Raw genomic sequence first — 222580 nt, 5'->3', positions numbered from 1 at the left:
TACCTGCGCAAGGCCGTGCAGGCGGGCCTGGCGCAGGCCGACCTGGGGGCGACCCTTCCCGCTGAATTTTCAAGCCAGATCGACGCCTTGCGCCCGTGGGATCTGCGTCAGGCGCTCACTTTTTTGCACCACCCCGCGGCCGGCGCCACGCTGAGCGAGCTGCAGGACCACAGTCACCCGGCCTGGCAGCGCCTGAAGGCCGAGGAGCTGCTGGCCCAGCAGCTGTCGCAGTGGAAGGCCCGCATCGCGCGCCAGCAACTGCGCGCCCCGGCCATGCGCCCGGCGCCCGGCGGCCTGCCCGAGCAGCTGCTGGCGGCGCTGCCGTTCGCGCTGACCGGCGCGCAGCGCCGCGTGGGCGAGGAGATCGCGCGCGATCTGGCGCGCACCCAGCCCATGCACCGCCTGCTGCAGGGCGACGTGGGCAGCGGCAAGACCGTGGTGGCCGCGCTGGCCGCCTGCGTGGCCATCGACGCCGGCTGGCAGTGCGCGCTGATGGCGCCCACCGAAATCCTGGCCGAGCAGCACTTCGCCAAGCTGGCGCAGTGGCTGGCGCCGCTGCTGGCCGCGCGCGGGCAGGCGGTGGCCTGGCTCACCGGCAGCCAGAAAAAGAAGGAGCGCGCGCCCATGCTGGCCGCCATCGAGAGCGGCGCGGCGGCGCTGGTGATCGGCACGCACGCCGTCATCCAGGCGCAGGTGAAGTTTGCGCACCTGGGCCTGGCCGTCATCGACGAGCAGCACCGCTTTGGCGTGGAGCAAAGGCTGGCGCTGCGCAACAAGCTATCGGAAACAGAGCGTGAACCGCACCTGCTGATGATGAGCGCCACCCCCATCCCGCGCACCCTGGCCATGAGCTACTACGCCGACCTGGACGTGTCCACGCTCGACGAACTGCCGCCCGGGCGCACGCCGGTGCTGACCAAGCTGCTGGCCGAACACCGCCGCGACGAGCTGGTCGAACGCCTGCGCGCGCAGATCGCCGAGGGGCGGCAGGTGTATTGGGTGTGTCCGCTGATCGAGGAGAGCGAGGCGCTGGACCTGCGCCATGCCAGCCAGACGCACGAGGAGTTGTCCGCCGCGCTGCCCGGCGCCTGCGTGGGCCTGCTGCACGCGCGCCTGCCGCCGGCCGACAAGAAGGCGGTGATGGCCGAGTTCGTTGCCGGCCGCATCGACGTGCTGGTCAGCACCACCGTCATCGAGGTGGGCGTGGACGTGCCCAACGCCAGCGTGATGGTGATCGAGCACGCCGAGCGCTTCGGCCTGAGCCAGCTGCACCAGCTGCGCGGGCGCGTGGGGCGCGGCGCGGCGGCCTCGGCCTGCGTACTGCTGTACAGCGTGCCCGAGGGCGGGCGCCTGGGCGAGACGGCGCGCGCGCGCCTGAAGGCCATGCTGGAGACCAGCGACGGCTTCGAGATCGCGCGGCGCGACCTGGCCATCCGCGGCCCCGGCGAGTTTCTGGGTGCACGCCAGAGCGGCGACGCGCTGCTGCGCTTTGCCGACCTGGCCGAGGACGGCGCCCTGCTGCAATGGGCGCGCGCCGCCGCGCCGGCGATGTGGGCGCGCTACCCCGAGGACGCCGCGCGCCACGTCGAGCGCTGGCTGGGCGCGCGCGCCGACTACCTGAAGGCGTAGCCCATCAGCGCCCGCGCCGGAACGCGGCGCGCGGTGCTCCCATCCTATGTCGTGACGAGTCCATGCGACGCCGATGAAGCCATTCGTTCGGCGCTACACCCACTCATCACCCATCAACGAAGGAGATCGTCATGAAACTCAGTCTTTTCGCCCTGGCCGCCGTGATGGCCCTGGGCGCCGCCGTGAGCGGCTGCGCGGCCACGCAACCCGCCGCCCCGCACGCGGCCATGGCCAGCAGCGCGGCCAGTGCCGCCACTGCGCCCAAGCTGCACGCCGCCATGCGCGGGCTGTGGCAGGGCCACATCGCCGCCACGCGCGACTACGCATTGGCCGTGCACGGGGGCAACGCCGCGGCCCAGCAAAAGGCCGAAGCCGCCGTGATCGACAACGCCAGGCAGATCGCGGGGGCCGTGGGAGGCTTCTACGGCGCGGCGGCCGACGACGCGACGCTGAAGGCGCTGGGCGGCCACTGGGCCGGCGTGAAGGCGCTGACGCTGGCGGCCAAGGCCCACGACGCGGCGGCCGAGCAAAAGGCCATGGACGAGCTGGCGGCCAACGCCACGGCCATCGCGCAGTTCTTTGCCGGCGCCAACCCGCAGAACTGGACCGTCGGCCAGCTGCAGGGCGCGCTGCTGATGCACGCGGGCGACCACCGCCAGCAGGTCGGCGCCATGATGGCGGGCGCGCCGGCCGCGCAGCAGGCCCAGCTGTGGACCGACATGCAGCACCACATGGACATGATCGCCGACGTGCTCTCGGACGGGCTGGCCAGGCAGTTTCCGGACAAGGCCAGCTGACGCGTCGGGCCGGGTTGGGCCACGGCCTCGGTGTCCCACCGAGGCCGTTTTCACATGGGCAGATGCTGGCGTATCCTTGACGCCGGCATTCCAACCCCGACACCGTGACCCTTACAGAACTGAAATACATCGTGGCCGTGGCCCGCGAGAAGCACTTCGGCAAGGCTGCCGAGGCCTGCTTCGTCTCGCAGCCCACGCTGTCGGTGGCGGTCAAGAAGCTGGAGGACGAGCTGGAGCTCAAGCTGTTCGAGCGCAGCAGCGGCGAGATCACCGTCACCGCGCTGGGCGAGGCGATCGTGCGCCAGGCCCAGAGCGTGCTGGAGCAGGCGGCCGAGATCAAGGAGATCGCCAAGCGCGGCAAGGACCCGCTGGGCGGTCCGCTCAAGCTGGGCGTGATCTATACCATCGGCCCCTACCTGCTGCCCGAGCTGGTGCGCCGCAACATCGAGCGCACGCCGCAGATGCCGCTGATGCTGCAGGAGAACTTCACCGCACGTCTGCTGGAGATGCTGCGTACCGGTGAGATCGACTGCGCCATCCTGGCCGAGCCCTTTCCCGACACCGGCCTGGCCGTGGCGCCGCTGTACGACGAGCCCTTCGTCGCCGCCGTGCCCGTGGGCCACCCGCTGGCGGCGCAGGCGTCCGTCACCTCGCAGCAGCTGCAGGGCCAGACCATGCTGCTGCTGGGCACCGGCCACTGCTTTCGCGACCACGTGCTGCAGGTGTGCCCCGAGTTCGCGCGCTTCGCCAGCGCCGCCGACGGCATCCGCAAGAGCTTCGAGGGCTCGTCGCTGGAGACCATCAAGCACATGGTGGCCGCCGGCATGGGCGTGACCCTGGTGCCCGCGCTGGCCGTGCCCGCGCCCGACGTGCACGGCACCGAGCCGCTGCTGCGCTACCTGCCCGTGGTGGACGAGCACGCCGGCGCCGCCCCGCCCACCCGCCGCGTGGTGCTGGCCTGGCGGCGCAGCTTCACGCGCTACGAGGCCATCGCCGCGCTGCGCAACGCCGTCTATGCCTGCGAGCTGCCGGGCGTCACCCGCCTGTCGTGAGGGCCGGCGGCGGCGCACGTGACAAGGGCGCCATGGATTTCAAGCAAAATCAACCTCTAGACCGTATACAACAAGCGCTATCAGCTATCGTTTTCATTGCATGACCGCCTCCGCCCCGTCCCGCGGCAAGCTCGCCCAATACCTCGACCTGATCCGCTGGAGCCGCCCCGCCGGCTGGCTGGTGCTGCTGTGGCCCACACTCAGCGCGCTGTGGCTGGCGGCGGGCGGCTTTCCGGGCTGGCACCTGCTGGCGGTGTTCGTGGCCGGCACCATCCTCATGCGCTCGGCCGGCTGCTGCGTCAACGACGTGGCCGACCGCGAGTTCGACCGCCACGTCAAGCGCACCGCCAGGCGCCCCGTCACCACGGGCGAAGTCGGCGTGCGCGAGGCCCTGGCCGTGGGCGCCGTGCTGGCGCTGGCTGCCTTCGGCCTGGTGCTGACCACCACGCCGGCGGCCATCGCCTGGTCGTTTCCGGCGCTGGCCATCGCCCTCGTCTATCCCTTTGCCAAGCGCCACGTGTCCATGCCGCAGGCCGTGCTGGGCGTGGCCTTTTCCTTCGGCATTCCGATGGCCTACGCGGCGGTGCAGGGCCGGGTGCCGCCCGAAGCCTGGATCCTGCTGCTGGGCAACGCCTTCTGGGTGCTGGCCTACGACACCGAATACGCCATGGTCGACCGCGACGACGACCTGAAGATCGGCATGAAGACCTCGGCCATCACCCTGGGCCGCTTCGACGTGGCGGCGGTGATGGGCTTTTACGTCGTCTATCTGGCCGTGTGGCTGGCCGTCGGCGTCGCCCGCGCGCCGTCGCCCATCCTGGTTGCGGCCTTTGCCCTGGCCGCCGCGCAGGCCGCGTGGCACTACACGCTGATTCGCCACCGCACGCGCGAGGGCTGCTTTACCGCCTTCAGCCAGAACCACTGGCTGGGCGCCACGGTGTTTGCCGGCATCGCGCTGGCATTGGCCGTGCGCTGAAGCGCGCTCAGAAGGTGTGAATGAATCCGGCGTGCCCGAGCAGGCTGCCCAAACGTGGCCGATCAAGGCGCAAAGCGCAGACGTAGCTTGGGCTACGGCGAGCATTTGCAACGCCGAGCGGGCGCGTTTGGGCGGGATGAGCGGGCATGACGGGTTCGTTCACGCCTTCTCAGCCCCCGAACTCGTCGCCCAGCTCCTTGGCGCGCTGGCAGGCCGCGTGCATGGCCTGCACGAAGGCGGCCTTGACGCCGGCCTGCTCCATGGCCGTCAGCGCGGCGTAGGTGGTGCCACCCTTGCTGGTCACGCGCTCGCGCAGGGTGGCCAGCGGCTCGGGCGATGCGCCGGCCAGGTGCGCGCCGCCGGCAAAGGTGCCCACGGCCAGCTGGCGGGCCTGCTCGGGCGACAGGCCCAGCTCGGCGCCGGCCTGCTGCATGGCCTCCAGAAAGTAGAAGACATAGGCCGGGCCCGAGCCCGACAGGGCGGTGACGGCGTCCAGCTGTTCCTCGCGCTGCACCCACAGCGCGTCGCCCGTGGTGCGGATCACCGTCTCGGCCAGCGCGCGGTCGGCGTCGCTGGCGGCGGGGCCGGCAAACAGCCCCGTCATGCCGCGCCCCACCAGCGCCGGCGTGTTGGGCATGCAGCGCACGATGCGGGCGGCGCCGGTGGCGCGGGCGATGGCGTCCGAGCGGATGCCGGCCATCACCGACAGCTGCAGCGCGCCGCCCACGTGCGGCGCCACCGGCGCGGCGGCGGCCTGAAAGCTCTGCGGCTTGACGGCCCACACCAGCAGGTCGCTGCCGGCCAGCGCAGCGCTGGCGGCCGGCAGGGCTTCGATGCCATGGTGCTCGCGCAGCGCGGCGCGCGCGGCCTCGAAGGGCTCGACCACGGTGATCTGCGCCGCCGGCAGCCCGCGCTGGATCAGCCCGCCGAGGATGGCGCTGGCCATGTTGCCGCCGCCGATGAAGGCGATGCGGGTGGAGGGGGGCAGGGGGCTGGCTGACATGGCGGGTCGATGCGGTTCAGGTTTGCCCGCAGTGTAGGCGCAAGGCCCTTGCGCTACGCTTGCCGCCATGCGATACATCCTTGCACTCGACCAGGGCACCACCAGCAGCCGCGCCATCGCCTTCGACGAGCGCGGCCAGGTGGCGGCGCTGGCGCAGCGCGAGTTCGCGCAGCACTTTCCGCAGCCCGGCTGGGTGGAGCACGACGCCGACGAGATCTGGGCCACGCAGCTGGCCGTGGCGCGCGAATGCATGCAAAAACTGGCTACAGCCCGGGCGGGTCATGCCCAATCAGCTCCCGAAATAGTAGCAATCGGCATCACCAACCAGCGCGAGACCACGGTGCTGTGGGAGCGCGCCACGGGCCGCCCGGTGGCGCGCGCCATCGTCTGGCAGGACCGGCGCACCACGGCGCGCTGCGAGCAGCTGCGCCGCGCCGGCCAGGCGGGCCTCATCCAGCGCAAGACCGGGCTGGTGCTGGATGCGTACTTCTCGGCCACCAAGCTCGAATGGCTGCTGGACGAGGTGCCCGGCGCCCGCGCGCGCGCCGAGGCGGGCGAGCTGGCCTTCGGCACCGTCGACAGCTGGCTGATCTTCAAGCTCACGGGCGGCCGGGTGCACGCCACCGACCCCAGCAACGCCGCCCGCACCCTGCTGATGGACATCCACACGCTGGACTGGGACGATGAGCTGCTGCGGCTGTTCCACATCCCGCGTGCGCTGCTGCCGCGCATCGTGCCCTCCAGCGGCGTGCTGGGCGAAAGCGCGGCCGGGCTGCTGGGCGCGGCGCCGATCCCGATCGCCGGCGTGGCCGGCGACCAGCAGGCCGCCACCTTCGGCCAGGCCTGCTTTGCGCCCGGCATGGCCAAGAACACCTACGGCACCGGCTGCTTCATGCTGATGAACACCGGCACGCAGGCCGTGGCCAGCCGCAACCGCTTGCTCAGCACCGTCGGCTGGCAGGGGCCGGGCGCGGCGGGAGCGCACCGCACGGCCTACTGTCTTGAAGGATCGGTGTTCATGGCCGGCGCCACGGTGCAGTGGCTGCGCGACGGCCTGGGCATCATCGACAGCGCCGCCGCCATCGAGCCCCTGGCCGCCAGCGTGCCCGACACCGGCGACGTCTTTTTGGTGCCCGCCTTTGCCGGCCTGGGCGCGCCCGACTGGGACGGCCGCGCGCGCGGCACCCTGGTGGGCCTGACGCGCGGCAGCACGCGCGCGCACATCGCCCGCGCCGCGCTGGAGGCCATCGCCCTGCAGTCGGCCGACCTGTTCGGCGCCATGGTGCGCGACGCCGGCATCCAACTGACCGAGCTGCGCGTGGACGGCGGCGCCAGCCGCAACGACCTGCTGATGCAGATGCAGGCCGACTTGGCTGGCGTGCCCGTGGTGCGCCCGCGCGTGACCGAGACCACCGCCCTGGGCGCGGCCTACCTGGCCGGGCTGGCCACCGGCGTGTGGTCGGGCGGCGGCGAGATCGCGGCGCAGTGGGCGGTCGACCGGCGCTTCGAGCCCCAGCTGTCCGAGCCGGCGCGGCGCCAGCGCGTGGCCCGCTGGCGCGAGGCGGTGGCGCGTGCGCGCGGCTGGGCGCGTGAAGGCCATGCGGCATAAAATCAGGGCTTGCCCCGGCCAACCAAGCGCTGGCAGCTATTAAAAACATAGTTATCGACGGATGAACCCAGCCCCCTTGCCCACCGACCGCGCCGCCCTGCTGGCGCAACTGGACGCGCCGCGCCGCTACGACCTGGCCGTGGTCGGCGGCGGCGCCACCGGCCTGGGCGTGGCGCTGGACGCCGCCCTGCGCGGGCACAGCGTGCTGCTGGTGGAGGCGCACGACTTCGCCAAGGGCACCTCCTCGCGCGCCACCAAGCTGGTGCACGGCGGCGTGCGCTACCTGGCGCAGGGCGACATCCACCTGGTGCGCGAGGCGCTGCACGAGCGCGTGCACATCCTCGACAGCGCGCCGCACCTGGCGCAGCCGCTGGCCTTCGTCATGCCCTCCTACAAGCTGTGGGAGACGCCGTTCTACGGCGTGGGCCTGAAGATGTACGACCTGCTGGCCGGCCGCGCCGGCCTGGGCGCCACCCAATGGCTGGGCGCGGGGCAAACGCAGCGCCTGCTGCCCGGCGTGCAGCCGCAGGGCCTGAAGGGCGGCGTCAAGTACTGGGACGGCCAGTTCGACGACGCCCGCCTGGCGCTGGCGCTGGCGCGCACGGCGGCCGCGCAGGGCGCGCTGGTGCTGAATTACTGCGAGGCGCTGGAGGTGCTGCACGACGCCGGCCAGGCCGTGGGCCTGCGCCTGCGCGATGCCGAGAGCGGGCGCGAATGGCGCGTGCAGGCCGGCTGCATCGTCAACGCCACCGGCGTGTGGGTCGACACCCTGCGCCAGCAGGACGCGCAACAGGCCGGGCAAAAGCTGGCGCCCATGGTCGAGCCCAGCCAGGGCGTGCACGTGGTGGTCGACCAGAGCTTTCTGCCCGGCGAGCACGCCCTGCTGGTGCCCAGCACGCGCGACGGCCGGGTGCTGTTTGCCGTGCCCTGGCTGGGCAAGCTCATTTTGGGTACCACCGACACCCCGCGCGGCGACGTGCCGCTGGAGCCGCGCCCGCAGGCGTCCGAGCTGGACTTCATCCTGACCGAGGCCGCGCGTTACCTGAAGCGAGCGCCCACCCGCGCCGACATCCTCAGCAGTTGGGCCGGCCTGCGCCCGCTGGTGCGCCCGGGGGGCGACGCCGGCAGCACCAAGTCCATCAGCCGCGAGCACACGGTGCGTGTGGCGCGCTCGGGCCTGGTCACCGTGACGGGCGGCAAGTGGACCACCTACCGCGCCATGGCCGAGGACGTGCTGGCCCACTGCGTGGACAGCGGGCGGCTGGCCGCGCGCGGCCCCTCGCGCACGGCGGGGCTGAAGTTGGTGGGCGCCCCGGCCGAGGGCAGCCGGCCCGTGGCCCCCGTGCCCATCAGCCAGCCGCAGGGCCTGCACTCCTACGGCGCCGAGGCGCCCCTGCTGGCCGGCCTACCCGGCGCCGGGCGCGAACTGGCCCCCGGCCTGACCGAGGCCATGGTGCGCTTTGCCGCGCGCCACGAATACGCGCGCACGGTCGAGGACGTGCTGGCGCGCCGCTGCCGCCTGCTGTTTCTGGACGCCGCGCAGGCCGCCCGCGCCGCCCCCGCCGTGGCCGCCGTGCTGCAGGACGAGCTGGGGCGCGAGCCGGCGCAGGCGTCGTTTGAATGGTTGGCTGCGGCCTATGCCCAACAGGGCGCAACCGGCAGCGCTTGACCGGCCTTTGAAAATCGGTCATAATCGCCGGCTTCGCCAATACTGGCGGAAGAATTTCAGCCCCGCGAAAGCACTGGGCGCTCTTTTTGAGGGCGCACGGCGCTGGGCCCAAGACTGATCCGGCTCGATCCTCGAGCCGGGTGCAAGTTGGGAAACATTGAACAATGATCCAGACTGAATCCAGGCTCGAGGTCGCCGACAACACCGGCGCCAAGTCCGTCATGTGCATCAAGGTGCTGGGCGGTTCCAAGCGGCGTTACGCCAGCGTGGGCGACATCATCAAGGTGAGCGTGAAAGAGGCCGCCCCGCGCGGCCGCGTCAAGAAGGGCGAGATCTACAGCGCCGTCGTGGTGCGCACCGCCAAGGGCATCCGCCGCGGCGACGGCTCGCTCATCAAGTTCGACGGCAACGCCGCCGTGCTGCTCAACAACAAGCTGGAGCCCATCGGCACCCGCATCTTCGGCCCGGTCACGCGCGAGCTGCGCACCGAGCGCTTCATGAAGATCGTGTCGCTCGCTCCCGAAGTCCTGTAAGGAAAGGCGCGAGACATGAACAAGATTCGCAAGGGCGATGAGGTGATCGTGATCGCCGGGCGCGACAAGGGCAAGCGCGGCACGGTGTCGCTGCGCGTGGACGCCGATCGCGTGCTGGTCGACGGCATCAACCTCGTCAAGAAGCACGCCAAGCCCAACCCCATGAAGGGCATCCAGGGCGGCATCGTCGAGAAGGCCATGCCGATCCAGCAGTCCAACGTGGCCATCTACAACAAGGCGAGCGGCAAGGCCGATCGCGTCGGCATCAAGACCCTGCAGGACGGCACCCGCGTGCGCGTGTTCAAGTCCAGCGGCGAAGAGATCAAGGCCTGAGGTTCACCATGGCACGACTGCAACAACACTACCGCGAAAAAGTGGCGCCCGAGCTGATCAAGAAGTTCGGCTACAAATCGCCCATGGAGGTGCCGCGCATCACCAAGATCACGCTCAACATGGGCGTGAGCGAGGCCGTGGCCGACAAGAAGATCATGGACAACGCCGTCGCCGACCTGACCAAGATCGCCGGCCAGAAGCCCGTCGTCACCAAGGCCAAGAAGGCCATCGCCGGCTTCAAGATCCGCGAGCAGCAGGCCATCGGCACCATGGTGACCCTGCGCGGCGCGCGCATGTACGAGTTTCTCGACCGCTTCGTCACCGTGGCGCTGCCGCGCGTGCGCGACTTCCGCGGCATCTCGGGGCGCTCCTTCGACGGCCGCGGCAACTACAACGTGGGCGTCAAAGAGCAGATCATCTTCCCCGAGATCGAGTACGACAAGGTCGACGCCCTGCGCGGCCTGAACATCTCCATCACGACGACGGCCAAGAACGACGAGGAGTGCAAGGCGCTGCTCGCGGGCTTCCGTTTCCCGTTCAAGAACTGAGGGTGAACCCGTGGCAAAAACCGCTTTGATCGAGCGCGAACTCAAGCGCGAGAAACTGGTCGCCAAGTACGCCAAGAAGCATGCCGAGCTGAAGGCCATCGCCAACGACGCCAAGCGTGGCGATGACGAGCGCGCGCAGGCCCGCCTGGCGCTGCAGAAGCTGCCGCGCAACGCCAACCCGACGCGCCAGCGCAACCGCTGCGAAATCACCGGCCGCCCGCGTGGCACGTTCCGCCAGTTCGGCCTGGGCCGCGCCAAGGTGCGCGAGCTGGCGTTCGAGGGCCAGATCCCCGGCGTCACCAAGGCCAGCTGGTAATCGGCAGGAGTAAAGCAACATGAGCATGAGTGATCCCATTGCCGACCTGCTGACCCGCATCCGCAACGCGCAGATGGTGGCCAAGCAGACCGTGTCGGTGCCGTCGTCCAAGGTCAAGGTGGCCATTGCCCAGGTTCTGAAGGACGAGGGCTACATCGACGGTTTCCAGGTCAAGTCCGAGGCCGGCAAGTCCGAGCTCGAAATCGCCCTCAAGTACTACGCCGGCCGCCCGGTCATCGAGCGCATCGAGCGCGTCAGCCGTCCCGGCCTGCGCGTGTACAAGGGCCGCGACGCCATTCCCCAGGTCATGAACGGCCTGGGCGTGGCCATCGTCACCACCCCCCGCGGCGTGATGACCGACCGCAAGGCGCGTGCCACCGGGGTCGGCGGCGAAGTGCTGTGCTACGTGGCCTAAGGAGAAATTCAGATGTCGCGTATCGCAAAAATGGGTGTGTCCGTGCCGGCTGGCGTGGACGTCAAGATCGGTGACGAGCAGATCACCGTCAAGGGCAGCGGCGGCGAGCTGAAGCTGGCCACCAACCCGCTGGTCAAGGTCGCCGCCAACGGCGCCAACCTGAGCTTCGTGCCGGCCGACGAATCGCGCGAGGCCAACGCCATGAGCGGCACCATGCGCCAGCTGGTCAACAACATGGTGGTGGGCGTGAGCAAGGGCTTCGAGAAGAAGCTGAACCTGGTCGGCGTGGGTTTCCGCGCCCAGGCCCAGGGCAACAAGCTCAACCTGTCGATCGGTTTTTCGCACCCCGTCAACTTCGACATGCCGGCCGGCCTGAAGGTCGAGACCCCGGCGCCGACCGAGATCGTCGTCAAGGGCGCCGATCGCCAGGCCGTCGGCCAGATGGCTGCCGTGATCCGCGCCGCTCGTCCGCCCGAGCCCTACAAGGGTAAGGGCATCCGCTATGCGGACGAGAAGGTGGTGATCAAGGAAACCAAGAAGAAATAAGGACCTGCATCATGATGACCAAGAAAGAGCAGCGTCTTCGCCGTGCCCGCCAGACGCGCATCCGCATCGCGACGCAAGGCGTGGCCCGCCTGACCGTCAACCGCACCAACCTGCACATCTACGCCGCCGTCATTTCCGGCGACGGCGCGCGCGTGCTGGCCAGCGCTTCCACGGCCGAAGCCGAGATGCGCAAGCAGCTGGGCGGCGCGGGCAAGGGCGCCAACGTGGCGGCCGCGCAGGTGATCGGCAAGCGTATCGCCGAGCGTGCCAAGGCCGCCGGCGTCGAGCAGGTGGCGTTCGACCGCGCCGGTTTTGCGTATCACGGCCGCGTCAAGGCGCTGGCCGAGGCAGCCCGCGAAGCGGGCCTGCAGTTCTGATTGCGAGGACGGACAAGATGGCAAGGTTTCAGGCAAGAACGCAAGGTGACGGTCCGGAGGACGGCCTGCGCGAGAAGATGATTTCGGTCAACCGCGTGACCAAGGTGGTCAAGGGCGGCCGGATTCTGGGTTTTGCCGCGCTCACCGTGGTGGGCGATGGCGATGGCCGTGTCGGCATGGGCAAGGGCAAGTCCAAGGAAGTGCCCGCCGCCGTGCAGAAGGCCATGGACGAGGCGCGCCGCAACCTGCGCAAGGTCTCGCTCAAAGACGGCACCATCCACCACAACGTGACGGGCCACCACGGCGCCGCCACCGTGATGATGGCGCCCGCGCCGCGCGGCACCGGCATCATCGCCGGCGGCCCGATGCGCGCGGTGTTCGAGGTGCTGGGCATCACCGATATCGTGGCCAAGAGCCACGGCACGTCCAACCCCTACAACATGGTGCGTGCCACGCTGGATGCGCTGAACAACTGCACCACGGCCTCCGAAGTGGCGGCCAAGCGCGGCAAGTCGGTCGAAGACATCTTCACCGCCTGAGGAGTGATGGCATGACACAGCAAACCAAGACCGTCAAGGTCCAACTGGTGCGCAGCCCCATCGGCTGCAAGATGGACCACCGCGCCACCGTGCGTGGCCTGGGCCTGCGCAAGCTCAACAGCGTGCGCGAGCTGCAGGACACGCCCGCGGTGCGCGGCATGATCAACAAGATCGACTACCTGGTCCGCATCGTCTGAGGAATTTGCGAGATGGAACTCAACAGCATCAAACCCGGTGACGGCGCCAAGCGCCCGCGCCGCCGCGTCGGGCGCGGCATCGGCTCCGGCCTGGGCAAGACGGCCGGCCGCGGCCACAAGGGCCAGAAGTCCCGTTCGGGCGGCTACCACAAGGTCGGCTTCGAAGGCGGCCAGATGCCCATGCAGCGTCGCCTGCCCAAGCGCGGTTTCAAGTCGGCCTCGCTCAAGTACAACGCCGAGATCACTCTGGGTGAGCTCGACCGCCTGGGCCAGGCCGAGGTGAACCTGCTCACGCTCAAGCAGGCGGGGCTGGTGCGCGAGCTGGCCCGCGTGGTCAAGGTCATCAAGAGCGGCGAGCTGACCCGTGCCGTCAAGCTGACGGGCATCGGCGCGACGGCGGGTGCCAAGGCGGCCATCGAGGCGGCCGGCGGCGCGCTGGCTTGATGCCGGCCCATCAGAAAGCGATCGACTGACGTGGCTACTGGCGCAAACCAAGTCGCAAAGACAGGCAAGTACGGCGATCTGCGCCGCCGCCTGTTCTTTTTGCTGGGCGCGCTGGTCGTGTACCGGATCGGCGCGCACATTCCCGTGCCTGGCATCAACCCGGACCAGTTGCGTCAACTGTTCCAGAGCCAGCAGGGCGGCATCCTGAACCTGTTCAACATGTTCTCGGGCGGGGCGCTGTCGCGCTTCACCGTGTTCGCGCTGGGCATCATGCCGTACATTTCGGCGTCGATCATCATGCAGTTGATGACCTACGTCATGCCCGCGTTCGAGGCCCTCAAGAAAGAGGGCCAGTCCGGGCAGCGCAAGATCACCCAGTACACCCGCTACGGCACGCTGGGCCTGTCCACGTTCCAGTCCTTCGGCATCGCCGTCGCGCTGGAGGCCTCGCAGGGCCTGGTCATCAGCCCGGGCTGGGGCTTTCGCCTGACGGCGGTGGTCAGCCTGACGGCGGGCAGCCTGTTTCTGATGTGGCTGGGCGAGCAGATCACCGAGCGCGGCCTGGGCAACGGCATCTCGATCCTGATCTTCGCGGGCATCGCGGCCGGCCTGCCGGGCGCCGTGGGCGGCCTGATGGAGCTGGTGCGTACGGGTGCCATGAGCATCATCGTGGCACTGTTCATCGTCGCCGTGGTGTGCCTGGTGACCTATTTCGTGGTGTTCGTCGAACGCGGCCAGCGCAAGATCCTGGTCAACTACGCGCGCCGCCAGGTGGGCAACAAGGTGTACGGCGGGCAATCGTCGCATCTGCCGCTCAAGCTGAACATGGCCGGCGTGATTCCGCCCATCTTCGCTTCGTCGATCATCCTGCTGCCGGCCACGGTGGTGGGCTGGTTCAGCACCGGCGACTCGATGCTGTGGCTCAAGGACATCGCCTCCACGCTGTCGCCGGGCCAGCCGATCTACGTGCTGCTGTACGCCACGGCGATCATCTTCTTCTGCTTCTTCTACACGGCGCTGGTGTTCAACAGCCGCGAGACCGCCGACAACCTGAAAAAGAGCGGGGCGTTCATTCCGGGCATTCGTCCGGGAGAGCAGACCGCCAAGTACATCGACAAGATCCTGATGCGGCTGACGCTGGTGGGCGCCATCTACGTGACGCTGGTCTGCCTGCTGCCCGAGTTCCTGATCTTGCGCTACAACGTGCCGTTCTACTTCGGCGGCACCTCGTTGCTGATTCTGGTGGTGGTCACCATGGACTTCATGGCCCAGGTGCAGAACTACATGATGAGCCAGCAGTACGAGTCGCTGCTCAAGAAGGCCAATTTCAAGACCACCGTTGGCGGCTGAGCGCCGGTGTCGAGAAAAGATTATTGGTTTGCCAACGTCAACATGAATGCCGTCCCGCTGGGCCAAAGGCCTCGGGCACAAGGGTTTTAGGAGAATGAAATGAGAGTGTCAGCTTCGGTCAAGAAAATTTGCCGTAACTGCAAGATCATCCGTCGCAAGGGTGTGGTTCGCGTCATCTGCACCGACCCGCGTCACAAGCAGCGCCAGGGCTGAGCCCCGCTTGCCGGTCAGATAGTTCAAGAGGACATACCCACCATGGCACGTATTGCTGGTATCAACATTCCGCCGCATCAGCACACCGAAATCGGCCTGACGGCGATCTTCGGCATCGGCCGTCAGCGCGCGCGCGACATCTGCGACGCCTGCGGCATCGCCTACTCCAAGAAGGTCAAGGACCTGACGGACGGCGACCAGGAAAAGATCCGCGACCAGATCGCCAAGTACACGATCGAGGGCGACCTGCGCCGCGAGACCACGATGAACATCAAGCGCTTGATGGACATCGGCTGCTACCGGGGTTTCCGCCACCGCCGCGGCCTGCCGATGCGCGGCCAGCGTACGCGCACCAACGCACGCACGCGCAAGGGTCCGCGCAAGGCCGCGCAGTCGCTGAAGAAATAATCAAGGAACCGTTCAAACATGGCCAAAGCTCCCGCCAGCAACGCCGCGCAACGCGTTCGCAAGAAAGTCCGCAAGAACATCGCGGACGGCATTGCGCACGTGCACGCGTCGTTCAACAACACCATCATCACCATCACCGACCGCCAGGGCAACGCCTTGTCGTGGGCGTCCTCGGGTGGCCAGGGTTTCAAGGGCTCGCGCAAGTCCACGCCGTTCGCCGCCCAGGTGGCGTCCGAAGTGGCCGGCCGCGCGGCCATCGACCAGGGCATCAAGAACCTGGACGTCGAGATCAAGGGCCCCGGCCCTGGCCGCGAGTCCTCGGTGCGCGCCCTGGCCGCGCTGGGCATTCGCATCAACTCCATTTCCGACGTGACGCCGGTGCCGCACAACGGCTGCCGTCCGCAGAAACGCCGCCGGATCTGATAACGACGGGTCGACACGGCATGGCTTCGCATGCCGTCCTTGTGTTTTTTAAGCCCACCGCCGCAGGCATTCGGTTCTGCGGCTCCCACGGCGGAAACGGCCGTGGCAGATGACATGTAAAAGGAAGCTCACGTGGCACGCTATCTCGGCCCCAAGGCCAAACTCTCCCGCCGTGAAGGCACCGACCTGTTCCTGAAGAGCGCGCGCCGCTCGATCACCGACAAGGTCAAGTTCGAATCCAAGCCCGGCCAGCACGGCCGCACCTCGGGCCAGCGAACCTCCGACTACGGCCTGCAGCTGCGCGAGAAGCAGAAGGTCAAGCGCATGTACGGCGTGCTGGAGAAGCAGTTCCGCCGTTACTTCGCCGAGGCCGAGCGCCGCCGCGGCAACACCGGCTCCAACCTGCTGTCGCTGCTGGAGTCGCGCCTGGACAACGTGGTCTACCGCATGGGCTTCGGCTCCACCCGCGCCGAGGCGCGCCAGCTGGTGTCGCACAAGGCGGTCACCGTCAACGGCCAGCCGGTCAATATCCCGTCGTACTTGGTCAAGGCCGGCGACGTGGTGGCCGTGCGCGAGAAGTCCAAGAAGCAGACGCGCGTGCTCGAGGCGCTGCAACTGGCCGGCCAGGTGGGTTTCCCGGGCTGGGTCGAGGTCAATGCCGACAAGGCCGAAGGCACGTTCAAGAAGGTGCCGGACCGCGACGAGTTCGGCGCGGACATCAACGAGTCGCTGATCGTCGAACTGTACTCGCGCTGATTCTTGCGCGCCCGTCGACGCACCCAGTTCCAGCCCGCCATCCCTGGCGGGTTTGGCGCTTCACCAGCCTTACCGGTGTAACGAGCCGGGGGTATTGAGAGGAAGTCTGAAGAATGCAAAGCCAATTGCTGAAACCCAAAGCCATCCACGTCGAGCCCTTGAGCGAGCACAAGGCCAAGGTCACGCTCGAGCCCTTCGAGCGCGGCTATGGGCACACCCTGGGCAACGCCCTGCGCCGCGTGCTGCTGTCGTCCATGGTGGGCTACGCGCCCACCGAGGTGACGATCGCCGGCGTGGTGCACGAATACTCCAGCATCGACGGCGTCCAGGAGGACGTGGTCAACATCCTGCTCAACTTGAAGGGCGTGGTGTTCAAGCTGCACAACCGCGACGAGGTCACGCTCAGCCTGCGCAAGGACGGCGAGGGCGTGGTCACCGCGGCCGACATCCAGACGCCGCACGACGTCGAGATCGTCAACCCGCAGCACGTCATCGCCAACCTGTCGCAAGGCGGCAAGCTGGACATGCAGATCAAGGTCGAGAAGGGCCGCGGCTACGTGCCCGGCACGCTGCGCCGCTACGCCGACGAGACCACCAAGTCGATCGGCCGCATCGTGCTCGACGCCTCGTATTCGCCGGTCAAGCGCGTCAGCTACGCGGTCGAGAACGCGCGCGTCGAGCAGCGCACCGACCTGGACAAGCTGGTGATGGAGATCGAGACCAACGGCGCCATCACCGCCGAGGAGGCGGTGCGCGCGTCGGCCAAGATCCTGGTCGAGCAGCTGGCGGTGTTCGCGCAGCTCGAAGGCCCGGCGATCGACGGCCTGTTCGAGCCGACCGCCCAGCGCGCCCCGACGACGTTCGACCCGATCCTGCTGCGTCCGGTCGATGAGCTGGAGCTGACGGTGCGCTCGGCCAACTGCCTGAAGGCCGAGAACATCTACTACATCGGCGATCTGATCCAGCGCACCGAGAACGAGCTGCTCAAGACCCCCAACCTGGGCCGCAAGTCGCTCAACGAGATCAAGGAAGTGCTGGCCTCGCGCGGCCTCACCCTGGGCATGAAGCTCGAAAACTGGCCCCCGTCGGGTCTGGACAAGCGCTGAAAGCTATTGGTTTCATAGTAGCCGCCCATCCTCGGGCGGCGTTTCGTGCACCAGGCCGTACCTGATCCGGCGGCCTGCACAACAAGGCAAGAAAGGAAAAGCACCATGCGACACGGTCACGGCCTGCGCAAACTCAACCGCACCAGCTCGCATCGCCTGGCGATGCTGCGCAACATGATGAACTCGCTGATTGCCCACGAGGCGATCAAGACCACGGTCCCCAAGGCCAAGGAACTGCGCCGCGTGATCGAGCCCATGATCACCCTGGCCAAGAACGACAGCGTGGCCAACCGCCGCCTGGCCTTTGCCCGCCTGCGCGACGACGCCAGCGTGGCCAAGCTGTTCACCGACCTGGGTCCGCGCTTCAAGGCCCGTCCGGGCGGCTACACGCGCATCCTGAAGATGGGCTTTCGCGTCGGCGACAACGCACCGATGGCCTTCGTTGAGCTGCTGGATCGCCCCGAAGCGGGTGACGAGCCCAAGGCCGAATAAAAATAGGTTATAATTTCAAGCTTGCCGCGCGATGGAGCAGTCTGGTAGCTCGTTGGGCTCATAACCCAAAGGTCGGAGGTTCAAATCCTCCTCGCGCAACCAGGTTTTTGATCAAAAAGCCGCCTTCGGGCGGCTTTTTCTTTGGCCGCGCCAGGGCTTGCCGCAGCGATGATTGCGTGGAAACCCTGCTGCCAGCCATGCCTTGTCCCACGTCAAGATGACAAGCTTGCGCAGCTGGGGCATAAACGGGCACCGCGCCCGACGGGGCTGTCGTCAACACCGGGCCTCGAGCGGGCCAGCGCGTTGCCGATGGCCCGCCCAGGGCGCATGTCTCACCACCATAGGAAGCCGCCATGGACAGCGCCATTCTGAGTTTGCTGGGTGCCTTCTTGCTATCGATCATCGGGCTCTTTGTCTTCATCTGGTCGTTGCGCAAGGGGCTGTTGATGGAGAACCCCAAGGCCGCGGCGACGATCTTCGCCCGCGGCGAGGTCGGCAAGGCGGACGACCCGGCGCTGGGCGAGCAGGCGCAGGGGCGCTTCCAGCAGGCGGTGACCGCCGCGCACGGCGAGGGCGAGGGCGAGGCCGAGGACCCGCAGGACATCGAGCAGCGCGTGGAGGCCGACAACTCTACGGCGTTTCCGGTCTTCATGTTCATCGCCTTCGCCTGCATGTGGCTGCTGCTGGGCTCCATCGCCGGCCTGACGGCGTCGCTCAAGCTGCACTGGCCCGACTGGCTGGTGTCCGACGCGTGGATGACCTTCGGCCGCATCCGCACCATCCACCTAACGGCCGTGCTGTACGGCTGGATCACCAACGCGGCGCTGGGCATCATCGTCTGGCTGCTGCCGCGCCTGCTGCGCACCCGCCTGCACGGCCCGATGTGGGTGATGATGGGCGGCGCGCTGATCAACGTCGGCATCGCCAGCGCCATTGGCGCCATCGGCTCGGGCTGGACGGCGGGCATGGAGTACCTGGAGATCCCGTGGCAGATCGGCATCTTCCTGGTGGCGGGCTTCGTCTGCATCATCGGCTCGGTGCTCTACACCCTGGTCAACCGCAAGGTCGAGTCGCTGTACGTGAGCGTCTGGTACCACGTGGCGGCGCTGCTGTGGATCTCGCTGCTGTTCATCGTGGCCAAGCTGCCGGGCGTGCACTTCGGGGTGGAGCAGGCCACGACCAACTGGTGGTACGGCCACAACGTGCTGGGCCTGTGGTTCACGCCGGTCAGCATCGGCGCCATCTACTACTTCCTGCCCAAGGTGATCGGGCGGCGCGTGCGCTCGTACAACCTGTCGCTGCTGGGCTTCTGGACACTGGCCTTCTTCTACGCCCAGGTGGGCGGCCACCACCTGGTGGGCGGGCCGGTGCCGGGCTGGCTGATCACGCTGTCGATCGTGCAGAGCATGATGATGATCATCCCGGTCATCGCGTTCTCCATCAACATGGCCGGCACCATGTGGGGGCGCATGCACCTGGCGCGCTACTCGCCCACGCTGCGCTTCATGATGTTCGGCGGCTTCATGTACATGCTGTCGTCGCTGCAGGGCTCGTTCGAGGCGCTGCGCAGCGTCCAGCAGGTGGCGCACTTCACCCACTTCACGGTGGCGCACGCGCACCTGGGCGCCTACGGCTTCGTCACCATGGTGCTGTTCGGCGCCATCTACTTCATGCTGCCGCGCGTGCTGCACTGGGAATGGCCGTACCCGCGCCTGATCTCGCTGCACTTCTGGCTGGCGGCCATCGGCATCGGCATCTACTTCGTCTTCCTGACCTACGGCGGCTGGCTGCAGGGCCTGGCCATGCTGGACGCCAGCAAGCCCTTCATCGAGTCGGTGCGGGTGACGATTCCCTACCTGGAGTGGCGCAGCGTGGGCGGCTCGCTGATGGTGCTCAGCCACCTGATCTTCGTTGGCCACTTCCTGGCCATGGTGCTGCGCTTCGGCCCGTCGCGCACCGGGGCCGCGCTGTTCGCGCCCGCGCAAGCCAAGCTGGAGATGGCCCATGGAAAATGAAGTCAAGCTGACCGCCGGTGCCATGGTCACCCTGGGCATCGCGGTGTCCGCCCTGATCGTGATGCCCTACATCCAGGTGAGCGACGTCAAGCCGCCCGAGGGCCTCAAGCCCTACACCAGCGCGCAGCTGCGCGGGCGCAACGTCTACATCGCCAACGGCTGCGTGTACTGCCACAGCCAGCAGCCGCGCGACCGCAGCTTCGCCCCCGCCGACGCCGAGCGCGGCTGGGGCCGGGTCTCGGTGCCGGGCGACTACTACTACGACAACCCGCACCTGCTGGGCAGCATGCGCACCGGGCCCGACCTGTTCAACATCGGCGTGCGCCAGCCCAGCATGGACTGGAACCTGGGCCATCTCTACCAGCCGCGCGCCTACGTGCCGGGCTCGATCATGCCCTCGTACCCCTTCCTGTTCGAGGTCAAGGACAAGGCCGACCCGGACGAGGTGGTGGTCAAGCTGCCGCCCGACTACCAGCCGCAGAACAAGGTGGTGGTGGCCAGGCCCGAGGCGGTGGACCTGGTGAAATACCTGCAGGGGATGAACCACACCTACCCCATCCTGCCGCCCGAGCCCAAGGGCGGTGCGGCGCCCAAGGCCGGCCAATGACGTGAGCCCAGGCCGCCGCTGCCCCCGGCGGTCCCGCCCCAAGCCAGAGGAGTCCCATCCATGTCCGAACATCACGACAGCATGCGCGCCCAGGAGCGCGAGAACGTCGACCCCGAGGAGCGCATCCGCCCCATCCCGCTGGCCGCGGTGCTGGTCACGCTGGGCATGGTGGTCTTCGGCGTGCTCTACATCTTCCTGTCCGAGCCGCTGACCAACTCCCGCTACGGCGACGAGCGCACGCTGGCCGACCTGGCGGGGCCGCAGCCGGGCGCCGCCGGCGGCAAGGTCGACGGCAAGGCCATCTTCGCGGCCCAGTGCGCCGCCTGCCACCAGGCCACGGGCAAGGGCCTGCCGGGCGTGTTTCCGCCGCTGGACGGCTCGGAATGGGTGCAAGGCGAGCCGCGCATCGTGGCCAACATCCTGCTGCACGGCATCACGGGCGAGATCGAGGTGGAAGGCCAGAAGTTTTCCGGCCAGATGCCCTCGTTCCATCAGCTGAGCGACGCCGAGCTGGCCGGCGTGGCCAGCTACGTCCGCGGGGCCTGGAGCAACAAGTCCGAGCCCATCGAGGCCAGCGTGTTCGAGGCCGAGCGCAAGGCCGGCGCCGCGCGCACCACGCCGTTCGAAGGCGGGGCGGCGCTCAAGGCGCTGATGAAGTAGGCCGCGGACACTGCCGGAGCGCAGCATGTGGCGCACCCTCGTTGCCAGCGCCTTGCTCGTCCTGTGCGGCTGGAGTGCCGCCGCCTGGCTGACGCACGGCTTCCAGGTCTGGACCGACGAGGGCGCGCGCCGCCTGGAGGTGGCCCTCCAGCCCGTGGCCGCGCCGCGCGTCGTGGCGCAAGGCCCGGACGTGGGCGAGCTGGAGCTGCCGCAGCTGCTGGCCCGGCACGGCGGTGTCACCATCGTCGACTTTTTCTACACCCGCTGCCTCACCGTGTGCCGCACCCTGGGCGGCAGCTTTCAGCAGCTGCAGGATGCGCTGCTGGCCGACGCCCGGGCCGGCCAGCCCGGCGGCGTGCGCCTGCTGTCGATCAGCTTCGACGGCGCGCACGACGACCCGGCGGCGCTGAAGACCTACGCCCAGGGCCTGAAGGCGCAGCCCGGGCTGTGGCGCTTCGTGCGCGTGCCCGACGCGGCCCAGCAGCAGGTCCTGCTGCGCAGCCTGGGCGTGGTGGTGGTGCCCGACGGCCGCGGCGACTTCGAGCACAACGCCGCGCTGCTGGTGTTCGACGCGCGCGGACGGATGGTGCGCGTGTTCGACCTGGCGGAGCAGCAGCTGGCGCTGGACTACGCCCGCCACCTGGCGCGCCAGGGCGAGCACAAGGACTTGCTGTGAACGCACGCGCCCAGGCCCTCGTCGGCGCGGCCCTGCTGGCAGTGCTGGCTGTTGCGCCCGTGCGCCACGCCATGGAAGCCGGCATGTGGCGCCACATGATGCTGCAGTTTCTGCTGTGGATGGCGGCCGGCGCGCTGCTGGCGGCGGCCTTACCGGCGCGCACGCGCGCGCTTGTCGCGCGCTGCAACGCGCATGGTATCGCCGGGCTGCTGGGGGTGGCGCTGGCGCTGGCGGTGCTGATGGTGCCGCGCGTGCTGGACCTGGCTCTGCTGCGCCCCGAAGTGGAAGGGGCCAAGCTGGCCGCGCTGCTGCTTGCGGGCGCCGCGTTGCGCCTGTCCTGGCGTCCGGCAGGGCTGGTGCTGCAGTTTTTCTTTTTGGGCAACGTACTGCCCATGATGGCGGTGGTGGGCTCGCTCTACGTCGACTCGCCGCTGCGCCTGTGCAACGCCTATCTGCTGGACGACCAGGTGCGCCTGGGCCAGTGGCTGATCGGCGTAGCCGCGTTAATCGCTGCGGTCTGGCTGACCTGGGTGGGGTGGCAGCAGGTGCGCCGCGAGAACCTGGCACGCGCGGCCGCGGTGGCCGCGGTGCGGGCCGCCTCGGTCAGCGCCGCTCCAGCAGCGCGCGCGCCAGCTCCGCAAAGCCCGCGCCCCGCTCGCCACGGGTGACGTAGCGCGGCAGCGTGGCCAGCTGCGGCACGAAGCGCGCGATGTTGGCCACGCCCACGCTGTGCGTGAAGTGCTCGAACATCAGCTGGTCGTTGGTCGAGTCGCCCACGTAGACCCAGCGGTCGACTTCGGCCGCCAACGCGCGCCCCAGCAGCTCGCGCACGATCCAGCACGCGCCCTGCCACTTGTTGTGCGCGCCGTACCAGCCGTTGATGTGGATGGAGCTGACGGTGGCGTTCATGCCCGCGGCGCGCATCAGCGCCACGCAGCGGTCGATGGCGGCCTGGGGCAGGTGCGTGAACTCGCTGTGGTCGATGGCGATGTCGCACTCGCGCCCGCCCGAGTCCCGCGCGCGCCGCGCGCCCGGCACCGTGGCCTCGATCTGGGCCAGCACCTGCTGCATGCGCGCGTGGTTGCTGGCGCGCGTGGCGGCATCCTGTTGGTATATTTTTGATAGCTGCCTTGGCATGTCGGATGCCGGCTGCAGGCCGATTTGATCGAAATCCTGCGGAACCAGGGCCACCGCGCCGTTCTCGGCCACGATGGCGTCCACGGGCCACGTGGCGGCAAAGGGCGCGCTCCAGCCCACGGGCCGGCCGGTGATGGGGATCACGTGCAGGCCGGCGCTCTTGAGCGCGGCCAGGGCCGCCAGCGCGTCGGCGGTGATGGCGCCGTCGGTGGTGAGGGTGTCGTCGATGTCGGTGAAGACACCCACGAGGGCGGCCATGCCGCCGGGCCAATCACTCAAGGGCGTCATGGCGTGGCCGGTGTTGGGGCTTCATCGGAGCCAGCCTGCCGGTGTCCCCAGGCGTAGGTGACGTCCAGCGTCACCTGCTTGATGTCGTGGTTGCGGGCGTCCAGGCGGTAATCGACGAAAGGCGATTCCGAGGTGATGCGGAATTCGGATGGGTTGATGGTTTCCATGGCGTTGGACGCGACGAGCTCCATGTCGTCGAGCGCCCATGACTTTTTGTCGCCGAGCACCTGCAGGTCGGCGATGTCCAGCTTGAGGTAGGCATTTTTCGATAGGGTCGTGGCCTTGATCGGCGCGATCCTCAGCGCGCGGCATGGGTGGTTGAGGGGGATGACAACCTGGCCCGAAAGCCCGGCAAACGGCGCGTAGCCCTTGAGTTCCTCACGGAATCCGTGGCCGTCGTCGCAATACACCCGCACCACGTCGTTCAGCGGCGGCTGCTCCGACGCGGTCTGGCTCAGCAGCCGTACGGAGCGGGTCGTCATGGCGGTTTCCCAATCGCCCAGCATGCGCAACTGGGTGGCGCCGTCGCCGGGGCGAAGGCGCTGGCGCTCCTTGCCGGGGTGGTCCTGGATCTCGCGCATGGAGGCGAAGAACACCTCCTTGGGCGACCGGGTCCTGCGCCACAGCTTGTGGCCGTCCTGGATGATGCCGATGGCGCCGGCCCACGAATTGAACAGGAAGATGGGCATGTCATGCCGGTAGTTCCTGAAGATCGAGCGGCCGTCGTTGAAGAGGTAATCCTTGCCGGAGGCGATATCGAGGATGGTCGCGGGGATGTCCAGCAGCCGGAGGTAGCGTTCATCGCGCTGCAGGCCGTTGATCTGCGGGCTGTAGACGATGCCGGGCACGTGCACCGACTCCTCATAGACGCCGTTGCCGTGAAAGCCGTTGCCGGGCTCGTGCTCGCGGAAGGCCTGGCCATGGTCGCCGGTGACGATGATCGTCGTGTTCTCGTCCAGGCCCTTGGCCTTCAGGATGGCCAGCAAGCGCCCGAACCAGTCGTCCGCCTCGTGCAGGGCCTTCAGGTAGCGGTCATGATCGGTCGCCGAGCCGACCGAGGGGTCACTGGCCTGGCTCGTGTTTTTTCCCCATTCCCTTGACCAGTATTCCCGTCCATAGGGGTGATGGGTTTGGATGGGCCAGAGCATCATGTAGAAAGGCGCGCGGGCCTTGCCCATGGTGCGCTCCGCGTGTTCGAGCAGCTTCAGGTCGTCCGCGTTGGGCGATCCGGGGTTGATTGCCTGCCGGTACATCGTGTGCCGGTAGCCGTGAAGCTTCTGGAACAACTCGTTGTTGTCGTAGTTGGCGTCCGTGTTGGACAGCGCGGTGGTCGAATACCCCAGCCGGTCCAGGTGCGCGGCCAGCCCGTCCTTGGGAAACATCCACGGCAGGTTGTTGGCATAGGTGTCCCAGGACAGCAGGCTGAAGCGCCCCAGCTCCATCTGCGTGTACGCCTTGCTCGACCGGGGGTCTTGCACGTACAGGTGATCGAGCAGGATCATGTGCTCGCGCGCCTGCATGAAGTGGGGCATGTCGGCGGCGCCGCCATACAGCGGCATGTCCTTGGCGCGCACCGATTCCAGCACCAGCCAGATGACGTTGCTGCCCTGCAATCGGGCGAGGATGTCGGGCCAGCGCGGCGGCCCCTCGGTCTCGGCCAGGTCGTGTCGATAGGTGTTGAAGAAGCGGGCTTCCGCCTGCAGCGCTTGCTCGGACAGGACTTGTCCGGCGTCCAGGTCGGATTGGAAGAGCTGGGTGGCGATGAACGGGGCATCCTGGCTGGCGCCCTGGCGCGCCGCCCACAGCCCGGTGGCGAGCAGGGCCAGGCCCAGGGCCGCGAGGGGCGCCAGCCGGATCGGCAAGCGGCGGGCACGGCGCAGCAGCAGGCGCAGCAACAGCAGCGCGGGCACCAGCAAGGCCAGGCCGAGGGCCAGCGCAATCGCGTGGCCGCGCGCGATCTCCAGGATGCTGGGCCCCACGATGTCCCAGGTGAGGCCGTGCAGTTGCTGCACGCGCGGGATGGTGCCGGTCTCCAGGTATCCGATGGCGGCGACCAGGGTGGTGATGGCGAAGGCCAGGGCGGCCGCTACCAGGGCCGTTTGCAGGCCGCGCCGCAGCAGCGTGTGCCGGACCCTTCCGGCCAGGGCGAGGGCGGCGCACAGCAGCAGCGCCGCGCCCACGGCGGGAAGGATTTGGGCCAACCGTTCGAGGGTGTCGGTGTAGGCCTGGACGGCGTAGGAGGTCTGCGCCGCGATGGCGAGCATGCAGGACAGGATGGCCAGCGGCAGCCCGGCGCGGCTGGGCTTGAACGGCGCGCCGTGCCCGCTCGGGTGGAGATCGCCACCCTGCAGCGGCGAGGGCGGGCGGCGGCGGGGCTTCAGGCGCAGCGCGGGCTTTTCGATGACGTGCCATGAGGCATAGGCCAGGGCGAAAGTGAGCCCCGTCGCCATGATCAGCGTCGCCGTGAAGTCGAACGACGGGTACAGGAAATGGATCACCGTCTGCTGCACCGGAAACGCGATCAGGTAGGCGCCATACGATGGGTCGCCGAAGCGGCCGAAGCGCCGCAGCACCGGCGTCGAGCGCGTGCCCGCGTACAGCACCAGCAGCGGGATGAAGGCCAGCGTGGCGGTGTAGCGCCAGCCGAGCGCCCACAGCAGCGCCGCCACGCCGCCCAGGCCGAGCAGCCAGGCCCGCGGCCGGTGCTCCCAGTGTTCGCGCAGCACGAACAGGGCCGAGCCGGCCAGGAAGAAGGCGCCCAGCTCGCGGCCGTAGTGCACGTGGCCGGTGATGTCGGCGCTGCTTTTGGCGATGAACCACGCCATGTACAGCGCGATGCACGCCAGCCAGACGCTGCGCCAGCGCATCAGCCGCAGCAGCCCGGCGAGGGCCAGGACGACGTAGCAGCGCACCTCCAGCGGAATGGTCCAGAGCGAGCCGTTGACGCCTCGCGGGTAGGGGTTGTGCTCGAACACGCCGGGCAGGACGTAGTAGATCTGCATCCGGAGGATGTTCAGATAGTCCAGCGTGGCCCGGTTCTTCCAGTAGTCCTCCAGCGGCAGCGTGGTGACCCAGGCGCCCAGGCCGTAGGCGGTGAGCACCGTCACCGTGGTCAGGGCCGGCCACAGGCGCAGCACGCGCCGGGCGCCGAAGCGCAGGACGCTGGGGTCGTTGTACCAGCTGCCCGTGACGAGAAAGCCGCTGACCACGAAGAAGACGATGACCGCCAGGCCGCCCCAGCTGTGCAGCCCGAAGAACGAGGGCTCGGGCCGGCCGGTCAGGGCGAACTGGTGGCTGTAGAGCACCGTGAACGCGGCCACGATGCGGATCGCATCGAAGTTGTTGGGAGCGTCGCTCTGGCTCATCCTGCGTTGGTTTGCAGCGCCAGCCCCGCATGCTCGCGCAGCGGATGGAAGTGGATCTTGGGAAAGCGCTCCTGGGCGAGGCGCACGTCGTACGGGCTGGTGCACAGGTAGGCCAGCGCGTCGGCCGCGTCGTGCGCCATGCGCAGCGGGTAGGCGTTCTCGAACTCGCGCAGCTCGGCCGGGGTGTCGGCCGTGATCCAGCGCGCGCCGGTGTACTGGCAGCCTTCCAGGCGCACGTCGCAGTCGTACTCGGTCTTCAGGCGGTGCTGCACGACCTCGAACTGCAGTTGGCCCACGGCGCCCAGCAGCATGTTGCCGCCGGCGTCGGGCTTGAAGACCTGGATGGCGCCTTCCTCGCCCAGCTGCATCAGGCCCTGCTGCAGCTGCTTGGTGCGCAGCGGGTTCTTCAGCACCACGGTCATGAACAGCTCGGGCGCGAAGAAGGGCAGGCCGGTGAACTGCAGGCTGGGGCCGTCGGTGATGCTGTCGCCCAGCTGCACGCCGCCGTGGATGGTGAAGCCGATGATGTCGCCGGCGTAGGCCTCGTCCACCGCTTCGCGGCGCTGGCTCATGAAGGTCACGACGGAAGTCGGGCGCAGCTCCTTGCCGGTGCGCTGCACCTTCATCTTCATGCCCGGGGCGTATTTGCCCGAGGCCACGCGCACGAAGGCGATGCGGTCGCGGTGGTTGGCGTCCATGTTGGCCTGCACCTTGAAGACCACGCCGGAAAAGCCCGGGTCCTCGGGGTGGATGGTGACTTCCTCGCGCTGGCGGTTCACCTCGGTCCAGGCGGTGCGCGGGCCGGGCGGGGGGGACATGTCCACCACGGCGTTCAGTACCTCCATCACGCCGAAGTTGTTCACGCCCGAGCCGAAGAACACCGGCGTGAGCTTGGCCGCCAGGAACTGCTCGTGGTTCCATTCGGCCGATGCGCCGACGGCCAGTTCCATGCTCTCCAGCGCCTCGTCGAACGCGCTGCCGAAGCGCGCGCGCAGCCGGTCGGTCTCGGTGAGCGGGATGACCTCGAAGTCCTGCGGGCGCTTTTCGGTGCCGGCCTGGAACACCGTCATGGTGCGGGTGCGCAAATCGATGATGCCGCCGAAGCTCTTGCCGTGGCCCACGGGCCAGGTGATGGGGCAGCAGGGCATGCCCAGCTCGCGCTCCACCTCGTCGAGGATGTCCAGCGCGTCGCGCACCTCGCGGTCCATCTTGTTCACGAAGGTGATGATGGGCGTGTCCCTCTGGCGGCAGACCTCGATCAGGCGGCGCGTCTGCGCCTCCACGCCGTTGGCCGCGTCGATCACCATCAGCGCCGAATCGACGGCGGTGAGCACGCGGTAGGTGTCCTCGCTGAAGTCCTTGTGGCCGGGCGTGTCCAGCAGGTTGATGACGTGATCGCGGTAGCTCATCTGCATCACGCTGGAGGCCACCGAGATGCCGCGCTGCTTCTCGATCTCCATCCAGTCGCTGGTGGCGTGGCGGCTCGCCTTGCGGCCCTTGACGGCGCCGGCGATCTGGATGGCGCCCGAGAACAGCAGCAGCTTTTCGGTCAGCGTCGTTTTACCGGCGTCGGGGTGGGAGATGATGGCAAAGGTGCGGCGGCGCCGGGTTTCGGAGGCGTAGGACACGATGAAAAGGAAGAGAAGCTTTTTTACTGCGGCTGCAGGTGATGGGGGATGTCGCTGGCCTGGTGCAGCACGCGCAGCACGTCGATGCGGTCCGCGTGTTCCACGTAGAAGACGGAGAACGGAAAGCGGGTCAGGGTCCAGAAGCGCAGGTTCTTGATGCGGATGGCGCGGGCGTGGCGCGGCGAGCCTGTGCCAGGGTGTTGGGCGATGTGGGCCAGCGCGGCGTCGTAGGCGTCGACAAACCGCTCGGCCAGCGCGTGGCCGCCCTGCATCCGGTAGTGCTCGAAGGCATGGTCGACGTCGGTCTCGGCCGCCGCACGCGGTTGAATGGGCTTCACGCGGGTTTGGACTCGGCGGCGCGGGCGGCCTGGATGCGCGCGCGAAGCTCGGCGCGGTGCTCCTCCCAAGGGCGACCGGCGGGGGAGTCGAGGCCTTCGTGGATCAGCGCCACGAAGCGCTCCTCGGCGGCCCGCTCCTCGTCGCGGCGCACCAGATCGCGCACGTACTCGCTGGCCGAACTGTAGCCGCGCGCCTTGATGCGCGCGTCGACAAAGGCCTTGAGGTCATCCGTCAGCGAGATGTTCATGGTCACGGTGCTCATGGAGCGATTTTACGTGGGCATGGCAAGGGTTGCCAACGAACGATGGCCCGTGATGGCACGGCCATGAAGCCGCACCGATATAATTCGCCCCCTTCCGAGGAGCGTTGCAGTGCCCCCCGCGCGCGGGGCACGAGGCTCGGACATTTCATGCAACGACGCTCACCCACGCTGGCAGTGCGGTGAGTGCTTTCCCTCCAAGGCGTGGTTTTTTCAGACCTTCGATTGGAGAAGACCATGAGCGCTGTTCTCAAACCCGCCGCCGATTCGGCCGTGGCCGACCTGTCCCTGGCCGCCTGGGGCCGCAAGGAAATCGCCATCGCCGAGACCGAGATGCCCGGCCTGATGGCGATCCGTGCCGAGTACGCCAGGGCGCAGCCGCTCAAGGGCGCGCGCATCGCCGGCAGCCTGCACATGACGATCCAGACCGCCGTGCTGATCGAGACGCTGCAGGCGCTGGGCGCGCAGGTGCGCTGGGCCTCGTGCAACATCTTCAGCACGCAGGACCACGCCGCCGCCGCCATTGCCGCCGCGGGCACGCCGGTGTTCGCCGTCAAGGGCGAGTCGCTGCAGGACTACTGGGACTACACCCACCGCATCTTCGAGTTCGGCTCCAAGGGTTCGAAAACCGAAGGCCCCAACATGATCCTGGACGACGGCGGCGACGCCACGCTGCTGATGCACCTGGGCGCGCGCGCCGAGAAGGACATCAAGGCGCTGGGCAAGGCCACCAGCGAGGAAGAAAAAATCCTGCACGCCGCCATCAAGGCCAGGCTCAAGCAGGACCCCACCTGGTACAGCCGCCGGCTGAAAAACATCATCGGCGTGACGGAAGAAACCACCACCGGCGTGCACCGCCTGCAGGAGATGTCGGCCAAGGGCACGCTCAGCCTGCGCGCCATCAACGTCAACGACTCGGTGACGAAATCCAAGTTCGATAACCTGTACGGCTGCCGCGAGTCGCTGGTGGACGGCATCAAGCGCGCCACCGACGTGATGATCGCCGGCAAGATCGCCGTGGTGGCCGGCTACGGCGACGTGGGCAAGGGCTCGGCGCAGGCGCTGCGCGCGCTGTCGGCGCAGGTCTGGGTGACCGAGATCGATCCCATCAACGCGCTGCAGGCGGCGATGGAAGGCTATCGCGTGGTGACCATGGACGAGGCCGCCAGCCAGGGCGACATCTTCGTCACCTGCACCGGCAACCGCGACGTCATCACCTTCGAGCACATGCGGGCCATGAAGGACCAGGCCATCGTCTGCAACATCGGCCACTTCGACAACGAGATCGACGTCGCCTCGCTGGAAAAGCACTGCCGCTGGGAAGAGATCAAGCCCCAGGTCGACCACGTGATCTTCCCGAAGGAAGGCAGGAAGCCGTCCAAGCGCATCATCCTGCTGGCCAAGGGCCGCCTGGTCAACCTGGGCTGCGCCACCGGCCACCCCAGCTACGTGATGAGCTCAAGCTTCGCCAACCAGACGCTGGCGCAGATCGAGCTGTTCACCAAGCCCAAGGAGTACAAGGCCGGCCAGGTCTACGTGCTGCCCAAGCACCTGGACGAGAAGGTGGCGCGCCTGCAGCTGTCCAAGCTGGGCGCGCCGCTCACCCAGCTCACCAAGGCGCAGGCCGCCTACATCGGCGTGCCGGTGCAGGGGCCGTACAAGCCGGATACGTATCGCTATTGATCGGGTAGCTGCCAGCGCTTGATCCATGGGCGCTTCAGGCCGATTTGGTTTAAAAACCGCTTCATGCGCGCCGACCAGTGGCTTGTCGAACGCGGCCTGGCCGCCAGCCGCAGCCAGGCCCAGCGCCTGCTGGCGGCGGGGGCGCGCTGGCATGCGCCCGGCGGCTGGCGCGCGCTGGGCAAAAGCGACGACCTGCCGCCCGACGCCGAGGTCGAGCTGCTGGACGCGGCCGAGGCGCGCTACGTCTCGCGCGGCGGTCTCAAGCTGGAGGGTGCGCTGGCCGCCACGGGGCTTGACGTGACCGGCGCGCGCTGCCTGGACGTGGGCCAGTCCACCGGCGGCTTCACCGACTGCCTGCTGCAGCACGGCGCCGCCAGCGTGCTGGGCGTGGACGTCGGCCACGGCCAGCTGCACCCGCGCCTGCGTGCCGACGCCCGCGTGCGCTGCCTCGAGGGCGTCAACGCTCGGCATCTCGATGATTCGAAATTGATAGCTTGTTGCGCTGATCCGGTGCGGGCTAGAGCCCTGTTCGATTCAAATTTCGACTTGATCGTCGGCGACCTGTCCTTCATCTCGCTCGCGCTGGTGCTGCCGGCGTTGGCGCCGCTGCTGGCGCCCGGTGGGCAGGTGCTGCTGCTGGTCAAGCCGCAGTTCGAGCTGCAGCCGGCCGACATCGGCAAGGGCGGCATCGTGCGCGACCCCGCTCTGTACGCGCGGGTCGAACAGCGCCTGCGCGCGGCCTGCGCCAACACCGGATTGGCCGTGCTGCACTGGCTGGACAGCCCCATCGCCGGCGGCGACGGCAACCGCGAGTTCTTCATTCACGCGCGGGCCGCCTGACTGCGGCCGCGTTCCATTCGTTCACGCCATGACCCTGCCCATCAGTTTCGAATTCTTCCCGCCCAAGACGCCCGAGGGCGTGGCCAAGCTGCGCGGCGTGCGTCAGCAACTGTATGCGCTGGCGCCCGAGTTCTGCTCGGTCACCTACGGCGCGGGCGGCTCCACCCAGGCCGGCACCTTTGCCGTGGTGGCCGAGATGCTGGCCGAGGGCGCGCAGGCGGCCAGCCACTTCTCGTGCATCGGCGCCACGCGCGCGTCGGTGCGCGCGCAGCTGGCCGAGCTGCAGGCCATGGGCGTGACGCGCCTGGTGGCGCTGCGGGGCGACCTGCCCAGCGGCTACGGCGCGGGCGGCGAGTTCCAGTACGCCAGCGAGCTGATCGCCTTCATCCGCGCCGAGACGGGCGCGCACTTTCGCCTCTACGCCGCCTGCTACCCCGAGATGCACCCGCAGGCCAGCTCGCCCCGGGCCGACCTGCAGGCGCTGGCGGCCAAGGTGCGCGCCGGCGCCGACGTCGCGGTGACGCAGATGTTCTTCAACGCCGACGCCTACTTCCGCTTCGTCGACGAGGCGCGCGCGCTGGGCCTGCAGGTGCCCATCGTGCCGGGCATCATGCCCATCACCAACAGCGCCGGCCTGCTGCGCTTTGCCGACAACTGCGGCGCCGAGGTGCCGCGCTGGATGCGCCTGCGCCTGCAAAGCCTGGGCGACGACGTGGCGGCCATCAAGGACTTTGGCGCCGAGGTGATGGCGCGCCTGTGCCAGCGCCTGATCGAAGGCGGCGCGCCGGCGCTGCACTTCTACACCCTCAACCAGGCGGCGCCCACGCTGGCCCTGTGCCAGCGCCTGGGGCTCGGGGGCTGATGCGGGCCGATCCAGGGGGTGTTTGTTATTCAACCATTTGTATCTAACGCCCCAGGTTTGATCAACGCTTTCGATCTAAAAACCTCGTTTTGATACACAAAACAACGTGTCGGGCCGGTGTGGCCCCCTAGAATCCGCCGCATGTTACGGGACACCTCTCCCGGCGCCCCCCTCGGGGCGGTGCCGGTTTTGGGAAGTGCAAGCCGTCAGCCTTCAAGCGTTTTGCGCCGCATGTCGTGGGTCGGCGCCCTGCTGCTGGCATGCGGGCCGCTGGCGGCCCAGACGGTATCGTTGAGCGCTCCCACCCCATCGTTGACGCAGTCGTGCAGCTCGGCCAAGGCCGTGCACGACATGCGCTGCCCCAATTACACCGGCTTCAAGCCGCGCCTGGGCGGCGGCCCGGAGGCCGCGCCGGCGCCCGAGCTGGACCCGGCGGCCCTGGGCCGCGCCCTGGGGCGCACGCTGCAGCGCGGCGTGGCTTCGTGGTACGGCCCGGGCTTTCACGGCCAGCGCACCGCCAGCGGCGAGCCCTACGACATGCACGGGCTGACGGCCGCGCACATGAGCCTGCCCTTCGGCACGCGCGTGCTGGTGCAGAACCCGCGCACCGGCAAGCAGGTGGTGGTGCGCATCAACGACCGCGGGCCGTTTGCCGCCGGCCGCGTGATCGACTTGAGCCGCGCCGCCGCCCAGGCGCTGGGCATGCTGCAGCGCGGCCACGACACCGTGGTGCTGCGCGAGGTGGTGGGCGACGAGGTCGACGCCCTGCTGGTGAGCGCCGACGACTCGATCAGCCTGCGCTGACGGCCACGCGCTCAGCGCTCGTCGTAGCTCACCGTCAGCCGGTCCGTGGTGGGCCGCGCCTGGCAGGAGAGCACGAAGCCCTGGGCCATCTCGTCGGGCTCCAGGCTGAAGTTCTTGTCCATGGTGACGCTGCCTTCCAGCACCTTGGCGCGGCAGGTGCAGCACACGCCGTCGCGGCAGGAAAAGGGCGCGTCCAGGCCCACGGCCAGCGCCACGTCCAGCACCTTCTGGTCGCGCCGCATGGCCAGCTGGTGGCTCTTGCCGTCGATCACCAGGGTCAGCTGCACCTGGCCCACCGGCGCCTCGGGGTCGGCGTGCTGGATGGCGGCCTGGCGCGCGGCCGGGCTCAGGCCGTCCAGGCGCGGCGAGGTGAAGCGCTCGGTGCGGATGCGCTCGCCGGGCACGCCGGCCTCCAGCAGCGTCGCCTCGACGGCCTCGATCATGGCCTCGGGCCCGCAGACGAAGACCTCGTCCATGCTGGCCGCCGGCAGCAGCGTGGCCAGCAGCTGGCGCACCTTGGCGGCGTCGATGCGGCCCTCCAGCAGCGGCACCTCCTGCGCCTGGCGCGACAGCACGTGGATCAGCGTCAGGCGGTCCTTGTATTTGTCCTTCAGGTCCTGCAGCGCCTCGTTGAACATCACGCTGCCCATGCGCCGGTTGCCGTACACCAGGGTGAACTTGGCGTGCTCGCTGTCCTCCAGCGTGCTGGCCGCCAGGCTGAGGATGGGCGTGATGCCCGAGCCGGCGGCAAAGCCCACGCGGTGCAGGGCGCGGGGCTTCTTGATGGTGAAGCGCCCGTCGGGCGGCATCACCGCCAGGCGGTCGCCCGCCTTCAGCCGCGTGGCCGCCCAGTTGGAGAACAGGCCGCCTTCCATCGGGCGAATGCCCACCTGCAGCTCGCGCGCCGCCCGGTAGTGGCTGCGCGTGGAGCAGATCGAGTAGTTGCGCCGCAGCTCTTCGCCATCCAGCTCGGTGCGCAGGGTGAGGAACTGGCCGGGCTCGAAGGCGAAGGTGTCCTGCAGCTCGGGTGGCACGGCGAAGGTGAGGGCCACGGCGCCCGCCGCCTCGGGCGTGACGCGGGCGACGGTGAGCTCGTGAAAGCGCGGTGTGGCCATGTCAGTCAGATGTTTTTGAAGTGATCGAAGGGTTCCATGCAGTCCAGGCAGCGGTACAAGGCCTTGCAGGCGGTGGAGCCGAAGTGCGAGATTTCGGTGGTGTTGCCGGAGCCGCATTGCGGGCAGTGCACCGCCGGTTTTGAACCCAATGGGCTTGCTGCCCCCGTGCTGCAAGCGCCGGAAGCTCTTGTTTTGGGAGCAAAATGAACGACCGCCAGCCCATCGGCGCGCGCGGCGTGTGGCGGCGCGATGCCGTAGGCGCGCAGCTTCTCGCGCGCCGCCTCGCTCATCCAGTCGGTGGTCCACGCGGGCGCCAGCTGGGTCACCACGCGGCCGGCGACGCCCTGGCGCCGGAGGACGGCCAGGATGTCGTCGTGGATCTGCTCCATCGCTGGGCAGCCGCTGTAGGTGGGGGTGATGACGACTTCGACCACGCCATCGTCGCCCTGGCGCAGCGCGCGCAGGATGCCCATCTCGCGCAGGGTGACGACGGGGATTTCGGGGTCGGTGAGTTGGTCGAGGACCTGCCACAGATGGGCGAACGCCGGCTCCCTCTCCTTCTGGGCGGGGGAGTCAAGAACGGTGTTCACCACACCGCTCCCGGATGCGCGCGCGCCAGGCTCTGCATGTCGGCCAGCAGGTAGCTCAGGTGCTCGGAATGCACGCCCTGCTTGCCCTGCGGCACGTAGCCATCGACGGCGGGCGGGCGCTTGAGCGTGGCCTCCTGCAGCGCCGCGTCGACGGCGTGCTCCCACGCGGTGCGCAGGGCGGGCACGTCGACGCCGGCGAGCGCGGCCTGCGCATCCACCGCGCTGGCGGACCAGAACTCGGCGGTGAAGGGCAGCAGATAGTCCACCGCCGCCTGCACGCGCCGGTGCGATTCGGCCGTGCCGTCGCCCAGGCGCAGCAGCCAGTCGCGCGCGTGGCGCACGTGGTAGCGCACCTCCTTCAGGCTCTTGGCGGCGATGGCGGCCAGCTCGGTGTCTGCGGACTGCGCCAGTTGCCCCCACACCATCTCCATCAAGGTGGCGTAGAAAAAGTTGCGCACGATGCTCACGCCCCAGTCGCGCGTGCCGCCGGCGGCGGGCACCAGGCCGGGGTTGTGCGGCAGCTCCTGCAGGGTGTAGTTGCGAAAGTCGCGGTCGTCGCGAAAGTACGCCAGCGTGTCCTCGGTGACCGGGCCGGCGGGCCAGGCGCTGGGGCGCATGCGCGCGCCTTCGGCGTTCAGGCGCGTGGCGGCCAGTTGATACAGCAGGCGCGCCTGGCCGATCAGATCGAGTGCCTGGTTGGCCATGGCCAGGTCTTCTTCCAGCACGGGCGCGTGGCCGCACCATTCGGCGTTGCGCTGGCCCAGCACCAGGGCGTTGTCGGCCAGGTGCAGCAGGTAGTCTGCTGGGGCCACGGCGGGTTTGACGCGCGCGTCCATCACATGTGCCCCACTTCGTCGGGGATGTCGTAGAAGGTGGGGTGGCGGTAGATCTTGTCGCTGGCCGGGTCGAACATCAGCTCCTTGTCCTCGGGGTCGCTGGCCGCGATCAGGTGCGAGGGCACCACCCAGATGCTCACGCCTTCCTGGCGGCGGGTGTAGACGTCGCGCGCCATCTGCAGCGCGTGCGCGCTGTCGCTGGCGTGCAGGCTGCCGCAGTGCTTATGCTCCAGGCCTTGCTTGCTGCGGACAAAGACTTCCCACAAGGGCCAGTCCTTCAATGCGGGTGGGGTGCTCATGCGGCTTCCTTCAGGTTGCGTTGTGCTTGCTTGGCGGCGTGCGCGGCGGCGGCCTCGCGCACCCAGGCGCCGTCCTCGTGCGCCTTCACGCGCGTGGCCAGGCGCTCCTTGTTCATGGGGCCGTGGCCGTTGACCACCTGCCAGAACTCGTCCCAGTCGATGGCGCCGTAGTCGTAATGGCCGCGCGCCTCGTTCCACTTCAAATCGGGGTCGGGCAGGGTGACGCCCAGCACCTTGGCCTGCGGCACGGTGGCATCGACGAACTTCTGGCGCAGGTCGTCGTTGGAAAAGCGCTTGATGCCCCAGCGCATGGCCTGCCCGCTGTGGGGGCTGTCGGCGTCGGGCGGGCCGAACATGGCCAGGCACTTCCACCAGTAGCGGTTGACGGCGTCCTGCACCATGTCGCGCTGCGCCTGCGTGCCCTGCATCTGCACCAGCAGCGACTCGTAGCCCTGGCGCTGGTGGAAGGATTCTTCCTTGCACACGCGCACCATGGCGCGGGCGTAGGGGCCGTAGCTGCAGCGGCACAGCGGGATCTGGTTCATGATCGCCGCGCCGTCCACCAGCCAGCCGATCACGCCCACGTCGGCCCAGCTGAGGGTGGGGTAGTTGAAGATGCTGCTGTACTTGGCGCGGCCGCTGTGCAGGCCGTCGAGCATGTCCTCGCGGCTGGTGCCCAGGGTTTCGGCGGCGCTGTACAGGTACAGGCCGTGGCCGCCCTCGTCCTGCACCTTGGCCAGCAGGATGGCCTTGCGCTTGAGGCTGGGCGCGCGGCCGATCCAGTTGCCCTCGGGCAGCATGCCCACGATCTCGCTGTGCGCGTGCTGGCTGATCTGGCGCACCAGGGTCTTGCGGTAGGCCTCGGGCATCCAGTCGCGCGGCTCGATGCGACCGTCGGCATCGATGCGGGCGTCGAAGCGCGCCTGGTGCGCGGCGTCCTCGGCCGGCACGGCCCGGGCGGCGGCCTTGGGCGCGCCGGGCTTGGTGTCGCTGTCGTCGGGGACGGAAAAGGACTGGGTGTACATGGACGGTCTCCGGTGGGGCGTGGCGCTCGTCAAGTGTAGATGAATTGACCGACCCGTCGGTCGAGGAATTCGGGCGCCCGCGCTGTCGTCTTGGCAGCGGCAATTACATCACAAAAAATATGTTATTGCTTGAATATTTGTAATATGACGAATATAGTCAAATTTCAGGTCACCAATGTCATGCAAAGGCCTGAACCCACCCATCACACCCCAGGAGACCCGCATGTCCGCCCACAAGGAACGCTTTGCCGACAAGATGGAGCTGCCGCCCGCGACCCCGCAGCCCAACATCTACCCGCTGTCGTGGAACCGCAAGACCCAGAAGCTGCAGGAGGTGTGGGAAGCCTCGCTGCGCGAGGCCTGGGACCCCGAGAAGCTGCCCTGGGACACGCTCGACGTCGACAGCTACTCGTGGGAAGAGCGCGAGTCCATCGCCTACTGGTGGACGCTGCTGTCGGTGTTCGACGCCTCGGCGCCGCCGGTGTTCGCGGAGGCGCTGATCAAGACCTACGAGGTGCACGAGGAAGACCCGGTGCGCAAGTGCTTCTTCTCGGTCACGCGCGACGAGCAGAACCACGAGATCATGTGCGGTCAGGCCATCACGCGCATGCTGGGCCACCCCGACCCGCTGACCTACGAGCCCAAGACCGAGTTGGGCCGGCGCCTGCAGAAGAACGCCAAGTGGCTGTACTTCAACGGCGGGCGCTACTGGACGGGCTACAAGCAGGCCGTGCCCAAGTACGACCTGGCGGTGCTGTTCAGCTCGTTCCTGATGGGCGAGATCGCCGCCGCGACCATCTTCAAGCAGATGTTCGAGAGCGCGCGCGAGCCGGTGTTCAAGGAAGCGTTCAAGAACATCGGCCGCGACGAAGGCCGCCACATGGCGATCTGCATGGCGGTGATGGAGCGCGACTACCCGGGCCTGAAGGACGCCGACAAGGCCGTGGTCACCAAGCAGATCCGCGCCGGCTACCTGTTCCTGTCGGCCGTGCTGTTCGAGCCGCCGATGGAGTTCTGGGACCTGCCGGCGGACTTCATCGACAACCAGCGCGAGGCCGAGGAAGTGGCGCGCGGCGCGGGCTTTGGCATCCCCACCTACGAGATGAAGAAGGAAAACTGGCGCAACGCCATCATCAACCTCAAGGGCGTGCTGGACCGCTACAACATCCCCTTCCCGGCCATTCCCGAGGTGGGCATCACCGGCCAGGAGGTGTCCGACACGGACATGGAAGACATCATTCCGGTGTTCTGACCCCATGTCTCGCGTCACCATCCAGCCCTCGGGCAAATCCGTCGAGGTCGCCGCCGGCGACACCGTGCTCATGGCGCTGGAGAAAGCCGGCTACGCGCTGCCCAACAACTGCCGCGCCGGCGCCTGCGGCGAGTGCAAGGTCAAGGTGCTGTCGGGCCAGTACGACCAGGGCATCGTGCTCGACATGGCGTTGTCGCCGGAGGAGCGCAAGCAGGGCTTTGGCCTGATGTGCATGGCCAAGCCGATCTCCGACGAGATGGAGATCGAATGGGGCACGGCCGACGCGCGGCCCAAGCTGTTTCCGCCGCGCGAGAACGCGCTGTTCGTCGTCACCGACAAGCGCCCCGTCGCCGCGCGCGCCATCGAGCTGCACCTGCGCCCGGTGGGCAAGCCGATCCGCTACTGGCCCGGCCAGTACGTCACCGTGGGCGATGCGCGCGCCGGCGCGCCGCCGCGGGCGTATTCCATCAGCAACGCGCCGCGCCCCGACGGCGAGCTGGTGCTGCAGGTGGCGCGCGCCGACGGCGGCACCACCAGCGCCTGGATCCACGACCGGCTGGCGGTGGGCGAGGGCATCAAGATCAGCGGCCCCTACGGCACCTTCATCGGCGATCCGGCCGTGGACACGCCCGTGCTGTGCCTGGCCGCCGGCACCGGCCTGGCGCCCATCCTGGCGCTGACCGAGGCCGCGCTGCGCCGCGGCTTTCGCAAGCCCGTCATGCTGCTGCTGTCGGCGCGCACGCGCGAGGACGCCTACGCCCAGGGCCTGCTGGCCTGGTGGCGCACCAAGCACCGCAACTTCGACTATCGTGTCACGCTCACGCGCGAGCAGGCCGAGGGCTTCCTGCACGGCCGCGTCGGCGCCGTGCTGCCCGGCCTGCTGCCCGACCTGTCCAGGCACACCGTGTTCGCCGCCGGCAGCCCGGAGTTCACGGCCAGCTGCGTGGAGACCGCCAAGGCCCTGGGCGCCGGGGCCGACATGATCTACACCGAAGGATTTTTCGCCATGCAGCAACCCACCGTCGCCGACCGCGAGCATCTGTTGTCTCACTCATGAGCGCGCCGGGCCGCTCCCGAGCGCGAATCCCGCAGCGCGCAGCGCGGAGGGCAGTCCAGTGAGGCGCGCCGCGTCGGCCGCCGACCTGGCGCGCGCGCGCATCGACGCGCACCGCCAGCAAAGCCGCGTGCGCGCCGGCGCGCTCATCATCTCGCTGTTCGGCGACGCGGTGGCCCCGCGCGGCGGCCGGCTGTGGGTGGGCAGCCTGATCCACCTGCTGCAGCCGCTGGGCATCGACGACCGGCTGGTGCGCACCGCCGTCTCGCGCCTGGCCAAGCAGGCCTGGCTGCGCATCGAGTCGCACGGCCGGCGCGCCGACTACCTGCTGACCGAGGCCGGCCAGCGCCGTTTCGAGGAAGCCTCGCGCACCATCTACGCCACCCAGCCGCGCGCCTGGGACGGGCGCTGGCGCCTGCTGCTGCTGGTGCGCGAGCTGGACGCCAAGGCCCGCGAGCCGCTGCGCCGCGCCCTCGCCTGGCAGGGCTTCGGCCAGCTGGGCGCGGACTGCTTCGTCCACCCCGGCGCCGACCTGGACGAGGCGCTGCAGGCCCTGGCCACCGAGGGCCTGGCCGAGGCGCCGGCGCAGCTGATGCCCCTGCTGGCCAGCGACGCCCGGCACGGCCTGGGCCAGAGCGATGCCGAGCTGGTGCGCCGCGCCTGGAACCTGGGCGAACTGGCCCAGGCCTACACCCGCTTCGACGCCGGCTACGGCCCCATCGCGCGCGCGCTGCAGGCGGACGAGGCGGACGAACCCATCACGCCGGAAGACGCCTTCCTGCTGCGCACCCTCTTGATCCACGACTGGCGGCGCCTGCTGCTGCGCGACCCGGAACTGCCCGACGTGCTGCTGCCCGCCGGCTGGCCCGGCCGCGCGGCGCGCCAGCTCACGCGCGATCTGTACCGGCGCCTGCTGGCGCCTTCCGAGCGCCACCTGGACGCGCTGCTGCAGCGTGCCGACGGGCAGGCGCTGCCGCCACCGGACGCGGCCAGCCGGCTGCGCTTCGGCGGCGCGGTTCAGCCGCCGGCATCCACCGTGTAGCCCTGCCCGCGCCCCCGGCCCAGCGCCTGCACCACCGCGGGCAGGGCGTCGCGCAGCGCAGGCGCCAGCGTGTGCGGCGGGTTGATGACGAACATGCCGCTGGCGCCCAGGCCCGGCGCGCCGCCGGGCGGCACGCCGATGTTCAGCGTGGCGTGCAGCCAGCCGCGCCCGGCCTGCTGCGCCAGCGTCTTCAGCCGGCGCGGCAGGCCATGCGCCTCGGGCCGCGCGATGATGGGGTACCAGACCAGGTAGACGCCGGTCACGAAGCGCTTGAGGCCATCCTGCACGGCGGCGGCCACCTTGGCGTAGTCGCTCTTGATTTCGTAGCTTGGGTCGATCAGCACCAGCGCGCGGCGCGAGCCGCCGGGCGCCACCGGCGGCGGCAGCAGCGCCTTCAGCGCGGCAAAGCCGTCCTCGCGCGCCATGCTCACCTGGCGGCCGGCGCCCAGCTGGGCCACGTGCGCCTGCAGCGCCTGCCAGTCGGTGGGGTGCAGCTCGAACAGGCGCAGCCGGTCGTGCACGGCGGCGCGCCCGGGCTCGGTCATCAGCGCATGCATCAGCAGCGGCGAGCCGGGATACACCCGCCAGGCGCCCCCGGGCGGCGCGGCGCGGTTGAAGCTGGCGATCAACTGCAGGTAGTCCTGCAGGATGGTTGCTTCGTTATTGATAGCTGATGGGGCTTGATTGACCGGGGCTGGAGCCTGATTTTTATCCAAACCCGGGGCCAGCGCGGCCTGCAGGCGCCCAATGCCGGCCAGCGCCTCGCCCGAGATCTGCGCCGCCTGCTCGTCCAGTCGGTAGATGCCCGCGCCGGCGTGCGTGTCGACCAGCGTCAGCGCGCCGCTTTTCTGCATCAGGTGCCGCAGCGTGGCGACCAGGGTGAGGTGCTTGAGCACGTCGGCGTGGTTGCCGGCGTGGAAGGCATGGCGATAGCTGAACATGGGGCGATGGTAGCTGCCTTGCTTGCCCGATGGTCGAAATCCGCTAAAATAGCCGGCTTTGCAGCGATTTATCAGCCCCGCGGCAAAAGCAGTACACCCACCTAAGAGGCTCCCGACGCAAGAGGAGCACCGACCGTGGAAAAGGGCTGGCCAAACCCAATTCCTTAGCAGGAAAACTCATGAAAACGTTCAGCGCGAAACCCGCTGACGTGACGCACGAGTGGTTTGTGATTGACGCGACCGACAAGGTCCTCGGACGGGTAGCCAGCGAAGTTGCCCTCCGTCTGCGCGGCAAGCACAAGGCCATTTACACGCCTCACGTCGATACCGGCGACTTCATCGTCGTCGTCAACGCCTCCCAGCTCCGTGTCACGGGCGCCAAGGAACTCGACAAGAAATACTATCGCCACACCGGCTACCCCGGCGGCATCCGCGAGACCAACTTCCGCGACATGCAGGCCAAGCACCCCGGCCGCGCGCTCGAGAAGGCCGTCAAGGGCATGCTGCCCAAGGGCCCGCTGGGCTACGCCATGATCAAGAAGCTGAAGGTGTACGGCGGCGCCGAGCATCCGCACAGCGCCCAGCAGCCCAAGGTGCTGGAAGTCTAAGGAGCCGCAATGATTGGTGAATGGAACAATGGCACCGGCCGTCGCAAGTCCAGCGTCGCCCGCGTGTTTCTGAAAAAGGGCAGCGGCAAGATCACGGTCAATGGCAAGTCCATCGAGCAGTTCTTCGGCCGCCAGACCTCGATCATGATCTGCAAGCAGCCGCTGGTGCTGACCGACCACGTCGAGACCTTCGACATCCAGGTCAACGTGGCCGGCGGCGGCGAATCGGGCCAGGCCGGCGCGGTGCGCCACGGCATCACCCGCGCGCTGATCGACTACGACGCCAACCTCAAGCCCCAGCTGTCGGCTGCCGGCTACGTGACGCGCGACGCGCGCGAGGTCGAGCGCAAGAAGGTCGGCCTGCACTCCGCCCGCCGCCGCAAGCAGTTCAGCAAGCGCTGATCGAAGGCCTGCGGCCAGCCAGCCACCGCGCCGCCCCTGGGGTGGGCGCGGTGGTTTTTTTTCGGGTGCTCGTGGTAAAAGGGCGCGGACATCAAGGCACAGGAGCAAGCCAATGCTGGGCATCACCAAAAAGCAAGCGCCAACCCCCGTCCGCAGCGCCATCGGCGCCGGCATGCAGGTCACGGGGCGCTGCACCTTCCAGGACGGACTGCAGATCGAAGGCACGGTGCTGGGCGACGTCATGGGTGAGGAGGGCGCCTCCAGCATGCTGCTGATCCACGAGGGCGGCCGGGTGGAAGGCGCCATCAGCGCCGACCACATCGTCGTTGCCGGCCGGGTCGTCGGGCCGGTGCTGGCACGCGAGCGGCTGGAACTGCTGGCCAGCGGCCGCATCGAAGGCGACGTGCGCTACAAGACGCTGGAGATGCAGCCCGGCGCCGTGGTGGCCGGCCAGCTGCAGCCCCAGGTCACGCCCGTGGCGGCGCGCGAGACGCCCGTGCCGCCGGAGCCCGTGGCACCCCAGGCCGCGCCCGTCGAGCCGACTTTCGAGCTGCGCCCCGACAAAACCGAGTAAGTCTTACACTTGTCCCCTCTATCCATGCCCGAGCCCGCCATGAATGCCGCCATCCAGGAATCCGCCCTTGCCACCATGCCCGATCCGCTGGTGTTCACCGACGCCGCGGCCACCAAGGTCGCCGAACTGGTGGCCGAGGAAGGCAACCCCGAGCTGAAGCTGCGCGTGTTCGTGCAGGGCGGCGGCTGCTCGGGCTTCCAGTACGGCTTCACGTTCGACGAGCAGGTCAACGACGACGACACGGTGATGAGCAAGAACGGCGTGTCCCTGCTGATCGACGCCATGAGCTACCAGTACCTGGTGGGTGCCGAGATCGACTACAAGGACGATCTGAACGGCGCGCAGTTCGTGATCCGCAACCCCAACGCCTCGACCACCTGCGGCTGCGGCTCGTCGTTCACCACCGAGTGAACCCCTGCGGCCCAACAAAAATGCGCCCTCAGCGGCGCATTTTTGTTGGGTGAAGAACCGGGGCTTACTGGAACGGGCTGCCCTGGATCTGACCCGCCGCCGCCAGCTGCTGCTGCATGCTGGCCGACAGCTTGGCGAAGGCCGCGCGGGCCGCGGGGGACACCGGCGGGGTCTGGTGCTGCTGGGCCATGACCTCCTGCGGGTCGACCGGCTCGCCGTTGACGCGGAACTCGAAGTGCAGGTGCGGGCCGGTGGCCACGCCGGTGGAGCCCACTTCGCCGATCTTCTGGCCCTGCGTCACCTTCTCGCCCTCGCGCACGCCGATGCGCGAGAGGTGGCCGTAGACGGTGGTGTCGGTGTTGTCCGTGTGCTTGATGTAGATGACGTTGCCGTAGCCGCGCTGCACGCCGGCGAACTCGACCGTGCCGTCGCCGACGGTGCGCACCGGGGTGCCGGTGGGCGCGCCGAAGTCGACGCCGGTGTGGCCGCGCAGGCCGCCGAACACCGGGTGGCGGCGCATGCCGAAGTTGCTGGTCACGCGGGTGAAGGCCAGCGGTTCGATCAGGTAGGCCTTGCGCAGGCTCTGGCCGTCGAAGTCGTAGTAGGCGCCGGCGTCGCTGCCGGAGGCCTGGAACCACACCGCGTCCTGCGACTTGCCCCGGTTGACGAACTCGGCGCTCAGGATGCGGCCGGTCTTGACGGGCTCGCCGTCGGCCTCGAGCGCTTCGTAGACGACGGAAAAGCGGTCGCCCCGGCGCAGGCCGCGGCGAAAGTCGACGCTGCTTTCGAACACGTCGACCAGCTGCCGCGCCACGCCGTCGGGCACGCCCGCTTCGTCGGTGGCGGCAAACAGGGTGCTGCGGATGGTGCCGCTGGCCAGGCGCTGCGTGGCCACCAGCGGCGCGGTCTCGATGCGGGCGCTGAAGTCGCTGCCCTGCTTTTGCACCACCAGACGCTTGAACTGGCGGTCGTCGTCGCCCTCCACCCAGTGCGTGCGCAGCTGCTGCAGGCCCTGGCGGTCGTCGGCCTCGGCGGTGACGGTGCGGCCGGTGGTGCCGCGGCCGAACACGGCCTTCCAGGCGGTTTCGTTGCGGCGCAGGAAGGAGGCGGCGGCCGGGTCGGCGATGCCCAGGCGCTTGAGCAAGGCCTCGGGCGTGTCGGCCGCGCGCGTGGTCTCGCTGCGGTACAGGGTGAAGCTGAAACCGTCGAGCTGCTCGAGCTGGGCGGCCACGGCGTCGGGGCTGACGGCCTCGGTCACCAGGCGCAGCGGGTCGGTGGGGGCGGCGTTGGCGCCCAGCGAGGCGACGGCGAAGGCGCCGCCGCCGGTGGACAGCAAGAGCGCGGCCAGGGCCGCCACGATGCGCCTGGGATGGCGATGGATGAAGTCGGCCATCGCCAGACCAGAGGAGATCAATTCTTGCTTCACGCGCAGCACATGGTACGGGAGTGGGGGGTGCCAGAATCCGGCAGGCCTTCTGGCCGTGACGCTCAGGACTTGAGCCGGCCCCTAAAATCAGGCTTGGCGAGCGAGTATATCGACCTCGCCCCGAGCCTACAACCCATTTCCGATGAATTCTGATACAAAAGTAACCAATGCACCGATTTCGGACGCGGTGCGCCATGCCATGGCCGTCAGCCTGCGCGGGGCCGACGAGCTGCTGCCCCAGGCCGACTGGCAGGCCAAGCTGCAGCGCGCCGAGCGCACCGGCCAGCCGCTGCGCATCAAGCTGGGGCTCGATCCGACCGCGCCCGACATCCACGTCGGCCACACCGTGGTGCTCAACAAGATGCGCCAGCTGCAGGACCTGGGCCACCAGGTGATCTTCCTGATCGGCGACTTCACCAGCCTGATCGGCGACCCCTCCGGGCGCAACGCCACGCGCCCGCCGCTCACGGCCGAGCAGATCCGCGCCAACGCCGAGACCTATTTCGCCCAGGCCAAGCTGGTGCTGGACGAGGCGAAGACCGAGATTCGCTACAACAGCGAGTGGAGCGACCCGCTGGGCGCGCGTGGCATGATCCAGTTGGCGGCCCGCTACACCGTGGCGCGCATGATGGAGCGCGACGATTTCCACAAGCGCTACACCAGCGGCCAGTCGATCAGCGTGCACGAGTTCCTCTACCCGCTGATGCAGGGCTACGACTCGGTGGCGCTCCAGAGCGACCTGGAGCTGGGCGGCACCGACCAGAAGTTCAACCTGCTGGTCGGCCGCCACCTGCAGCAGGAGTACGGCCAGGAGCCGCAGTGCATCCTGACCATGCCGCTGCTGGTCGGCCTGGACGGCGTCGAGAAGATGTCCAAGAGCAAGAACAACTACATCGGCATCACCGAGGACGCCAACAGCATGTTCGCCAAGGTGCTGTCGATCTCCGACGCGCTGATGTGGGACTGGTACACGCTGCTGTCGTTCCAGAGCCTGGAGGCGATCGCGCGGCTGAAGGCCGAGGTGGCGGGCGGGCGCAACCCCAAGGACGCCAAGGTGCTGCTGGCGCGCGAGATCACCACGCGCTTTCACGATGCGCGCGCCGCCGAGGCCGCCGAGCAGGATTTCGCCAACCGCAGCAAGGGCGGCGTGCCCGACGAGATCCCGCAGGTGCAGCTGGCCGGCGCGCCGCTGGGCATCGGCCTGGTGCTCAAGCAGGCGGGGCTGGCGCCGTCCACCAGCGAGGCCAACCGCCTGATCGACGGCCACGGCGTGCGGGTCGACTCCAGCGTGGTGAGCGACAAGGGCCTGAAGCTGGCCGCCGGCACCTACGTGGTGCAGGTGGGCAAGCGCAGGTTCGCGCGCGTGACCCTGGCCTGAGAGACCCGGGCCCGGTCCCTGGATGGCGAGCAACCCCGGCAGCGCCTGGCTGACGCCGCATCGGCTGATGGCGGCCTCGATCGCCGTCGCCGTGCTGACGCTGGGCTTCAAGACCCTGGCCTGGTGGCTGACCGGCTCGGTCGGCCTGCTGTCGGACGCGCTGGAGTCGCTGGTCAACGTGGCCGGCGCCACCTTCGGCCTGTGGATGGTGACGGTGGCGGCGCGGCCGGCCGACGAGGACCATCCCTTCGGGCACGACAAGGCCGAGTACTTTTCGGCCGGCTTCGAGGGCATCCTGATCATCGTGGCGGCGCTGGCCATCGTCTGGGCCGCCGTGCCGCGCTTCTGGCATCCGCAGCCGCTGGAGCAGCTGGGGCTGGGCGTGGCGCTGTCGGTGCTGAGCGCCGGACTCAACGGCGCGCTGGGCTGGATCATGCTGCGCGCCTCGCGCCGGCACCGCTCGATGGCGCTGGAGGGCGATGCGCGCCACCTGATCACCGACGTGTGGACCTCGGCCGGCGTGGTCCTGGGCCTGGCCCTGGTCATGTTCACCGGCTGGCACTGGGTGGACCCGGCGGTGGCGATCGTGATGGCGCTGAACATCCTGGGCGAGGGCGGGCAGCTGATCTGGCGCTCGGCCCAGGGCCTGATGGATGCGGCGGTCGAGCCCGAGGTGCAGGCCCAGGTCGATGCGGTGGTGGACGGCTTCGTGCAGGCGCAGGCCGGCACGCCCGGCCTGCGCGTGGACCATGCGATGAGCCGGCGCGCCGGCCAGCGCCTGTTCCTGAGCGTGCACCTGCACCTGCCGGCCGACTGGAGCCTGCGCCGTGCCGCCGGCCTGCGCGGCGAGCTCGAGCGCGCCCTGCTGGCCGCCGTGCCGCCGCTGCACGTCAGCATCCAGCTGCTGCCGCTGGACACCGAACCCGCAGGGCACGCAGCCGGCCCCCAGAGCGCATGCACGCCCTGATCCAGCGCGTGGCGCAGGCGCGCGTCACCGTGGCCGGGCGCGTCACGGGCGCCATCGACCAGGGCCTGCTGGTGCTGCTGTGCGCCGAGCGCGGCGACGGCGAGCGCGAGGCCGACAGGCTGCTGGCCAAGCTGCTCAAGCTGCGCATCTTCGGCGACGCGGCGGGCAAGATGAACCGCAGCGTGCAGGACGTGGCCGGCGGCCTGCTCGTCGTCAGCCAGTTCACCCTGGCGGCCGACACCACGGGCGGCAACCGGCCCAGCTTCACGGGCGCCGCGCCGCCGGACGAAGGGCGGCGTCTTTACGAGTATTTCGTCGCGGCGGCGCGGGCGGCCCACCCGGTGGTGGCGACGGGCGAATTCGGTGCCGACATGCAGGTGGCGCTGGTCAACGATGGGCCGGTCACCATCCCGCTGCGTGTGCTGCCGGCGGCTTGAGCGGCACGCGGCAGGCCTGCCATCGGTTCAATTTCGATAGCTGATTGGGCTTGTTGTACGCCGGCCAGGCCCCGATTCGGCTTGAAATCAACGCGCGCGCACCGCCCTGGCGTAGGGGTCGGCAAAGCCCAGCGCCGCCAGGATGGCGCTCTCGCGCGCCTCCATGGCCTCGGCGTCCTGCTCGCTGCTCTCGTGATCCCAGCCCTGCGCGTGCAGCGCGCCATGCACCAGCAGGTGGGCGTAGTGCTCGGCCAGCGGCTTGCGCAGCTCGGCCGCCTCGCGCGCCACCACCGGGGCGCACAGCACCAGGTCGGCCGCCACGTGCGGCGCGCCGGCGTAGTCGAAGGTCAGCACGTTGGTGGCGTAGTCCTTGTGCCGATAGTCGCGGTTGAGCGCGCGGCCTTCCTCGGCATCGACCACGCGCACCGTGATCTCGGCGGCCTGCACGTCGCTGCCCAGCGCGTGGCGCAGCCAGCGCGCCACGTGGTGGCGCGGCAGCGCGGCGCGGTGCGTGGCGGCGGCGTCGAAGCGGGCGATTTGCAGGGACAGGCTGAGCGGCGGCAGGGGCATGGCGCGATCATGCCGCAAAGCCGGCTCATGGCGATTGCGGGACAATCCGCGCCATGACTATCACGGACATCGAATTGCCGGCGCGCGGGCCGTCCCCCGTGGCCGTCGAGGACGGCGCGGCCACCGGTCCCGCCGCCCGCACGCGCGCCGAGCGCGAGGCGCTCAAGCTCGAAAAACGCCTGTGCCGCCAGGTCGGCCAGGCCATCGTCGACTTCAACATGATCGAGGAGGGCGACCGCGTGATGGTGTGCCTGTCGGGCGGCAAGGACAGCTACGGCCTGCTCGACGTGCTGCAGAGGCTGCAGGCGCGCGCGCCGATCCGCTTCGAGCTGGTGGCCGTCAACCTGGATCAGAAGCAGCCCGGCTTTCCGGCCGAGGTGCTGCCAAACTACCTGGCCACGCTGGGCATCGAGCACCACATCGAGACGCAGGACACCTACAGCATCGTCAAAGCCAAGATCCCCGAGGGCAAGACCACCTGCAGCCTGTGCTCGCGCTTGCGCCGGGGCATTTTGTACCGCGTGGCGCGCGAGCTGCGCTGCAACAAGATCGCGCTGGGCCACCACCGCGACGACATGCTGCAGACCTTCTTCCTGAACATGTTCTTCGGCGGCAAGCTCAAGGGCATGCCGCCCAAGCTGACCAGCGACAACGGCGAGTTCATCGTCATCCGCCCGCTGGCCTACGTGGCGGAAAGCGACCTGGTGGCCTGGGCCGAGCACCGGCGCTTTCCCATCATCCCCTGCAACCTGTGCGGCAGCCAGGAGAACCTGCAGCGCAAGCAGGTGGGCGAGATGCTGCGCCAGTGGCAGCGCCAGCACCCCGGGCGCATCGAGAGCATGTTCACCGCGCTGCAGAACGTGGTGCCCTCGCACCTGATGGACGCCCGCCTGCACGACTTCAAGCATCTGCAGGCCAGCGGCGTGTTCGACGCGGACGGCGACAAGGCGTTCGACGAGGAACCCATCGCGCCGCCGCCGGTTCCGGTCTGACAGGAGGTCATCCATGGACATCGCACGCTGGCTTGCCATCGGGGTTCTGGCCGCCGGCCTGGCCGGCTGCGCCAGCGGGCCACGCGTCGTGACGGCCGAGGTGCGCGCCAACGCCGCCCAGGGGCCGGGCGCGGCGCTGCTGCAGGCGGTGCACTACCGCTTCGATCCGCAGCCCCCGGTGGCCGGCCAACCCGCGCCGGCGCAGGTCGAGGCGCTGGCGCAGGCCGCGCTGGCGCGCGTGGGCGCGGTGCGTGACGACGCGCAGGCGCGCGTGAGCGTGCAGGCCAGCGCCAGCGTCCAGGCCGGCTGGTCCAGCGCCTGGGCCGAGCCCAGCAACACGCGCATCGCCCTGGGTTTTGGCGGCGGCTGGCGCGGCGCTGGCGTGGGTTTGGGCTGGGGCGGTCCGCTGGGCTGGGACGATTCGGTGCCGATCTATATCAGCGAAGTGAGCCTGGTGATGCGCGACGTGCACAGCGGCCAGATCGTCTACGACACCCGGGCCCGCCACGACGGCACCTGGAGCAACACCGGCGCCGTGCTGGCGGCCCTGTTTGCCGCCGCGCTGCAGGGCTATCCGAATCCGCCGCAGGGCCCGCAGCGCGTGGACGTGCCGATGTTGCTGGCGCCCGAGGCGCCGCCCGCGCTCAGGCCGACCGGCGCCGGCGACGCACGGCCGCCGCGCCCATGAGAAGGCTCAGCACGCCCAGGCCCCAGGCTTCCAGGGTCGGGACCGGCGCGATGGCGGCCGGCGGCGTGGGCCGGGGATCGATGTAGAACGGGCCGGTGTTGTAGCTGTCACCAGTCGCTCCCGTGCCGTCATTCGTGATGTCTGCGGTGACGAACAGGTAGGGGTTGCCCGGAGGGTTGTTCTGGTGATCCGCCGTGGGGTACAGCACATCGGCCTGGGCCGAAAGCACCTGCGAGGACTGCGCGCCGGCGGCCAGCGGCCCGAAACTGCAGGTCATCGATTGCACGGGTGCCGGACCTGCCGTGCAGGTGCCGGGGACTGCCGTGAAGTGCATTTCGGCCGGCAAGGCTACTGCAAACTCGCCCGCAGCCCCCATGGCGGGGCCTGCCGTGTTGTCCAGATTGACCGTGATGCTCGTGGTGTCGTTCAGGTAAAGCGGTTGCGACACCGCGGCGACGTTGATCGTCACGGCCTGCGCGGCCATGGCCACGGTCGTCAGGCCGAGAGCCAGGGCCGGGCGGGCAATGGATTTGAAAGGCATGGGGTCTGTCTCCGGTAGGGGGCGAATGCGATCGCCCGCATTGGCAACAATCGCTTCGGTTGTCAAGCCAAGTTTAGGGCGACATCCATGCAAACCCAAACCAACCATCGCTAACTGTTGGTTTCAATCCACAAGGGATTGCCCCGGGTTCCCGTTCACGACGCGGGGCCTGGGCGCCTGCCGACCGCCGGCTGGGGCAGGCGCCAAAAGGCCAGCGCGCCCAGCACCAGCAGTCCGGCGATGCAGCCGAACACCGCACCGAACGGGTCGATGCCGTGCGCCTGGGCGATGGAGGCGATGGCGCCGGTCAGCCACTGCACCAGCGCCACGCCCATGAACAGGGCCATGGTGAACAGCGCCATCGCGCGGCCGATCACCGCCGGCTCGTAGGCGTCCTTCACGTCCGGGTATTGCAGCGTGGCATAGCCCGAGGCCAGGCACACCAGCAGCATCGCCGCCACGTCCACCGGCGCGCTCACGCCCAGCGCCAGCAGGCCGAACAGCGCCGCCGACACGAGGGTGCCCGCCAGCAGCCACGGGCGGCGCCGGCGCGGCCCCGGGTCGAGCCGGCCGAACACCGGCAGGCTGGCCAGCGCCACCACCGTCAGCACCACCGCCAGGTTGCCGGTGGCCACCAGGCTCCAGCCGTGGCGCTGCATCATCACCGGCCCCAGCCACAGCCCGCGCAGCGCCACGAACGAGGCATAGGTCACCAGCGCCAGCGCGACGATGCCCAGGGTGTGCGGCAGCCGAAACAGCGCGCCGAAGGTGCGCAGCGACTCACGCAGCGACTCGCGCTGCGCCGCCGCGGGCGGCGGCGGCTCGCGCATCCACAGCGCGATGGCGCCCCAGGACAGCGCCGCGCACAGCGCCAGCACCCAGAAGCCCATGCGCCAGGAGCTGGCCTCGATCAGCCATGCCAGCGGCGTGCCGGTGGCCAGCATGCCCACGCCGCCCACCGCCAGGATGATGCTGGAGACCATGGTGTAGCGCGCCGGCGGAAAGTGCCGCGCGATGTACACCGTGCACACCAGGAAGGCCGGCGCGCAGCCGATGCCGATCAGGATCTGGCCGGCCACCAGCCAGCTGAAGCTGCCCGCCAGCGCCGACATCACCGCGCCCGCCACCATCAGCGGCGAGGCCGTCAGGATGGTGCGCCGCACCCCGTGCATGTCGATGCCGATGCCCATGAAAAGCTGCAGCGCGCCAAAGGCGAAGTGGTAGGCCGCCGCGAACGCGCCCAGCTGCTGCGGCGACAGGTGCAGCTCGGCCTGCAGCGGCTGGGCCATGATGGCGGCGATGGTGCGAAAGGCCTGGCTCATGGCAAAGCCGGTGGTCAGCAGCAGCAGCGCGGCCCAGCTGCCGCCGGTGGGCGCGGGTCGGTTGGGGGATGGGGCGGTGGTCATGGGGCAGGCGGGCGTGGTGTCTGGTCGGCCGGCCGTGTGCAGCAGGCGGCCGGCCTGCGAGCGTAACCGCCCGCCCGCGCCCGGCCCGGTCGCCTGTGGGACGGTGGCATGATCGACGTATGGAATGGACCCGTCTCTTGCTCGTGCGCCACGGCGAAACCGCCTGGAACGCCGACGGCCGCATCCAGGGGCACCTGGACATCGCGCTCAACGAGGTCGGCCGCGCGCAGGCCGGGCGGCTGGCCGCCAAGCTCCGGGACGAGGGCGAGCGCATCGATCTCATCTACAGCAGCGACCTGGCGCGCGCGCGGCAGACCGCCCAGGCCGTGGCCGACGCCACCGGCGTGCCACTGTTGGCCACGCCCGGCCTGCGCGAGCGGTGCTTCGGCGCCTTCCAGGGCCGCCGCTTTGCCGACGTCGAGGCCGAGCTGCCGCAGGATGCCGAGCGCTGGCGCCGGCGCGACCCGCACTGGGCGCCACCGGGTGGGGGTGAATCCTTGCTTCAATTCAAGGAGCGCATCACGCAGGTGGTATGCGGGCTGGCGGCCCAGAACATGGGCAAGCACGTGGCGATGTTCACCCATGGCGGGGTGCTCGACGTGCTGTACCGCGCCGCCACCGGCGCCAGCCTGCAGGACGCGCGCACCTGGCAGCTGGACAACGCGGCCGTCAACCGCCTGCTGTGGACGCCCGACGGCGGCCTGGCCCTGGTCGGCTGGGCCGACCGCTCGCACCTGGACGACACGCGCGATGAACGCCTGGCCTGACACCCTGCCCGCCGCCTGCGAGGCCCTGATCGGCCAGGGCGTGGACGCCATCGACACGCCCGCGCTGGTGGTGGACCTGGACGCCGCCGGCCGCAACCTGCAGCGCATGGCCGAGTTTGCCGCGCGCCACCGGCTGCGCCTGCGCCCGCACGCCAAGCTGCACAAGAGCGCCGCCTTCGCCCGGCTGCAGCTGCAGGCCGGCGCCGTCGGCCTGTGCACCCAGACCGTGGCCGAGGCCGAGGCGCTGGCCGCGGCGGGCATCCACGACCTGTTCATCAGCAACGAAGTGATCGCGCCCGCCAAGCTGCGGCGCGTGGCCGCGCTGGCGCAGCGCCTGCACGAGCGCGGCGGCCGCCTGGCGATTGCCGTGGACAGCGACGAGGGCATCGCGCGCCTGGCGCAGGCCATGCGCGCGGCCCCCGCCGGCGGCATCGACGTGTTCGTCGAGGTCGATATCGGCCAGGGCCGCTGCGGCGTGGCGCCCGGCGCGGCGGTGCTCGAGCGGGTGCGCACGCTGGCGGCGCATGCGCCTGTTTTGCGCTACGCCGGCCTGCAGGCCTACCACGGCGGCGCCCAGCACCTGCGCACGGTGGCCGAGCGCCGCGCGGCCATCGGCGCCAGCGCCGAGCGGCTGCGCGCCACGGGCGCGCTGCTGGCCGCGGCCGGGCTGGCGCCGCCGCTGGTCACCGGCGCGGGCACCGGCACCTTCGCCTGCGAGGCCGCCAGCGGCCTGTGGGGCGAGATCCAGCCCGGCAGCTTCCTGTTCATGGACGCTGACTACGCCCGCAACGAGCGCGACCCGGCCCAGCCCGTGTTCGAGCCCGCGCTGTTCGTCAAGTCGCAGGTCATCAGCGTGGCCGCGGACCACGCCGTGTGCGACGCCGGCCACAAGAGCCACGCCATCGACAGCGGCCTGCCGGCCGTGCACGCCCTGCCCGGCCAGCCCTCGCTGGTGGTGCACAACGGCGGCGACGAGGCCAGCATCCTGCGCCCCGTGGAGATTGCCGGCGGCATCCTGCGCGCCTTGCCGTCGCTGGGCGACACCGTGTGGCTGATTCCCGGCCACTGCGACCCCACCGTCAACCTGCACAACCAGCTGATCGCCGTGCGCGGCGGCCTGCTGGACGGCCGGGTGGAGGCCGTGGAGCCGGTGCTGGCGCGCGGCGTGTGGTGAGCGCGCGCCCGGGGGCTTGAGCAGGGGCCGCTCAGGCGTCCAGGTGCTCGGGCGCCGGCGCGTCGCCCGACGCCGTCCACTCCCTGGGCACGTGGGTGGGCGTGCTGGCGGTGGGCACGGCGCGGTGCGCGCTGGACTGCTCGGGCACCAGCCGGGTGATGGCGCCGGGGTGCGGCGCGCGCCGGTGCGTCAGCTCCTCGGCGATCTGCACCGCCGAGGCCGGGCGGCCGGCCACCGTGGGGCGCAGGGCGTCGATGGACCGCCACTCGTGCGCCGCCGGGATGTGCGGCGCGAAGCTGTGCGCGTCGGCCAGCGGCCAGTACAGGCGGTAGACGTTGTGCTGGTGCTCCAGGTCGTCCAGGATGGCGCGCGGGCGCAGGGTGGGCATGATGGCCGACAGCAGGCGGATGCGCTCGCTGTCGATGCGCCGCACGATGTGGTGGGTGCTGAGCTGGTCGGGGTGCATCAGGCCGGCGGCCTGCAGCAGCTCCTTGAGCGCGTGCAGCGTGTTGGCGTGGTACTGCGCCACGCGCGGGGCCTTGTCGGCCACCACCAGCGCGCGCTCGCGTCTCAGGTCCTGCGTGGTGATGCCGGTGGGGCAGAAGCCGCTGTGGCACACCTGCGCCTGGATGCAGCCCAGCGCCATCATGAAGCCGCGCCCCGAGTTGCACCAGTCGGCGCCCAGCGCGAACATGCGCGCCAGGTCGAACGAGTTGATCACCTTGCCGGCGGCGCCGATCTTGACGCGCTCGCGCAGGCCGGCGCCGATCAGCGTGTTGTGCACCAGGTGCAGGCCCTCCTGCACCGGCGCGCCCATGTGGTCGGCAAACTCGATCGGCGCGGCGCCGGTGCCGCCCTCGGCGCCGTCGACCACGATGTAGTCGGGCGTGATGTCGGTCTCCAGCATGGCCTTGACGATGCCGAACCACTCCCAGATGTGGCCGATGCACAGCTTGAAGCCCACCGGCTTGCCGCCCGACAGCTCGCGCAGGCGGGCGACGAACTGCATCAGCTCGACCGGCGTGGAGAACGCGCTGTGCGCCGAGGGCGAGATGCAGTCCACCCCCACCGGCACGCCGCGCGCGGCGGCGATCTCGGGCGTGACCTTGGCGCCCGGCAGCACGCCGCCGTGGCCGGGCTTGGCGCCCTGGCTCAGCTTGATCTCGATCATCTTCACCTGCGGCTCGCGCGCCTGCTGGGCAAAGCGCTCGGCGTTGAAGCTGCCGTCCGTGTTGCGGCAGCCGAAGTAGCCCGAGCCGATCTCCCACACCAGGTCGCCCCCGTGCTCGCGGTGGTAGCGGCTGATGCCGCCCTCGCCGGTATCGTGCGCGAAGCCGCCGATCCTGGCGCCCTGGTTGAGCGCCCGGATGGCGTTGGCCGACAGCGCGCCGAAGCTCATGGCCGAGATGTTGAACACGCTGGCGTTGTAGGGCTGGGTGCAGGGCGAGACGCCCACCGCCGGCGCGTCGGGGCGGCCGCCCAGCCAGATGCGGAAGTCGTGCGATTCGATCTTGGTGGTCTGCAGCGAGTGGTTGATCCACTCGTAGCCCTTGGCGCCCACGTCCAGCTTGGTGCCGAAGGGCCGCACGTCGGGCACGCCCTTGGCGCGCTGGTACACCACGGTGCGCTGTGCGCGGGTGAAGGGCTCGCCGGCGTCGTGGTCGCCCTCGACGAAGTACTGGCGGATCTCGGGGCGGATGAACTCCAGCAGGAAGCGCATGTGCCCCAGCACGGGGTAGTTGCGCAGCACCGCGTGGCGCGTCTGCGCGTGGTCGCGCCAGCCCAGCAGCGTGAGCGCGCCGAACGCGCCCAGCGGCACCCACCAGCCGCCGCCCCAGCGCAGCAGCGCGATGGCGCTGAGCAGCGTGAACAGGGCGCACAGCGCCCAGGTGGTGTAGCGGATGTGCTGAGCCAGGAACGCGCGCTGGGCCATGGGGCTGCTCCGGTGAAGGGCGGCCGCCGCGCGGCCGCTCGGGCCATCTTACCGAAGCGTGCTGGCCGCCCGGCGGCCTGCATCCGCGCCTGCCAGCGTGGGTTGACAGCTTCTTAGCCCGCCGCGATCCGCCGCACCAGCCCCGCCAGCGCATGCGCCACGGTTTGCGCGCGCACGGCGGCGCGGTCGCCGTCAAAGCGCCGGCATTCGGTCTCGGTGCGACCCGGCAGCTGCCAGCCGAACCACACGGTGCCCACCGGCTTGTCGGCGCTGCCGCCGCCGGGCCCGGCCACGCCGGTGACGGCCACGGCGACCTGCGCGCGGGCGTGCGCCACGGCGCCGCGCGCCATCGCGCGCGCCACCGGCTCGCTGACCGCGCCGTGCCGGGCGATCAGCTCGGCCGGCACGCCCAGCAGCTCGGTCTTGGCGGCGTTGCTGTAGGTGACGAAGCCGCGTTCGAACCAGTGGCTGGAGCCCGCCAGGTCGGTGCAGGCACCCGCGATCAGGCCGCCGGTGCAGCTTTCGGCGGTGGCCAGCAGCCAGCCGCGCGCCAGCAGGGCCGCGGCCAGTTCTTCAACGATTTCGGCCGTTGACCGGCCTGCATCCTGCGCAAGCAGCTCTTGATTTGATAGCGATCCGGTCATGGCACACGCACCAGGGCGATCACCAGCAAGGTGCAGCCGGCGGCCACCAGGTCGTCCAGCACGATGCCGAAGCCGCCGCGCCAGCCGCGCGCGCCGTGCAGCAGGCGGTCGGCCCAGCCCACCGGACCGGGCTTGACGGCGTCGAAGAAGCGAAACAGCGCAAACGCCGCCAGCTGCGCCCAGAAGCTGGCCGGCAGCACCAGCCACAGGACGAGCCAGAAGGCAACGACCTCGTCGGCCACCACGGCGCTGGGGTCGGCCACGTTCAGGTGGTCGGCGCTGACGGCACAGGCCCACCAGGCCAGCGGCAGCGACACGGCCAGCAGCCAGCCCAGCTGTGCGGGCGTCAGCCACAGGCCCAGCACCGCCCAGGCCAGCCAGGCCCACAGCGTGCCCACCGTGCCCGGCGCCACCGGCGACAGGCCCGAGCCGAAGCCCAGCCCGATCCAGTGCGCCGGATGGGCGCGCAGAAAGCGCACGCCGGGGCGCTGCGGCGGGGCCTCGATGCGCGGGGGCGGCGTGGGCGCGGCCGCCGGCGCGGGTGCTGCGTCGTCGGCGGCGTCGGGGCGTGGCGGCAGCGGGCGCGGGGTGACGTCGCTGACGTCGCCGCGCGGACGGTCGGACAGGCTCATGGTTTTGCTCCCTCCCCCGCTGGGGGAGGGCTGGGGTGGGGGCGCGCGGCGGTTTCTTGAGATGCGGGACGTGCCCCCATCCCCGCCTTCCCCCAGCGGGGGAAGGAGCCAGCCCGGGTCACGCGCGCGCTCATCGCCGCTCCCGCAGCCGCTCGTCCTTGGGCCAGCTGATGCGGTGCGTGGCGCTGAAGCCCTGCGTGGCGCCGGCGGCCAGCGGCTGCTCCCAGGCCACGGTGCCGGGCTCGTCGTGCCAGCGCTCGGTCTGCGGCGCGGGCTGGTAGTGCGACTCGACCTTCACGTCCTCATGCTCGGGCACCGGCGCGGCGTCCAGCACCTGCAGCTGGATGGGGGTGGCGTGGCGGTTGTGCACGGTGTAGCGGCGCTCGTCGGTGCGCTGGTGGCGCGTGCCGATGAAGCCGCCCGTGCCCTGCTGCTGCTCGGGGCGCTCGCTGCGCACGCTCACCAGCTCGTCGCGGCCGAAGGCCAGGCCCTCGCGCGTGCTGCGCTCGGCGTCGAAGCGCCCGCTGCCGACGAAGGCGCCGTCGCGGTACAGCTGCAGCGCGCCGGCGGGCCACACGCCGGGCGGGGTGGCCAGGCGGGCGATCAGGTAGGCGTGGGCGTCCAGCGCCGGCGTGGCGCGCACCAGCAGCTCGGTGTCCAGCGCCTGCTCGCCCAGCGCCAGCGTGACCTGCTGCCCGCTGGAGGGCACCGTCACGCGCTGGGGCACGGCAAATTCGGTGGCGAAGCTGCCCTGGAACACGCTGACGTCGAAGCGCGGCTCGTCGGCGTCCGCCTCGGCCGCCGACTTGGCGGCTGGGGCGGCGCGCAGCAATGGCGCGGCGGCCGGCGCGGCCATGACCGGGGCCGGCACGGCCTCGGCCTGGGGCGGCTGCACGCCCACGCGCCAGGGCCGGGGCAGCGGCCCCTGCGTGGCGGCGCCGGGCTGGCCGGTGGACAGGGTGATGGCCACGCCGTCCCAGTCCTCGCCCGTGCTTTGCGCCACCTGCGCCAGGCGCTCCAGACGCAGCTTTTTGGCGGCGCTGTCCAGCGTGGCGCGGTAGCCGGGCTGCCAGCCGGGGCCGCGCACGGCGTAGCTCAGGCGCAGCTCGCCGCCCTGCGGCGCGGCCAGCGTCACCTGCACCGTGCTGACGCGCGCGTGCGCGCTGGTGCTGCGCTCGCGCTCGGCCAGCAGGGGTTTCAGCTCGCGCTCCAGCTGCTCCTGCTGGCGCGCCAGCTGGTGCTGGCGTGCCAGCGCGTCCTGCCCGCCCTGGCGCAGCGCCTGCGCGGTGGCGGCGATCTGGGCCGGGGTGGCGGCGCCGGCGCGCGGGCCGTCGCCGGGCTGGCCAAAGCTCTTGAAGTAGCCGGTGGCCAGGTCGATGCCGCTGCTTTCGGCCTGCAGGCCGGCGATCTGGTCCTGCAGGGCGCGGATGCGCTCGTCCAGCGGGCTGGCGCAGGCGCCGCCCCGCAGCTCGCGCGCTTGCTGGCGCACCGCCAGCTCGCCCACGCGGATCCCGCTGGCGGCGCTGACCTGCAGGCTGGCGGCGTCCAGCGCGGCGGGCAGGCAGTCGAACGTGGCCTGGCGCGCGCCCGGCGCCACGCGCAGCACGCGCTCGACGGTGGCGCTGCCGGGGTAGAGCTTGACGGCGCTGATGCGCGAGGCGCCCTCGGCGCGCGGCGCGGCGGTCTGGGCGTGCGCGGGGGCCAGCGCAGCCAGGGCCAGCGCGGCGACGGCCAGCGGGCGAGAAAGATGATGGGGGGGCATGGGCAGTCCGGTGGGGAGCGTGCCACCAATGCTAGCAGCCCGCGCCGTGCTGGCGATGCCCGATGAAATCACATCAAAAACAGCCGCTGGCCCGCATCCGGCAATCGCGAGCAGCTATCAAAACAGGATAATCCGTGCTGCCTTCAGCCGGCCGTCTTCTGCAGCGCGGCGGCCAGCTCGTCGTCGATCGCGTTGGCGCGCAGCGCGGCCGGGCGCTGGGCGTGCAGCTGCGCAAAGCGCACGAACTCGGCGCGCGGCTCGATCGCCTTGAACTGCAGGTAAAAGCCGATCGCGGCGGCCACGAACAGATCGGCCGCGGTGAACGTATTGCCCGCCAGATGATCGCGCCCGCGCAGCGCGCCCTCCAGCGTGTCCAGCACGTCGGCCTCGGTGCCGTAGCCGGCCTGCTCGGGCTTGGCGAGTTGGCCGGCGCTCTTGGCGGTGAGCAGGGCCTCCAGCGGCCCCATGAAGGCGATCCAGCGGTAGTAGGGGCCGCGCTCGGGCGTGCCGGCGGCGGGGGCCAGGTGCTTGCCGGGCACCAGGTCGGCCAGGTACATCAGGATGGCGGCGTTCTCCGTCACCACCGTGTCGCCGTGCTTGATGGCGGGCACCTTGCCCATGGGGTTGATGGCGCGGTAGGCCGGCGCCTTCATGGTGCTGCCGTACTGCAGCACCTCGGTGGCGTAGGGCAGGCCGGTTTCTTCCAGCATCCAGCGCGTGACACGGCCGCGCGACCAGGGGTGGGTGTAGAGGGTGAGGGCAGAGGTCATTTTGGGGGCTTTCAGGTTGGCAGGGCATCCCAGTGTGCGCCGGGGCAATGTCAGTTTCTGTCAGCAGTGGGATGGGTGTGCAACTGGGCCTTCCAGCGCCGGATCAGCGCGTGCCGGCGCTCGGGCAGCGGCGCGTCGGTGGGGTGCAGGTGCAGCACGCGGTCGGCGCGGAAGTGGCGAAAGTCCTGGCGCAGCTCGCACCAGGCGGCCAGCATGCGCGACTGCTGGAAAAAGCCCATGGCAAACGGCCACACGGTGCGGCGCGTGGCCTGCCCGTCGGCGTCGCGGTACTGCAGCACCACCTTGCGCTCGTCGCGGATGGCGCGGCGCAGCGCGGGCAGCCAGGGCTCGGGCGCCGCCGGCGTGCCGGACTGCGGCACCATCAGGCCGCTGGTTTCCAGGCCCAGGCGCGCATCGGCCGGCAGGGTGCTGGCGATGCGGGTCAGCGCGCCGTCGGCGGCCCGGGCCAGCTCGGGGTCGGCCTGCAGGCTGACCCAGCGCGCGCCCAGCAGCAGGGCTTCCAGCTCGTCGGCGCTGAACATCAGCGGCGGCAGCAGAAAGCCCGGCCGCAGCACGTAGCCCACGCCCGGCTCGCCGGCGATGGCGGCGCCCTGCTCGCGCAGGGTGGCGACGTCGCGGTACAGGGTGCGCAGGGTCACGCCCAGCTCGCGCGCCAGCAGGGCGCCGGGCGCGGGGGTGCGGCGCCGGCGCAGGGTGTCCAGCAGTTGCAGCAGGCGGGCGGCGCGCGAGGCCATGGCGGCTCAGGCGAAGTGGTCGAAGGCGTGCAGGGTCTCGGTCAGCGGCTGGCCTTGGGCGTCCAGCACGCGCAGGCCGGGCGTGGCGCGGATGCGGCCGATGCGGGTGACGCGGGTGGCGGTCTGGGCGGCGGCGCGCTCGACGGCGGCGCGCGCGCCGGGCGGGGCGGTGAAGGCCAGCTCGTAGTCGTCGCCCCCGGCCAGTGCGGCGGCTTGCAGGGTTTTTGAATCCAACGGGACGCTGGCCGGCGTCAACAGATCGCCAACAGCTATTAATTTGGAAGCGATCGAGGCGTCGATGTCGGCCCCCACCTGCGAGGCTTTCAGGATGTGCCCCACGTCGCCCACCAGGCCGTCGCTGATGTCGATGGCGCTGCTGGCGATGCCGCGCAAGCAGCGGCCCAGCGCCAGGCGCGGCGTGGGGCGCTCCAGCCGCTGGCGCGCCAGGGCCAGCGCGGGGGCGGGCAGCGTCCATTCGCCGCGCAGCGCGCCCAGCGCCAGGCGCGCGTCGCCCAGGGTGCCGCTGACCCACAGCTCGTCGCCGGCCTGCGCGCCGTCGCGGCGCAGCGCCTGCCCGGCGGGCACCTGGCCGAAGACGGTGATGCACAGGTTGAGAGGGCCGGCCGTGGTGTCGCCCCCCACCAGCGGGCAGGCGTGGGCGGCGGCCAGATCAATCAGGCCGCTGCTGAGCGCGTCCAGCCAGGGCGCGTCCTGCGCGCGCTCGGGCGGCAGGGCCAGCGCCAGGGTGAAGGCCAGCGGCGTGGCGCCCATGGCAGCCAGGTCGCTCAGGTTGACGGCCAGCGCCTTGTGGCCCAGCGCGGCGGGGTCGACGCCGGCGAAAAAGTGGCGGCCCTCGACCAGCATGTCGCAGCTGACGGCCAGCTGCATGCCGGGCGCGGGCTGCAGCAGCGCGCAGTCGTCGCCGATGCCGAGGACTACCGAATCTGTAGCTGCTTGCGCTTGCTGGATGCGGGCTGCAGCCGATTTTTGCTTGAAAAAGCGCTCGATCAGGTCGAACTCGCCCATGCTCACGTCGCGCGGTGCGCGCGTCAGAGGCCGCCCAGCTCGAGCGCGCGCTTGCCCACCCGGCTGACCTGGTCGGCCATGCGCCGCACGTGGCCGGCGCGGCGCGCCGCGGCTTTCAAGAAGGCCATCATCAGCGGGCCGCTGTCCAGCACCTCGCTGGGCGCGCCGCTGCCGTGAAACTGGAACTCGGGGTGCCACTGCACGCCCATCACGAACGAGTGTCCGGTGTGGCGAATCGCCTCGGGCACGCGGTCGATGGGGCTGCGCGCCTCGATCACCAGGCCTCGGCCCAGCTCGCCCACGCACTGGTGGTGGATGCTGTTGACGCGCTGGGGCGCGTAGCCGTAGATGTCCGACAGGCGCGAGCCGGGCACGAAGTGCACCTCGTGCGTGAGGGTTTCGTAGCAGTTCAGGTCGAGGTGCGCGATGGCGCCCGGCCACTGGCTGGGAATGTCCTGCACCAGGGTGCCGCCGCAGTAGACATTGAGCAGCTGCGCGCCGCGGCAGATGCCCAGCACCGGCTTGCCGGCCTCGACGAAGCCGCGCAGCAGCTCCAGCTCGTACTCGTCGCGGATCGAATCGCATTCGCCGCATTCGGTGCAGGGCTGGGCGCCGTAAAAGCGCGGGCTGACGTCGGCGCCGCCCTGCAGCACCAGGCCGTCGAGCTGCTCGACCAGGTCGACGATGGGCGGGCGCCGGCGCGCCTTGACCATGCGGTGGTCGACGAAGGGGATCATCAGCGCCACCACGCCGTGCGACATGATCCACTGCGCCATGTTGCTTTCGAGAAACTGCAGCCGCTTGCGCGGCAGGCCGGAGCCGGCGGGGGGCTGGTGCAGCAGGCGGGCCGAGATGCCGATGCGCAGGGTCATGATGGGGGCGATTGTTCCACTGTTTGGTGCCGCCAAGGTGTGAATGAGTTCCGGGAATCGGGCGGCTGCGCAGCGGCTCAGGGGGATGCTTCCCTAAACCTCAGGCTGGCCTGCCGGATCACCTCGGCCAGCAAATCCTCGCGCTGCTGGCACTCGCGCAGCCAGCGCGCGTGGTTGCGGTTGGCCTGCACCTGGGCGTGCAGCAGCTCCAGCGCGCCGCTGGCCTGGCACTGCGCGGCCAAGGGCGCCAGCTGCTCGAAGCTGGCCAGCAGGTGGTCGCGCAGGGGCTGGTGCGTGCCGGTGGCCGGATCGACGTACACCGCGTCCAGCCCGAAGCGGCAGGCCTGGAAGCGGTTGTAGCTGTAGACCAGGTAGTCGTCCTCGCAGGGCGTGAAGGGGCGCTGCGTCTGCAGCCAGGCCGCCAGCGCCTGCACGTAGCCGGCCAGCGCGGCGGCGTGCTGCACCGTCAGCGGGGTGTCGAACACGCGCACCTCGATCGTGCCGTACTCGGGCTTGGGGCGGATGTCCCAGTAGAAGTCCTTCATGCTCTGCACCACGCCGGTGCGCGTCATCTTGTCGAAGTACTGCTCGAACTCGCCCCAGCTCAGCACGCAGGGCGCGCGCCCGGACAGCGGAAAGGCGAACACCGAGTTCAGCCGGGCCGAGTCGAAGGCCGTGTCCTGCCCCTGCACGAAGGGGCTGGAGGCCGCCAGCGCGATGAAGTGCGGGATGTAGCGCGACAGCCCGTGCAGGGTGTAGAGCGCGGTGTCGGCGTCGGGGCAGCCCACGTGCACGTGCTGGCCGAAGATGGTGAACTGCTTGCTGAGGTAGCCGTACAGCTGCGACAGCTGCTGGAAGCGCGGCTTGTCGTAGATGCGCTGCTGGTGCCACTGCTGGAACGGGTGCGTGCCGCCGCCCACCACGGCGATGTTGAGCTTGTCGGCGCACCGGACCAGCGCGTCGCGGATCTGGCCCAGCTGGGCGTGCGCCTCGCTCCAGCTGTGGCACACGTCGGTGGAGATCTCGATCATGCTCTCGGTCATCTCGGGCACCACCGAGCCGGGCAGCTGCTGCTTGCCCATCAGGCGCAGCATGTCGCTGGCGTAGTGCGCCAGGTCGTAGTCCACCGTATTGACCAGCTGCAGCTCCAGCTCGACGCCGAGCGTGAGTGCCTCGGATTGGGAAAAGGGCTGAAGACTCATGACTTGCCCTCCTCGCCATCGCCTGCGGGCGGCTCGCGCCGGCGCTCCGGCTGCGCCGCCTCGCCCGAGCGCACCAGCGCCACGCTGACCATCACGGCGCCCACCAGCTCGGTGATCAAAATCACCGGCAGGGCAATAGCCGCCACCTGCTGGCCCACGCCGTGCGAGGCGCTGACGAAGCGCGAGGTCAGCAGCAGCGCCACCGCCGACATCGGCACCAGGGCCGCGCCCACCCACAGCGTCTGGCGCGGCGCCATGCCGGTGCCGAAGCCCGTCAGCAGCAGGCTGGCCACCTTGGCGCCGGCGCGCACGGCGATCAGCGCCAGCGCGGCGCCAAAGCTGGCGGCGCCCCAGTCGCCGCGCACCGCCATGGCCGACACCAGCACGAACATCACGATGCTGAGCATGCTGGCGGCGGTGCCCAGCTGGCGCGGCCACACCCAGGGGCGCGGGTGCACCTGCCGCAGCGCCAGGCCGCCCAGCAGCGCCGCCAGCGGCGCCGAGCCGCCCAGCGGCGTGGTGCCGGCCACGGCCGCGGCCACCAGTGCCAGGATGACGATGGCGGTGTCCTGGCTGGTCGGCCGCAGCAGGCGCAGCGCTATCGTCAGCACTGCGGCCAGAACGGCGCCCACCAGGGCCGACAGGCCCAGCACCGTGAGCGAGTAGGCCAGCGAGGCCGCCAGCGTGCCCTCGCCGCGGTCGATGGTGCGCAGCATGGCCGTGCCCAGCGTGAGCGCGTACAGGGTGTTGAGCGTGGCCAGGGCGATGGCGCGGTCGGTCACCGGCCCGCCGGCGCGCAGGTCGGCCACCACGCGCATCAGCACCGCCGGCGAGGCCGCCACCGCAATGATGGCCAGCGCCCGCACCACGGGCGCGTCCAGCCCCAGCGCGCGCAGCACGCCGTAGGCGGCGGCAAAGGTCAGCAGCGACTCGGCCACGCTTTGCAGCAGCACCATGGGGTTGTGCCGGAACCAGCGCAGCGGCAGGCGCGCGCCGGCCTCGAACAGCACCACGGCAATGCCCAGCTCCAGCAGGAACAGGCCCACGCCGCGCAGCGGCCAGGTGGCGCCGGCCAGGCCGGCCGCCCCGGCCAGCGCGCCCACCACGGCGTAGCCCAGCACCTTGGGCAGGCCGGCCAGGCGCTGCACCATGTGGCCGGCCAGGGCCGCCAGGGCCAGCAGCAGGGCCCATTCGAGGGTGTCGAGCGCGGGGGCGAAGGGCGATGCCGCGCTCCAGGGGGCAATCCATTGATCGGTCAAAAGCCGGTGTCCTCGTCGGGACGGCGCACGCGCGGGGCGCGCGCCGGTCAAGGGTGGCAGGCTCGGCGTGGCAGCCCGGTGGTGCGCACGCGCGAGATGAAAACGATAAAACAAAAAATGAAAAGACCCAAGGGTCGGCTCGATCCTAACGCGATTCGCCGGTCTCGGGAACCGGGGGCGCGGGGCTGGCGCCGGCCTGCGCGCTCACCGGCAGGATGAACGACAGCGGCTGACGCAGTGCGCGCCGGCCCATGGCGGCGTACAGGCGGCGGCGGTCGACGCCGGTGACGTTCTGCGCCGTCAGCGCCAATCGAAACGCGAGGTAAAAACTGACGGCGAGGTCGAGAAAACCGGTGATGACGATGCCGCCGGCGGCCCACCATAGCGCCGGCTGCTGCCACACGCCGGGGCCCAGGTGCTGCGCGGCGACGGCGATCTGGCCCGACACCAGGGTGACGTGGCGCACCTCCACCGGAATGCCGAAGAAGCCGACGATGGGCGGCACCAGCCCCAGCAGCAGGCCCAGCGAAACGTTGGCCGTCCAGCCGGAGATGTTCTCGCCCCAGTAGCGGCCCCAGCGGCGCGCGCGCTCGGCACCCAGCCGCCGCGTGATGCGCGGGTGGTAGGCGATGACCGAGTCCAGCCGGTGCAGCACGAACCAGTTCTCCACCCAGCCGGCGATGATGCTGGAGGCGAACAGCAGCGCGCCGGTGACGATGGCGTAGGGGATGGTGCGCCCCAGCATGTGGTGCTCGTCCAGGATGTGCCGGGCATGCGCGTCGTCCACCAGCGCGCCCCAGCCCAGCGCCTGGATGCCCGCCGCCAGCGCGTAGGCCACCGCCAGCACCATCACCACGTTGCCGACGATGGCGACGAACTGCGAGCGCAGCAGGTGCACCACCTCGGTGACGAAGTCCTCGTAGGCCTGGGGCGACTGCAGGTCCTTGAGCTTGGCGGCCATGCTGGGCGCGGTCATGGCCGGCTGCTTGGTGGCCACCGTCCAGTGCAGCAGCATGATGACGACGAAGGAGACGGCGTAGTTCAGCCCCGCGGCCACGCCGCCCCAGAAGGCCGACAGGCCCAGCCCCACGATCACCAGCTTGCTCAGCGTGGTCAGCGCCATCACGGCGCCGCCGCCGGCGGCCGCGCCCATCATGTGCAGGTATTCGTCCTTGTCGTGGGTGATGTAGTGCTCGCCGGTCTCGGCGTTGCGCTCGGTCACCTTGGCCGCCAGCAGCTGCGTGCTGTCGCGCACCAGCTCGCCGATGCTGCCGCTGTCGCGGTTGACGCGCACCAGGTGCGACAGCAGCTGCGCCGTGGCCAGCGCCGGCGAGTCGGTCTCCAGGCACAGCAGCAGCGCCTTGACGCGGATGATGCGCTGGCGCAGCTGGCGCAGCTGGAACTCGATGTGCACCGAGATGCCGTGCTCCTTCAGGTGCTCGTACACGGTGGAGGTCGCGGCGCGGCAGCTGTCCAGCTGCTCGCGCAGCGTGCCCAGCGCCACCAGCGCCGGGGCGCTGGTGCGCCCGTGCGCCAGCACCGCCTGGCGCAGCGCCTCGAAGCCGACGGGCAGCACGGCGAAGGGCCGCTCGCGCTGCAGCCGCGGGTCCAGCCGGGCGCGGATCTCGGCCGACTGGCCGCTGGCGCTGATCTGGCTGAGCGCGTGCGCCAGCGCGTTCAGCAGCGTGCGCAGCGCGTAGTCCTGGGCGCTTTCGGGCACCTGGGGCTCCGTCAGCGTGTGGCGCAGGCGCTGCAGCGTGGGCGCATCCAGCGCGCGCAGCCAGCGGGCGTCGAACTCGTAGGGAAACAGCAGCGGGAACAGCTCGCGCAGGTCGGTGGTCTCGGGCGTGGGCAGGATCAGCTTGCGCCGCAGCCGGTCGGCCAGCTCGGCCAGGAAGGCGTTGCGCGGCGCGAAGCCCAGGTCGGCCAGCAGCGACGTGGCGTCCACCTCGGTCAGGAACTCGGTCCACCACTGGCGCCACAGCACCAGCCATTGCGGGTCGGCCTCGGCGGCGTCCAGCAGCTCGCGCACGCGCGCCGCGGCGCCCTCGGGATCGGTGCGCGTGCCGCGCACCCAGTCCAGCAGCTGCATCAGCCACAGGTGGCGCTCGGCCAGCGGCGCGTGCGGGTCGAGCGCGCGCAGCAGCTCGCTCAGCTCGGGCAGTCGTTTGGCCATGGCGGGTCAGTGCAGCACGCGGGGGGCCGGCGCGTCGCCCTGGCTGGCATCGAGCACGAACAGCGGAATGGGCGCCTCGAACCGGGCGCCGTCCTCGGCCACGCAGAAATAGCTGCCGTGCATGGTGCCGCTGGCCGTGCGCAGGCGGCAGCCGCTGGTGTACTGGAAGGCCTCGCCCGGCTGCAGCAGCGGCTGCTGGCCGACCACGCCCAGGCCCTTGACCTCCTCGGTGTGGCCGCGCGCGTCCTGGATGATCCAGTGGCGCGAGACGAGTTGCGCCGCCACGTCGCCCGTGTTGCGCACCGTGATGGTGTAGGCAAAGCCGTACAGGCCGGCCTCGGGGTCGGATTGGTCGGGCAGGAAGCTGGGTGCGGCGTCGACGCTGAATTGGTATTTCGCCATGATGGCGCCATGGTACCTGCGCGACAATCGCTCGCCATGAGCACCACCTTCCGCATCGCCCCGTCCATTCTCTCGGCCGACTTCGCCCGCCTGGGCGAGGAGGTCGGCGCCGTGATCGCCGCCGGCGCCGACTGGATCCACTTCGACGTGATGGACAACCACTACGTGCCCAACCTCACCTTCGGACCGATGGTGCTGCAGGCGCTCAAGGCCCACGCCCGCACGCCCGCCGGCGTGCCGGTGCCGCTGGACGTGCACATGATGGTGCAGCCGGTCGACGCGCTGGCCCAGGCCTTCGCGCAGGCGGGCGCCGACCTGATCAGCTTCCACCCCGACGCCACGGCGCACCCGCACCGCAGCGTGCAGGCCATCAAGGCCACCGGCTGCCAGGCCGGCCTGGTGTTCAACCCGGCCGCGCCGCTGGATGTGCTGGACTGGCTGATCGACGAGATCGACCTCATCCTCGTCATGAGCGTGAACCCCGGCTTCGGTGGTCAATCCTTTATCGATAGCGCCTTGCGCAAGGTGGAAGCGGCGCGCAAGCGCATCGAGGCATCAGGACGGGACATCCGCCTGGAGGTGGACGGCGGCATCAAGCCCGCCAACATCCGCCAGGTGGCCGACGCCGGCGCCGACACCTTCGTGGCCGGCAGCGCCATCTTCGGCCAGCCCGACTACGCGGCCGCCATCGGCCAGATGCGGCGCGCGCTGCAGGGTTGACAAGGGGTGCCCCGCCCCTTGAAGGAGCGGGAGCAAGGCCAAGCGCTCAGGGCTTGAGGTAGGCGAACTGCTCGTGGTTCTGCAGCTGCCCGATGCGCACCACGCCCGAGGGCGTGAAGTCGGCGTCCATGATGAACTGGTCCTTCTTGAGGTTGCGGTTGCGCAGCGTGATCTCGCACACCTCGAAGCGCACGCCGCGCGCCTTCAGGGCGCTGACCAGCGAGGCGTAGTCGATGTCGGGGTTCTTGGCGTCCTTGGCGCCTTCCATCAGGAAGTCGACGCCGTTGGCGTGCGTCACCACGACGATCCGGGTCGCGGGCGCCACGTCCAGGTGGTTGCGGATGTTGCGCAGGCCCTTGGTCGCCTGGTGGGCGGCGTCGTCGATGTGGTACACCACCCTGTCGCCGCCGTTCTTCTTGTCCTGCGCCCAGGCGGTGGCGCCCGCCGTCGCCAGCACGGCGGCCAGAACGTTGCGGCGCGCGGCCAGCTTGCGAAATTGAATGCCCATGGTTCGACTCTCCGGTGCCTCTGTGATCCAAAACCTCAAATTAACACATTCGCCGCGCGCCTGCGTGCTGGACCTGGACGGCACGCTGGTCGACACGCTGGGCGACTTCGAGATGGCGCTGGCGGCCATGCTGCGCCAGCTGGGGCGCGCGCCGCTGCCGCGCGCGGCCATCGCCTGCATGGTGGGCAAGGGCTCGGAGCACCTGGTCGAGGCGGCGCTGCAGGCCACGCAGCCGGCGCAGGCGGGCGACGCCGACCCGGCCCTGTTCGATCGCGCCTGGCAGCTGTACCAGGACGCCTACGGGCCCATCAACGGCCGCCACAGCCACGTCTATCCGGGCGTGGTCGACGGCCTGCGGGCGCTGCGCGCGCGCGGCCTGCCGCTGGCGGTGCTGACCAACAAGCCGCGCGCCCACGCGCTGGTGCTGCTTGCGGCCAAGCGCCTGGACGGGTATTTCAGCCAGGTCTTCGGCGGCGACAGCTTTGCGCGCAAGAAGCCCGACCCGCTGCCCCTGCTGCAAACCTGCCGCGCGCTGGGCACGCCGCCCGCCGCCACGCTGATGATCGGCGACTCCAGCAACGACGCCGCCGCCGCCCGCGCGGCCGGCTGCCCGGTGGCGCTGCTCAGCTACGGCTACAACCACGGCCAGCCGGTGGACGAGGTGGACGCCGACGGCTGCTTCGACAGCCTGCCCGAGCTGGCGGCGGCGCTGGCGCGGGCAAATCTGATCGAATCGGGGCCGGCATGAGCGCGCCGGGCCGCTCCCAAGCGCGAATCCCGCAGCGCGCAGCGCGGAGGGTCGTCCAGTGACGTCCTCCCTGCCCGAGCTGCTGCGCCGCGCGGCGGCCGACCCCGAGCAGCTGCACTGGCAGAGCTGGGCGGCGCTGGCGCCCGGCCCGGCCCTGATCGTGCTGGGCGCGGTGCATGGCAACGAGGCCTGCGGCGCGCACGCCATCGCGCACACCATCGCCGACCTGCACGCCGGCCGCCTGCGGCTGGCGCGCGGCCGCCTGACCCTGGTGCCGGTGGCCAACCCGCTGGCTTTCCAGCAGGGCACGCGCGGCGGCGAGCGCAACCTGAACCGCCATTTCGTGCCGCGCGCCGACCCGCGCGACTACGAAGACCGCGTCACGCGCCAGCTGGCGCCGCTGCTGGCCGCGCACGACGCGCTGCTGGACCTGCATTCGTTTCACACCGCCGGCGCGCCCTTTGCCATGGTGGGGCCGCTGGACAACCCCGGCCCGCGCGAGCCCTTCGCCCGCGCCGCCGAGGAGCTGGCGCTGGCGCGCGCGCTGGGGGTGCCGCAGGTGGTGCAGGGCTGGCTGGAGGTGTACGACCGCGCGGCCCGTGCGCGCGGCCAGCAGCCGGGCGACGACGGCATCGGCACCAACGAATACATGCGCAGCCAGGGCGGCTACGCCGTCACCCTGGAGTGCGGCTTTCACGATGACCCGCGGGCGATCGAGGTGGCCGCGCAGGCCATCCGCGGCGCGCTGGCGCACCTGGGCCTGGCTGCCGTGCCTGCGCCCGCGCCGCACGGCGGCCGCGTGGCGCGCCTGCACGAGGTGGTGCTGCGCGAGGCGCCGGGCGACACGCTGGCGCGCGACTGGCGCAGCTTCGACCCCGTGGCCGCCGGCGAGCTGCTTGGCACGCGCGCCGACGGCCGCGCCGTGCGGGCCCAGCGCGCGGGCTGCGTGCTGTTTCCGTTTCCCGAGTCGCAGGTGGACCAGGAGTGGTTTTACCTGGCCGAGCTGGATGCGGCTGGGCAGCCCTGATCCCGCGGCAAGACTCCAAAAAAACGGCCGCGCGATGCGCGGCCGTTGACCGGAGGCTGGCAGCAGGCCGCGTCAGTGCGCGCGCCGGCGCAGCGCGCCCCAGCCCAGCAGCAGCATCAGGCCGCCCAGCGCCGCCAGGACCCACTCGGCCATGGTCGGCACCGGGGCGGGGGGCGTGGCCGGCGGGGGCACCCAGCAGGCCTTGGCCACGTTCGTGAAGCTGTGCGAGTTGCTCACTGCCTGCCCGGCAATGGTGCCGCTGACGGTGTTGGTCAGCGGGCTGGCCAGGTTGCCATCGTCGCAAGCCAGCTTGGCGTCAAAACAGGCCTGCTGGGGCTCGCCGTCCCACACCACCGAAACGTAAGGCTTGGGGTCGGTGTTGAAGGGTGCCACGTTGGTGATGTTCATCAGTTCCACTTCCACCGTCAGGCTGGCGGTGTTGCCCGAGATCGGGTAGGCGCTCAGGTCGATCGGGAAGGTGGCGGTCACGCCATTCCAGGCCGGCAGCGGGTTGCCGTCGACACCGCGGATGGTGACCTTGGCCGAGCCGTAGTCGCTGGCTTGCAGGCCCGTGAGCGTAACGCGCGCCCAGGTCAGCCTGTGGGCTTTGCCGTCGCAGTAGCTGCCGGACGGATTGGCCTGGATCGCGACCTTGGTCTGAACCTTGCAGGCGCCGCCGTCGATGGAACTCGTGGCGCCCAGGATGCCTGAATCGCCCAGTGACCAAACGCAGGTCGGGGATGCAGGATCGATGGTTGCTTCGTAAAAGTAGTAGCCAAAGCCTAACAGGCCGTTGAAAAATCCCCTGCGAGCGTCCGCGTCGGCCGCTACGATCTGAAGCCATCCCGCAACAACTGCGACAAGAAAGATGAGAGGCAACCAAGACTTCCAGGGGGCGATGTTCAGCTACATCAGCCTTGAAGAAAGAGTGCCAGCGGCACACCCGCTGCGCAAGTTGCGCGCCGTGGTGGATGCGCTGCTGGCGAGCATGAACAGCGAGTTCGAAGCGGTGTACGCCCGCCGTGGCCGACCGTCGGTGCCGCCGGAGATGCTGCTCAAGGCCTTGCTGCTGCAAATCCTGTTCTCCATCCGCAGCGAACGCCAGCTGGTCGAGGCGGTCAACTACAACCTGCTGTACCGCTGGTTCGTCGGCCTGAACATCGAGGACAAAGTTTGGGACCACTCCACCTTCAGCGCCAACCGCGAACGCCTCTTCAACGAAGACCTGGCGCGCGCCTTCTTCGAGCGCGTCAAGCTCAGCGCCCAGTGGGGCCGGCTTGCCAGCGACGAACACTTCAGCGTGGACGGCACGCTGATTGAGGCCTGGGCCTCGCACAAGAGTTTCAAACGCAAAGACGACGACAGCGGCACGCCACCCGGACGCAACCCCGAGGTGAACTTCAAAGGGCAGGAGCGCTGCAACGGCACCCATGCCAGCACCACCGATGCCGATGCCCGGCTGTTCAAGAAGAGCGCGGGCGACAAGTCCCGCCTGTGCCACATGGGGCACATCCTCATGGAGAACCGCAACGGTCTGATCGTGGATGTGGAGATCACACATGCCAGTGGCACCGCCGAGCGCGAGGCGGCGCTGGCGATGCTCAAACGCCGGGGCAACAGGAACAAGCGGGCCACGGTCGGCGCCGACAAGGGCTACGACAGCAAGGCCTTCATCAAGGGCTGTCGCCGGCTCTTGGTCACGCCGCACGTGGCGGCCAAGGACAAGCACTCTGCAGTCGATGGGCGCATCAAGCGCCACGAGGGCTACAAAACCAGCCTCAAAGTGCGCAAGCGAATCGAGGAGGCCTTTGGCTGGATCAAGACAGTGGGCGGTCTGGCCAAGACCAAATTGATCGGTCAGGCCAAGCTCGCGGGCCAGGCGCTGCTGTGCTTTGCCACCTACAACCTGGTGCGCATGGGCAGTCTGGGCGGTTGGTGGGACGCGCATCATGCGTGAACCATGGGATACGTGCGCCCGGAACGGGCAAAACGGCCTGCAAACAGGCCGAAATGGCCGCTCCAATCGCTGCGCAGGCCAGTTTGCGCGATCCGTTTCTTCGAAATCCACGACCCTGGCGCGTTCGATGAGCATTTTTTCAACGGCCTGTTAAGCTTGGGTCATAGCTTGCGCAGGGGGCATTGGTCGTCCAGTCCCAGCACATCTTGGCGCTGCTGGTTTGCCAAAATGTGCGGCTGTTGGGTACTGCAGGGCCATCGGCCAGGACCGCTGCGCCCAAGGAATCCAGGTTTGTGCCTGAAAACGCCAACGGATTGCTGTCCGCATAACTCGCAAATGCGGCTTGGGTCGTGGTCACGTCCGATCCATTCAGGTCGTAGCAGCGCGTGCCTGGGGACACCCTTCCAAGGCAAAACCCATTGGTGACCCCCGATGTGCTGGCCGTTGGCATGAACATTCCGCTCTTGCTGAATGTCGAGGGCGTGAATCCGGCGCATGCGGCGTTCGTGGCCATGTCAAAGCACACCAGCGTGGTTTGAACGGGACTTGCGCTGACCGCCTGCCAGTACAGCTTGGAGCCGATCTGGCCCACGCCGTCGTTGGCGTCGTAGCCGGTCGTTGCTGGCGCCCCGGCGACGGCAAATGTGCCCGCCGAGTCAGTGCCTGCGCAGGGTGTGAAGGTTGCGGTGTCGAAACACAGCATGCGGCCATTGGCACCGTTGGCATAAAAGCGGCTACCGGCGTGACCGCCGGTGAGGGTGAAATACCACCATCCGGATGCGGTGGGGTTGGGGATCACGGGTGCATTGCTGAACACATACGAGCCACAGCTGGTGTTGTCTTGCAGGTTGGCGCAGACGACGGCTGGCTTTTGCGTGGCCTGGTCCTTGACCCAGAAATACATGCGGCCGGTGTTGCGGTCCAGGTATTCGGCAATTTCCAACGACGTTTCGTACCAACTGCCCGATGAAAACGCTGCCCCCGCAGCGGCAGGCACGCTGGTTGGGAAGCCTGGGCACGCGACAGCCGTGGCCTGGTTGCCGCAATACAGCGAATCGCCACCGTTGTGGTGATAAATGGAGTACACCTTGCCGTTGTAGGGGATGGCCCGATAACCATCGCCGCCCGTGCCGCCGCTGGCGCTGGCGCTGGGCGGCGTGGGCACCGTACCCAAGGTCGAGGTGGCCGCCATGTAGGCGCTGCCCGTGATCTGCACGTTGGTGACGCCCGAGGCAGGCTCCACCCCCACGTAGCTGGTGCCGCCGTTGGTGGACCAGGCGCCCGTGGCGTTGCCGGGCAATTGCAGCGAGCCGGCGACGTATTGCAGGCCCGGTGGAATCGCGTCCTGCACGTTGACCTGGGCGGCCGTTTGGCCCGCCGGCAGGCCCAGCGAAATGGCGTAACGCACGGTGCGGCCAGCTTGCGTGTCCGTCGTGCTTTGGGTGGTCAGATCGCGCCCGGTTTTGGTGACGCTTTGGGCGTGTGCCGCGCCAGCCAGCGCCAGAACACCGGCCAGGCCGGCGACAAGCATGCGTCGCAGCGCGCGCGGCGGATGACGCCCGGCATTGTTGATGAGGGCCAATAAGCTCATTTTTCTCTCTCCCTGTGGGTTTGTTGGCTGGGGGTGGGGTGAAGGCAAAAATTGTATCGTTGTGTGGCAAATCTGTAAGTTATCGCTGCATCTGGAAATTTTATCGCAACACCATCGCAGCCAGGTACCAGCGCGGGGCCGGGTTTTTGCTGCCCGTGTCCACGCGGCAATGGGTTTTGCAGCGGGGGAGGCCAATGGTGGTGTACGCCGGCCTGCAGGCTGTCGATGCGGCTGCGGACGAGGTGATTGGGGAACACCTCCCCGAGCCGAGGCGCTGGCCTTTGCTACACTGGACGCCATGTTCGCTCTTTGCACTGTCATCTCGCCGCTGGGCCTGGCCGCCCAGGGGGCGTGGCCCTGGCGCAAGCCGGCCCACTGACACTGCTCGATTCGCGCCCGCAAGGGGCGCATGGGTGGCGCCCCGGCGGGGCGCCTGAATGGGAAGAACGAACGGCAGAACACGCTGCCCGGGGCGCTGGAGGCCCCATACCCGTGATCACCGAACTCGAATTCAAGAGCCTGGCCGGCCAGGGCTACAACCGCATTCCGCTGATGAGCGAGGCCCTGGCCGACCTCGAAACCCCGCTGTCGCTGTACCTCAAGCTGGCCGGCGGGCCGGGCGGCGGCAAGTACAGCTTCCTGCTCGAATCCGTCATCGGCGGCGAGCGCTTCGGGCGCTACAGCTTCATCGGCCTGCCGGCGCGCACCATCGTGCGGGCCAGCGGCTTTGGCGACGCCGCGCGCACCGAGGTGGTGACCGACGGCCAGGTGGTGGAAACCCACGCCGGCAATCCGCTGGACTTCGTCGACGCCTACCACCGGCGCTTCAAGGTGGCGCTGCGCCCGGGCCTGCCGCGCTTTTGCGGCGGGCTGGCGGGCTACTTCGGCTACGACGCGGTGCGCTACATCGAGAAGAAGCTGGAGCGCTCCTGCCCGCCCGATACGCTGGGCACGCCCGACATCCTGCTGATGCACTGCGAGGAGGTGGCCGTCATCGACAACCTGTCGGGCAAGCTGTACCTCATCGTCTACGCCGACCCGGCGCAGCCCGAGGCCTACTCGCGCGCCAAGCGGCGCCTCAAGCACCTGCGCGAGCAGCTGCGCTACTCGGTCAGCGCGCCGCAGCTCAAGCCCACGCCCAACTACCCGGCCGAGCGGCCCTTTGCCAAGGCCGACTACCTGGCCGCGGTCGAGCGCGCCAAGGGCCTGATCGCCGCGGGCGATTTCATGCAGGTGCAGGTGGGCCAGCGCATCAGCAAGCGCTACACCGAGTCGCCCCTGTCGCTGTACCGCGCGGTGCGCTCGCTCAACCCGTCGCCGTACATGATCTATTACGACTTCGGTGATTTCCACGTGGTCAGCGCCAGCCCCGAAATCCTGGTGCGACAGGAGCACACGGCCGAGGGCACCAAGGTCACCATCCGCCCGCTGGCCGGCACCCGCCCGCGCGGCGCCACGCCCGAGCAGGACAAGGCCATCGAGCAGGAGCTGGTGAGCGACCCCAAGGAACGCGCCGAGCACGTGATGCTGATCGACCTGGCGCGCAACGACATCGGCCGCATCGCCCAGACCGGCAGCGTGAAGGTGACCGAGGCCTTTGCCGTCGAGCGCTACAGCCACGTGATGCACATCGTCAGCAACGTCGAGGGCATCCTCAAGGACGGCCTGGGCGCGATGGACGTGCTGAAGGCCACCTTCCCGGCCGGCACGCTGAGCGGCGCGCCCAAGGTGCACGCGATGGAGCTGATCGACCAGCTGGAGCCCGTCAAGCGCGGCATCTACGGCGGCGCCTGCGGCTACTGGAGCTACGCCGGCGACATGGACCTGGCCATCGCCATCCGCACCGCCATCGTCAAGGACCAGGTGCTGCACGTGCAGGCGGCGGCCGGCGTGGTGGCCGACAGCGTGCCCGAGATGGAATGGCGCGAGACCGAGCACAAGGCCCGCGCTCTGCTGCGCGCCAGCGAGCTGGTGGAGGAGGGGCTGGAGTGAATGCCATGACGACCCATGATTCCAAGCCAAAAGTGGCTGCGGCCCGCACTCAATCAGTGCAGTCAGCTATCCATACAGAAGTCGTGACTCGGCTGCGCCAGGGCCTGAAGCCGGGCATCAAGCTGCTGATGATCGATAACTACGATTGAGGTCTACTGGCGTCTATCAACCTCCATGGAACAACTCTAAGTCTATGTTTTTAAAGGGTTGATCGTCCATCGAGCGATTCTGAAAGCTGGACAAATCCAGTGCTCATGTGTGTAATGGAGTGTGTAACGGGCCAAACTGGAGGCGTTATACACATGGCACTCACAGCACTCAATCTTCTCTCGGCGCGCAAAGTGGAAACGGCGCAGCCCAGGCCCAAGGTGTACCAACTCCGGGACGGAGGCAGCCTCTTTTTGCGCGTTCAGCCCAACGGCTCCAAGCTCTGGTGGTACCGCTACCGGCTGGGCGGCGCTGAACAGGTGTACTCAATCGGGGTGTACCCAAAGGTCACGCTGGAGGCAGCCCGTGCGGAACGGGACCGGGCAAAGGCGTTGGTCAAGAAGGGCCTCGTGTTGATTCATTTCCAAAGCTGGGCCATTTCGGGACGCATTCACGTTGAAATTTGAGCCACGTTGCCGCTCTATCCTGCTGAATTTTTCAGCACGGGGGAGCAGGAGTGATCAACGTGAGCACATTGAGCAAGTTACGCCGCCTCGTGCTGAGGCAGGACGTGTCGGTGCGCGAGGCCAGCCGGCGCCTGGGCATCTCGCGCAACACAGCCACCAAGTGGCTCAAAGACGGGCAGATGGCCGAACCCCGATACCCGCAGCGGGTGTCGGGCCCCAGCATCCTGGATCCGTACAAGGAGCAGTTGAGCCAATGGCTCAAGGCCGATAGCCATCGCAGCAAACGCGATCGACGCGGGATCAAGGCCATGTTTGAGGCGCTGCGCGCGCAGGGCTACAGCGGCAGCCGAGGGCCGGTCTACGCCTTTGCCCAGCGCTGGCAGCAAGAGCAAGGCAACGCTGCGCGTGGTGCGGGGTTCGTGCCGCTGAGCTTCGAGTTGGGCGAGGCGTTCCAGTTCGACTGGAGCTGCGAGTACCTGTTCATCGGCGGGCTGCGCCGCCGCCTGGAAGTGGCACACACCAAGCTGGCGGCCAGTCGCGCCTTCTGCCTGGTGGCGTACTACAGCCAAGCGCACGAGATGCTGTTCGATGCGCACGCACGGGCGTTCGCCCTCTTCGGTGGCGTGCCCCGGCGGGGCATCTACGACAACATGAAGACCGCTGTGGACAAGGTCGGCCATGGCAAACAGCGCAGCGTCAATGCACGCTTCGAGGCGATGACCGGGCACTACCTGTTCGAGCCGGAGTTCTGCAACCGGGCCGCCGGCTGGGAGAAGGGGGTCGTGGAGAAGAACGTTCAGGATCGGCGCAAGGACATCTGGCGTGAGGCCAGCGAGCGGCGCTGGGGGACGCTTGGTGAACTCAACGACTGGTTGCAGCAGGCCTGCGTGAAGGCCTGGGCTGAGATGAGTCACCCGGAATGGACTCAGCTCACGGTGGCCGATGTCTGGCAGGACGAACGTGCTCGTCTCATGCCCAACCCCCGTGCGTTTGATGGCTACGTGGAGCAGCCGGTACGGGTCTCTGCGACCGCACTGATCCACTTCCAGCGCAACCGCTACAGCGTGCCGTGTGAATGGATTCATGCGGTGGTCAGTCTGCGGGCCTACGCGGATGGCCTGCTGGTGGTCGGGCCCGATGGGCGACAGGTGCGCCTGGCGCGCAGCTTCGAACGTGATCAGACGCTCTACGACTGGATGCATTACATCGCGCTCATCGAGCGAAAGCCCGGCGCGCTGCGCAACGGCGCGCCCTTCAAGACCATGCCCGAGCCACTGCAGGAAATGCAGCGCCAGTTGCTGCGCCACAGCGGTGGCGACAGGGTGATGGCGCAGGTGCTCATGGGGGTGAGCCTGCATGGACTGGAGGCCGTGGTGGTGGCGGTAGAGCTGGCGCTGCAGTCCGGGCGGGTGAGTGCCGAGCACGTGCTCAACGTGCTCTCGCGTCTGAAGGAGCAGCGCGTGCCCGAGCCACCGGTGGCCACGATGCTCAAGCTCAACACGCCGCCACTGGCCAACCTGCAGCGCTACGACGCACTGCGCAACGTCCAGCCTCATGAGGCATCACCGGAGTCCGACCATGCATGACGTCATTGATGCCCTCAAAGCGCTGGGCCTGCACGGCATGGCCAGTGCCTGGCCGGAGGTACTGGGCACCGCCCGCATGAAGTCGCTGGATCATGAGGCCGTGCTGCACCAGCTCATCAAGGCCGAGACCGCTCAGCGTGAGGTGCGTTCCATGGCTTACCAGATGCGCGTGGCGCGCTTCCCTTCGCACCGTGACCTCGCCGGCTTTGACTTCGCCCACGCGCAGCTCGACGAAGCACTGGTGCGCCAGTTGCACACCCTTCGCTTCGTGGAGTCGGCGCACAACGTGGTGCTGGTTGGTGGCCCCGGCACGGGTAAAACCCACCTGGCCACGAGCCTGGGGATCGAGGCCATTCGCATGCATGGCAAGCGGGTGCGCTTCTTCTCAACGGTGGAGCTGGTCAACGCCCTGGAGCTGGAGAAGGCGCAGAACAAGGCCGGGCAAATGGCGCACCGCCTGATGTACGTCGATCTGGTGATCCTGGATGAACTGGGCTACCTGCCATTCACGCAGTCGGGCGGCGCGATGCTGTTCCACCTGCTCTCCAAACTCTATGAGCGAACGAGCGTGGTGATCACCACCAACCTCACCTTCTCGGAGTGGAGCAGCGTCTTTGGAGACGCCAAGATGACCACGGCCTTGCTTGACCGGCTCACGCACCATTGCCACATCGTCGAGACGGGCAACGAGAGCTGGCGATTCAAGCACTCCAGTGCCGCTGGCGCGGCTCCCCCAAAGCAACGCCCAAAGAGCCAGAAAGGAGATCGAAAAACAGCAGACCCGATAGACTTATCCACAACCGAATAGTCAAAGAATCCATCAACCCAGTGGCTCAATATTCAACGTGATCACTGGCTCAGTTGTGCTGATGAATCAACACTCATTCCAAAAAGAGCAAGGACTCATCGCGCGCGCCCTACGATCACACGAAGTTTGTGGAGTCCCGCAAGGTAATCATGCAGGACTGGGCTGACATCCTTGACTCATTGCAGGCAGGGAAACCCGTTGAAGGGGTCACGAAGGCGTTTGGCCCCATGTCGAAGCGTAGAACGGCGCTGCTCCGTGTCATAGAGCGCGAGTGATGTCTGCTGCTTGGCGAGTGGAATGCCTAATGCACGTGTAGCACCTTGAACTGAAGACGCAGAACGAGGACATTGGCACTCGACTAGGTTGGAGCATTCTTGGCGACCTGCAGTGCTCTGCGCTCGAACCGCTCTGAAACAACGTCGGCTTGTCCGCAGGGCCGCTGCAGGTGGGTCACGATCTCGTAGGGTCCGTCAGACAGCGGCCGTGTGTGAATGCCCCATCCCTGCGCATGCTCAATGCGCGATTGCGCGGATACCCCGACGCCGTAGCCGGCAGCGACCCATAGCGCGATCATCTCGAAGGAAGAGACACGCTGAATGTTCTGTTGACTCACCGCGGGAAGAGAAGGCAGCCGCTGATCCAGCAAAGGGCAATTCTCTGCAGGCCAGCGAAAGACGGAGTAGTCCAACAGTTCGGCGATCGTGAGCTTCGCCTGGTCAAGTAAGGGAAAGCGCAACGGCATGGCGACGGCCATGTTCTCGGTCCATAGAGGTTGGCTTTTCAGCGACGGATCGCTCGATCCTTCAAGCGTCATGCCCGCGTCGTAGCGGCCTTCCCGAAGTCCCGCAATCAAATCATCGGCTGTGACCTCATGAAACGAAATGGTGACTTCCGGCTCTTCCGCACGCTGCAACGCAAGCAATGCCGAAAGATGCGATGACGGTACGCCAGGCGCTATGGCAAGCCTGAAATTGGAAAAGGAAAACTGGCTGGTGGCGTCGTGCATGAGAGCCCCCACAAAGCGATCGGATCAAAAAGGCGAGCCACCATGATAGCCAAAAGAGATATCTTTAACGTGGTTAAATTCGGTCGATTGATCGACGCTTCTGGTGATGCAGAAGCGCAGCGTTCAACCGGGCCGCCCCCCTGGCACAACCACCTATGAAGCCGAGCCGGCACTGGCCTTCGGCCAAGCGGTGCGTGCTGCCCGCTTGGCGCAGGGAGTCGCTCAGGATGAATTCGCGTCCATGGCTGGTATAGCTCGCTCGCATATGGGCAAGATCGAGCGTGGGGAGCACATGCCCACGCTCGCATTGATACTGAAAATCTCCGCTGCCCTCAGCATAAGTGCGGCAGAGCTGATGAGTGCAACGGAACGCAATCTTCGTGCCGATGCCCAATCTTAAGTGGTGCGGTCCGTTGCGTCAGTCGCTCGAAGGGTCCCGGAGGCGGTCGATAAATCGCACCAGCGAAGCCGATGAGTTGCTGCTTTCGAGTCGAAGCAGGTAGGTGGTGATCACGGCTGTATCCAGCGCCAATGGACGGATCACCACGTCCGGTCGCTGGCTGACCGGAATCTTGGTCGCCGTCATGAAGCCCACGCCGTAGCCGGCACCGACCAAGGTGAGCATCATGTCCAGCGAGGAAACCTCCTCAACGACATTCAGTTTGTGTTCCTGGGTCTGCAGGAGGCGCGCCAACTCGCGGCAGTAGCCTTCGCACACCTGGGGATCGCACAGGACAAGAGGATGCCCCCGGAGTTCATGGAGTGGAACCTCCTTGTGGACGAGCAGTGCGTGCCGGGCTGGCAAGGCGACCACCAGCGGGTCCTGCCAGATAGGTTCGGCGACGATGCCATCACCGACGTCGGCGGTATGAGCGAATCCGATGCAGAAGTCGCCCGAGCGCAGGCCGCGCAACTGCTCGGCCAAAGGCACTTCGGACATCCGTATCTCGATCTCGGGTTCTTCGGCACGGCAACGGGCTAGAAACGCCGACAGCCGGGGATCGAGCGCGCCGTCGGATACGGCGATGCGCAGGCTGCCTCGCAAGCCCGCCGCGACAGCCTTGACGTTCTCGCGGGCCTGCTCCAGGACGGTGAATAGCCGGCGAGTGTCCTGCAGGAACACGGCACCCGCAGCGGTCAGTCGGGTGCCCCGGCGGTCCCGGTCGAAGAGCACAGCGCCTAACTCGTCCTCAAGCTCCTTGATGGCGCGGGACAGAGGAGGTTGCTCAATGTGAAGACGCTCAGCCGCCCGTGTGAAATGAAGTTCTTCGGCCAAAACGATAAAGCAACGCAGGTGCCGCAGTTCCATGAGCAATGTTCCTATTCAGGCGCTGACGACCTCCTTCTGTTTGCTCCACGCGATGCAGGTTGAAAACTTCTTTTAAGCGATGTTTTTTCATATGTTCTTGAGCATGAGATGTAGGCGTTCAACTTTTCCAAACGAGAGGCCGGGCTGTGTTTGACCGAGCATTCAAGAGCCCTGTTTATCCACGGCGCTAAGGTTCAATCTTTACAATGTCCCCAATGCCTTGTACGTATGCGAGTGCATAGGCCATCTCTCCAGAGGTTTGCGCATGCAAAAACATCAATGGTTGTCCGCGTGTTATCTCGTCACCTAAGCGCACCTGCAATTGAATCCCTGCGGCTGGACTCTCAGGCGCACCGGCCAATTTGGCTAAACGAGAAAGCTTACGGTTGTCGATGTGTACTGCTCGGCCTGAAGTGGTTGCCAAAAGCGGTTCGACATAGAGAGCTTGGGGCGGCTCACGAAATCCCCCCTGAGCCGCGCAGATTCTCTGAAATTTTTCCCACGCGCGGCCACTGCTGATCGTCTCATGAGCCAACCGAAGTCCCTCCCCTTCTTTGGCGACGCCGCCAAGCTCAAGCACCGCGCCCGCCACCAACGCCACGCGGTCACATAGGTCTTGCGGCGCATCCGCCTCGTTGCGCAATACGGCCAACACGTCGCGCGCCTCCAACGCCGGGCCGATACCTCTGCCGACAGGCTGATTCCCGTCTGTAAACAGGCAACGCAATACAAGGCCAAATGACGCGGCGACTTCCGAAAGGTGATGCGCAAGATGCTCGGCAGTTTCCCGGCTGCGGACTTTTGCGGTTGGCCCAACCGGAATATCGATCACGATGTGGGTCGCCCCTGCTGCAATCTTCTTGGATAACACCGAGGCAATCAGTTGTCCTTGCGTGTCGATATCCAGTTCACGCTCAATACGCACGAAGATGTCGTCCGCGGGGCTGAGGTGCATCGCGCCGCCCCACGCCACGCATCCACCCTCTTTCTCCACGACCTTTCTGAGCGTATCCAGGTCCAGGTCTACAGGAGCCAGCGTTTCCATGGTGTCCGCGGTGCCAGCGGGAGAGGTGATGGCGCGTGATGAGGTCTTGGGCATCACCAATCCATTGGCTGCGGCGATGGCAACCACCAACGGCGTGGTGCGATTTCCCGGTAATCCGCCCACGCAATGCTTGTCCACAACAATCGGAGCCTGCCATTGCAGGTGATCCCCGACATCGACCATCGCACGGGTGAGATGGATGGTCTCTTGCATATCCAGAGGCAGTACCGCCGTTGCGGTCAGGAAGGCCGAAAGTGCGACATCGGTATAGCGACCATCGACCACATCACGGACGATCGCCTGCAACTCCGTCGTTTGCAGTCGGTGGCCGTGAATTCGCGCACGCACGGCCGACAACGATTCGAGCAGCGGAGGATGCCGAACCTGCACAAGATCGCCCTCATGAATGTCCAGGGCATCCCAGGCGGCCTCGGACAGAGCGATCTGTCCGGTTTTGAGCAGATCGCTGTCGATTTGGTACAGTAGCGCTTGCACAGTGCGGTCGCCGGCAATGATCAGTACCTGTGACCGCGGTGCCAGCCCTTCGGCACGGCAGACATGGCAATCGGTACGCATCAAGACGACGGGTTGATGCTGGGCATGCAGTCGCATGCGCAATGCTTGCAAGGCGGGTGTCTGGGGCGTGATGCGGGCACTCACAGGGCGAACTCCTGGTTTTGCATGGGCACCGATGCGTGCCAATTGAGTTCGCGCTGGATACGTTCGCGCAGCGCCTCAGAGGCATCAGATTCACCGTGAACAATGAACACTCTTTCCGGCGCCTTGGTAAAGCCGCGCAGCCATCGCATCAGCTCATCGCTGTCGGCATGAGCCGACAACATCGCAAGCTCGGCGACCTCTGCCTTGATCGGCATCCAGCGTCCATGGATCTTGACTTCGCGAGCGCCCTCAAGCAGCTTGCGCCCGCGCGTACCTGCTGCTTGGAATCCAGAGAACAGCAGCGTGTTCTGATGGCTACCGCCAAACGCTTCTATGTGATGCAGCACGCGGCCGCCGGTGGCCATGCCGCTGGCGGAAATAATCACCTTGGGGTATCGATTCGCCGATAGCGCCTTGGACTCTTCAACGTCGCGCACGTATGTGACTTCTGAGAATGCCGTCTCGAAATCGTGTTGAGCGAGCTTGTGGTCGTCGGCATGGCGGTGCAGCAGCGCAGTTGCGCTGGTGGCCATGGGACTGTCCAGATAGACGGGCACGTTGCGGAGCCGACCGCGCTGTCGCAACAGCCATAGGTCATAGATCAACGACTGCGCGCGTCCTACGGCAAAAGCGGGAATCACTACGGTGCCTCCGCGGCGAGTCGTACGCTCGATGATGTCGCCTAGCGCTTCGACGGCATCGGAACGGTCATGATGACGATTGCCATAGGTGGACTCGATGATGATGTAGTCCGCTTCCGTGACGGGTTCAGGATCAGGCATGACCGCATCGTCATAGCGGCCCAGGTCGCCGGAGAACACCAAACGCTTGCCGCCGATGTCGATCTGCGCCGTCGCCGCTCCAAGAATGTGGCCGGCCCTGCGTAGAACCAGGCGTGCACCGCCCGGCAATACCGTCTCCTGATGCAGTGGCACGGGCTTGAACTGCAAGAGCGTGCGTTCGGCATCTCGGACCCGATACAGGGCAAGGGCTGGCTTGTGCTTGGAAAATCCCTTCCGGTTGGCGAACTCGGCATCCTTCTCCTGCAACCAAGCACTGTCGAGCAGGATGAGTTCGGCGACGTCCCGTGTGGCTGGCGTCGAGAAAATCTTCCCGCGGAACCCGTTCAGCACCAATCGGGGGAGATATCCACAATGATCCAGGTGCGCGTGCGTCAGTACAACCGCATCGATGTCCTTGGACTCAACGACAAGATGCTGCCAGTTCAGCTCGCGCAGGTTCTTCAGTCCTTGGAAAAGTCCGCAGTCGATCAGGATGCGGGTACTGCCATATGTGATCAGGTGTTTGGAGCCGGTGACGGTACCGGCACCGCCCAGGCTGGTCAGTGAGAGCATGAAGTTGTCTCCTCGCTTGTTGGTGGGTTGTGAAATCAGGAGCTGGCGCGGTCACTGCGGACCGTGTCAGAACCACTTGAAATTCACGCGTCGGTCGCGGCAGCAGCAGCCTGCGAACTGTTCCAGCCGGTCACTTGCGCAGCGGCATAGATGGCATCCACCCAGGTGCATCGATTGGCGATCAGCATTCCAGCCACATCGAGGGTGCCGCCGTGGTTGATGTAGCCCAAAGCCCGCGTCTTCGAAGGGCCGCTGTCAATGCGGCGAAGCACGCCCAGCATCGGCTCAGGGCGGGTATGGCTTATCAACACGCGCGGCAGGTGAGGCGGGAAGAGCGCTTGCAGGGATTCGTCACCGAGCACGAAGGCGGCCTCAAGTTCGTCTCGCGGAATGCGTAGACGGCCGGGCTCGACCACCACGGTGATGCACGACGCAAGCCCATGGTGCTCCAGGCGGGCATGGGCTTTGAGCGCTTCCTCCAACTGGTAGGCGCCAATCGCTACGAATTGCAGTTGTGCGGTGGACGGATCGCCGGCTACATGGGCTGCTCCATGCTCGATCAGCGATTGAGCCGCGGCGGCACTGAAGTGATTCGGCGTGTCGCGCTTGGAGACCACCACACAAGCCACTTGGCCGCGGCTGGCGTAGACCGCTCGCAACGCGGCGCACGCCGTGTTTTCATCCACCGGGAACAACACGCGTGCGGTGTCCGACATCTCCCCCAGCAATGCTTCGCCAATGGTCGGGTCCTGGTGTGACTGCTCGTTCTTGCTGTTCTCCCAGGTGTGGGATGTGACGATCAGCGGGACGGAGATCCAGCCTGGCGGCTGGCCCAGCTCCTTCTGCCGACGCGCGAAGATGATCTCCTGGCGCATCAATCCAAGCATCTTGACCGCGAATGCCTCGTAGCTGACGATCAGGTTCAGCCCCCCTTTGTTGGCGAGGGCGGCGGCCGCAACGGCTTCTTCATTGAGTGCGGTGACCACCGAGCCATCCGTCGATTCCGGGACGCCGGGTTCGGGCACGTTGACGCGGTGCTTGAGCAGCGCCAGAGTGGCCCCCATCTTGTTGCTGGCCAGTTCGTCGGGATTGCCGATCCGGATGCGCAACTGTGGATTTGCCTGCACCAGCTCCACGAACCAACGGTCCAGTGCGGACATGGCGCTGCCCGATACCTCCGTTGGCGCCCAGGCCGGCATCGGCAGATGAGGGCTCGCTGGATGGCGTAGGGCCATGGGGTGCTCGCTTTCGCGCGAGCGCTGGCTCTGGCCGTGATTCGCAAGGACGGTGAGCGCGTTTTCCAGTTCGCTCTCGGGCACGAACAGCGCCGCAGCCCCTGCGTTGAAGGCCTCGCGTGCCTGCGCATCCTCGCGCGGATTGCCGTTCAGCGGCAGGTTGTGGGCGGCATTGGTCGCCGCGCCCGGGAAGCCAAAACCTTTCTCCGTCTCGGCGATCACGTAGGGCAGCTTGACCGGATAGCGCCGATCCGAGCGTGCGGCGAAGGCGCTCAGCGTGTCTTCGGCTTCAACAATGGCCCATGCGATCGCCATCGGATCACGTCCATCAACGATGACGGGATCGAAGCCGTTGTGGCGCAGATCTTCGGCCAGCCAGGTAGCGCCACCTTCCTGCACGATCTGGGTGCGCTGCTCGATGCGCCGTCCGTTGAGAATCATGACCGGGATGGCGAAGCCGCAGTCCTCGGCGCGCCACCAGCGCGGCGCCCAGTCCGAGCCACGGTGTTCCTCGAAAGCGCCATCACTGAGGAATGCCACCAGGCTTTCTCCCGGCAACGGCGTGTGCACATACTGCAGCCCGGCGAACCCCAGATAGCCGCCTTCGGAGATCGCGCCGGCCGTGTTCGGCCCGGCATGGCTACCCAGCGGTACCGCGGGCCGACCCTGCTTATCGATGGCATAGGAGTAGAAGTCCGCGATCAAACGCGACAGGCCCGCCTCGCTGCGGTCGTAGCGTCCACGCTGGGCGGCGGATACATCGCCGGTCAGTGCGTTCACCGCCTCGATCGCGGCCACGCAGTGCCCCTGCCCCATGAGCCAGCCGCGTGTCGTCCCGGTCAGCGCGTTGGCCAACAGATAACCCACGAAGGCTGGCACCATGTTGAGCGAGCCGCCGGTGTGGCCTTCGGGCGTTTGTTTGAAATCATCGGAGCCCAGTGGGCAGCCGCTTCGGTCGATGCGCCGGGCATAGGTCATATGCGCCACTACGCTCATGGCCGTGCAGGCCACCCGGTCGGCTGCAGCCAGCAGCGCATGGGCCGAGGCTTCGTCTGCTATACGCCTTTGCGCGACCAGACGTTGCACTAGGGCCTGCATACGTTCGATGGTTTCAGACCTGTGCGCGATGGGCCCGTAACCAGCACGCCAATCGGTTGCGAGGTTAGCTTGAGAGGACATTTCAGGTCTCCTTGAAAATAGTTGGATCGATAAAAAGATCAGCCTCGCGGATCGGTTTTCCCGCTAGAGAGAGCGTCGGCAATCAGCGAAGCGAGACCAATCCGGTTGCTCGGATGCGGTACTGCGTCGGTGGACGTAATTCGGGCAAACAACGGTGTCAATTGGGCCCAGGCATCCTCGGCGAACAGGGCATGCACCACTACGCACTCCGGCTTGCGCATTCCTTGCTCGGCGAGCTTGCGCGCCGCGACGGCGAGCGTGCGGCCTGATGATGCGATGTCGTCCACAAGCACCGGCGTTCTGCCGCGCCAGATCGACAGGTCGGGAACATCGATGTCCACGCTGCGATCGCCATGGCGTGTCTTGCGAAGCACAGCGTGCGGTACGCCGATGCGGGACGCGATGGCGCCGGCCCACTGCTCGCTTTCCTCGTCGGGGCCCACGATCAAAGGTTCTTCGACATGATTCGCGATCCAGTCGGCCAGCAGTGGTGCGGCATGCAAGGTGATGGTGGGGATCGTGTAGACCGCTGATAGTGTCGGATAGCGGTGCAGATGCGGATCCACCGTGAGCAGCTTGTCGAAGGTCGATGAGACCAGACGTGCGAAGGACCGCGACGTCACGCTTTCTCCGTCATGGAATCGCTTGTCCTGGCGCATGTAGGCCAGATACGGTGCGATCAGGTTCACCTCTTGCGCGCCAAGTTCGCGCGCCGCGTCAGCGGCAAAAGCCAGAAGCAGGAACTGCGGATCAGGATGGGCCAGCGTGCAAATCACATCCACGATCCGATCGGCAGGTTCGCCATGCAACCGGACATAGCTCTCGCCATCGGGGAATCGGCGCGTTTCGATGCGGCCGGCTTCGCTGCCGCATGCCTGCGCGATGCCGCGGGCCAGATCTTCATTGCCGGGTAGGGCCAGGGTGAGTCGTTGCATCCATTTATCTCCTTATTTGTTGTCCTTGGTCTCTTATCGAGCGCGGGTGCCTTATCGTTCAGCTCGCTGTGTTCACCTTGCCAACTGGCTAATGACGACGGCATTGGCAGTACTGCGTCGACGTGGTAGCTCCACAAGCAACCAGGCTCTTGTCATGAACAGCAACAGAGTGGCTTGCATGGCGTTCAAGGAATCGATCTGCATCAGAATCGCCGTCCTACGGTGATCGTTCCGTAGACCGGGATTTCCTTTTGTCCACGAAATTCGCGGGTGCGGTGGTAGCGGGCTATCGCGATGCGCCAGTTGCCCTGAGTCATCGCGATGCCATAGCCCACATCGGCCACGAATGGCCGTTTATCAACACTATGACTGGACTTGAACGTATTGCCGTCCAACGTGATGTCGTGCAAAACCCAGCGACCGTCGAGTGCCACGAACAGGTGCCCGTTCCAGTTGCTGCCAGCGGTCTTACGCACGGGCGAGGTGTTTTCTCCAGCCGGGCGCAGCGGTGCGGTGCCTAAGTCGTCCGGCAGGCGTAGGCCATAGCGCAGTTCTCCGCCGACATTCGCGTAGGTGGCGAAATTGCCCAAGCTGCCGCCCCAGTGGCGGGTCAGATCCCAACCCCAACCGCTGACGTTTTCTTGCCTGATGACTCGTGTTCGGCGTTCGTGGAGCAACTGCAGCACGGGTTCGTCGCGCAGTTGATGTCTCCAGCCATTGAATCTGTCCACTCCGACGGTGTCATGCCACCAGTTCTGGACTTGCCTGGCCTGGGAGGAGGGCCCCACCACCCCCACGCGGAGTTGCGAAGTGCGCAGCGTATCGCCCCGCCTCGCGTTATAGCCAAGGCTCAACATCAAGGCGCCCGCGAAAGGACGATCATCCTTGATGAGATCGCTGCGCGTTTTGTCGTTCGGGGTGTACATCATCTGCCCGAAGCCGATGGTCATGTTCTGTTCGTCGAAGCCTTGGGGTTGGAGCATCGTGAGAAAGCGATTCAGCCCACGGACGAGACGCGGTAGACAAGGGTCATCGCTATAGTCCACGAGGTTGGGGGAAACCCAACTGGCGAGAAACCCGTTGGAGTACCCTTGGTCTTGTCCAATGCCGCCGAACATGTCGTTGTCGATCCGCAGATTGAGCGTTCCCGTTGAGCGCAGCGGGTTGTCCTGGTGGCAGGACTGGGCCTGTGCGGAGGCGCTCAGCAATAGCAGCAGCAAGGGGGCTGCGACTTTCAGCCTCCATTCAGTTTGGTCGGTGGACTGAACCTTCGTCACGCTGGCGTGCCACCCTGCCCAGGGGTTGCAGTCGCAATGACCGATTGGGGCTGGCGCACCAGCATCACCGGAACTGGTGCGATGCGAGCGAGCTGCTCTGCATCGCTTCCCATCAGCAGCCTGTCCACGCCCCGGCGTCCGTGAGTACCCAACACCACCAACTCGCATTGAGTGGTCAGTGCCTGCTGAGCGATGAGCACCGAGACGCGCTCGCCCTTGCTTTCCAGAAGGACGGTCTCAACCGCCAGGCCTTCCTGCCTCAGCCGCAGCGCCGCCTCGTCCAGCAGCTTCTGCCCGGCCGCCAGGAAGCCCGGCCTCACTTCTTCAATATAGATCCTCGGCCTCTCGAAGCCGTTGCTGTGCTTCATCTCCTCGATGACGTGCAGCAAGACGATGGTTGCGCCATTCAGGCGTGCCAGCACCGCAGCGTGGTGGAGCGCCAAATCGGCAGTAGGACTTCCGTCGAGCGGAACCAGGATTCTTGAGTACATGAATGTCTCCAGTTATCAGAGTAGAACGGGATGACGAACAGATATTGCGTATACCGTGTCGCAATAGCGGACGCGGGATACGCTTATTCAGTTGCGTACATATTCCCCTGGGGCGTCGCAAACAGTGGGGTATCCACTGGATTCAGCACCTATGAGCGGAGGCGCAACAACATCACCGGAACGCTCTCGCAGCCACGCCGACCATGCGGGCCACCAGGAATCCGGATGCGTCTGCATCGTCGCTTGCCACTCATCCGGCGCCATGTATCCATCACCGGCCGCGCGGGTATGGATTTGATATTGGCGGTTACCTCGGCCGGGCTCGCTCACGATGCCGCCGTTGTGTCCTCCAGTGGTCAGCACGAAAGTCAGCTCGGCCGAAGACAGGAGATGCAGCTTGTAAACCGAGCGCCAAGGCGCAATATGATCCGAGGCAGTGCCGACGCAAAACACCGGTACAGCGATGTCTCCCACTGAAACGGGGCGACCCGTGACGGGATAACGCCCCGCGCTGAGATCGTTATTCAGGTAAAGGCGTCGGAGATACTGCGAATGCATCTTCGCGGGGAGGCGAGTCCCATCGGCATTCCAAGCCATCAGGTCGGTCATTGCCCGGCGATCGCCCAATAGGTATTCGTCAATCATGCGAGACCATATGAGATCGTAGGAACGCAGTAGCTGAAAAGCTCCGCTCATCTGGTCGGAGGTCAAATAACCGGTTTGAGCCATGCTGGCTTCCAACAGCGCCACTTGACTCTCGTTGATGAAAAGACTCAGCTCGCCCGGTTCGCTGAAGTCCGTCTGTGCGGCAAGCAGGCTTACCGACACCAGCCGCGTATCGCCATCACGCGCCATGGCTGAAGCACCAATGGCCAGTAGCGTTCCGCCCAGGCAATAACCAGCCGCGTGGACTCCATGCCCGGGGACGACGGAAGTCACAGCGTCCAGCGCTGCATGCAGGCCGAACTCCAGGTACTCATCCATGCCCAAATCTCGATCCTCAGCATCCGGATTTCTCCAGGAGATGCAAAAAACCGTATGCCCTTGCGCAACCAGATACCGTATCAGCGAGTTATGCGGGGCGATCTCAACTCTGAAGTGCAACACCAGTGGTTGAGAATCAATGAATCGTAGCCGAATCTTTCTCGCTGATGGCCGTCATGATGCGCTTGAAAGCTTGGTAGGGACTGTCCCATCCCAGCGTCTGCCTGGGTCGGTTGTTCATCAAGTCGGCAATCGAGTCCAGCGCATCTTGGTCATGCACCGACAGATCGGTGCCCTTGGGCAGGAACTGGCGCAGCAATCCGTTGGTGTTCTCGCAACTGCCCTTTTGCCAAGGACTGTGCGGATCGCAAAAGTACACCTTCACGCCCGTGGCCTCACTGAGCGCCTTGTGCCGCGCCATCTCCCGACCCTGGTCGTAGGTGAGCGTTTTGCGCAGCGGCGCAGCCACCGCATTGAGCTTGGCCGAGAACGCCGCCAGCGCACTTTCTGCCGTGCTGCTCTGCATCTTGCACAGCAGCACAAGACGCGTTGTACGCTCCACCAGCACACCGACCGCAGACTGGTTGCCCGCACCCTTGATCAGATCGCCCTCCCAGTGCCCGGGCATCAGGCGGTCTTCGATCTCGGGCGGGCGCACATGGATGCTCACCATGTCAGGGATCTTCCCTCGTCGATCCTGGCCCGCAGAGCGGGGCCTGCGCGTGCTCTTGCCTTGGCGCAGCAAGGCGATGAGCTGGCGGCGCAGCTCCCCGCGTGGGTAGGCGTAGATGGTGTCGTAGATCGTCTCGTGCGAGACGTGCCAGGCGGGCTCATCGGGATGCATGCGCCTGAGTGTGCTGGCAATTTGCTGTGGCGACCAGCACCAGCTGAGCAGCGTGCAAACCGTCTGCCACAAAGCGCCATCGGCATGCAGCTTGGGCAAGGGTCGGGCATCGATGCGGCGCTTCAGATATGCGTGGTGGGCGCTGCTGCTGGCGTAGCCGCTATCGCTGCTGTTGCGCCGCAGTTCGCGACACAGGGTGCTGGGGCTGCGCCCCATCAGTCGCCCCATGGCCCGAAGGCTCCAGCCTTGCTGGTGCAGCGAGCTCAGCGTCATGCGCTCTTCAGCCTGCAGTTGTTTGTATCGTGTTCCCATCGGTGCAACTTACCTCATGTGAGGGTGTTGCACTTCAAAATTGAGATCGCCCGGTGACAGATCCAGTACGTAGTACTTCATGATCCAGGCAGGAATGATCAGGATCGGTTCGGGATGGACTTTCTCGGTAGTGGGCGTGTACTGAATCAGTTCGATCAGTCGATTTCTCAGAACGACTTTTCCTTCCGTGACCGCTACGTCGCGCCCAACGACGAAGTTCTCCGTTCCCGCGGGAGGCTGGCCGGATAGTTGCCGACGCAAGTCGTCGAGAAAGTTGGACGTCCCCCGCGCTAGATTGGCGCCTTGCTCTGCGATGGTTCTTTTCAGGACAACGGGGTTGAAAACCGCAGCGTTGGCGGGCGAAAGCATTTCCAGCCACTGTTTGGCGCCAAACGCCAGCAGGCGTTGGTGTTTCGGATCCACTCCCCACACCCCCTGCGTGGCCTGCTCCCACCATTTGGTCTGATTGACGAATGAACTGCGGAAAAGGTCGTAGGGCCATTGATCCCATGCAGGATCGTTGAAGCGGCGGTCATTGACAGGTGACCGGTCAGGAGCGGTGGCTCCCCGGTCCGGGTTGGCCGGATTCTTCTTCAATACGGCCATCCATTGCTCGGACAGGGAGGCTGCAAACGCCAAAAGCTCGGCTTGCTTGCCAGGACTGTTTGCTAAATGGCTCGCCCAGTCCACCCACGCGAGCAACGATGTCTCCGGCGAAATAGACGACCAAGCCTGTGCCCAAGCGACATGGGCATCCCCATCCAACTTCGGATTGATGGCTGAGTCGATATTGCCGTTCTTTTTATTCGTCAAAGCGTATTACCTCTATTTCTGCACAAGTAGAAAGAGCCCCTTGCTTGAAAACGGGAGTCGATTGCGATTTCCTGGGCGACGACGCCTCGCCAGCGCGTCAGCGATGTATCCATCTGCCAGCTCGCTCCGCTGTTTCGCTTCGCCTAACCGGCCATCAGGCTGATTACCAGTGCGTTCGCAATATCGATGACGAACCCACATACCAAGGGCACCACAATGAACGCCTCGCGTGCCGCACCATGCTCCCGAGTCACCGCCGTCATGTTGGCGATGGCAGTGGCGGTAGATCCCAGCGCAATACCGCCGAAACCCGCGCACACCACGGCGGCTTGGTAATCCTTGCCCATTGCCCGAAAAACAATCAGCAAAACGAATGCGATGACCAAGGCAATCTGCACCAGCATCGCCGCCGTGATGAAGGCGAGCACGGGCTGCAGTTCCCAGAGCCTGAGTCCCATCAGCGCCATGGTCAGAAACAGGCCCAATGACATGTCGGAAACCAGGGCGATGCCTGGCTGCATGCTCGGCCAGTTCCATAAACGTCCGCGCCCACTTGGCCTCATCCAGTCGGCCGCCATGCGCAGGAGAATTCCGGCCAGCAGGCAGCCCACAAAGGCGGGCAGCGTGACGGCGGTACGCGCGACCAAGGCATTGATTCCGTATCCCAACATCAAGGCGAAGTTGAGCCAGAGCAATGCCAGCAGCAGGCCGTAGTAGTCCAGGCGGGCATGCTGCTCATCCCTGTGCAGCGTGCCAATTTCCAGGGCGCTGTCCCCAGAGGCTTGAAGCCGATGCCTACGCATGAGCAAGCTTGCGACTGGGCCCCCGATGGTGCAGGCCGCGATCAGGCCGATCATGTTCGCTGCCAATCCCAGTTCCTGCGCTTGCGCAATGCCGAGGTTGTGAACGAAGTGATCGGACCAGGCCAAGGTGGTGCCCACGCCTCCTGTCAGGGAAATCGATCCCACCATCAGCCCGGTGCGCGGATCCAGGCCGAAGGCGCGTGCCATCTCCATCCCGGCCAGGTTCTGCAGCACCATGAACCCGATGGCCAACCCCGACAGGATCAGCAAGGGCCGTCCACCATGGCGCAGCGTGCGGGCGTCGGTACCCAGGCCAATGGCCGCAAAGAAGTACAGCAGCAGCGCGTCACGCGCTTCGAGATCGAAACTGATGACGATCCCCGCACCGTAGTACAGGGCGAAGACAACCAGGGCGCAGGCCAAGCCGCCCACCAGGGATTCCGGGATGCTGTATCGACGCAAGATGCCCCAACGCGCAACCAAGCCCTTGCCCACGAACAACAGCAGGATGGCGAGCGTGAATCCATGGAAGGCATCGATCGTCATCGCGCCTTCTCCCTGTCCAGGCAGGACAGCGCATGGCTGGCGGCTATCCACTCTTCGTTGGTGGGCTCGACCGCCACGGTGACCTGACTGTGATCGCTGGAAATCTTCGCCGCGTGGCTGGCGTTGGCATCGGTATCCAAGGCAATGCCCAAAAAGCCCAGCGCCGCACAGATGCGCTCGCGAATGAACGCATTGTGTTCACCGACACCCGCCGTGAACACCAGCATGTCCAGGCCACCCAGCACGGCGACCAAGGCCCCGATCTCGCGTACGATGCGGCGCACGTAAAGGGCCAGTGCCAAGCGCGCTCGCTCCCCCGTTTCGCCTGCATCGTTCTCGTGTCCGACAATGACGCGCGGCTCGGCCGAGATTCCCGAAACGCCGAGCAGGCCGGACTCGTGATAGAGGACGCGCCCCACTTGCTCCAGTGAGAGCTTCTCGATTTCCATCAGGTAGAGCACCGCACCCGGATCGAGCGCGCCGGTGCGGGTGCCCATCATCAGGCCGTCAAGCGCGGAGAAGCCCATGGTGGTGGCCGCGCTTTTGAGTCCACGCATGGCGCACAGACTGGCGCCACTGCCCAGATGGGCAACGACGGTGCGACCGCGCGCGGCGTCGCCATGGCGTTCGGGCAAGGCCACTGCCATGTACTCATACGACAGGCCGTGAAACCCGTACCGACGCAGACCGCGCTCCCATGCGGCATAGGGCAACGGCAGGACCTTCTCGACCTGGGGCAAAGTGTGGTGGAAGGCCGTGTCGAAGCAGGCCATCTGTGGCAGATCTGGCTGCTCCCGCAGCAGGATCTCCACGGCTTCGAGCGCGAATGGCTGGTGCAGCGGGGCCAGAGGAATGTAGCCCTTGAGGTCGGCCAGGACATTCGCGTCCACGCGCACGGGCATGAAGTATTTACTGCCGCCGTGGACGATACGATGGGCGACCGCACCGATCCGGCGGCCGTCGAGCCGCCGGCTGACACGATCGCGGATGAGGCGCAGTGCGGCGCGATACGGATGTGCCGTGTCCAGTTCGATCGAGAACGGCGCAACTCCGGTCTCTCCGAAATCCGGGTTGGCGCCGCCGATTCCCTGCACCTTGCCATTCCACAATGCCTGACGCGGCAGTGGCGCGGCCGAGGAATCGAACACCGCAAACTTGATGCTGGATGAACCGCAGTTCAGCACAAGGATCAGTCCGTGTTCGCGGCGCCCGGAGCGGGCCATGGTGACGTCCATCAGGTCGTCCTCTCTGCGCGCCGTCCGCGCGACTTCGCCGAGGTGTGCGGGGGTGTCTGCTGTCTCATCGTCTTCAGACTCAGCGCGCCGTGTAGCCGCCATCGGCGATGAGCTGGGTGCCCACAAGGAAGCTGCTTCCTTCCGACAGCAAAAACGCCACGGCATGGGCGATTTCGTCCGGTGTACCCAGGCGACCGATCGGATGCAGGCCAACGGCCTCTTGGAGGGCCGATTCATCCAGGAAATCCAGGATGGGCGTACGCACGTAACCGGGATGAATCGAATTGATCCGGATTCCCTTGGACGCATAGGCCAGTCCTGCCGAGCGGGTCAGCCCGGTCACGCCATGTTTGGCTGCGACGTACGCAGGGTTCGCTGCGTCGCCCACCACCCCCAGGATGGAGGAGACGTTGACGATGGCGCCGCCTCCCGAGCGCAGGATGGCGGGAATCTGATGGCGCAGGCCATAGAACACGCCGTTCAGGTTGACATCGATCACCCGGCGCCAGGCGGCAGGGTCCAGTTCTCCCGCCGGGCTCTGGTCGCCACCGATACCGGCGTTGTTGACGGCAAAATGAAGGTCGCCGAACGTATCGACCGCGCAGGCCACGGCAGCCTGGACCTCATCGATGCATGCCACGTCGGCCACGTTGGCCACGGCGTGGCCGCCCTCGGCGTTGATGAGGCTGGTGACGCGCTGCGCATTGTCGGCGCTGACATCGGAGACGACGACATTCAGGCCGTTGCTTGCAAGCAGCCGGGCAATGGCCTCGCCAATGCCAGACCCTGCACCGGTGACCAGGGCTACGCGGCCAGAGAATGAGTACTGCATGGTGTTTCCTCCAAAGGGGTGGTTAAGTTGCTAACAAGTCCGCTCAAGGGGGTGACAGCCGATAGTGGTGGGCCAGCATCAGTGCGATCGCGCATGAGGCGATGCGTGTATCACGCGAGTCGGCGCGGCTGGTCAGAATGACTGGCACCTTGGCTCCAAGAACGATCCCGGCGCTGGCTGCGCCGCCCATGAAGATCAACTGCTTGGCAAGCATGTTGCCGCTCTCCAGGTCAGGCACGACGAGGATGTCAGCTTGCCCGGCGACCTCGGAAACGATCCCCTTGATACGCGCAGCGGCGATGGAGACGGCGTTGTCGAAGGCCAGCGGCCCGTCGAGCAGGCCGCCAGTGATCTGGCCGCGATCGGCCATCTTGCACAGCGCCGCAGCGTCCAGCGTGGCCGTCATCGTCGGGCTGACCGTCTCGACTGCGGCCAGGATTGCGACCTTGGGTTCGCGCACGCCGATCACCTGCGCCAGCTCGATGGCGTTGCGGATGATGTCTGCCTTCTGTTCCAGAGTCGGGGCGATATTGATCGCTGCATCGGTGACGATGAACGGGCGCGGATAGGCCGGTGTCTGTAGCAAAAAGCAATGGCTGACCCGGCGCTTGGTGCGCAACCCCGCTGCTGCCGAAACCAGCGCGGACATCAGTTCGTCGGTGTGCAGACTCCCTTTCATCAGGGCTTCGACTTCGCCATTGGCCGCCAAGGCTACGGCTTGCTGCGCGGCGGCGTGGCTGTGGGGTGTGTCCACAATGGTGACGTCGGCCAGATCCAGCCCGGCCTCTGTGGCGACTGCTTCCAGCCGCGCCCGTGATCCGACCAGCACCGGTTCGATCAACCCCGCGTGGCGTGCTTCGAGCGCAGCGGACAGACTGGGGGCATCGCAGGGATGGGCGACGGCCACCCGAATCGGTTGCAAGTGCGCGACGTGCGCCAGCAGGCTTTGCAGGCCTGTGCGGCCCTGCGCATTCGGGTGGATTTCCGGCAACACGGTGCGCGTTCGTTCCAAGCGTTCGGTGGGCGCCACGACCTCTACCTGGCCTTGGAAAACCGCTACCCCCTCCTGGTTGGTGCAGGTGCAGGCCAGCGTGACATGGTGGTTGGCCGTGTCCTTGCTGGTCACCTGCATCCGCACGGTCAGCCTGTCGCCGGGTCGAACGGCCCCGAGGAAGCACAGATTCTGGTTGACATAGCGGGTTCCAGGCCCCGGCAGGCGTGTGCTCAGCACAGCCGAGATCAGGGCGTTTGCACAAATGGCCTCCGTGGTGCCCCGAGCGCTTGAGGACACAGCAGGTTCTGGATCCACATCGCCCGATTGCAGCGCGAACATGTGTGTTGATTCATCAGCACAACTGAGCCAGTGATCACGTTGAATATTGAGCCACTGGGTTGATGGATTCTTTGACTATTCGGTTGTGGATAAGTCTATCGGGTCTGCTGTTTTTCGATCTCCTTTCTGGCTCTTTGGGCGTTGCTTTGGGGGAGCCGCGCCAGCGGCACTGGAGTGCTTGAATCGCCAGCTCTCGTTGCCCGTCTCGACGATGTGGCAATGGTGCGTGAGCCGGTCAAGCAAGGCCGTGGTCATCTTGGCGTCTCCAAAGACGCTGCTCCACTCCGAGAAGGTGAGGTTGGTGGTGATCACCACGCTCGTTCGCTCATAGAGTTTGGAGAGCAGGTGGAACAGCATCGCGCCGCCCGACTGCGTGAATGGCAGGTAGCCCAGTTCATCCAGGATCACCAGATCGACGTACATCAGGCGGTGCGCCATTTGCCCGGCCTTGTTCTGCGCCTTCTCCAGCTCCAGGGCGTTGACCAGCTCCACCGTTGAGAAGAAGCGCACCCGCTTGCCATGCATGCGAATGGCCTCGATCCCCAGGCTCGTGGCCAGGTGGGTTTTACCCGTGCCGGGGCCACCAACCAGCACCACGTTGTGCGCCGACTCCACGAAGCGAAGGGTGTGCAACTGGCGCACCAGTGCTTCGTCGAGCTGCGCGTGGGCGAAGTCAAAGCCGGCGAGGTCACGGTGCGAAGGGAAGCGCGCCACGCGCATCTGGTAAGCCATGGAACGCACCTCACGCTGAGCGGTCTCGGCCTTGATGAGCTGGTGCAGCACGGCCTCATGATCCAGCGACTTCATGCGGGCGGTGCCCAGTACCTCCGGCCAGGCACTGGCCATGCCGTGCAGGCCCAGCGCTTTGAGGGCATCAATGACGTCATGCATGGTCGGACTCCGGTGATGCCTCATGAGGCTGGACGTTGCGCAGTGCGTCGTAGCGCTGCAGGTTGGCCAGTGGCGGCGTGTTGAGCTTGAGCATCGTGGCCACCGGTGGCTCGGGCACGCGCTGCTCCTTCAGACGCGAGAGCACGTTGAGCACGTGCTCGGCACTCACCCGCCCGGACTGCAGCGCCAGCTCTACCGCCACCACCACGGCCTCCAGTCCATGCAGGCTCACCCCCATGAGCACCTGCGCCATCACCCTGTCGCCACCGCTGTGGCGCAGCAACTGGCGCTGCATTTCCTGCAGTGGCTCGGGCATGGTCTTGAAGGGCGCGCCGTTGCGCAGCGCGCCGGGCTTTCGCTCGATGAGCGCGATGTAATGCATCCAGTCGTAGAGCGTCTGATCACGTTCGAAGCTGCGCGCCAGGCGCACCTGTCGCCCATCGGGCCCGACCACCAGCAGGCCATCCGCGTAGGCCCGCAGACTGACCACCGCATGAATCCATTCACACGGCACGCTGTAGCGGTTGCGCTGGAAGTGGATCAGTGCGGTCGCAGAGACCCGTACCGGCTGCTCCACGTAGCCATCAAACGCACGGGGGTTGGGCATGAGACGAGCACGTTCGTCCTGCCAGACATCGGCCACCGTGAGCTGAGTCCATTCCGGGTGACTCATCTCAGCCCAGGCCTTCACGCAGGCCTGCTGCAACCAGTCGTTGAGTTCACCAAGCGTCCCCCAGCGCCGCTCGCTGGCCTCACGCCAGATGTCCTTGCGCCGATCCTGAACGTTCTTCTCCACGACCCCCTTCTCCCAGCCGGCGGCCCGGTTGCAGAACTCCGGCTCGAACAGGTAGTGCCCGGTCATCGCCTCGAAGCGTGCATTGACGCTGCGCTGTTTGCCATGGCCGACCTTGTCCACAGCGGTCTTCATGTTGTCGTAGATGCCCCGCCGGGGCACGCCACCGAAGAGGGCGAACGCCCGTGCGTGCGCATCGAACAGCATCTCGTGCGCTTGGCTGTAGTACGCCACCAGGCAGAAGGCGCGACTGGCCGCCAGCTTGGTGTGTGCCACTTCCAGGCGGCGGCGCAGCCCGCCGATGAACAGGTACTCGCAGCTCCAGTCGAACTGGAACGCCTCGCCCAACTCGAAGCTCAGCGGCACGAACCCCGCACCACGCGCAGCGTTGCCTTGCTCTTGCTGCCAGCGCTGGGCAAAGGCGTAGACCGGCCCTCGGCTGCCGCTGTAGCCCTGCGCGCGCAGCGCCTCAAACATGGCCTTGATCCCGCGTCGATCGCGTTTGCTGCGATGGCTATCGGCCTTGAGCCATTGGCTCAACTGCTCCTTGTACGGATCCAGGATGCTGGGGCCCGACACCCGCTGCGGGTATCGGGGTTCGGCCATCTGCCCGTCTTTGAGCCACTTGGTGGCTGTGTTGCGCGAGATGCCCAGGCGCCGGCTGGCCTCGCGCACCGACACGTCCTGCCTCAGCACGAGGCGGCGTAACTTGCTCAATGTGCTCACGTTGATCACTCCTGCTCCCCCGTGCTGAAAAATTCAGCAGGATAGAGCGGCAACGTGGCTCAAATTTCAACGTGAATGCGTCCCGAAATGGCCCAGCTTTGGAAATGAATCAACAAATTGGTGTTCGGCGGAAATGATGTCCGGGCGACTGACCAGCAGCTCCGAAGGCAGACCGGCCCGCAGCTCAGCCAGAACCGTCGTTTCATCGAAGGGTGCCTTGGCGGGCAGCGGGCCGGGATCAGCGCCTACCAGCAGTGCCAGGGCGTGCAGTTGCGTGGTGCGAGCCTGCTCAAGCTGCGTCAGCAGCGCCTGAGCTTGGTTCAGCAGGGTCTGGACCTGTGTGAGATCCAGCTTCGAGGTCGAGCCGACTTCGACGCGGCGCCGGAAAATGCGATAGGACTCCTCGCGGGTGGTCACGGTTTGCCGTGCGATCGCCACGCGTTCGTCGATCTCGCGCAGGCCAAGATAGCCGTCTGCCACCTGGGCGATCAGCGCCAAATGGACGGCCTGGCGAGCCGCGTCGGAAGCCAGCCAAGTTTGCAGGGCGGCGTCTTCCAGGTTGCGGATCCGACCCCACAGATCCAGTTCCCAGGTGGTCAAACCCACCTCGGCCCGGTACTCGCCGCCCACCTGCGATCGGCCCGACATGTTCAGGTCGCCAGGGACCCGCGCGCGTCCACCTTGGGCGCCCACGCCCATGGCAGGAAAACGATCCGAGCGCTGAATGCGGAATGTGGCGCTGGCTTCCTCGACGCGCAGCGCGGCCACGCGCAGGTCGCGGTTGTTTTCCAGCGCAGTCTCGATGAGGCGTTGCAGCAGGGGGTCGGTGAAGTACGCCTGCCAGGCAAGCTCTCCCGCGTGGGCGCCGTCGGTGCCTGATCCAAGATGCGCGGGCCAGGCTTCGGGCACGGGCAATGGCGGGGTGTCTGGCGCCGGAGCGAGCGACATGCAGCCGGTCAAGACGACGGCGCTCAGGGCCAACGAGGCAGCGCGCAATCTGAACGCGGGAAACAACGGGGAAGTTGGGAGCATGGTCACGTTCCGTACAGGTATCGGGCTGAAGAGGGTCTGGTCGCAGAGGAGGGAATGGCTGCCACCCCCGCAATGCGGGGTTCGTGGCTGGTGTCCGCAGGCCCTACTTTCTTGCTTGCAAGTGCTGTCAAGCCCACTTCATCTCCTTGTTGATATGTGCATCCCCGTGTTCCCCGGCTGGTTGATAGGGCGCTCTTCCTGTGTCGTAACCCGATGTGCCGGGTTCACTCGCGCCCTGTGTTGATCTGCATTGTGAAATCTGAAAACAAACGACTGGACGGTTGCTTTCAATTATACGTTACAATCCAAGAACCGCAATCAGCGGGCTCGTCGGTCATTGACGCAGGTCAATTCGAGCTGCCGGCTTGGGTTCAAGGAAGGCCCTGATTCTTGGTAGAGCCGGTGACAGGCCCATGGGAACACCCCTCAGATCTTTGAACAGAGCCTTTGAATGCCACCCAATAAAGATGACGCGCCAGACAACAAGCGCCCCTACCTGTCCTCTGCCGCCAGGAAAGAGGAAATACTCGACGCGGCCCTGGTCGAATTCGCGGATCGGACATACAACGCAGTGTCGATGGAGCGCCTGGCGGAATGCGCGGGCTTGTCCAAGGCTGGCATCTATGCCCACTTCAAAAGCAAGGAAGAAATTTTTCACGCCTTGCTCGAACGTACGACGAAGCAGATTTGTGATTTCCAGGGCTGGCTCCCGGATGAGGATCTGACGTTGCCAGAGCTGGTAGATGTCTACCTGGATCGCCTGTACGCGACCTTCAGCTCCCCTGCCACGATGTCGATCTACCGGCTGCTTCTGGCCGAAAGCGCCCGAACTCCAGAGCTGGTGCAGCGTTGGCACAACGAAGTTGCGCTCGGGCTGAAAGAGCGGGCGCAGACCATCATCCACCGCAACATACGCCGAGGCGTCATTCGCCCAGGCGTCTTGACCGAACACTTCTTCCCGTTGGCGCTCGCGCCCGCAGTGCTGTGGCTGAGTTCCTCGATGCTGTCCAAGGGCAGTCCTTCCATCTCGCTGGTGCAGTTACGGGATGCGCACCGGCAACTGTTGCTTGAGCTTTTGCAGCCTCAATGAGCGGAGTGATGTTGATTCATCAGCACAACTGAGCCAGTGATCACGTTGAATATTGAGCCACTGGGTTGATGGATTCTTTGACTATTCGGTTGTGGATAAGTCTATCGGGTCTGCTGTTTTTCGATCTCCTTTCTGGCTCTTTGGGCGTTGCTTTGGGGGAGCCGCGCCAGCGGCACTGGAGTGCTTGAATCGCCAGCTCTCGTTGCCCGTCTCGACGATGTGGCAATGGTGCGTGAGCCGGTCAAGCAAGGCCGTGGTCATCTTGGCGTCTCCAAAGACGCTGCTCCACTCCGAGAAGGTGAGGTTGGTGGTGATCACCACGCTCGTTCGCTCATAGAGTTTGGAGAGCAGGTGGAACAGCATCGCGCCGCCCGACTGCGTGAATGGCAGGTAGCCCAGTTCATCCAGGATCACCAGATCGACGTACATCAGGCGGTGCGCCATTTGCCCGGCCTTGTTCTGCGCCTTCTCCAGCTCCAGGGCGTTGACCAGCTCCACCGTTGAGAAGAAGCGCACCCGCTTGCCATGCATGCGAATGGCCTCGATCCCCAGGCTCGTGGCCAGGTGGGTTTTACCCGTGCCGGGGCCACCAACCAGCACCACGTTGTGCGCCGACTCCACGAAGCGAAGGGTGTGCAACTGGCGCACCAGTGCTTCGTCGAGCTGCGCGTGGGCGAAGTCAAAGCCGGCGAGGTCACGGTGCGAAGGGAAGCGCGCCACGCGCATCTGGTAAGCCATGGAACGCACCTCACGCTGAGCGGTCTCGGCCTTGATGAGCTGGTGCAGCACGGCCTCATGATCCAGCGACTTCATGCGGGCGGTGCCCAGTACCTCCGGCCAGGCACTGGCCATGCCGTGCAGGCCCAGCGCTTTGAGGGCATCAATGACGTCATGCATGGTCGGACTCCGGTGATGCCTCATGAGGCTGGACGTTGCGCAGTGCGTCGTAGCGCTGCAGGTTGGCCAGTGGCGGCGTGTTGAGCTTGAGCATCGTGGCCACCGGTGGCTCGGGCACGCGCTGCTCCTTCAGACGCGAGAGCACGTTGAGCACGTGCTCGGCACTCACCCGCCCGGACTGCAGCGCCAGCTCTACCGCCACCACCACGGCCTCCAGTCCATGCAGGCTCACCCCCATGAGCACCTGCGCCATCACCCTGTCGCCACCGCTGTGGCGCAGCAACTGGCGCTGCATTTCCTGCAGTGGCTCGGGCATGGTCTTGAAGGGCGCGCCGTTGCGCAGCGCGCCGGGCTTTCGCTCGATGAGCGCGATGTAATGCATCCAGTCGTAGAGCGTCTGATCACGTTCGAAGCTGCGCGCCAGGCGCACCTGTCGCCCATCGGGCCCGACCACCAGCAGGCCATCCGCGTAGGCCCGCAGACTGACCACCGCATGAATCCATTCACACGGCACGCTGTAGCGGTTGCGCTGGAAGTGGATCAGTGCGGTCGCAGAGACCCGTACCGGCTGCTCCACGTAGCCATCAAACGCACGGGGGTTGGGCATGAGACGAGCACGTTCGTCCTGCCAGACATCGGCCACCGTGAGCTGAGTCCATTCCGGGTGACTCATCTCAGCCCAGGCCTTCACGCAGGCCTGCTGCAACCAGTCGTTGAGTTCACCAAGCGTCCCCCAGCGCCGCTCGCTGGCCTCACGCCAGATGTCCTTGCGCCGATCCTGAACGTTCTTCTCCACGACCCCCTTCTCCCAGCCGGCGGCCCGGTTGCAGAACTCCGGCTCGAACAGGTAGTGCCCGGTCATCGCCTCGAAGCGTGCATTGACGCTGCGCTGTTTGCCATGGCCGACCTTGTCCACAGCGGTCTTCATGTTGTCGTAGATGCCCCGCCGGGGCACGCCACCGAAGAGGGCGAACGCCCGTGCGTGCGCATCGAACAGCATCTCGTGCGCTTGGCTGTAGTACGCCACCAGGCAGAAGGCGCGACTGGCCGCCAGCTTGGTGTGTGCCACTTCCAGGCGGCGGCGCAGCCCGCCGATGAACAGGTACTCGCAGCTCCAGTCGAACTGGAACGCCTCGCCCAACTCGAAGCTCAGCGGCACGAACCCCGCACCACGCGCAGCGTTGCCTTGCTCTTGCTGCCAGCGCTGGGCAAAGGCGTAGACCGGCCCTCGGCTGCCGCTGTAGCCCTGCGCGCGCAGCGCCTCAAACATGGCCTTGATCCCGCGTCGATCGCGTTTGCTGCGATGGCTATCGGCCTTGAGCCATTGGCTCAACTGCTCCTTGTACGGATCCAGGATGCTGGGGCCCGACACCCGCTGCGGGTATCGGGGTTCGGCCATCTGCCCGTCTTTGAGCCACTTGGTGGCTGTGTTGCGCGAGATGCCCAGGCGCCGGCTGGCCTCGCGCACCGACACGTCCTGCCTCAGCACGAGGCGGCGTAACTTGCTCAATGTGCTCACGTTGATCACTCCTGCTCCCCCGTGCTGAAAAATTCAGCAGGATAGAGCGGCAACGTGGCTCAAATTTCAACGTGAATGCGTCCCGAAATGGCCCAGCTTTGGAAATGAATCAACACTCGATATTGGCGCTCACGGTACCAGCGTCATGCGCTGCGCTGTTCCCCGCAAAACCGATTTGGTATGGTCTGATACGGCGATGGTTTCAGAAGCTGCGATCAACGGCTTCTGTTCTCCGGGACCTAGGGTCGGCAGAGAAAATCCGGCGGTGTCATATCTGCCCCGGATGCTGATATAGCGATATAGCATCACCCGCGCAGGTCCAGATGACTGCCAACCTGAGATTCGATGCTCACAAGTCCGTAGCAGTTGGTCTACTTGCTCTCTGGTTTCGAGACTGGAAGTGTTGTCGTCCGGTCCGAGGTAGATGGGCGGGGTGATGAATGCCCTGGCATTCCAGGAAGTGGCTTTGCCTAACATGCTCATGGTAAAATTCCCCAGGCTTACTTTGGAATTCCGTTCGGGTGTACTCGGGCCGAGTTCTGGCTTTTAAATTCAACACTTTGGTCTGTCCATGACCCGTACCGCTTCGACCAACATCGCTCTGTGGTGGCGCTTCCAATAGGAAGCGGCATGTCGTTGCGGTCTTGACCGCACCTTGCCGCCGTACCGGCAGGCAAGGTTTCAAGAAGGCTCCCCGGCACGGCGGCTCCAAGATTTGAGGAGATTGCCCGATGCCCTTGGCACCCCAGCCCCGTCGTAGAACTGATGCCCCGCGCGCTGTGTCGCCGCGAGGGGTAGGTCTGTCCGCCCAGTCTCAGCACTTGGCCCTGGCATGCGGGCGCCGTCGCTGCGTCAGTACACCGCACTGGCGCACGCCAAGACATCTCTCAGGAGCCCTTGCTACCTTGAGCCAGCACATGCTCGCGCTTCGTCCATCGCAATCAACTGTCGATGTGTGTAATAAAGTGGGTAATGGAGGTTGTGTGTAATGGAAAACATTAATGAAATCAAGGACTTAGAATCATGAGACTCCTGATGATCGACAACTACGACAGCTTCACCTTCAACATCGTGCAGTACTTCGGCGAGCTGGGCGCCGAGGTGACCACGCTGCGCAACGACGAGGTGACGCTGGATGAGCTGGACGCCCTGTTCCAGCGCGGCGCCTTCGAGCGCCTGTGCATCAGCCCGGGGCCCTGCTCGCCGAGCGAGGCGGGCGTGTCGGTGCCCGCCATCCGCCACTTTGCCGGCCGGCTGCCCATCCTGGGCGTGTGTCTGGGCCACCAGGCCATCGGCGCGGCCTTCGGCGGGCCCATCGTCCGCGCGCCCACGCAGATGCACGGCAAGACCAGCACCATCACCACCGACCAGCAGGGCGTGTTTGCCGGCCTGCCCCGGCAGTTCGCGGTCAACCGCTACCATTCGCTGGTGATCGACCGCCATGCGGTGCCCGACTGCCTGCAGGTGAGCGCCACCAGCGAGGACGGCGAGATCCAGGGCGTGCGCCACCGCACGCTGGACGTGGAGGGCGTGCAGTTTCACCCCGAGAGCATCCTGACCGAGCACGGCCATGCGATGCTGAAGAACTTTCTCGATCGAGGCTGAGCGGCCGTGCCCGACCTGCATACCCTGCTGCTGTTCGTCGCCGCCGGCCTGCTGCTCAACCTCACGCCCGGGCCGGACGTGCTGTTCGTCGGCGCCAACGCCATGCGCGCCGGTGCGCGCGCCGGCGTGGTGGCCGCCCTGGGCATCGCCGCCGGCTGCCTGGTGCACGTGGGCGCGGCGGCGCTGGGCGTGTCGGCCCTGCTGGCGGCCAGCAGCACGGCGTTCGGCGTGCTCAAGGGGCTGGGCGCGCTGTACCTGGGCTGGGTGGGGGTGCAGATGCTGCGCTCCGCGGTTTTTCAGAATACTACCAAAACGATAGCTGTTGGCGCAGACGATATGCCGTCCAGCGGCCGATTTGACTCAAATGTGGGCTTGCCCACGGTGTTTCGCCGCGGCTTTCTCACCAACGTGCTCAACCCCAAGGTGGCGCTGTTCTTCCTGGCCTTCGTGCCGCAGTTCATCGCGCCCGGCACGGCGCGCACCGGCGGGGTGTTTCTGGCGCTGGGCCTGATCTTCACCGCCAACGGCCTGCTGGTCAGCATTGGCTGGGCGCTGGCCGCCGCCTGGCTGGCTGGCCGCACGCAGGCGCTGGCGCGCGTCACGCGCTGGATGGACGGCGTGGCCGGCGCCGTCTTCATCGCCTTCGGCATCAAGCTGGCCCTGTCCGAAGCCCCTGCCGCTTAACTTCCGACGATTTTCAAGGAACGCTCATGTCCATCACCCCGCAAGAAGCCCTGCAACGCACCATCGAGCACCGCGAGATCTTTCACGACGAGATGCTCGATCTGATGCGCATGATCATGAAGGGCGAGATCACGCCGCTGATGGTGGCGGCCATCACCACCGGCCTGCGCGTCAAGAAGGAAACCATCGGCGAGATCACCGCCGCCGCGCAGGTGATGCGCGAGCTGTCGACCAAGGTGCAGGTGGCCGACACCACGCACCTGATCGACATCGTGGGCACCGGCGGCGACGGCTCGCACACCTTCAACATCAGCACCTGCGCCATGTTCGTGGCCGCCGCCGCCGGTGCCAAGGTGGCCAAGCACGGCAACCGCAGCGTGTCCAGCAAGTCGGGCAGCGCCGACGTGATGGAGGCGCTGGGCGTCAACATCCAGCTCACGCCCGGGCAGATCGCACGCAGCGTGGCCGAGACGGGCGTGGGCTTCATGTTCGCGCCCAACCACCACCCCGCCATGAAGAACGTGGCGCCGGTGCGCAAGGAGATGGGCGTCAAGACCTTCTTCAACATCCTGGGCCCACTCACCAACCCGGCCGGCGCGCCCAACATCCTGATGGGCGTATTCCACCCCGACCTGGTGGGCATCCAGGTGCGCGCGCTGCAGCGCCTGGGCGCCGAGCACGCGCTGGTGGTCTACGGCCGCGACGGCATGGACGAGGTCAGCCTGGGCGCGGCCACCCTGGTGGGCGAGCTGAAGGACGGCGAGATCCGCGAATACGAAATCCACCCCGAGGACTTCGGCCTGGCCATGCAGAGCAACCGCAGCATCAAGGTGACGGGCCCCGACGAGTCGGTGGCCCTGCTGCGCGGCGTGCTGGACGGCCAGCCGGGCGCGGCGCGCGACATCGTGCTGCTGAATGCCGGCGTGGCCCTGTACGCGGCGGGGGTGGCGCCGGACATCGCGGCCGGCATCGAGCGCGCACGCGCGGCCATCGACAGCGGTGCGGCCAAGGCCAAGCTGGCGCAGGTTGCTGCCTTCAGCCAAAACCCGGCAGGCGCATGAAGTGAAACACCCCCAGTCTCCACACGCTTCGCGTTGTTTCGCCTTCCCCCTCAAGGGGGCATCGCCAGTGGCCGGGGAAACCCCGGCCACGGCGATCGCTGGCCTGGCCTGCTCCGCGGCCGTTCGGCCCTTTGCGTTTTATGCGCTGCGGGTGGCGCGCGACGCCATGGAGAATTGAGATGAACGACATCCTTGAAAAAATCGTCGCGGTCAAGCGCGAGGAAGTGGCCGCGGGGCTGAAGAAGGTCTCGCTGGCCGCCATGCGCGAGGACGCCGAAAGCCGCGTGCTCACGCGCGATTTCGTGGGCGCGCTGCGCGCCAAGATCGCCGTAGGCCAGGCCGCGGTGATTGCCGAGGTCAAGAAGGCCAGTCCCAGCAAGGGCGTGATCCGCGCGGATTTCATCCCGGCCGACATCGCGCAAAGCTATGCCGAGGGCGACGGCCAGGTGTCGGCGGCCTGCCTGTCGGTGTTGACCGACCGGCAGTTCTTCCAGGGCCGTATCGATTACCTGAAGCAGGCGCGCGCCAGCTGCGAGCTGCCGGTGCTGCGCAAGGACTTCATGATCGACCCCTACCAGGTGTACGAGGCGCGCGCCATCGGCGCTGACTGCATCCTGCTGATCGCCGCCTGCCTGTCCGACGCGCAGATGGCCGAGCTGGAGGCCGTGGCGCACGCCCTGGACATGGCGGTGCTGGTGGAGGTGCACGACGGCCCCGAGCTGCAGCGCGCGCTCAAGCTGAAGACGCCGCTGGTGGGCATCAACAACCGCAACCTGCGCAGCTTCGAGACCACGCTGGACACCACGCTGGGCCTCATCAAGGACGTGCCGCACGACCGCCTGCTGGTGACCGAAAGCGGCATCGCCACCCGCGCCGACGTGCAGCGCCTGCGCGATGCCGGCGTGCAGGCCTTCCTGGTGGGCGAGGCCTTCATGCGCGCGCCCGAGCCGGGGCTGGCCCTGGCCGAACTGTTTGCTTGAGATGCCCCCCGATCGCCTGCAAGCCTGGCCGCCTGCGCCGGACGCGGTGGCGCCCGGCTGGCAGCCGGTGCTGGGCCGCTTCTGGCGCAGCGGCGAGGGCGAGCGCCTGAACACCTTCCTGCGCGCGCGGCTGGCCGCCGGCGCCGTCGTCTACCCGCCCGAGCCGTTCAAGGCCCTGCGCCTCACCCCGCCCGAGCGGGTGCACGTGCTCGTCCTGGGGCAGGACCCCTACCACGGCCCCGGCCAGGCGCATGGCCTGGCGTTCGACGTGCGGCCCGACTGCAAGGCGCCACCCAGCCTGCGTAACATCTTCAAGGAGCTGGCGCGCGAATACGGCCCCGCGCCCACGCTGCGATCGGGCCTGCTGGCCGACTGGGCGCGCCAGGGCGTGCTGCTGCTCAACGCCTGCCTGACGGTGGAAGACGGCCAGGCCGGCAGCCATGCGCGGCAGGGTTGGGAGCGCCTGACCGAGCTGATCCTTGGCGAGCTGCAGGCCAGCGCGCGCCCGCTGTGCGTGCTGCTGTGGGGCGCGCACGCGCAGGCGCGCTGGGACGCGGTGGCCGCCGCCGCGCCCGCCGCCGGCCCGCGCTGCGTGCTGCGCGCCAACCACCCCTCGCCGCTGTCGGCGCAGCGCCCGCCCGTGCCCTTCATCGGCTGCGGGCACTTTGCGCAGGCCAACGCCTGGCTCACGGCCCAGGGACTGGCGCCGGTGGACTGGCTGGCCCGAGCGGCGGGTTGACGGCGCCGCTCCTGGCGGCGCGCCGGCGCGCGTACCACTGGTGCGCGCGGTCCAGGTAGATGTAGACCACCGGGGTGGTGAACAGCGTCATGGCCTGCGAAAAGATCAGCCCGCCCACCATGGCGTAGCCCAGCGGGCGGCGCAGCTCCGAGCCGGCGCCGGTGCCCAGCATCAGCGGCAGGCCGGCGAACAGCGTGCACATGGTGGTCATCATGATGGGCCGAAAGCGCAGCAGGCAGGCCTGGTAGATGGCCTGGCGCGGCGCCAGGCCCTGCTGGCGTTCGGCGTGGATGGCGAAGTCCACCATCATGATGCCGTTCTTCTTGACGATGCCGATCAGCAGGATGATGCCGATCAGCGCGATCACCGACAAATCGTAGCCGCCGGCCATCAGGATCAGCAGCGCGCCGACCCCCGCCGAGGGCAGGGTGGACAGGATGGTCAGCGGGTGGATGTAGCTCTCGTACAGCAGGCCCAGCACGATGTAGACCGCGATGATGGCCGCCGTGATCAGGTAGGGCTGGCTGGCCAGCGAGCTTTGAAAGGCCTGTGCCGTGCCCTGGAAGGTGCCGCGCAGCGTGACGGGCACGCCCATCTCGGCCTGCGCCTTCTGGATGGCCTGCACCGCCTCGCCCAGCGCCGCGCCGGGCGCCAGGTTGAACGAGAGCGTGACGGCCGGAAACTGCCCCTGGTGGTTGATCGACAGAAAGCCCGTCCTGTGGGTGTCCACGCGCACCATGCTCGACAGCGGCACGTTCTGCCCGCTCAAAGGCGAGGTGAGGTACAGCCGCTCGAACAGCGCGGCGTCCTGCTGCAGCGCGGGCGCGACCTCCAGGATCACGTGGTAGCTGTTGGTCTGCGTGAAGTACTGCGCCACCTGGCGCTGGCCGATGGCGTCGTTGAGGGTGGCGTCGATCAGCGCCGGCGAGATGCCGAAGGCGGCGGCGCGCGCGCGGTCGATCGTCACCGTGGCCAGGGGCGCGTCGTTCTGCTGGTCGGTGGCGACGTCGGCCAGCTCGGGCAGCTGGCGCAGGCGCGCCAGCACGCGCGGCGCCCAGGTGTCCAGCTCCTGCAGGTCGGTGTCGGTCAGCGTGTACTGGTACTGGGTGCGCGAGGAGCGCCCGCCGACGTTGATGTCCTGGCCCGCCTGCATGAACAGGCGCACGCCCTCGACGTGGGCCGTCGCCTGGCGCAGGCGCCGGATCACCTGGTCGGCGCTTTCGGTGCGCCCCTCGGCCTTGGGCCGCAGCGAGATCGCCACGCGCCCGGTGTTGAAGGTCGAGCCGTTGCGCACGCTGTAGGCGGCCACGTCCGGGTCGCGCCCGATGATCTCGGCCAACTGCAGCAGGCGCCGGTTCATGGCGGCCGACGAGCTGTCCTGCGCCGACTCGGCAAAGCCCGAGATGAAGCCCGTGTCCTGCTGCGGGAAAAAGCCCTTGGGGATGACGACGAACAGCGCCACGGTGGCCGCGATCGTCAGCAGGAACACGCCCAGCGTGGCGCCTTCGTGCCGCAGCGCCAGCAGCAGCCCGCGCCGGTAGCCGCGCGCCAGCGCGTCGAAGCCGTGCTCGAAGAAGCGGAACACGCGCCCGTGCTCCTCGGGCCGCACCGGCCGGATGAAGCGCGAGCACAGCATGGGCGTGAGCGTGAGCGAGACCAGCAGCGACACGCCGATGGCCAGCGTGACGGTGATGGCGAACTCGCGGAACAGCCGCCCCACGATGCCGCCCATCAGCAGCAGCGGGATGAACACCGCCACCAGCGACACCGAGATGGAGACGATGGTGAAGCCGATCTCGCCCGCGCCCTTCATCGCCGCCTCCATCGGCCGCATGCCGTCCTCGATGTGGCGGTAGATGTTCTCCAGCATCACGATGGCGTCGTCCACCACGAAGCCGACCGAGATGGTCAGCGCCATCAGCGACAGGTTGTCCAGGCTGAAGCCCAGTAGGTACATCGCCGCCGCCGTGCCCAGCAGCGCCAGCGGCACGGCCACGCCCGGAATCAGCGTGGCCGGCACGTTGCGCAGGAAGACGAAGATCACCATCACCACCAGCGCGATGGTCAGCAGCAGGGTGAACTCCACGTCCTCCACCGAGGCGCTGATGTTCTGCGTGCGGTCCACCAGCACGCTGACGTGCACCGCCGGCGGCAGCGCCGCCTTGAAGCGGGGCAGCGCGGCGCGGATGCGCTCCACCGTGTCGACCACGTTGGCGCCCGGCACCTTGAACACGCCCAGCACGATGGCGCGGCCGTCGATGGGGTTGGTGTCCGCCGCCGGCGCGGCGGCGCCGGCAAAGGCCCAGGCCACCTGCGTGACGTCCTCGGGTCCGGTCACGGCCCGGCCGACGTCGCGCACGCGGATCGGCGCGCCGTTTCTGTAGGCCAGCACCACGTCGTTCCAGGGCTCGGCGCTCAGGATCTGGTCGTTGGTGTCGACCGTGAAGCTCTGGTGGACGCCGTTGATCGAGCCCTTGGCCTGGCTGACGGTGGCCGTGGTCACCACGGCCCGCACCGTCTCCAGGCTCAGGCCCAGCGCGGCCAGCCGGGCCGGGTCGAGCTGCAGGCGCACGGCCGGTTTCTGCGGCCCGAAGACGATGACCTGGCCGACCCCGTCGAGCTGCGAGATCTGCTGCGCCAGGATGGTGTCGGCGTATTCGTTGACGGTGGTCAGCGGCAGTGTGTCGGACTGCACCGCCAGCTGCAGGATGGAGAAGTCCGCCGGGTTGATCTTGCGAAAGCGCGGCGGGCTGGGCAGGTTGGCCGGCAGCTGCCCGGCGGCCGCGTTGATGGCGGTCTGCACGTCCAGCGCCGCGCCGTCGATGTTGCGGCTCAGCTCGAACTGCAGCGTGATCTGCGTCTGGCCCTGGGTGTTTTCCGAGCTCATCTGCGCCAGGCCCGGAATCTGCGAGAACTGGCGCTCCAGCGGCTGCGCCACGGTCGAGGCCATGGTCTCGGGGCTGCCGCCCGGCAGGTTGGCGCTCACCAGGATGGTCGGAAAGTCCACCTGCGGCAGCGAGGCCACGGGCAGCAGCGGCCACACCGCCGCGCCCACCAGAAAGATCGCCAGCGCCAGCAGCGAGGTGCCGATGGGGCGGCGGATGAAGGTGGCCGACAGGCTCATCGGCCGGCCTCGCTGGCCGCGGCCCGCGGGGCTTCGGCCACCTTCAGCCCGGGCCGCAGCTTGTACTGGCCGTCGACCACCACGCGCTGGCCGGCCGACAGGCCCTCATCGATCACCGCCAGGCCGTCCTGGATCTGCGCCACCCCGACCTTGGCGATCCGCGCGCTCTTGTCGTCGCCCACGGTGTAGACGTAGGTGCCCTCCGGGCCGCGCTGCACGGCGGCGGCCGGCACCGTGAGCGCGCCCCGGCGCACGCCCAGCACCAGCCGGGCATCGACGTACTGGCCGGGCCACAGGGCGTGCCGCGGGTTGCCGAACTGCGCCTTGAGCCGGATCGTGCCGGTGGCGTTGTCGATCTGGTTGTTCAGCAGCGTGAGGCGCCCGCTGGCCAGCGCCTGCGGCTGGCCCGGCGCACCGACCTGAACCTCCAGCGGCCGGTGGCTGTCCTGGAGCGCGCGCTGGATGTCCTGGAACGCGCCCTCGGGCAGGCTGAAGACCACCGCGATCGGGTCGATCTGGTTGATCACCACCAGCCCGCCGGGGTCGGCGGCGTGCACGATGTTGCCCGGGTCCACCAGGCGCGCGCCGGTGCGCCCGCCGATCGGTGCGGTGATGGTGGCGTAGCCCAGCTGCACCTGGGCGGCGTCGATCTGCGCCTGGTCCATCTTCAGCGCCGCTTCCAGCTGGGCCACCAGCGCCCGCTGGGTGTCCAGCTGCTGGCGCGTGGCCGCATCCTGCGCGATCAGGGTTTCGTAGCGCTTCAGGTCGACGCGGGCGTTGCCGAGCAGGGCGGCATCCTTGGCCTTCTGGGCCTGGGCCTGCTGCAGCTGCACCTTCAGCGCCCGGGCATCGAGCTGCGCCAGCAGCTGCCCGGCCTTCACGTCCTGGCCTTCGACGAAACCCACGCGCTCGAGCTGGCCGTCGATGCGGCTGCGCACGGTGACCGTGGCCAGCGGCGTGACGGTGCCCACCCCGCTGCGCACGATCGGAACGTCCTGCTGGCGCACCTGCGTGGTGGTGGCTTGCACGGGCGGGGCGGCGGTTTCGGCCGGCTTGGCCGAGTGGGCCACCCGGCCGGTGCCCAGCCAGGCGGCGCAGGCCAGCACCAGCAGCGCCAGGGCCAGCCACAGCGGCCGGCGGCGCGGAGAAAACAGGGTGTTCATGAGCGGGGCGCCACGGGCGTGGCGTGGTGCAGGGCGCCGCCGGCCGGCCGGCTTGGCGTCGTTCCATCGTGCAGGGACGGGCGAGCGGACACCATGGGCATGGGCGGGGGGCGAGGATCGGGAAGTGGCTGCCGGCGCCGTGGCGGCTGCACGGCCGTCAGCGCGTGCAGCCAGGGCCGGACAGCCGCATCGTACGGGAAAATGCGGGCAGGCGCGGTCCGTGATGACGGTCTTGGCGGCCCGCCTTGTCCACGGCTTCAAAACAGTGGCATAATTGCGAGTTCTTCGCCGGAGAGGTGGCCGAGTGGTTAATGGCAGCAGACTGTAAATCTGCCGGTTTACACCTACGCTGGTTCGAATCCAGCCCTCTCCACCAGCGAATGGAATACGCAGCGCGCATGGCCTGTGGACGCGAGCGCTTGGAAACGGCTTTGGCCGGGGAAGACGGCTTTCGCCGAGGCTTTGGCTTCGCGGGAGTAGTTCAATGGTAGAACCTTAGCCTTCCAAGCTAATGACGCGGGTTCGATTCCCGTCTCCCGCTCCAGTTCCGGTGGCTTGCGCGGCGTGCCGAGCGAGATTCGCCCTTGTGGCTCAGTGGTAGAGCACTCCCTTGGTAAGGGAGAGGTCGTGGGTCCGATTCCCACCAAGGGCACCAGAAACAGCGGTGATGCAGCCAGGCATCACCGCTTCCAGTGTGTAGTTTGAGTTGATTTTTTCGGAGTCTTCGACATGGCAAAAGAGAAATTCGAGCGCAGCAAGCCGCACGTGAACGTGGGCACCATTGGTCACGTCGATCACGGCAAGACCACCTTGACGGCGGCCATTGCCACCGTGCTGGCCAAGAAATTTGGCGGCCAGGCCAAGGCCTACGACCAGATCGACAACGCCCCCGAAGAAAAAGCGCGCGGCATCACCATCAACACCTCGCACGTCGAGTACGAGACCGCCAACCGCCACTACGCCCACGTCGACTGCCCCGGCCACGCCGACTACGTCAAGAACATGATCACCGGCGCCGCCCAGATGGACGGCGCCATCCTGGTCGTCAGCGCCGCCGACGGCCCCATGCCCCAGACCCGCGAGCACATCCTGCTGGCCCGTCAGGTCGGCGTGCCCTACATCATCGTCTTCCTCAACAAGTGCGACATGGTCGACGATGCCGAACTGCTCGAGCTCGTCGAGATGGAAGTGCGCGAGCTGCTGTCCAAGTACGAATTCCCGGGTGACGACACCCCCATCATCAAGGGCAGCGCCAAGCTGGCCCTCGAAGGCGACACCGGCGAGCTGGGCGAAGTGGCCATCATGAACCTGGCCGACGCCCTGGACAGCTACATCCCCACCCCCGAGCGCGCCATCGACGGCACCTTCCTGATGCCCGTCGAAGACGTCTTCTCCATCTCCGGGCGCGGCACCGTCGTCACCGGCCGCGTCGAGCGCGGCATCATCAAGGTCGGCGAGGAAATCGAGATCGTCGGCATCAAGGCCACGCAAAAGACCACCGTCACCGGCGTCGAGATGTTCAGGAAGCTCCTGGACCAGGGCCAGGCGGGCGACAACGTCGGCATCCTGCTGCGCGGCACCAAGCGCGAGGACGTCGAGCGCGGCCAGGTGCTGTGCAAGCCCGGCTCCATCAAGCCGCACACCCACTTCACCGGCGAGGTGTACGTGCTGAGCAAGGACGAGGGCGGGCGTCACACGCCGTTCTTCAACAACTACCGTCCGCAGTTCTACTTCCGCACCACCGACGTCACGGGCTCCATCGAGCTGCCCCAGGACAAGGAGATGGTGATGCCGGGCGACAACGTGAGCATCACGGTCAAGCTGATTGCCCCCATCGCCATGGAAGAAGGCCTGCGCTTTGCCATCCGCGAGGGTGGCCGCACCGTGGGCGCCGGCGTGGTGGCCAAGATCATCGAGTGATGGTTGCAGGGCTCTAGGGGTATAGCTCAATTGGCAGAGCGTCGGTCTCCAAAACCGAAGGTTGTAGGTTCGATTCCTACTGCCCCTGCCACCTGAAAAACGGGTGGTTTTGCAAAGCCCGCCACCTTGGCGGGCTTGCGCGTTGAGACGTGAATGAAGTTCGAGGCTCCCAAGGCCTCTTGTGTATTGGAAACCGGCAGCCCACATGGCAAGCACGCAAATCGAAACCGTAAGCACGGGAGCTGACAAGGCCAAGCTGGCCGCCGCCGGCTTGCTGGTCGTCGGTGGGGTGACGGCCTTTTACCTGTTGTCCGGCCGCGGCGCCTGGGCCCAATGGGGCAGCCTGATCGTCGGCCTGGTCCTGGCGGCGGTGGCGTTCCTGAGCTCGGAGTCCGGCCGGCGCCTGATCGCGTTCGGGCGCGACTCGTGGCGCGAGATGCAAAAGGTCGTGTGGCCCACGCGCAAGGAAACCCTGCAGACCACGGCCTTCGTGTTTGCCTTCACGGTGTTCCTGGCGCTGTTCATGTGGCTGGTCGACCGGTTCCTGCAGTGGTCGCTGTACGACCTGATCCTGGGGTGGAAGCAATGACGAGCGACGTGATGACGGACATGAGCGCGGGCGCGTCCACCAACCCCGATCTGCGCTGGTACGTGGTGCATGCCTATTCGGGCATGGAAAAGGCGGTCGAGCGCAACATCCGCGAGCGGGTCAACCGCGCGGGCATGCAGGCCAAGTTCGGCCGCATCCTGGTGCCGACCGAGGAAGTGGTCGAGATCAAGAACGGCGTCAAGCGCACCACCGAGCGCAAGTTCTTCCCCGGCTATGTCCTGGTCGAGATGATCATGGACGACGACACCTGGCACCTGGTCAAGCACACCAACAAGGTGACCGGCTTCGTGGGCGGCGCCAAGAATCGGCCGGCCCCGATCTCGGAAGACGACGTGATGAAGATCGTCAACCAGATGCAGGAAGGCACCGAGAAGCCGCGCCACAAGGTCGAATTCGAGGTGGGCGAGTACATCCGTGTCAAGGAAGGCCCGTTTGCCGACTTCAACGGCACGGTCGAGGAAGTCAACTACGACAAGAGCAAGCTGCGCGTGTCGGTGACCATTTTCGGTCGCGCCACGCCGGTCGAGCTGGAGTTCGCGCAGGTCGAAAAGGCCTGATCGCTATTGGTTTCATAGCTGCTGGCGCTTGCCGACTCGGCGCCAGCGGTCTGTTTGTCGAGTCGCAACCCCGGGGAGCGCACAAGTTGCGCGTTTGCACCCGCAAGGAGCATAAGCATGGCGAAGAAAATCGTCGGCTTCATCAAGCTGCAAGTGCCAGCTGGTAAGGCCAACCCCTCTCCACCCATTGGCCCGGCGCTGGGCCAGCGCGGCCTGAACATCATGGAGTTCTGCAAGGCGTTCAACGCCCAGACCCAGGGTGTCGAGCCCGGCCTGCCGCTGCCCGTGGTCATCACGGCGTTCGCGGACAAGAGCTTCACCTTCATCATCAAGACGCCGCCCGCGGCCACCCTGATCAAGAAGGCCATCAAGCTGGACAAGGGCTCGGCCAAGCCGAATTCGGACAAGGTGGGCAAGATCACGCGCGCCCAGCTCGAAGAGATCGCCAAGACCAAGCAAAAGGACATGACCGCCGCCGATCTGGACGCCGCCGTGCGCACGATCGCCGGTTCCGCCCGCTCCATGGGCGTCACGGTGGAGGGTGTGTAAATGGCCAAGCCGACCAAGAAACAAAAGGCCCAGGAGGGCAAGGTCGAATCGACCAAGCTGTACGCCCTGACCGAAGCGCTGGCGCTGGTGAAGGAGCACGCCACGGCCAAGTTCGATGAGTCCATCGACGTGGCGGTGCAGCTGGGCATCGACGCCAAGAAGTCCGACCAGGTGGTGCGTGGCGCCGTGGTGCTGCCCAACGGCACCGGCAAGACCAAGCGCGTGGCCGTGTTCGCCCAAGGCGCCAAGGCCGAGGAGGCCAAGGCCGCCGGCGCCGACATCGTCGGCATGGACGACCTGGCCGCCCAGGTCAAGGCCGGCGACATGCCGTTCGACGTGGTGATTGCCGCGCCGGACGCCATGCGCGTGGTCGGCACGCTGGGCCAGATCCTGGGCCCGCGCGGCCTGATGCCCAACCCCAAGGTGGGCACGGTGACGCCTGACGTGGCCACGGCGGTCAAGAACGCCAAGGCCGGCCAGGTGCAGTTCCGCGTCGACAAGGCCGGCATCGTGCACGGCACCATCGGCCGCCGTTCGTTCGACGCCGACAAGCTGCAGGGCAACCTGGCGGCGCTGATCGAGGCGCTGAACAAGGCCAAGCCCGCCACCAGCAAGGGCGTGTACCTGCGCAAGGTGGCGGTGTCCAGCACCATGGGCGTGGGCGTGCGGGTCGATACCCAGACGATCAACGCGGGGTGACGAAATTCGGCGCCGCGCTCCCTCGGGGGCGCGGCGCCGGTGTGGTGGGCTGGGGCGACCTTTGGGCAGTCCCAGGCCATCCAAGACCGCTGGCGGGTCGGCGCAAGCCGGACTTAATCAGCTCCCGTTTCGGGAGCGGCCAGCGCAGATGGCGAGCCTGCCGGAACAAGGATTTTCCTGAAACGGTCGGTCGCTTTGGAAGGTGCGTTGCCCAGGTTGCAGGCCTCGGCTTTCAATCGCAAGCAACGCTTTTTAAGGAGTAGACCTTGAGTCTGAATCGCAGTGAGAAAGAAGCGGTCATCAAAGAAGTGACCGACCTCGCCGCAAAAGCTCAAACGCTGGTGATGGCGGAATACCGCGGCGTCACGGTCGCTGACATGACGAAACTGCGCTCTTCGGCGCGCAGCCAAGGCGTGGCCCTGAGTGTGTTGAAAAACACCCTGGCGCGCCGGGCTGTGGCCGGCAGCAGCTTCGAAGTGGCCAGCGAGCAGATGTCCGGCCCGCTGATCTATGGCTTCTCCGAAGACGCCGTGGCCGCCGCCAAAGTGGTGGCCGATTTCGCGAAGACCAACGACAAGCTGGTCATCCGCGCGGGCGTTTACGGTGGCAAGGCCCTGGATGCCAACGGCGTGAAGGAGCTGGCCAGCATTCCGAGCAAGGAAGTGCTGCTGGCCCAGTTGTGTGGCTTGCTCATGTCGCCGATCTCCCGCACCGCCGTGGTGCTGGGCGCGCTGGCGGCCAAGAAGGGCGAAGGCGAGGCGGCGGCTGCCTGAGGGCGCCGCCAAACGATCCGTTTAACTGTATTGGGAAATCAAAATGGCATTCGATAAAGACGCATTTCTGACCGCGCTGGACGGCATGACGGTCATGGAACTCAACGACCTGGTGAAAGCCATCGAAGAGAAGTTCGGCGTGAGCGCCGCCGCCATGGCCGCCCCGGCCGCCGGTGGTGGCGCTGGCGCCGCTGCCGCCGCCGAGGAAAAGACCGAGTTCACGGTGCAACTGCTGGAAGCCGGCGCCAACAAGGTGTCCGTCATCAAGGCGGTGCGCGAGATCACCGGCCTGGGCCTGAAGGAAGCCAAGGACCTGGTCGACGGCGCTCCGAAGCCCGTCAAGGAAGGCATTGCCAAGGCGGATGCCGAAGCGGCCAAGAAAAAGCTGGAAGAGGCCGGCGCCAAGGTCGAACTCAAGTAAATCGGCCCCTGCCTACTGCGCGACGCGATCTTTGCGCTGCGATGCTCGCCGTACTTCGGTACGGCTGCGCTTCTCCCGCAAACCTCGCGCCGCTCGCTACGGCAGGCATCCGATTTACAGGCTGGTCGCAAGGCCAGCCTTTTGCGCTTTCAGAGCGCACCTGCAAGCGGCGGCTGATCGCCGCTTGCAAGTGTCTTCTGAACCCGACTGCAGAAGACCACTTGGTCCGGGCCGCGTGCAACGCGCGGCTGTCCGCCATGGGCTGGTAGTGGCCAGCCGCCAAGCTTTCGTCAGGCTGTTTGGGGCCTGACTTTCCTAGTCGCCTGATATCCAGGACCTTTTGGTTCGACGCCCGGAGATTTCATGGCCTACACCTTCACCGAACGCAAGCGCATCCGCAAGAGCTTCGGCAGCCGCGACAGCGTGCTCCAGGTTCCGTACCTGCTGCAGATGCAGCGCGACGCCTACACCGCCTTCCTGCAAGCCGACACGGCGCCCAAGAAGCGCACCCACGAGGGTTTGCAGGCCGCGTTCGAATCCGCCTTCCCCATCGTCTCGCACAACGGCTTTGTCGAGATGAAGTTCATCGAATACAACCTGGCCAAGCCGGCCTTCGACGTGCGCGAGTGCCAGACGCGCGGGCTGACCTTCGCCTCGGCCGTGCGCGCGCGCGTGCAGCTCATCATCTACGACCGCGAGTCCTCCACCTCGCAGTCCAAGGTGGTCAAGGAAGTGAAGGAGCAGGAGGTCTACATGGGCGAGGTGCCCCTGATGACCGACAAGGGCTCGTTCATTGTCAACGGCACCGAGCGCGTGATCGTCAGCCAGCTGCACCGCTCGCCGGGCGTGTTCTTCGAGCACGACAAGGGCAAGACGCACAGCTCGGGCAAGCTGCTGTTCTCGGCACGCATCATTCCCTACCGCGGCTCGTGGCTGGACTTCGAGTTCGACCCCAAGGACATCCTGTTCTTCCGCGTCGACCGCCGCCGCAAGATGCCGGTCACCATCCTGCTCAAGGCCATCGGCCTGACGCCCGAGCAGATCCTGGCCAATTTCTTCGTCAACGACAACTTCCGCCTGATGGACAGCGGCGGGCAGATGGAGTTCGTGCCCGAGCGCCTGAAGGGCGAGGTGGCGCGCTTCGACATCACCGACAAGTCGGGCAAGGTGGTGGTGGCCAAGGACAAGCGCGTGACCGTGCGCCACACGCGCGAGCTGGAGCAGTCGGGCACCACGCACATCAGCGTGCCCGAGGACTTTTTGCTGGGCCGCGTGGTGGCCCGGAACATCGTCGACGGCGACACCGGCGAGATCATCGCCAAGGCCAACGAGGAGCTGACCGAAGGCCTGCTGAAGAAGCTGCGCGAGGCTGGCGTGCAGGAGCTGCCCTGCATCTTCACCAACGAGCTCGACCAGGGCGCCTACATCTCGCAAACCCTGCGCGCCGACGAGACGGCCGACGAGTTCGCCGCCCGCGTGGCCATCTACCGCATGATGCGCCCCGGCGAGCCGCCGACCGAGGACGCGGTGCAGGCCCTGTTCCAGCGCCTGTTCTACAACCCCGACACCTACGACCTGTCGCGCGTGGGCCGCATGAAGTTCAACGCCAAGGTGGGCCGCGACGAATCGACCGGCCCGATGGTGCTGTCCAACGACGACATCCTGGCCGTGGTCAAGATCCTGGTCGAGCTGCGCAACGGCCGCGGCGAGGTGGACGACATCGACCACCTGGGCAACCGCCGCGTGCGCTGCGTGGGCGAGCTGGCCGAGAACCAGTACCGCATGGGCCTGGCGCGCATCGAGAAGGCCGTGAAGGAGCGCCTGGGCCAGGCCGAGCAGGAACCGCTCATGCCGCACGACTTGATCAACTCCAAGCCGATCTCCGCGGCCCTGAAGGAGTTCTTCGGTGCCTCGCAGCTGTCGCAGTTCATGGACCAGACCAACCCGCTGGCCGAGATCACGCACAAGCGCCGCGTTTCGGCCCTGGGCCCGGGCGGCCTGACGCGCGAGCGCGCCGGCTTCGAGGTGCGCGACGTGCACGTCACGCACTACGGCCGCGTGTGCCCGATCGAGACGCCGGAAGGCCCGAACATCGGCCTGATCAACTCGCTGGCGCTGTACGCGCGCCTGAACGAGTACGGCTTCATCGAGACGCCGTACCGCCGCGTCGTGGACGGCAAGGTGACCAACGAGATCGACTACCTGTCGGCCATCGAGGAGGGCAAGTACATCATCGCCCAGGCCAACGCCACGCTGGACAAGGACGGCCGCCTGACGGGCGACCTGGTGTCGGCGCGCGAGAAGGGCGACTCGGTGCTGGTGGGCGCCGAGCGCATCCAGTACATGGACGTGTCTCCCGCGCAGATCGTGTCGGTGGCCGCCTCGCTGGTGCCCTTCCTGGAGCACGACGACGCCAACCGCGCGCTGATGGGCGCCAACATGTCGCGCCAGGCGGTGCCCGTGCTGCGCCCCGAAAAGCCGCTGGTCGGCACCGGCATCGAGCGCGTGGCCGCCATCGATTCGGGCACCGTGGTCACGGCGCGCCGCGGCGGCGTGGTGGACTACGTGGACGCCACGCGCATCGTGATCCGCGTCAACGACGACGAGGCGGTGGCCGGTGAAGTGGGCGTGGACATCTACAACCTGATCAAGTATCAGCGCTCCAACCAGAACACCAACATCCACCAGCGCCCCATCGTCAAGCGTGGCGACAAGCTGGCCAAGGGCGACGTGGTGGCCGACGGCGCCTCGACCGACCTGGGCGAGATCGCCATCGGCCAGAACATGCTGATCGCCTTCATGCCCTGGAACGGCTACAACTTCGAGGACTCGATCCTGATCAGCGAGCGCGTGGTGGCTGAGGACCGCTACACCAGCATCCACATCGAGGAGCTGGTGGTGATGGCGCGCGACACCAAGCTGGGCGCCGAAGAGATCACGCGCGACATTCCCAACCTGTCCGAGCAGCAGCTGAACCGCCTGGACGAGTCCGGCATCATCTACGTCGGCGCCGAGGTGATGCCCGGCGACACGCTGGTCGGCAAGGTCACGCCCAAGGGCGAGACCACGCTCACGCCCGAGGAAAAGCTGCTGCGCGCCATCTTCGGCGAGAAAGCCAGTGACGTGAAGGACACCTCGCTGCGCGTGGACCAGGGCTCGCAGGGCACCGTGATCGACGTGCAGGTGTTCACCCGCGAGGGCATCCAGCGCGACAAGCGTGCCCAACAGATCATCGACGACGAGCTCAAGCGCTACCGCCTGGACCTGAACGACCAGCTGCGCATCGTGGAGGCCGACGCGTTCGACCGCATCGAGAAGCTGCTGATCGGCAAGATTGCCAACGGCGGCCCCAACAAGATCGCCAAGGGCAGCAAGATCGACAAGGCCTATCTGGCCTCGGTCGACAAATACCACTGGTTCGACATCCGTCCGGCCGACGACGGCGTGGCCGCCCAGGTCGAGAGCATCAAGGCGTCGATCGAGCAGCAGCGCCACAGCTTCGACCTCGCCTTCGAGGAAAAGCGCAAGAAGCTGACGCAAGGCGACGAGCTGCCCGCCGGCGTGCTGAAGATGGTCAAGGTCTACCTGGCCGTCAAGCGCCGCCTGCAGCCCGGCGACAAGATGGCCGGCCGCCACGGCAACAAGGGCGTGGTGTCCAAGATCGTGCCGATCGAGGACATGCCCTACATGGCCGATGGCACGCCCGCCGACATCGTGCTCAACCCGCTGGGCGTGCCTTCGCGCATGAACGTGGGGCAGGTGCTGGAAGTCCACCTGGGCTGGGCCGGCAAGGGCATCGGCGCGCGCATCAACGAGATGCTTGCCGCCGAAAACCGCGTGGCCAAGCTGCGCCAGTATCTGGAGCAGCTCTACAACGCCACCGGCCGCAAGGAGGACTTCAAGTCCATCAGCGACGAGCAGCTGCTGGAGATGGCCGAAAACCTGACCGGCGGCGTGCCCTTCGCCACGCCGGTGTTCGACGGCGCCACCGAAGAGGACATCCACGCCATGCTCAAGCTGGCGTACCCGGAGGAGGTGGCCAAGCTCAAGGGCCTGACCGCCACGCGCACGCAGGCCTGGCTGCACGACGGCCGCACCGGCGATGCCTTCGAGCGTCCGACCACCGTGGGCTACATGCACTTCCTCAAGCTGCACCACCTGGTCGACGACAAGATGCACGCGCGCTCCACCGGCCCGTACTCGCTGGTCACGCAGCAGCCGCTGGGCGGCAAGGCGCAGTTCGGCGGCCAGCGCTTCGGCGAGATGGAGGTCTGGGCGCTGGAGGCCTACGGCGCCGCCTACACGCTGCAGGAAATGCTCACCGTCAAGTCCGACGACGTGCAGGGCCGCACCAAGGTGTACGAGTCCATCGTCAAGGGCGAGCACTCCATCGACGCCGGCATGCCCGAGTCGTTCAACGTGCTGGTCAAGGAAATCCGCTCGCTCGGTCTGGACATCGAGCTGGAACGCTCTTAATCGGAAAAGGATAGGTTCACATGAAATCGCTACTCGACCTGTTCAAGCAATTCACGCCGGATGAGCATTTCGATGCCATCCGCATCGGCCTGGCCTCGCCCGAGAAGATCCGCTCGTGGTCCTTCGGCGAGGTGAAGAAGCCCGAGACCATCAACTACCGCACCTTCAAGCCCGAGCGCGACGGCCTGTTTTGCGCCAAGATCTTTGGCCCGATCAAGGACTACGAGTGCCTGTGCGGCAAGTACAAGCGCCTGAAGCACCGCGGTGTCATCTGCGAGAAGTGCGGCGTCGAGGTCACGCAGACCAAGGTGCGCCGCGAGCGCATGGGCCACATCGACCTGGCCGCGCCCTGCGCCCACATCTGGTTCCTCAAGTCCCTGCCCAGCCGCCTGGGCCTGGTGCTGGACATGACGCTGCGCGACATCGAGCGCGTGCTGTATTTCGAAGCCTACGTGGTGACCGACCCCGGCATGACCCCGCTGAAGAAGTTCGGCATCATGAGCGAGGACGACTACGACGCCAAGCGCAAGGAGTACGGCGACGAGTTCGTCGCGCACATGGGCGCCGAGGGCATCAAGGAGCTGCTGCAGGGCATCGATCTGGACATCGAGATCGAGAAGCTACGCGGCGACCTGACGGGCTCCGAAGTCAAGGTCAAGAAAAACGCCAAGCGCCTGAAGGTGCTCGAGGCCTTCCGCAAGTCGGGCATCAAGCCCGAGTGGATGGTGCTGCAGGTGCTGCCGGTGCTGCCGCCCGACCTGCGTCCGCTGGTGCCGCTGGACGGCGGGCGCTTCGCCACGTCGGACCTGAACGACCTGTACCGCCGCGTCATCAACCGCAACAGCCGCCTGCGCCGCCTGCTCGAGCTGAAGGCGCCCGAGATCATCGCGCGCAACGAAAAGCGCATGCTGCAGGAGGCCGTGGACAGCCTGCTGGACAACGGCCGCCGCGGCAAGGCCATGACGGGCGCCAACAAGCGCGCGCTCAAGTCGCTGGCCGACATGATCAAGGGCAAGAGCGGGCGCTTCCGCCAGAACCTGCTGGGCAAGCGCGTCGATTATTCGGGCCGCTCGGTCATCACCGTGGGCCCCACGCTCAAGCTGCACCAGTGCGGCCTGCCCAAGCTGATGGCGCTCGAGCTGTTCAAGCCCTTCATCTTTGCCCGCCTGGAGGCCATGGGCATCGCCACCACCATCAAGGCGGCCAAGAAAGAAGTCGAGTCCGGCACGCCCGTGGTGTGGGACATCCTGGAAGAGGTCATCACCGAACACCCGGTGATGCTCAACCGCGCCCCCACGCTGCACCGCCTGGGCATCCAGGCCTTCGAGCCGATCCTGATCGAGGGCAAGGCCATCCAGCTGCACCCGCTGGTGTGCGCCGCCTTCAACGCGGACTTCGACGGCGACCAGATGGCCGTGCACGTACCGCTGTCGGTGGAGGCGCAGATGGAAGCCCGCACGCTGATGCTGGCCTCCAACAACGTGCTGTTCCCGGCCTCGGGCGAGCCTTCCATCGTGCCCTCGCAGGACGTGGTGCTGGGCCTGTACTACACCACCCGCGACCGCATCAACGGCAAGGGCGAGGGCCTGGTGTTTTCCGACGTGGGCGAGGTGCAGCGCGCGCTGGACGGCGGCGTGGTCGAGCTGACGGCCAAGGTCACCGTGCGCATGACCGAGTGGACCAAGGACAAGGCCAGCGGCGAGCTGGTGCCTTCCACCTCGCTGGTGGACACCACCGTGGGCCGCGCCCTGCTGTCCGAGATCCTGCCCAAGGGCCTGCCGTTCTCGCTGATGAACAAGGCGCTCAAGAAGAAGGAAATCTCGCGCCTGATTAACGCCAGCTTCCGCAAGTGCGGCCTGAAGGACACCGTGGTGTTCGCCGACAAGCTGCTGCAAAACGGCTTCCGCCTGGCCACGCGTGCGGGCATCTCGATCGCCATCGAGGACATGCTGGTGCCCGGTGAAAAGCCGGCCATCATCGAGCGCGCCGAAAAAGAGGTTAAGGAGATCGAGCAGCAGTACGTCTCGGGCTTGGTCACTGCCGGCGAGCGCTACAACAAGGTGGTGGATATCTGGGGCAAGGCCGGCGACGAGGTCTCCAAGGTCATGATGGCCCAGCTGGCCAAGCAAAAGACCCTGGACCGCCACGGCAAGGAAGTGGACCAGGAGTCCTTCAACTCCATCTACATGATGGCCGACTCGGGCGCGCGCGGCAGCGCGGCGCAGATCCGCCAGCTGGCCGGCATGCGCGGCCTGATGGCCAAGCCCGACGGCTCGATCATCGAGACGCCCATCACGGCCAACTTCCGTGAAGGCCTGAACGTGCTGCAGTACTTCATCTCGACGCACGGCGCCCGCAAGGGCCTAGCCGACACGGCGCTGAAGACCGCCAACTCGGGCTACCTCACGCGCCGCCTGGTGGACGTGACGCAGGACCTGGTGGTCACCGAGGTCGACTGCGGCACCAGCAACGGCTCGCTGATGCGCGCTGTGGTCGAGGGTGGCGAGGTGATCGAGTCGCTGCGCGATCGCATCCTGGGCCGCACCGCGGCCGAGGACCTGGTCAGCCCCGAGACGCGCGAGGTGGTCGTCAAGGCCGGCCAGATGCTGGACGAGGACGCCATCGACGAGCTGGAGGCCGCCGGCATCGACGAGGTGCGCGTGCGCACCGCGCTGACCTGCGCCACGCGCTTCGGCCTGTGCGCCAAGTGCTACGGGCGCGACCTGGGCCGCGGCGGCCTGGTCAACACCGGCGAGGCCGTGGGCGTGATCGCCGCGCAGTCCATCGGCGAGCCCGGCACGCAGCTGACCATGCGCACCTTCCACATCGGCGGCGCCGCGTCGCGCGCGGCCGTGGCGTCCAACGTCGAGGCCAAGTCCAGCGGTGCGATCGGCTTCAACGCCACCATGCGCTACGTGACCAACACGCGCGGCGAGCTGGTGGTCATCTCGCGCTCGGGCGAGATCACCATCCACGACGAGCACGGCCGCGAGCGCGAGCGCCACAAGGTGCCCTACGGCGCCACGCTGACCGTCAAGGCCGACCAGACCATCAAGGCCGGCACCATCCTGGCCAATTGGGACCCGCTGACGCGCCCGGTGATCACCGAGTACGCCGGCCGCATCAAGTTCGAGAACGTCGAGGAAGGCCTGACGGTGGCCAAGCAGGTGGACGAGGTCACCGGCCTGTCCACCCTGGTGGTGATCGACCCCAAGCGCCGTGGCTCGGCCAAGATCGTGCGCCCGCAGGTCAAGCTGATCGACGCCAGCGGCAACGAGGTCAAGATTCCCGGTACCGACCACTCGGTGACCATCGGCTTCCAGGTCGGCGCGCTGATCCAGGTGCGCGACGGCGAGGACGTGGGCCCCGGCGAGGTGCTGGCGCGCATTCCGGTCGAAGGCCAGAAGACGCGCGACATCACGGGCGGCCTGCCGCGCGTGGCCGAGCTGTTCGAGGCGCGCAGTCCCAAGGACAAGGGCGTGCTGGCCGAGCAGACCGGCACCATCTCCTTCGGCAAGGAAACCAAGGGCAAGATCCGCCTGCAGATCACCGACCCGGACGGCAAGGTGTGGGAAGAGCTGATCCCGAAGGAGAAGAACCTGCTGGTGCACGAAGGCCAGGTGGTCAACAAGGGCGAGTCCATCGTCGACGGTCCGGCCGACCCGCAGGACATCCTGCGCCTGCTGGGCATGGAAGAGCTGGCGCGCTACATCGTCGATGAGGTGCAGGATGTGTACCGCCTGCAGGGCGTGAAGATCAACGACAAGCACATCGAAGTCATCGTGCGCCAGATGCTGCGCCGCGTCGTGGTCGAGAACCCCGGCGAGTCCAGCTACATCGCCGGCGAGCAGGTCGAGCGCAGCGAAATCCTCAACACCAACGAGGCGCTGCAGGCCGAGGGCAAGATCGCGGCCACCTACTCCAACATCCTGCTGGGCATCACCAAGGCCTCGCTGTCCACCGACAGCTTCATCTCGGCGGCGTCGTTCCAGGAGACCACGCGCGTGCTCACCGAGGCGGCCATCATGGGCAAGCGCGACGAGCTGCGGGGCCTGAAGGAAAACGTCATCGTCGGCCGCCTGATCCCCGCCGGCACCGGCCTGGCCTACCACCAGGCGCGCAAGGCCAAGGACCAGATGGACGAGGCCGAGCGCCGCGCCATCGCCGAGGCGGAGGCGGCCGAGCTGGCCGAAGCCACCGAGGCGGCCGCGGCCGCGTCGCTGCCCGACGAAGGCGCTTCGGCGGCCTGACTGCTTTTGAAAGCATAGCGCCCTGCGCACGCTCCATCGGCGTGCCAGGGCTTTTTTGTATGGAATCGAAATCGAAGCCATGTCCGACGGTCTGGTGATTGCCGTCGTCGCCCTTGCCCTGGTGCTGTTCTGGGCGGTGGGCGCGTACAACCGCCTGATGCGCCTGCGCGCCGCCATCGGCACCGCCTGGGCTCCGCTGGATACGCGCTTCATCGAGCGGCTGGCGTGGTTGGGCGATGCGCTGAAGCAGGGCCAGGGGCCGGCCGGTGCCGATGCCAGCGAGGGCGCCAATGTTGCGCCCGCGCCCGCGCTGCCATCGTGGGTGCGCCTGGGCGCCGCCAGCGAGCAGTGGGCCCTGGCCCTGGCGCCGGTGCGCGCGCGGCCGGCCGACGCGGACGCGGTGGGCCGGCTGGTGCTGGCCCATGCGGCGCTGGAAGCGGCGTGGGCCGGCGTGCCGGTGCAGGACTGGGCCAGCCATATGGCCATGGACGCCACGCCCGTGCTGGCGCAGTGGGAACGCCTGCGCCAGCAGGAGCAGCCGCTGATGGCGGCGTTCAACGCCGCGGTGCAGCGCTACAACGCCGCCATTGACCAGTTTCCGGCGGCACTGATGGCGCGCCTGTGCGGCTTTCGCGCGGCGCAGGCGCTGCCGCTGATCGAGGAAGGCCGGCCGTGATGCCTCCTGCGGCCGGTGCTGGCGCGGCGCGGCAGGCGCCGCCGCTGTGGCGGCAGTTGCAGTTGCTGGCGCGCCTGATCGAGGGCGTGGGCGCGGGCCAGTCGCTGACCCGCCTGCTGGAGGGCGCACCGCCCGCCCTGCGCGCGGGCGCCCAGGCACTCAGCTTCGAGGTGCTGCGCCATTGGGGTACGGCGCAGGCGCTGCGCGGCCGCCTCGCGCCGCGCCGGCCGGCGCCGCTCGCCGATGCCCTGCTGTGCAGCGCGCTCGCCCTGCTGCTGCCGGGCTGCGCGCAGACCTACCCGGCCTTCACCGTGGTCGATCAGACCGTGGAAGCGGCCAAGCGCGAGCCTGCGCTGCGGCGCCAGGCAGCCTTCATCAACGCCTGCCTGCGCCAGTTCCGGCGTGACGCCGACGGGCTGTTGGCCGCGCTGGCGGCCGACCCGGTCGCGCGCTGGAACCACCCCGCCTGGTGGATCCAGCGCCTGCAGGCCGATCACCCCGATCACTGGGCGGCCCTGCTGGCGGCCAACCAGGTGCCCGCGTCGATGGACCTGCGGGTCAACGTGCGGCGCAGCGACGTGGCCGCCTATGGCGAGCAGCTGGCGCGACGCGGCATGGCCGCCACGCCGCTGGGCGGCGCGGCCCTGCGGCTGGCGTCGCCGCGCCCGGTGCATGAGCTGCCCGGCTTTGCCGAAGGCCTGGTGTCGGTGCAGTCGGCCACCGCGCAACGGGCCGCGCCCCTGCTGCTGGACGGCCTGGGCCAGCAGCCCCTGCGCGTGCTGGACGCCTGCGCCGCGCCGGGCGGCAAGACCGCCCACCTGCTGGAACTGGCGCCGCACGCCCAGGTCACGGCGCTGGAGCTGAGCGCCGAGCGCAGCCCGCGCATCGAGCAGAACCTGCAGCGCCTGGGGCTGCAGGCGCAGGTGCGCGTGGCCGATGCGGGCGATCCCGCGGCCTGGTGGGACGGGGTGCCTTTCGACGCGATCCTGCTGGATGCGCCCTGCAGCGCCTCGGGCATCGTGCGCCGCCACCCGGACGTGCGCTGGCTGCGCCGCGCCAGCGACATCGCGCAGCTGGCGGCTGCGCAGGACCGCCTGCTGCAGGCCTTGTGGCCGCTGCTGGCGCCGGGCGGGCGCCTGCTGTACTGCACCTGCTCGGTGTTTCGCGCGGAGGGCGCCGAACGCATCGCGGCGTTTGCCGCACGCAACACCGACGCGCATCCGCTGCCGGCGCCCGGCCATTTGTTGCCCATCCAGCCGGGCGCGGGCGCCGAGCTTGGCGACAATGGCGGGCACGATGAAGACGGATTCTTCTATGCCCTGCTGCACAAGCCTGCCGCCTGAGGCGCGGGCGCGCCGGCGCGCGCTGGCCGCGCTGCTGTGCGCCGGGCTGGCAGGCGCGTCCGGCGCGGCCTGGGCGGCGGCGCCGGGCGTGCCGTCGCTGCGCGTCGAGCGCAGCGACGACGAGGTTCTGCTGTATGCCGAGCTCAGCTTCGAGCTGGCTCCTTCGGTGCAGGACGCCCTGCTCAAGGGCATTCCGGTGCACTTCGTGGCCGAGGCCCGGGTCTTGCGCGAGCGCTGGTACTGGTTCGACCAGGAGCTGGCGGCCGCCACGCGCTACACGCGCGTGGCCTATCAGCCACTGACGCGCCACTGGCGCCTCAACACCTCCAGCGAGCCCATCAACGACGCCGAGCTGGGCCTGGGCCTGTCGCAGCAGTACGAGTCCCTGGCCGAGGTGATGGCGGCCGTGCAACGCATCGCCGGCTGGAAGATCGCCAGCACCGAGCAACTGGCCGGCGGCGGCGCGCAACTGCTGCAGTTTCAGTTTCGGCTGGACGCCAGCCAGTTGCCGCGCACCTTCCAGCTGGGTGGGCTGCGCCAGTCGGACTGGCACCTCGCGCTCGAGCGGCGCCAGCCGCTGGAATTGGAGCGCAAGCCATGAGCGCGCCGGGCCGCTCCCAAGCGCGAATCCCGCAGCGCGCAGCGCGGAGGGTCGTCCAGTGACAGCGCCGCGAGGCGAGTTCGACCTGGAGCTGCCGGGGCAGGGCAGCGTCACGCGCTGGACGCTGCGCCTGGCCGCCGTCACCATGCTGGTGGGCGGGCTGGTGCTGATCTTCCTGCTGGTGCAGGCCACCAACAACCGCCTGCTCTACGAGCGCTACTTCACCCGCCTGCTGTGGGTCAACATCGCGGCGGCGGTGGTGCTGGCGCTGGTCATCCTGTGGGGCGTCTATCGCCTGCTGTCGCGCCTGCGGCGCGGCAAGTTCGGCAGCCGCCTGCTGATCAAGCTGGCGGCCATCTTCGGCCTGGTGGGCGTGTTGCCGGGCCTGCTCATCTACGGCGTGTCCTACCAGTTCGTGTCGCGCTCGATCGAGACCTGGTTCGACGTCAAGGTGGAGGGCGCGCTCGAATCGGGCCTGACCCTGGCGCGCAGCTCGCTGGAGACGCAGGCGCGCGAATTCGGCAACCAGCTGCGCGGCGCCGCGGCCCTGCTGGCCGACACGCCCGACGCGGCGGCGGCCCTGCCGCTGGAGCGGCTGCGCACGCAGATCGGCGCCACCGACGCCAACCTGTGGAGCAGCTCGGGGCGGCTGATCGCCAGCGCCGGGCTGTCGCGCTTCGACCTTTCGCCCACCAAGCCCTCGGCGCAGCTGCTGCGCAACGTGCGTGCCCAGGGCGTGGCCACCCAGATCGAAGGCCTGGACGAAGCCGCGGTGCCGCGCCCGGCCGGCAGCACCCCGCCCGAGGCGCGCATCCGCGCCCTGGCGGTGGTGGGCGCGCGCACGCTGGGCCTGACCGACGAGGCACGCCTGGTCGAGGCGGTGCAGCCGCTGCCCAGCGTGCTGGTCGAAAACGCCCTGGCCGTGCAGGAGGCCAACCGGGAATACCAGGAGCGCGCGCTGGGCCGCCAGGGCTTGCGCCGCATGTACATCGGCACCCTGACGCTGGCGCTGTTCCTGGCCGTGTTCGGCGCGGTGCTGCTGGCGGTGTTGCTGGGCCAGCAGCTGGCCACGCCCCTGCTGATGCTGGCCGACGGCGTGCGCCAGGTGGCCGCGGGCGATTTGCGGCCCAAGGTGATCCTGGCCGGGCGCGACGAGCTGGTGGGCCTGACGCGCTCGTTCGCCGACATGACGCGCCAGCTGGCCGACGCCCGCACGGCGGTGGACGCCAGCATGCGCGAGGTGGAAACCGCGCGCGCCAACCTGCAGACCATCCTGGACAACCTGACGGCGGGCGTCATCGTGCTCGACCCGGCCGGCGTCATCCAGTCGGCCAACCCGGGCGCCACGCGCATCCTGCGGGCTCCCTTGGCGGCCGGCGTCGGCCACCCGCTGGCCGCACTGCCCAAGCTGGAGGCCTTCGGCCACGACGTGCAGGCGCAGTTCGACCAGTTCGAGGCCGCTCGCATCGAGCATGGGCCCGATCACTGGCAGCACGCCTTCGAGCTGCACGGCGCCACCGACGGGGCCAACGCCGAGGCCGTGTCGCTGGTGGCGCGCGGCGCGGCCCTGCCGGGCGGGCTGCGCCTGCTGGTGTTCGACGACATCTCCGAGATCGTCTCCGCCCAGCGCACCCAGGCCTGGGCCGAGGTGGCGCGCCGCCTGGCGCACGAGATCAAGAACCCGCTCACGCCCATCCAGCTGTCGGCCGAGCGGCTGGAGCGGCGGCTGGCCGACAAGCTGCCCGATACCGACCGCGCGCTGCTCATCAAGTCGGTGCACACCATCGTCGAGCAGGTCGACGCCATGAAGCGCCTGGTCAACGAGTTTCGCGACTACGCGCGCCTGCCCGCGGCGCAGCTCAAGCCCCTGGATCTGAACGAACTGGTGGCCGAGGTGCTGCACCTGTACGGCGCCCACCTGGACGGCCCTGGCCATGGCGCCGTGGTGCCGGTGCGCTTCGAGCGCGACGGCGCCTGCCCGCTCATCCTGGGCGATGCGCAGCAGCTGCGCCAGGTCATCCACAACCTGGTGCAAAACGCGCTCGACGCCTCGCCCGTGCCCGACGCGGCCCAGGCGGCGGCAGGTGGCGGCGTCGTCATTCGCACCCAGTGGTCGGCCAGCGCGCAACGCGTGCGCCTGTCGGTCATCGACCATGGCCATGGCTTTCCCGACGCCATTCTCAAGCGCGCCTTCGAGCCCTACGTGACCACCAAGGCCAAGGGCACCGGCCTGGGCCTGGCGGTGGTCAAGAAGATCGCCGAGGAACATGGCGCGCGCGTGGATGTGTCCAATCGCATCGTCGATGGGCACGTTGCCGGGGCGCAAGTATCATTGACGTTCGAGCCCGCCACCGAGTCCCCCGGGACAAGCAACGCGGCCGGCTGACCTCACGCAAAGGAAACACGCTTTCTCATGGCCAACATTCTGGTGGTTGACGACGAACTGGGCATTCGGGATCTCCTGTCGGAGATCCTCAATGACGAGGGTCACACCGTCGAACTGGCCGAGAACGCCGCCCAGGCGCGGGCCGCGCGGCAAAACGCCTGCCCCGATCTGGTGCTGCTCGACATCTGGATGCCCGACACCGACGGCGTCACCCTGCTCAAGGAGTGGCGCGGCGCGGGCCTGCTGACCATGCCCGTCATCATGATGAGCGGCCACGCCACCATCGAGACCGCTGTCGAGGCCACGCGCATCGGCGCGCACGCCTTCCTCGAAAAGCCCATCACGCTGCAAAAGCTGCTCAAGGCCGTTGAACAGGCGCTGGCGCGCTCGCAGCCGGCGACCTCGGGCTCGACGACCACCGCGGCCGCGCGCGACGGCGAGCGCGCGCCCGGTGGAATGGGCGCGGCGGAAATCGAACTCACCGTCGAAGCCGCCATGACCGGCGGCCAGATGCTGCCCGCGGCCCTCGACCTCACGCCGCAGGCGCAGCGCAGCTTCGAGCTCGATCAGCCGCTGCGCGAGGCGCGCGACGCGTTCGAGAAGGCGTACTTCGAATTTCACCTGGCCAAGGAAGGCGGCTCGATGACGCGGGTGGCCGAAAAGACGGGCCTGGAGCGCACCCACCTGTACCGCAAGCTCAAGCAACTGGGGGTCGACCTGGCCCGCGGCCGCAAGAGCAGCCAGGCGGCCACGTGAGCCCGAAATTCTTCGCTATAATCTCGCGCTTCACGGCCCGGTAGCTCAGTTGGTAGAGCAGAGGACTGAAAATCCTTGTGTCGGTGGTTCGATTCCGCCCCAGGCCACCAAACAAGCCCTTATGGGCATTGAAAACCCCGCTACTCAAACGAGAGCGGGGTTTTTTCTTGGCCGGCCCGGATCGGGGCGGCTTGATAGAATAGCCGGGTCATTGGGGAGTAGCCGCTCTTGGTCCTTCAAGAGGCTGACGTCAACACACTTGACCCGCAGGTCATGGCGTCAGCGGTTTCCATGCCTGGCAAGACCTTTGACCACGACGCCTCCGATTCGGCCGGGGAGGCGTGGTGGTCGATCGTCGCTCATCCGCGGCCTGGAAGCGTTCATGGAAGCCCTCCTCGTATCGACCGGTGTCGTCGCCCTGGCTGAAATCGGCGACAAGACCCAGCTCCTCGCCTTCATCCTGGCCGCGCGCTTCAAGAAGCCGCTGCCGATCATCCTGGGCATCCTGGTGGCCACGCTGGTCAATCACGGCCTGGCGGGCGCGCTCGGGGCCTGGATCACCGCCTCGGTCAGTCCGGGCATCCTGCGCTGGGTGCTGGGCCTGTCGTTTCTCGGCATGGCCGTCTGGACGCTGATTCCCGACAAGATCGAAGAGGAGGAATCGCAGGTCGCCCAGCGCCTGGGCGTGTTCGGCGCCACGCTGGTCACCTTCTTCCTGGCCGAGATGGGGGACAAGACGCAGATCGCCACCATCGCCATGGCAGCGCACTACGCCACGCCGCTGCTGGTGGTGCTGGGCACGACGCTGGGCATGCTGATCGCCGACGTGCCGGCGGTGTTCGTGGGCGACAAGCTGGCCGCCCGCATCCCGATGAAGCTGGTGCACGCGATGGCCGCCGCCATCTTCGCGCTGCTGGGCATCGCCACCCTGCTCGGCGCGGGGGCGGGCTTCGGCCTTTGACGGCCCGGCCTGGGCGTCACGCCGCGCTTTGCATCAGCGACGCCGTCAGGCGCTCGAGCGCGCCGGTGGCCTGCTTGTGCCGGTGCAGCACCAGGTAGCAGGGGCGCAGCATGCGCGGCAGCGTGGTGGCCAGGCGCGTGAGGCGGCCGGACTTGATCAGGTCGGCCACCACCCATTCGGACAGGCAGGCCAGGCCCAGGCCCTCGGCGGCGGCGTGCTTGATGGCCTCGGAGTTGCCCAGCTCGATGCTGCGGCGATAGGCGCGCAGGTGCGGCAGCAGCTCGTGGTCGGTGGCCACCCGCGTGCCCGAGCCGGCCTCGCGCAGCAGCCAGACCTGCTGGCGCAGCACGCCGACGGGCACCGCGCACAAGGCGCCGGCCTGGGGCTGCAGCTGGCGCGCCAGGCGGGGTGAGGCGACGACCAGCAGCTCGTCGCGCAGCCAGGGGCGGGCCTGCAGCAGCGGGTCGTGGCAGGGGCCTTCGATCAGGCCCACGTCGAGGCTGAAGTCGGCCACCGCGCGGCAGATCTCGGCCGTGTTGCCGATCTTCACCTGCGCGTGCCATTCGGGCGGCTGCGCGGCGTACCAGGACGCCCAGTGCAGGCTGAGCCAGCGCGGCAGCACGTAGTTGCCGATGGTGGTGCTGGCGCCGATGCGCAGGGCGTCCGGGCTGTCCTGGTCGCCCTGCGCGGCGCGCTGCAGGCTGGCGGCGCCATCCAGCAGCGACAGGGCGCGCGGCAGCAGCGCGCGTCCGCTGCTGTTGAGCTGCAGGCGCTTGCCCACGCGGTCGAACAGGGGCGCGCCCAGCATGCGCTCCAGCTCCTTCAGCGCGGCGCTGGTGGCCGACTGCGACAGGCCGATGGCGGCGCCGGCCGCGGCCGTGCTGCCGCCGTGGGCCACGGCCGTGAAGACCTGCAGTTGCCGCAGGGTCAGGTGCAGGGGAGACATGGTGCTCCATTCAATCGATCAATCAGCTTGATCATACAAAAACAACTCGTTGGACGGATTGATGGGCGGTCCCTAGAGTCCCGCCATGCGCACATCCGGGTGCGTGACAGCCATGGGGTGCGAATGTCTGCTTTGTCGCGATCGATCGAGGGGGATGCCTGGGGCGCGGCGGGCCGCCTGCTGCCGGGCCTGGCGCTCAGCGCCGGCCTGGGCTGGCTGGCGATCTGGCTGGCCGAGTACGACTGGGTGCAGGCCGCGGGCCTGAGCGGGCTCAGCCTGGCCATCGTGCTGGGCATGCTGGTGGGCAACCTGGGCTACGCGCGCATCGCCGCGCAGGCGGGGCCGGGGGTGGGCTTTTCCAAGCAGAACCTGCTGCGCCTGGGCATCGTGCTGTACGGCCTGCGGCTGACGGTGCAGGACGTGGTCCACGTGGGCGCGGCCGGGGTGCTGATCGACGCCGTGGTGGTGTGCGGCACCTTCACGCTGGCGGTGTGGCTGGGCACGCGCTGGCTGGGGCTGGAGCGCTCCACGGCCATGCTGATCGGCGCCGGCAGCTCGATCTGCGGCGCCGCCGCCGTGCTGGCGGCCGAGCCCGTGGTCAAGGGCCGCGCGGAGGAGGTGGCCGTGGCCGTCGCCACGGTGGTGGTGTTCGGCACCATCGCCACCTTTCTGTATCCGGCGCTGTACGCGCTCAACCAGCACGCGGGCTGGCTGGCCGGCGGCGAGCGCGCCTTCGGCATCTACATCGGCTCCACCGTGCACGAGGTGGCCCAGGTGGTTGCCGCGGGCAACGCCATCGGCGCGGAGGCGACGGACACGGCCGTGATCGTCAAGATGGTGCGCGTGATGATGCTGGCACCCTTCCTGCTGGCGCTGTCGGCCTGGCTGGCGCGGCACCCGGACCGGCGGGCGGGCGGCGCGGCGGACCTGCAGGCGCCGCGCCTGACGGTGCCCTGGTTTGCCGTCGGCTTCGTGGCGGTGGTGGCATTCAACTCGCTGCAGTGGCTGCCCCAGCCCGTGACGGCGGCGGCCACCGCGCTGGACAACCACCTGCTGGCCATGGCCATGGCCGCGCTGGGCCTGACCACCCACGCCAGCGCCATCCGCAAGGCGGGCCTGCGGCCGCTGCTGCTGGCCTTGCTGCTGTTCGGCTGGCTGGTGGCGGGCGGGGCGCTGCTGAACCGCCTGTTCCTGGGCTGATCTGACCGGCCTGCCGTCAGCGCCCCCGGCGGTACATGCTGCTGGTGGTGCGTGCCAGGCCCGAGGCGTGCAGGCGCGCCAGGGTGGTGCCCGCATGCGCATGCGTGATGGCCAGGCCCAGCGCGTCGGCGGCGTCCGGGCCCGGGGCCTGGGGCAGGTTCAGCAGGCGCTGCACCATGGCCTGCACCTGCGCCTTGGCGGCCTTGCCGTGGCCGGCCACGGCCTTTTTCATTTGCAGCGCGGTGTATTCGGCCACCGGCAGGCCGCAATGCACCAGCGCCGTGATGCAGGCGCCGCGCGCCTGGCCCAGCAGCAGGGTGGCCTGCGGGTTGACGTTGACGAAGACGATCTCCACCACCGCCGCCTGCGGCTGGTAGCGCGCGTGCACCTCGTGGATGCCGTCGAACAGCAGCTTCAGGCGCGCGGGCAGGTCGCCCTGCGCGGCGTCGTGCGTGCGGATGACGCCGCTGGCGACGTAGGCCAGGCGCGGGCCGTCGACGTCCAGCACGCCGAAGCCGGTGCTGCGCAGGCCGGGGTCGATGCCCAGAATCCTCATGGCAGTTCGGCCGCCCGCATGCGGCCGACGATGACGCGCGCGCGCTGGCTGAGGTAGGCCGAGCGCGGGCGCTGCTCGAAGTAGCGCGGGCGCGGCAGCATGACGGCCAGGCGCGCGGCCTCCCAGGCGCTCAGTTGCGCGGCGCTTTTCCTGAAGTAGTGCCGCGCGGCGGCCTCGGCGCCGAACACGCCGGTGCCCCATTCGACGTGGTTCAGGTACAGCTCCAGGATGCGGCGCTTGGTCAGCAGGCGCTCCAGCGCGAAGGTCAGCACCAGCTCCTGGCCCTTGCGCAGCAGCGTGCGCTCGCCCGACAGCAGCAGGTTCTTGGCCAGCTGCTGGGTGATGGTGGAGCCGCCGCGAATCTTGATGGGGCGCGCCGGCAGCTCTTTCGCGGCGCGCTCGGCCGCCGCCTGCTCGGCCTTGGCGTTGCGCTCCCAGGCGCGCTCCATGGCTTCCCAGTCCACGCCCTCGTGGTTGGTGAAGCCGTCGTCTTCGGACGCGATGACGGCGCGCTTGAGCTGGTCCGAGATCTGGCCGTAGTCGCGCCACTGCTGGCTCCAGCGCAGCTCGCCCTGGCTGGCCAGGCGCCAGGCCTCGGAGCGCTCGAAGGTGGTGGACTGCGGATCGACGAGCACCGTCAGGGCGATGCGGCCGATGAAGAACAGCTGCAGCAGCACGGCGCCGGTCACGGCCAGCAGCAGCCAACGCCCCAGCAGGCGCATCAGCGGCCGCTCCGGACGGTGGCGCTCAGCTCGTCGGCCTGCAGCGTGGTCTCCAGCGTCTGCTCGTGCGTGAAGCGAAAGCGCGCCGTGACGTCGAACTGGTCGGTGTCCTTGCGCATGGCGGGCGTGAAGGGGCCGAAGGGCGCGGCCTTTTGCGCGATGGCCTCGGCCAGGCGGTCGAGCATGCGGTTGCCCGAGCCGCGCACCACGCGCGCGTCCAGGATGCGGCCGTCGTGGTTGATCAGCAGCGCCATCAGCAGCTCGCCGTACAGCTTGCGCCCGGCCACGTGCGGAAAGTTGGCGGTGCCCACCTGCTCGATCTTGCGGCGCATGTCGTCGTAGTACGTCGCGTAGGTGGCGCCCAGCGTGGCGGGGCTGAGGTAGCGCTTGCGCGGGCGCGCGTTTTCTTCCTCGACGCGCTTTTCAATGGCGGCCAGCAGCTTTTGCAGCTGCTCGCGGCGCTCCTGCTCGGCGCGCGCCTGCGGGTCGTCGCGGGCAGCCTCGGGCGCGGGCTGGGGCATGGCGGCCAGCTGCTCGCGCACCTGGGCCAGCAGCAGCTCCTGCTGGCGCTGCATGTGGTCGATCTGGCGGCGGTTCTCGTCGATGGCGTCGTTGCCCTCGGCCTCGCGCGGGCTGGGCGGCAGCGGCGTGCTGACGATGCGCGCGTCCTTGGCCTCGCCGCCGCCGGCCAGGCTGTGCTGGGCGATGGCCTGGGCCTTGGCCGGTTTCTCGTCCGACTTGGCGTTGACCAGGATGACGTCCAGCGTGTTGTCCTGGAACACCCGCGCAAAGCCCTCGGGGTTGACGAAGCGCACCGTCAGCAGCGCGGCGTGCACCAGCACCGACACCGCCAGCGCCCACTGCAGGGTGCTGAACGCGCGCCACGAGGGCAGCTGCGGCAGGCGCGCGGCCATCATGCGGCCGGGCCCTTGCCGTCGGGCTCGGGCTCGCCCACGTCGACCGCGATGCTCAGCGGGCCGGCGGCGTCCTCGTCGTCCTCGGCGCCGTCGGCGGCGCTGGGCGCGGCCTGCTCGCCCAGCACCTCGGTCACGCTGCCGTGCACGTCCAGCGCGATGGGGTCGATGGCGCCCAGCTTGACGCGCACGCGGGCGCCGCGCACCAGCGTCTGCGAGCCCATGACGGTGAACACCAGCGGCAGCTCGTCGGCGCGCGCCAGCCAGGCGCCGCCGGGCTGCTCGCGCAGCAGGCTGGCGTCCAGCTCGCTCAGGCCGTGCTGCTGCAGGTATTGCAGCGTCCAGAAGCGCTCCATGCTGGCCTGGTGGCCGTTGTAGGCGCTGTAGGCGGCGTCGAAGGCGCTGATGATGGCGAACAGCTGCGCGTCCTTGGGCTTGAAGGGCGCGGCCAGCGCGGCGGCCGTGCCGTGGCGCGCGGCGGCGATGATCTGCCACTGGTTGACCAGATCGACATAGCGGCGCAGCGGCGAGGTGCTCCAGGCGTAGCTGGGCACGCCGATGCCGGCGTGCGGCAGCGCCTTGGCGCCCATGCGCACCTTGATGCCGGGCAGCAGGCTGGCCTGGCTGCGGTAGATGGCGGGCACGCCCAGGCTCTTGAGCCATTCGCCCCAGCTGCTGTTGGCCAGGATCATCAGCTCGGCCACCATCAAATCCAGCGGCGCGCCGCGCTGGCGGGTGGTGATCAGGACTTCTTCATCGCCGGTCGGCACCTCGCCGTCGTTACCGACCAGTTTGAAGCTGTAGTCGGGCCGGTTGAAAGTCTCGGGCTTGCCGCGCACCTGCTCGCGCCGGGCCTTCAGGTGTTGCGCCAGTCGATACAAAAACGATAGCTGCTCGCGCTCGATGGGTGCCGGCTGCGAGCCGATGGGGCTTGAATCGGCGGTGCCCGCCAGCCAGTCGGGCGTGATCAGGTGGTCGAGCTGGTCATGGCGCAGGTTGGCGGCGATGGGCACGCGCTCGATGCGCGTCTCGCTGGCCTGGATGGCGAGCGTAGCCTCGTCCAGCGTGACGTACAGCGACACCGCCGGCACCGCCTGCCCCTCGGCCAGGGTGTAGGCCTGCACCACGGCCTCGGGCAGCATGGTGATCTTGTAGCCCGGCATGTAGACGGTGGACAGGCGTTCGCGCGCCACGTCGTCCAGCGCGTCGCCCGGCTGGATGGCCAGCGCCGGCGCGGCGATGTGGATGCCCAGCACCACGGCGCCGCTGCCCAGGCCTTGCACCGACAGTGCGTCGTCGATCTCGGTGGTTTGCGAGTCGTCGATGGAATAGGCCTGCACCGCGGCCAGCGGCAAGTCCTGCGGCAGCACCGGTGCCGCGAGAGGGGGAAAGCCGGTGCCCCGGGGAAAGTTCTCGAACAGAAAGCGCTGCCAGTGAAACTGGTAGGCCGAGGTGATGGCGCCGGCGCGCTGCAGCAGCGTCAGCGGCGCCAGCTGCGCGGTGCGCGCGGCCTCGACCACGGCCTTGTACTCGGGCGCGTTCTTGTCGGGCTTGAACAGGATCTTGTAGAGCTGCTCGCCGATGGGCGCCGGGCAGCGGCCGGCGGCCAGCTCGTTGGCCCAGCCGGCGATCTGGGCGGCGAGCTGCCTTTTCTTCTCGATGGCGGCCAGCGCCTGCGCCACGATGTCGGCCGGCGCCTTCTTGAAGCGGCCCTTGCCGGCGCGGCGAAAATAGTGCGGCGCCTGCTGCAGCGCCCACAGCGCGGCGGCCTGCTGCACGATGGTGGGCGAGCCGCCGAAGTAGTCGGCCGCCAGCTCGGCAAAGCCGAACTCGCCCTCGGGGGCGAATTCCCAGGCCAGCGCCGGGTCGATGTCGGCGGCCAGGGTTTCGGCCTGGACCAGCAGCTCGCCGGGCGCGGGCTGCTCGAAGCGCAGCAGCTGGTTGGCGGCCTTGACCTTGACGCGCTTGCCCGAGTCGAGCTCGACCTGGGCGGAGGCTTCGGCCTCGGAAAGGATGCGGCCGGCCAGGAACTTGCCGGCTTCGTCGAAAAACATGTGCATGGAGGGGACGGATTGTCCCATCAACCGCGGCGCCCCGGTCCGGCCGCCCAAGTGCGTTTTATGAACGAAATCGGGTGTTTGCCCGGATGCAGCAAGCGCAAGCAGCTATCAAATCAGGATTTTTGATCGGGGGCAAGTTGCAGAAACGACAGCACCTCGCCGATCAGCCGGGGAAAGTCCGACAGCGCGTGGTCGCCCCCCTCCAGCAGGCGCAGCCGCGCGCCGGCGTAGCGCGCGCTCATCTCGCGCCAGTCCAGCAGCTCGTCGCCCTTGGCGACGATGGCCAGGGTGCGGCCGGGCGCGGCCAGCGGCCCGGCTTGCAGCGCGCGCAGCTCGTCGATGTATTCGGCCCGGAAGAAGAAGTTTTCGGTCGGGTCGTGCCAGGCCGTCTGCTCGCCGACGTGGGCCGCCAGGTCGCGGGCGGGATCGACGGCGGGGTTGAGCACCACCGCGCGGCAGCCGCGCCGCTGGGCCAGCCAGGTGGCGTAGTAGCCGCCCAGCGAGGAGCCGACGACGGCCATGCCCTCGGCGGGCCAGTCGGCCGTGCCGGCGTCGATCAGCGCCGCCGCGGCGCGCGGCGAAGGCGGCAGCTGCGGGCACCACCAGCGCACGGCGGGGTGCTCGGCGCGCACGCGCGCGGCCATCCGCTGCGCCTTGCTGGATTGGGGCGAGGAGCGAAAGCCGTGCAGGTAGAGCAGGTGGGTGGTGGCCATCGCGCCATGCTACGGGATGGGTGCGCGGGATAATCCCGCCATGGCTGTTGTATTCGACCGACCCTCGCCGTGGCAGCGCGTGCGGCCCCACCTGCGCGGGCTCGACTGGCTGCTGCTGCTGGCCATGCTGCTGCTGGCCGGGCTGGGCCTGCTGGCCATGTATTCGTCGGGGTTCGATCACGGCACGCGCTTCGTCGACCATGGGCGCAACATGCTGATCGCCGCCGGCATCATGGTGGTGGTGGCGCAGGTGCCGCCCCGGCGGCTGATGCAGCTGGCGGTGCCGGTGTACGTGCTGGGCGTGGCGCTGCTGGTGGCGGTGGCGCTGTTCGGCATCAGCAAGAAGGGCGCGCAGCGCTGGATCAACCTGGGCGTGGTCATCCAGCCCAGCGAGCTGCTGAAGATCGCCACGCCCATGATGCTGGCCTGGTGGTTCCACCGCCGCGAGGGGCAGACCCGCGCGCTGGACTTCGCCGTCGCCTTTGGCCTGCTGGCGGTGCCGGTGGCGCTGATCGTCAGGCAGCCCGACCTGGGCACCGCCATGCTGGTGCTGGCCGCCGGCCTGGCGGTGATCTTCTTTGCCGGCCTGCCCTGGAAGCTGGTGCTGCCGCCGGTGCTGATCGCCGCCGCCGGCGTGGCGCTGATCCTGGCCTTCGAGCCGCGGCTGTGCGCCGACGGCCAGGACTGGGTGGTGCTGCACGAATACCAGCGCCAGCGCGTGTGCACCCTGCTGGACCCCACGCGCGACCCGCTGGGCAAGGGCTTTCACATCCTGCAGGGCATGATCGCCATCGGCTCGGGCGGGCTGTGGGGCAAGGGCTTCATGCAGGGCACGCAGACGCACCTGGAGTTCATCCCCGAGCGCACCACGGACTTCATCTTTGCCGCCTTCTCCGAGGAGTTCGGCCTGGTCGGCAACCTGATGGTGATTGCCGCCTTCGTCTTTCTGGTCCTGCGCAGCCTGATGATCGCCGCCGAAGGGCCCACCCTGTTCGCGCGCCTGCTGGCGGCCAGCCTGGCCACCATCTTCTTCACCTACGCCTTCGTCAACATGAGCATGGTCAGCGGCATCCTGCCGGTGGTGGGCGTGCCCCTGCCCTTCATCAGCTACGGCGGCACCGCCATGGTCACGCTGGGCCTGGCGCTGGGCATGCTGATGTCGATCGCCAAGGAAAAGCGGCTGATCCAGAGCTGAGCATCGGCAGCCTGGCTTGCCAGCCGGGCGGGTGCCGTCACAATGCAGGGGTTTTTCAACCCCACCCAGGAGAAGACATGGCCGGCAAGTTCGAGCTCAAGAAGTCCAAGAACGGCAAATTCCACTTCAACCTGCTGGCCAGCAATGGCCAGATCATCCTGACGAGCGAGATGTACGAGGCCAAGGCCAGCGCCGTCAACGGCATCGAGTCGGTCAAGAAGAACGGCGCCGACGCGGCGCGCTACGACAAGCTGACCGCCAAGGACGGCTCACCCTACTTCACGCTCAAGGCCACCAACGGCCAAGTGATCGGCCAAAGCCAGATGTATTCCAGCGAGGCGGCGCGCGACCACGGCATCGCGTCATGCATCAGTAATGCCCCCGGCGCCAGCGTGGACGACCAGAGCGCAGTCTGACGGCGGGTGGCCTGTCCCGTGCCGAGCCGCCTGCGGGCGGCTTTTTTTTCAGAGCCAGCGCGCGATCAGGCTGGCCAGCAGGCTCAGCAGCACCGTGCTGGCCAGCGGAATGAACCACTCGCGCCCGAACAGGCGAAAGTGAAAGTCGCCCGGCAGGCGCCCCAGGCCGAACCTGCGCAGGAACGGCGCCAGGCCGTTGATCAGCACCAGGGCCAGGAAGACGACGATCAGCCAGCGGATCATTTACAGCCGATGCGTGCGGTCGCCCGCCGCGAAGCCGCGCGCCGCCCAGCCTTCGCCCACCGCCAGGCCGATGACCTTGAACAGCTCGCCCATCTCGTGCTCGGCCAGCAGCTTCATGGCCGGCGCGCGGGCGGTGGCCGGCAGCTCGGCCATGCGCTCGGCCAGGCCGCTGTTGAGCAGGAAGCGCCCCTGGCTGGTGTAGCCCAGCACCGACAGGCCGGCGTCCTGCGCGGCCAGGGCGATGCCGGTGAAGTTGACGTGCGCGGTGATGTCCTTCTCGCCCACGTCCGCCAGCGGGTCGTCGTCCATGCGGTGCGCGCGGTGGCAGGCCAGCGTGCCCATATGGCGCTGCGGGTGGTAGTACTCGGCCTCGGGAAAGCCGTAGTCGACGAAAAACGCCGCGCCGCGCCCGCCGCGCGCCAGGCGCTCGGCCACGGTGCGCACGAAGGCCTCGGCCTGCGGGTGGATCTCGGTCACGTAGTCGTGCGCGCCCGCCACCTCGACGGGCGGGCGCAGCGGGCTCGCCCGGTCGCTCCAGGCGAATGATCCTGAAATCATAGCTGTCTGCGCTTTTCTGGCGCCGGCTGGAGCCTCATTGGGCTTGAAAATCACGCCGCGTTCGTGCCACACGCCGTCCACGCGCGCCAGCAGCTGCACCGGCATGGCGTCCAGCACCTCGTTGCCCAGCACCACGCCGCGCAGGGTGTCGGGCAGCTGGCTGGCCCACTGCACCAGCTCGCCGTGCGCGGCCAGGCGCTGCTGCTGGCGCGCGCGCAGGGCGCCGGACACGTCCACGATGGTGTAGCGGCGCGGCGCCTGGCCGCGCCGCGCCAGCTCGCCCAGCACCTGCTCGGCCAGCACGCCCGAGCCGGCGCCGAACTCCCAGACCTCGTCCGTGCCGGTGTGCCGCAGGGCCTCGGCCACCGCGTCCGCCAGCGTCTGGCCGAACAGGGGCGACAACTCGGGCGCGGTGACGAAGTCGCTGCCGTCGCGCGCCAGCTGGCCGAACTTGCGCGAGCCATGGGCGTAGTAGCCCAGGCCCGGCGCGTACAGCGCCTGCTGCATGAAGCGGTCGAAGGGCAGCCAGCCGCCGGCGGCCTGGATGTCGCCGGCGATGCGCGCGGCCAGTTCGGTCAAGGGGGTAGGTTCAGCGATGGCGGAGGACACGCGCGCATTGTCCGCCATGGGCGCGGCCGGCCGCGGCGCCGATTTGCCACAATGCAACCCGTGTCCGACGCCGCCCGCTCACCTTCCAACGCCCGCACCGTGCTGGTCACCGGCGCGGCGCGCCGGCTGGGGCGCGAGATCAGCCTGGCCTTCGCGCGCGCCGGCTGGGGCGTGCTGGCGCACCACCGCCATTCCACCGACGCGGCCCGCGCGCTGCAGGCCGAGATCCAGGCCCTGGGCGGGCAATGCCAGCTGCTGCACGCCGACCTGCACGCGCCCGACGCGGCCGCCGCGCTGCTGCATCAGGCCCGTACGGCCAGCGGCGGACTGCCGCAGTGCATCGTCAACAATGCTTCTGTTTTTGAAGCGGACGAGGCTTTGTCGGCGGGGGCTGAAAGCCTGATGAAGCACCTGGCGACCAACACCGTCACGCCCCTGCTGCTGGCCAACGCGCTGGCGGCGGCGCTGGCGCAGGCGGGCCAGCCCACGGCTGGCCGCTGCAGCGTGGTGCACGTGCTGGACCAGAAGGTGCACAACCTGAATCCGGACTATTTCTCCTACACCGTCAGCAAGCTGGCGCTGGCCCACAGCGTAGCCCTGCAGGCGCAGGCGCTGGCGCCCTGGGTGCGCGTGTGCGGCCTGTCGCCCGGGCTGATGTACCTGAGCGGGCCGCAGACGCAGGCCAACTTCGAGCGTGCCAGCCGCGTCAACCTGCTGCGCCAGCCCATCGATGCGGTCGACGTGGCGCGCTGCGCGCTGTTCATTGCCGAAAACCCCAGCCTGAACGGCACCACGCTGCAGGCCGACAACGGCCAGCACCTGGTGGCGCTCGACCGGGACGTGATGTTCGCCGTGGAAACGGGCCCCCACGCTCCCCCGCTGGCGCGTGGTGCGCTGCCCCCCGAGGGGGCTGTGGCCGCCTTGGGGCGGCCCGGCGGCGACCGGGGCAGATCATGAACTCCATGCTGCTGGCCTTCGCCACGCTGGACGCGCGCCTGGCCACCGAGTGCCGCCTGCTCAGCCTGCGCCGGCACGAGCGCGCGGTGCGCATCGGCGTGCACGAGTTCGAGCGCCACAAGCCGCAGCGCCTGTGGTTCGACGTCGACCTGTGCGTGCGGCTGCAGCACGCCGCTGCCGCGCGCGACGACATCGCCCACACGCTGGACTACGACTTCGTGCGCGAGGTGATCGACCAGGCCGTCGGCCGGCGGCACCACGAGCTGCAGGAAACCCTGTGCGACGCCGTGCTGGCCGCCGTGCTGCGCCGCCCCGAGGTGCAGGCCGCGCGCGTGGCCACGCGCAAGCCCGACGTGTACGCCGACAGCGCCTCGGTCGGCGTCGAGCGCGTCGCCGTCAAACCCTGGTGAAGCTTTGCTGAAACCATGATGAGCCACGACTTCGCGCCCGAGCTGGGCGACCAGCACCTGCAGCTGACCGGCCTGCGCTTTGCCGCCAACCTGGGCATCCTGGAGCACGAAAAGCGTGCGCCGCAGCCGATCCAGGTGGACGCCGAGCTGAACCTGGGCGCGCAGCCGCTGCGCCCGCGCGACGACGACATCACCCACGTGCTGGACTACCGCAAGGTGCGCCAGATCATCATCGACGAATGCACCGCCGAGCACGTCAACCTGCTGGAGAGCCTGATCGGCAAGCTGTGCCAGCGCCTGCTGGGCCTGCACGGCGTGCAGGGCGTGCGCGTGACGATCACCAAGCTGGAAATCTTCGACGACTGCGCGGTGGCCATCCGCATGGAGGCCGGGCGCTGGTAAACCGCTGCCGACCCCCATGACAAACGCGGGCTTGTCCTTTACAGTGAACAGGCCCTCACCCATCAGCCAACCGGAGGATTGCCATGGCCACCCGTTCCACCCCGAAGCCGTCCGATGCCGCCGCAACCGGCCTGCCCGATCTGAGCGACATCACGCAGATGCTCAAGCAGATGAAAGTGCCGGCGGTCGACGTCAAGGCCTTCGTCGACTGGCAGCGCAAGGAGTTCGAGGCGCTGGGCGAGGCCAACCGCCAGGCCTACGAAGGCATGAAAGCGCTGGCCGAGCGGCGCAACGAGATCCTGCGCGAGAACATGGCCGAGTGGCAGGCGTCGATGAAAGACGCGCTCGACAAGGACGTCATGGCCAAACAGGGCGCCGCCATGCAGCGCAGCATGAACAAGGCGATGAAGGACTTCCAGGAACTGGCCGCTCTCGAGATGAAGGCCCGCTCCGACGCCTGGAAGGCGCTGCAGCAGCGCATGCAGGACAACATGGCCCACCTCAAGGACATGATGAAGACCGGCAAGTAGTCCGCTGCCGCGCGGGCCGTCGCCCGCCTGCGGCCTACGACACCGCGGCCGGCTCGGCCGGCTTGGGCGTGTTGAGGACGAAGGCGTCCGAGAAGCAGGCGCCTTCTTCCAGCCCGTGCGACAAAAACTCGGGCACCGCCGTCTGCACCATCATGGTCGAGCCGCAGGCGTAAAGCTCCTGCCCGCGCATGTCCGGGAAGTCCTCCAGCACCGCATGGTGCACCAGGCCGCGCCGGCCTTCCCAGCCGTCGCCCGGCGCGCCGTCGGACAGCACCGGGATGAAGCGGAAGTTGGCGTGCTCGCGCTGCCAGGTCTCGGCCAGCTCGCGCATGTACAGGTCCGACACCTGGCGCACGCCCCAGTACAGCCGCATGGGCCGCGTGATGCCGCGGGCGAAGGCGTCCTCGATGATGCTCTTGACCGGCGCGAAACCCGTGGCCCCGGCCAGGAAGACGATGGGCCGCTCGCCCTCGCGCAGCGTGAAGCGCCCCAGCGGCCCTTCCAGGCGCAGCGTGTCGCCCACCTTCATGCCCTCGAACACGTGGCCGGTGAAGCGCCCGCCCGCGATGCGGCGCACGTGCAGGTCGATCAGCGGGCGCTGCATCGGCGGGTTGGCGAACGAGAAGGCGCGGCGCTCGCCGTCCTCCAGGATCACGTTCAGGTACTGGCCGGCGATGAAGTCCAGCTTCAGGCCGGCCGGCGGCTGCAGCAGCAGGCGGATCACCTCGGGCGCCAGGCGCTCCATGCCCACCACGGTGGCGTCGAACTCGTGCTTGGCAAGCGGCTCCAGCGTCTCGACGTCGATTTCCAGGTCTTCCTGGGGCACGGCGCAGCACATCAGGGCCTGGCCGCGCGCGCGCATGGCCTCGGTCAGCGTGGCCGGCTGGTAGGGGCCGTGGTCGAACCTGCCGTTCAGCACCGTGCACACGCACAGGCCGCAGCCGCCGCTGCGGCAGTCGTACTGCAGCGGCAGCTCGGCGCGCAGGCCGGCCTCCAGGATGGTTTCGCCCCGGCGCACCGGCACGTGGCGCGCGTCCGGGTGCACGGTGATGTTCAGCGTGCGCGCGGCCGCGCCGCTGCGCCGCCACACCAGCCAGGGCTGCACGAACAGCAGGCCGGACACGCCCAGCACCAGCGCCCAGGTCCACGCCGGCCCCCAGGCGTGCACCAGCGGGTACAGCCCCAACAGCAGCCAGTCGAGCTTGAGCGCGCCGGGCACCACGTCCATGTGCGCCGGCCCGCCCTGGCTGGCGACGGGCAGCACCAGCGCCAGCACCACCAGCATCACGCCGGCGGCGATGGCGATCGGCTTGGGCGGCTGCATGGCCGCCTTGGGCACGCGCTGCACGTGCACCCACATCAGCAGCAGGGTGACCAGCGGCACGCCGATGTGGATGAACACCAGCAGCGAGAACAGGCGGTCGCTCACCGTGCTGTCGTAGATGAAGTTGCGGATCAGCGAGCCGCGGAACATCGGGATCCAGTCCAGCCACTCGAAGCTGGCGGTGGTCACGTACTGCGCCAGCTGGTCCCAGGGCAGCATGTAGCCGTTGGCGCCGGCGACGTACACCAGCCAGATCAGCGCCACGCCCGTGACCCACGACACCCAGCGAAAGCCGCGCAGGCGGTCGAACGCGAAGTAGCGCAGCATGTGGATCACCATGGTCACCACCATGGCGTCCGACGCGTAGCGGTGCACGCTGCGCACGATGCCGCCGGCGAACCACTGCCGCTGCGTCAGGCCTTGCACCGACTGGAAGGCGCCGGTCACGCTGGTGTCGAAAAAGGCGAACAGGTACAGGCCGGTGCCGGCCACGATCCAGAACAGGAAGAAGGTCAGCGAGCCCAGGTGGTAGTAGGGGTTCAGGCGGTCGCCGAAGGCGCGGTTGAACACCGCCTCCACCTGCATGAAGCCCCAGCGCATCAGCGCCTGCAATGCGCCGATCATGCCGGCACCTCCCGCGCGCCGGCGCGCATGGCGCGCAGCACCACGACCACGAACAGCAGCCCGCCGATGACGGCCAGCAGCCCGCCCAGGCCCATCAGGCCCATGCCCGCCACCTCGGCGCTGCTGCGCAGCACCTGCTCGCTGCCGGCCACCTTGCGCTGCACGCCGTAGCCGCCCGACCACACCAGGCCGATGATGTGCAGCAGCTGCCCCAGCCCGTACACCCAGGGCTGCCACGCCGCCAGGCGTCCGCGCGGCGCGGACCAGCCCAGCGTGGGCAGCAGGTGGTAGACGATGCCCATCAACGCCAGCGTCACGCCCACGATGCAGCCATGGTAGTGCGCCGGAATCTTGACGTTGCTGCCGCTGATCAGCATGCCGATCACGCCGCCGCAGGCGAACAGCAGCATGGAGCTGACCAGCGCGCCCCACAGCGGCTTTTGCTCGTCGCGCAGGCGGCGCAGCGGGGCCAGCGCCAGCACCACGGCCAGCGCGATGGGGAAGATGGCCAGGCCGCCGCCCATGCGCATGGCCCAGGTGTGCAGCTGGCGGTTTTCCACGCTGATGGCGCTGTGGGCCACGTAGGCATAGGGCGTGACGAACACGCTGACGAGCGCCAGCATGAGCAGCAACAGCGCGATGCGCGGGCTCAGGAACAGGCGCCCGCCGCAGGCCTGCGCCAGCCACAGCCACACCACCAGCATCAGCAGCGTCCAGGCGAACTGCAGCGCATGGCCGCCGCCCCAGAACAGGATCTCGTAGTAGGTGCGCAGGTCCAGCTGCGCCGGCACGTCCCGCAGCGACCAGCCGAAGGCCAGCAGGGCCACCGCCACGCAGATGACGCTGGCCGTCAGGCCGAAGCGCAGCGCGCGCTCGCCGTCGATCACGCCGCCCAGGCGCGGCGCGGCCAGCAGGCTGCGCAGCACCTGCACCGCCAGGCCCAGGCCGAAGACCGCCAGGCCGGCCAGGAACAGCGGCCCGTGCAGCACCGGGATGTAGTTGGCCATGATGGCTTCGCCCGGGCGGATGAAGGCGCCCAGCGCCATCAGCAGCGTGCCGCTGCCGCACAGGCCCAGCGCGGCCCAGCTCCAGCCCAGGGCGCGCTCGGTGCCGTTCAGGCTCCACAGCATGCCGGCCATGGCGGCAAACCACACCAGCACCGAAAGGTCCACGTGCACCACCAGCGCCACGCGGAAGAAGTCCGCCACCGGAAACCACTGGTTCAGCCCCGGCGTGCGCGCCAGCACCAGCAGCACCGAATAAAGCCCCGAGCCCGCCAGCGCGGCCAGGCCCAGCGCCAGCCAGGCCCGCGCCAGGGCGCGCTGCGCGGTGGTGGGTTGGGGCAGCGCGTAGGCGCTGGGGGTGTTGGCCGCGTGGCCGAGCCGCGGTGCGGGGCCGAGGGCAGGGTGGGAGAGCGTGTTCATTGGAAGACGATGCCGCCCTTCTCGGCGTTGAAATCGATGACGAGCACCTGCGAGGGTTTCAGCGTGACCGTTGCCTCGCGCTGCGCCGTGAAGCCGCTGGCGCGCACGTCGTCCTTCATGCGCACGGCGATTTTTTGTTCGCCGGCCGGCACCTGCAGGCGCTGGTAGACGGCCGAGCTGCCGTCGCGCTTGAGGCCGCTGGGCTCGGCGGTGCGGGCAAGCACCCGCTGGCCGTTGATGTCCACCTCGATGCTGACGGGCGAGCGCTCGCGCGGGCAGATCTGCTTGGGCCGCATCTGCGGCGGCAGCTTGGCCTTTTCGGCCTCGGTGAGCGGGCGGCAGTCGCCCACGGGCTTGCCGGTGTGCGTGAAGCTGACCTTGATCAGCGCCTCGCCGGGCGGCAGCGGGTGGTAGACGGGCCAGTGCGAGAACACGCCGATGAAGACGGCGAACAGGGCGTACAGCAGCGCCTGGCCCAGCCAGGCACCGACCGTGACGGGGCGCCGCGCGGGCGCGGCGGCGGAGGCATTCATGACAGCACCTCGAGGGCGGAGGGGGAAGGGGGGGCGCCGCGCGCGGCCGTCGCGCCGCGCAGGCGGTCCAGGGCCGCGTGCACGTCCGCGGCTTCGGCCTGCGCCCAGCGCTGGCGCGGCACGGCCGGCCGCAGATGCGGCTCGCGCCGGCCGTGCAGGCGCTCACGCAGCAGCTGCGGACCGTCGCGAAACGCGCATTCACCGGGCGCGCAGCCCTGGATCAGCACGCCGGCGGCGCCGTCGCGCAGCGCGTATTCGATGAACGAGGGCGGCAGCTGGCCGGCGCACACCAGCTCGATGGCCACCACGTCGTGCGCCTGCAAGGCCGGTGCCCGCCGGGCCTGGGCGCACGCGAAGGCCACGATGGGGCGCGCGGCGGTGCTGGCCTGCAGGCCGGCGCGCAGCTGCTGGCGCAGGTTTTGGACGGACAGCTGGGGCAGGTCGATGCCGCTGACCAGCTGCGCCATGCTGCGAAACGGCGTGGACGACGGGCAGGCGCCGGCGCAGATGCCGCAGCTGGCGCAGCGCTCGGCATCGACCTGGGCCAGCGCGTGGCCCGGCTTGCCCCCCGCAAAATGGGGGTGCTCCACCATGGTGATGGCGGCGTAGGGGCAGTCGTCCACGCAACGGCGGCAGCCGCTGCAGTGCGCCGGATCGACCACCGCCACGGGCGCGGCCGACGTGCGGCGCGGCCAGGCCGGCAGCAGCAGGAGCAGCGCCAGCGCGCCCGCCACCAGGGCCCAGGCGCCGCCGTTGGACAGGGCACCGGCCAGCGGGTGGATGAACAGCAGCAGCCAGTCGAGCGCCAGCGCCGCCGGCACCTGCGCCACGTTGGCCGCCGGACCGCTGGTGATGGGCGCCAGGGCCGACAGGGCCACGAACATGGCGCTCAGGGCCAGCGCCATGGGCCACGGCGGCACCACCCGCGCGCGCGGCAGGCGCTGGATGTGAAACCACAGCCCGAAGGTCATCAGCAGGGCCACGCCCAGGTGCACGAACACGAACAGCGAAAACAGCCGGTCGCCGACCGCGCCGGCGCTCAGGAAGTTGCGTGCCAGCGGCGCGCCCAGCCAGGGCAGCGCGTCCAGCCATTCGGCCGTGGCCGTGGCCGAGTACTGGCCCAGCGCGTCCCAGTTGAGCCAGAAGCCCCCGATGGCGCACACGAAGGCGAACACGACGAGCGGCACCCCCGTGAGCCAGCTGAAGCCGTGATGGCCGGCAAAGCGCCCGTGCAGCCATTCGCGCAGCACGTGCAGGCCCATCAGCAGCACCAGGGCGTCGGCGGCGTAGCGGTGCACGCTGCGCAGCCAGCCGCCGTAAAGCCAGGGCCAGGCGGCCAGGCGCTCGATCGACGCATGGGCGCCGGCGGCCGAGGTGTCGATGACGGCGTACAGGTAGATGCCGCTGGCCGCCAGGCTCCAGAAGCACAGGAAGCCCAGGCTGCCCAGGTGGTGCAGCGGGTTCAGCGCGGGGCCCGTGAAGCGGTCGATCCCGCGTTCCAGCACCTGCCAGGCCGTGAGCAGCTGCAGGCGCGGCATGGATGGCAGGGGGGCCGTGGCGGCGGCCGTCAACGCAGCGCCTCCCGTGGCAGCACCGCCGGGGCGCGGGCCTGCCGGCGGGTGCGGCGCGAACGGCGCCACTCGGCCACGCCGTAGCCGATCATCCACAGGAAGAACACCATGCCGCCCACCAACTCCATCACCAGCGCGTACTTGAAGCGGTAGCTGCCGGTCTCGGGGTCGTACACGGTGCACAGGATGCGCACGCGCTCGAGCAGGCTGGTCAGCGTCTCGCGCTGGGTGACGGGCGCGCGCCCCAGCAGCTGGCGCAAGGGCTCGCCCAGCTGCTGCGCCGTCAGCGTGTCGCCCCAGACCTGGGTGGCGATCTTGCCCTCGGCGTCGAGCACGGTGACGCCCAGGATGTGGTCGAACCCGGCCGGCGTGGCCAGGTAGCTGAAACCGAAGCTGCGCGTGAGCGGCTCGACGATCTTGGCGTGCGGGCTGAGGAATTCCCAATTGGGGTACTTGATGCCGTACTGCGCGGCGAACGAGCGCAGCGCCACCGGCGAGTCGGCCGGCTGGTTGAAGCCGATGCTGACGACGTTGAACTGGTTGGGGCTGAGCAGCTTGTCCAGCCCCTTGACGGCTTCGTACAGGTTGCGCGTGGTGGCGGGACAGATCTCGAAGCAGCCGGTGTAAATAAAGCTTACCAGCAGCGGCTTGCCGCGGTACTGCGACAGGCGCACCGGCCTGCCCTGGCGGTCGAGGAAGGTGAAGTCGGGCGGGGTGCTGCCGATGACCGCCTGGCCGGCGGCCAGGGCGGCCGCCTCGTCCAGGCGCGGCACGGTGCTGGTTGCCGCATCCTGCGCCTGCGCCCAGCCGGCGGCGCCCAGCAGGGCCGCCGCCGCCAGCGGCCCCAGCGTGCGTTGCGCTCGCCGGGCCAGCCCGATCACCACGTTCATCACCACTTTCACACTCCGAACCGCCGCCCCAGGCGCCGCGGCGGTCAACGGCCCGGCTTCAGCTCAGGCCCCACAAGGTGGACAGGTACTTCCAGTTGATGAAGTAGTACAGCACGAAGGCCACCAGGAACACCATGGCCAGCACGAAGGTGCCGGGGGCGGCAAAGCCGGCCGAGCCTGCCGTCTGCGCCACCACGGTGGGGGCGGTGCGCGGGATCGGCGTGAAGGTGGCGCGCTCGGTGCCGCGCTCCAGGCGCTTGCCCCACAGCAGCGAGCCGACGGTGACGTAGATGTAGATCGCGCCGCCGGTGATGGCTGCCACGCCGCCGATGCCGACCAGGCCCATCATCAGGTAGGCCGCGCCGGGCCATTCGTAGGCCAGCGGGTTGCCGGCAAAGGCCATGTCCCAGTGGCGGCGCGACACGCCCAGGGTGCCGGCGCCCATCATCACCAGGCAGAAGAAGTACATCGAGAAGCCGAAGATGTACGGCTGCCACTTGGCCAGCGTGGGCGCGATCATCTCGCGCTTGAACAGCACCGGGATCAGGTAGTAGGTCAGCGCCATGAAGGTCAGCGTGGTGCCCACCACCACCGTGGCGTGGAAGTGCCCCGGCACGTAGATGGTGTTGTGGATGATCATGTTCAGCTGCTCGGTGCCCATCATCACGCCGGAGATGCCGCCCAGGAAGCCGAAGCCGATGATCGAGATGAACACGCCCGAGAACGTGGGGTTGCCCCAGGGCGCCTTGCGCAGCCACTCGAACAGGCCCTTGGTGAAGCCCTTTTCGCGCTGCGCCACTTCCATCGCGCCGGGCACCGTCAGGCCGTGCAGCATGGAGGCCAGCACCGCAAAGTACATGAAGTAGCTGGTGTTGACGATCTTCCAGGGCGTGGACAGGCCCGGGTCGGCCAGCAGGTGGTGGGCGCTGGCCAGCTGCAGGAACAGGATGTAGAGCAGGAAGGCCGTGCGGCTGACGCGCTCGCTCATCGGCTTGGCGCCGAAGACGACGGCCGCCACCAGGTACCACACCGAGATGTGCGCCGCCACGTTGATCTGCTGCGAGGAGTGGCCCAGCGCCCACCAGATGGTGCGGTAGGCCAGCGGGTCGACCTGCTTGAGCAGTCCGATGGACATCAGCCAGGTGGGCACCAGGATGATGGCGCCCGACAGCAGCGTGAATACCGCGATGATGGCCGCCGTGATGGCGCCCATGGTGACCAGCGGGACCGAACCCTGGTAGGTGCGGTCGCGCTTGGCGACCACCAGGGTGCCGAAGAACACGCCGCAGCCCAGCAGGGCGCCGACCGCGAACAGGATGATGGTCAGGTAGAACCAGGACGAGGCCATCATGGGCACGTAGCTGGTCATCATGACGCTGGAGCTGCCCTGGAACACGACGATGTTGTTGCCCACCGAGCCGATCACCATCAGCGCGAAGGCCAGCCAGGCGATCTTGGGCGTGGCGATGCGGCAGCGCAGCAGGGTGGAGGAGCAGAAGTACAGGATGGCGATCTCGAAGAAGATCAGCCAGAAGATCAGCATGTCCAGCCCGTGGGCCGTCAGCACCATATAGAAGGTGTCGGCCTCGAGCCAGTGCACGGCCGGCCAGCGCGTGAGCACCACGCCGATGGCCAGCAGGCCGCCAAAGGCCAGGAACAGCACGCCCATGACGGCGTTGAAGATCATCAGTTTTTCGGCCTGCGCCTCGAATTGCAGGCCCGATCGCGGGCAGGTGCGGTAGGTGGTGGCTTGTCCCATGGTGCGTCCCTCAGTCTTTGATATACATCCGGCCGACCATGGTGTGGTGGCCAATGCCACAGAACTCGTTGCACACGATCGAGATCTGACCCGATTGGTTGGGGGTGATGGTCAGCACGTGCTCGAAGCCCGGCACCAACTGGATGTTGATGTTCTGCGGCTGCAGCGAAAAGCCGTGGTTGTAGTCCATGGCCGTCAGGTGCAGGCGGTATTTCTCGCCCTTCTTCAGCTCCAGGATGGGCCAGAAGTTCCACAGCCGGCCCAGCACGTAGACGTCGGCGCCGGGCGGCGGGGCGACCACGGGGGTCTTTTGCTCGCCCTCGGTGCGCACCGTGTACTTGTCGACCGCGGCCTGGGCCTGGGTCATGAACTTCTCGGGCGTGGTGCGGTAGGTCTCGGTCGACAGGTTCTGGTTGCCCCAGACGTGCCAGCCGACCATCATGACGAACATGATCAGGCACCAGGTCAGCGACAGCACGATCCACGTGCCCTCGACCCGATCGATGGGATGCTTGTACCAAAGCCGTTCCGACGGCGGCAGGATGGCGCTCATGGTGTTGTATCTCTTGGTTGAAGGACGATCCGGGCGCCGGCCTACTTGGCCAGGGGCAGCATCATGATTTCGACCACGCCCCACAGGTTGTAGACCAGCATGGGGATCAGCACGCCCAGGAACAGCAGGATGAAGGGGCTGTCCAGCAGCTGCTGCACCCAGGGAATGGGCGCGTTGGGGTCGTTCAGGTCGTCGTTCGAGCTCATGCTTTCCTCCAAAAAAAGTTGTCGCGGCACAGCGAAACAGACAGGTCGGTCAATTCTCGAGTGCATTACTCGGGATAGATTTGACTTAGTTCAATGTTTTGCCGCCACGCCGGCCAGTGGGCCCTACGCTACCATCGCGCGCCATGATGTCAGGTAAGGTTTTCCCCCCGGCGCCGGCGGCCGATCCGGGCGCGCGCTGGCTGCGCCGGCTGGCCTGGGTCTGCGCCGCGCTGGTGCTGGCCATCATCCTGCTGAGCGCCACCCTGCGGCTGGCCAAGTCCGGCATCGGCTGCGCGCCCTGGCCGCAGTGCTACGGGGCCGCGCAGGCCGGGGCGGTGGCGCAGGCGCCCGATGCGCTGGCGCCGGTGCGCGCCGCACACCGCGTGCTGGCGGTGGCGGCGCTGGGGCTCGTTCTGATCATGCTGGCCATCGGCCTGGGCGGGCGCCCCCGCTGGCAGCAGGACAGCGGCGAGGCCCTGGCCCTGCTGGGGGTCACGCTGTTCCTGGCGCTGCTGGGGCCGTTCAGCGCGGGCTCGGTGCTGCCCGCCGTGGCGCTGGGCAACCTGCTGGGCGGCTTTGCCATGCTGGCGCTGTGCGTGCGCCTGGCGGCGCGCCGGCGCGTCGGCGGCGCGGGCGCGCGGGCGTGGGCGTGGCTGTTGGCCCTGGCCGTGCTGGCGCAGGTGGTGCTGGGCGGCCTGGCCAGCGCCACCGGCTCGATCCTGAGCTGCGACGGCTTGGCCGACTGCGCCGCCGCGGCGCAGGGCCAGTCCTGGGCGGCGCTGCAGCCGTGGCGTGCGCCCGGCAGCGCGCCGGGCGCGCCCGTGCAATGGCTGCACCGGCTGGCGGCCTGGGGCGTGGTGGCGCTGGGCGTGCCACTGGCCTGGCGGCGGCTGCGGCAGGGCGACCGCGGGGCCGGGCTGCTGCTGGCCTGCCTGCTGGCCCAGATCGTGCTGGGGCCAGCGATGGTGAGCGCCCACTTTCCGATGGCGCTGGTGCTGGCGCACAACGCGCTGGCGGCCTGCACGCTGGCGCTGGCCGCGCGCTGGCTTTGACGGGGCTGCGCGGGGCGGCTGCGATCAGCGCCGCAGCGCGTTCAGCAGCTTCTGCCCGGCGCGCCCGTCGGCCTTCATGCCCAGGCGCTGCTGCTCGGCCTTGATGGCCTCGCGCGTCTTGGCGCCAATCATGCCGTCGGCGCTGCCGATGTCGTGGCCGCGTGCCAGCAGCAGGGTTTGCAGCTCGCGGTTGTCGGCGCGCGACAGGCCGGGGTCGTCGGTCGGCCAGGGTGTGGCGAAGGCGATGGGCGCCGCCGGGTCAGCGATCAGATCGGCCAAGTGGGCGATGGCCAGGGCGTAGTTTTCGCTGGCGTTGTAGCGGTACAACGCGTCGAAGTTGCGGCCCACCAGAAAGGCCGGGCCGCCGGCCGCCGGGATCATCAGGCCGGCGCTGGGCAGTTCGTCGGGCAGCGGCTGGCCATTGGCCAGGGTGAGGCCGGCGCGGCGCCAGGCGGCGATGGGCTGCCTGGCCTTGCGGCTGGCGCCCGAGGCGTCGTAAGCCCGGGGCAGCCGCACCTCGAAGCCCCAGGGCTCGCCGCGCCGCCAGCCGGCGTTCTGCAAAAACTTGGCGGTGGAGGCCAGCGCATCGGGCACGCTGTCCACGATGTCGCGCCGGCCGTCGCCGTCGAAGTCCACCGCATTGGCGAAGAAGGTGCTGGGCATGAACTGCGTCTGCCCGAAGGCGCCGGCCCAGGAGCCGGTCAGCTTGTCGGCCGGGACGTGGCCTTCCTGCAGGATGCGCAGCGCGGCGGCGAACTCGCCGCGAAAGTAGCTCTGGCGGCGGCCGAAGCACGACAGCGTGGCCAGCGACTGCACCAGCGGGCGCCCGCCCAGGTTCTGGCCGAAGTTGCTCTCCACGCCCCACACGCCGGTGACGATGGCGGCCGGCACGCCCGTCCGCTGCTCTATTTTTTGCAGCGTGCCCTGCCACTTGGCAAAGGCCGCGCGGCCGTCCTGCACGCGCTCGGCGTCGTCCAGCACGGCCAGGTAGTCCCACACCGGGATGGTGAACTCGGGCTGGCGATCGAGCAGCACCAGCACCGACGGGTCGGGCGCCAGGCCCTCAGTGTTCTGCCGGAAGGTGGCGGCGGTGATGGGGCGAAAGGCCGGCGTGTCCTTCAGGCGGCTCAGGCAGGCGCCGAATTCGGCCGGATCGGCGTTGGGCGCGGCGTCCTGGGCGTGCGCCGGCAGCGCCGCGACCAGGCCAGCCAGCAAGGCCAGAATGCCCGTCATGCCACGGCGGCAAATCAACAGTTCAATCATTCAAGAATGATAGCTGTTTACCCATGCGCAATGCGGAGAATAGGTGTTTTTCATGCTGAGCCGCGTGCCATGCAGGCCGCGATGCGTGCCGCCGTCTTGGCGGTGAGTGCGTCGCGATCGGAGCCCGGATTGAGCTCGGCGATGTCGCTGGCCAGCACCTTGCCACTGGCGAGCACCGTGTGCAGCAAGGCCAGCACGCTGGCCAGCGGCACGCCCAGCACGGCGGGTGCCGACACGCCCGGGGCCTGAAAGCCGGGCAGCACGTCCAGGCACACGGTCAGGTATACGGCCTCGCAGCGCTGCAGGGCGACCAGCAGGTCGTCGCGCGCGGCGGCCACGCCGGTTTCGGTTTGCAGGTTTTCGTCGAGCACGTGGCGCACGTCCAGCGCGTCGGCCCGATCGAACAGCGCCTGCGTGTTGGCATAGCGGCTGATGCCCAGCACGTGGTAATTGAAGGGATGGCCATGGGCACGGCACCAGTCGCTGATCTGGCGGAACGGCGTGCCGGAATTGGCCTGCGCGGCCTGGCGCAGGTCGAAGTGGGCGTCGAAGTTGACGACCAGAATGTTTTGCAGGTTGGGCCGGGCGCGCACGATGCCCTGGAACGTTCCCCAGGCTATCTCGTGCCCGCCGCCCAGCACCAGCGGGCGGCAGCCCTGGTTCAGCATGGCGGCCACACGCTGGGCCAGCACGTCCTGCGCGGCTTCCAGTTGCCCGTCGGCGCAAGCCACGTCGCCCGCGTCCCACAGCGTGGGCTCGTTCAGGATGGGCAGGTTGGCCAGCGCGGCGCGCAGGGCACCGGGGCCTGCGGCCGCGCCCGGCCGGCCGCCGTTGCGCCGCACGCCTTCGTCCACCGCAAAGCCGAGCAGCGCCACGCCGTCCCGGGCCTGGTCCGTGAAGGGCTGAACGCGCTGGTGCCAGCGGGTGGTGAGGCCAGGCTCCTCGAGGTCGAGGCGGCCCGTCCAGTCAAATGGTTTCATGGGGTTTCGCGCCAGCCTCTTGCGGCGGCGGATTGAAGGATGGGGCTGGGCTCAAGACAATCCATGCCAGTGCGGGCGCGGGCTCATTCACGGGCGTGAGCGCCGGACTGGCTTGCTGCTGCGACCACCACAGGCCCTGCCCTGGGGCGAGCACCGCATCGCCATGGCGCCAGCGACCCGCCAGCACCATGCACAAGCCGGCGGGCGTGCTGCCGGGGACGCATGCCTCGCGCGCCACCCGCAGCTGCCCCTGCCAGCGCGCGCGGCGCACCATGAGGTTGAAATCGCTCGAAGGGCCGCCCAGCAGCGCGCAGTCGATGGCCGCTTCACCTGGAAATCCCTGGGAGCGCCAGGGCACGTCGAGCGCGTGGATGGCGCCGCTGTCCTGCCGATGCAGGCGCAAGCCGCTGCCCTCCAGCAGCATGATCTGGCGGTCCACCCCGGCAAAGGCCGAGAAGGTGCAGGGCCCGGCCACGCTGGCCACGCTGGCCCGCCACTCGAAGTTTTCCCACGTGGAGCCCGGCGGCCAGCAGGCCAGCTCGCGGGTGGTGCCCCCGCCGTTCTTCCATGGCATGGGCGGGATGGACGACAGATCGAAGGATTGCATGGGCTCAGGCCCGCGTGAGCACGGCCTGCAGGAACGCGCGCGTGCGCTCCTGGGCGGGGTTGGTGAAGATGGTGGCGGGCGGGCCCGATTCGATGATGCCGCCGCCGTCCATGACGACGACCACGTCGCCCACCTCGCGCGCGAAGTCCATCTCATGGGTCACGACCATCATGGTCATGCCCTCGCGCGCCAGCACCTTCATGACCTGCAGCACCTCGCCCACGAGCTCGGGGTCGAGCGCCGAGGTGGGCTCGTCGAACAGCATCACGCGCGGCTTCATGGCCAGGGCGCGGGCGATGGCCACGCGCTGCTTCTGGCCGCCCGAAAGGCTCGCGGGCATGGCCTCGGCCTTGTGGGCCAGCCCCACCTTTTCGAGCAGCACGCGCGCTCCGGCCTCCGCCTCGGCGCGCGGCAGCCTGTGCAGCTTGCGCGGGCCCAGCGTGACGTTGTCGATCACCGACAGGTGCGGGAACAGGTTGAACGACTGGAACACCATGCCGACTTCCTCGCGCAGCGCGTTGAGCTCGCGCTCGGGCAGCATCCGGCCTTCATCCACGAGCGTGCGCCCGCAGATGTCGATGCGTCCGCCCTGGGGCTGCTCCAGGCCGTTGCAGCAGCGCAGGAAGGTACTCTTGCCCGAGCCGCTGGGGCCGATCACGACCACCACCTGCGAGGGTTGCACGTCGAAGTCGATGCCATCCAGGACGACGTGTTCGCCATAGGCCTTGCGCAGGCCGCGGATGCGCACGATGGGCCCGGCGCTCCGGGAACCCGATGGAGCTTGCATCGTCATTGCACCATCCCCCCCGCGCGCAGGCGCAACTCGACGTGGCGCAGCGCCAGCGTGGTCGCGCCCGTGAGGATGAAGTACACCACCGCGATCGCCAGGTACACCTCCAGCGAGCGGTAGGACACGCTGATGATCTTCTGCCCTTCGTGCATGAGGTCGTGGATGGTGAGCAGCGACACCAGCGCCGAGTTCTTGATGAGCGCGATGAACTCGTTGCCCAGCGGCGGGATCATGCGCACCACGGCCTGCGGCAGCACCACGCTGCGCATGGCCTGGCCCGAGGACATGCCGATGGAGCGCGCTGCCTCCATCTGGCCCTTGTCGATCGACTGGATCGCGCCGCGCACGATCTCGGACACGTAGGCGCCCGAGTAGATGCCCAGGCCGATCACGCCGCACACGAAGGCCGGCAGCAGGATGCCCAACTGCGGCAGGCCGAAGAACAGCAGGAACAGCTGCACCAGCAGCGGCGTGCCGCGGATGGCCGCCACGTAGGCCGTGCACAGGCCGTAGACGATGCGGTTGCTGGGGTTGAGACGACCGATGCCCACCAGCAGGCCCAGCACGCAGCCCATCAGCAGGGAGACGGCGGTCACCTCCACCGTCACCACAGCCCCCTGCAGCAAGGAGTGCCAGCCGGCCCAGACTGGCGAAAAATCGAGTTCCATCGATCAATCCCGCATCACTTGGCGGCGGCGCCGGTGCTGAACCACTTCTTCACGATGGCGGCATAGGTGCCGTCGGCCTTCAGCCTGGCGATGGCGGCGTTGACGGCCTTGGTGAGCTCGGGCGTATCCTTGCGCAGCGCCATGCCGTACTCCTCGGTGGTGAGCTGCTCCGCAAGCACGCGCAGGCCGGGACGGGTGCGCACATACTGATAGGCGGCCGGCTTGCCCGTCACGGCGGCGTCGGCGCGGCCAATGTCCACGAGGTTGAACATCTCCTGGTTCTTCTCGACCTCGATGCGCTGCACCTTGGGGTAGTTCTGCGTCAGGAAGCCCACCGACTTGGTGCCCACCTGCACGGTGACCCGCTTGCCGTCCAGGTCGGCCAGCTTGTTGATGGAGGTGTTGCCGTCCTTGACCATGGCCACGAGGCCGCCCGCGTAGTAGGGGTCGGTGAAATCCACCACCTTCTTGCGCTCGTCGGTGATGTAGATGGCCGAGACGGCCATGTCGAAGCGCTTGGAGATCAGGCCCGGGATCAGGCCCTTGAAATCGATGTCCACCCATTCGATGGGACGGCCCATCGCCTTGCCGATGGCCTCCACCAGCTCGATGTCGAAACCGGTGCGCTTGTTGTTGTCCACGAACTCCATGGGCGGGAAGGTGGCGTCGGTGCCCACGCGCAGGGTGTTGTCCTGGGCGTGTGCGCCAGCGCTGCCCAGCGCGAAAGCGGCCAGGCTGGACAGAAGAAGGGTGCGGCGGATGGTCATCATGAAAAGTCTCCAGTGAATGGTTAGAGGAAGAACACAGAACAACTCAACGCAAAACAACTCAACGCAAAATCAGTTGGCGCGATATGCGCGCGGCGGCCACGACCACCATGCGGATCAGCGCCTGCTCCTGTCCCTGGGCGCGCAGCAAGGGCGCCATCAGCGTGATGGCGCCGGCGGCCTGGCGTGCCGGGCCGAACAGCGGCACGCTGCAGCCCCACACGCCGGGGTCCACCTCGTTCGCGCTCACGGCAAAGCCCGCCTGGCGGATGGCTTGCAGCTCGTCCTGCGCGGCCTGGCGCGCGGCCGTGCCCGCACCCCACAGGCTGTCGAGCACGGCGGCGCGCGCGGCCTCGGGCAGGTGAGCCAGCAGGCACTTGGCCGAGGCGCCGGCGCGCAAGGGCACGCTGCGTCCTTTCTCGAACGAGCAGCGCAGCGAATGCTGGCTTTCCACCATGTCCAGGCAGATGGCCTGGTCGTTGACCGCCACGATCAGTCCCACGCTCTCGTGCGACTGTTGCGACAGCTGGAGCATGCCGGGGCGCGCCTGGCGCACCAGATGCGAGGCCAGATCGAACCCCAGCGCCAGTTGCAGGCCGAGCGGGCCGGGGGCGTAGCTGCCTTCGGTCTCCAGCACGAAACCCCAGCGCTTGAGCCGCGCGAGCTGGCGGTACAGCGTGCTGCGGGCCAGCCCGGTACGCTCCATCAACTGCGCGGCCGACAGCGCCTGGCCTTGCTGGGCCAGCACGGCCAGCACCTGCAGCACGCGGTCGGCGGTGGGGGTGGTGGCGGGCGAAGCGCTTTCGGGCATGCGGGCAGTATCCCGGCAAGCCGTCGCCATTCACAGCCCTTCATTCCCATTTTTTGGGAATGGCAATCTCTTTTTTATGCGCTTGCTTGCAAGCTGAGCACCAGCCGCCGCGTGTCCGGGTCTTCGGGCATCGCATGGTCGGTAAAGCCCAGCTCGCGGCCCAGCTCGCGCATGCGGCGGTTTTCGGTCAGCACGATGGCCACCAGGCGCTGGGTGCCAGCGGCGCGCAGGTGCTCGATCAGCCGGTTCATCAGGATGCGGCCCAGGCCCGTGCCCTTCAGCTCGGGGCGCACGATGATGCCGAATTCGGCTTCCATATTGTCGGGGTCGGCGCTGGCGCGCGCCACGCCCAGGGTCTGCTCGGCGCCGTCGGGGCCGAGGGCGGTGGCGATGAAGGCCATCTCGCGCGTGTAGTCGATCTGCACCAGGCGTGCCAGCTCGCTGCGCTCCATGTGGCGGCGGCTGTAGAACACGCGCATGCGGATGTCCTCGGGCGACAGGCTGTCGAGAAAGGCGCGGTGCTGCGCCTCGTCCTCGGGGCGGATGGGGCGCAGGGTGAGCGTGCGGCCCTGCCAGGGCAGGGTCTGGATCAGCTCGGCCGGGTAGGGCGCGATGGCGAAGCGGGCCGCGCCCGCCGGCTGGCGCGGGCTGACGCGCACGCGGGCATCCAGCGCGATGGCGCCGGCGTGGTCGACCAGCAGGGGGTTGATGTCCAGCTCGGCCACCTCGGGCACGTCGGCCAGCAGCTGCGACACCGCCATCAGCGTGGCGACGACGGCGGACATGTCGGCGGGCGGCACGTCGCGCCAGCCGGCCAGCAGGCGCGCCACGCGCGTGTGCCCGATCAGCGCGCGCGCCAGCGGGGCGTTGAGCGGCGGCAGCGCCATGGCGCTGTCCTTCATCACCTCCACCGCCGTGCCGCCCTGGCCGAACAGGATGACGGGGCCAAACGTCGGGTCCACGCTGGCGCCGATGATCAATTCTTGCGCCTGCGGCTTGCGCACCATGGTCTGCACGCTCAGGCCGTCCAGCCGCGCCTGCGGGTGGCTTTTGGCGATGCGCGCCAGCATGGCCTGCGCGGCGGCGCGCACGTCATCGGTGTCCTGCAGGTTGAGCGCCACGCCGCCCACGTCGGACTTGTGCGTGATGTCGGGCGAGAGGATTTTGAGCACCACCGGAAAGCCGATGCGCGCCGCCTCCTGCGCCGCTGCCTCGGCACTGGTGGGCACGGTGCGCGTGGCCACCACGGGGATGCTGTAGGCCGCGCACACGGCCTTGGCTTCGGGCTCGGTCAGCCATTCGCGGCCCTCGGCCAGCACGGCGGCGATCAGGCGGCGCACGGCGGCGGTGTCGGGCGCGGGGATGTTGGCGTTGCCCGCGGGCGTGGCCGGGGGCGCTTCGGTCAGCTCGGCTTGGTTGCGGGCATAGTCGTGCAGCATGCCGATGGCGGCCACCGCCTGCTCGGGCATGTCGTAGCAGGCGATGCCGGCGTCGACGAACAGCTGGCGCGCCTCGGCCACCGCCGCGCCGCCCATCCAGGTGGCGACGAGCGGCAGCGGGCGCCGGCCGGGCGGGTGCGCGGCCGGCACCAGGGCGCGCGCGATGTCGCTGGCCGGCACGATGGCGGTGGGCGCGTGGATGAACAGCAGCGTGCCGCTGTCCTGCGGGTGGCGCGCCAGCGCGGCCAGCGCATCGACGTAGCGCTGCGCGGGCGCGTCGCCGATGATGTCCACCGGGTTGCCGTGCGACCAGTTGGCGGGCAGCACGGCGTCCAGCTCCTGCCGCAGCGCGTCACCCAGCTCGGCCAGCGGCACGCCCTGCGCAGCGGCGGCGTCGGCCGCCAGCACGCCGGCGCCGCCGCCGTTGGTGAGGATGCTCAGGCGATCGCCGATGGGCGCCTTGAAGCGGGTGAGGATTTCGGCGGCCAGAAACAGCTGCTCCAGGCTGTTCACGCGCAGCATGCCGGTGCGGGCGATGGCGGCGTCGTACACCGCGTCGGCGCCCGCCAACGCGCCGGTGTGCGAGGCCGCGGCCTTCTGCCCCTGCGCGCTGCGCCCGGCCTTGATGACGATGACCGGCTTGTTGCGTGCCGCCGCCCGCGCGGCCGACATGAACTTGCGCGCGTGCTCGACCGATTCGATGTACAGCAGGATGGCGCGGGTGTGCGCGTCGCTGGCCAGGTAGTCCAGCATGTCGCCAAAGTCCACGTCGGCGTGCTCGCCCAGCGAGACGAAGTGCGAAAAGCCGATGCGCTGCGCCCGTGCCCAGTCCAGCATGGCGGTGACCAGCGCGCCCGACTGCGAGACGAAGGCGATCTGCCCCGGCTGCGCCGCCACGTGCGCAAAGCTGGCGTTGAGCCCCACGTGCGGCGCCAGCAGGCCCACGCAGTTGGGCCCCAGAATGCGCAGCAGATGCGGGCGGGCGGCATCCAGCATGGCCTGCTTCTGCTCGGCCGTCTGCCCCGCGCTGATGACCACCGCCGCCTGGGTGCCGGCCTGGGCCAGCTGCTCGATCAGGCCCACCACGGTGGCCGGCGGCGTGCAGATCACCGCCAGCTCGGGCACGGCGGGCAGATCGGCCACGCGGGCGTAGCAGGGCCGGCCCGACAGCTCGGTGTGCTTGGGGTTGACCGGCCACACCTCGCCCTTGAAATCGCCGCCGCACATGTTGCGCCACAGCGTGCCGCCCACCGACTGCGGCCGCTCGGATGCGCCGATCACGGCCACCGAGCGGGGGTCGAACAGGGAATCGAGGTTGCGGATGCTCATGGAAGAACCTTGTATCGACGGTCATCGGGGCCGCCGCCGAAGCTGTGCCAGGTCAAGGACGGCCGCGCGGGCGGTCGCCATACTGGATCGACTGCCGAGCATTGTCTTTGTTCCTGGAGGATGACCCATGCGACCACGTCTGCCCACCTTCGTCGGCCTGGCTCTGCTGGCCCTGCTGGATGTCGGCGTGGCCCGGGCCGAGTCGGCCATCTATGCGCTGGACGCCGACCACACCTACGCCACCTTCGCCATTGACCACAACGGCGCCTCGGTCAACCGAGCGCGCTTCGACGAGGTGGCGGGGTCGGTGCGCTTCGATCCGGTGGCCAAGGCGGGCGCCGTTGACCTGTACGTGCAGGTGGCCAGCGTCTACAGCGGCTCGAAGGGCTTCGACGAGCATCTGCTCTCGCCCGACCTGTTCGACGCCGCCAGGTTTCCGACGCTGCGCTTCGTGTCGGAGCGGCTGGTGTTCGACGGCGAGCGCCTGGTCGAGGTGCCGGGGCAGCTGACGCTGCTGGGGCGCACGCATCCGGTCACGCTCAAGGCGCGGCAGTTTCGCTGCTATCCCAACCAGCGGGCCAAGACCGAGGCCTGCGGCGGCGACTTCGAGGCCGTGATCGACCGCACCCAGTGGGGCATGAACTACCTGGTGGACAAGGGCATGCCCAGGAACGTGCGCATCACGGCGACCATCGAGGCGTTCAGGCAATAGGGCGAATTTCAAGCCCGATTGGCCGCCTGCCCGCTTGCAATATGCCCGGGTAGCTATCAAAACAAAAGCGGGCCGAGTGGCCCGCCGTTGTGGGGTGCCGCGCGTTCAGCGCGCGCGCCGACGCACCTGCGCTTCGTCCACCGCCAGCGCGGTCATGTTGACCAGCCGGCGCACGGTGGACGAGGGCGTGAGGACATGAGCCGGCGCGGCGGCGCCCAGCAGCATGGGGCCGATGGTGACGCCGCTGCCGGCCACGGTCTTGAGCACGTTGAACAGGATGTTGGCCGCGTCCAGGTTGGGGCACACCAGCAGGTTGGCCTCGCCGCTGAGGGTGCTGTCGGGCATGTTGCGCGCGCGCAGGGTGGCCGACAGGGCGCTGTCGCCGTGCATCTCGCCGTCGCATTCCACCTCGGGCGCCAATTCGCGGAACAGGTCGCGGGCGTGGCGCATCTTACGCGCCGAGGCGTCCTTGGACGAGCCGAAGTTGGAGTGCGACAAAAAGGCCACCTTGGGCGGCAGGCCGAAGTTGTGCACCTCGGTGGCGGCCATCTTGGCGATGCCGGCCAGCAGCTCGGCGCTGGGGTCTTCGTGCACGTAGGTGTCGCAGATGAACAGGGTGCGCTCGTGCAGCATGATGGCGTTGAGCGCGGCCAGGTCGGGCGCGCCGGGCTCGGTGCCGATGATGTCGCGGATGTTGTCCAGGTGCGCGTGGTAGCGGCCCACGATGCCGCACAGCATGGCGTCGGCGTCGCCCAGGTGCAGCATCAGCGCGCCGATGACGGTGTTGGAGCGCCGCACGGTGGCCTTGGCCGCCTCCACGCTGACGCCGTTGCGCGCCATCAGGCGGCGGTAGGTCTCCCAGTACTGGCGAAAGCGCGGGTCGTCCTCGGGGTTGACGTTGTCCACGTCCACGCCCAGGCGGATGCGCAGGCCGGCCTTCTTGATGCGCTGCTCGATCACGGCCGGGCGGCCGATCAGGATGGGGCGCGCCAGCCGGTCGTCGACCACCACCTGCGCGGCGTGCAGCACGCGCTCGTCCTCGCCCTCGGCGTAGGCCACGCGCTTGTGCGCCGGGTCGGCCGCGCGCGCGGCGGCCAGCACTGGCTGCATTACCATGCCGGTCTGGTAGATGAAGCGCGACAGCTGCGTGCGGTAGGCCTCCAGGTCGGCGATGGGGCGCGCGGCCACGCCCGACTTGGCGGCGGCCTCGGCCACGGCCGGGGCGATGCGCAGGATCAGGCGCGGGTCGAAGGGCGTGGGGATGATGTAGTCGGGGCCGAAGTGCAGCTCCTTGCCGGCGTAGGCGGTGGCCACCTCGGCGCTGGTCTCGGCCTTGGCCAGCGCGGCGATCTCGCGCACGCAGGCCAGCTTCATGTCCTCGGTGATCTTGCTGGCGCCGCAGTCCAGCGCGCCGCGGAAGATGTAGGGAAAGCACAGGACGTTGTTGACCTGGTTGGGGTAGTCGCTGCGCCCGGTGGCGACGATGCAGTCGGGCCGCGCGGCCTTGGCGTCCTCGGGGCGGATCTCGGGCTCGGGGTTGGCCAGCGCCAGGATGATGGGCCTCTCGGCCATGGTCTTGACCATCTCGGGCGTCAGCACACCGGGGGCCGAGCAGCCCAGGAACACGTCGGCCCCCTGGACCACGTCGGCCAGCGTGCGCGCGCCGGTGTCGGGCTGGGCGTAGCGCGCCTTGGAGGCGTCCACGCTGGCGCGGCCGGCGTAGATCAGGCCCTTGGAGTCGCAGGCGTGCACGTTGGCGGGTCGCACGCCCAGCGCCACCATCACGTCCAGGCAGGCGATGGCGGCGGCGCCGGCGCCGCTGACGGCCACCTTCACGTCGCCGATCTTCTTGCCCACCAGCTCCAGCCCGTTGAGCAGCGCGGCGCTGGAGATGATGGCGGTGCCGTGCTGGTCGTCGTGAAAGACCGGGATGTTCATGCGCTCGCGCAGCTTCTTCTCGATGTAGAAGCACTCGGGCGCCTTGATGTCCTCCAGGTTGATGCCGCCCAGCGTGGGCTCCAGCGCGGCGATGATGTCCACCAGCTTGTCGGGGTCGTGCTCGTCCAGCTCGATGTCGAACACGTCGATGCCGGCGAACTTCTTGAACAGGCACCCCTTGCCCTCCATCACCGGCTTGCCCGCCAGCGCGCCGATGTTGCCCAGGCCCAGCACGGCGGTGCCGTTGGTGACCACGCCGACCAGGTTGCCGCGCGCGGTGTACTCGGCCGCCTTGCTGGGGTCGGCCTGGATGTCCAGGCAGGGGTAGGCCACGCCGGGCGAATACGCCAGCGACAGATCGAGCTGGTTGGCCAGCGGCTTGGTGGGGGTGACCGAAATCTTGCCGCGCGTGGGCTGGCGGTGGTATTCGCGCGCGGCGTCGCGCAGCGCAGCCTCGGCGGGGCTCAGGGATTTGCTCATGGTGTCTCCGGCAAACGCTCGTCGTGATGGGTGGCACAAGCCTACTCCAAATCACGCGCGCGCTGCCGCGCTGCCGCCGAAAATTTGAGCCAAATCGGGTGCTGGCCCCCGCGAATCAAGCGCCAGCAGCTATCAAACCCATAGTTTCACGCGCGGGCGTGGGCGGGCGCCGCCCGCGCCTGCAGGCGCTCGCGCAGCCAGCGCAGCGCGCCGGCGCAGCGCCCGGCGGCGGGCTGCCAGTGGAAGGCCACCGGCGCCACCTGCGCGGCCGAGGCCTGCGCCAGGTGGATCGGCTCGATCACCACCGTCTCGCCCGCGCACAGCGCCAGCGGCGCGTCGGCCGCCACGTACAGGTCGTCCGGCGCGTGGCTGGGGTGGCGGCCGCGCCGCGTCACCCACAGCGCGCCTTGCGTGACGCGCAGCTGGCCGGCGGCGGGCACGCGCAGGGTGCGCGCCTGGCCGGGCTGCAGCGTCACGCCGACGCCCTGGGACAAGAACAGGCTGGGTGAAGAATGCAGCGTGGCGGCGGACATGGCGGGCTCCTGTGAAAAAACGATCCGGGAATGAATCCGACGACCGAATGATCCATCGATCCCCATTGACAGTCCAATGAAATCCCGCCACGCTATTGATTCCCGATCCGCATCAATGCCACCGTGCTGCACTCCCAGACCCACCTGCGCTCGCGCCCCATCCAGGCCGGCCACCTGCGCGCCTTCGAGGCGGTGGCGCGCCACCTCAACTTCCGCCTGGCGGCTGAGGAGATGGCCCTCACCCAGTCGGCCGTCAGCCGCCAGATCCAGGCGCTGGAGGACGACGTCGGCGTGCCGCTGTTCCTGCGCCACACGCGCGCCGTCGAGCTGACCGAGGCCGGCACGCAGCTGCTCACCGCCGTGGGGCAGGCGCTGCCGCGCATCGACGCCGCGGTGCGCCACATCCGCCAGAACGCGGGGCGCCGGCACGTGTCGGTCACCACCTTCGCCTCGTTCGCGTCGATGTGGCTGATCCCCAAGCTGGAGGCCTTTCAGCGCGAGCATCCCGACATCGACATCCGCATCGAGGCCAGCGACAGCGCGGTCGACCTGGAGGTGACCGACATCGACGTGGCCGTGCGCTACGCCCCGGCCGACCGCATGCCGCCCGGCGCCAGCCGCCTGTTCGGCGAATCGGTCACGCCCATGGCCAGCCCCTGGCTGCTCAAGAGCGGCCCGCGCCTGAAGATCCCCGCCGACCTGTTGGGCCACACCCTGATCGAGGCGGCCGACGCCTACACGCCGCACCTGGCGTGGCTGACGTGGCGGCGCTGGCTGGACGCCAACGGCCTGCAGCACGCGCAGCCCAAGCGCTGGCTCAGCTTCAACTACGCCTACCAGATGGTGCAGGCCGCGCTGTCGGGCCAGGGCATCGTGCTGGCGCGCCCGCCGCTGGTGGCCGAAAGCCTGGCGCGCGGCGAGCTGGTCGAGGTGTTCGCGCCCGGCGCCTACCCCGACGCACGCCTGGTCTCGCCCATGGCCTACTGGGTGCTGGTGTCGCCCCACAGCACCCAGCGCGCCGAGGTGCGCGCCTTCGCCGACTGGCTGGCCGAGCAGGCGGTGGCGACGCGGGCGGTGACCGGCGAGCAGCCGTAGGTCACACCGGCCACACCACCCCGTTGTCGTTCAGGATCGCGTCCAGCGGCACGTCGTGCGGCTCGGGCTCCAGGTCTTCCAGAAAGCCCTGGGTGAAGCCCAGGCCCACGGTGTGCGGGCGTGGCTGCAGCGCGGCCAGGGTGCGGTCGTAAAAGCCGCCACCGTAGCCCAGCCGGTAGCCGCCCGGCCCGTAGCCCACGCAGGGCACGAACAGCAGCGTGGGCACGAGCAGCTCGGTGTCCTTGGGCTTGGGGATGCCGTAGGCGTCCTCCTCCATCGGGCAGCCGGGGTACCAGGCGTGAAAGGTCAGCGTGCGGTGCGCCTTGTCGACCACCGGCAGGCCGATGCGCCGGCGCTGCGATTCATGGAGCAGCTCGCCGTCCTCCTTCCAGCGGTGCAGCGCGGGCAGGGGGTCGAACTCGCCCTTGATCGGCCAGTAGGCGCCGATCACCGTGTCCGGGCGCCCGATCAGCCAGATGCGCATGATGTCCTGCAGCGCGTCGGCGCGCGCCAGCCGGTCGGGCAGGTGCAGGCGCTCCTGGACCAGACGCGCGCGCAGGGATTTTTTGTCGGGTGACGTGGTCATAATGGATCGATGCGTGGGATTTGGATTCTGACACCGCTGCTTGTGGCACTGGGCCTGGCCCTGGGCGTGCCGGCGCGCGCGCAGCAGCCGGCGGCCGAGGCCACCGCGCTCGCGCCCGCGGCCGCCAGCGCGGCCGACGACAGCGTCATCCTGGACATGCACCAGGCCTTTCGCCGCGGCGACAAGGAGCGTCTGGCGGCCCTGTTGCCGCAGGCGGCCGGCCACGTGCTGGAGCCCTGGGCGGCCTACTGGGCGCTGAAGGCGCGGCTGGAGGACGCCACCGAGCCCGAGGTGCAGGATTTTCTCAGCCGCTGGGCCGGCACCTACCAGGAAGACCGCCTGCGCAACGACTGGCTGCTGCTGGCCGGCAAGCGGCGCGACTGGGCCGCTTTTGCGCGCGAGCTGCCGCGCTTTCGCATGGGCGACGACCCCGAGGTGCGCTGCTACGCCAGCGCCATGCAGGTGCTGCAGGGCGCGCCGGCCAGCGCCGCCATGGCCGACCAGGTGCGCCGCGACTGGCTGGCCGAGCGCCGCGAGGGCGACGGCTGCCTGCTGGCGGCCGGCCTGCTGCGCCAGGCCGGGCGCATCACGGCCGACGACGTGTGGCAGAAGGCGCGCCTGGCCGTCGAGGCCGGCCGCAGCGGGCTGGCGCGCGCGGCGGTGGCGCTCGAGTCGCCCGACGCGGCCGTCGCCGTCGCGCAAATCCACAACGGCGCCGCGCGCTACCTGGCCGGGCGCAGCGCCAGCGCCGCCACGCGCCAGGGCCAGGAGCTGGTGGTGCTGGCCCTGGTGCGGCTGGCCACGCAGGACGCCGACCAGGCCGCCAGCCTGCTGCAGGCGCGCTGGGCCAAGGCGCTCACGCCCGCGCAGCGCAACTGGCTGTGGGCCGCGCTGGGCAAGCAGGCCATGCTCAAGCTGCAGGACGACGCCTGGGCCGACTTCGCCCAGGTCACGCGCGTGCAGGACCTGGGCGACGACCTGCTGAGCTGGCAGGCGCGCGCCGCCCTGCGCGCCGGCCAGTGGCGCGGCGTGCGCGCCGCCATCGAGGCCATGGGCGAGCCGCTGCGGCGCGACCCCACCTGGGTGTACTGGCACGCGCGCGCCGGCCTGGCGCTGGCCCCCGAGGGCGCCGCCGGCGACGCGGCGCGCGCCGACGCCCGCCAGGCGCTGCAGGGCATCGCCAACGGCCGCGGCTTTTACGAAAAACTGGCGCTGGAGGCCTTGGGCGAGCCCCTGCAGCGCGCACCCGAGCCGGCGCCGCTCACCGCCGACGAGCGCGCCGCCGCCGCCGGCAACCCCGGGCTGCAGCGCGCCCTGCGGGCGATTGCCGTGGGCCTGCGCGGCGAGGGCGTGCGCGAGTGGAACTACTGGACCAACCTGCACCGCCCGGGCGGCATGGACGACCGCCAGCTCTACGCCGCCGCGGCCCTGGCCTGCCAGGCCCGGGTGTGGGACCGCTGCATCAACACCAGCGAGCGCATCCAGGGCTTTCAGGACTTCGAGCAGCGCTTTCCCACCCCGCACCGCGCCGAGGTGCTGCGCCAGGCGCAGGCCATCGGGCTCGACCCGGCCTACGTCTACGGCCTGATCCGGCAGGAAAGCCGCTTCGTCATGGACGCGCGCTCGCACGTCGGCGCCTCGGGGCTGATGCAGATCATGCCCGCCACCGCGCGCTGGACGGCGCGCAAGATCGGCCTGGACGGCTTCGTGCCCGCCATGCTGGGCGAGCTGGACACCAACATCCTGATCGGCACCAGCTACCTCAAGCTGGCGGTCGACGAGTTTCGCGGCTCGTTGCCGCTGGCCGCCGCCGCCTACAACGCCGGCCCGCGCCGCCCGCGCGCCTGGCGCAACGGCCCGGTGCTGGACGGCGCCATCTGGGCCGAGACGGTGCCCTTTGCCGAAACGCGCGACTACGTCAAGAAGGTGCTGTCCAACACCGTGGACTACGCCCTGCTGCTGGGCGAGCCGCGCACCTCGCTGCAGGCGCGGCTGGGCCGCATCGGGCCGGCGCCGTCCGAGGAGACGGCGCTGACGCGGGACCTGCCCTGATCGATTTGGGGTTGAATGGGCTTCTGACCCGCGCCGATCATGCGCGATAAGCTATCGAAATAGGAGAATTCCAATGGCGGCTAAGGTTCTGGTGCTGGGCGGCTCGGGCTTGGTCGGCCGCCATCTCCTGGAGCGCCTGCAGCGCCTGGGCGCGGACGTGACGGTGCCCACCCGCCAGCGCGTGGCGGCGCGCACGCTGTGGCCGCTGCCCTGCGTCGACCTGGTGGTGGCCGACGTCACGCAGCCCGGCGTGCTGGCGCGCCTGCTGCCGGGGCACGACGCGGTGGTCAACCTGGTGGCGCGCCTGCACGGCAGCGCGGCGCAGTTCCAGCAGCTGCACGTCGAGCTGCCGCGCCAGCTGACCGCCGCCTGCGCGGCCAGCGGCGTGCGCCGCGTGCTGCACGTCAGCGCGCTGGGAGCGGCGCCCGACGCGCCCTCGCGCTACCAGCGCAGCAAGGCCGCGGGCGAGGCCGCGCTGCAGGAGGCCGCCGCGGCCGGCGCGATCGATCTGACGGTGCTGCGCCCCAGCGTCATCTACGGCGCCGATGACCGGCTGCTGAACCTCTTTGCCCGCCTGCAGCGCAACCTGCCCCTGGTGCCCGTCGGCCGTGCCGGCGCGCGCTTTCAGCCGGTGTGGGTGCGCGACGTGGCCAGCGCGCTGGAGCGCTGCCTGCAGGCGCCGGCCACCATCGGCCAGACCTACGAGCTCTGCGGGCCCGAGGTGGTCACGCTGCGCGAGCTGGTGCGGGCGGCCGGCCAGTGGTCCGGCGTGCGCGAAGGGCGCGGGCGGCCCGTGCTGGGCCTGCCGGCGCCGCTGGCGTGGCTGCAGGCGCTGCTGATGGAGAGCCTGCCCGGCGCGCCGCTGCTGAGCCGCGACAACCTCGACGCGATGAAGGTGGACAACGTGGCCAGCGGCCAGTGGCCCGGCCTGGAGGCGCTGGGCATCACGCCCGCGCCGCTGTCGGCCGTCGGCCCCATGATCCTGGGCGGCGACGGGCCGGTGTCGCGCCTGGACGCGTGGCGGCGCAGCGCCGGGCGTTGATTTCACGCTCGCGCTAGCATGGGCGCCGTGTACACGGAGGCCCCCATGCTCAAGCTCTACATCGGCAACAAGAACTACTCGTCCTGGTCCATGCGGCCCTGGGTGCTGCTCAAGCAGGCCGGCATCGCGTTCGAGGAGGTGCAGCTGCGCTTCGACTCGTTCTCGGGCGACTCGGACTTCAAGCGGCGCCTGGGCGGCATCGCGCCCGCCGGCAAGGTGCCGGTGCTGACCGACGGCGACTTCGCGGTGTGGGACACGCTGGCCATCGCCGAATACCTGGCCGAGAAGTTCCCCGACCTGCAGCTGTGGCCGCGCGACGTGCGGGCCCGCGCCCGCGCCCGCAGCATCTGCGCCGAGATGCACTCGGGCTTCGGCGCGCTGCGCGGCGCCTGCGGCATGAATATCGAGGCGCGCCTGCCCGAGGTGGGCGCCATCATCTGGCGCGACAACGCCGGCGTGCGCGCCGACGTGGGCCGCCTGGTGGCCATGTGGCAGGAGCTGCTGGCGCAGCACGGCGGGCCCATGCTGTTTGGCGAGTTCGGCATCGCCGACGCCTACTTCACCCCGGTGATGATGCGCTTTCGCACCTACGCGCTGCCCGCGCCCGCCGCCGTCACGGCCTGGATGGACCGCGTGTGCGCGCTGCCGGGCGTCAAAGCCTGGATCGACGCCGCGCTGGCCGAGCACGACTTCATCGACTTCGAGGAGCCGTACCGGCTGGCGCGCTGAGAGCCTGCTCATGGCCTTTTCATGGTGTCCGTTGCCCCGCAAAGGCAGTGGATGCAAGGCGCAAACCGCAGCCGGGCTGGTGGCCCGGCGAGGATTTGCAACGCCGCAGACGCTGCCTTTGCGGGGCAACCCTTCGGGCAAGGCAGCAAAAAGCCGCACTCGTCGTTGCGCACCTTGTCCAGGCCACCAGCATGGCCTGCGGCGCGCGCCTCGATTGCGGCTTTTTGCTGCCTTGCGGACACCATGAAAAGGCCATGAGCAGGCTCTGGGTCAATCGCCGGGCCATTCGAACCGCGCCGCGCCGGGAGCCTCGGGCGCGGGCGCTGGCTCGAGCGCCGGTGTGGGCCCGGGCTCGGCCGCCTGGCCCTGCCGCCACCAGGGCTGCACGCGCTCGGCGTGCGCCGGCTGCACCGCCTCGCCCAGGCGCGGCATCACCAGCTGCGCGCCCGCGCGCGGCGCCAGTTCCAGCAGGCGCTCGGCCGGCTGGTCCCAGTCGTGCAGGGCCAGCGCGAAGGTGCCCCAGTGCACCGGCAGCAGGGGCGGGTGGCCCAGCAGGGCCAGCGCCTGCAGGGCGTGGTCGGGGCCCAGGTGCATGTCGCCCCAGCCGGGGTAGTACGCGCCCACCTCCAGCAGCGCCAGGTCGAACGGCCCCAGGCGCGCGCGGATGGCCGCGTATTCGCCCGACAGGCCGGTGTCGCCGCTGAAGAACACCGCGTGGCGCGGCCCGCGCACCACCATGGACGACCACAGCGTGCTGTTGCGCGTCTTCATGGTGCGGCCGCTGAAGTGCTGCGACGGCGCGGCGGTGATGGTCAGGCCGGTGTTGGGCACCGTCCAGCTGTCCCACCAGTCCAGCTCGTGGATGCGCTCGGGCGCGATGCCCCAGGCCTGCAGGTGCGCGCCCACGCCCAGCGCGGTGACGAAGGGCACGCCGGTGCGCGCCAGCGCCCGGATGGTGGGGTAGTCCAGGTGGTCGTAGTGGTCGTGCGAGACGACGATGGCGTCCACCGCCGGCAGATCGCGCAGCGCCACCGGCACCGGCTGGAAGCGCTTGGGCCCGACGCCGATCAGCGGCGAGGCGCGCCGGCCCCACACCGGGTCGGTCAGCACGCGCCAGCCGTCCACTTCGAGCAGCACGGTGGAGTGGCCCAGCCAGGTGGCGCGCAGGCCGCTTGGGGGCGCGTGCAGCCAGGCGGCGCGCGGGTCGAGCGAGGGCAGGGGCGCGCGCGGCACGCGCCGCCCGCCGGGCCACAGCAGCTCGCGCAGCGAGGGCATGGGCACGCTCGCATCGCGCAGGCCCGCGGCCACCGGAAACAGGTTGCGAAAGCCCTCGCCCTGCCACAGCGGCGAGGCGTGCATGCGCTCCAGGCGCGCGCCGTGGGCGAGATGTCCGAAGGATTTCATGCAGGGCGAGGGGGTTGATCCGAAGCATCCATCATGAACCCGATTCCGCGTCGCTGCCGGGGCCTCGGCGCCACCCGCATTCACACGCTGCGGGTGCGGGCTTGGCCGGCGCCGCCAGCGGCCGGCGGGGCGATGCGGCCCAATGCGCATCTGGCCCTGCAACGCGATCTTTGGAACCTGCCATGCCCGCCGCCGAATCCACCTTTCCCGACTTCTTTGCCGACGCGCCGCAGCTGACGCTGCGCGACCCGCTGGCCGAATTCCTGGGCGCCGCGCGCGGCGGCCTGATGACCTACCGCTACGCGGATGCCGTGCGCCTGGCCGGCCACTCCTGCCCCACGGTGGCCGGCGCCTGGCTGATGACGGTGCACGGCCTGCGCGCGCTGTACGGCCAGGAGACGCCGGTGCGCGGCGAGATCGACGTGTTGATGCGCGATGGGCGCGAGGACGGCGCCAACGGCGTGATCGCCACCGTGGTGCAACTGCTCACCGGCGCCGCGCCCGAGACCGGCTTTCACGGCATCGGCGGGCGCTTTGGGCGCCACCAGCTGCTGCGCTTCGACCAGCCCGTGCAGGGCACGCTGGCCCTGCGCCGCCAGGACACCGGCCGTGCCGTGCAGGCGGAGCTGGACGCCTCGGTCGTGCCCTGGACGGACGAGATGCGCGCCCTGCTGCCGCGCGCCGCTGCCGGCCGCGCCAGCGCCGACGAGCTGGCGCGCTTCGGCGCGCTGTGGCAGGACCGCGTGCGCCGGATGCTGGTGGAGCACGCCGACGACCCGCGGCTGGTCCGCGTCGCGGCCTGGGACGCGGCCGTGCCCGCCTGAGCCAGGCGCCGGGCCAGGCCCCGCCGATACACTGGGGCCATGCAAATCTACATGGTCGGCGGTGCGGTGCGCGACCGGCTGCTGGGCCTGCCGGTGCAGGACCGCGACTGGGTGGTGGTGGGCGCCACGCCCGAGGACATGGTGGCGCGCGGCTTCGTGCCCGTGGGGCGCGACTTTCCGGTCTTTCTGCACCCCGACACGCACGAGGAATACGCCCTGGCGCGCACCGAGCGCAAGAGCGGGCGCGGCTACCGCGGCTTCGTGGTGCACGCCAGCCCCGACGTGACGCTGCAGGACGACCTGGCGCGGCGCGATTTGACTATCAATTCAATAGCTGCTTGCGCGGATTCGACGGGGGCTGGAGGCCTTTTTGATTCACAAAACGGCCTGATCGACCCCTACGGCGGCCAGCGCGACCTGCAGGCACGCGTGCTGCGCCACGTGACGGCGGCCTTTGCCGAGGACCCGGTGCGCATCCTGCGCGTGGCGCGCTTTGCGGCGCGCTTCCACGACTTTTCCATCGCGCCCGAGACCCTGGCCCTGATGCGCCATATGGTGGCTGCCGGCGAGGCCGACCACCTGGTGCCCGAGCGCGTGTGGCAGGAGCTGGCGCGCGGCCTGATGGAATCGCACCCGGCGCGCATGTTCGACGTGCTGCGCCAGTGCGGCGCACTGGCCGTGGTGCTGCCTGAGCTGGAGCGCCTGTGGGGCGTGCCGCAAACGGCCAGCCACCACCCCGAGGTGGACACCGGCGTGCACGTGATGCTGGTGCTGCAGATGGCCGCGCGCCTGCAGGCGCCGCTGCCCGTGCGCTGGGCCTGCCTGATGCACGACCTGGGCAAGGGCACCACGCCGGCCGAGCTGCTGCCCCGCCACCTGGGGCACGAACAGCGCAGCAGCCAGCTGCTCAAGGCCGTCGGCCAGCGCCTGCGCGTGCCCGGCGAGTGCACCGAACTGGCCGACGTGGTGGCGCGCGAGCACGGCAACATCCACCGCAGCGCCGGCCTGAACGCCGCCGCGCTGCTGCGCCTGCTCGAGCGCTGCGACGCGCTGCGCAAGCCCGAGCGTTTTGCCGACGTGCTGCTGGCCTGCGAATGCGACGTGCGCGGGCGCCTGGGCTTTGAAGAAGCGGCCTACCCCCAGCGCCCGCGCCTGCTGCGGGCGCTGGACGCCGCGCTGGCGGTGGCCACCGAGCCGGTGGCGCGCGCGGCGCAGGCCCGCGCGCGCGCGCGGCCCGCAGATCGGCGCCGCCGTGCAGCAGGCGCGCGCCGAGGCGGTGGCGCGGGCGCTGGACGAGGCGCCCGGCGCCGCCGCGTCAGCCTGAGGTGCGGCGGCTCTTGCCGGCGCGGGGCTTGGCTGCGCCGCCGGCCCGCGCCCGCAGCGCCGACGCCAGCGCGCGCTCGGCCCAGGGCGCCATCAGCGCGGGCGACTCCATGGCCTGCGCCGGCGCGCTGTAGTAGCCCATCGAGCGCGGCGCGCCTTTCATCAGATACGTGAAGCGCCGGCAGCCCTGGGCCTCGAAGTCGGCCCGAGCCTGCGCGTCGGCCTTGAGCCACAAGGTATCGCCCTCGCCCAGGTCGGTGACCAGGGCCACGTTCAGGCCGTCGGCCGTGCGAATGCCCAAACCACCGAACATGCGGTAGGCGCGGCAGGGCCCCAGACTGGCCAGCAGTTCGCAGCAATACTGCGCGAATTCCGAGTCGGCGGTGAGCGTGGTGGGCATGGCGCGATGGTAAGCCGGGCCGGTTGCGCGGCAAGCACTGCGCATAATCCGCCCTGCATGGCCCGGCCGATTTCCGCCTCCCACCAACTGCGGCGCGACGAGATCCTCGACGTCGCGGCGGCCTGCTTTGCGCGCCAGAGCTACCCGGCCACGCGCATGAACGACATCGCCGCCGCCTGCGGCACCTCCAAGGCGCGGCTGTACCACTATTACGAGAGCAAGGAAGCGATCCTGTTCGACCTGCTCGACCGCTACACGCAAAAGCTGCTGGTCATCATCGGCCAGGTGCAGGCCACGGCGCATCGCCAGGCGCTGGACGAGCGCGCCACGCTGCACGAGCTGATCCGCGCCTTCCTGCGCGAGTACGAGACCTCCGCCACGCGCCACGCGGCCCTGCTGGGCAGCACGCAGTACCTGGGCGAGGCCCAGCGCGAGGTCATCCTCGACCGCGAGCGCGACGTGGTGGCCGCCGTCACGCGCTTTCTGCGCCGCGCCTACCCCGAGCGGGTGAATGCGCGCAACCAGACCGCCATCGCCATGACCCTGTTCGGCATGATCAACTGGACCTTCACCTGGCTGCGCCCCGGCGGTCCCATCAGCTACGCCGAGTTTGCGGGCGAGGTGGTCGCCATGCTCGAGCACGGCCTGGCCACGCCACCCCGACGCGATGATTGACGCAGCGCCCATCCGCCTGCGCGCGCTGGGCGGCAGCCTGGCGCTGCTGGCCCTGGCCGCCTGCGGCCCGGCGCCGCAGCCAGGCTGGTCGGGCTACGCCGAGGGCGAGTACGTCTACGTCGCCGCGCCGCTGGCCGGGCGGCTGGACCAACTGGCGGTGCAGGCCGGCGATGCGGTCAAGGCCGGCGCGGCGCTGTTCACGCTCGACGACGAGGCCGAGCGTGCCGCGCAGGCGCAGGCCGGCGCGCAGCTCGACGCCGCCCGCGCCCAGGCGGCCAATGTACAGACCGGCCGCCGGCCACAGGAGATCGCCGTCATCCGCGCCCAACTGGCGCAGGCGCAGGCCCAGGCCGCGCTGGCGCAGCAGGAGCTGGCGCGGCGGCAGACGCTCACCCCTGGCGGCGCCGTCTCGGCCAGCGAGCTGGACGCCGCCCGCACCAGCGTGGCGCAGACCCGCGCCCGCGTGAGCGAGCTGCAGGCCAGCCTGAACACCGCCGAGCTGCCCGCCCGCCCCGACGAGCGCGCTGCCGCCCAGGCCCAGGCGCAGGCCGCCAGCGCCGCGCTGCGGCAAAGCGAATGGCGGCGCGAGCAGAAGCAGCAACGCGCGCCGGTCGATGCCCAGGTGGCCGACACGTATTTCCGCCCCGGCGAATACGTGGGTGCGGGCCAGCCGGTGCTGTCGCTGCTGCCGCCGGCGGGCATCAAGGCGCGCTTTTTCGTGCCCGAAGCCGAGGTGGGCCGCATCAAGACGGGCGACGCGGTGCAACTGAGCTGCGACGGCTGCGGCGCGCCCATCGCGGCGCGCATCAGCCGCATCGCCCCCCAGCCCGAATACACGCCGCCAGTCATCTACTCCAACGCGCAGCGCGCCAAGCTGGTGTTCATGGTCGAGGCGCGGCCCGCACCGCAGGACGCCCCGCGCCTGAAACCCGGCCAGCCGCTGGACGTGCAGCGCGCCACGGCGCCATGAACGCATCCGCTGTCGACGCGCCCGCGCTGGCCATCGACGTGCGCGGCCTGACCAAGCGCTACGACGGCCGCGCCGTGGTCGACGGGGTGGACCTGCAGGTGCGCGCCGGCCGCGTGTGCGGCTTTCTGGGCCCCAACGGCAGCGGCAAGACCACCACCATCCGCATGCTGTGCGGCCTGCTCACGCCCGACGCCGGCGCGGGCCAGGTGCTGGGGCTGGACATTCGACGCGACGCGCTGGCCATCAAGCGGCAGGTGGGCTACATGACGCAGCGCTTCGGCCTGTACGAAGACCTGTCGATTCGCCAGAACCTGGACTTCATCGCGCGCCTGTTCGAGTTGCCCAAGCGCCGCGCCGCGGTCGATGCCGCGCTGGCGCAGTTGGGCCTGACCGAGCGCCAGCAGCAGCTGGCCGGCGCACTGTCGGGTGGCTGGAAGCAGCGCCTGGCGCTGGCGGCCTGCCTGATCCACCAGCCGCGCCTGCTGCTGCTGGACGAGCCCACGGCCGGCGTCGACCCCAAGGCGCGGCGCGATTTCTGGGACCAGATCCACCAGCTGGCGGCCGGCGGCATCACGGTGCTGGTGTCCACCCACTACATGGACGAGGCCGAGCGCTGCCACGAGCTGGTCTACATCGCCTACGGTCGGGTGCTGGCGCGCGGCACCGAAAGCCAGATCGTCGAGGCCGCCGGGCTGACGGTGTTCGAGCTGACCGGCCCGGGCGCCGCCGCCGAGGCCGAGGCGCTGAAGGCCGCGCCCGGTGTGCAAAGCGTGGCCGCCTTTGGCGCCAGCCTGCACGTGGCCGGGCAGGACGCGACCCTGCTGCAGCGCGCCGTGGCCCCGCTGGCCCAGCGCCCCGGCGTGCAGGTGGCGCCCGCGCAGGCCAATCTGGAAGACGTGTTCATCAGCCTGATCGGGCAGGCGCAGGACAACTTTGGCGGCGCCGCTGCGAAGGGAACGCGGCCATGAGCGGTTTCTCGCTGGCCCGCACCGCGGCGGTGTTCATCAAGGAGTTCCAGCAGATGCTGCGCGACCGCCTGACCTTTGCCATGGCGGTGTTCATTCCGGTGTTGCAGCTGGTGCTGTTCGGCTACGCCATCAACACCGACCCCAAGAATTTGCCCGCTGCCGTGGTGGCGCAGGACAGCGGCCCGCTCACCCGCAGCCTGGTGACGGCGCTGCAGAACACCGGCTACTTCCGCGTGGTGGCCAGCGGCATCGGCCAGGCGCAGGCCGACGCGTTGCTGGCGCGCGGCGACGTGCAGTTCGTGGTGGTCGTGCCGCCGCGCTTCGAGCGCGATTTGCTGCGCGGCCAGCGCCCGGTGTTGTACGTGGCGGTGGACGCCACCGACCCCACCGCCTCGGCCACCGCGCTGGCCGCTTTGAGCGGCGTGGCCGCGCAGGCGCTGGCGCCCGATTTGGTCGGGCCGCTGCGCCAGCTGCAAGGCGCGCCGCCGCCCTACGAGGTGCGCATTCATCGCCGCTACAACCCCGAGGGCCTGTCGCGCCTGAACATCGTGCCAGGCCTGATCGGCACCATCCTCACCATGACCATGGTCATGCTCACCGCCCTGGCGATGACGCGCGAGCGCGAGCGCGGCACGATGGAAAACCTGCTGGCCACGCCGGTGCGCCCGCTGGAGGTGATGGTCGGCAAGATCGCGCCCTACGTGGTGGTCGGCTACGTGCAGCTGGGCGTCATTTTGCTGGTGGCCTGGGCGCTGTTCCAGGTGCCCATGGTGGGCAGCTTTGCGCTGCTGATGGCGATGATCGGCGTGTTCATCCTGGCCAGCCTGGCGGTGGGCTTCACCTTCAGCACGCTGGCCAGGAACCAGCTGCAGGCGGTGCAGATGACCTTCTTTTTCTTCCTGCCCTCGATCCTGCTGTCGGGCTTCATGTTTCCGTTTCGCGGCATGCCGCCCTGGGCGCAGTGGGTTGGCGAGGTGCTGCCGCTGACGCACTTTTTGCGTATCGTGCGCGGCATCCTGCTCAAGGGCAGCGGCTGGCCCGACGTGCTGCCCGAGCTGTGGCCCATGCTGGCCTTCATGCTCGCCGTGGGCGTGGTGGCGCTGCTGCGCTACCGCAGAACGCTGGATTGAGCCCCCCGATAATTCGCCCCATGTCCGCATCCAACCCGACCCCGAACGCCTTGCCCATCGATATCGTCATCATGGCCGCGGGCAAGGGCACGCGCATGAAAAGCCGTGTGCCCAAGGTGCTGCAAAAACTGGCCGGCCGGCCGCTGCTGGGCCATGTGCTGGCCACGGCGCAGGCGCTGCACGCGCGCCGCGTGGTGACCGTCACCGGCCACGGCGCTCCTGAAGTGGAAGCTTATGGCGCAGGCATGGCGCGGGCTGGAGGCCAATTTGATTTGAAATTTGCCCGCCAGGAGCCGCAGCTGGGCACCGGCCACGCGGTGCAGCAGGCCCTGCCCTTGCTGGCCGACGATGGGCTGGTGGTGGTGCTCTCGGGCGACGTGCCGCTGACCGAGGCCGCCACCCTGCAGGCGCTGGTGCAGGCGGCGCAGGACGAGCGGCTGGCGCTGCTGACGGTGCGCCTGCCCGACCCGACCGGCTACGGCCGCATCGTGCGCGCGGCGGACGGCGGCGTGCAGCGCATCGTCGAGCAAAAGGACGCCAGCGCGGACGAGCGCGCCATCGACGAGGTCTACAGCGGCATCATGGCCGTGCCCGCGCGCCACCTGCGCCGCTGGCTGGCGCGCCTGACCAAGGACAACGCCCAGGGCGAGTACTACCTGACCGACATCGTCGCCATGGCAGTGCTCGACGGCGTTCCCGTGGCGGCCCACCGCATCGACGACGCGCTGCAGGTGGCCGGCGTGAACAGCCCGCTGCAGCTGGCCGAGCTCGAGCGCGCGCACCAGCGACGCCAGGCCGAGGCGCTGATGGCGCAGGGCGTGCGCCTGGCGGACCCGGCGCGGCTGGATGTGCGCGACGATGCGCGCAGCGGCGTGCCCGCCGAGTTGGTGTGCGGGCCGGACGTGGAGATCGACGTCGGCTGCATCTTCACCGGCCGCGTGACGTTGGGCGAGGGCGCGCAGATCGGCGCCTACTGCTGCATCGCCAACGCCGTGATCGCGGCCGGGGTGGTGATTCACCCCTTCACCCACATCGATGGCGAAGAGGACGGCGTCGGCGTGGGCGAGGGCGCGCGCGTGGGCCCGTTCGCGCGGTTGCGCCCGGGCGCCGAGCTGGGCGCCGAGGTGCACATCGGCAACTTCGTCGAAGTGAAAAACTCTATCCTCGCCGCCGGTGCCAAGGCCAACCACCTGGCTTATCTGGGCGACGCCACGGTGGGCGAGCGCGTCAACTACGGCGCGGGCAGCATCACCGCCAACTACGACGGCGCCAACAAGCACCGCACCGTGATCGAGGCCGACGTGCATGTGGGCAGCAACTGCGTGCTGGTGGCGCCGGTCACCATCGGTGCGGGCGGCACGGTGGGCGGCGGCTCCACCATCACCAAGAGCACGCCGGCGGGCAGCTTGAGCGTGGCGCGCGGCAAGCAGGTGAGCATCGCCAACTGGTCGCGGCCGGTGAAGAAAAAATAGCCCTCAGCGCGACAGCACTTCCCAGCGTTCCAGCGCGGCCATCAGCTCCTCCTCGATCGCGCCGTCGCGCGCCTGCAGCGCCACGGCTTTTTGCAGATCGCTCTGGTACAGCGTGCCATCGGCCAGCTGGCGGCGGATGTCGGCCTGTTCGCCCTCCAGCGCTTCGATGCGCGCGGGCAGGGCGTCCAGCTCGCGCTGATCCTTGTAGCTCAACTTCTTTTTTTGTAGCGGTTCGCGCTGATCCGGTGCCGGCGCGGGGCGTTTTTCGTTCGCATCGGGCGGCGCTGCGGGCGCCTCGCGCATGGCCTGCCAGCGCGCGCTTTGCGCCAGCCAGTCCTGCACGCCGCCCTCGTACTCGCGCCACTGGCCCGGGCCGTCCCAGGCCAGGGTGCTGGTCACCACGTTGTCCAGGAAGGCGCGGTCGTGGCTGACCAGGAACACCGTGCCCTCGTAGTCCTGCAGCAGTTGCTCCAGCAGCTCCAACGTGTCGATGTCCAGGTCGTTGGTGGGTTCGTCCAGCACCAGCACGTTGGCCGGCCGCGCGAACAGCCGCGCCAGCAGCAGGCGGCCCATCTCGCCGCCCGACAGGCTCTTGACCGGCGAGGCCGCGCGCGCCGGACTGAACAGGAAGTCGCCCAGGTAGCTCTTGACGTGCTGGCGCCGCGCGCCGATCTCGATCCACTCGCTGCCGGGGCTGATGAAGTCCGCCAGCGTGGCCTCGGGGTCGAGCGCGGCGCGCATCTGGTCGAAGTAGGCCACCTGCAGGTTGGCGCCGCGCCGCACGCGCCCGCGCTCGGGCTCCAGCTCGCCCAGGATCAGCTTGAGCAGCGTGGTCTTGCCCGCGCCGTTGGGGCCGATCAGGCCCACCTTGTCGCCACGCAGCACGGTGGCGCTCAGGTCGCGGGCGATGGCCTTGGCGCCGAAGGCCAGGTGCACGTGCTCCAGCTCGGCCACCAGCTTGCCCTGGTAGCCGGCCACCCCCGCGTCCACGTCCAGCCGCACGCGTCCGAGCTGCTCGCGCCGTGCCGCGCGCGCGGCGCGCAAGGCCTGCAGCCGGTTGATGCGCCCCTGCGCGCGGGTGCGGCGCGCCTCCACGCCCTGGCGAATCCACGCTTCCTCCTGCGCCAGCAGCTTGTCGGCGCGCGCCTGGATGGTGGCTTCCTGCGTCAGCTGCTCGGCCTTCAGCGCCTGGTACTGCGCGAAGCTGCCCGGATACGACAGCAGGCGCCCACGGTCCAGCTCGACGATGCGCGTGGCCACCCGGTCCAGGAAGGCCCGGTCGTGTGTGATGACCACCACGGCGCCGCGAAAGCCCAGCAGCAGCTCTTCCAGCCAGGCGATCGCGTCCAGGTCCAGGTGGTTGGTCGGCTCGTCCAGCAGTAGCACGTCCGGCCGCGTCACCAGCGCCTGGGCCAGCGCCACGCGCTTGCGGGTGCCGCCCGAGAGCTCGCTCACCGCCGCCTCGGGCGGCAGCCGCAGGCGCTGCAGGGCCTCGGCCACGCGCTGCTGCCAGTGCCAGCCGTCCTCGGCCTCGATGCGCGCCTGCAGGGCCGCCAGGTCGCCCTGGCCGGCGCCGTAGGCGTCGATCCAGTCCCGCACCGTCGACAGGCCTTGCGCCACCGCGTCGAACACGGTGGCGCCGCCGTTCAGCGCCGGGTCCTGCGCGACGTAGGCCAGGCGCAGGCCCTGGCTCATGCGCAACTCGCCGTCGTCCAGCCGCTCCAGGCCGGCCAGCACCTTCAGCAGCGAGGACTTGCCCGTGCCGTTGCGCCCGATCAGCCCCACCCGCTCCTGCGCTTCCAGGCTCAGCTGCGCGTCGTCCAGCAGCGGGACGTGCCCGAAGGCCAGGTGAGCGTGTTGGAGGGTGATCAGGGACATGAGGAGAACAGCGGCAAAAATTTCAGAGACTCTTGCGATCGGCAAGAAAACGATGCTATAGTCTAGGGCTTCGCTGATCGCAAGCCAGCTTGTCGATCGGGGAAAGGGCCAAGGCCTGGGTTTGACGGCATTGAACAAAAGTCGTCATCATTCAGACTCTGCCGAAAGCGTCAGGCAAACATGCAGGATGCAATTGGTAGAAACCCTCAAATTTGACAGGATTTTAATTTTCGTGTCATAATTCAAGGCTTCGCTGATCGCAGCGGAGTTTGCGCAAGATGAAGAGTTTTGCGGGTGATCTTTAACAAGATACAGCCGATAAGCGTGGGCGTTTGAAGGCGACTTGCCAAGTTCTGTTCAGGACTAAAACAAACGCTCATGAAGATAGAAGTGAAGTTCACTTCAATTCCGTTTAAATGAGTGACTCGAGAGAGTATAAATTTAACAAGATCGAACTGTAGAGTTTGATCCTGGCTCAGATTGAACGCTGGCGGAATGCTTTACACATGCAAGTCGAGCGGCAGCGCGGGGCAACCTGGCGGCGAGCGGCGAACGGGTGAGTAACACATCGGAACGTGCCCAGACGTGGGGGATAGCCCGGCGAAAGCCGGATTAATACCGCATGTGATCTGAGGATGAAAGTGGGGGACCGCAAGGCCTCACGCGTTTGGAGCGGCCGATGGCAGATTAGGTAGTTGGTGGGGTAAAGGCTTACCAAGCCTGCGATCTGTAGCTGGTCTGAGAGGATGATCAGCCACACTGGGACTGAGACACGGCCCAGACTCCTACGGGAGGCAGCAGTGGGGAATTTTGGACAATGGGCGCAAGCCTGATCCAGCCATTCCGCGTGCAGGACGAAGGCCTTCGGGTTGTAAACTGCTTTTGTACGGAACGAAAGGGCTCTCTCTAATACAGGGGGCATATGACGGTACCGTAAGAATAAGCACCGGCTAACTACGTGCCAGCAGCCGCGGTAATACGTAGGGTGCAAGCGTTAATCGGAATTACTGGGCGTAAAGCGTGCGCAGGCGGTTTTGTAAGACAGAGGTGAAATCCCCGGGCTCAACCTGGGAACGGCCTTTGTGACTGCAAAGCTGGAGTGCGGCAGAGGGGGATGGAATTCCGCGTGTAGCAGTGAAATGCGTAGATATGCGGAGGAACACCGATGGCGAAGGCAATCCCCTGGGCCTGCACTGACGCTCATGCACGAAAGCGTGGGGAGCAAACAGGATTAGATACCCTGGTAGTCCACGCCCTAAACGATGTCAACTGGTTGTTGGGTCTTCACTGACTCAGTAACGAAGCTAACGCGTGAAGTTGACCGCCTGGGGAGTACGGCCGCAAGGTTAAAACTCAAAGGAATTGACGGGGACCCGCACAAGCGGTGGATGATGTGGTTTAATTCGATGCAACGCGAAAAACCTTACCCACCTTTGACATGTACGGAATCCTGCAGAGACGCAGGAGTGCTCGAAAGAGAGCCGTAACACAGGTGCTGCATGGCTGTCGTCAGCTCGTGTCGTGAGATGTTGGGTTAAGTCCCGCAACGAGCGCAACCCTTGCCATTAGTTGCTACGAAAGGGCACTCTAATGGGACTGCCGGTGACAAACCGGAGGAAGGTGGGGATGACGTCAAGTCCTCATGGCCCTTATAGGTGGGGCTACACACGTCATACAATGGCTGGTACAAAGGGTTGCCAACCCGCGAGGGGGAGCCAATCCCATAAAGCCAGTCGTAGTCCGGATCGCAGTCTGCAACTCGACTGCGTGAAGTCGGAATCGCTAGTAATCGTGGATCAGCATGTCACGGTGAATACGTTCCCGGGTCTTGTACACACCGCCCGTCACACCATGGGAGCGGGTTCTGCCAGAAGTAGTTAGCCTAACCGCAAGGGGGGCGATTACCACGGCAGGGTTCGTGACTGGGGTGAAGTCGTAACAAGGTAGCCGTATCGGAAGGTGCGGCTGGATCACCTCCTTTCTGGAAGAAAAGCAAGACAAGCTCAAACGTCCACACTTATCGGTTGTTGGAAGGTGTCGCCAGCGGTCCGGGCAAGAACAAGGCCCGCGGTTGACCGACTTGGGTCTGTAGCTCAGTTGGTTAGAGCACCGTCTTGATAAGGCGGGGGTCGTTGGTTCGAGACCAACCAGACCCACCATTTCCTCCAGCAGAGATCGGAGGGGGATTAGCTCAGCTGGGAGAGCACCTGCTTTGCAAGCAGGGGGTCGTCGGTTCGATCCCGTCATCCTCCACCAAGATTTCAATATCAAAGCATCAGGAAACGGGTGCTTTGATATTGGCATTTGCCAATAGATGAGGCCGCAAGGTCTCCGGCTGTTCTTTAACAATTCATAGAGTCGAATCAGCGTTGTCGACGGAAAGGGCGCAATCGTCAAGATTGAGTCCACCGTGCCGTCGGCAACAATTTTTGATTGCGTCACAAACGAATTCAACGCGAGTTGTATTCGAGTAATCCGAGCGAAAGCTCGATTACGGCATAACGCGTCAGGTGAAAGACCTGGCAAGTCCTTGATAGGCTTTGGTTTCGTGAGAAACGTCAAAGTTATAGGGTCAAGTGACTAAGAGCATGTGGTGGATGCCTTGGCGATGATAGGCGACGAAGGACGTGATAGCCTGCGAAAAGCTTCGGGGAGCTGGCAAATGAGCTTTGATCCGGAGATATCCGAATGGGGAAACCCACCGAAAGGTATCCTGCAGTGAATACATAGCTGCAGGAGGCGAACCGGGTGAACTGAAACATCTCAGTAGCTCGAGGAAAAGACATCAACCGAGATTCCGAAAGTAGTGGCGAGCGAAATCGGAGAAGCCTTCTAGTGATAGCACGACCGTTAGCAAAACAAGCTGGAAAGCTTGACCACAGCAGGTGATAGTCCTGTATGCGAAAGCGGACGTGTGGTACCAGGCTAGAGACAAGTAGGGCGGGACACGTGTAATCCTGTCTGAACATGGGGGGACCATCCTCCAAGGCTAAATACTCATCATCGACCGATAGTGAACTAGTACCGTGAGGGAAAGGCGAAAAGAACCCCGGGAGGGGAGTGAAATAGATCCTGAAACCGCATGCTTACAAAAAGTCGGAGCCTCGCAAGGGGTGACGGCGTACCTTTTGTATAATGGGTCAGCGACTTACATTCAGTGGCAAGGTTAACCGAATAGGGAAGCCGAAGAGAAATCGAGTCCGAATAGGGCGTTCAGTCGCTGGGTGTAGACCCGAAACCAAGTGATCTATCCATGGCCAGGATGAAGGTGCCGTAACAGGTACTGGAGGTCCGAACCCACTGGTGTTGCAAAACCAGGGGATGAGCTGTGGATAGGGGTGAAAGGCTAAACAAACTTGGAAATAGCTGGTTCTCTCCGAAAACTATTTAGGTAGTGCCTCAAGTATTACCTGCGGGGGTAGAGCACTGTTTTGGCTAGGGGGTCATGGCGACTTACCAAACCAAGGCAAACTCCGAATACCGCAGAGTACAGCTTGGGAGACAGTGCACCGGGTGCTAACGTCCGGACACAAGAGGGAAACAACCCAGACCGCCAGCTAAGGTCCCTAAAATTGGCTAAGTGGGAAACGAAGTGGGAAGGCTAAAACAGTCAGGATGTTGGCTTAGAAGCAGCCATCATTTAAAGAAAGCGTAATAGCTCACTGATCGAGTCGTCCTGCGCGGAAGATGTAACGGGGCTAAGCCAGTTACCGAAGCTGCGGATGCACAGTAATGTGCGTGGTAGGAGAGCGTTCTGTAAGCCTGTGAAGGTGGCTTGTAAAGGCTGCTGGAGGTATCAGAAGTGCGAATGCTGACATGAGTAGCGTTAAAGGGGGTGAAAAGCCTCCTCGCCGTAAGCGCAAGGTTTTCTACGCAACGTTCATCGGCGTAGAGTGAGTCGGCCCCTAAGGTGAGGCAGAGATGCGTAGCTGATGGGAAACAGGTCAATATTCCTGTACCGATGTGCAGTGCGATGTGGGGACGGATCCTAATAGGTCATCCAGTTATTGGATTCTGGTTTGGGCAGATGTAGGCGGCGCGTAGGCAAATCCGCGCGCCATATACCGAGGCTGCCCATCGAGCGAGCTTGCTCGTGAAGTGACTGAACGGGGTTCCAGGAAAAGCCACTAAGCTTCAGCTGTACACGACCGTACCGCAAACCGACACTGGTGCGCGAGATGAGTATTCTAAGGCGCTTGAGAGAACTCTGGAGAAGGAACTCGGCAAATTGACACCGTAACTTCGGAAGAAGGTGTGCCCAAGTAGTGTGATGAGAACATCTGAGCATGAAAGGGTTGCAATAAATAGGTGGCTGCGACTGTTTATCAAAAACACAGCACTCTGCAAACACGAAAGTGGACGTATAGGGTGTGACGCCTGCCCGGTGCTGGAAGATTAATTGATGGGGTGCAAGCTCTTGATCGAAGTCCCAGTAAACGGCGGCCGTAACTATAACGGTCCTAAGGTAGCGAAATTCCTTGTCGGGTAAGTTCCGACCTGCACGAATGGCGTAACGATGGCCACGCTGTCTCCTCCAGAGACTCAGCGAAGTTGAAATGTTTGTGATGATGCAATCTCCCCGCGGAAAGACGGAAAGACCCCATGAACCTTTACTGTAGCTTTGTATTGGACTTTGAACGGATCTGTGTAGGATAGGTGGGAGGCTTTGAAGTGCGGTCGCTAGATCGCATGGAGCCAACGTTGAAATACCACCCTGGTGCGTTTGAGGTTCTAACCTGGGTCCCTTATCGGGATCGGGGACAGTGCATGGTAGGCAGTTTGACTGGGGCGGTCTCCTCCCAAAGCGTAACGGAGGAGTTCGAAGGTACGCTAGTTACGGTCGGACATCGTGACGATAGTGCAATGGCATAAGCGTGCTTAACTGCGAGACTGACAAGTCGAGCAGATGCGAAAGCAGGACATAGTGATCCGGTGGTTCTGTATGGAAGGGCCATCGCTCAACGGATAAAAGGTACTCTGGGGATAACAGGCTGATACCGCCCAAGAGTTCATATCGACGGCGGTGTTTGGCACCTCGATGTCGGCTCATCTCATCCTGGGGCTGTAGTCGGTCCCAAGGGTATGGCTGTTCGCCATTTAAAGAGGTACGTGAGCTGGGTTCAAAACGTCGTGAGACAGTTTGGTCCCTATCTTCCGTGGGCGCTGCAGATTTGAGAAAGCCTGCTCCTAGTACGAGAGGACCGGAGTGGACGCACCCCTGGTGTACCTGTTGTCACGCCCGTGGCATCGCAGGGTAGCTAAGTGCGGAAGAGATAACCGCTGAAAGCATCTAAGCGGGAAACTCGTTTCAAGATGAGATCTGCCGGGGCCTTGAGCCCCCTCAAGAGTCGTTCTAGACCAGGACGTTGATAGGCTGGGTGTGCAAGGGCAGCAATGCTCTGAGCTAACCAGTACTAATTGCTCGTGCGGCTTGACCCTATAATTTTGATCGGCCCGATCAAAACTGTTGTGCCATGTGACGCAAAACAAAAACCGATTCGACCTCTATGAATTCGCCGTCCAGCCCCAAAAGCTGTCCGGCAACCCGTTATGCCTGATGACCATAGCAAGGTGGTACCACTCCTTCCCATCCCGAACAGGACCGTGAAACGCCTTAGCGCCAATGATAGTGCGGACTCCCGTGTGAAAGTAGGACATCGTCAGGCTTCTACAGCCAAAAACGCCCCACCCGATGAAGGTGGGGCGTTTTTTTTGGGCCAGACACCGGCTTGCCGGCGGCGCCCTACAATCAAACCATGATTTCACGCGAGCCCACGATCGAGCGCTTGGCCACGGCCAAGTCGGTTCTGTTGACGCCGTTTGGCCTGACCGAGGCCGATTTGGACCGGGTGCTGGGCGGCATCGCCACCCATGCGGTGGACGATGCCGACCTGTACTTCCAGTACACCCGCGCCGAGAGCTGGAGCCTGGAAGAGGGCATCGTCAAGACGGGCAGCTTTTCGATCGACCAGGGCGTGGGCGTGCGCGCCGTCAGCGGCGAGAAGACGGCCTTTGGCTACTCCGATGACATCACGCTGGCGTCGCTGCTGGAGACGGCTACGGCGGTGCGCGCGATCGGCGCCGCAGGCCAAAGTCGCCGCATCAAGCTGGCCAAAGCCAAGCTGGCAGGCAGTCGCCGGCTGTATGCCGACCTGGACCCGATTGCCACGCTGGGCAGTGCCGACAAGGTGCAGCTGCTGGAGCAGGTCGAACGCTGGGCGCGCGCCAAGGACCCGCGCGTGGTCCAGGTCATGGCGGGCCTGGCCTGCGAATACGACGTGGTGCTGATTGCGCGCCTGGACGGTACCCTCGCCGCCGATGTGCGTCCGCTCATCCGCCTGTCGGTGACGGTCATCGCCGAGCAGGATGGGCGCCGCGAAGTGGGCTCCTTTGGCGGCGGCGGCCGCTTTGGCCTGGACCACTTCGACGACGCCCTGCTGCGCCACTACGTCGACGAGGCCGTCGCGGGCGCGCTGACCAATTTGCAGTCCCGCCCGGCGCCGGCGGGCGAGATGACGGTGGTGTTGGGCCCGGGCTGGCCTGGCGTGTTGCTGCACGAGGCGGTCGGGCACGGCCTGGAGGGCGACTTCAACCGCAAGGGCTCCAGCGCCTTCAGTGGCCGCATCGGCCAGCGCGTGGCCGCCAAGGGCGTGACGGTGCTGGACGACGGCACCATGGCCGGGCGCCGCGGCAGCCTCAACATCGACGACGAAGGCCATGCCACGCAGCGCAACGTGCTGATCGAGGACGGCATCCTCAAGGGCTACATGCAGGATGCGCTGAATGCCCGGCTGATGAAGGGCAAGCCCACCGGCAACGGGCGGCGCGAAAGCTACGCGCACATTCCCATGCCGCGCATGACCAACACCTACATGCTGGCGGGTGACAAGGATCCGCGCGAGATCGTGGCCAGCATCCGGCGCGGCCTGTACGCCACCAACTTCGGCGGCGGGCAGGTCGACATCACCAGCGGCAAGTTCGTGTTCTCGGCCAGCCAGGCCTACTGGGTCGAGAACGGCCAGATCCAGTACCCCGTCAAGGGCGCCACCATCGTCGGCAGCGGGCCCGAAGCCCTCAAGAAGGTGACCCTCATCGGCAACGACCTGCAGCTCGACTCGGGGGTGGGCGTGTGCGGCAAGGAAGGGCAGAGCGTGCCGGTGGGCGTGGGCCAGCCCACGCTGCGGCTCGAAGGCCTGACCGTGGGCGGCACGGCGTGACTTGCGCGCAACACCGGGTCGTGCGCATGGGGCCACGCCTGGCCAGCTGTGCTATATTTTGCCAGTGATGTCCCGAGCCGCTGCGTTTTATTTCTTTTTTTGGTTCTCGGTCCCCGGCGGACGAGAGGAGAAGATGTAAGCGCCTGCAGCACAGACCTCCCAAGAACCGCCGACGCGATGAGCCCGGCGGTTTTTTCATGCCCCTTCCATTTTCACTCGCTCAAGGAAAGCAGCCATGAACACCAAAGCCCATGTGGACGCCCAGCCGTCCTGGCAAACGTCGCCGGCCCGCACCAGCCAGACCGACGACGAACGCATCAAGGACATTGCCGTGCTTCCGCCTCCCGAGCATCTGATTCGCTTCTTTCCCATCCGCGGCACACCGGCCGAGACCTTGATCAGCAACACGCGCAAGGCCATCCGCCGCATGATTGCCGGCAAGGACGACCGGCTGCTGGTGGTGATCGGCCCGTGCTCGATCCACGATCCGGTGGCGGCCATGGACTATGCCCGGCGCCTGATGCCGCTGCGCGAGAAATACCAGGACACGCTGGAGATCGTGATGCGCGTGTACTTCGAAAAGCCCCGCACCACGGTGGGCTGGAAGGGCCTGATCAACGACCCCTACCTCGATGAGAGCTACCGCATCGACGAAGGCCTGCGCATTGCCCGCCAGCTGCTGATCGAAATTAACCGCCTGGGCCTGCCCGCGGGCAGCGAGTTTCTGGACGTGATTTCGCCGCAGTACATCGGCGACCTGATCAGCTGGGGCGCCATCGGCGCGCGCACCACCGAAAGCCAGGTGCACCGCGAACTGGCCTCGGGCCTGTCGGCGCCGGTAGGCTTCAAGAACGGCACCGACGGCAACATCCGCATCGCCATCGACGCCATCCAGGCGGCCGCGCGTGGGCACCACTTCCTGTCGGTGCACAAGAATGGCCAGGTGGCCATCGTGCGCACCGGCGGCAACAAGGACTGCCACGCCATCCTGCGCGGCGGCAAGCTGCCCAACTACGATGCCGCGAGCGTCAAGGCCGCCTGCGATCAGCTGACCGAAGCCAAGCTGCCGTCGGCCCTGATGATCGACATGAGCCATGCCAACAGCAGCAAGAAGCACGAGCGGCAGCTGGACGTCGCGCGCGACGTGGCGGCGCAGCTGGGCGCCGGCTCGCGCTGCATCTTCGGCGTGATGGTGGAAAGCCACATCCACGAAGGCGCGCAGAAATTCACGCCCGGCAAGGACGACGTGTCCGCGCTGCAATACGGTAAGAGCATCACCGACGCCTGCATCGGCTGGGACGGCTCGCAAGCCATCCTGCAGGTGCTGTCCGACGCGGTGCGGGCGCGGCGCGCGCGGGGTGGGACGAGCTGCTGAAATTTCAGATCAAATCGAGCGCTGGCCCGCGTCCATTGGGCGCAAGAAGCTATCGATTCGATAGTTTTTGCAGCAGCTTGGCGTGCACCCCGCCAAAGCCGCCGTTGCTCATGCACAGCACGTGATCGCCGGGCTGCGCCGCCGCGTCGACCTGGGCCACCAGGGCGTCGATGCTGGCGGCCAGCTGGGCGCGCTCGCCCAGCGGCGCCAGCGCGGCGGCGGCGTCCCAGTCCAAGCCGCCGGTGTGGCAAAAGGCCCCGTCGGCGTGCTCCAGCGCCCAGGGCAGCTGGCTCTTCATGGTGCCCAGCTTCATGGTGTTGCTGCGCGGCTCGAACACGGCCAGGATGCGGTCGGTGCGCCGGCCCGCGGCGTCGAGTTGCCGGCGCAGGCCGTCGACGGTGGTGCGCATGGCCGTCGGGTGGTGGGCGAAGTCGTCGTACACGGTGACCATGCCACCGCCGCGCGCCACCGTGCCGCGCACTTCCATGCGCCGCCGCACGTTCTCGAAGCGGGCCAACGCGGCGCAGGCCTGGGCCGGCGCCACGCCCACGTGCTCGGCGGCCGAGATGGCGGCCAGCGCGTTGAGCTGGTTGTGCGTGCCCGACAGCGCCCAATGCACGCGCCCGACACTGCGCCCGCCCCGCAGCACCTCGAAGTCGCCAGCCTCGCCCCGCGCGCTGAAATCGCTCACCGCGCTGCCAAAGCCGCGCCGCTCGCTCCAGCAGCCTTGCGCCAGCACGCGGGCGAGGCTTTCTTCCAGGTCGTTGACCACCACGCGTCCGCTGGCCGGTACCGTGCGCAGCAGGTGGTGGAACTGGCGCTCGATCTGGCCCAGGTCGTCGAAGATGTCGGCGTGGTCGAACTCCAGGTTGTTCAGCACCGCGGTGCGTGGGCGGTAGTGCACGAACTTGCTGCGCTTGTCGAAAAATGCCGTGTCGTACTCGTCCGCTTCGATGACGAAGAGCGGGCGCGCTTGCCCTTGGGCCAGGGCGCCCAGGCGCGCCGAGATGCCGAAGTTGAGCGGCACGCCACCCACCAGGAAGCCGGGCGTTTGGCCCACGCTCTCCAGCACCCAGGCCAGCATCGAGGTGGTGGTCGTCTTGCCGTGCGTGCCCGCCACGGCTAGCACGTGGCGGCCGGCCAGCACGTGCTCGGCCAGCCACTGCGGGCCGCTGGTGTAGGGCGCGCCGGCATCCAGGATGGCTTCCATCAGCGGAAACTTGGGCGTGCCGTCGGCCAGGCGTGCGCGCGAGACCACGTTGCCGACCACGAAGACGTCGGGTTTCAGCGCCAGCTGGTCGACGCCATAGCCTTCGATCAGTTCGATGCCCAGCGCGCGCAACTGGTCGCTCATGGGCGGGTAAACGCCCGCGTCGCAGCCGGTGACGGTGTGGCCGGCTTCGCGCGCCAGCGCCGCCAGCCCACCCATGAAGGTGCCGCAAATGCCCAGGATGTGAATGTGCATGGCGGCCGATTCTAGAGATCAGCGCGCGCTCAGACGGGGACGTGGCGTGAAATAACGCAGCAGGCGCTCCAGCAGCAGCGCGCCGATGATCATGGCGTAGACCTGCACTTCGGCAAAGTCGTTCTTGCCGGCGCGCATCCAGAAGAAGTGCAGCAGCGCCAGGCCCGCGATCAGGTACACCAGCCGGTGCAGCGCCTGCCACTGGCGCCCGCCCAGCCAGCGCACGGCGCGGTTGAACGAGGTGAGCGCCAGCGGCAGCAGCAGCAGCCAGCACGCAAAGCCCACCAGGATGAACGGGCGCTTGAGGATGTCGCGGCCGATGTCGGCCGCATCCAGCCCCATGTCCAGCCAGGCGTAGGCCAGCAGATGGCAGCAGGCGTAGAAGAAGGTGAACAGGCCCAGCATGCGCCGAAAGTGCGCCAGTTGCGGCGTCCGGGTGCGGATGCGCAGCGGCGTGATGGCGAGCGTGAGGCACAGGAAGCGCAGCGTCCAGTCGCCGCAGGAGCGGATCAGCGCCTCGGCCGGGTTGGCGCCCAGCTGGTCGGACGCCGCGCCGTACACCAGCCACGCCAGGGGCAGCAGGCACAGCGCGAGGACGACCGGCTTGGCGGCCGGGTGCAGCAGCAGTGCGCGCACGGATTTCACGTCGCGCTCAAAAGTATTTCTTCAGGTCCATGCCGGCGTAGAGCTGGCCGACCTCGGCCTCGTAGCCGTTGAACAGCAGCGTCTTGCGGCGCTTGGCAAACAGGCCGTCCTCGCCGATGCGCCGCTCGGTGGCCTGGCTCCAGCGCGGGTGATCGACGTTGGGGTTGACGTTGGAATAAAAGCCGTACTCGTTGGCGGCGGCCTTGTTCCAGGCGGTGCCGGGCTGTTTTTCGACAAAGCGGATCTTGACGATGGACTTGGCGGACTTGAAGCCGTACTTCCAGGGCACCACCACACGCACCGGCGCGCCGTTTTGCCGCGGCAGCGCGTCGCCGTACATGCCGAAGGTCAGCAGCGTGAGCGGGTGCAGCGCCTCGTCCATGCGCAGGCCTTCGGTGTAGGGCCAGTCCAGCACGCCCGAGCGCACGCCGGGCATCTGCTTGGGGTCGGCCAGGGTGACAAACTCGACGTACTTGACGCTGCCCAGCGGCTGCACGTGCTGGATCAGGGCCGACAGTGAATAGCCGATCCAGGGGATCACCATTGACCAGCCCTCCACGCAGCGCAGGCGGTAGATGCGCTCTTCCAGCGGGCTGAGCTTGCGCAGGTCTTCCAGCGCGATGCGGCCGGGCTTGCTCACCAGGCCTTCGATTTCGACCGACCAGGGGTCGATCTTGAGCGCGGCGGCGGCATGCGCCGGATCGCTTTTGTCGGTGCCGAATTCGTAGAAATTGTTGTAGCTGGTGGCGTCTTTTTGCGGCGTGGTTTTTTCCATCGTCACGGCACCGGCCACCGGGGAGCGGGCGGCGCTCAGGGCGGCGCGCGCATCGCGCGCGGCCCAGCCGGCCAGCGCGCTGCCGGCGGCGCCCAGGGCCAGGGCCTTGAGCAGGGTGCGCCGGTCCTGATAAACCGTCTGGGGAGTGATTTCGCTGGGCAGTGGCTGGTGGGCGCTGGTTTTGCGCACGAGGATGGGCATGGCGAACTCCTTTTCAGCCCCTAATTCGGCCCGCCGACCCTTGGGGTTACAGCGAACCGTAGCTGTGCAGGCCCGACAGGAACATGTTGACGCCGATGAAGGCGAAGGTGGTGACGGCCAGGCCGCTCAGCGCCCACCACGAGGCCACGGTGCCGCGCAGGCCCTTCATCAGGCGCATGTGCAGCCAGGCGGCGTAGTTCAGCCACACGATCAGGGCCCAGGTCTCCTTCGGGTCCCAGCTCCAGTAGCCGCCCCAGGCCTCGGCGGCCCACAGCGCGCCCAGCACGGTGGCGATGGTGAAGAAGGCAAAGCCCACCGCGATGGATTTGTACATCACGTCGTCCAGCACCTCCAGGCTGGGCAGGCGCTCGCTGATGCGCTTGCGCCCCAGCAGGATGCCACCCACGATCAGCGCGGCGATGATGGCGTAGCCCACCCAGTAGCTGCCGCCGGCCTCGCCCACGCCGCGCTGGCGAAAGGCAATGGGCACGAAGCACAGCGCGATGCCCAGCAGCCAGATGGGCGCCAGCTTGTGCCAGCGCGTCTCGGCGGCCTGCTGCTTGATGAGGTGGGCGAACGCGATCATGGCCGCCAGCGCGAACGAGCCGTAGCCGATGAAGTTGGCCGGCACGTGCAGCTTCATCCACCAGCTCTTCAGGGCCGGGATCAGGGGCTGGATCGCCTGCGCGTCGCGCACCAGCGTGTACCACAGCAGGAAGCCGACGGCCGCGCTCACCACCAGCATCACGAAGGCACCCATGGCGCGGGTCTTGTACTGCGCCTCGTAGTACAGGTAGAACAGCGCCGTGATCCACGAGAACAGCACGAACACCTCATACAGGTTGCTGACCGGGATGTGGCCGATGTCGGCCCCGATCTGGTAGCCCTCGTACCAGCGCACCATGGTGCCCACCAGCGCCAGCGTGACGGCCACCCAGGCCAGCTTGCTGCCCAGGCCCTCCAGCGCGGCGGCGGGCCCGCGCGCGAACATGCCGATCCAGTAGAAGGCCGTGCTTATGAAGAACAGCATGCTCATCCACAGGATGGCCGACTGGCTGGACAGGAAGTACTTGAGCCAGAACACCGTGTCGCCGCGGCGCAGGTCGCCGTCGTAGGAGACGATGGCCAGCAGCGACAGCGCGGTGACCACCAGCATCAGGGTGCGCAGCGGGCGCCACAGCCAGGCCAGCCAGATCGCCGCCGGCACCGTGGCCACCAGGATGCCCTTGTCGTACACGTCCATCGCGCCGTGGTAGCGCTGGAAGGCGAACACCGCGCCGGCCACGGCCAGCAGGGCAAACAGCCAGTCGCCCCAGGTGCGGCGCGAAAAATAGCCTTCGCTCAAGGCCAGCGGGCCGGAGGCGGTCAGGGTGGTGGTGTTCATGGCTTCAGGTCCCCTTCGGTGGCGGCGGGTGCGGCCAGCAACTGGTGCCGCAGTTGTTCGAATTCGCGATCGGCTTCCAGTGTCTTGCGGTTGGACGACAGCGCCATCATGGCGTGGCTGCCGCCGGCATCGCCGGGCGTGAGCCACACCCACAGGCGCCGCTCGCGGATGTAGAGCATGGCAAAGACGCCCAGGATCAGCAAGGCGCAGCCCAGATAGACCACGTTCTTGCCGGGGGCGCGCGCCACCTGGAACACGCTGGCCTGCACCGGGGTGAAGGCGTCGAGCTCGAACACCAGCGGCGAGGGGTACAGCGGCGCGTCCGACAGCGCCAGCACGGCCTGCGTCATGAACTGGCGGGTGCTGTCGTCGGCCTCGCTCAAAGGCTTGCGGCCGTGGGTCTCGCGCGCCAGCGCGTCCAGCTCGAACAGGCTGCCGTTCAGGATGCGCAACAGCACCTCGGCCGCGCGCTCGCGCTCGCCCGGCGGCACCGCGGTCTCGATGAAGTTGGACACCGCCGGCAGGCCCGCCAGGGGCGCGCCGCCGGTGCTGGCGTCGTGGCCGGCGCCGGCGAACAGGTCCAGCGCGCGCGTGGCCGACACCGCCAGCTGCTCGGCCAGCTCGGGGCGCTTGGGATCGACCACCTTGGCCACGTAGCGCTGCACGGCGCGCGCGCGCTCGGCCGGGTCGTGCAGGGCCGCCAGCAGGTGGATGAAGCCGTCCATCGAGTCCTGGTCGTCGGCCGGCACGCGCAGGTAGCGGAAGGACTCGGCGCCGCTGTCGCGCACGCCCAGCAGGAACACCGGCACGCCATCGCCCATGTCGATGGGGCGCATGTAGTTGTTGTACTCGCGCGCCTGGCCCGAGGCATCGCGCAGCTTGTACGAAATGCTGGGGCCGACGTTCTTCAGGTTGCGCTCGGTGCTGCTCTTGTCGGCGGCGCCCAGGCGCTGGCTCAGCGCATGGCCCAGGTCGACGCGGCGCACGTCGGTGGCGCTGCCGGCGGTGGCGTCCGACAGGTTTTCGACGTTGATGACGCGCAGGCCGGTGTATTCCAGCGTCATCTTGTCCTTGCCGTTGGTGATGGGCGAGGAGCCGCCGATGGTGCCCTCGACGGTGAAGCTCTTGGTGCTGCCGTTCATCGGCAGCGCGCGCAGCGTGACGTGCGAGCCGCCGTCGTCGAAGCTGCTCTGGTAGATCTGGATGCCCTTGTAGCTGACCGGGTGGTTGACCTCCACGCGCGTGGGGTGCTTCTCGCCGGTGGCGAAATCGTGGATCACGATGTCGCTGGCGAACAGCTTGGGCATGCCGGTGGAGTAGTAGTCGACGGTGAACTTCTTGAGCTCGACCGCGAACGGCAGCTCCTGCAGCAGGATGCCGTCGGACTGGCTGAGGATGGCGGTGCTGGACTGCGAGCCCTCGGACACCACCAGGTTGCCGCGGAAGGTGGGGTTGGCCGAGCTCAGCCGGTGCTCGGGCTTGACGTCGGCGATCATGCCGCCGCCCGCATACACCGACTTGCCGCCCATCCAGGTCATGGCGCGCACGAACAGGTCGCCGTCCAGCAGCCCGCCCAGGCACACCAGCACGATGGCGCTGTGCGCGGCGATGTAGCCGATCTTGTTGGCCGTGCCCTTCTTGGCCGCCACCATCCAGCCGGCGCCGCCCTCGCGCGGGCGCTCCTGCAGGCGCACCTTCCAGCCGCCGGCGGCCAGTTGCTGGCCGATGCGCCGGGCGCTGGCGGCGGGGCCTTCGCCGGCCACGTCGCCCTCGGCCTTGTGGTGGAAGGCCTTCAGGCTTTGCTCGCGGATGTTTTCCTTGTAGGTGCGCATGTCCGCCAGGTACTTGGGCGTGTTGCGCGCGATGCACAGCGAGGTGCTGGTGACCAGGAAGGCCAGGATCAGCAGGAACCACCAGGCGCTGTAGACGGCGTTGAGCTTGAGCCGGAGGAACAGATCGGCCCAGAACGGCCCGAACTGGTTGACGTAGTTGGCGGCCGGCTCATGCTGCTTGAGCACGGTGCCGATCACCGAGGCGATGCAGATGACGGTGAGCAGCGCGATGGCAAAGCGCATCGAGGACAGCAACTCGACCGCCTGGCGCAAGGCGGGCGAGCCGCGCCGTGGGGTGTAACCGTGGATGTCTGCCGATGCCGTCATGTGTGCGCAATGCCTGCCGTGTGCCAGCGCCACGGCCAAAGCCTTGGAGCCGCCAGCGGCCGCCGAGGTTCCGGCCGCCGCCTTAGTTCATTCATACCCGCGGCTTCCTGGCAGTGAGACCGCAAAAAACAAACCGCGCCAAGCGATGCCGGGCGCGGTTGCCGTCGAGCACGCCGGCGCCAGGGCGCCGGTGTTCCGCGCCTCAGCGCAGGCCGGCGATGTAGTCCGACACCGCCTTGATCTCCTGGTCCGTCAGGTAGCGCGAGATGTCGTGCATCGGGATGCTGTTGCCGCGACTGCCATCGCGGAAGGCGGCCAGCTGCTTGGCCGTGTACTCGGCGTGCTGGCCCGACAGGCGCGGGTACTGCGACGGAATGCCCGCCCCGTTGGGGCTGTGGCAGCCGGCGCAGGCCGGAATGTGCCGGTCCTGCATGCCGCCGCGGAAGATTTTCTCGCCCAGCATCACCAGGTCCTTTTCCTTGGCGAAGCCGGGCTTTTCCTTCTGCGTGGCCAGCCACGCGGCGATGTTGCGCGCGTCCTGTTCGCTCAGCATGCCGGCAAAGCCCACCATGATGGGGTCCTTGCGCACGCCGCTCTTGAACTCCAGCAACTGCTTGACCAGGTACTCGGGGTGTTGCTGGGCCAGCGTGGGCTGCAGCGGCACGCTGGAGTTGCCGTCTGCGCCGTGGCAGGCGGCGCACACCGTGCCGTAGCTGGCGCTGCCCTTGGCCAGGTCGGGCTTGGCGGGGGCGGCGGGCGCATCGGCGGCCGAGGCGGACATGGCCAGCACGGCGGTGATCAGAAAGGCAGCAAGCGACTTCATGAGCGATCGTCTTCTTTGAATGAAGGGGGACGGAGGACGTTTAGCCTCGTGATTCTACAATGGCCGGCCCCAACGCCCCAATCGCGGCAAGGGGTTCGACCCTTTGCCCGCCGCATGCCACCTCGCCCCGCTCCTTCCTGTCCCAGCCCCGGCATGGAGCCCGCCGCCCGGCAGGCGCTGGGCTGGCTGCACACCGCGCGCTTTCTGACCACCGCCGCGCAGCTCGACCAGCTGCCCGCGCTGGACACGCCCGAGATCGCCTTCGTCGGGCGCTCCAATGCCGGCAAGTCCACCGCCATCAACACGCTCACGCAGCAGACGCAGCTGGCCTTTGCCTCGCGCAAGCCCGGGCGCACCCAGCACATCAACCTGTTCGCCCTGGGGCGCCAGGGCCAGACCGACGCCGTGCTGGCCGACCTGCCCGGCTACGGCTACGCCGCCGTGCCGCTGGCCGACAAGCTGCGCTGGCAGCGCGTGATGGCCAACTACCTGGTCTCGCGCGCCAACCTGCGCGCGGTGGTGCTGATGTGCGACCCGCGCCATGGCCTGAAGGAGCTGGACGAGGCGCTGCTGGACGTGATCCGCCCGCGGGTGGAGCAGGGGCTGAAGTTCTTGGTACTGCTGACCAAGGCCGACAAGCTCACGCGCGCCGAGCAGGCCAAGGCCTTGTCGATCGCGCGGCTGCAGGCCGGCGGCGGCGAGGTGATGCTGTTTTCGGCCCTCAAGCGCCAGGGCGTGGAGCCGGCGGCGCTGTGGCTGCGCGCCTTGGTCGATGCGCCGCCACCGCAGGCCGAACCCGCCGAGGAGCCCGCATGATCGAAACCTTCGATGCCACGCTGCCGCACGGCATCACGCTGAGCTGCCGCGCCGCCGGCGCGCGTGGGCGGCCGCTGATGCTGTTTCTGCACGGCTTTCCGGAAGGCGCCTTCGTGTGGGACGCGCTGATGCAGCGCTTCGCCCAGCCCGAGCATGGCGGCTTTCGCTGCGTGGCGCCCAACCTGCGCGGCTTTGAAAAGTCCAGCGCCCCGGCCGAGGCCGCCGCCTACAAGCCCGCGCCGATGGTGCAGGACATCATGGCGCTGGCCGCGCAGGAAGGCGTGGACGGCCGCATCCACACCCTGGTCGCGCACGACTGGGGCGGCGCCTTCGCCTGGGGCGCCGCGCACGCGCATGCCGATCGCATCGAGCGCCTGGTCATCATCAACTCGCCGCACCCCGGCACCTTCGCGCGCGAGCTGAAAAACAACCCGGCGCAGCAGCAGGCCAGCGCCTACATGCATTTCCTGGCGCGCCCCGACGCCGAGGCCCTGCTGGCCGCCGACGACTACCGCCGCCTGTGGCCCTTCTTCACCACCATGGGCGTGGGCGCCGAGGGCCACGGCTGGCTGACCGAGGCCGTGCGCCAGCAGTACCGCGACGTGTGGGACCAAGGCCTCACGGGCGGCTGCAACCTGTACCGCGTCACCCCGCTCAAGCCGCCGCTGCCCGGGCAGGCCGCGGACGCCATCCCGGTGCCGCCGCCCGAGCGGGTGCGGGTGGACGTGCCGACCCTGGTGCTGTGGGCCATGGAGGACAAGGCCCTGCTGCCGGGCCTGCTGGACGGCCTGGACGCGTACGTGCCCCGGCTCACGCTGCATCGCCTGCCGGGCGCCACGCACTGGGTGGTGCACGAGCAGCCGGAGGTGGTGGCGGGCCAGATCGAGGCTTTTTTTGCTTCGAAATGAATAGCTGCTTGCGCGGACCGATCAAGCGCAAGCACCACTTTTGATACAAAGATGCCGCGTCCGGCAGCCGCATCTTCAAGAGCGCCAGGCACCCGGCTCAATACACCGACGGCACCCCCGGCGGCCGAGTCTTGAAGCGCTTGTGCACCCAGTAGTACTGCTCGGGCATGGTGTCGATCCAGGCCTGCAGCTCGGCGTTCATGCGCGCGGTGTCGGCGTTCACGTCGTCGCCGGGGTAGTTGGGCCAGGCCGGGTGCACGCGCACCTCGTAGCCTTCGGGCGTCAGGCGCGTGACCACGGGCACCACGCGCGCGCCGCCCAGCTTGGCAAAGCGCGGCAGCGAGGGCACGGTGGCGGTGGCGATGCCGAAGAAGGGCACGAAGATCGACTCCTGCGGGCCCAGGTCCATGTCGGGCAGCAAATACAGCATCTTGCCCTCGCGCAGCGCGCGCACGATGGGCTTGAGGCCCTCCTGGCGCGACAGCAGCGTGGCCTGGCCAAAGCGCAGGCGGCCGGCGCGCATCCAGGCGTCGATGGCGGGGTTGCTCTGGGTGGAGTAGATGGTGCAGGCGGGCCGCTCGATCTGGTCCATCACGGCGCTGCCGCCGGCGTCCATGCCGTAGAAGTGTGGGGCGAACATGACCACGGCGCCGGGGCGCGTGAGGTCTTCGGTGGCGCCGGTGATGCGCAGGCGCTGGCGCACCACGGCGGGCGGGGCGTGCCACAGCCAGGCGCGGTCGAAGAAGGCCTGGCTGAACAGCACAAAGCTGCGCCGGGCCACGGCCTGCACGCGCGCCTCGCTCCAATCGGGATAGCACAGGCGCAGGTTGACGTGCGCGATGCGGCGGCGCTTGCGCGCCAGCGCATACAGCAGCCGGCCCACGCCGGCGCCCAGCGCGCGCAGCACGGGCAGGGGCAGGCGCGCCAGCTGGCGCATGAAGAACATCAGCGCGGCGGTCACTGGACTACCCTCCGCGCCATGCGCTGCGGGATTCGCGCTTGGGAGCGGCCCGGCGCGCTCATGGGGTGGCCTTTCGCGGTGTCTTGTAGCGCCCGTAGCCCCACAGGTATTGCCCGGGGCACTGGGCGATGAGCTGCTCCATGGCACGGTTGATCTGGCCAACGGCGGTTGGCAGATCGCTGCTCAGGGGCTCGGGAAAGGGCTGCAGGTGGATGCAGTAGCCGCGTGCGCGCGGCAGGCGCTCGCCCCAGGCCAGGAGCGGCGTGGCGCCGGTCTGCTGCAGCAGGCGGGCGGCCAGGGTCATGGTGTAGGCCGGCTGGCCGAAAAACGGCGTCCACAGGCCCTGGCCCTCGGGCGGCACCTGGTCGGGCAGCAGGCCCACGGCCTGACCGGCGCGCAGCGCGCGGATCATCTGGCGCACGCCGGCCAGGGTGGTGGGCGCGGTCTGCAGGCCCTCGCGCTGGCGGGCCGTTGCAAGCACCTGGGCCAGCGCCGCCTGGCGCGCGGGCCGGTACAGCACGGTGATGGGCCCGTGCGCGGCGCCGAAGCGCGTGGCCGCGCCCTGGGCGGTGATCTCGAAGCAGCCCATGTGCGGGGTGAGGTAGACGATGCCGCGGCCGGCGGCGTAGGCCGCTTCGATCAGCTCGGCGCCGTCCCACTGCACGGGTACCGGCGCGCCGAACCACAGGCGCGGCGTCTCGGCCGCCATGCGCCCGGCGTGGGCCACGGCGGCGCGCACCTGGGCCAGGCGGTAGCCGGCGCGCGCCGAGTTCTCGGCAAAGCGGCGCCGGTAGGTGGGCGAGGCCAGCCAGGTCAGCCAGCCCAGCGCGGCGCCCAGGGCGTGCAGCAGCCCCAAGGGCCACCGGGACGCAAGGCGATACAACGTGAGCATGGGCAAAGGACTAAAATGCGTGGGTCGCCGAGTTATGGAACTACTTGCAGGGCGACGTTAAACAAGGTCTGCTAAAGCGTTCGCCAGAGCTCCCACCGGTTTGGCAACGCAAGTGTTCAAACTGCAGGAGTTTATTCAATGGATCTGGCCAACAGCTTTCTCTTCACCTCCGAGTCCGTCTCCGAGGGCCATCCGGACAAGGTGGCGGACCAAATCTCCGACGCCATTCTCGACGCCATCTACGCGCAGGACCCGCGCTCGCGCGTGGCCGCCGAGACGCTGACCAACACCGGCCTGGTGGTGCTGGCCGGCGAGATCACCACCAACGCGCACGTGGACTACATCCAGGTGGCGCGCGACACCATCCAGCGCATCGGCTACGACAACACCGAGTACGGCATCGACTACAAGGGCTGCGCGGTGCTGGTGGCCTACGACAAGCAGAGCAACGACATCGCGCAGGGCGTGGACCATGCGTCAGACGACCACCTGAACACCGGCGCGGGCGACCAGGGCCTGATGTTCGGCTACGCCTGCGACGAGACCGACACGCTGATGCCCGCGCCCATCTACTACGCGCACCGCCTGGTCGAGCGCCAGGCGCAGCTGCGCAAGAGCGGGGCGCTGCCCTTTCTGCGCCCCGACGCCAAGAGCCAGGTGACCATGCGCTACGTGGACGGCAAGCCGCACGGCATCGACACCGTGGTGCTCTCCACCCAGCACAGCCCCGACCAGAGCGAGACGGCCACCAAGATGAAGGCCAGCTTCGTCGAGGCGGTGGTGGAGGAAATCATCAAGCCGGTGCTGCCCAAGGAGTGGCTCAAGGGCACGCGCTATCTGGTCAACCCCACCGGCCGCTTCGTGGTGGGCGGCCCGCAGGGCGACTGCGGCCTGACCGGGCGCAAGATCATCGTCGACACCTACGGCGGCGCCTGCCCGCACGGCGGCGGCGCCTTCAGCGGCAAGGACCCGACCAAGGTGGACCGCAGCGCCGCCTACGCCGCGCGCTACGTGGCCAAGAACATCGTGGCCGCGGGCCTGGCGCGCCAGTGCCAGATCCAGGTGGCCTACGCCATCGGCGTGGCCGAGCCGATGAACATCACCGTCTACACCGAAGGCACGGGCGTGATCCCCGACGAGCAGATCGCCAAGCTGGTGCGCGCGCACTTCGACCTGCGTCCCAAGGGCATCATCCAGATGCTTGACCTGCTGCGCCCGATCTATCAGAAGACGGCCGCCTACGGCCACTTCGGCCGCGACGAGCCCGAGTTCACCTGGGAAAAGACCGACAAGGCGGCCGCGCTGCGTGCAGCGGCGGGGCTGAAGGAGCCGGCGCTGGCTTAGGGCCCGCAAACCCCAAAAACCGCAGGCGACCCCTGCGGTTTTTTTACGCCGCAAACACGCGCCGGGCGCCTTGGTAGCGCGCGGCGAAGTAGCGGCTGTCCAGGCTGACCTTGCGCACGGTGCCGCCGGTGGAGGGCGCGTGCACGAACTGCTCGCCGCCCACGTACAGGCCCATGTGCGAGAACGGCGCGCCGCTGGTGTTGAAGAACACCAGATCGCCGCGCTGCATCTGTGCGTCGTCCACCGGCACGCTGACGGCGGCCCACTGCGCCGTGCTGCGCGGCAGGCGCCGAGCGTGGCCGGTGATTTGCGCAAAAACGTACTGGATCAGGCCGCTGCAGTCGAAGCCGCCGCGTGGCGTGTTGCCGCCGTAGGTGTAGGGCGTGTTGACCAGCAGCATGGCCTGCGCCACGGCGGCCTCGCGTTCGCCGGGGTTGATCGCCAGCGGCGGGCCCGAGGCCGGCGTGGGCAGGGGCGGCTCGCGCCGTCCGGACGTGCCCATGCCGGTGCTCGTGCTGATGGGCGCGCGCGGGCTGGCGCAGCCGGCCAGCACGGTGGCCAGCGCCAGCGCCAGCGCCAGCGCGGCGCGCCGGTCCGTGGGGGCGTCCTGGGTTTGAGGCATTTTCGGGCTCCAGCGCGCATCCGACAAGCGCGGCAAGCTACATTCTAGATAGCAGACTGGATTTGTCCAGAGTTTGAATCACGCACGCCGCGCGCGCAGGCGCGCCACCATCAGCATCAGCACCGCCACGTTCAGCAACAGCACCAGCGCGGCGGCGGGGCCGGGGCGGTGCAGCAGGTGCGCCAGCTCGAAGGGCAGGTAGATGCCGGTGCTGAGCGCCGCCAGCCACTCGGCCCAGGCGCGGTCGTGCCACAGGCCCCAGCCCTCGGCCCCGCGCAGGGCCGCGTAGACCAGCGCGACCGAGACCACCTGCCCCGGGTGCACCTGCTGCAGGTGCTCGGACCAGCCGACGATCAGCGCCGGCCAGTGCGACTGCGGGTTCAGGTGCAGGTGGCCCACCAGCGCCAGGGCCAGCTTGTGCAGGCCGTGGCGCTGCAAGGCGTCGAAGCCGAAGGCCAGGGCCAGCGCGGCCAGGCCCTTGAGCCATTCGAGCATGGCGACGGCGTGGACGGAGCGCTCGAGCAGGCGGGACGAGGCGGCGGTCATGCGCGCAAGTATGGCGCGCGGCGCCGCTCAGCCGCGCAGGCGCGTGCCTTGCAGTGTGGGCGCCTGCAGGGCTGCGGCCGGGCTGCCGGCGCGCACGGGGGCAAAGCGGCCGGCGTTCCAGTCGTCCAGCGCGGCCTGCATTTCGTCCTGCGTGCGGGCGACGAAGTTCCACCAGATCAGGACGTCCTCGCCCAGGGGCACACCGCCCAGCAGCAGCAACTGCGCGGCGGCGTCGCACCGCACGGCAAGCTGCTCGCCGCCGGGCGCGAAGTAAAGCCACTCGCCGGGCGCCAGCGCCGCGCCGCCCACGGTGGCCGCGCCGCGCAGCACCAGCGCGGCGTATTCGAAGTCGGCCTGCAGCGGCAGCTCGGCGCGAGCGGCGCCGGCGGCTGTCAGGTCGATGCCGACCAGCGGCGTGTAGACCACCGCCGGGGCCGTCTGGCCCAGCGCGCTGCCGGCCAGCACGGTGGCGCGAAAGCCGCCCACGTCGACCACCGGCAGATCGGGGTGGTTCTGAAACGCCGGTTCGCGCCGACGTTCGTGCTCGGGCAGGGCAATCCACAACTGGGCCGCGTGCAGGCGCGCGCCGTCCACCACCGAGTCCTCGGTGTGCGCGATGCCGCGCCCGGCCGTCATCAGGTTGACCTGGCCGGGGCGGATGACCTGCTCGTTGCCCAGCGAGTCGCGGTGCACCACTTCGCCCTCGATCATCCAGGTGAAGGTCTGCAGCCCGATGTGCGGGTGCGCACCCACGTGCATGCCCTTGCCGGGCGCGAACTGCACCGGGCCGGCGTGGTCCAGAAAGCACCAGGCGCCCACGGTGCGGCGCGCGCGATGGGGCAGCGCCCGCGCCACGCGGGTGTCTTCGCCGACGATGGAGATGCGCGAGCGGTAGCGCTCGGGGGCGAGGGCTTGGTTCATGAAGGCTCCGGGCAGTCGGCTGGCAGCTTAGCGCGGATGGGCGGGCTGCGCCCGCCAACCGATTAGGGCCTGTTGACGCCATGAAAGGGGATCGCGTTGCCTCGCCAAGGGGCTGGATGCAAGGCGCCCGCGCGCAGCAAGGCCCGTGCCTTGCAAGCGCGGGCAACGCCGCAGACGGCCCCTTGGCGAGGCAACCCGTAGGGAAGCTCATGACAGCCCGCCCCTCGGCGTTGCGCTTCTTGTGCGTGCCGACGCACGCACCGCGTCGTGCGCCTTGATGGGCGGGCTGTCATGAGCTTCGCGACCCTTTTCATGGCGTCAACAGGCCCTAGGCCGCGGCGGCGGCAATGGCCTCGTCGGCGTCGCGCTTGCGCGCGGCGCGGGTGGCCTGGCCCCACCAGGCCATCTCGTCCAGCATGGCGTGGGCGGCGGGCAGCAGGTTGGCCTCGATCTCGGGCATGGTCTTGGCACCCTGGTACAGCGCGTAGAAGTCGCCGCCGGCGATGTGCACCGCCGTGCGCACCGGCACCATCTGCAGCTCGACCGCCACGCTGCGTGCGTGCTCGACGGCGCGCGCGCCGCCCACGCCGCCATAGCCGGCGAAGCCGATCGGCTTGCGGCCCCACTCGACGTAGGCCTGGTCGAACGCGTTCTTCAGCGCGCCGGTCATCGAGTGGTTGTATTCGCCCACCGTTACCAGGTAGCCGTCGAACTCGCCGATCTTCTCCTGCCAGGCGGTGGCGCGCGCGTCCTCGCTGGGCAGCCACAGGTTGGAGGCTTTCTCGTCGAACAGCGGCAGGTCGAAGTCCTTCAGGTCGAGCAGCTCGACCTTCAGGTCCGGGCGCTGGCTGGCCACGCCGTGCAGCCACTGGGCCACCTTGGGGCCCAGGCGTGCCTGGCGCGTGCTGCCGATGATGAGGGCGATGTGGAGTGGGTCGTTCATGGGGTTTCTTCCTTGAGGATGGGCGTGAAAAAATCGGGCCTGCACCGCGCGCAGGGCGCGGTGGGGCGTGGGAGCAAGGGCCGGGCGCCGCATGGACGCCCGGCGGTTCGGTCAGCGGGCCTGGGTGAAGCGCCCGCTGTTGAAGTCGTCGATCGCCTGGTTGATCTGCTGCGCGCTGTTCATCACGAACGGCCCGTAGCCCACCACCGGCTCGTCGATCGGCTGGCCGGCCAGCAGCAGCAGCTTGGCGTCGCCGTTGGCCTCGATGCCGACGGCCGTGCCGGCGTTGGACAGCGTGGCCGTGTCGGTGGCACGCAGCACGGCCTCGCCGTTGATCTGCACCGTGCCGGCCAGCACCACCACCAGCGTGCTCCAGCCCTCGGGCTGGGGCAGCTCGGCCGTGTGGCCGGCGCCCAGGCGCAGGTCCAGCACGTTCATCGGCGTGAAGGTGCGCGCCGGGCCCTTGGCGTTGCCGTAGGCACCGGCGATCACGCGCACCCGGCCCGCGCCGCCGGGCAGATCGACGGCGGGAATCTGCGCATCGGTGATGGCCTGGTAGTGCGCCGGCGTCATCTTGTCCTTGGCCGGCAGGTTGACCCACAGCTGCACCATTTCGAACGGGCCGCCGCGCGCGGCGTAGCCGGCCGAGTGGAACTCCTCGTGGACGATGCCGCCGCCGGCGGTCATCCACTGTACGTCGCCCTTGCCGATCACGCCGCCGGCGCCGGTCGAGTCGCGGTGCTCGACCTCGCCGTCGTAGACGATGGTCACGGTCTCGAAGCCGCGGTGCGGGTGGCTGCCCACGCCGCGCCGCTGCGTGGTGGGCGAAAAGCTGGTCGGCGCCGCGTAGTCCAGCATCAGGAACGGGCTGCGCTCGGCCACGCCTTCGCCGCTGTAGCCAAACAGGCCATGCACCGGAAAGCCGTCGCCCACCCAGTGGCGGCCAGGGGCGTGGCGCACGGATTGCACGGTCTTGCGGGTGAAGGTCGAGGTGTCGGTCATGTTGGGTCTCCATCGGGGCGCCAGCCGATTGGCCAGCGCGGTGATTGAATGGTAATGCTGGCGTAATCGAAGATAAACAGGCTTTGATAAGCTTCAGTGTTGCAATATCGAAACGATGAGCGCACCCAGAATCCCCAACCTCGATGACTTGGCCCTGTTCGCCCTGGTGGCCGAGCACGGCGGTTTTGCCGCCGCCGAGCGCGCCAGCGACATCCCGAAGTCGCGCCTGAGCCGCCGCCTGGCCGCGCTGGAGACGCAGCTGGGCGCGCGCCTGATCCAGCGCAGCACACGCCGCTTTGCCGTCACCGAGGTTGGCCAGCAGGTGCTGCGCCACGCGCGCGCCATGCTGGACGAAGCGGCCGCCGCGCAGGCCCTGGCCGACGAGGCCAGCGGCGCGCCGCGCGGCGCCGTGCGCCTGGCCTGCCCGCCGGCCCTGCTGCACAGCATGGTCGGCCCCATGCTGGCCGCCTACCTCAACCAGTGGCCGCAGGTGCAGCTGCAGGTGCAGGCCAGCAACCGCAACGTCGACGTGTGGCACGACGGGGTGGACCTGGCCCTGCGCGTGCGCGCGCCCGGCGCCCAGCTGGCGCAGGACGAGGTGGTGCGGCCGCTGGCGCTGAGCGAGCACCTGCTGCTGGCCGCGCCGCAGCTGCTGCTCAACGCGCCGCCGCCGGCCATGCCCGCCGACCTGGCCGCGCTGCCCACGCTGGGCCTGGGCAACTCGCCCGACGAGCAGCGCTGGCGCCTGCGCGGCCCGCAGGGCCAGTGGGTGGAGCACCACCACCGGCCGCGCCTGGTGGTGGACGACGTGGGCACCCTGCTGGACGCGGCGCTGGCCGGCGCCGGCTGCGCGCTGCTGCCGCGCCCGATGGCGCACGAGAGCCTGCAGCGCGGCGCCTTGCAGCCCCTGCTGCCGGGCTGGAGCGCGCCGCCCGGCGTGGTGCAGGTGGCCTACGCCAGCCGCCAGGGCATGCGCGCGGCGGTGCGCCAACTCATCGAGGCGCTGGCCGCGGGCTTTGCGCGGCTGATCGAGGAGGGGCGCTGCCTGTCGGCGCCGGATGTGGAGGCCATGAAGCAGTCACGGCTTTGAACGAACGCCGCCATCAGGCCGTCGCGGCCAGGGCTGTGACGTGACCGTTTTCCTGCATCGCCTCGGCCGCGCGCACCACGTCACCGATCACCAGGATGGCCGGCGAGCCGATGCCCAGGCGCCGGATGTCGCCCGCCAGCGCGCGCAGGGTGGTGGCGTGGCTCCGGCTGCGTGGCGTGCAGCCGTTTTGCACCACGGCGGCGGGGGTGCTGCCGGCCAGGCCCGCGGCCATCAGCGCCGCGGTGATGTCGGCGCCGTGGGTGATGCCCATGTAGATCACCAGCGTGATGCCGCCGCGCGCCGCCTGCGCCAGCTGCGCCCAGTCGGGGCCGGCGCCGCCCGGCTGCGCGTGGCCGGTGACCAGCAGCACGCCCTGGGCCCAGCGCCGGTCGGTGACGGGAATGCCCGCCTCGGCCGGCGCGGCGATGCCGGCGGTGATGCCGGGCACCACGGTGTGGGGCACGCCGGCGGCGCGCAGCGCAGCCACTTCCTCGCCGCCGCGGCCGAAGACGTAGGGGTCGCCCCCCTTCAGGCGCACCACGCGCTCGCCGCGCAGCGCCTCGGCCACCAGCATGGCCTCGATGAAGCCCTGCTGCGTGCTGACCGCGCCGCCGCGCTTGCCGCAGTGCACGATGCGCGCGCCCTTGCGCACGTAGCGCAGCACGCCGGCGGCCACCAGGTCGTCCACCAGCACCACGCTGGCCTGGCGCAGCGCGCGGATGGCGCGCAGGGTCAGCAGGTCGGCGTCGCCCGGGCCGGCGCCCACCAGGGTGACGTGGCCGGCGCGCGCGGGCGCGGGCGAGCCGTCGGCCGATCGGCGCTGCGCGGGCCGCAGGTGGGGCGCTTCGTGCTGCGTCATGCGAACACCGGCGTTTCGACGCCCAGCACCTTGTGCAGCTTGGGGCTGGTGGTGGTGTACTGCAGGTGGATGCGGCCGTTGTCCGGGAACACGAGGGCGGCGGCGGCAAACGCCGCCAGCGCGCATTCGTGAAAGCCCGAGAGGATCAGCTTCTTCTTGCCCGGGTAGGTGTTGATGTCGCCCACGGCAAAGATGCCGGGCACGCTGGTGGAGAAGCGCTCGGTGTCCACCACCAGCTGCTTGCGCTCGAGCTGCAGGTTCCATTCGGCAATGGGGCCCAGCCTGGGGCTGAGGCCGAAGAAGACCAGCAGCGCGTCCAGCGGCACCACGCGCGTCACGCCGTCGCCGCCGGTCACCTTGGCGGCGCTCAAGCGCCCGCCCTGCTCCTCGTAGCCCGTGACCTGGCCGACCATGAACTGCATCCGCTGCTGCTCGCACAGCTGCTGCATGCGCGCCACGCTGGCCGGCGCCGCGCGAAAGCCGTCGCGGCGGTGCAGCAGGATCACGCTTTCGGCCTGGTGCGGGCCCTCGCCGGCAAAGTTCAGCGCCCAGTCCAGCGCCGAGTCGCCGCCGCCGGCGATCAGCAGGTTCTTGCCGGCGAAGTCGGCCGGGTTGCGCACGCGGTGAAACAGCTGCCGGCCCTCGAAGGCGGCCAGCCCGTCCAGCTTGATCGAGCGCGGCTCGAACGCGCCCACGCCGGCGGCGATGAACACGGTGCGCGCCACGAAGCGCGTGCCGGCGCTGGTCTCGACCGCGAAGCGCCCGTCGTCCTGCTCGCGCAGCACGGTCACCGTCTGGCCCAGGTGAAAGGTGGCGCCGAAGGGCTCGATCTGCCGGAGCAGCGCGTCGGTCAGCTCCCGGCCGGTGCACACCGGGATGGCCGGGATGTCGTAGATCGGCTTGTCGGGATACAGCTCGATGGGCTGGCCGCCGGGCACAGCCAGCGAGTCGATCACGTGGGCCTTGATCTCCAGCAGGCCCAGCTCGAAGACCTGGAACAGCCCCACCGGGCCGGCGCCGATGATGAGGGCGTCGGTCTCGATCGGGCCGGCGTGCGCGTGGGCGGCGGCGATGACGGCGGGGTTGGCTTGCGGTTCCATGGGGTTCCTTGAAGAGGTTTCAGCGTTGCAGTTCGGCCAGCTTGCCGGCCTTGTCCTTCCAGTCCTCGGCGTCGGGCAGGGCGCTCTTGCGCCGGCTGATGACGGGCCAGCCCAGCTGCACCAGCTCGGCGTTCAGCGCGACCATGTGCAACTGGTCCTTGGGCAGGTCTTCCTCGGCGAAGATGGCGTTGACCGGGCACTCGGGGATGCAGACGGCGCAGTCGATGCATTCGTCGGGGTCGATGGCCAGGAAGTTGGGGCCTTCGTGAAAGCAGTCGACGGGACACACCTCGACGCAGTCGGTGTATTTGCAGCGGATGCAGGCTTCGGAAACGACGTGGGTCATGACAGGCGTGAAGGAAAAAAGTCAGCGCACCAGCACGGCGGCGGCGGTGCGGTGCGTGGCCGTGTCGACCAGCACCAGCGCGCCCAGCGCGCGCGACTGGGCGTAGGGCCGCACGGCCAGGGGCTCCTGCAGCGCCAGCGTGACGTGGCCGATGGCGTTGGGCGGCAGCTCGCTGGCGTCTTCCTCGGCCAGGGTGTTCACGTCCAGCCGGTGCGCGATGTTCGTGACGCGGGCCTTGACCCAGCGGTGGCCGTGCAGCGCCCAGTACACGCGCCCGGTGGTGAGCGGCGTGTCGTCCAGCCAGGCCACGGTGGCCTCGATCTCGCGCGTGGGCTGGTGGGCGCCGGGCGCCAGCAGCCAGTCGCCGCGCGAGATGTCCAGCTCGCGGTCCAGCACCAGGCCGACGCTGGCGCCGGCGCGCCCGGTGCCGCTCTGGCGCACGTGGTCGAGCACCTGCACGACGGTGGCGCCCTGGCCGCCGGGCAGCACCGTCACGGCCTGGCCCGGCGCCACCGTGCCGGCGGCCACGCGGCCCCAGAACACGCGCCGGCCATGCGCGGTCTCGGCCTGCGACGTGGGCTTTTCCACCCACTGCACCGGCAGGGCGAAGGGCTCGCCCACCGGCGCCGAGGCGACCGGCAGGTCTTCCAGCAGGGCGAGCAGGCTGGGGCCGCGGTGGTCGCACCAGTCGGCGCGCGGCTCCACCACGTTCCAGCCCTGCAGGGCCGAGATCGGCACGATGGCGCGCACGGCCAGGCCCGCGTCCTGCGCGAAGGCCTGCAGGGCGGCGCGGATGCGCGCGAAGGCGGTGGCGGCGTCGGGCACCGCGTCGAGCTTGTTGACGGCGAACACCAGCGAGGGCACGCGCAGCAGCGCGGCCAGCAGCGCGTGGCGGCGCGTCTGCGCCAGCAGGGTGACGCGGGCCGACGCCACGTCGAGCTTGGTGGCGTCCACCAGCACCACGGCGGCGTCGGCGCCCGAGGCGGCGGTGACCATGTTGCGTGTGTACTGCTCGTGGCCCGGCGCGTCGCCGATGATGAACTTGCGCCGCGCGGTGGCGAAGTAGCGCCAGGCCACGTCGATGGTGATGCCCTGCTCGCGCTCGGCCGCCAGGCCGTCGGTGAGCAGCGCCAGGTCGGGCGCGCCGCCGCGCTGCACGCCGGCCAGCTGGTCCTGCAGCACCGAGCGGCTGTCCACCAGCAGGCGGCCGATCAGGGTGCTCTTGCCGTCGTCCACGCTGCCGCAGGTGATGAAGCGCAGCGCCGATTCTTGATCAAACGGGACGCTGGCCGGCGTACCGTCTGCGCGAGCAGCTATCGATTCAATAGTCGTCATCAGAAATACCCTTCCTTCTTGCGCTTTTCCATCGAGGCGTCGCTGGTCTTGTCGTCCATGCGCGTGGCGCCGCGCTCGCTCACGTCGGCCGCCAGGGTCTCGATCACGATTTCGGCCGCGCTGGCGGCGCTGCTCTCCACCGGGCAGGTGCAGGTCACGTCGCCCACGGTGCGAAAGCGCACGTCGCGCGTCTGCACGGTCTCGCCCGCCTTGGGCGGCGTCAGCGGCGTGACGGGCACCAAGAGGCCTCGGCGCTCGACCACCTCGCGCTTGTGGCTGTAGTAGATGGAGGGCAGCGCGATGTGCTCGCGCGCGATGTACTGCCACACGTCCAGCTCGGTCCAGTTGCTGATGGGGAACACGCGGAAGTGCTCGCCCGGATGCAGGCGGGTGTTGAACAGCGTCCACAGCTCGGGGCGCTGGGCCTTCGGTGCCCACTGGCCGAAGCCGTCGCGGTGGCTGAAGATGCGCTCCTTGGCGCGCGCCTTTTCCTCGTCGCGGCGCGCGCCGCCGATCAGCGCGTCGAAGCGCAGCTCCTCGATCGCCTCCAGCAGCGTGACGGCCTGGTGCGGGTTGCGCGGCTCGTCGGGGCGCGCCAGGCGCACGGTGCCGCGCGCCATCGAGTCCTCCACGCTGCGCACGATCAGCTCGGCGCCCAGCTCGCGGGCGCGCTGGTCGCGGAAGGCGGTCACCTCGGGAAAGTTGTGGCCGGTGTCGATCATGAGCAGCGGGTAGGGGATGCGGCCGGCGCCAAAGGCCTTCTCGGCGCAGCGCAGCATGACCAGCGAGTCCTTGCCACCCGAAAACAGCAGCGCCGGGCGCTCGAAGGCGGCGGCCACCTCGCGCAGGACGAAGATGGTTTCTTCCTCCAGCGCGTCGAGGTGGCGGTTGCTCAGTTGCGTCAGCACGTGGGGTTCTACGCGGGCGTTCATGGGTTCTTTTCCGTTCTCAAATGGGTGATGGGAGCGTCGGCACTCCCGGCCTATTTCTTGACGTGCAGCCCGCACTCCTTGGCACTCTCGTCCTCCCACCACCAGCGCCCGGCGCGGATGTCCTCGCCCACGGTGATGGCGCGGGTGCAGGGCGCGCAGCCGATGCTGGGGTAGAACTGGTCGTGCAGCGGGTTGGTGTCCACCCGGTGCTCGACCACGTAGTGCCACACGTCGCCCTGCGTCCAGTCGGCCAGGGGGTTGAACTTGACCCGCGCCTCGCTGCGGTCCACGGTGGGCACCTGCGCGCGCGCGCCCGACTGCTCGCGGCGCAGGCCGCTGATCCAGCCGGCCTTGCCCTCCAGCGCGCGCGCCAGCGGCTCCAGCTTGCGGATGGCGCAGCACTGCTTGCGCAGCGCGATGCTCTGGTAGAGCGCGTCCTGCCCGTGCTCGCGGATGTAGCCCAGCACGGCCTCGGGCTGCGGGCGGTAGACGTGCACGGGGGTGCGCGAATGCGCCTGCAGGCGCTCCAGCAAGGCCAGCGTTTCGGTGTGCAGCCGGCCGGTGTCGAGCACGAAGACGGGGATGGCCAGCTGCAGCGCGTTGATGAGGTGGGTGATGACCATGTCCTCCACCCCCAGGCTGCTGGCCTGCGTCACCGCGCCCAGTTGCTCGGCCTCGCGCAGCACCAGCCGCGCCTGGGCCAGCTTGGCGGCGTAGTCGGGCGAGGGCCGGGCGTACAGCTCGACGGCGGAGCTGGGCGCGCGGCGCAGTGCGCTGACGTTGACGCTGGCGTTCATGCGGCCTCCAGCTCGGCGGGGCGCGCGAACAGCGGGCGCGGCTCCAGCACGTCGCCCTGATAAAAGCCCGCGTAGCGGTCGAACTGGCGCTGCGCGGCATCCACGGCCACGCCCTCGGCCAGCACGGCGCTGCTGAAACCGCTGCGGTGCATGTGCACCAGCTGGTCGATCAGCACGTCGCCGGTGGCGCGGATGTCGCCGCGAAAGTGGTAGCGCCGGCGCAGCAGCACGGCCTGGGTGTAGGCACGGCCGTCGGTGAACTTGGGGAAATCCAATTCGACCCGCTCGATGCCGTCGAGCGCGCCGCTGGCCACCAGCTCGGCCAGCTCGGCGTCGTTGGCGATGGCGCGGATCTTGTCGGTGGCCAGGTCGGCCGGGGCCGTATGGGCAGCAAAAATTTTCATGGAAGTTCCTCTCAGACCAGCAGGGCTTCGGGTTTGGGGTGGCGCGCGCCGTTGGCGGCCAGCTTGAAGGGCTCGTGGCCCACGCGGCGCAGCGCGTCGATGAACAGCTCGCCGGGCTGGCGCAGCGTGCGGAAGGTGTCGAGCAGGGCCTCGATCACGTCGGGTACCTCGGCCGCCGAGAACGAGGGGCCGACCACCTTGCCGCCGATGGCCGGGCCGGACAGCTTGGTGCCGTCGGCCCCGCCCAGCGTGATCTGGTACCACTCCTTGCCGTCCTTGTCGACGCCCAGGATGCCGATGTGGCCGCTGTGGTGGTGGCCGCAGCTGTTGATGCAGCCGCTCATGTGGATGTCGATGGGACCCAGGTCGAACAGTTCGTCCAGGTCCTGGTAGCGCTCGGTCAGCGCCGCCGCGATGTGCAGCGAGCGGGCGTTGGCCAGCGAGCAGAAGTCGCCGCCGGGGCAGGAGATCATGTCGGTCAGCAGGCCGATGTTGGGCTGCGCCAGGCCCAGCTGGCGCGCGGCCTCGTACAGCGCGGGCAGGTCGCTCTCGAACACCCAGGGCAGCAGCAGGTTCTGCTCGTGCGTCAGGCGCGCCTCGCCGGCGCTGAATTGCTCGGCCAGTTGCGCCAGCGCGTCCAGCGTGTCGGCGTCGGCATCGCCCGGCGCAAAGCCCACGCGCTTGAACGACAGGGTCACGGTCTTCATGCCGGCCAGCCGGTGGCCGCGCACGTTTTGCTTGAGCCAGCGCTGATACAGCTGGCCCTGCGGATCGACCGCGCTGGGCTGGTTGGCGGGCACCAGCGGCGGCACCACGAAGTGGCTGGCCACGCGCTCGAACTCCGCTTGGGTGATGGTGTGCGGCGCGCCGTCCAGCTCGGTGATGGCCTTGAATTCTTTCTCGACCGCGTCGATGAAGCCCTGGCCCTCGCTCTTGACCAGGATCTTGATGCGCGCCTTCCACTTGTTGTCGCGCCGGCCATAGCTGTTGTACACGCGCACGATGGCCTCGATGTAGTTCAGCAGCTGCGGCCAGAGCAGAAAGTCGCGCACCACCGAGCCGATGACCGGCGTGCGCCCCATGCCGCCGCCCACCAGCACCGTAAAGCCCACTTCGCCCGCCGCGTTCTTGCGCGCCTGCAGGCCGATGTCGTACCAGCCGGTGGCGGCGCGGTCTTCCTCGGCGCCGTTGAAGGCGATCTTGAACTTGCGCGGCAGAAACGAGAACTCGGGGTGCAGCGAGCTCCACTGGCGCGTGATCTCGGCAAACGGGCGGCAGTCGACGATGCCGTCCGCGGCAATGCCCTCCCAGGCGTCGCAGGTGATGTTGCGGATGTCGTTGCCGCTGGTCTGGATGCCGTGCATGTGCACGCTGGCCAGCAGCGCCATCACCTCGGGCGCCTTGACCAAGGGAATCCAGTTGAACTGGCAGTTGGTGCGCGTGGTGAAGTGGCCGTAGCCGTAGCGCAGCGGCGGCGCCTTGAGCGCCAGGCCCGGCTGCGCGGCCTGCAGCGCGTCCTGCGTGGCCTGGGCGTGCGCCAGCAGCGCGGGGTCGGGCCGGTCGTATTCGCGCGCGATGCGCGCCAGCATGCGCAACTGCACGCTGCTGATCTCGCCGTAGGGCACGGCAATGCGCGCCATGGGCGCGTAGCGCTGGATGTACCAGCCGTTTTGCAGGCGCAGCGGCAGCAGCTGCTCGTCGCTCAGCTCGCCGCGCTGCCAGCGCTCGATCTGGTCGCGAAACTGCTCGGCGCGCCGGCGCACGAACTCCTGGTCGAAAGCGGTGTACTGATACATGGGAAAACTTCAGGCCATGACTAATTTGCTGCCCGCATAGGCCAGCAGCAGGGAGAGCAGGGTGCGCACCAGGCGCTGCGGCGCGTGCTGGGCCAGGCGCGCGCCGATCCAGATGCCGGGCAGCGAGCCGCACAGCAGCAGGCCCAGCAGCGGCCAGTCGATCGAGCCGATGGCCGCGTGGCCCAGGCCGGCCACCAGCGTCAGCGGCACGGCGTAGGCGATGTCGGCCGCCACGATGCGCGGCAGCGGCAGCGCCGGGTACAACAGCAGCAGCACCGCCACGCCCACCGCGCCGGCGCCCACCGAGGTCAGCGTGACCAGGGTGCCGATGACCACGCCCAGCGCCACGGGCAGGCTCCAGTGCCGGGCCCGGGTCGGGTCGGCATCGGTGGGCGCGGCCAGCCGGCGCGGCGACTGGCCCCGCGCGGCCTTGTACAGGGTGGCGGCGGCCGTCAGCAGCAGGGCCAGGCCCAGCGTGAGGGTGATGGCGCGCTGCACCGCCGGCTCGGCCGGGCCCAGGTGGTGCAGCATGGCCAGGGTCAGCAGCGCCGCCGGCAGGCTGCCCAGGCTGAGCTGGCCCACCACACGCCAGGGCACCAGCCGCCGGCGCGCCAGCTGCAGCGTGCCGCCCAGCTTGGTGCCGGCGGCGAACAGCAGGTCGGTGCCCACGGCCAGGTTGGGCGCGATGCCGAAGCCGAAGATGAGCAGCGGCGTCATCAGCGAGCCGCCGCCCACGCCCGTCAGCGCGACGACGAAGCCGACGAAAAAGCCCGCGAAAACAAAAACCAGGTCCTGCATGGTGGCGGCGATTGTTCTGCGCGCGGCCCCATCCGCAAACGATTTTTTGGCGATTTGCTAATGCGCACCCGAAGCAGGCCGGTGCGATCTGCGAGGATCGGGGGCATGCAAGCAGCCACATCCCCCGCCACCGCGCTCGACCACCTGGTCGTCATGGCCGACAGCCTGGCGCAGGGCGTGGCCTGGTGCGAGGCCACGCTGGGCCTCACGCCCGCGCCGGGCGGCGCGCATGCGCTGTTCGGCACCCACAACCGCCTGCTGGCCATCGGCTCGCCGGCCTGGCCGCAGGCCTACCTGGAGATCATCGCCATCGACCCGGCCGTCGCGCCCAGGCCCGTGCGCCGGCGCTGGTTCGACATGGACGACGCGGCCTTGCAGGCAGCGGTGCGCGCGCACGGCCCGCGCCTGATCCACTGGGTGGCGCGCGTGCCCGACCTGGCCGCGGCCACGGCCGCCTGGGCCGGGCTGGGCCTGGACGCCGGCGAGCGGCTGGCCGCCAGCCGCATGACGCCGCGCGGCCTGTTGCAATGGCAGATCGCGGTGCGCGCCGACGGCCGGCGGCCGCTGGACGGCTGCGCGCCCACGCTGATCGAGTGGGGCGCGGTGCACCCCGCCGACAGCCTGCCCGCCTCGGGCGTCGCGCTGCAGTCGCTGGCGCTGCGGCACCCGCAGGCCGCGGCCCTGCAGGGCGCGCTGGCGGCCATCGGTGCGCCAGGCATCCCTGTCGATGCGGCCGCGGCGCCCGCCATCCAGGCGCGGCTGGCCACGCCGCGCGGGGTGGTGGCGCTGGATGCCGGTTTTTAAATCAAATCAGCCCCTGGCCCTCATCAACAAATCGCCAACAGCTATCAAATCAAGAGTCACCGATGCCTGCCGAATTCGCTCTGCCCACGCTGCCCGAGATCGAGGCCGCCGCCGCCGTGGTCTACCGCAGCTTTGCCCCCACGCCGCAGTACCGCTGGGCGCTGCTGTCCGAGCGCCTGGGGGCCGACTGCTGGGTCAAGCACGAGAACCACACCCCCGTGGGCGCCTTCAAGATCCGCGGCGGCCTGACGTTCTTCGATGCGCTGGCCCGGCGCGGCGCGCTGCCGCGCGAGGTCATCAGCGCCACGCGCGGCAACCACGGCCAGAGCGTCGGCTGGGCGGCGCGCGCGCATGGCGTGCGCTGCACCATCGTCGTGCCGCGCGGCAACTCCATCGAGAAGAACGCCGCCATGCGGGCGCTGGGTGTCGATCTGATCGAGCACGGCGACGACTTCACCGAAAGCAGCGACCACGCCGCCCGCCTGGCCGCCGAGCGCGGTGCGCTGCGCGTGCCCAGCTTTCACCGGGACCTGGTCAGCGGCGTGGCCACGTATTGGTGGGAATTCCTGCGCGCCGTGCCGCAGGTTCAGGTGGCCTACGTGCCCATCGGCCTGGGTTCGGGCGCCTGCGGCGCCATCGCCGCCAAGGCCGCGCTGGGTCACTCGGTGCGCATCGTCGGCGTGGTCAGCCGCCACGCCACCACCTACGCCGACTCGATCGCCGCCGGGCAGGTGGTCGAGGCGCCCGCCACCACGCGCCTGGCCGACGGCATGGCCGTACGCCGCGCCGATGCGCAGGCGCTGGCGGTGCTGGCGCAAGGGCTGGACCACGTGGTGCAGGTGAGCGATGACGAAGTGGCCCAGGCCATGCGGGCGCTGTACACCGACACCCACAACGCGGCCGAAGGCGCGGGCGCGGCGGCGCTGGCCGCGGCCTTGCAGGAGCGCGCGGCCCTGCGAGGCCAGAGCGTGGGCGTGGCGCTGACGGGGGCCAATGTCGATGCGCAGGTGTTGGCCCGGGTTCTATCGGATGGATAGCCGCCTGCGTTGGGTTGGTCGGCACTGGAACGCAGGCATCACCCCATCAAAAAAATAGCATATACGCTATAATTTATCGGTGCCCTACGCCATCGTCTACTACAACGCCGCCGTGCAGGCGAGCATCGAGGCATGGCCATCCGGCATCAGCGCCAGTTATGTGCGCATCGTGGAGCAGATGGTGGTGTCCGGGCCGAACCTCGGCTTGCCGTATACACGCCCCTTCGGCGACGGCCTGTTCGAGATCCGCGCCAAGGGGGCGGAAGGTATCGGGCGGGCGTTCTTTTGCTCCCTGGTCGGGCAGCGCGTCGTGATCCTGCATGGCTTCATCAAGAAGGCGCAGCAGACCCCGCACAAGGAACTGAAACTCGCCCGCAGGCGTTTGAAAGAGGTGCTCAATGGCTAGGCCAATCCAAACCGAAGACCGCTACCAGCCGGTCGCCTTCGACCCGAAGGCCCACGCTGCGGAAAAGCGCAAGACCGATCCGGCTTTCCGGGCCGCCTACGATGCGCTGGAAGACGAATTCGCCGCCCTGGCGGCACTGCTGGCCGCGCGCAAAGACGCGGGCCTGACCCAGGCCGACGTGGCCGCCCGCATGGGCGTGTCCCAACCCGTGCTGGCCCGCATCGAGTCGAGCCTGGGCAGCCGCAAGCATTCGCCCTCGCTCGAAACCCTGCGGCGCTATGCCGGCGCCTGCGGCAAGAAGCTTGTCATTCAGATGATTTGACCGCTGGCGGGGATGGATTTATTTCTATCTGATCCTATCGCTCCTCGATTTTGGACGAGGGAGGCAATTGTGCTACGCCCTCATTATCCAATCCCCAGATTGCCCGCCAAGCGCGGAATCCCAGGCGGGGGTGGTCAATGTCTATGGCGTCAACGTAATACAGCACGTGACAAACTGAAGTTCCACCGAATTTCGACCCGCGCAGCCCGCGACCAACCATTTGCTCGAAAAGGACGTGGCTGACCGTCGGCCTTGCAATGATTACGTGCGTTACCTTCGGGGCATCAAAACCCATGGTCAGCACTTCGCAGTTACAAAGCACTCGCACTTGTCCCGCACGAAATTCGGCGATAGTTCTGCGTCGCTCAGGGCGCCGAGTTGATCCAGACACAAAAGAAGCCGGGATGCCCTGGGTGCGCAGCATGAATGCGACGATGGCGGCATCAGTCACGCTTGGGCCAAAGTAAAGCACCC

206 protein-coding genes, 8 tRNA genes, 3 rRNA genes, 6 pseudogenes and 1 riboswitch (1 of these 224 cut by a window edge) are annotated in these 222580 nt (G+C 68.4%); of the genes and pseudogenes, 118 read left to right on the top strand and 105 right to left on the bottom strand.

Annotated elements, in window-relative coordinates; all coding sequences use genetic code 11:
• The 4 genes from recG to ubiA all read left to right on the top strand — a co-directional run.
• Window positions 1-1629, top strand: partial view of an ATP-dependent DNA helicase RecG gene (gene recG / locus H6927_01115; GenBank protein ID MCP5216699.1) — the 3' portion only. It extends 462 nt beyond the left edge of the window; 1629 of the gene's 2091 nt are visible here — the last part of the coding sequence; its start codon lies beyond the left edge, outside the window; the stop codon is at window positions 1627-1629.
• A gap of 131 nt (window positions 1630-1760) precedes the next feature.
• Entirely contained in the window at window positions 1761-2426 is a 666-nt protein-coding gene (locus tag H6927_01110) for a hypothetical protein (GenBank protein ID MCP5216698.1), read from the top strand.
• Between the two features lie 104 nt (window positions 2427-2530).
• The gene (locus H6927_01105; GenBank protein ID MCP5216697.1) at window positions 2531-3478 is read left to right on the top strand and encodes a LysR family transcriptional regulator; all 948 of its coding nucleotides are present in this window, start codon (window positions 2531-2533) and stop codon (window positions 3476-3478) included.
• 100 nt (window positions 3479-3578) lie between these two features.
• Window positions 3579-4454, top strand: a complete 876-nt coding sequence (gene ubiA, locus H6927_01100; GenBank protein MCP5216696.1) for a 4-hydroxybenzoate octaprenyltransferase — start codon at window positions 3579-3581, stop codon at window positions 4452-4454.
• A gap of 169 nt (window positions 4455-4623) precedes the next feature.
• Here the strand turns inward: ubiA and H6927_01095 are convergent, their stop codons facing one another.
• The gene (locus H6927_01095; GenBank protein MCP5216695.1) at window positions 4624-5457 is read right to left on the bottom strand and encodes a pyrroline-5-carboxylate reductase; all 834 of its coding nucleotides are present in this window, start codon (window positions 5455-5457) and stop codon (window positions 4624-4626) included.
• A gap of 67 nt (window positions 5458-5524) precedes the next feature.
• On the opposite strand from H6927_01095, the gene glpK reads away from it, so the two are divergent.
• The 25 genes and pseudogenes from glpK (at window position 5525) to H6927_00970 (ending at window position 22270) form a co-directional block, all read left to right on the top strand.
• Window positions 5525-7066, top strand: coding sequence for a glycerol kinase GlpK (glpK, locus tag H6927_01090; protein MCP5216694.1), 1542 nt, complete (start codon window positions 5525-5527; stop codon window positions 7064-7066).
• A gap of 61 nt (window positions 7067-7127) precedes the next feature.
• A complete protein-coding gene (locus H6927_01085; protein MCP5216693.1) occupies window positions 7128-8735 on the top strand; it encodes a glycerol-3-phosphate dehydrogenase/oxidase in 1608 nt (535 codons plus the stop codon).
• A 164-nt stretch (window positions 8736-8899) separates the two neighbouring features.
• Window positions 8900-9268: a 50S ribosomal protein L14 gene (gene rplN / locus H6927_01080; GenBank protein ID MCP5216692.1), complete on the top strand. Its 369-nt coding sequence runs from the start codon at window positions 8900-8902 to the stop codon at window positions 9266-9268.
• A 15-nt stretch (window positions 9269-9283) separates the two neighbouring features.
• On the top strand, window positions 9284-9601 hold the full coding sequence (rplX, locus tag H6927_01075) for a 50S ribosomal protein L24 (protein MCP5216691.1): 318 nt from the start codon (window positions 9284-9286) through the stop codon (window positions 9599-9601).
• Between the two features lie 8 nt (window positions 9602-9609).
• The gene (gene rplE / locus H6927_01070; GenBank protein MCP5216690.1) at window positions 9610-10149 is read left to right on the top strand and encodes a 50S ribosomal protein L5; all 540 of its coding nucleotides are present in this window, start codon (window positions 9610-9612) and stop codon (window positions 10147-10149) included.
• A gap of 10 nt (window positions 10150-10159) precedes the next feature.
• Window positions 10160-10465 (top strand): 30S ribosomal protein S14, encoded by a 306-nt coding sequence (gene rpsN / locus H6927_01065; GenBank protein ID MCP5216689.1) that lies wholly within the window; start codon window positions 10160-10162, stop codon window positions 10463-10465.
• Between the two features lie 19 nt (window positions 10466-10484).
• Complete coding sequence (gene rpsH / locus H6927_01060) at window positions 10485-10880, top strand: 30S ribosomal protein S8 (protein MCP5216688.1); 396 nt, start codon at window positions 10485-10487, stop codon at window positions 10878-10880.
• A 12-nt stretch (window positions 10881-10892) separates the two neighbouring features.
• Window positions 10893-11426 carry a 50S ribosomal protein L6 gene (gene rplF, locus H6927_01055; protein MCP5216687.1) on the top strand — a complete coding sequence of 178 codons (534 nt, stop codon included), beginning with the start codon at window positions 10893-10895 and terminating at the stop codon, window positions 11424-11426.
• A gap of 11 nt (window positions 11427-11437) precedes the next feature.
• Window positions 11438-11803, top strand: coding sequence for a 50S ribosomal protein L18 (gene rplR / locus H6927_01050; GenBank protein MCP5216686.1), 366 nt, complete (start codon window positions 11438-11440; stop codon window positions 11801-11803).
• A gap of 17 nt (window positions 11804-11820) precedes the next feature.
• Window positions 11821-12342, top strand: a complete 522-nt coding sequence (rpsE, locus tag H6927_01045) for a 30S ribosomal protein S5 (protein ID MCP5216685.1) — start codon at window positions 11821-11823, stop codon at window positions 12340-12342.
• Between the two features lie 11 nt (window positions 12343-12353).
• Window positions 12354-12539, top strand: coding sequence for a 50S ribosomal protein L30 (gene rpmD, locus H6927_01040; GenBank protein ID MCP5216684.1), 186 nt, complete (start codon window positions 12354-12356; stop codon window positions 12537-12539).
• Window positions 12540-12551: 12 nt separating this feature from the next.
• Window positions 12552-12983, top strand: coding sequence for a 50S ribosomal protein L15 (gene rplO / locus H6927_01035; protein ID MCP5216683.1), 432 nt, complete (start codon window positions 12552-12554; stop codon window positions 12981-12983).
• Between the two features lie 30 nt (window positions 12984-13013).
• Window positions 13014-14333 carry a preprotein translocase subunit SecY gene (gene secY / locus H6927_01030; GenBank protein ID MCP5216682.1) on the top strand — a complete coding sequence of 440 codons (1320 nt, stop codon included), beginning with the start codon at window positions 13014-13016 and terminating at the stop codon, window positions 14331-14333.
• Between the two features lie 99 nt (window positions 14334-14432).
• The gene (gene rpmJ, locus H6927_01025; protein MCP5216681.1) at window positions 14433-14546 is read left to right on the top strand and encodes a 50S ribosomal protein L36; all 114 of its coding nucleotides are present in this window, start codon (window positions 14433-14435) and stop codon (window positions 14544-14546) included.
• 42 nt (window positions 14547-14588) lie between these two features.
• On the top strand, window positions 14589-14954 hold the full coding sequence (gene rpsM / locus H6927_01020; GenBank protein ID MCP5216680.1) for a 30S ribosomal protein S13: 366 nt from the start codon (window positions 14589-14591) through the stop codon (window positions 14952-14954).
• An 18-nt stretch (window positions 14955-14972) separates the two neighbouring features.
• Window positions 14973-15377 carry a 30S ribosomal protein S11 gene (gene rpsK, locus H6927_01015; GenBank protein ID MCP5216679.1) on the top strand — a complete coding sequence of 135 codons (405 nt, stop codon included), beginning with the start codon at window positions 14973-14975 and terminating at the stop codon, window positions 15375-15377.
• Window positions 15378-15509: 132 nt separating this feature from the next.
• Window positions 15510-16133: a 30S ribosomal protein S4 gene (gene rpsD, locus H6927_01010; GenBank protein ID MCP5216678.1), complete on the top strand. Its 624-nt coding sequence runs from the start codon at window positions 15510-15512 to the stop codon at window positions 16131-16133.
• A gap of 113 nt (window positions 16134-16246) precedes the next feature.
• Window positions 16247-17239, top strand: a complete 993-nt coding sequence (gene rpoA / locus H6927_01005; protein MCP5216677.1) for a DNA-directed RNA polymerase subunit alpha — start codon at window positions 16247-16249, stop codon at window positions 17237-17239.
• Window positions 17240-17344: 105 nt separating this feature from the next.
• Complete coding sequence (gene rplQ, locus H6927_01000; protein MCP5216676.1) at window positions 17345-17731, top strand: 50S ribosomal protein L17; 387 nt, start codon at window positions 17345-17347, stop codon at window positions 17729-17731.
• 25 nt (window positions 17732-17756) lie between these two features.
• Window positions 17757-17833: transfer RNA gene (locus H6927_00995), tRNA-Met, on the top strand.
• A 251-nt stretch (window positions 17834-18084) separates the two neighbouring features.
• Window positions 18085-19746 (top strand): cbb3-type cytochrome c oxidase subunit I, encoded by a 1662-nt coding sequence (locus H6927_00990; GenBank protein ID MCP5216675.1) that lies wholly within the window; start codon window positions 18085-18087, stop codon window positions 19744-19746.
• On the top strand, window positions 19736-20353 hold the full coding sequence (locus H6927_00985; GenBank protein MCP5216674.1) for a cbb3-type cytochrome c oxidase subunit II: 618 nt from the start codon (window positions 19736-19738) through the stop codon (window positions 20351-20353). The genes H6927_00990 and H6927_00985 overlap by 11 nt, the downstream gene beginning before the upstream one ends.
• A gap of 60 nt (window positions 20354-20413) precedes the next feature.
• A complete protein-coding gene (locus tag H6927_00980) occupies window positions 20414-21013 on the top strand; it encodes a c-type cytochrome (GenBank protein ID MCP5216673.1) in 600 nt (199 codons plus the stop codon).
• Window positions 21014-21038: 25 nt separating this feature from the next.
• Complete coding sequence (locus tag H6927_00975) at window positions 21039-21689, top strand: SCO family protein (GenBank protein ID MCP5216672.1); 651 nt, start codon at window positions 21039-21041, stop codon at window positions 21687-21689.
• A pseudogene (locus tag H6927_00970) lies at window positions 21686-22270 on the top strand (hypothetical protein). Before H6927_00975 ends, H6927_00970 begins: the two are co-directional and overlap by 4 nt.
• Before the next feature lie 22 nt (window positions 22271-22292).
• On the opposite strand, the gene H6927_00965 reads toward H6927_00970, so the two are convergent.
• From H6927_00965 to H6927_00945, 5 genes are read right to left on the bottom strand one after another with little or no spacing between them, the layout of a single operon-like run.
• Complete coding sequence (locus H6927_00965; GenBank protein ID MCP5216671.1) at window positions 22293-23114, bottom strand: HAD-IIB family hydrolase; 822 nt, start codon at window positions 23112-23114, stop codon at window positions 22293-22295.
• On the bottom strand, window positions 23111-26479 hold the full coding sequence (locus tag H6927_00960) for a sulfatase-like hydrolase/transferase (GenBank protein MCP5216670.1): 3369 nt from the start codon (window positions 26477-26479) through the stop codon (window positions 23111-23113). Before H6927_00960 ends, H6927_00965 begins: the two co-directional genes overlap by 4 nt.
• Window positions 26476-28107, bottom strand: a complete 1632-nt coding sequence (locus H6927_00955) for a peptide chain release factor 3 (protein ID MCP5216669.1) — start codon at window positions 28105-28107, stop codon at window positions 26476-26478. The genes H6927_00960 and H6927_00955 overlap by 4 nt, the downstream gene beginning before the upstream one ends.
• Window positions 28108-28130: 23 nt before the next feature.
• Window positions 28131-28445: a type II toxin-antitoxin system RelE/ParE family toxin gene (locus H6927_00950; GenBank protein ID MCP5216668.1), complete on the bottom strand. Its 315-nt coding sequence runs from the start codon at window positions 28443-28445 to the stop codon at window positions 28131-28133.
• Window positions 28442-28693 carry a type II toxin-antitoxin system ParD family antitoxin gene (locus H6927_00945; GenBank protein ID MCP5216667.1) on the bottom strand — a complete coding sequence of 84 codons (252 nt, stop codon included), beginning with the start codon at window positions 28691-28693 and terminating at the stop codon, window positions 28442-28444. The genes H6927_00950 and H6927_00945 overlap by 4 nt, the downstream gene beginning before the upstream one ends.
• 105 nt (window positions 28694-28798) lie before the next feature.
• Window positions 28799-28876, top strand: a riboswitch (S-adenosyl-L-homocysteine riboswitch).
• A 66-nt stretch (window positions 28877-28942) separates the two neighbouring features.
• Between H6927_00945 and H6927_00940 the strand changes: the two genes are divergently transcribed.
• The 4 genes from H6927_00940 to H6927_00925 all read left to right on the top strand — a co-directional run bounded on the left by H6927_00940 (window position 28943) and on the right by H6927_00925 (window position 32894).
• Complete coding sequence (locus tag H6927_00940; GenBank protein ID MCP5216666.1) at window positions 28943-30388, top strand: adenosylhomocysteinase; 1446 nt, start codon at window positions 28943-28945, stop codon at window positions 30386-30388.
• 63 nt (window positions 30389-30451) lie between these two features.
• The gene (locus tag H6927_00935; GenBank protein ID MCP5216665.1) at window positions 30452-31228 is read left to right on the top strand and encodes a TlyA family RNA methyltransferase; all 777 of its coding nucleotides are present in this window, start codon (window positions 30452-30454) and stop codon (window positions 31226-31228) included.
• A 28-nt stretch (window positions 31229-31256) separates the two neighbouring features.
• Window positions 31257-32090: a methylenetetrahydrofolate reductase [NAD(P)H] gene (gene metF / locus H6927_00930; protein MCP5216664.1), complete on the top strand. Its 834-nt coding sequence runs from the start codon at window positions 31257-31259 to the stop codon at window positions 32088-32090.
• A gap of 231 nt (window positions 32091-32321) precedes the next feature.
• Complete coding sequence (locus H6927_00925) at window positions 32322-32894, top strand: septal ring lytic transglycosylase RlpA family protein (GenBank protein MCP5216663.1); 573 nt, start codon at window positions 32322-32324, stop codon at window positions 32892-32894.
• An 11-nt stretch (window positions 32895-32905) separates the two neighbouring features.
• Here the strand turns inward: H6927_00925 and paaK are convergent, their stop codons facing one another.
• The 4 genes from paaK to paaA form a co-directional block, all read right to left on the bottom strand.
• Window positions 32906-34009, bottom strand: a complete 1104-nt coding sequence (gene paaK / locus H6927_00920; protein MCP5216662.1) for a phenylacetate-CoA oxygenase/reductase subunit PaaK — start codon at window positions 34007-34009, stop codon at window positions 32906-32908.
• 5 nt (window positions 34010-34014) lie between these two features.
• Window positions 34015-35343, bottom strand: a complete 1329-nt coding sequence (paaJ, locus tag H6927_00915; protein ID MCP5216661.1) for a phenylacetate-CoA oxygenase subunit PaaJ — start codon at window positions 35341-35343, stop codon at window positions 34015-34017.
• A 91-nt stretch (window positions 35344-35434) separates the two neighbouring features.
• The gene (gene paaB, locus H6927_00910) at window positions 35435-35734 is read right to left on the bottom strand and encodes a 1,2-phenylacetyl-CoA epoxidase subunit B (GenBank protein MCP5216660.1); all 300 of its coding nucleotides are present in this window, start codon (window positions 35732-35734) and stop codon (window positions 35435-35437) included.
• Window positions 35731-36759, bottom strand: a complete 1029-nt coding sequence (gene paaA, locus H6927_00905; GenBank protein MCP5216659.1) for a 1,2-phenylacetyl-CoA epoxidase subunit A — start codon at window positions 36757-36759, stop codon at window positions 35731-35733. Before paaA ends, paaB begins: the two co-directional genes overlap by 4 nt.
• 223 nt (window positions 36760-36982) lie before the next feature.
• Here paaA and H6927_00900 point away from each other — a divergent pair, with 223 nt between their 5' ends.
• The 3 genes from H6927_00900 to paaX all read left to right on the top strand — a co-directional run bounded on the left by H6927_00900 (window position 36983) and on the right by paaX (window position 40107).
• Window positions 36983-38011 carry a diiron oxygenase gene (locus H6927_00900; GenBank protein MCP5216658.1) on the top strand — a complete coding sequence of 343 codons (1029 nt, stop codon included), beginning with the start codon at window positions 36983-36985 and terminating at the stop codon, window positions 38009-38011.
• Between the two features lie 4 nt (window positions 38012-38015).
• The gene (locus H6927_00895) at window positions 38016-39068 is read left to right on the top strand and encodes a 2Fe-2S iron-sulfur cluster binding domain-containing protein (GenBank protein ID MCP5216657.1); all 1053 of its coding nucleotides are present in this window, start codon (window positions 38016-38018) and stop codon (window positions 39066-39068) included.
• Between the two features lie 85 nt (window positions 39069-39153).
• Window positions 39154-40107 (top strand): phenylacetic acid degradation operon negative regulatory protein PaaX, encoded by a 954-nt coding sequence (paaX, locus tag H6927_00890; GenBank protein ID MCP5216656.1) that lies wholly within the window; start codon window positions 39154-39156, stop codon window positions 40105-40107.
• Here paaX and H6927_00885 read toward each other — a convergent pair.
• A complete protein-coding gene (locus tag H6927_00885) occupies window positions 40083-41048 on the bottom strand; it encodes a 23S rRNA (adenine(2030)-N(6))-methyltransferase RlmJ (GenBank protein ID MCP5216655.1) in 966 nt (321 codons plus the stop codon). The two genes, paaX and H6927_00885, sit on opposite strands and share 25 nt — an antisense overlap.
• Before the next feature lie 179 nt (window positions 41049-41227).
• Here H6927_00885 and rplM point away from each other — a divergent pair, with 179 nt between their 5' ends.
• From rplM to erpA, 4 genes are all read left to right on the top strand, one after another.
• Entirely contained in the window at window positions 41228-41656 is a 429-nt protein-coding gene (gene rplM / locus H6927_00880; protein MCP5216654.1) for a 50S ribosomal protein L13, read from the top strand.
• Between the two features lie 9 nt (window positions 41657-41665).
• Window positions 41666-42058, top strand: a complete 393-nt coding sequence (gene rpsI, locus H6927_00875) for a 30S ribosomal protein S9 (protein ID MCP5216653.1) — start codon at window positions 41666-41668, stop codon at window positions 42056-42058.
• A gap of 112 nt (window positions 42059-42170) precedes the next feature.
• Window positions 42171-42632, top strand: a complete 462-nt coding sequence (locus H6927_00870) for a polymer-forming cytoskeletal protein (GenBank protein MCP5216652.1) — start codon at window positions 42171-42173, stop codon at window positions 42630-42632.
• A gap of 39 nt (window positions 42633-42671) precedes the next feature.
• On the top strand, window positions 42672-43043 hold the full coding sequence (gene erpA, locus H6927_00865; GenBank protein ID MCP5216651.1) for an iron-sulfur cluster insertion protein ErpA: 372 nt from the start codon (window positions 42672-42674) through the stop codon (window positions 43041-43043).
• A gap of 64 nt (window positions 43044-43107) precedes the next feature.
• Here the strand turns inward: erpA and H6927_00860 are convergent, their stop codons facing one another.
• Entirely contained in the window at window positions 43108-44436 is a 1329-nt protein-coding gene (locus tag H6927_00860) for a M23 family metallopeptidase (GenBank protein MCP5216650.1), read from the bottom strand.
• Between the two features lie 175 nt (window positions 44437-44611).
• Here H6927_00860 and H6927_00855 point away from each other — a divergent pair, with 175 nt between their 5' ends.
• The 3 genes from H6927_00855 to H6927_00845 are packed head-to-tail and all read left to right on the top strand — an operon-like array spanning window position 44612 to window position 47251.
• Window positions 44612-45847, top strand: coding sequence for a tyrosine--tRNA ligase (locus tag H6927_00855; protein MCP5216649.1), 1236 nt, complete (start codon window positions 44612-44614; stop codon window positions 45845-45847).
• A gap of 22 nt (window positions 45848-45869) precedes the next feature.
• On the top strand, window positions 45870-46814 hold the full coding sequence (locus H6927_00850) for a cation transporter (GenBank protein ID MCP5216648.1): 945 nt from the start codon (window positions 45870-45872) through the stop codon (window positions 46812-46814).
• Window positions 46802-47251, top strand: coding sequence for a D-tyrosyl-tRNA(Tyr) deacylase (locus tag H6927_00845; GenBank protein MCP5216647.1), 450 nt, complete (start codon window positions 46802-46804; stop codon window positions 47249-47251). The genes H6927_00850 and H6927_00845 overlap by 13 nt, the downstream gene beginning before the upstream one ends.
• A gap of 87 nt (window positions 47252-47338) precedes the next feature.
• Here H6927_00845 and ybeY read toward each other — a convergent pair whose 3' ends face one another.
• On the bottom strand, window positions 47339-47821 hold the full coding sequence (ybeY, locus tag H6927_00840; protein MCP5216646.1) for an rRNA maturation RNase YbeY: 483 nt from the start codon (window positions 47819-47821) through the stop codon (window positions 47339-47341).
• A 53-nt stretch (window positions 47822-47874) separates the two neighbouring features.
• On the opposite strand from ybeY, the gene ttcA reads away from it, so the two are divergent.
• Both ttcA and H6927_00830 read left to right on the top strand, forming a co-directional pair.
• A complete protein-coding gene (ttcA, locus tag H6927_00835) occupies window positions 47875-48813 on the top strand; it encodes a tRNA 2-thiocytidine(32) synthetase TtcA (GenBank protein ID MCP5216645.1) in 939 nt (312 codons plus the stop codon).
• Between the two features lie 13 nt (window positions 48814-48826).
• Window positions 48827-49501 carry a hypothetical protein gene (locus tag H6927_00830; GenBank protein MCP5216644.1) on the top strand — a complete coding sequence of 225 codons (675 nt, stop codon included), beginning with the start codon at window positions 48827-48829 and terminating at the stop codon, window positions 49499-49501.
• On the opposite strand, the gene H6927_00825 is transcribed toward H6927_00830, so the two are convergent.
• Entirely contained in the window at window positions 49458-50042 is a 585-nt protein-coding gene (locus H6927_00825; protein ID MCP5216643.1) for an IPTL-CTERM sorting domain-containing protein, read from the bottom strand. The genes H6927_00830 and H6927_00825 overlap by 44 nt on opposite strands.
• 155 nt (window positions 50043-50197) lie before the next feature.
• Window positions 50198-51448 (bottom strand): MFS transporter, encoded by a 1251-nt coding sequence (locus H6927_00820; GenBank protein MCP5216642.1) that lies wholly within the window; start codon window positions 51446-51448, stop codon window positions 50198-50200.
• A 119-nt stretch (window positions 51449-51567) separates the two neighbouring features.
• Between H6927_00820 and H6927_00815 the strand changes: the two genes are divergently transcribed.
• Both H6927_00815 and H6927_00810 read left to right on the top strand, forming a co-directional pair.
• Window positions 51568-52215 (top strand): histidine phosphatase family protein, encoded by a 648-nt coding sequence (locus H6927_00815; GenBank protein ID MCP5216641.1) that lies wholly within the window; start codon window positions 51568-51570, stop codon window positions 52213-52215.
• Window positions 52199-53389, top strand: a complete 1191-nt coding sequence (locus H6927_00810; protein ID MCP5216640.1) for a DSD1 family PLP-dependent enzyme — start codon at window positions 52199-52201, stop codon at window positions 53387-53389. Before H6927_00815 ends, H6927_00810 begins: the two co-directional genes overlap by 17 nt.
• A 31-nt stretch (window positions 53390-53420) precedes the next feature.
• Here H6927_00810 and H6927_00805 read toward each other — a convergent pair whose 3' ends face one another.
• The 12 genes from H6927_00805 to apaG all read right to left on the bottom strand — a co-directional run bounded on the left by H6927_00805 (window position 53421) and on the right by apaG (window position 66822).
• Complete coding sequence (locus tag H6927_00805) at window positions 53421-55322, bottom strand: FMN-binding glutamate synthase family protein (GenBank protein MCP5216639.1); 1902 nt, start codon at window positions 55320-55322, stop codon at window positions 53421-53423.
• A 113-nt stretch (window positions 55323-55435) separates the two neighbouring features.
• On the bottom strand, window positions 55436-55966 hold the full coding sequence (locus tag H6927_00800; GenBank protein MCP5216638.1) for a CinA family protein: 531 nt from the start codon (window positions 55964-55966) through the stop codon (window positions 55436-55438).
• Window positions 55963-56598 (bottom strand): phosphatidylglycerophosphatase A, encoded by a 636-nt coding sequence (locus H6927_00795; protein ID MCP5216637.1) that lies wholly within the window; start codon window positions 56596-56598, stop codon window positions 55963-55965. The genes H6927_00800 and H6927_00795 overlap by 4 nt, the downstream gene beginning before the upstream one ends.
• A gap of 130 nt (window positions 56599-56728) precedes the next feature.
• Complete coding sequence (locus tag H6927_00790) at window positions 56729-58360, bottom strand: DUF4139 domain-containing protein (protein MCP5216636.1); 1632 nt, start codon at window positions 58358-58360, stop codon at window positions 56729-56731.
• A 143-nt stretch (window positions 58361-58503) separates the two neighbouring features.
• Complete coding sequence (locus H6927_00785) at window positions 58504-59130, bottom strand: glutathione S-transferase (protein MCP5216635.1); 627 nt, start codon at window positions 59128-59130, stop codon at window positions 58504-58506.
• 50 nt (window positions 59131-59180) lie between these two features.
• Window positions 59181-59885 (bottom strand): YafY family transcriptional regulator, encoded by a 705-nt coding sequence (locus tag H6927_00780; protein ID MCP5216634.1) that lies wholly within the window; start codon window positions 59883-59885, stop codon window positions 59181-59183.
• 6 nt (window positions 59886-59891) lie between these two features.
• Window positions 59892-60911: a thiamine-phosphate kinase gene (gene thiL / locus H6927_00775; protein ID MCP5216633.1), complete on the bottom strand. Its 1020-nt coding sequence runs from the start codon at window positions 60909-60911 to the stop codon at window positions 59892-59894.
• Between the two features lie 23 nt (window positions 60912-60934).
• Entirely contained in the window at window positions 60935-61783 is an 849-nt protein-coding gene (locus H6927_00770; protein ID MCP5216632.1) for a gamma-glutamyl-gamma-aminobutyrate hydrolase family protein, read from the bottom strand.
• Between the two features lie 77 nt (window positions 61784-61860).
• Entirely contained in the window at window positions 61861-62985 is a 1125-nt protein-coding gene (locus H6927_00765) for a glutamate--cysteine ligase (protein MCP5216631.1), read from the bottom strand.
• Complete coding sequence (locus H6927_00760) at window positions 62982-64136, bottom strand: cation:proton antiporter (GenBank protein MCP5216630.1); 1155 nt, start codon at window positions 64134-64136, stop codon at window positions 62982-62984. The genes H6927_00765 and H6927_00760 overlap by 4 nt, the downstream gene beginning before the upstream one ends.
• A 253-nt stretch (window positions 64137-64389) precedes the next feature.
• The gene (locus H6927_00755; GenBank protein MCP5216629.1) at window positions 64390-66420 is read right to left on the bottom strand and encodes a recombinase; all 2031 of its coding nucleotides are present in this window, start codon (window positions 66418-66420) and stop codon (window positions 64390-64392) included.
• 6 nt (window positions 66421-66426) lie between these two features.
• The gene (gene apaG, locus H6927_00750) at window positions 66427-66822 is read right to left on the bottom strand and encodes a Co2+/Mg2+ efflux protein ApaG (protein ID MCP5216628.1); all 396 of its coding nucleotides are present in this window, start codon (window positions 66820-66822) and stop codon (window positions 66427-66429) included.
• 36 nt (window positions 66823-66858) lie between these two features.
• On the opposite strand from apaG, the gene rpe reads away from it, so the two are divergent.
• Entirely contained in the window at window positions 66859-67542 is a 684-nt protein-coding gene (gene rpe, locus H6927_00745) for a ribulose-phosphate 3-epimerase (GenBank protein ID MCP5216627.1), read from the top strand.
• A 46-nt stretch (window positions 67543-67588) separates the two neighbouring features.
• On the opposite strand, the gene H6927_00740 is transcribed toward rpe, so the two are convergent.
• The gene (locus tag H6927_00740) at window positions 67589-68050 is read right to left on the bottom strand and encodes a DsrE family protein (GenBank protein MCP5216626.1); all 462 of its coding nucleotides are present in this window, start codon (window positions 68048-68050) and stop codon (window positions 67589-67591) included.
• Between H6927_00740 and H6927_00735 the strand changes: the two genes are divergently transcribed.
• Window positions 68049-68798 (top strand): phosphoglycolate phosphatase, encoded by a 750-nt coding sequence (locus H6927_00735; protein MCP5216625.1) that lies wholly within the window; start codon window positions 68049-68051, stop codon window positions 68796-68798. The two genes, H6927_00740 and H6927_00735, sit on opposite strands and share 2 nt — an antisense overlap.
• A 112-nt stretch (window positions 68799-68910) precedes the next feature.
• A complete protein-coding gene (locus H6927_00730) occupies window positions 68911-69825 on the top strand; it encodes a succinylglutamate desuccinylase/aspartoacylase family protein (protein MCP5216624.1) in 915 nt (304 codons plus the stop codon).
• A 72-nt stretch (window positions 69826-69897) separates the two neighbouring features.
• On the opposite strand, the gene H6927_00725 is transcribed toward H6927_00730, so the two are convergent.
• Entirely contained in the window at window positions 69898-70704 is an 807-nt protein-coding gene (locus H6927_00725; GenBank protein MCP5216623.1) for a hypothetical protein, read from the bottom strand.
• Between H6927_00725 and H6927_00720 the strand changes: the two genes are divergently transcribed.
• Window positions 70694-71782 carry an IS5-like element ISCte5 family transposase gene (locus tag H6927_00720; GenBank protein ID MCP5216622.1) on the top strand — a complete coding sequence of 363 codons (1089 nt, stop codon included), beginning with the start codon at window positions 70694-70696 and terminating at the stop codon, window positions 71780-71782. The two genes, H6927_00725 and H6927_00720, sit on opposite strands and share 11 nt — an antisense overlap.
• Window positions 71783-71921: 139 nt before the next feature.
• Here the strand turns inward: H6927_00720 and H6927_00715 are convergent, their stop codons facing one another.
• On the bottom strand, window positions 71922-73373 hold the full coding sequence (locus tag H6927_00715; GenBank protein ID MCP5216621.1) for a hypothetical protein: 1452 nt from the start codon (window positions 73371-73373) through the stop codon (window positions 71922-71924).
• Window positions 73374-73865: 492 nt separating this feature from the next.
• On the opposite strand from H6927_00715, the gene H6927_00710 reads away from it, so the two are divergent.
• The 5 genes and pseudogenes from H6927_00710 (at window position 73866) to H6927_00690 (ending at window position 78373) form a co-directional block, all read left to right on the top strand.
• Entirely contained in the window at window positions 73866-75365 is a 1500-nt protein-coding gene (locus H6927_00710) for an anthranilate synthase component I (GenBank protein MCP5216620.1), read from the top strand.
• A 5-nt stretch (window positions 75366-75370) separates the two neighbouring features.
• Window positions 75371-75514 carry a hypothetical protein gene (locus tag H6927_00705; GenBank protein MCP5216619.1) on the top strand — a complete coding sequence of 48 codons (144 nt, stop codon included), beginning with the start codon at window positions 75371-75373 and terminating at the stop codon, window positions 75512-75514.
• A 153-nt stretch (window positions 75515-75667) separates the two neighbouring features.
• A pseudogene (locus H6927_00700) lies at window positions 75668-75922 on the top strand (DUF4102 domain-containing protein).
• A gap of 116 nt (window positions 75923-76038) precedes the next feature.
• The gene (locus H6927_00695) at window positions 76039-77565 is read left to right on the top strand and encodes an IS21 family transposase (protein ID MCP5216618.1); all 1527 of its coding nucleotides are present in this window, start codon (window positions 76039-76041) and stop codon (window positions 77563-77565) included.
• Complete coding sequence (locus H6927_00690) at window positions 77534-78373, top strand: ATP-binding protein (protein ID MCP5216617.1); 840 nt, start codon at window positions 77534-77536, stop codon at window positions 78371-78373. The genes H6927_00695 and H6927_00690 overlap by 32 nt, the downstream gene beginning before the upstream one ends.
• Before the next feature lie 358 nt (window positions 78374-78731).
• Here the strand turns inward: H6927_00690 and H6927_00685 are convergent, their stop codons facing one another.
• Complete coding sequence (locus tag H6927_00685) at window positions 78732-79379, bottom strand: substrate-binding domain-containing protein (GenBank protein ID MCP5216616.1); 648 nt, start codon at window positions 79377-79379, stop codon at window positions 78732-78734.
• A 106-nt stretch (window positions 79380-79485) separates the two neighbouring features.
• On the opposite strand from H6927_00685, the gene H6927_00680 reads away from it, so the two are divergent.
• Window positions 79486-79779, top strand: coding sequence for a helix-turn-helix transcriptional regulator (locus H6927_00680; GenBank protein ID MCP5216615.1), 294 nt, complete (start codon window positions 79486-79488; stop codon window positions 79777-79779).
• Window positions 79780-79797: 18 nt separating this feature from the next.
• On the opposite strand, the gene H6927_00675 is transcribed toward H6927_00680, so the two are convergent.
• The 17 genes and pseudogenes from H6927_00675 to H6927_00595 form a co-directional block, all read right to left on the bottom strand.
• A complete protein-coding gene (locus tag H6927_00675; protein MCP5216614.1) occupies window positions 79798-80688 on the bottom strand; it encodes a LysR family transcriptional regulator in 891 nt (296 codons plus the stop codon).
• Between the two features lie 187 nt (window positions 80689-80875).
• A complete protein-coding gene (locus H6927_00670) occupies window positions 80876-82393 on the bottom strand; it encodes a thymidine phosphorylase family protein (GenBank protein ID MCP5216613.1) in 1518 nt (505 codons plus the stop codon).
• The gene (locus H6927_00665; GenBank protein MCP5216612.1) at window positions 82390-83748 is read right to left on the bottom strand and encodes an MBL fold metallo-hydrolase; all 1359 of its coding nucleotides are present in this window, start codon (window positions 83746-83748) and stop codon (window positions 82390-82392) included. The genes H6927_00670 and H6927_00665 overlap by 4 nt, the downstream gene beginning before the upstream one ends.
• An 83-nt stretch (window positions 83749-83831) precedes the next feature.
• On the bottom strand, window positions 83832-86162 hold the full coding sequence (locus tag H6927_00660; protein ID MCP5216611.1) for a xylulose 5-phosphate 3-epimerase: 2331 nt from the start codon (window positions 86160-86162) through the stop codon (window positions 83832-83834).
• Window positions 86163-86200: 38 nt separating this feature from the next.
• Window positions 86201-87097, bottom strand: coding sequence for a ribose-phosphate pyrophosphokinase (locus tag H6927_00655; GenBank protein MCP5216610.1), 897 nt, complete (start codon window positions 87095-87097; stop codon window positions 86201-86203).
• Window positions 87098-87300: 203 nt separating this feature from the next.
• Window positions 87301-88374, bottom strand: a complete 1074-nt coding sequence (locus tag H6927_00650; protein MCP5216609.1) for a lipid A deacylase LpxR family protein — start codon at window positions 88372-88374, stop codon at window positions 87301-87303.
• Window positions 88371-88865 carry a universal stress protein gene (locus H6927_00645; protein MCP5216608.1) on the bottom strand — a complete coding sequence of 165 codons (495 nt, stop codon included), beginning with the start codon at window positions 88863-88865 and terminating at the stop codon, window positions 88371-88373. Before H6927_00645 ends, H6927_00650 begins: the two co-directional genes overlap by 4 nt.
• Window positions 88866-88952: 87 nt before the next feature.
• Window positions 88953-89975 (bottom strand): annotated as a pseudogene (locus tag H6927_00640) (alpha/beta fold hydrolase).
• Between the two features lie 10 nt (window positions 89976-89985).
• Window positions 89986-91005 (bottom strand): IS30 family transposase, encoded by a 1020-nt coding sequence (locus tag H6927_00635; protein MCP5216607.1) that lies wholly within the window; start codon window positions 91003-91005, stop codon window positions 89986-89988.
• A gap of 51 nt (window positions 91006-91056) precedes the next feature.
• Window positions 91057-91818: pseudogene (locus H6927_00630) on the bottom strand (poly-beta-hydroxybutyrate polymerase N-terminal domain-containing protein).
• 143 nt (window positions 91819-91961) lie between these two features.
• The gene (gltS, locus tag H6927_00625; protein ID MCP5216606.1) at window positions 91962-93167 is read right to left on the bottom strand and encodes a sodium/glutamate symporter; all 1206 of its coding nucleotides are present in this window, start codon (window positions 93165-93167) and stop codon (window positions 91962-91964) included.
• Entirely contained in the window at window positions 93164-94402 is a 1239-nt protein-coding gene (locus H6927_00620) for an acetate/propionate family kinase (GenBank protein MCP5216605.1), read from the bottom strand. The genes gltS and H6927_00620 overlap by 4 nt, the downstream gene beginning before the upstream one ends.
• A 79-nt stretch (window positions 94403-94481) precedes the next feature.
• Window positions 94482-95234 carry an SDR family oxidoreductase gene (locus tag H6927_00615; protein MCP5216604.1) on the bottom strand — a complete coding sequence of 251 codons (753 nt, stop codon included), beginning with the start codon at window positions 95232-95234 and terminating at the stop codon, window positions 94482-94484.
• 43 nt (window positions 95235-95277) lie between these two features.
• A pseudogene (locus H6927_00610) lies at window positions 95278-96567 on the bottom strand (bifunctional enoyl-CoA hydratase/phosphate acetyltransferase).
• A gap of 75 nt (window positions 96568-96642) precedes the next feature.
• The gene (locus H6927_00605) at window positions 96643-97482 is read right to left on the bottom strand and encodes an ATP-binding protein (GenBank protein MCP5216603.1); all 840 of its coding nucleotides are present in this window, start codon (window positions 97480-97482) and stop codon (window positions 96643-96645) included.
• Window positions 97451-98977, bottom strand: a complete 1527-nt coding sequence (locus H6927_00600) for an IS21 family transposase (protein MCP5216602.1) — start codon at window positions 98975-98977, stop codon at window positions 97451-97453. Before H6927_00600 ends, H6927_00605 begins: the two co-directional genes overlap by 32 nt.
• Window positions 98978-99094: 117 nt before the next feature.
• A pseudogene (locus H6927_00595) lies at window positions 99095-100009 on the bottom strand (TolC family protein).
• Between the two features lie 451 nt (window positions 100010-100460).
• Here H6927_00595 and H6927_00590 point away from each other — a divergent pair.
• Complete coding sequence (locus H6927_00590) at window positions 100461-101099, top strand: TetR/AcrR family transcriptional regulator (protein ID MCP5216601.1); 639 nt, start codon at window positions 100461-100463, stop codon at window positions 101097-101099.
• 81 nt (window positions 101100-101180) lie between these two features.
• Here the strand turns inward: H6927_00590 and H6927_00585 are convergent, their stop codons facing one another.
• The 3 genes from H6927_00585 to H6927_00575 form a co-directional block, all read right to left on the bottom strand.
• Complete coding sequence (locus H6927_00585; protein MCP5216600.1) at window positions 101181-102020, bottom strand: ATP-binding protein; 840 nt, start codon at window positions 102018-102020, stop codon at window positions 101181-101183.
• Window positions 101989-103515: an IS21 family transposase gene (locus H6927_00580; protein ID MCP5216599.1), complete on the bottom strand. Its 1527-nt coding sequence runs from the start codon at window positions 103513-103515 to the stop codon at window positions 101989-101991. The genes H6927_00585 and H6927_00580 overlap by 32 nt, the downstream gene beginning before the upstream one ends.
• A gap of 129 nt (window positions 103516-103644) precedes the next feature.
• Window positions 103645-103998, bottom strand: a complete 354-nt coding sequence (locus H6927_00575) for a hypothetical protein (protein ID MCP5216598.1) — start codon at window positions 103996-103998, stop codon at window positions 103645-103647.
• A gap of 540 nt (window positions 103999-104538) precedes the next feature.
• Between H6927_00575 and H6927_00570 the strand changes: the two genes are divergently transcribed.
• The 5 genes from H6927_00570 (at window position 104539) to H6927_00550 (ending at window position 108584) form a co-directional block, all read left to right on the top strand.
• Window positions 104539-105120 carry an aminodeoxychorismate/anthranilate synthase component II gene (locus H6927_00570; protein MCP5216597.1) on the top strand — a complete coding sequence of 194 codons (582 nt, stop codon included), beginning with the start codon at window positions 104539-104541 and terminating at the stop codon, window positions 105118-105120.
• A gap of 6 nt (window positions 105121-105126) precedes the next feature.
• Window positions 105127-105804: a LysE family translocator gene (locus tag H6927_00565; GenBank protein ID MCP5216596.1), complete on the top strand. Its 678-nt coding sequence runs from the start codon at window positions 105127-105129 to the stop codon at window positions 105802-105804.
• Window positions 105805-105830: 26 nt separating this feature from the next.
• Window positions 105831-106865 (top strand): anthranilate phosphoribosyltransferase, encoded by a 1035-nt coding sequence (trpD, locus tag H6927_00560; GenBank protein MCP5216595.1) that lies wholly within the window; start codon window positions 105831-105833, stop codon window positions 106863-106865.
• 179 nt (window positions 106866-107044) lie between these two features.
• On the top strand, window positions 107045-107845 hold the full coding sequence (gene trpC / locus H6927_00555) for an indole-3-glycerol phosphate synthase TrpC (protein ID MCP5216594.1): 801 nt from the start codon (window positions 107045-107047) through the stop codon (window positions 107843-107845).
• A 1-nt stretch (window position 107846) separates the two neighbouring features.
• Window positions 107847-108584: a uracil-DNA glycosylase gene (locus tag H6927_00550; protein ID MCP5216593.1), complete on the top strand. Its 738-nt coding sequence runs from the start codon at window positions 107847-107849 to the stop codon at window positions 108582-108584.
• Here the strand turns inward: H6927_00550 and H6927_00545 are convergent.
• Both H6927_00545 and H6927_00540 read right to left on the bottom strand, forming a co-directional pair.
• On the bottom strand, window positions 108532-111708 hold the full coding sequence (locus H6927_00545; protein ID MCP5216592.1) for an efflux RND transporter permease subunit: 3177 nt from the start codon (window positions 111706-111708) through the stop codon (window positions 108532-108534). The two genes, H6927_00550 and H6927_00545, sit on opposite strands and share 53 nt — an antisense overlap.
• Window positions 111705-112871 carry an efflux RND transporter periplasmic adaptor subunit gene (locus H6927_00540; GenBank protein ID MCP5216591.1) on the bottom strand — a complete coding sequence of 389 codons (1167 nt, stop codon included), beginning with the start codon at window positions 112869-112871 and terminating at the stop codon, window positions 111705-111707. The genes H6927_00545 and H6927_00540 overlap by 4 nt, the downstream gene beginning before the upstream one ends.
• Window positions 112872-113161: 290 nt before the next feature.
• Between H6927_00540 and H6927_00535 the strand changes: the two genes are divergently transcribed.
• The 20 genes from H6927_00535 (at window position 113162) to H6927_00440 (ending at window position 133849) form a co-directional block, all read left to right on the top strand.
• Window positions 113162-113247, top strand: a tRNA-Tyr gene (locus H6927_00535).
• A 94-nt stretch (window positions 113248-113341) separates the two neighbouring features.
• Window positions 113342-113415, top strand: a tRNA-Gly gene (locus H6927_00530).
• A 36-nt stretch (window positions 113416-113451) separates the two neighbouring features.
• Window positions 113452-113526, top strand: a tRNA-Thr gene (locus H6927_00525).
• Between the two features lie 74 nt (window positions 113527-113600).
• Window positions 113601-114791 (top strand): elongation factor Tu, encoded by a 1191-nt coding sequence (gene tuf / locus H6927_00520; protein MCP5216590.1) that lies wholly within the window; start codon window positions 113601-113603, stop codon window positions 114789-114791.
• A 15-nt stretch (window positions 114792-114806) separates the two neighbouring features.
• Window positions 114807-114882 (top strand) — tRNA-Trp (locus H6927_00515).
• A gap of 114 nt (window positions 114883-114996) precedes the next feature.
• Complete coding sequence (secE, locus tag H6927_00510; GenBank protein MCP5216589.1) at window positions 114997-115380, top strand: preprotein translocase subunit SecE; 384 nt, start codon at window positions 114997-114999, stop codon at window positions 115378-115380.
• A complete protein-coding gene (gene nusG, locus H6927_00505) occupies window positions 115377-115958 on the top strand; it encodes a transcription termination/antitermination protein NusG (GenBank protein MCP5216588.1) in 582 nt (193 codons plus the stop codon). The genes secE and nusG overlap by 4 nt, the downstream gene beginning before the upstream one ends.
• Before the next feature lie 117 nt (window positions 115959-116075).
• Complete coding sequence (gene rplK / locus H6927_00500) at window positions 116076-116507, top strand: 50S ribosomal protein L11 (GenBank protein MCP5216587.1); 432 nt, start codon at window positions 116076-116078, stop codon at window positions 116505-116507.
• Complete coding sequence (gene rplA / locus H6927_00495) at window positions 116508-117206, top strand: 50S ribosomal protein L1 (GenBank protein ID MCP5216586.1); 699 nt, start codon at window positions 116508-116510, stop codon at window positions 117204-117206.
• Window positions 117207-117472: 266 nt separating this feature from the next.
• The gene (rplJ, locus tag H6927_00490; GenBank protein MCP5216585.1) at window positions 117473-117979 is read left to right on the top strand and encodes a 50S ribosomal protein L10; all 507 of its coding nucleotides are present in this window, start codon (window positions 117473-117475) and stop codon (window positions 117977-117979) included.
• 43 nt (window positions 117980-118022) lie between these two features.
• Window positions 118023-118400 (top strand): 50S ribosomal protein L7/L12, encoded by a 378-nt coding sequence (gene rplL / locus H6927_00485; protein MCP5216584.1) that lies wholly within the window; start codon window positions 118023-118025, stop codon window positions 118398-118400.
• A gap of 363 nt (window positions 118401-118763) precedes the next feature.
• Window positions 118764-122876, top strand: coding sequence for a DNA-directed RNA polymerase subunit beta (gene rpoB / locus H6927_00480; GenBank protein MCP5216583.1), 4113 nt, complete (start codon window positions 118764-118766; stop codon window positions 122874-122876).
• A 20-nt stretch (window positions 122877-122896) separates the two neighbouring features.
• Window positions 122897-127126 (top strand): DNA-directed RNA polymerase subunit beta', encoded by a 4230-nt coding sequence (gene rpoC / locus H6927_00475; GenBank protein MCP5216582.1) that lies wholly within the window; start codon window positions 122897-122899, stop codon window positions 127124-127126.
• A gap of 79 nt (window positions 127127-127205) precedes the next feature.
• Window positions 127206-127802 carry a LemA family protein gene (locus H6927_00470; GenBank protein ID MCP5216581.1) on the top strand — a complete coding sequence of 199 codons (597 nt, stop codon included), beginning with the start codon at window positions 127206-127208 and terminating at the stop codon, window positions 127800-127802.
• Complete coding sequence (rsmB, locus tag H6927_00465) at window positions 127802-129145, top strand: 16S rRNA (cytosine(967)-C(5))-methyltransferase RsmB (protein ID MCP5216580.1); 1344 nt, start codon at window positions 127802-127804, stop codon at window positions 129143-129145. Before H6927_00470 ends, rsmB begins: the two co-directional genes overlap by 1 nt.
• The gene (locus H6927_00460) at window positions 129117-129746 is read left to right on the top strand and encodes a DUF4390 domain-containing protein (GenBank protein ID MCP5216579.1); all 630 of its coding nucleotides are present in this window, start codon (window positions 129117-129119) and stop codon (window positions 129744-129746) included. The genes rsmB and H6927_00460 overlap by 29 nt, the downstream gene beginning before the upstream one ends.
• A gap of 145 nt (window positions 129747-129891) precedes the next feature.
• A complete protein-coding gene (locus H6927_00455) occupies window positions 129892-132132 on the top strand; it encodes a PAS domain-containing protein (GenBank protein ID MCP5216578.1) in 2241 nt (746 codons plus the stop codon).
• 27 nt (window positions 132133-132159) lie between these two features.
• Window positions 132160-132888, top strand: a complete 729-nt coding sequence (locus H6927_00450; protein ID MCP5216577.1) for a response regulator — start codon at window positions 132160-132162, stop codon at window positions 132886-132888.
• Window positions 132889-132922: 34 nt separating this feature from the next.
• Window positions 132923-132998, top strand: a tRNA-Phe gene (locus H6927_00445).
• A 272-nt stretch (window positions 132999-133270) separates the two neighbouring features.
• The gene (locus tag H6927_00440; GenBank protein ID MCP5216576.1) at window positions 133271-133849 is read left to right on the top strand and encodes a TMEM165/GDT1 family protein; all 579 of its coding nucleotides are present in this window, start codon (window positions 133271-133273) and stop codon (window positions 133847-133849) included.
• Window positions 133850-133865: 16 nt separating this feature from the next.
• On the opposite strand, the gene H6927_00435 is transcribed toward H6927_00440, so the two are convergent.
• Window positions 133866-134786 carry a LysR family transcriptional regulator gene (locus H6927_00435; GenBank protein MCP5216575.1) on the bottom strand — a complete coding sequence of 307 codons (921 nt, stop codon included), beginning with the start codon at window positions 134784-134786 and terminating at the stop codon, window positions 133866-133868.
• A gap of 132 nt (window positions 134787-134918) precedes the next feature.
• Between H6927_00435 and H6927_00430 the strand changes: the two genes are divergently transcribed.
• Window positions 134919-135995: a YeiH family putative sulfate export transporter gene (locus H6927_00430; GenBank protein MCP5216574.1), complete on the top strand. Its 1077-nt coding sequence runs from the start codon at window positions 134919-134921 to the stop codon at window positions 135993-135995.
• 16 nt (window positions 135996-136011) lie between these two features.
• Here the strand turns inward: H6927_00430 and ruvC are convergent, their stop codons facing one another.
• From ruvC to H6927_00405, 5 genes are all read right to left on the bottom strand, one after another.
• Window positions 136012-136551, bottom strand: a complete 540-nt coding sequence (gene ruvC, locus H6927_00425; GenBank protein MCP5216573.1) for a crossover junction endodeoxyribonuclease RuvC — start codon at window positions 136549-136551, stop codon at window positions 136012-136014.
• On the bottom strand, window positions 136548-137273 hold the full coding sequence (gene mtgA / locus H6927_00420) for a monofunctional biosynthetic peptidoglycan transglycosylase (protein ID MCP5216572.1): 726 nt from the start codon (window positions 137271-137273) through the stop codon (window positions 136548-136550). The genes ruvC and mtgA overlap by 4 nt, the downstream gene beginning before the upstream one ends.
• A complete protein-coding gene (locus tag H6927_00415) occupies window positions 137273-138187 on the bottom strand; it encodes a TonB family protein (protein ID MCP5216571.1) in 915 nt (304 codons plus the stop codon). The genes mtgA and H6927_00415 overlap by 1 nt, the downstream gene beginning before the upstream one ends.
• The gene (locus tag H6927_00410) at window positions 138187-140247 is read right to left on the bottom strand and encodes an RNB domain-containing ribonuclease (GenBank protein MCP5216570.1); all 2061 of its coding nucleotides are present in this window, start codon (window positions 140245-140247) and stop codon (window positions 138187-138189) included. Before H6927_00410 ends, H6927_00415 begins: the two co-directional genes overlap by 1 nt.
• A gap of 113 nt (window positions 140248-140360) precedes the next feature.
• Window positions 140361-140960, bottom strand: coding sequence for an esterase (locus H6927_00405; protein MCP5216569.1), 600 nt, complete (start codon window positions 140958-140960; stop codon window positions 140361-140363).
• A 40-nt stretch (window positions 140961-141000) separates the two neighbouring features.
• Here H6927_00405 and rodA point away from each other — a divergent pair, with 40 nt between their 5' ends.
• Together rodA and H6927_00395 are read left to right on the top strand one after the other, a co-directional pair.
• Window positions 141001-142155, top strand: coding sequence for a rod shape-determining protein RodA (rodA, locus tag H6927_00400; GenBank protein MCP5216568.1), 1155 nt, complete (start codon window positions 141001-141003; stop codon window positions 142153-142155).
• A gap of 77 nt (window positions 142156-142232) precedes the next feature.
• Window positions 142233-142571, top strand: coding sequence for a YegP family protein (locus H6927_00395; GenBank protein ID MCP5216567.1), 339 nt, complete (start codon window positions 142233-142235; stop codon window positions 142569-142571).
• Between the two features lie 48 nt (window positions 142572-142619).
• On the opposite strand, the gene H6927_00390 is transcribed toward H6927_00395, so the two are convergent.
• The gene (locus tag H6927_00390) at window positions 142620-142814 is read right to left on the bottom strand and encodes a DUF2905 domain-containing protein (GenBank protein MCP5216566.1); all 195 of its coding nucleotides are present in this window, start codon (window positions 142812-142814) and stop codon (window positions 142620-142622) included.
• The gene (locus H6927_00385) at window positions 142815-143999 is read right to left on the bottom strand and encodes an SAM-dependent methyltransferase (GenBank protein ID MCP5216565.1); all 1185 of its coding nucleotides are present in this window, start codon (window positions 143997-143999) and stop codon (window positions 142815-142817) included.
• Between the two features lie 33 nt (window positions 144000-144032).
• Between H6927_00385 and H6927_00380 the strand changes: the two genes are divergently transcribed.
• From H6927_00380 to H6927_00365, 4 genes are all read left to right on the top strand, one after another.
• Window positions 144033-144938, top strand: coding sequence for an SDR family oxidoreductase (locus H6927_00380; GenBank protein ID MCP5216564.1), 906 nt, complete (start codon window positions 144033-144035; stop codon window positions 144936-144938).
• Complete coding sequence (locus H6927_00375) at window positions 144935-145348, top strand: dihydroneopterin aldolase (GenBank protein MCP5216563.1); 414 nt, start codon at window positions 144935-144937, stop codon at window positions 145346-145348. The genes H6927_00380 and H6927_00375 overlap by 4 nt, the downstream gene beginning before the upstream one ends.
• Before the next feature lie 18 nt (window positions 145349-145366).
• Window positions 145367-145750, top strand: a complete 384-nt coding sequence (locus H6927_00370; protein ID MCP5216562.1) for a dihydroneopterin aldolase — start codon at window positions 145367-145369, stop codon at window positions 145748-145750.
• Between the two features lie 83 nt (window positions 145751-145833).
• Window positions 145834-146280, top strand: a complete 447-nt coding sequence (locus H6927_00365; protein ID MCP5216561.1) for a phasin family protein — start codon at window positions 145834-145836, stop codon at window positions 146278-146280.
• Between the two features lie 34 nt (window positions 146281-146314).
• On the opposite strand, the gene H6927_00360 is transcribed toward H6927_00365, so the two are convergent.
• From H6927_00360 to H6927_00325, 8 genes are read right to left on the bottom strand one after another with little or no spacing between them, the layout of a single operon-like run.
• A complete protein-coding gene (locus H6927_00360; protein ID MCP5216560.1) occupies window positions 146315-148228 on the bottom strand; it encodes a cytochrome b N-terminal domain-containing protein in 1914 nt (637 codons plus the stop codon).
• Complete coding sequence (locus tag H6927_00355) at window positions 148225-149652, bottom strand: cbb3-type cytochrome c oxidase subunit I (GenBank protein MCP5216559.1); 1428 nt, start codon at window positions 149650-149652, stop codon at window positions 148225-148227. Before H6927_00355 ends, H6927_00360 begins: the two co-directional genes overlap by 4 nt.
• Window positions 149649-150185: a hypothetical protein gene (locus tag H6927_00350; GenBank protein MCP5216558.1), complete on the bottom strand. Its 537-nt coding sequence runs from the start codon at window positions 150183-150185 to the stop codon at window positions 149649-149651. The genes H6927_00355 and H6927_00350 overlap by 4 nt, the downstream gene beginning before the upstream one ends.
• Window positions 150182-151756 carry a hydrogenase iron-sulfur subunit gene (locus tag H6927_00345; protein ID MCP5216557.1) on the bottom strand — a complete coding sequence of 525 codons (1575 nt, stop codon included), beginning with the start codon at window positions 151754-151756 and terminating at the stop codon, window positions 150182-150184. Before H6927_00345 ends, H6927_00350 begins: the two co-directional genes overlap by 4 nt.
• Window positions 151753-152646, bottom strand: coding sequence for an SCO family protein (locus tag H6927_00340; GenBank protein MCP5216556.1), 894 nt, complete (start codon window positions 152644-152646; stop codon window positions 151753-151755). Before H6927_00340 ends, H6927_00345 begins: the two co-directional genes overlap by 4 nt.
• Before the next feature lie 58 nt (window positions 152647-152704).
• Complete coding sequence (locus tag H6927_00335; GenBank protein ID MCP5216555.1) at window positions 152705-154405, bottom strand: cbb3-type cytochrome c oxidase subunit I; 1701 nt, start codon at window positions 154403-154405, stop codon at window positions 152705-152707.
• A gap of 10 nt (window positions 154406-154415) precedes the next feature.
• Window positions 154416-154958, bottom strand: a complete 543-nt coding sequence (locus tag H6927_00330) for a cytochrome c oxidase subunit II (protein MCP5216554.1) — start codon at window positions 154956-154958, stop codon at window positions 154416-154418.
• A 41-nt stretch (window positions 154959-154999) separates the two neighbouring features.
• On the bottom strand, window positions 155000-155164 hold the full coding sequence (locus H6927_00325; GenBank protein MCP5216553.1) for a hypothetical protein: 165 nt from the start codon (window positions 155162-155164) through the stop codon (window positions 155000-155002).
• 146 nt (window positions 155165-155310) lie between these two features.
• On the opposite strand from H6927_00325, the gene H6927_00320 reads away from it, so the two are divergent.
• Window positions 155311-156216 carry a COX15/CtaA family protein gene (locus tag H6927_00320; protein MCP5216552.1) on the top strand — a complete coding sequence of 302 codons (906 nt, stop codon included), beginning with the start codon at window positions 155311-155313 and terminating at the stop codon, window positions 156214-156216.
• Window positions 156217-156240: 24 nt separating this feature from the next.
• Here the strand turns inward: H6927_00320 and H6927_00315 are convergent, their stop codons facing one another.
• The 8 genes from H6927_00315 to H6927_00280 all read right to left on the bottom strand — a co-directional run bounded on the left by H6927_00315 (window position 156241) and on the right by H6927_00280 (window position 164870).
• Window positions 156241-157449: a lytic murein transglycosylase gene (locus H6927_00315; GenBank protein ID MCP5216551.1), complete on the bottom strand. Its 1209-nt coding sequence runs from the start codon at window positions 157447-157449 to the stop codon at window positions 156241-156243.
• Between the two features lie 80 nt (window positions 157450-157529).
• Entirely contained in the window at window positions 157530-158459 is a 930-nt protein-coding gene (gene hutG / locus H6927_00310; GenBank protein ID MCP5216550.1) for a formimidoylglutamase, read from the bottom strand.
• Window positions 158446-159066, bottom strand: coding sequence for a HutD family protein (locus tag H6927_00305; protein MCP5216549.1), 621 nt, complete (start codon window positions 159064-159066; stop codon window positions 158446-158448). Before H6927_00305 ends, hutG begins: the two co-directional genes overlap by 14 nt.
• Window positions 159067-159070: 4 nt before the next feature.
• Entirely contained in the window at window positions 159071-159817 is a 747-nt protein-coding gene (locus tag H6927_00300; protein ID MCP5216548.1) for an amino acid ABC transporter ATP-binding protein, read from the bottom strand.
• A gap of 38 nt (window positions 159818-159855) precedes the next feature.
• Window positions 159856-160524, bottom strand: a complete 669-nt coding sequence (locus H6927_00295; protein MCP5216547.1) for an amino acid ABC transporter permease — start codon at window positions 160522-160524, stop codon at window positions 159856-159858.
• Window positions 160525-160538: 14 nt separating this feature from the next.
• Entirely contained in the window at window positions 160539-161291 is a 753-nt protein-coding gene (locus H6927_00290) for a glutamine ABC transporter substrate-binding protein (GenBank protein ID MCP5216546.1), read from the bottom strand.
• Between the two features lie 61 nt (window positions 161292-161352).
• Window positions 161353-162132 carry an IclR family transcriptional regulator gene (locus tag H6927_00285; protein ID MCP5216545.1) on the bottom strand — a complete coding sequence of 260 codons (780 nt, stop codon included), beginning with the start codon at window positions 162130-162132 and terminating at the stop codon, window positions 161353-161355.
• A 44-nt stretch (window positions 162133-162176) separates the two neighbouring features.
• A complete protein-coding gene (locus H6927_00280) occupies window positions 162177-164870 on the bottom strand; it encodes a bifunctional acetate--CoA ligase family protein/GNAT family N-acetyltransferase (protein MCP5216544.1) in 2694 nt (897 codons plus the stop codon).
• Between the two features lie 127 nt (window positions 164871-164997).
• Between H6927_00280 and H6927_00275 the strand changes: the two genes are divergently transcribed.
• Complete coding sequence (locus tag H6927_00275; GenBank protein ID MCP5216543.1) at window positions 164998-165582, top strand: YceI family protein; 585 nt, start codon at window positions 164998-165000, stop codon at window positions 165580-165582.
• 105 nt (window positions 165583-165687) lie between these two features.
• Here H6927_00275 and H6927_00270 read toward each other — a convergent pair whose 3' ends face one another.
• Window positions 165688-168000, bottom strand: a complete 2313-nt coding sequence (locus tag H6927_00270; GenBank protein MCP5216542.1) for an NADP-dependent malic enzyme — start codon at window positions 167998-168000, stop codon at window positions 165688-165690.
• A 146-nt stretch (window positions 168001-168146) separates the two neighbouring features.
• Window positions 168147-168533: a DUF2917 domain-containing protein gene (locus H6927_00265; GenBank protein ID MCP5216541.1), complete on the bottom strand. Its 387-nt coding sequence runs from the start codon at window positions 168531-168533 to the stop codon at window positions 168147-168149.
• 123 nt (window positions 168534-168656) lie between these two features.
• Here H6927_00265 and H6927_00260 point away from each other — a divergent pair, with 123 nt between their 5' ends.
• Entirely contained in the window at window positions 168657-169628 is a 972-nt protein-coding gene (locus H6927_00260) for a LysR family transcriptional regulator (protein MCP5216540.1), read from the top strand.
• Window position 169629: 1 nt separating this feature from the next.
• Here H6927_00260 and H6927_00255 read toward each other — a convergent pair whose 3' ends face one another.
• A complete protein-coding gene (locus tag H6927_00255) occupies window positions 169630-170214 on the bottom strand; it encodes a 5-formyltetrahydrofolate cyclo-ligase (protein MCP5216539.1) in 585 nt (194 codons plus the stop codon).
• A 9-nt stretch (window positions 170215-170223) separates the two neighbouring features.
• Between H6927_00255 and H6927_00250 the strand changes: the two genes are divergently transcribed.
• The 3 genes from H6927_00250 to H6927_00240 all read left to right on the top strand — a co-directional run bounded on the left by H6927_00250 (window position 170224) and on the right by H6927_00240 (window position 174037).
• Window positions 170224-172266, top strand: a complete 2043-nt coding sequence (locus tag H6927_00250; GenBank protein ID MCP5216538.1) for a lytic transglycosylase domain-containing protein — start codon at window positions 170224-170226, stop codon at window positions 172264-172266.
• Between the two features lie 73 nt (window positions 172267-172339).
• Window positions 172340-173308, top strand: a complete 969-nt coding sequence (locus tag H6927_00245; protein MCP5216537.1) for a complex I NDUFA9 subunit family protein — start codon at window positions 172340-172342, stop codon at window positions 173306-173308.
• Window positions 173309-173353: 45 nt separating this feature from the next.
• Complete coding sequence (locus tag H6927_00240; GenBank protein MCP5216536.1) at window positions 173354-174037, top strand: glutathione S-transferase family protein; 684 nt, start codon at window positions 173354-173356, stop codon at window positions 174035-174037.
• A 270-nt stretch (window positions 174038-174307) separates the two neighbouring features.
• On the opposite strand, the gene H6927_00235 is transcribed toward H6927_00240, so the two are convergent.
• Complete coding sequence (locus H6927_00235) at window positions 174308-175441, bottom strand: MBL fold metallo-hydrolase (protein MCP5216535.1); 1134 nt, start codon at window positions 175439-175441, stop codon at window positions 174308-174310.
• Between the two features lie 182 nt (window positions 175442-175623).
• On the opposite strand from H6927_00235, the gene H6927_00230 reads away from it, so the two are divergent.
• The 7 genes from H6927_00230 to glmU all read left to right on the top strand — a co-directional run bounded on the left by H6927_00230 (window position 175624) and on the right by glmU (window position 183203).
• Entirely contained in the window at window positions 175624-176265 is a 642-nt protein-coding gene (locus H6927_00230) for a hypothetical protein (GenBank protein MCP5216534.1), read from the top strand.
• Window positions 176266-176304: 39 nt separating this feature from the next.
• On the top strand, window positions 176305-177762 hold the full coding sequence (locus tag H6927_00225; GenBank protein ID MCP5216533.1) for a multifunctional CCA addition/repair protein: 1458 nt from the start codon (window positions 176305-176307) through the stop codon (window positions 177760-177762).
• Window positions 177763-178045: 283 nt separating this feature from the next.
• Entirely contained in the window at window positions 178046-178663 is a 618-nt protein-coding gene (locus H6927_00220) for a TetR/AcrR family transcriptional regulator (protein ID MCP5216532.1), read from the top strand.
• Window positions 178656-179633 (top strand): HlyD family efflux transporter periplasmic adaptor subunit, encoded by a 978-nt coding sequence (locus H6927_00215; GenBank protein MCP5216531.1) that lies wholly within the window; start codon window positions 178656-178658, stop codon window positions 179631-179633. The genes H6927_00220 and H6927_00215 overlap by 8 nt, the downstream gene beginning before the upstream one ends.
• A complete protein-coding gene (locus tag H6927_00210; GenBank protein ID MCP5216530.1) occupies window positions 179630-180601 on the top strand; it encodes an ABC transporter ATP-binding protein in 972 nt (323 codons plus the stop codon). Before H6927_00215 ends, H6927_00210 begins: the two co-directional genes overlap by 4 nt.
• Window positions 180598-181731, top strand: coding sequence for an ABC transporter permease (locus H6927_00205; protein MCP5216529.1), 1134 nt, complete (start codon window positions 180598-180600; stop codon window positions 181729-181731). Before H6927_00210 ends, H6927_00205 begins: the two co-directional genes overlap by 4 nt.
• 20 nt (window positions 181732-181751) lie before the next feature.
• Window positions 181752-183203 (top strand): bifunctional UDP-N-acetylglucosamine diphosphorylase/glucosamine-1-phosphate N-acetyltransferase GlmU, encoded by a 1452-nt coding sequence (gene glmU, locus H6927_00200; GenBank protein MCP5216528.1) that lies wholly within the window; start codon window positions 181752-181754, stop codon window positions 183201-183203.
• A gap of 3 nt (window positions 183204-183206) precedes the next feature.
• Here the strand turns inward: glmU and H6927_00195 are convergent, their stop codons facing one another.
• Window positions 183207-185081 carry an ATP-binding cassette domain-containing protein gene (locus H6927_00195; GenBank protein ID MCP5216527.1) on the bottom strand — a complete coding sequence of 625 codons (1875 nt, stop codon included), beginning with the start codon at window positions 185079-185081 and terminating at the stop codon, window positions 183207-183209.
• A gap of 447 nt (window positions 185082-185528) precedes the next feature.
• Between H6927_00195 and H6927_00190 the strand changes: the two genes are divergently transcribed.
• From H6927_00190 to H6927_00160, 7 genes are all read left to right on the top strand, one after another.
• Window positions 185529-187065 (top strand): 16S ribosomal RNA (locus H6927_00190).
• A gap of 98 nt (window positions 187066-187163) precedes the next feature.
• Window positions 187164-187240: transfer RNA gene (locus H6927_00185), tRNA-Ile, on the top strand.
• A gap of 21 nt (window positions 187241-187261) precedes the next feature.
• A tRNA-Ala gene (locus H6927_00180) sits at window positions 187262-187337 on the top strand.
• A 307-nt stretch (window positions 187338-187644) separates the two neighbouring features.
• Window positions 187645-190524, top strand: a 23S ribosomal RNA gene (locus H6927_00175).
• A 110-nt stretch (window positions 190525-190634) separates the two neighbouring features.
• Window positions 190635-190747 (top strand): 5S ribosomal RNA (gene rrf, locus H6927_00170).
• The 16S, 23S and 5S rRNA genes sit together here with 2 tRNA genes alongside, the layout of an rRNA operon.
• A gap of 90 nt (window positions 190748-190837) precedes the next feature.
• Window positions 190838-192298 carry a metalloprotease TldD gene (gene tldD / locus H6927_00165; GenBank protein MCP5216526.1) on the top strand — a complete coding sequence of 487 codons (1461 nt, stop codon included), beginning with the start codon at window positions 190838-190840 and terminating at the stop codon, window positions 192296-192298.
• A 235-nt stretch (window positions 192299-192533) separates the two neighbouring features.
• On the top strand, window positions 192534-193673 hold the full coding sequence (locus tag H6927_00160; GenBank protein MCP5216525.1) for a 3-deoxy-7-phosphoheptulonate synthase: 1140 nt from the start codon (window positions 192534-192536) through the stop codon (window positions 193671-193673).
• Between the two features lie 49 nt (window positions 193674-193722).
• On the opposite strand, the gene mpl is transcribed toward H6927_00160, so the two are convergent.
• The 6 genes from mpl to H6927_00130 form a co-directional block, all read right to left on the bottom strand.
• Window positions 193723-195138 carry a UDP-N-acetylmuramate:L-alanyl-gamma-D-glutamyl-meso-diaminopimelate ligase gene (gene mpl, locus H6927_00155; GenBank protein ID MCP5216524.1) on the bottom strand — a complete coding sequence of 472 codons (1416 nt, stop codon included), beginning with the start codon at window positions 195136-195138 and terminating at the stop codon, window positions 193723-193725.
• Window positions 195139-195156: 18 nt separating this feature from the next.
• A complete protein-coding gene (locus H6927_00150) occupies window positions 195157-195774 on the bottom strand; it encodes a sulfoxide reductase heme-binding subunit YedZ (protein MCP5216523.1) in 618 nt (205 codons plus the stop codon).
• A gap of 16 nt (window positions 195775-195790) precedes the next feature.
• Complete coding sequence (gene msrP, locus H6927_00145) at window positions 195791-196759, bottom strand: protein-methionine-sulfoxide reductase catalytic subunit MsrP (protein ID MCP5216522.1); 969 nt, start codon at window positions 196757-196759, stop codon at window positions 195791-195793.
• Between the two features lie 46 nt (window positions 196760-196805).
• A complete protein-coding gene (gene ccsB, locus H6927_00140) occupies window positions 196806-198143 on the bottom strand; it encodes a c-type cytochrome biogenesis protein CcsB (GenBank protein ID MCP5216521.1) in 1338 nt (445 codons plus the stop codon).
• Complete coding sequence (locus H6927_00135; protein ID MCP5216520.1) at window positions 198140-200302, bottom strand: cytochrome c biogenesis protein ResB; 2163 nt, start codon at window positions 200300-200302, stop codon at window positions 198140-198142. The genes ccsB and H6927_00135 overlap by 4 nt, the downstream gene beginning before the upstream one ends.
• A 202-nt stretch (window positions 200303-200504) precedes the next feature.
• A complete protein-coding gene (locus tag H6927_00130; protein MCP5216519.1) occupies window positions 200505-201125 on the bottom strand; it encodes a cytochrome c4 in 621 nt (206 codons plus the stop codon).
• A gap of 114 nt (window positions 201126-201239) precedes the next feature.
• Between H6927_00130 and H6927_00125 the strand changes: the two genes are divergently transcribed.
• Both H6927_00125 and H6927_00120 read left to right on the top strand, forming a co-directional pair.
• Window positions 201240-201941 (top strand): YihA family ribosome biogenesis GTP-binding protein, encoded by a 702-nt coding sequence (locus H6927_00125; GenBank protein ID MCP5216518.1) that lies wholly within the window; start codon window positions 201240-201242, stop codon window positions 201939-201941.
• Window positions 201938-202849 carry an alpha/beta hydrolase gene (locus H6927_00120; GenBank protein MCP5216517.1) on the top strand — a complete coding sequence of 304 codons (912 nt, stop codon included), beginning with the start codon at window positions 201938-201940 and terminating at the stop codon, window positions 202847-202849. The genes H6927_00125 and H6927_00120 overlap by 4 nt, the downstream gene beginning before the upstream one ends.
• Before the next feature lie 97 nt (window positions 202850-202946).
• Here the strand turns inward: H6927_00120 and H6927_00115 are convergent, their stop codons facing one another.
• Window positions 202947-203786, bottom strand: a complete 840-nt coding sequence (locus tag H6927_00115) for a lipid A biosynthesis acyltransferase (protein ID MCP5216516.1) — start codon at window positions 203784-203786, stop codon at window positions 202947-202949.
• 82 nt (window positions 203787-203868) lie between these two features.
• Window positions 203869-204702 carry a lysophospholipid acyltransferase family protein gene (locus H6927_00110; GenBank protein MCP5216515.1) on the bottom strand — a complete coding sequence of 278 codons (834 nt, stop codon included), beginning with the start codon at window positions 204700-204702 and terminating at the stop codon, window positions 203869-203871.
• Window positions 204703-204846: 144 nt separating this feature from the next.
• Here H6927_00110 and H6927_00105 point away from each other — a divergent pair, with 144 nt between their 5' ends.
• Complete coding sequence (locus H6927_00105) at window positions 204847-206046, top strand: methionine adenosyltransferase (protein ID MCP5216514.1); 1200 nt, start codon at window positions 204847-204849, stop codon at window positions 206044-206046.
• Between the two features lie 43 nt (window positions 206047-206089).
• Here the strand turns inward: H6927_00105 and H6927_00100 are convergent, their stop codons facing one another.
• From H6927_00100 to H6927_00080, 5 genes are all read right to left on the bottom strand, one after another.
• On the bottom strand, window positions 206090-206668 hold the full coding sequence (locus H6927_00100) for a C40 family peptidase (protein MCP5216513.1): 579 nt from the start codon (window positions 206666-206668) through the stop codon (window positions 206090-206092).
• Window positions 206669-206746: 78 nt separating this feature from the next.
• On the bottom strand, window positions 206747-207214 hold the full coding sequence (locus H6927_00095) for a DUF2127 domain-containing protein (GenBank protein ID MCP5216512.1): 468 nt from the start codon (window positions 207212-207214) through the stop codon (window positions 206747-206749).
• A gap of 27 nt (window positions 207215-207241) precedes the next feature.
• Window positions 207242-208135, bottom strand: a complete 894-nt coding sequence (locus H6927_00090; GenBank protein MCP5216511.1) for a pirin family protein — start codon at window positions 208133-208135, stop codon at window positions 207242-207244.
• 328 nt (window positions 208136-208463) lie between these two features.
• On the bottom strand, window positions 208464-209078 hold the full coding sequence (locus H6927_00085; GenBank protein ID MCP5216510.1) for an NAD(P)H-dependent oxidoreductase: 615 nt from the start codon (window positions 209076-209078) through the stop codon (window positions 208464-208466).
• 111 nt (window positions 209079-209189) lie between these two features.
• Complete coding sequence (locus tag H6927_00080) at window positions 209190-210080, bottom strand: pirin family protein (protein ID MCP5216509.1); 891 nt, start codon at window positions 210078-210080, stop codon at window positions 209190-209192.
• A 115-nt stretch (window positions 210081-210195) separates the two neighbouring features.
• Here H6927_00080 and H6927_00075 point away from each other — a divergent pair, with 115 nt between their 5' ends.
• Complete coding sequence (locus H6927_00075) at window positions 210196-211170, top strand: LysR family transcriptional regulator (protein MCP5216508.1); 975 nt, start codon at window positions 210196-210198, stop codon at window positions 211168-211170.
• 13 nt (window positions 211171-211183) lie between these two features.
• On the opposite strand, the gene cobA is transcribed toward H6927_00075, so the two are convergent.
• Genes cobA through H6927_00030 form a run of 9 tightly spaced genes read right to left on the bottom strand, consistent with a single transcriptional unit; the run spans window position 211184 to window position 219537 of the window.
• Entirely contained in the window at window positions 211184-212029 is an 846-nt protein-coding gene (gene cobA / locus H6927_00070; GenBank protein ID MCP5216507.1) for a uroporphyrinogen-III C-methyltransferase, read from the bottom strand.
• A complete protein-coding gene (locus H6927_00065) occupies window positions 212026-213129 on the bottom strand; it encodes an NAD(P)/FAD-dependent oxidoreductase (GenBank protein MCP5216506.1) in 1104 nt (367 codons plus the stop codon). Before H6927_00065 ends, cobA begins: the two co-directional genes overlap by 4 nt.
• Window positions 213130-213148: 19 nt before the next feature.
• The gene (locus H6927_00060) at window positions 213149-213475 is read right to left on the bottom strand and encodes a ferredoxin family protein (protein ID MCP5216505.1); all 327 of its coding nucleotides are present in this window, start codon (window positions 213473-213475) and stop codon (window positions 213149-213151) included.
• A 21-nt stretch (window positions 213476-213496) separates the two neighbouring features.
• The gene (locus H6927_00055; GenBank protein MCP5216504.1) at window positions 213497-214810 is read right to left on the bottom strand and encodes a sulfate adenylyltransferase; all 1314 of its coding nucleotides are present in this window, start codon (window positions 214808-214810) and stop codon (window positions 213497-213499) included.
• Window positions 214810-215742: a sulfate adenylyltransferase subunit CysD gene (gene cysD, locus H6927_00050; GenBank protein MCP5216503.1), complete on the bottom strand. Its 933-nt coding sequence runs from the start codon at window positions 215740-215742 to the stop codon at window positions 214810-214812. Before cysD ends, H6927_00055 begins: the two co-directional genes overlap by 1 nt.
• 50 nt (window positions 215743-215792) lie before the next feature.
• Window positions 215793-216539: a phosphoadenylyl-sulfate reductase gene (locus H6927_00045; protein MCP5216502.1), complete on the bottom strand. Its 747-nt coding sequence runs from the start codon at window positions 216537-216539 to the stop codon at window positions 215793-215795.
• A complete protein-coding gene (locus H6927_00040; GenBank protein MCP5216501.1) occupies window positions 216536-216943 on the bottom strand; it encodes a DUF934 domain-containing protein in 408 nt (135 codons plus the stop codon). The genes H6927_00045 and H6927_00040 overlap by 4 nt, the downstream gene beginning before the upstream one ends.
• Window positions 216944-216954: 11 nt before the next feature.
• Entirely contained in the window at window positions 216955-218739 is a 1785-nt protein-coding gene (locus H6927_00035) for a nitrite/sulfite reductase (protein MCP5216500.1), read from the bottom strand.
• Between the two features lie 9 nt (window positions 218740-218748).
• Window positions 218749-219537, bottom strand: coding sequence for a sulfite exporter TauE/SafE family protein (locus tag H6927_00030; GenBank protein MCP5216499.1), 789 nt, complete (start codon window positions 219535-219537; stop codon window positions 218749-218751).
• A gap of 105 nt (window positions 219538-219642) precedes the next feature.
• Here H6927_00030 and H6927_00025 point away from each other — a divergent pair, with 105 nt between their 5' ends.
• The 4 genes from H6927_00025 (at window position 219643) to H6927_00010 (ending at window position 222106) form a co-directional block, all read left to right on the top strand.
• Window positions 219643-220341 (top strand): VOC family protein, encoded by a 699-nt coding sequence (locus H6927_00025; protein MCP5216498.1) that lies wholly within the window; start codon window positions 219643-219645, stop codon window positions 220339-220341.
• Between the two features lie 62 nt (window positions 220342-220403).
• Window positions 220404-221378, top strand: a complete 975-nt coding sequence (locus H6927_00020; GenBank protein ID MCP5216497.1) for a threonine dehydratase — start codon at window positions 220404-220406, stop codon at window positions 221376-221378.
• A 79-nt stretch (window positions 221379-221457) separates the two neighbouring features.
• Entirely contained in the window at window positions 221458-221784 is a 327-nt protein-coding gene (locus H6927_00015) for a type II toxin-antitoxin system RelE/ParE family toxin (GenBank protein ID MCP5216496.1), read from the top strand.
• Window positions 221777-222106, top strand: a complete 330-nt coding sequence (locus H6927_00010; GenBank protein MCP5216495.1) for a helix-turn-helix transcriptional regulator — start codon at window positions 221777-221779, stop codon at window positions 222104-222106. The genes H6927_00015 and H6927_00010 overlap by 8 nt, the downstream gene beginning before the upstream one ends.
• A gap of 34 nt (window positions 222107-222140) precedes the next feature.
• On the opposite strand, the gene H6927_00005 is transcribed toward H6927_00010, so the two are convergent.
• Complete coding sequence (locus H6927_00005) at window positions 222141-222557, bottom strand: hypothetical protein (GenBank protein ID MCP5216494.1); 417 nt, start codon at window positions 222555-222557, stop codon at window positions 222141-222143.
• Between the last annotated feature and the right edge of the window lie 23 nt (window positions 222558-222580).

The organism is Burkholderiaceae bacterium (assembly GCA_024235995.1).
In the GTDB taxonomy this organism is placed as follows: domain Bacteria; phylum Pseudomonadota; class Gammaproteobacteria; order Burkholderiales; family Burkholderiaceae_C; genus Ottowia.
Note: the sequence above shows the minus strand (reverse complement) of the source record. Positions and strands in the feature narration are given on the sequence as shown.

What these genes read in the sequence shown, in the direction of transcription:
- H6927_00060 (MCP5216505.1), bottom strand. Translation starts at nt 213,475, where the DNA reads ATGACCCACGTCGTTTCCGAAGCCTGCATCCGCTGCAAATACACCGAC.
- H6927_00675 (MCP5216614.1), bottom strand. Translation starts at nt 80,688, where the DNA reads ATGGAACTGCGGCACCTGCGTTGCTTTATCGTTTTGGCCGAAGAACTT.
- rpe (MCP5216627.1), top strand. Translation starts at nt 66,859, where the DNA reads ATGAGCACCACCTTCCGCATCGCCCCGTCCATTCTCTCGGCCGACTTC.
- H6927_00410 (MCP5216570.1), bottom strand. Translation starts at nt 140,247, where the DNA reads ATGCACATGTTTTTCGACGAAGCCGGCAAGTTCCTGGCCGGCCGCATC.
- rpmJ (MCP5216681.1), top strand. Translation starts at nt 14,433, where the DNA reads ATGAGAGTGTCAGCTTCGGTCAAGAAAATTTGCCGTAACTGCAAGATC.
- rsmB (MCP5216580.1), top strand. Translation starts at nt 127,802, where the DNA reads ATGCCTCCTGCGGCCGGTGCTGGCGCGGCGCGGCAGGCGCCGCCGCTG.
- rplA (MCP5216586.1), top strand. Translation starts at nt 116,508, where the DNA reads ATGGCCAAGCCGACCAAGAAACAAAAGGCCCAGGAGGGCAAGGTCGAA.
- rplE (MCP5216690.1), top strand. Translation starts at nt 9,610, where the DNA reads ATGGCACGACTGCAACAACACTACCGCGAAAAAGTGGCGCCCGAGCTG.
- H6927_00025 (MCP5216498.1), top strand. Translation starts at nt 219,643, where the DNA reads ATGCAAGCAGCCACATCCCCCGCCACCGCGCTCGACCACCTGGTCGTC.
- H6927_00295 (MCP5216547.1), bottom strand. Translation starts at nt 160,524, where the DNA reads ATGGAACTCGATTTTTCGCCAGTCTGGGCCGGCTGGCACTCCTTGCTG.
- H6927_00575 (MCP5216598.1), bottom strand. Translation starts at nt 103,998, where the DNA reads ATGAGCATGTTAGGCAAAGCCACTTCCTGGAATGCCAGGGCATTCATC.
- rplR (MCP5216686.1), top strand. Translation starts at nt 11,438, where the DNA reads ATGATGACCAAGAAAGAGCAGCGTCTTCGCCGTGCCCGCCAGACGCGC.
- H6927_00935 (MCP5216665.1), top strand. Translation starts at nt 30,452, where the DNA reads ATGCGCGCCGACCAGTGGCTTGTCGAACGCGGCCTGGCCGCCAGCCGC.
- H6927_00375 (MCP5216563.1), top strand. Translation starts at nt 144,935, where the DNA reads ATGAACTCCATGCTGCTGGCCTTCGCCACGCTGGACGCGCGCCTGGCC.
- H6927_00590 (MCP5216601.1), top strand. Translation starts at nt 100,461, where the DNA reads ATGCCACCCAATAAAGATGACGCGCCAGACAACAAGCGCCCCTACCTG.
- H6927_00320 (MCP5216552.1), top strand. Translation starts at nt 155,311, where the DNA reads ATGTCAGGTAAGGTTTTCCCCCCGGCGCCGGCGGCCGATCCGGGCGCG.
- H6927_00065 (MCP5216506.1), bottom strand. Translation starts at nt 213,129, where the DNA reads ATGGAACCGCAAGCCAACCCCGCCGTCATCGCCGCCGCCCACGCGCAC.
- paaJ (MCP5216661.1), bottom strand. Translation starts at nt 35,343, where the DNA reads ATGGTGCGGCCACGCGCCCGTGCTGGAAGAAGACCTGGCCATGGCCAA.
- H6927_00790 (MCP5216636.1), bottom strand. Translation starts at nt 58,360, where the DNA reads ATGCCCCCCCATCATCTTTCTCGCCCGCTGGCCGTCGCCGCGCTGGCC.
- rpoC (MCP5216582.1), top strand. Translation starts at nt 122,897, where the DNA reads ATGAAATCGCTACTCGACCTGTTCAAGCAATTCACGCCGGATGAGCAT.
- rplK (MCP5216587.1), top strand. Translation starts at nt 116,076, where the DNA reads ATGGCGAAGAAAATCGTCGGCTTCATCAAGCTGCAAGTGCCAGCTGGT.
- H6927_00655 (MCP5216610.1), bottom strand. Translation starts at nt 87,097, where the DNA reads ATGCAACGACTCACCCTGGCCCTACCCGGCAATGAAGATCTGGCCCGC.
- H6927_00460 (MCP5216579.1), top strand. Translation starts at nt 129,117, where the DNA reads ATGCCCTGCTGCACAAGCCTGCCGCCTGAGGCGCGGGCGCGCCGGCGC.
- H6927_00685 (MCP5216616.1), bottom strand. Translation starts at nt 79,379, where the DNA reads ATGCACGACGCCACCAGCCAGTTTTCCTTTTCCAATTTCAGGCTTGCC.
- H6927_00755 (MCP5216629.1), bottom strand. Translation starts at nt 66,420, where the DNA reads ATGGCCAAACGACTGCCCGAGCTGAGCGAGCTGCTGCGCGCGCTCGAC.
- H6927_00325 (MCP5216553.1), bottom strand. Translation starts at nt 155,164, where the DNA reads ATGAGCTCGAACGACGACCTGAACGACCCCAACGCGCCCATTCCCTGG.
- H6927_00035 (MCP5216500.1), bottom strand. Translation starts at nt 218,739, where the DNA reads ATGTATCAGTACACCGCTTTCGACCAGGAGTTCGTGCGCCGGCGCGCC.
- H6927_00665 (MCP5216612.1), bottom strand. Translation starts at nt 83,748, where the DNA reads ATGCTCTCACTGACCAGCCTGGGCGGTGCCGGTACCGTCACCGGCTCC.
- H6927_00440 (MCP5216576.1), top strand. Translation starts at nt 133,271, where the DNA reads ATGGAAGCCCTCCTCGTATCGACCGGTGTCGTCGCCCTGGCTGAAATC.
- H6927_00085 (MCP5216510.1), bottom strand. Translation starts at nt 209,078, where the DNA reads ATGAACGACCCACTCCACATCGCCCTCATCATCGGCAGCACGCGCCAG.
- H6927_00860 (MCP5216650.1), bottom strand. Translation starts at nt 44,436, where the DNA reads ATGGCCGACTTCATCCATCGCCATCCCAGGCGCATCGTGGCGGCCCTG.
- H6927_00850 (MCP5216648.1), top strand. Translation starts at nt 45,870, where the DNA reads ATGGCGAGCAACCCCGGCAGCGCCTGGCTGACGCCGCATCGGCTGATG.
- rplL (MCP5216584.1), top strand. Translation starts at nt 118,023, where the DNA reads ATGGCATTCGATAAAGACGCATTTCTGACCGCGCTGGACGGCATGACG.
- H6927_00735 (MCP5216625.1), top strand. Translation starts at nt 68,049, where the DNA reads ATGGTTCGACTCTCCGGTGCCTCTGTGATCCAAAACCTCAAATTAACA.
- rplN (MCP5216692.1), top strand. Translation starts at nt 8,900, where the DNA reads ATGATCCAGACTGAATCCAGGCTCGAGGTCGCCGACAACACCGGCGCC.
- H6927_00780 (MCP5216634.1), bottom strand. Translation starts at nt 59,885, where the DNA reads ATGGCCTCGCGCGCCGCCCGCCTGCTGCAACTGCTGGACACCCTGCGC.
- H6927_00805 (MCP5216639.1), bottom strand. Translation starts at nt 55,322, where the DNA reads ATGGCCCAGCGCGCGTTCCTGGCTCAGCACATCCGCTACACCACCTGG.
- H6927_00455 (MCP5216578.1), top strand. Translation starts at nt 129,892, where the DNA reads ATGCTGGTGGGCGGGCTGGTGCTGATCTTCCTGCTGGTGCAGGCCACC.
- H6927_00030 (MCP5216499.1), bottom strand. Translation starts at nt 219,537, where the DNA reads ATGCAGGACCTGGTTTTTGTTTTCGCGGGCTTTTTCGTCGGCTTCGTC.
- ruvC (MCP5216573.1), bottom strand. Translation starts at nt 136,551, where the DNA reads ATGAGGATTCTGGGCATCGACCCCGGCCTGCGCAGCACCGGCTTCGGC.
- rplO (MCP5216683.1), top strand. Translation starts at nt 12,552, where the DNA reads ATGGAACTCAACAGCATCAAACCCGGTGACGGCGCCAAGCGCCCGCGC.
- H6927_00870 (MCP5216652.1), top strand. Translation starts at nt 42,171, where the DNA reads ATGCTGGGCATCACCAAAAAGCAAGCGCCAACCCCCGTCCGCAGCGCC.
- H6927_00645 (MCP5216608.1), bottom strand. Translation starts at nt 88,865, where the DNA reads ATGTACTCAAGAATCCTGGTTCCGCTCGACGGAAGTCCTACTGCCGAT.
- H6927_00705 (MCP5216619.1), top strand. Translation starts at nt 75,371, where the DNA reads ATGACGACCCATGATTCCAAGCCAAAAGTGGCTGCGGCCCGCACTCAA.
- H6927_01110 (MCP5216698.1), top strand. Translation starts at nt 1,761, where the DNA reads ATGAAACTCAGTCTTTTCGCCCTGGCCGCCGTGATGGCCCTGGGCGCC.
- H6927_00225 (MCP5216533.1), top strand. Translation starts at nt 176,305, where the DNA reads ATGCAAATCTACATGGTCGGCGGTGCGGTGCGCGACCGGCTGCTGGGC.
- H6927_00330 (MCP5216554.1), bottom strand. Translation starts at nt 154,958, where the DNA reads ATGAGCGCCATCCTGCCGCCGTCGGAACGGCTTTGGTACAAGCATCCC.
- H6927_00660 (MCP5216611.1), bottom strand. Translation starts at nt 86,162, where the DNA reads ATGTCCTCTCAAGCTAACCTCGCAACCGATTGGCGTGCTGGTTACGGG.
- H6927_00095 (MCP5216512.1), bottom strand. Translation starts at nt 207,214, where the DNA reads ATGACCGCCGCCTCGTCCCGCCTGCTCGAGCGCTCCGTCCACGCCGTC.
- H6927_00605 (MCP5216603.1), bottom strand. Translation starts at nt 97,482, where the DNA reads ATGAGGCATCACCGGAGTCCGACCATGCATGACGTCATTGATGCCCTC.
- H6927_00290 (MCP5216546.1), bottom strand. Translation starts at nt 161,291, where the DNA reads ATGACCATCCGCCGCACCCTTCTTCTGTCCAGCCTGGCCGCTTTCGCG.
- H6927_00255 (MCP5216539.1), bottom strand. Translation starts at nt 170,214, where the DNA reads ATGACCACGTCACCCGACAAAAAATCCCTGCGCGCGCGTCTGGTCCAG.
- H6927_00285 (MCP5216545.1), bottom strand. Translation starts at nt 162,132, where the DNA reads ATGGCGACGGCTTGCCGGGATACTGCCCGCATGCCCGAAAGCGCTTCG.
- glmU (MCP5216528.1), top strand. Translation starts at nt 181,752, where the DNA reads ATGTCCGCATCCAACCCGACCCCGAACGCCTTGCCCATCGATATCGTC.
- H6927_00965 (MCP5216671.1), bottom strand. Translation starts at nt 23,114, where the DNA reads ATGACGCCCTTGAGTGATTGGCCCGGCGGCATGGCCGCCCTCGTGGGT.
- metF (MCP5216664.1), top strand. Translation starts at nt 31,257, where the DNA reads ATGACCCTGCCCATCAGTTTCGAATTCTTCCCGCCCAAGACGCCCGAG.
- thiL (MCP5216633.1), bottom strand. Translation starts at nt 60,911, where the DNA reads ATGGGCGAGTTCGACCTGATCGAGCGCTTTTTCAAGCAAAAATCGGCT.
- H6927_00365 (MCP5216561.1), top strand. Translation starts at nt 145,834, where the DNA reads ATGGCCACCCGTTCCACCCCGAAGCCGTCCGATGCCGCCGCAACCGGC.
- H6927_00635 (MCP5216607.1), bottom strand. Translation starts at nt 91,005, where the DNA reads ATGGGAACACGATACAAACAACTGCAGGCTGAAGAGCGCATGACGCTG.
- H6927_00540 (MCP5216591.1), bottom strand. Translation starts at nt 112,871, where the DNA reads ATGAACACCCTGTTTTCTCCGCGCCGCCGGCCGCTGTGGCTGGCCCTG.
- glpK (MCP5216694.1), top strand. Translation starts at nt 5,525, where the DNA reads ATGCGATACATCCTTGCACTCGACCAGGGCACCACCAGCAGCCGCGCC.
- H6927_00380 (MCP5216564.1), top strand. Translation starts at nt 144,033, where the DNA reads ATGCAACCCGTGTCCGACGCCGCCCGCTCACCTTCCAACGCCCGCACC.
- H6927_00360 (MCP5216560.1), bottom strand. Translation starts at nt 148,228, where the DNA reads ATGATCGGCGCATTGCAGGCGCTGATGCGCTGGGGCTTCATGCAGGTG.
- H6927_00620 (MCP5216605.1), bottom strand. Translation starts at nt 94,402, where the DNA reads ATGGACGTCACCATGGCCCGCTCCGGGCGCCGCGAACACGGACTGATC.
- H6927_00990 (MCP5216675.1), top strand. Translation starts at nt 18,085, where the DNA reads ATGGACAGCGCCATTCTGAGTTTGCTGGGTGCCTTCTTGCTATCGATC.
- rplX (MCP5216691.1), top strand. Translation starts at nt 9,284, where the DNA reads ATGAACAAGATTCGCAAGGGCGATGAGGTGATCGTGATCGCCGGGCGC.
- H6927_00800 (MCP5216638.1), bottom strand. Translation starts at nt 55,966, where the DNA reads ATGACCGGATCGCTATCAAATCAAGAGCTGCTTGCGCAGGATGCAGGC.
- H6927_00340 (MCP5216556.1), bottom strand. Translation starts at nt 152,646, where the DNA reads ATGAACGTGGTGATCGGGCTGGCCCGGCGAGCGCAACGCACGCTGGGG.
- H6927_00570 (MCP5216597.1), top strand. Translation starts at nt 104,539, where the DNA reads ATGAGACTCCTGATGATCGACAACTACGACAGCTTCACCTTCAACATC.
- H6927_00215 (MCP5216531.1), top strand. Translation starts at nt 178,656, where the DNA reads ATGATTGACGCAGCGCCCATCCGCCTGCGCGCGCTGGGCGGCAGCCTG.
- rpsH (MCP5216688.1), top strand. Translation starts at nt 10,485, where the DNA reads ATGAGCATGAGTGATCCCATTGCCGACCTGCTGACCCGCATCCGCAAC.
- rpsE (MCP5216685.1), top strand. Translation starts at nt 11,821, where the DNA reads ATGGCAAGGTTTCAGGCAAGAACGCAAGGTGACGGTCCGGAGGACGGC.
- H6927_01085 (MCP5216693.1), top strand. Translation starts at nt 7,128, where the DNA reads ATGAACCCAGCCCCCTTGCCCACCGACCGCGCCGCCCTGCTGGCGCAA.
- H6927_00230 (MCP5216534.1), top strand. Translation starts at nt 175,624, where the DNA reads ATGCCCGCCGCCGAATCCACCTTTCCCGACTTCTTTGCCGACGCGCCG.
- H6927_00270 (MCP5216542.1), bottom strand. Translation starts at nt 168,000, where the DNA reads ATGAGCAAATCCCTGAGCCCCGCCGAGGCTGCGCTGCGCGACGCCGCG.
- rpoA (MCP5216677.1), top strand. Translation starts at nt 16,247, where the DNA reads ATGCAAAGCCAATTGCTGAAACCCAAAGCCATCCACGTCGAGCCCTTG.
- H6927_00350 (MCP5216558.1), bottom strand. Translation starts at nt 150,185, where the DNA reads ATGAATGCCTCCGCCGCCGCGCCCGCGCGGCGCCCCGTCACGGTCGGT.
- H6927_00110 (MCP5216515.1), bottom strand. Translation starts at nt 204,702, where the DNA reads ATGCTCACGTTGTATCGCCTTGCGTCCCGGTGGCCCTTGGGGCTGCTG.
- rpoB (MCP5216583.1), top strand. Translation starts at nt 118,764, where the DNA reads ATGGCCTACACCTTCACCGAACGCAAGCGCATCCGCAAGAGCTTCGGC.
- H6927_00825 (MCP5216643.1), bottom strand. Translation starts at nt 50,042, where the DNA reads ATGCCTTTCAAATCCATTGCCCGCCCGGCCCTGGCTCTCGGCCTGACG.
- H6927_00770 (MCP5216632.1), bottom strand. Translation starts at nt 61,783, where the DNA reads ATGACCCTGCGCATCGGCATCTCGGCCCGCCTGCTGCACCAGCCCCCC.
- H6927_01095 (MCP5216695.1), bottom strand. Translation starts at nt 5,457, where the DNA reads ATGTCAGCCAGCCCCCTGCCCCCCTCCACCCGCATCGCCTTCATCGGC.
- msrP (MCP5216522.1), bottom strand. Translation starts at nt 196,759, where the DNA reads ATGCCCATCCTCGTGCGCAAAACCAGCGCCCACCAGCCACTGCCCAGC.
- ttcA (MCP5216645.1), top strand. Translation starts at nt 47,875, where the DNA reads ATGACTATCACGGACATCGAATTGCCGGCGCGCGGGCCGTCCCCCGTG.
- trpC (MCP5216594.1), top strand. Translation starts at nt 107,045, where the DNA reads ATGAACGACATCCTTGAAAAAATCGTCGCGGTCAAGCGCGAGGAAGTG.
- H6927_00845 (MCP5216647.1), top strand. Translation starts at nt 46,802, where the DNA reads ATGCACGCCCTGATCCAGCGCGTGGCGCAGGCGCGCGTCACCGTGGCC.
- H6927_00160 (MCP5216525.1), top strand. Translation starts at nt 192,534, where the DNA reads ATGAACACCAAAGCCCATGTGGACGCCCAGCCGTCCTGGCAAACGTCG.
- H6927_00855 (MCP5216649.1), top strand. Translation starts at nt 44,612, where the DNA reads ATGAATTCTGATACAAAAGTAACCAATGCACCGATTTCGGACGCGGTG.
- H6927_00390 (MCP5216566.1), bottom strand. Translation starts at nt 142,814, where the DNA reads ATGATCCGCTGGCTGATCGTCGTCTTCCTGGCCCTGGTGCTGATCAAC.
- H6927_00820 (MCP5216642.1), bottom strand. Translation starts at nt 51,448, where the DNA reads ATGACCACCGCCCCATCCCCCAACCGACCCGCGCCCACCGGCGGCAGC.
- H6927_00450 (MCP5216577.1), top strand. Translation starts at nt 132,160, where the DNA reads ATGGCCAACATTCTGGTGGTTGACGACGAACTGGGCATTCGGGATCTC.
- H6927_00315 (MCP5216551.1), bottom strand. Translation starts at nt 157,449, where the DNA reads ATGACGGGCATTCTGGCCTTGCTGGCTGGCCTGGTCGCGGCGCTGCCG.
- H6927_00370 (MCP5216562.1), top strand. Translation starts at nt 145,367, where the DNA reads ATGAGCCACGACTTCGCGCCCGAGCTGGGCGACCAGCACCTGCAGCTG.
- H6927_00470 (MCP5216581.1), top strand. Translation starts at nt 127,206, where the DNA reads ATGTCCGACGGTCTGGTGATTGCCGTCGTCGCCCTTGCCCTGGTGCTG.
- H6927_00355 (MCP5216559.1), bottom strand. Translation starts at nt 149,652, where the DNA reads ATGAACACGCTCTCCCACCCTGCCCTCGGCCCCGCACCGCGGCTCGGC.
- H6927_00305 (MCP5216549.1), bottom strand. Translation starts at nt 159,066, where the DNA reads ATGCAATCCTTCGATCTGTCGTCCATCCCGCCCATGCCATGGAAGAAC.
- paaK (MCP5216662.1), bottom strand. Translation starts at nt 34,009, where the DNA reads ATGGCCACACCGCGCTTTCACGAGCTCACCGTCGCCCGCGTCACGCCC.
- H6927_00795 (MCP5216637.1), bottom strand. Translation starts at nt 56,598, where the DNA reads ATGAGCCTGTCCGACCGTCCGCGCGGCGACGTCAGCGACGTCACCCCG.
- H6927_00720 (MCP5216622.1), top strand. Translation starts at nt 70,694, where the DNA reads ATGAGAGGCAACCAAGACTTCCAGGGGGCGATGTTCAGCTACATCAGC.
- H6927_00985 (MCP5216674.1), top strand. Translation starts at nt 19,736, where the DNA reads ATGGAAAATGAAGTCAAGCTGACCGCCGGTGCCATGGTCACCCTGGGC.
- ubiA (MCP5216696.1), top strand. Translation starts at nt 3,579, where the DNA reads ATGACCGCCTCCGCCCCGTCCCGCGGCAAGCTCGCCCAATACCTCGAC.
- trpD (MCP5216595.1), top strand. Translation starts at nt 105,831, where the DNA reads ATGTCCATCACCCCGCAAGAAGCCCTGCAACGCACCATCGAGCACCGC.
- H6927_00235 (MCP5216535.1), bottom strand. Translation starts at nt 175,441, where the DNA reads ATGAAATCCTTCGGACATCTCGCCCACGGCGCGCGCCTGGAGCGCATG.
- cobA (MCP5216507.1), bottom strand. Translation starts at nt 212,029, where the DNA reads ATGACGCAGCACGAAGCGCCCCACCTGCGGCCCGCGCAGCGCCGATCG.
- H6927_00690 (MCP5216617.1), top strand. Translation starts at nt 77,534, where the DNA reads ATGAGGCATCACCGGAGTCCGACCATGCATGACGTCATTGATGCCCTC.
- H6927_00405 (MCP5216569.1), bottom strand. Translation starts at nt 140,960, where the DNA reads ATGGCCACCACCCACCTGCTCTACCTGCACGGCTTTCGCTCCTCGCCC.
- H6927_00130 (MCP5216519.1), bottom strand. Translation starts at nt 201,125, where the DNA reads ATGAAGTCGCTTGCTGCCTTTCTGATCACCGCCGTGCTGGCCATGTCC.
- H6927_00125 (MCP5216518.1), top strand. Translation starts at nt 201,240, where the DNA reads ATGCCACCTCGCCCCGCTCCTTCCTGTCCCAGCCCCGGCATGGAGCCC.
- H6927_00040 (MCP5216501.1), bottom strand. Translation starts at nt 216,943, where the DNA reads ATGAAAATTTTTGCTGCCCATACGGCCCCGGCCGACCTGGCCACCGAC.
- H6927_00010 (MCP5216495.1), top strand. Translation starts at nt 221,777, where the DNA reads ATGGCTAGGCCAATCCAAACCGAAGACCGCTACCAGCCGGTCGCCTTC.
- H6927_00980 (MCP5216673.1), top strand. Translation starts at nt 20,414, where the DNA reads ATGTCCGAACATCACGACAGCATGCGCGCCCAGGAGCGCGAGAACGTC.
- H6927_00210 (MCP5216530.1), top strand. Translation starts at nt 179,630, where the DNA reads ATGAACGCATCCGCTGTCGACGCGCCCGCGCTGGCCATCGACGTGCGC.
- H6927_00195 (MCP5216527.1), bottom strand. Translation starts at nt 185,081, where the DNA reads ATGTCCCTGATCACCCTCCAACACGCTCACCTGGCCTTCGGGCACGTC.
- H6927_00265 (MCP5216541.1), bottom strand. Translation starts at nt 168,533, where the DNA reads ATGTCCGCCGCCACGCTGCATTCTTCACCCAGCCTGTTCTTGTCCCAG.
- H6927_00280 (MCP5216544.1), bottom strand. Translation starts at nt 164,870, where the DNA reads ATGAGCATCCGCAACCTCGATTCCCTGTTCGACCCCCGCTCGGTGGCC.
- mpl (MCP5216524.1), bottom strand. Translation starts at nt 195,138, where the DNA reads ATGCACATTCACATCCTGGGCATTTGCGGCACCTTCATGGGTGGGCTG.
- H6927_00245 (MCP5216537.1), top strand. Translation starts at nt 172,340, where the DNA reads ATGGCGGCTAAGGTTCTGGTGCTGGGCGGCTCGGGCTTGGTCGGCCGC.
- gltS (MCP5216606.1), bottom strand. Translation starts at nt 93,167, where the DNA reads ATGACGATCGATGCCTTCCATGGATTCACGCTCGCCATCCTGCTGTTG.
- rpsK (MCP5216679.1), top strand. Translation starts at nt 14,973, where the DNA reads ATGGCCAAAGCTCCCGCCAGCAACGCCGCGCAACGCGTTCGCAAGAAA.
- H6927_00120 (MCP5216517.1), top strand. Translation starts at nt 201,938, where the DNA reads ATGATCGAAACCTTCGATGCCACGCTGCCGCACGGCATCACGCTGAGC.
- rodA (MCP5216568.1), top strand. Translation starts at nt 141,001, where the DNA reads ATGGCTGTTGTATTCGACCGACCCTCGCCGTGGCAGCGCGTGCGGCCC.
- H6927_00335 (MCP5216555.1), bottom strand. Translation starts at nt 154,405, where the DNA reads ATGGGACAAGCCACCACCTACCGCACCTGCCCGCGATCGGGCCTGCAA.
- H6927_00545 (MCP5216592.1), bottom strand. Translation starts at nt 111,708, where the DNA reads ATGAGCCTGTCGGCCACCTTCATCCGCCGCCCCATCGGCACCTCGCTG.
- H6927_00925 (MCP5216663.1), top strand. Translation starts at nt 32,322, where the DNA reads ATGTCGTGGGTCGGCGCCCTGCTGCTGGCATGCGGGCCGCTGGCGGCC.
- rpmD (MCP5216684.1), top strand. Translation starts at nt 12,354, where the DNA reads ATGACACAGCAAACCAAGACCGTCAAGGTCCAACTGGTGCGCAGCCCC.
- rplF (MCP5216687.1), top strand. Translation starts at nt 10,893, where the DNA reads ATGTCGCGTATCGCAAAAATGGGTGTGTCCGTGCCGGCTGGCGTGGAC.
- H6927_00550 (MCP5216593.1), top strand. Translation starts at nt 107,847, where the DNA reads ATGCCCCCCGATCGCCTGCAAGCCTGGCCGCCTGCGCCGGACGCGGTG.
- paaA (MCP5216659.1), bottom strand. Translation starts at nt 36,759, where the DNA reads ATGTACACCCAGTCCTTTTCCGTCCCCGACGACAGCGACACCAAGCCC.
- H6927_00885 (MCP5216655.1), bottom strand. Translation starts at nt 41,048, where the DNA reads ATGTTCAGCTATCGCCATGCCTTCCACGCCGGCAACCACGCCGACGTG.
- cysD (MCP5216503.1), bottom strand. Translation starts at nt 215,742, where the DNA reads ATGAACGCCCGCGTAGAACCCCACGTGCTGACGCAACTGAGCAACCGC.
- H6927_00090 (MCP5216511.1), bottom strand. Translation starts at nt 208,135, where the DNA reads ATGAACCAAGCCCTCGCCCCCGAGCGCTACCGCTCGCGCATCTCCATC.
- H6927_00205 (MCP5216529.1), top strand. Translation starts at nt 180,598, where the DNA reads ATGAGCGGTTTCTCGCTGGCCCGCACCGCGGCGGTGTTCATCAAGGAG.
- H6927_00945 (MCP5216667.1), bottom strand. Translation starts at nt 28,693, where the DNA reads ATGAACATCTCGCTGACGGATGACCTCAAGGCCTTTGTCGACGCGCGC.
- H6927_00385 (MCP5216565.1), bottom strand. Translation starts at nt 143,999, where the DNA reads ATGGCGGACAATGCGCGCGTGTCCTCCGCCATCGCTGAACCTACCCCC.
- H6927_00415 (MCP5216571.1), bottom strand. Translation starts at nt 138,187, where the DNA reads ATGGCCGCGCGCCTGCCGCAGCTGCCCTCGTGGCGCGCGTTCAGCACC.
- H6927_00135 (MCP5216520.1), bottom strand. Translation starts at nt 200,302, where the DNA reads ATGACGGCATCGGCAGACATCCACGGTTACACCCCACGGCGCGGCTCG.
- H6927_00080 (MCP5216509.1), bottom strand. Translation starts at nt 210,080, where the DNA reads ATGACCGACACCTCGACCTTCACCCGCAAGACCGTGCAATCCGTGCGC.
- H6927_00045 (MCP5216502.1), bottom strand. Translation starts at nt 216,539, where the DNA reads ATGAACGCCAGCGTCAACGTCAGCGCACTGCGCCGCGCGCCCAGCTCC.
- H6927_00940 (MCP5216666.1), top strand. Translation starts at nt 28,943, where the DNA reads ATGAGCGCTGTTCTCAAACCCGCCGCCGATTCGGCCGTGGCCGACCTG.
- H6927_00585 (MCP5216600.1), bottom strand. Translation starts at nt 102,020, where the DNA reads ATGAGGCATCACCGGAGTCCGACCATGCATGACGTCATTGATGCCCTC.
- H6927_00975 (MCP5216672.1), top strand. Translation starts at nt 21,039, where the DNA reads ATGTGGCGCACCCTCGTTGCCAGCGCCTTGCTCGTCCTGTGCGGCTGG.
- H6927_00680 (MCP5216615.1), top strand. Translation starts at nt 79,486, where the DNA reads ATGCAGAAGCGCAGCGTTCAACCGGGCCGCCCCCCTGGCACAACCACC.
- H6927_00830 (MCP5216644.1), top strand. Translation starts at nt 48,827, where the DNA reads ATGGACATCGCACGCTGGCTTGCCATCGGGGTTCTGGCCGCCGGCCTG.
- H6927_00430 (MCP5216574.1), top strand. Translation starts at nt 134,919, where the DNA reads ATGTCTGCTTTGTCGCGATCGATCGAGGGGGATGCCTGGGGCGCGGCG.
- rpsI (MCP5216653.1), top strand. Translation starts at nt 41,666, where the DNA reads ATGATTGGTGAATGGAACAATGGCACCGGCCGTCGCAAGTCCAGCGTC.
- hutG (MCP5216550.1), bottom strand. Translation starts at nt 158,459, where the DNA reads ATGAAACCATTTGACTGGACGGGCCGCCTCGACCTCGAGGAGCCTGGC.
- H6927_00020 (MCP5216497.1), top strand. Translation starts at nt 220,404, where the DNA reads ATGCCTGCCGAATTCGCTCTGCCCACGCTGCCCGAGATCGAGGCCGCC.
- H6927_00100 (MCP5216513.1), bottom strand. Translation starts at nt 206,668, where the DNA reads ATGCCTCAAACCCAGGACGCCCCCACGGACCGGCGCGCCGCGCTGGCG.
- H6927_00785 (MCP5216635.1), bottom strand. Translation starts at nt 59,130, where the DNA reads ATGACCTCTGCCCTCACCCTCTACACCCACCCCTGGTCGCGCGGCCGT.
- secE (MCP5216589.1), top strand. Translation starts at nt 114,997, where the DNA reads ATGGCAAGCACGCAAATCGAAACCGTAAGCACGGGAGCTGACAAGGCC.
- H6927_00715 (MCP5216621.1), bottom strand. Translation starts at nt 73,373, where the DNA reads ATGAGCTTATTGGCCCTCATCAACAATGCCGGGCGTCATCCGCCGCGC.
- mtgA (MCP5216572.1), bottom strand. Translation starts at nt 137,273, where the DNA reads ATGCGCCTGCTGGGGCGTTGGCTGCTGCTGGCCGTGACCGGCGCCGTG.
- rplQ (MCP5216676.1), top strand. Translation starts at nt 17,345, where the DNA reads ATGCGACACGGTCACGGCCTGCGCAAACTCAACCGCACCAGCTCGCAT.
- apaG (MCP5216628.1), bottom strand. Translation starts at nt 66,822, where the DNA reads ATGGCGAAATACCAATTCAGCGTCGACGCCGCACCCAGCTTCCTGCCC.
- H6927_00740 (MCP5216626.1), bottom strand. Translation starts at nt 68,050, where the DNA reads ATGGGCATTCAATTTCGCAAGCTGGCCGCGCGCCGCAACGTTCTGGCC.
- rpsM (MCP5216680.1), top strand. Translation starts at nt 14,589, where the DNA reads ATGGCACGTATTGCTGGTATCAACATTCCGCCGCATCAGCACACCGAA.
- ccsB (MCP5216521.1), bottom strand. Translation starts at nt 198,143, where the DNA reads ATGAACACCACCACCCTGACCGCCTCCGGCCCGCTGGCCTTGAGCGAA.
- H6927_00960 (MCP5216670.1), bottom strand. Translation starts at nt 26,479, where the DNA reads ATGAGCCAGAGCGACGCTCCCAACAACTTCGATGCGATCCGCATCGTG.
- H6927_00115 (MCP5216516.1), bottom strand. Translation starts at nt 203,786, where the DNA reads ATGCGCCAGCTGGCGCGCCTGCCCCTGCCCGTGCTGCGCGCGCTGGGC.
- paaB (MCP5216660.1), bottom strand. Translation starts at nt 35,734, where the DNA reads ATGAGCACCCCACCCGCATTGAAGGACTGGCCCTTGTGGGAAGTCTTT.
- H6927_00900 (MCP5216658.1), top strand. Translation starts at nt 36,983, where the DNA reads ATGTCCGCCCACAAGGAACGCTTTGCCGACAAGATGGAGCTGCCGCCC.
- tldD (MCP5216526.1), top strand. Translation starts at nt 190,838, where the DNA reads ATGATTTCACGCGAGCCCACGATCGAGCGCTTGGCCACGGCCAAGTCG.
- H6927_00760 (MCP5216630.1), bottom strand. Translation starts at nt 64,136, where the DNA reads ATGGTGCAGCGCCTGGCCGGCCTGCCCAAGGTGCTGGGCTACGCCGTG.
- H6927_00275 (MCP5216543.1), top strand. Translation starts at nt 164,998, where the DNA reads ATGCGACCACGTCTGCCCACCTTCGTCGGCCTGGCTCTGCTGGCCCTG.
- ybeY (MCP5216646.1), bottom strand. Translation starts at nt 47,821, where the DNA reads ATGCCCCTGCCGCCGCTCAGCCTGTCCCTGCAAATCGCCCGCTTCGAC.
- H6927_00055 (MCP5216504.1), bottom strand. Translation starts at nt 214,810, where the DNA reads ATGACGACTATTGAATCGATAGCTGCTCGCGCAGACGGTACGCCGGCC.
- H6927_00395 (MCP5216567.1), top strand. Translation starts at nt 142,233, where the DNA reads ATGGCCGGCAAGTTCGAGCTCAAGAAGTCCAAGAACGGCAAATTCCAC.
- H6927_00815 (MCP5216641.1), top strand. Translation starts at nt 51,568, where the DNA reads ATGGAATGGACCCGTCTCTTGCTCGTGCGCCACGGCGAAACCGCCTGG.
- H6927_00895 (MCP5216657.1), top strand. Translation starts at nt 38,016, where the DNA reads ATGTCTCGCGTCACCATCCAGCCCTCGGGCAAATCCGTCGAGGTCGCC.
- H6927_00810 (MCP5216640.1), top strand. Translation starts at nt 52,199, where the DNA reads ATGAACGCCTGGCCTGACACCCTGCCCGCCGCCTGCGAGGCCCTGATC.
- rplM (MCP5216654.1), top strand. Translation starts at nt 41,228, where the DNA reads ATGAAAACGTTCAGCGCGAAACCCGCTGACGTGACGCACGAGTGGTTT.
- H6927_00240 (MCP5216536.1), top strand. Translation starts at nt 173,354, where the DNA reads ATGCTCAAGCTCTACATCGGCAACAAGAACTACTCGTCCTGGTCCATG.
- tuf (MCP5216590.1), top strand. Translation starts at nt 113,601, where the DNA reads ATGGCAAAAGAGAAATTCGAGCGCAGCAAGCCGCACGTGAACGTGGGC.
- H6927_00765 (MCP5216631.1), bottom strand. Translation starts at nt 62,985, where the DNA reads ATGAGTCTTCAGCCCTTTTCCCAATCCGAGGCACTCACGCTCGGCGTC.
- H6927_00075 (MCP5216508.1), top strand. Translation starts at nt 210,196, where the DNA reads ATGAGCGCACCCAGAATCCCCAACCTCGATGACTTGGCCCTGTTCGCC.
- nusG (MCP5216588.1), top strand. Translation starts at nt 115,377, where the DNA reads ATGACGAGCGACGTGATGACGGACATGAGCGCGGGCGCGTCCACCAAC.
- H6927_00250 (MCP5216538.1), top strand. Translation starts at nt 170,224, where the DNA reads ATGCGTGGGATTTGGATTCTGACACCGCTGCTTGTGGCACTGGGCCTG.
- H6927_00220 (MCP5216532.1), top strand. Translation starts at nt 178,046, where the DNA reads ATGGCCCGGCCGATTTCCGCCTCCCACCAACTGCGGCGCGACGAGATC.
- H6927_00615 (MCP5216604.1), bottom strand. Translation starts at nt 95,234, where the DNA reads ATGCAGTACTCATTCTCTGGCCGCGTAGCCCTGGTCACCGGTGCAGGG.
- erpA (MCP5216651.1), top strand. Translation starts at nt 42,672, where the DNA reads ATGAATGCCGCCATCCAGGAATCCGCCCTTGCCACCATGCCCGATCCG.